The sequence below is a fragment of the Streptomyces sp. NPDC015144 genome, assembly GCF_043079735.1.
In the GTDB taxonomy this organism is placed as follows: domain Bacteria; phylum Actinomycetota; class Actinomycetes; order Streptomycetales; family Streptomycetaceae; genus Streptomyces.
The window spans coordinates 1-177,865 of the sequence record NZ_JBIBUU010000016.1; the positions used below are offsets into that span (position 1 = coordinate 1).

The window sequence follows — 177,865 nt, forward strand, 5'->3', positions numbered from 1 at the left end:
GGTGAGTTCCTAGACAGTTCCCACCCCACCGGAGGTCTTCGCCATGTTCAAGACCAGACCAGTGTCAACAACGCTCGTGATCAATACACCTAGGGCGCGAGCGGCGTGCGCGGCGGGAGTGTGAACCAGACCGCCTTGCCGTGCTCCGTGGGGCGGTGGCCGCAGGAGGAGCTGAGGGCCCGGATCAGCAGGAGGCCCCGGCCGTGCTCCTGCCAGGGGTCCGGCTCGCTGCCGGGGTGCGGGAAGTCGAGGCCGCTCGGCGGGGCGGGGGAGCGGTCGTGCACCTCGACCTGGCAGCCGGTGGGCAGGAGCTCCACCACCAGCTCGATCGGCTCACCGCTGCGGGTGTGCTCCACGGCGTTGGCCACCAGCTCCGCGGTGAGGAGCTCGGCCGTGTCGGTGTCGGCCGGCGCGTCGATGTCCGCGAGCGCGGTACGGATCAGGGCACGGGCGATCGGGACGGCCGCCGTCGAGTGCGGCAGCGTGATCCGCCAGGAGGCGGGGGGAAGGGCGTCGGAGGTGTCGGGGAGCACGGCATGGTTTCCGTTCCTGGACCGGGTCCCAGGGGGTGCGGGGCCTGTGTGGAGTTCAGTACTTCCTGTTTTCAACCTTACGAACCGCAACGAGAGAGACAAGGGACTGCTGACCGGTATGAAAGGGACGTTGGACACTCTTTTTTCCCCGCGCAGCCCTATCGCGCACTCATGACGGGAGTCACGTACGGGTGATAAATTCGGCTCCAGGCAGCAGCCCGACGGCCGAAGGGGAGCCCCCTCGATGAGCCCGTTTCCCAGCTCCGCGCCGCGCACGGACGACTGGCGCCACCTGCGGCTGACCAGGGAGGACGGGGTCGCGACCGTCACCCTCGCCAGACCCGAGAAGCTCAACGCGCTCACCTTCGGCGCCTACGCCGACCTGCGCGACCTGCTCGCCGAACTGTCCCGCGAACGCGCCGTGCGCGCCCTGGTGCTCGCGGGGGAGGGCCGCGGTTTCTGCTCCGGCGGCGACGTCGACGAGATCATCGGTGCCACCCTCGCCATGGACACCGCCCAGCTGCTGGACTTCAACCGGATGACCGGCCAGGTCGTACGGGCTCTCAGGGAAGCGCCCTTCCCGGTCGTCGCCGCCGTGCACGGGGTGGCCGCCGGCGCGGGAGCGGTGCTCGCGCTGGCCGCCGACTTCCGGGTCGCCGACCCCACCGCCCGCTTCGCCTTCCTCTTCACCAAGGTCGGCCTCTCCGGCGGCGACATGGGCGCCGCCTACCTGCTTCCCAGGGTCGTCGGACTCGGCCACGCCACCCGGCTGCTGATGCTCGGCGAGCCCGTCCGCGCCCCCGAGGCCGAGCGGATCGGGCTGATCAGCGAACTGGTCGACGAGGGGAGCGCAGACGAGCACGCCGCCGCGCTCGCCCGCCGCCTGGCCGACGGACCGGCCCTCGCCCTCGCCCAGACCAAGGCCCTCCTCACCGCCGAGCTCGACCTCCCGCTCGCCGCCGCCGTCGAGATGGACGCCGCCACCCAGGCCCTGCTGATGCACGGCGAGGACTACGCCGAGTTCCACGCCGCCTTCACCGAGAAGCGGCCCCCCAAGTGGCAGGGCCGCTAGCGATGCCCGCCCGGCCCCCCGTACGGCGCATCGCGGTCATCGGCGGCGGACCCGGCGGGCTCTACGCCGCCGCCCTGCTCAAGCGGCTCGACCCGGACCGCGAGATCACCGTCTGGGAACGCAACGCCCCCGAGGAGACCTTCGGTTTCGGCGTCGTCCTCTCCGACGAGACCCTCGGCGGCATCGAGCACGCCGACCCCGTCGTCCACCGGGCCCTTCGCGAGGAGTTCGTCCGGTGGGACGACATCGACATCGTCCACCGGGGCGTCACCCACACCTCCGGCGGCCACGGCTTCGCCGCGCTCGGCCGGCGCCGGCTGCTGGGCGTCCTGCGGGAGCGCTGCGCCTCGCTCGGCGTCCGCCTCCGCTTCTCCACCGGGGCACCGCCCGCCGCCGAGCTGGCCGCCGATCACGACCTGGTGGTCGCCGCCGACGGGGTGCACAGCCGGACCCGCAGCGCCCACGCCGACGCCTTCGGCCCCCGGATCACCGGCCACCGCTGCCGCTACATCTGGCTCGCCGCCGACTTCGCCCTCGACGCCTTCCGCTTCGAGATCGCCGAGACCCCGTACGGGGTGATGCAGCTGCACGCCTACCCCTTCGCCGCCGACGCCTCCACCGTCATCGTCGAGATGCGCGAGGAGGTCTGGCGGGCCGCCGGATTCGACAGCCGCGCGGTCGAGCACTCCACGCTGAGCTGCGCCGAGATCTTCCACCGCGCGCTCGGCGGCCGGAAACTGCGCTCCAACAACTCGGCCTGGCTCACCTTCCGCACCGTCGTCAACGACCACTGGTCCCACGGCAACATCGTCCTCATCGGCGACGCCGCCCACACCGCGCACTTCTCCATCGGCTCCGGCACCAAGCTCGCCGTCGAGGACGCCCTCGCGCTGGCCGCCTGCGTCGAGGAACAGCCCGACCTGCCGAGCGCGCTGACCGCCTACGAGGCCGAGCGCCGGCCGGTCGTCGCCTCCACCCAGCGGGCCGCCGCCGCCAGCCTGCGCTGGTTCGAGGAGCTGGGCACCTACGTCGACCAGCCGCCCCGCCAGTTCGCCTTCAACCTCCTCACCCGCAGCCGCCGCGTCACCCACGACAACCTGCGGCTGCGCGACCCCGCCTTCACCGCCGCCGTCGAGGAGGAGTTCGGCTGCCCCCCGGGCGTCCCGCCGATGTTCACCCCGCTGCGGCTGCGCGGCCTCGAACTCCGCAACCGCGTCGTCGTCTCCCCCATGGACATGTACCGGGCCGAGGACGGCGTCCCCGGCGACTTCCACCTCGTCCACCTCGGCGCCCGCGCGCTCGGCGGCGCCGGGCTCGTCATGACGGAGATGGTGTGCGTCAGCGCCGAGGGCCGCATCACCCCCGGCTGCACCGGCCTCTACACCGACGAGCAGGCCGCCGCCTGGACCCGGATCACCGACTTCGTCCACGCCGACGCCCCCGGCACCGCCATCGGCGTCCAGCTCGGCCACTCCGGGCGCAAGGGCTCCACCCGGCTCATGTGGGAGGGCATCGACCAGCCCCTGCCGGACGGCAACTGGCCGCTGGTCGCCGCCTCCCCGATCCCGTACGCCGCCGGGGTCAGCCAGGTCCCGCACGCCCTGGACCGGGCGGGGCTCGACACCGTGCGCGAGCAGTTCGTCGCCGCGGCCCGCCGAGCCGGCGCCTGCGGCTTCGACCTGCTCGAACTGCACTGCGCCCACGGCTACCTGCTCTCCGGCTTCCTCTCGCCGCTCACCAACCACCGCACCGACGCCTACGGCGGCTCCCTGCCGGACCGGCTCCGCTTCCCCCTCGAAGTCTTCGACGCGGTCCGCGCCGTATGGCCCGACGACCGGCCCATGACCGTCCGGATCTCCGCCACCGACTGGGCCGGGGGCGGCACCACCGCCGACGACGCCGTGGAGATCTCCCGCGCCTTCGTCGCCCACGGGGCCGACGCCATCGACGTCTCCACCGGCCAGGTGGTGCCCGAGGAGCGCCCCGAGTTCGGCCGCTCCTACCAGACCCCGTACGCCGACCGGATACGGAACACCCTGTGCGTGCCCGTCGTCGCGGTCGGCGCGATCTCCTCCTGGGACGACGTCAACTCCCTGCTGCTCGCGGGCCGGGCCGACCTCTGCGCCCTGGCCCGCCCGCACCTCTACGACCCGCAGTGGACGCTGCACGCGGCGGCCGAGCAGGGGTACACCGGACCGGGCGCACCCTGGCCGGCCCCGTACCGGGCGGGCAGCCGCACCCCGCCGACCGGCCGCACCGACGCCCCGAAACCCCGGCTCACCCTCGACTGACCGGCCCCGGCTCGCCCCGCTCATGGCTCCGCCACGCCGATCAGCAGCCGGTCCGCGACCGGGCGGTACCCGATCCGGCGGTACACCCCGTTACTGGTGGGGTTGGTGAGGTCGGTGAAGAGCAGCACCTCCCGCGCGCCCGCCGCCCGCGCAGCCCCGCTCACCTCGGCGGTCACCGCCGCCGCGTACCCCAGCCCGCGGTGCTCCGGCGGGGTGTAGACCGACGACACCCGGACGGTGCCCGCGAGCAGCGGGGAGACCCCGGCCATCGACACCGGGACCCCGCCGTCCTCCCATACCGTCAGCGCGCCCGAGGCCGTCCTCTCGTCCACCAGCCGCTCGGCGTGGTCGATCGCCGTACCGACCTCCTCGGCGAAGGCGACGTGCCAGCCCACCAGCAGCTCCCGGTCGGCCGGTGCGGCCTCGCGGGCCCGGCCGGTCGGGGCGGGGGAGGGCTCCACCCATGTGTCCAGCCGGTAGAGCCGCTGCTCCTCCTCGATCCGGTGGCCGGGCCAGGAGGCGGCGAGCGCCTCGGCCGTCGCCCGGTCCGCGCTGAGCCGGGTCAGCGGGAGCGCGGCGGCCAACGGGGCCACCGCCTCCGGGGCGACGGCCCCCAGCACGGGCGGATACGGCGGCGTCCCGACCAGCGTCCCCGCGACCTCCCCGTCCGCCCCGCGCCACCAGCCCAGCAGCGGGACACCGGCCCCGTAGGCGTGCGGGCCGTGCCGGCGCAGGGTGTCGGTGATGGTCAGGATGAGGGTGTTCTCGACGGGACGGGCGGCCAGCGAGGAGCCGGCCGCGTCGAGGAAGGCACCGACGTCGGCGGTGAAGGTCCAGGTCATGCCTCATCCTGCCGCGCACCCGGCGGCCCCTTCACCGGGATATCAGCCCTCCCGCAGCCGGAAGCGCTGGAGCTTGCCGGTGGCGGTACGGGGGAGCGCGTCCCGGAACTCGACCACGCGCGGGCACTTGTACGGCGCCAGCTCCTCCTTCAGGTACGCGCGCAGCTCGTCGGCGGTCACCGCCGCGCCCTCGCGCACCACCACGTACGCCGCCACGATCTGGCCGCGCAGCCCGTCCGCCCGGCCCACCACCGCCGCCTCCGCCACCGCCGGATGGTGCAGCAGGGCCTCCTCGACCTCGGGGCCCGCGATGTTGTAGCCGGAGGAGATGATCATGTCGTCGGCGCGGGCCACATAGCGGAAATAGCCGTCCGGGTCGCGTACATACGTGTCACCGGTCAGGTTCCAGCCGTTCGCGACGTACTCCCGCTGGCGCGGGTCGGCGAGGTAGCGGCAGCCGACCGGGCCGCGCACGGCGAGGAGCCCCGGCTCCCCGTCCGGCAGCGGGTGGCCCTCCCGGTCCTGCACCCGGGCCTGCCAGCCGGGCACCGCAAGGCCGGTGGTGCCCGGGCGGATCGCGTCGTCGGCCGCCGAGACGAAGATGTGCAGCAGCTCGGTGGCGCCGATGCCGTTGATGATCCGCAGCCCCGTCCGCTCGTACCAGGCCCGCCAGGTCGCCCCGGGGAGGTTCTCGCCGGCCGAGACGCACCGGCGCAGCGCGCCCAGGTCGTGGCCGTCGAGCCGGTCGAGCATCACCCGGTAGGCGGTCGGCGCGGTGAACAGCACCGAGACCCGGTGTGCGGCGAGCGCGGGCAGAAGCTGGGCCGGACCGGCCTGTTCGAGCAGGAGCGTGCTGGCACCGGCCCGCAGCGGGAAGACCAGCAGACCGCCCAGCCCGAAGGTGAAACCGAGCGGCGGACTGCCCGCGAACACGTCGTCCGAGGTGGGGCGGAGCACCTGGGCCGAGAAGGTGTCGGCGATGGCCAGCAGGTCCCGGTGGAAGTGCACGCAGCCCTTGGGCCGTCCGGTGGTGCCCGAGGTGAAGGCGATCAGCGCGACGTCGTCGGCCGCGGTGTCCACCGCCCGGTACGGGTCCGGGTGGGCCTCGGCCAGCCGCAGCAGGTCGTCCGGGGCGTCGCCCCCGTAGACCGTGGTCCGCAGCCCCGGCACCCGGGCCCTCAGCAGGTCGTCGACCGAGCGGGCGTCGCAGAGCGCGTGGCCGATCCGGGCCAGTGAGCAGATGGTGGACAGCTCGCCGGGCCGCTGCCGGTCCAGCACCGTGACGGCGATGGCGCCGGCCTTCAGCACCGCGAGCCAGCAGGCGGCCAGCCGGGGGCCGGTGGGTCCGCGCAGCAGGACGCGGTTGCCGGGCACGACGCCCAGGTCGGAGGTGAGGACATGGGCGATCCGGTCGACCCGCTCGCGCAGCTCCCGGTAGCTCCAGACCGCGCCGTCCCCGGAGCGGAGGGCCGGGCGGTCCGGGCCGAACCGTTCCGCCGTCCGGTCCAGCAGCTCCACGGCGCAGTTGAGCCGGTCCGGATAGCGCAGGGCGGGCAGGTCGAAGAGGAGGTCCGGCCACTCGTCCCGGGGCGGCAGATGCTCCCTGGCGAAGGTGTCGAGGTGCGCTGAGGTCTTCGGGTCCATGACGGATCGCCCCCTTGTCGCCTCTGGAGCGTATCGTTCGGATGACGGTAGTCAACGGTCCGCGATAAGGCGAGTGGACTGAAAATCGTACGGCTGGGCAGACGAGCACGGAATGGACTGGACGACAGGCCGGAGCGCGGATGCGAAGAACGGGTACGGGAAACCGACAGAACAGAACAAGAGGGGTGCTGGTATGACGGCATTCTCACTCGAACCGGAGCAGAGCGCCTGGTGCGAGGAGCTGAGAAGCCTGGCGGAGCGGCGCCTGCGCCCGCTCGCCGAACAGGGAACCCCCGGACATGTCAACCGCCCGCTGATCGCCGCGCTCGGCGAGGCGGGCCTCCTCGACCGGATGCTGGACTCCGGGGCCCTCGACCTCTGCCTGCTCCGCGAGTCCCTGGCCCGCGGCTGCACGGAGGCCGAGACGGCGCTGGCCCTCCAGGGCCTCGGCACCCACCCGTTGGTCCGCTCCGGCACCCCCGCCCACCGCGCCCGCTGGCTCCCCGAGGTGCGGGCGGGCCGCGCCGTGGCCGCCTTCGCGCTCAGCGAGCCGGGCGCGGGCTCGGACGCGGCGGCCCTCGCCCTGACGGCCGAACCCGAGGCCGGGCCCGACGGCCGGGGATGGCGGCTGACCGGAGAGAAGTGCTGGATCTCCAACGCGCCGGAGGCCGACTTCTACACCGTCTTCGCGCGCACCGCCCCCGGCACGGGCTCCCGGGGCGTCACCGCCTTCCTGGTCCCCGCCGACCGCCCGGGGCTGACCGGCACCGCCCTCGACATGCTCTCGCCGCACCCCATCGGGGCCCTGGAGTTCGACGGCGTCCCGGTCACCGCGGACGATGTGCTCGGCGTGCCGGACCGGGGCTTCCGGGTGGCCATGGAGACCCTCAACCTCTTCCGTCCCAGCGTCGGCGCCTTCGCCGTGGGCATGGCCCGCGCCGCGCTCGACGCCACGGTGGCGCACACCGCCGCCCGTACCGCGTTCGGCGGGGTCCTCAAGGACCTCCAGGCCGTCTCCCACCAGGTCGCCGAGATGGCCACCCGGACCGAGGCGGCCCGGCTCCTGGTCTACGCGGCGGCCGCCGCGTACGACGCGGGGGAGCCCGGGGTGCCGGGCCGGGCGGCCATGGCCAAGCTGTACGCCACCGAGACCGCCCAGTACGTCGTCGACACCGCCGTCCAACTGCACGGCGCCCGTGCCCTGCGCCGCGGCCACCTCCTGGAACACCTCTACCGGGAGGTCCGCGCGCCACGGATCTACGAGGGCGCCAGCGAGGTCCAGCGCACCATCATCGCCAAAGAGTTGTACGTGAGCCGGGAGGCTTCCGCATGAGTCCGGTACACCGGATCAACCCCGTCGACCTCGCCCCGCCGACGGGGTTCTCGCATGCCGTCACCGTCACCGGGAGCCAACTGGTCTTCCTGGCCGGGCAGACCGCCCTCGACGAGCGCGGAAAGATAGTGGGCGACTGCCTCACCGACCAGTTCGCCACGGCGCTCGCCAACCTGCTGACCGCGCTCCGCGCGGCGGGCGGCGCCCCGACCGACCTCGCCCGCGTCACGGTGTACGCCACCGACGTCGCCGACTACCGCAAGCACGCCGCCGAACTGGGCCGCACCTGGCGGCAGTTGGCCGGTCGCGACTATCCGGCGATGGCGGTCGTCGGGATCAGCCGGCTCTGGGACGAGCAGGCCCTGGTGGAGATCGACGGGGTGGCCGTCCTGCCGTGAAACGCGCCGTGCGGGCCGGGGAGCATCCTCCCGGGCCCGCACGGTCCCTCGGTGCCGCGGCCGGTCAGTACGGCTTGACCAGCACATGGGCGGCGCCCGGGACGCCGACCTTCAGCAGCTCGTCCTCCTCCGGGGTCGTCGCACTGCCGGTCTCCTGCTTCAGCACCGCACGGGACAGGGCCTGCACCCACATCGCCCGGGGGCGGCGGCGGGCCTCCCACGCGTCGAGCGCCGCGTCCACGCTGTCCTCGGCGTCCAGCGACTCGGCCAGCACCAGCGCGTCCTCCACGGCCATCGCCGCGCCCTGCGCGAGATGCGGGGTGGAGGCGTGCGCGGCGTCACCGGCGAGGACGACCCGCCCGACGTGCCACGGCTCCTCGACGGTCACCTGGGAGATCCGCGAGTACACCACCGAGGCCGGGTCGGTGACGGTGGCCAGCGCCTCGGCCACCGGGCCGGAGAACATCGGCAGCCGCTCCACGAGCTGCTCGTGCGCCCGCTCCGGGTCCGGCCGGAACTCCTCGGCCTCGGCGAACACCGCGCCCAGGTACATCAGTTCCTCGGTGATCGGGGTGAGGAGCGCCTTGGCGGCCTGGCCCGCGGTGCCCATCACCACACCGCGCACCTGCGGCTGACGGGGCACCGTCACCCGCCAGTTGGCGAAGCCGGTGTACTCGGGGGTGTACCGGTCGCCGTAGAGCCGGGTGCGCAGCGGGGAGCCGATCCCGTCGAAGCCGACCACCAGGTCCCAGCGCCCGGCGGAGCCGTCGGACAGGGTGACGTCCACGCCCGAGCCGTCGTCGGCCAGCCCGGTGATCGTGGTGCCGAAGCGGATCTTCGCGCCCGCGGCGGTGGCGGCGGAGTTCAGCACCCGGGCCAGGGCGGGGCGCGGGATGCCGTTGTTGGCCGGGGCGTCGCCCATCCGGGGCTGGGGTATCTCGGCGAGGGTGTTGCCCGCCGGGTCGGCGATGGTCAGCACCTCCCACTCGAACCCCGCTTCCAGGCAGTCGTCGAGGACCCCGATCTCCCGCATCACATGGAGGGCGTTGGACGGCTGGATGATGCCGACGCCGAGCGCGTCCACCTCGTCACGGAGCTCGGCGACCTCGACGGTGTGACCGCGCCGGGCCAGTGCGGTGGCGAGGGTGAGCCCGCCGATGCCGCCGCCGTGAATCAGGACACGCAGGGGTGTTGCCATCTCAGATGTCTCCAGAACGGGAAGGAGTGCGAAAGGGTCGGGGCGGGCGGCGGTCAGCCGGTCGCCGCGGGCAGGCTCATCAGGTGGTCCACCAGGGCCAGCAGGACGTCCCGGCCGAAGGGCCGCTCGCGGACGTCGCCGACGAGCAGCGGTACGTGCGGATCGAGGTCGAGGGCGGCCCTGATCTCGTCCGGGGTACGGGTGTTGTGGCCGTGGAAGCAGTTGATCGCCACCACGAAGGGGATGTTGCGGCTCTCGTAGAAGTCGATCGAGGCGAAGCTCGTCTCCAGCCTGCGGGTGTCGGCGATCACCACACCGCCGAGCGCCCCGTTGACCAGGTCGTTCCACATGAACCAGAAACGTTCCTGCCCCGGGGTGCCGAACAGGTAGACCACCAGCTCGGGGCTGACCGTGATGCGGCCGAAGTCCAGCGCCACGGTGGTGGTGTCCTTCTGGCCCACCCCGGCCAGGTCGTCGACGCCGACGCTGGCCTTGGTCAGGTACTCCTCGGTGCGCAGCGGAGCGACCTCGCTGACCGCGCCCACCAAGGTGGTCTTGCCGACGCCGAAGCCGCCGGCGATGAGGATCTTTACGGCGGCGGGCGCCGCCTGACTGCTTGTCATATTGGTTCAGAGTCTCCGGAGTCCGTCACGAACGGCGGCGAGCATGCCCATGTTGGCCCCGCCCGCCACCCGCGCCACCGAGAGCGGGGCGCGGGCCAGCAGCAGGCCCTGGGCGACGAGGTCGGCCAGCAGGATCTTGGTCACCGACACCGGGAGGCCGAGGTCGGAGGCGACCTCGGCGACCGCCGCCGAGGCGCGGCACCGCTCCAGGATCATCCGGTGCTCCGGCTGGAGCCGTCCGGGCCGGACCGGCGCGCCGTGCTCGTCGCGGGGGTCCTGCGCGGTCGTCACCACCGTGATCAGGCTGAAGTCGTCCCGCTCGGGAGCGGTCCGGCCCCGGGTGATGGTGTACGGACGCACCATCGTGCCCGCCGCGTCCTCCTCGGGCTCGTCCTCCCAGTGCGGGGTCACGCGCGCTGCCCGTCCCCGGTGCCGAAGGCGTCGAACTCGCCGCGGGCCGGCGTGGTCAGCTTCTGGCCGACCTGCTGGACGAGGTTGTGCATGGCGAGCGACATGATCTCGGCGTCCACCTCCTGGGAGGCGATCACCGCGAGGTGGGTGCCCTGGGCGGCCGCGATGATGAAGAGCCAGAGCTCGTTCAGCTCGACGATCACCTGGTGCACGCCGCCGCCGTCGAAGAGCTGGCCGACCCCTCGGGCCAGGCTCTGCTGGCCGGTGCAGATGGCGGCCAGCCGCTCCGCGTCGGGGCGGCTGATGGTCCGCGAATGGCTCACCACGAGCCCGTCGTCGGACAGCAGGACGGCGTTCCGGGTCTCGGCCACCGAGTCCACCAGGCCGTCGAGCAGCCAGTCGAGGTCCTGGTGGGTGGCGGTAGTGCGTGTCATGGCCGTTCTTCTCTCGTGGGCAGGGGGATGGAGGGCGGTACGGGCCGTGCCGGTGCTTCGTCACTCGCGCGTGCGGCCCGGGACCGGCGCTGGAACGCGCCGATCGCGGCACCGGCCCGGCGGGGCTCCGTGCGGGGGGTCGGGGGCTCCGGACGGCTCGGCGGCTGCGGGGCGGCGGGCCGGGCGGCCAGCGGGTCGAGCCGGAGTTCGTCGGCCAGGCTGGCCTGCCGGACCCGGCGCGGCAGCGGGGGCTCCGTGCCGGGGGCGGTGGGCTGCCCGGCACCGTGGCCGGAGTCGTGGGCGAGGGCCGCGCCCGGGTCCGGGGGCGCGGGGTGGTCGGGCTCGGACACCGGCAGCGCGGCGGAGACCGGGGGCACCGGGTCCGCGTACGCGGCCGGGGCCTGCCCGTACGCCTCCTGGCCCGGGTACGTCTCCTGGCCCGGGTAGGGCGGACCGCCCACGGGGTACTGCCCGGCGGCCGTCATGTACGGCTGCTCGGTGGTCCCGTACGGGGTCTCGGCGGTCCCGTACGGGGTCTCGGGCGCGCCGAACGTCCCGTCGGGCTGTCCGGGCGCCGGGTACGGCTGCTCCTGGGCCGGGTACGGCTCGGCGGGGGCCTGGTACGGCGAGGGGTCCTGCTCCGGTGCCGGGGTGGCGTACGGGGCACCGGCCGCGTTCAGCGCGGTGACCCCGGCGAGGGCCCGGCCCTGTACGCGGGTGGGCAGCGCCTCCCCGGGGCCGGTGGCGGCGGGGACGACGGGCGGGTCCTGCTGCGGGGCGGGCGCGGCCGGGGCGGGCGCCGGGTCCGGGACGCCGACCGGGCCGGTCCGCGGCTCGGGCACGGTCAGCTCGTCCGGGACGAGCAGCACCACGCGGGTACCGCCGTACGCCGAGGAGCGGAACTCCACCCGCAGACCGTGCTGGTCCGCGAGGCGCGCGATCACGTACAGGCCGAGACGGATGTCGTCGGAGTGGGCGAGCACGTCCATCCGGGGCGGGCTGGTCATCAGCTCGTTGGCCGCGGCGAGCTGCTCCTCGTCCATCCCCAGGCCCCGGTCCTCGACCTCGATGGCCAGGCCGCGGCTCACCTTGGCGGCCCGGACCTCCACCGGTGCGGGCGGCCGGGAGAAGCTGAGCGCGTTCTCGATCAGCTCGGCGAGCACATGGGAGACGGGGCCGACGGCCCGTTCGGACAGCCAGGGGCTGCCGTCCAGGTCCAGCACGACCCGCCGGTAGTCCTGCACCTCGCCCTGGGCGGACCGCATCACGTCCAGCAGCGGGACCGGCTTGCGCCAGCGCCGGTGCGGGGAGCCGCCGGCGAGGATCACCAGGTTCTCCTCGTACCGCCGCAGGCGCGCGGTGAGGTGGTCGAGGTCGAAGAGACCGTCGAGCAGCTCGGGGTCCTCGTGCCTGCGCTCCAGCTCGTCCAGCTTCTTGAGCTGCTGGCCGATCAACTGCTGGGTGCGGCGGGCGATCCGCTGGAGCAGCCGCTCGAAGCCGCGGTGCTGGTCGGCCTGTTTGACGGCGGCCGCCAGGGCGCTGGTGCGTGCCAGGTTCAGCGCGTCGCCGAGCCGGGTCAGCTCGTCGCCGCCGCCCTTGGCGTCGTTCTGGATGGCGCCGGCCTCGGCCTCGACGTCGATCCGCTCGCCCTGGGCGAGCCGTTCGACGACGTCCGGCAGGGACTTCTCCAGGGCCTCCGCGCTCTCCTGGAGGCCGCTGATCCGGCGACGGAGGTTGCGGGTGAGGCGCCAGGTGGTCCAGATGACCGCGATGACCGCGATCAGGCCGACGACCGTGGTGAGCACCATCCTGAACAGCAGCGACATCGTGCTGCCCAGACCCTCGTCGACCACGGAGGCGGTGCGCTTCTCCAGCAGCTTCTCGATCTGCGGGTCGAGGTCGTCCATCGCCGTGCGCCAGGTCTTCTCCTTGGCGCCGAGCGTGACGAATCCGTCCGAGTCGGCCTCGGCCGGACGCAGGATCTGGTCCTCCAGCCGGGTCTTGGTCTTCCACGCCTCACCGCGGACGATCGTCTGCCACATGGCGCGCTCGTCCTCGGACAGCAGCGGAACGACCCTGGTGGAGTAGCGCAGTTCCTGGCCGGAAACCGCCTCGCGGACCTGCTTCAGGTCCGCGGTGCCCAGCTTCCCCGCGGGCCAGCCGCGCGCCAGCAGGGCGTCCGAACGGGAGATCATCTCCTTGGTCCAGAACAGGTCGACGAGCGGCTGCGAGATGGTGGTGATCCGGCCGTTGTCGACGTGGCTGAGTGCCGCGAAGAGTTCGAGGTCCACCGAGATCAGGTCCGTGTAGTAGCGGTACACGGCCTTCTGCTGCTCGCTGCCGCCGTCGTCGACGAGGGCGCGCTGGGCGGGGAGCTGGTTGATGGCCTCCCGGGCCCTGGTGACCGCGTCGCGGACCTCGTCGGGAGCGTCGTCGGTGGCGACGTCGGAGAGCGACTGGAAGCTCTTGACGGCCTCGTCGGTCTTCGTGCGCTGTTGGCGCAGCTCCTCGGTGACGCCCTTGTGCCGGGCGAGCGCCTCGGCGCTGAGCCGGCGCTCCTGCTGGAGGTTGTAGTACACGATGTTGGACGGCTGACCGGCCTTCTGGGCCAACTGCCCCTGGGCCGCCATGCGTTGGAAGTCCAGCAGGGTCTGGCCACTGGTCACGGCCCAGAGGGCGGCCAGGGCGACACCGGGAACGATGGCCAGAACGAGCAGGGCTGTCCGCAGCGACATGGGGGTCGACTCGGTCCGCCGTGAGGCGCGCGTGCGCAGGGCGTGCTCCTTGATGATGCCAGCCTCGGGACTGGTCAAATCCGTTGAGAACTTCGACAGATAGATTTTAGTCACAGTGAAAAAATGAAAAGAATCCGGGCTCACCAGTGCATCACCGGTCATGTACGTCCTCGTCACATCCTGGGCGTACAGACCGCGGAGCCGGTGCGGGCCGGTTGCGGAACCGGCGCGGGCCGGGCCTCGGGTGTGACCGGATCCAGTAGGTGCCGGCGGACGCGGCGTGCCGTACGGATGGAGCACGGGAAGGGATATATCTCTATTCGGTGCTCTTCGTCCGTTCTGTATCGCCATGGCCCCGGTCCTGCGCCCCGGACGGGCGCGGAACGCCTCTCGGGGCGGTATGACCGCGCTCATCGTCTGCCACTTCGTCCTGGCCGGCTTCGCGCGCCCGCTGGTACGGGCGCTGGGCAGACGCGCCTTCGTCGTCCTCGCGCTGCCGCCCGCCGCGACCACCGTGTGGGCGGCCACCCAGTGGGACACCGCTGTCTCCGGCTCCGCGGTCACCTGGTCCTGGCGCTGGATGCCCGCGTACGACGTCACCGTGGTACTGCGGCTCGACGCCCTCGGCGAGCTGATGGTGCTCCTCGCGGCCGGGGTCGGCACGCTCGTCCTGCTCTACTGCGCCTCCTACTTCACCGACACCACCCCGCGACTGGCCGGATTCGCCGGAAACCTCCTGGCGTTCGCGGGCGCCATGCTCGCGCTGGTCCTCGCCGACGACCTGATCTCGCTCTATGTGTTCTGGGAGTTGACCACGGTCTTCTCCTACCTGCTGATCGGCTACGACAGCGAGCGCAAGCACAGCCGCCGCTCCGCGCTCCAGGCCCTCACCGTCACCACCCTCGGCGGCCTCGCGATGCTCGTCGGCTTCCTGATGATCGGTCGGGCGACGGGCACGTACCGCATCTCCGCGATCCTCGCCCACCCGCCCGCGGCGACCTGGACCGTCTCCGTCGCGGTGGTGCTGATCCTGTGCGGGGCCCTGTCGAAGTCGGCGATCTGGCCGTTCAGCCTCTGGCTGCCGAACGCGATGGCCGCGCCCACCCCCGTCAGCGCCTATCTGCACGCCGCCGCGATGGTGAAGGCCGGGGTCTACCTGGTCGCCCGGCTCGCCCCCGGCTTCGCGGATGTGCCCGTCTGGCGGCCCGTCGTGCTCGTGCTCGGCGCCGCGACCATGCTGCTCGGCGGCTGGCGGGCGCTGCGGCTGCACGACCTCAAGCTCGTCCTCGCCTACGGCACCGTCAGCCAGCTCGGCTTCCTCACCCTGCTCGCCGGGGCCGGCGACCGCAACACCGCGCTGGCCGCCGCCGCCATGATCCTGGGTCACGCGCTGTTCAAGGCCCCGCTCTTCCTCGTCACCGGCATCGTCGACCACGCGGCGGGCACCCGCGACCTGCGCCGGCTCTCCGGCGTCGGCCGGTCCCTGCCGCACGTCTGCGTGGTCGCGGTGCTCGCCGCCGCCTCCATGGCCGCGCTGCCCCCGCTGCTCGGCTTCGCGGCCAAGGAGGCCGCCTTCACCGCCCTGCTGGAGGGCACCACCGCCGACCGGTGGGCGCTCGGCTTCACCGTCGCGGGCTCGGCGCTGACCGTCGCGTACACCGTCCGGTTCGTCTGGGGCGCCTTCGCCCGCAAGCCCGGGGTCGACGACACCCCGGTCCACCGGGTCGGCCCGGCCTTCCTCGCACCGCCCGCCCTGCTCGCGCTCTGCGGGCTGGTGTTCGGGCCGGGCATCGGATGGCTCGACCCGCTGTTCGCCGCCTACGCCGACGCCTTCGGACCGGCGGCCCACCTGTACCGCCTCGCGCTCTGGCACGGCTTCGAGACCGCGCTGCTGCTCTCCGCCGTCGCCCTCGCGGCCGGTGTACTGCTCTTCCTGGGCCGCACCACCGTCACCCGGCTCTCCCGGCGCATCGCCTGGCCGACCGCCGACAACGTCTTCGGCCACCTCCTGCTCGGGCTGGAACGGTTCTCCCTCCAGCTCACCGGATTCGTCCAGCGCGGCTCGCTCTCCGTCTACCTCGCCACCACCCTGCTGGTGATACTGGCCGGCCAGCTCACCGTCCTCGGCGTCGACCAGCCCTGGCGCCAGGCCCTCGCCCCCCGGCTCTGGGACGTCCCGCTCCAGGGCGCCGTCGCCGTACTGACCTGCGCCGCCGCGCTCATGTGCCTCACCGTGCGCCGCCGGATGAAGGCCGTGGTCCTGGCCGGGCTCACCGGTTACGGCGCCGCGCTGCTCTTCGTCGTCCAGGGCGGCCCGGACCTGGCGCTCACCCAGTTCTGCATGGAGACCGTGTCGATGATCGTGTTCGTGCTGGTGCTGCGGCGGATGCCGGTGCACTTCCAGGAGACGGTCAGCCCCTGGCGGCGGGCCGCGCGCATCCCGGTGGCCCTGGCCGCCGCGGCGACGCTCGGCGTGGTGGTGTGGGTCGCGGCGGCCGCCCGTACGGCGTCCCCGGCGGGCGCGGCCATGGTGGAGGAGGTCGCCCACCACGGACTCAAGGACGTCGTCGCCACCATCCTCGTCGACCTGCGCTCCTGGGACACCATGGGCGAGTCCGCCGTCCTCGCCGCCGCCGCGATCGGCGTCACCAGCCTCCTCTACCTGCACCGCCGCACCGAACCCGCCCCGCTGCCCGAGCGGTCCGGGGGCCGCACCGCCTGGTCGCTGGCGACCCCCGCGATGGCCGGACTCCCGCACGGCGACGAAGGCGCCCCGGAACGCGACTGGCTCGCCGCCGGATCCACCCTGGCGCCCGAACACCGCTCCGTCGTCTTCGAGGTGGTGGCCCGGCTGATCTTCCACCCGGTCCTGGTGCTCTCGCTCTACCTGCTGTTCTGCGCCGAGAACATGCCGGGCGGCGGCTTCGTCGCCGGACTCGTCGCCGGACTCGCCCTGATCACCCGCTACCTGGCCGGCGGACGCTTCGAGCTGGCCCGGGCAGCACCGCTCCAGCCCGGACTCTTCACCGGCCTCGGACTCTTCGTCTCCACCGGCGTCGCCCTGCTCGGCCTCGCCGACGGAACGGTCCTGCACGCCTGGACCCACCACGGCCGGCTCCCCCTGATCGGCGCGTACCACCTCGGCACCCCCATCCTCTTCGACTTCGGGGTCTACCTCCTGGTCCTGGGCGTGGTGCTGGACATCGTCCGCGCGCTCGGCGCCAAGATCGACCGCCAGACCGAACGCGCGGCGGCCGAGCAGGCGGCCGCCGCGGGCAACGGCCCGCCGCCGCCCGGCGAACCCGGCACGGAAGGGGCCCCCGGATGACCACCAGCGCCAGCCTCCTGGCCACCGCGTCGGTACTCTGCGCGGTCGGCGGCATCCTCATGCTCACCCGGCCCCTCACCCGCATCCTGCTCGGCGCGGTGATCGCGGGCAACGGCATCAACCTCTTCGTCATCGCCGCCGGCGGCCGGGCCGGCGCCGAACCCCTCCTCTACGGAGTCCCGCTCGGCCGGGTCACCGACCCGCTCCCGCAGGCGATCGCCCTCACCGCCATCGTCATCACCCTCGCCACCACCGCCTTCCTGCTCGCCATGGCCTACCGGGGCAGCCAGCTGACCGGCACCGACGAGGTCCACGACGACCAGGAGGACCGCCGCATCATCCTGCGCGCCGAAGTGCTCGGCGAACGCGCCGAACTCCGCGAGCGCTACCGCGCCACCTCCGGCGCCACCCCCGAGGAACGCGCCCGCTACCGCGCCGAACGCCACCGCCTGCGGGCCCGCCTGCGCGCCGACCGCGCCCTCCAGGCCCGCGGCCGCTACGCCACCGGCGACCTCTGGCACGACGTCCTGGGCGCCGACCCCGAGGACTACGCACCACCGTCCGCATCCGCGGAAGACACCGACCCGGGAGCCACCGGATGAACGCGCTCGTCCCCCTGCCGGTGCTGCTGCCGCTCTGCGCCACCGGCCTCAGCCTCGCCTTCGGCACCCGGCTCAAAGAGGTCCAGCGCCTGGTCAGCGTCGCCGTGCTCACCGCCGTACTCGGACTCTCCGTCACCCTGATGGTCGCCGCCGACAGCCACGGCCCGCTCACCGTCCACCTCGGCGACTTCGCCCCGCCGCTCGGCATCACCCTGGTCGCCGACCGGCTCTCCGGGCTGATGCTCACCGTCTCCTCGGCCGTCACCCTCTGCGTACTGGTCTACTCCCTCGGCCAGGGCATGGCCGACCGGGAGGAGGAGACCCCCGTCGCGGTCTTCCACCCCGCTTACTTGATCCTGGTCGCCGGGGTCTCCTGCACCTTCCTCGCCGGAGACCTGGTCAACCTGTACGTCGGCTTCGAGATCATGCTGGTCGCCAGCTTCGTCCTGCTCACCCTCGGCGGCACCGGCCCCCGCATCCGCGCCGGCTCCACCTACGTGATCATCTCGCTCTTCTCGTCGATGCTCTTCCTCACCGCCATCGCCATGACCTACGCGGCGACCGGCACCGCCAACTTCGCCCAGCTCGCGGTCCGCCTGGCCGCCCTTCCGCTCGGCGTCCAGACCATGATCCAGGCGATGCTGCTCACCGTCTTCGCCGTCAAGGCCGCGGTCTTCCCGCTCGCCGCCTGGCTCCCCGACTCCTACCCGACCGCCCCCGCCCCGGTCACCGCCGTCTTCGCCGGACTCCTCACCAAGGTCGGCGTCTACTGCATGCTGCGCACCGAGACCCTGCTCTTCCCCGGCAACCGCCTCGGCGACCTGCTGATGGCCGCTGCCCTCGCCTCGATGGTCATCGGCATCCTCGGCGCCGTCGCCCAGACCGACCTCAAACGGCTGCTCTCCTTCACCCTCATCAGCCACATCGGCTACATGGTGTTCGGGATCGGCCTCGCCACCCGGGACGCCTACGGCGGCGCGATCGTCTACGTCGCCCACCACATCACCGTCCAGACCACGCTCTTCCTGGTGACCGGGATGATCGAGCGCCGCTCCGGCACCACCGAACTCACCCGCATCGGCGGCCTCGCCCGCGCCGCCCCGCTGCTCGCCGTCCTCTTCTTCGTGCCCGCCATGAACCTGGCCGGCATCCCGCCGCTCTCCGGCTTCATCGGCAAACTCGCCCTGATGCGCGCCGGGGTCGCCGACGGCGGCGCCTGGGCCTGGACCCTGGTCGCCGGCTCGGCCGTCACCAGCCTGCTCACCCTGTACGTCACCGCCAAGGTCTGGAACCTGGCCTTCTGGCGGGCCGCCCCGCCCGGACAGGCCGCCGACGGCACCCTCCTGGAGGCCGACTCCGACGAGGACGACTCCGACACCGACGAACCCGGCCCGGACCGCGTCCCCGGCACCGGCGACGAACCCGTACGCCCCCGCCACCAGCCCGCCGGACGCGCGGTCGCCGCCACCCTGCACGGCCACGCCGTCACCACCACGACCCGGCTCCCCAGACCGATGACCTGGGCCACCGCCGCGACCGTCGCGCTCGGCCTCGCCTTCACCGTCTTCGCCGGACCCCTGACCTCGTACACCGACCGCGCCGCCGTCGAACTCCTCGCCCGCGCCCCCTACGTCGAGGCGGTGCTCGGCCGATGAGACGCCGGTTCACGTTCTCCTTCACCAACAAGGAACTCCCGCCCTTCGCCTGCGAGTTCGGCAAGCACGGCCGGGTCCTCGACCTCCCCCTGATCGCCTGGCTCACCTTCATCTGGGTGCTCCTGTGGTCCAGCATGAACTGGGCCAACATCCTCACCGGCGCGGTCGTCGCCGTGGCCGTCTGCCTGGCCTTCCCGCTGCCCCGCGTCGACCTCGGCCTCCGCCTGCACCCCTGGGGGATCCTGCTGCTCGCCGGATACCTGCTCTACGACATGTACACGTCCGGCGTACGCGTCACCCGGCAGATCTTCGTCGACCACCCGCACCGGGCCGCCGTCATCGCCGTACCCCTGCGCTGCCGCTCCGACCTGATGCTCACGGCCACCGCCGTCGCCGTGTCCAACGTCCCCGGCGGATCGGTCGTCGAGGTGCGCCGCGCCACGGCCACCCTCTTCCTGCACGTCCTGGACGCGGACCGGCCCGCCGTCCTGGACGCCGCCCGCCGCTCCGTCTGGCGCCTGGAACGGCTGACCGTACGCGCCTTCGGCACCGCCGACGAGATCGACCGCGTCGCCGGGCCCTACCCACTGGTCCCACCCGACAAGGAGACCCGGTCATGAGCACACCGGAAACCATCGACCGGGCCCTGCTCATCGCGGCCGTCGTCCTGATCCTCATCGCCGGGGCGGCGCTCCTCGCCCGCATCGGACGAGGCCCCTCCATGCTGGACCGGGCCCTCGCACTGGACGTCTGCGCCGCCCTGATCATCGCGGGCCTCGGCGCCAAGTCCGCCTTCGCCCGCGACTCGTTCTACTTCCCGATCATGCTGGTGCTGGCCTTCCTCGGCTTCACCGGCTCGGTCGGCATCGCCCGCTTCATCGCCGTACGCGACCGCCCCCCGCGCCGCACCCCGGCGGGCGGCACCGAGGGGGAGCCGCGATGAACCCCTGGCTCCAGGCCGCCGACCTGGCCGGCGCGGTCCTGGTCCTCATCGGCGCGGCGATCTGCCTGCTCGGCGTGGTCGGCATGCTCCGCCTCCCCGACGTCCTCTCCCGCAGCCACGCCGCCACCAAGCCCCAGACCCTCGGCATGCTCCTGGTCCTCGCCGGGGTCGCCCTGCGGCTGCGCAGCGGCATGGACCTCGCCACCCTCGCCCTGATCGGCTTCTTCCAGCTGATGACCAGCCCGGTCGCCGCCCACCTGGTCGCCCGCTCCGCCTACCGCACCGGCCAGATCGACCACGGCGAACTCCTCTTCGACGATCTGGACGCGCAACTGACGGAGGAGGAGTGAGCAGCCCTCCGCGCGGCCCCGGCCGACCGCCCCTTCCTCATGAGCCGTCCGTAGCCCGAACGGGTTAATCCCGCCGGAATTCACTCCGGTGCCGCATACGGTGGGATCGCTGCGCGTAACCCGCCCGACACGGTGGGAGACGACGGCGGGCATCGGGCGGTTCGGGACGTGAAGGAAGATCGGGATGACGCAGGCCGTGGTGAGTGAGCTGGACGAACGGGTCCCGGGACGCCGGTGGACGGTGCGTCTGGACGCCGCCGACCGGGGCGGCGCGGCGGTGCGTGTCTCGTGCAGCCGCCCCGCCTGCGCCGAGCAGCGGCTGCCGACCGCGGCGGCCGGCCGGGCGGCCGCGGTCGCCCACCTCAAGGCCCATCTGCGCGCCGCCCCCGCACCCCGCCCCGAGGCCTACTGCGCCTGCCGGACCGACGGCTGCCGGGCCCACATCCCCGACACCGGCCGGCCGACGCGTACCGAACCCTGGCGGTGCGGCGGGCCGATTGTCCTGGCCGTCCTCACCGACCGGGAAGGGCGCTGGTGGCAGGCGCTGGAGTGCTGCTCACGGTGTGCGGCGGCCACCCCCGGGGCCAGGACCGTGGGGCAGGCCCCCGCGCCCCGGACCGGCGGCCGGCCGGTGCCCGCGGCCACCGGTGCCCCGCACTTCTCCGACCAGCAGGCCGCCGCCGAGGGCCCGGGCCCGGTCCCGGCCCCCCGCCCCAAGCGGCCGCGCCGACGGCGCCCCCTGCCGAAGATCGCCCAGCGGATCATCCCGTACGACCTGCGCCCCCTCACCCTGCGGGACGAACTCATCGAGCTGGGCGACCTCTTCCGCTCCTATCAGGAGCGCGACGAGCCCGATCTGGCGCTCCTGGCCGAGCTGCACAGCCGTAAGGCGAGGGCCTTCGTGGCCTGGGCCGACGCCACCGGCGACATCCGCCTGCGGCTGGAGGCGGAGCGGGCCGAGCAGGCCGCCGCGGCCGCCGATCTCCAGCACCAGCACCGCACCGGAGGCGCCCCGGGCGGCGGGCCCCCGGTGGACCGGGTGCTGCCCGTACCGGCGCAGTGGGAGAACGCGCGCTCCGTGCTCGCCCATGTGGCCGGTCACGCCCCGCTGCCCGGACCGGAAGCGCGCCTGCTGGTCCTGATGCTGACCCTGCGCACCGCGCACACCGGCACCGGCAACCTCGTCGGCCAGGACCTCACCGGGCTGGGCCTGGCCGACCCGGGGGAGCTGGTCGAGCGACTGACCGACTGCGGCTGGCTGGAGCTCCCCGGCACGGTCGCCGACCTCCTCGCCTCCCGGCCGGAGAACGCCACCCCCATCACCGTCCCCTCGCTGGTCCCCGAGGAGGACGGGACGCAGCCCTTCGGATTCGGCAGGAAGATGCGGCCCAAGCTCTCCGGCTGGGCCCAGCGGGTCGTCTCGGAGAAGAAGCTCCGCAAGTCCAAGCCGCCCGCCGAAGCCCGGCTGTTCGCCCTGACCCTGGCCAGCCGGACCGATGCGTCCGGCCGCCTGGGCCGGGACGGCCAGGGCATCGCCCTCGACGTGCTGACCGCTCAGGTCCCGGTCGATCCCGCCGAGTTCCAGCCCCTGGTCGACCGGCTGACCACCGTCGACTGGCTCACCGACGCCGCCTTCACCGACACCCACCTCACCGGGCAGCTCTCCGAGCGGATCCTCCCCCTCACCTGCCCCTTCCGGCCGGGCGGCCCGTAACGGCCGCACGGCCACGGGCAAGGGCCCGCCCCCGGACACCGTGCGTGGCGTCCGGGGGCGGGCCCTCGTGGTTCCGCGGAAGGTCACACGCGGTCGGCCGCGATGAGGACGTACTGGAAGGACCCGTCCCGGTACGAGTTGATGAACGCCTCCTCGATGCCCGTGACCAGCGAGGACGTGGCCCGCAGCTCCCAGTAGGGAAGCGTGTCGGGGGTGAGGTCGATGACGGCCTGCGGCACGAGGCGGTTGTCTGCCATGGCGCGCAGGTACTCCCGGCGCGAGTGGATGTTGCACTCGAAGTGCGCGTTGATCTGCGAGACCCACTTCGAGGGCTGGCCGTACCGAGGGTTCCAGCAGCCGGTGATGGTCACGTAGCGGCCGCCGACCGAGAGCACGCGGGAGTGCTCGGCGAAGAGGTCCTGCAGGTCGACGTACATGCTCGACTCGTTGTTCCACGACGCCGCGGCCGAACCGGTCTCGAAGGGCATGTCGAGCATGTTGCAGACCTGGGCGCGGACGTGGTCCTGGAGGCCGAGTTCACGCGCGCGGCCGTTGGCGAACTCGGCCTGCTTGGCCGAGAGCGTGACACCTTCGACCTTGCATCCGAAGCGCTGGTGCGCCATCACCATCGAACCGCCGCGGCCGCAGCCGGCGTCCACCACGGTGTCGTCCCGCCCGATCTCGCCGAGGTTCCCCAGCAGGAAGTCGGCCTGCGCCGACTCCAGCCGGTGGAGCTCGGTGATCAGCTTCTTCTCGCGCTCGCTGTCCTCGGGGGTGCCGAGCGCGGCGTGGTCGATCTCACCGATGCCGTAGTGGTGGTGGTACAGGCCGTCCACGGCGCCCAGCCGCAGGTTCACGGGCCGGGCCTCCCCGTCCCAGTAGCGGGCGATGTCCCCCTGGTACGGCGTCGCCGGGTTGGGGATGCTCAGGGGAGCGGTGGTGAGTTCGGTGTTGGTCACAGGTGAATCCATTCTCTTTACCAGAAATCGGGCAGGCTGTAGCGGTAGGTGTTGGACTGGTGCCAGTGGTGGTTTCCGTCGACCCAGGCGGCCACCCCCCGCAGGAACCGCTGCACCTGCGGTACGGGGCAGTCGGCGGTCAGGGCGGCGGCTTCGCGCTCGAAGGCGTGCATCAGGTCGTTGTGCACCTCGATCGCCTTCAGATAGGCCGCCCGGTCGGAGAGCCCCTCGCGCTCGGCGATCACCACCGGCAGGTTCAGGTGGCGACCGGGGGTGTTGAGCTCCTTGGTGTAGGAGTACAGGTCGTTCACGATGGTCGTCGCGTTGCCCGCGAGCGCGATGACCTTCTGCATGGCGGGGTGGGCATGCAGGTCGGCGGGGAGTTCGTAGCCGCCGACCGTGTCGGTGATGGTCGGGCAGGGGCGGAAGTTGTTGAACTGGCGCATCGCCAGGTACTCCCACACCTCCGGCACGTGGTCCATCTGGGCCCAGGCCGCTTCGGCGAGGTATCCCATGTGCAGCCGGGCCATGTCGTGCCGGAACCGGTCCGCCTGGGAGGGGCTGGCCGCCCGGACGAAGTACTCCATGGCGGAGCGGTAGGCGCGGCGGGGCGCGTCCGAGTGGAGCGACTTCGCCCACTGCGGCTGGTACTCCTCCGTCGTGTGCAGATGGTCGAGGGCGGTGTGCGCGAGCAGCAGCCGTTCCCCGAGACCGTCGGGGGAGCCGCCGTGGTCCTCGCAGTAGCAGTCGTCCACCGCGTTCTCGGCCACCATCAGCCGGGTGGCGAGCATCAGATGGTCGATGCTGGGCGCGTCCGGGTGGCAGCCGACCATGTAGCGGCCCACGGAGAAGCCGTCGAACTCCTCCTCCCAGTCGTCGGGATAGAGCGAGACCTCGTCCAGCGCCCAGGACTTGATCCTCCGGCTGACCTCCTCGACCCGTACCGGGTCGGGCTCGGGCAGCGGGTGGTGGTAGAGGCCCGGAACCGGGGTGCCCTCGCCCGCACCCGTACCCGGTGCGGGCGTCGGCGGTTCCTCCCGCAGGGTCAGGCGCAGGCCCGCCGTGCCCAGCCCGCTCGGGCCGCGCAGCGCCGACCCCGGGCCGGCGGTCGGCCGCGGAGCCTCCGCCGCCGGTACCGACGGAGCGGGTCCGACGGGCAGGGAGGGCGCCACGGGCAGCGACGGTGCGGCTGGCAGGGACGGTGTGGCGGCAAGCGAGAAAGAGGAGGAGGACGAGGCGGGAGCGGGCGGCGCGGAGACCGGGCCGATGGCGGCCTTCACATCGCGGGCATGGGCGACGACGGCGGCGAGCACCCGCTCCCCGAACTGGGAAGCGGCCTCGGGCAGACTCGACTGGGGCGGTGGCAGCTCGGGCGCGGGCATCGGTGGCTCCTTGGCTCCTTCGGTGGGTGAGGACGGCTGTTCCCGGCCCCGGGGCATGCGCGACCGCCCCGGGAACCCGGGGTTTCGCACGAAGTTCGTTCCGGGCGCCGCTACTTGGGCCAGTGGGCGATCTGCACGTTCTCCAGCACGCCGACCGCGTCGGGCACGAGGATCGCGGCGGAGTAGTAGGCGCTGACGAGATAGGACGTCATGGCCTTCTCGTCGACGCCCATGAAACGGACCGACAGGCCCGGCTGGTACTCGTCCGGCAGCCCGGTCTGATGCAGGCCGACGACGCCCTGCTTCTCCTCGCCGGTGCGCATCACGAGGATCGAGCTGGTCTTCTCCGGCGTGATCGGGATCTTGTCGCAGGGCAGGATCGGAACCCCGCGCCAGGCCGTGACCCGCTGACCGTCGAGGTCGATGTGGTCCGGGTAGATCCCACGGGCGTTGAACTCGCGCCCGATCGCCGCGATCGTCCGGGGGTGCGCGAGGAAGAACTTGGAACTCCGGCGCCGGCAGAGCAGTTCGTCCAGGTCGTCCGGGGTCGGCGGACCGGCGTGGGGCTGGATGCGCTGCTTGAAGTCGGCGTTGTGGATCAGGCCGAACTCCCGGTTGTTGACCAGCTCGTGCTCCTGGCGCTCGCGCAGCGCCTCGATGGTGAGCCTGAGCTGCTCCTCGGTCTGGTTCATCGGCCCGTTGTAGAGGTCGGCGACCCTCGTGTGGACCCGCAGCACGGTCTGGGCGACCGAGAGTTCGTACTCGCGCGGGTTCAGCTCGTAGTCGACGAAGGCGCCGGGCAGTTCGTGCTCGCCCGCGTGGCCGGCCGACATCGCGATCTCCGCCTCGCCCCGGTGGTTCTGCCGCTGACGGGAGCGGGCGGAGAACGCTTCGAGGTGGCCGTGGAGGCTCGGAGCCATGGACCGCACGGCCGTGAAGTCGGCGCGGGACAGGGTGAGCAGGGTGCCCGACGTCTCGGCGACGACGGTCTGCTCCCACCGGGCGTCCTCGTCCAGCAGGGCCTTCTCCCCGAACCGGTCGCCGTCGGCGAGTACGTCCAGGACGACCGCGTCGTCGTACGCGCCGACAGCGGTCTGCCGGAGGCGGCCGTGGGCGATCAGATGGATCCGGTCGGCGGGGGCACCGCCCTCGACCAGCGTCTCGCCCGCCCGGAAGTCGCGCTGAACGCACCGGTCGGCGAGCGCGGTCAGCGCCTCCACGTCGTCGAAGCCGCGCAGCAGGGCCAGCTCACCGAGCTCGCGGGGGATCACCCGGACACGGGAGCCCTCCTGGACGAACTCGATGGTCCCGTCGCCGACCGTGTAGCTCAGACGACGGTTGACCCGGTACGTCCCGCCCTTGGCTTCCACCCAGGGGAGCATCCGCAGCAGCCAGCGGGAGGAGATCTCCTGCATCTGCGGCGCGGACTTGGTCGTGGTGGCGAGATTGCGGGCAGCCGCCGTCCCCAGACTGGCCTGCCGGGGCAGCTCCGGCCGTACTTCCGGGCTCGATCCAACCGTCATCGGGCAAGCTCCCCTTGCTGAGGTCGGCGACACGCACGTATGCGGACGTCACTGGGTAACTGGAGGGAACAGGGGGTATCTGGATGGGAACCCGTCCAGATCCAGGGGAACACTAATAGCCGCTTCGCCCTCCGGGGCAAGGAAAGCCGCTGACATTAACTCGATACGATGATCGTGCCCGCATGATGTTTGTTCGAGCATCGACCTGTTCCAGCCGTACCGGACCCCGCTCCCGAACAGCGCCGAACCTACGGCCCGTTGCCGCGAACGCGGGGTGTGTCCGTTCCCTGGGCTGGGCCTCCCGATGGCGGCGGTGCGGATGCCGGGAGCGAAGCGGACGGTGACGGCAAGCCCGTTCGGGCCGGTGCGAGGGCAGTGTGTCCGGCGCTCGACGGTCGGCGGGGCGCGTGCGGCCGTGTGCTATAGAACCTCGTTCATCGGTGTGGACGAGGTTCACGAGGGCCGAACACCGATCTGTGGAGCGGGGCCTTGTCGGTCGGCGGGGCCGGTCATGCGCAGGGTGATGCCGGTCGTCCGCTGTCCGGACCGGTGGACGGGCGGACACGGCTTAACGTCGTGTGACGAAGCCATTCGGACAGGAGAAGAATGCGACCCGAGCGATACGGAGCGGCTGGCGACACCGTCGCGCTGCGTGAACAGCTGCGGCATGTCTACTGGATCGGTGGCGGAAGTGGGGCGGGCAAGTCGACGATTGCTCGCCGCCTGGCGGATCAATACGGGTGGCAGCTCTACGCGACCGACGACGTGATGTCGGAGCACGCGGACCGGACCACACCCGAAGAGGCCCCGTTCCTGCACCGGTTCATGGCCATGGATATGGACGAGCGATGGGTGAACCGGTCTCCGGACACCATGCTCGAGACCTTCCACTGGTTCCGTGGTGAAGGCTTCGGGCTGATCGTCGAAGATCTCCTTCGGCTGCCATCGGAACCCTGTGTCATCGTCGAGGGCTTCCGACTGTTGCCACACCTCGTGAAGCCGCTGCTCTCCGTTTCCAGCCAGGCGATTTGGCTCCTCCCCACCCCGGAGTTCCGCCACGCCGCGATCCGGAGTCGGGCCACGCCCGGAGAAGGGTTCATCTGGAAGACCAGTGATCCTGAGCAGGCCGGCCGCAACATCGCAGAACGCGATCACGCCTTCGTGAAACGTCTCTACGAGGAAACGAAGCGTCTCGGGCTGCGTGCCATCGAGGCTGGCACCACGATGACCGAAGACGATCTCGCCGAGCGGGTGACCGAAGTGTTCTTGGGCCGTCGCTCAACACCTGAGGAGTGAGAGGCGGATCACCAGGTCTCCAGGAACGATGCGGCCGCCCACAACCAGGCGCGGGACTTCCAGGAGGAAGTCATTGGTCTTGTCCTGCCGAGATCGCCGACAGGGACATCCTCCCAGCCACCTCGCAGGTCAGTAGGCGTGCTGAGGTGTCGTGCCCTCTTCCCTCCACGGGGCACGACACCTCATCGCCGGTCAGATGTCCCGGAAGATCTCGATCTGGGCGCCCACGGAGTTGAGCCGTTCCGCCAGCTCCTCGTACCCCCGGTTGATGACGTACACGTTGCGCAGGACGGACGTGCCCTCGGCCGCCATCATGGCGAGCAGGACCACCACCGCCGGGCGCAGGGCGGGCGGGCACATCATCTCGGCGGCGCGCCAGCGGGTCGGGCCGTCCACCAACACCCGGTGCGGGTCGAGGAGTTGGAGCCTGCCGCCGAGGCGGTTCAGGTCGGTGAGGTAGATGGCACGGTTGTCGTAGACCCAGTCGTGGATCAGGGTCTGGCCGTGGGCCGAGGCGGCGATCGCCGCGAAGAACGGCACGTTGTCGATGTTCAGCCCGGGGAAGGGCATGGGGTGGATCTTGTCGATCGGCGCCTCCAGTTTGGAGGGGCGGACCGTCAGGTCGACGAGGCGGGTGCGGCCGTTGTCGGCGACGTACTCCGCCGTGCGGTCGCAGTCGACGCCCATCTCCTCCAGGACCGCGAGCTCGATCTCCAGGAACTCGATCGGTACCCGGCGGATCGTCAGCTCGGACTCCGTCACCACGGCGGCGGCGAGGAGGCTCATCGCCTCGACCGGGTCCTCGGAGGGGGAGTAGTCGACGTCCACGTCGATGTGCGGGACGCCGTGCACGGTCAGGGTCGTCGTGCCGATGCCGTCGACGCGTACGCCCAGGGCCTCCAGGAAGAAGCAGAGGTCCTGGACCATGTAGTTGGAGGAGGCGTTGCGGATGACGGTCGTGCCGTCGTGCCGGGCGGCGGCCAGCAGGGCGTTCTCGGTCACGGTGTCGCCGCGCTCGGTCAGCACGATGGGGCGGCCGGGGGTGACCGTGTGGTCGACCTGGGCGTGGTAGATGCCCTCGGTCGCGGCTATCTCCAGGCCGAAGCGGCGCAGCGCGATCATGTGCGGTTCGATCGTGCGGGTGCCGAGGTCGCAGCCGCCCGCGTACGGGAGCTTGAAGCGGTCCATGCGGTGCAGCAGCGGGCCGAGGAACATGATGATGGAACGGGTCCGGCGGGCGGCGTCCGCGTCGATCGCGTCCATGTCGAGGCTGGCGGGCGGGACGATCTCCAGGTCGGTCCCGTCGTTGATCCAGCGGGTCCGTACGCCGATGGAGCTCAGCACCTCCAGGAGGCGGTAGACCTCCTCGATGCGGGCGACCCGGCGGAGCACCGTACGGCCCTTGTTGAGGAGCGAGGCGCAGAGCAGTGCCACGCACGCGTTCTTGCTCGTCTTGACGTCGATGGCGCCGGAGAGCCGGCGGCCGCCGACCACGCGCAGGTGCATCGGTCCGGCGTATCCGAGGGACACGATCTCACTGTCGAGCGCCTCGCCGATGCGCGCGATCATCTCAAGGCTGATGTTCTGATTGCCGCGCTCGATGCGGTTGACCGCGCTCTGGCTGGTGCCGAGCGCCTCGGCGAGCTGGCTCTGCGTCCAGCCCCGGTGCTGGCGGGCGTCGCGTATGAGCTTGCCGATGCGTACGAGGTAATCGTCTGACATGGCGAAAGGTTATCTCAGATATGAGATGGGCCGATCGGCAGGGTGCGCCATTCGGGTGACGCATGGGCGTGTCGGCGCGGCAGTTGCGGCCCCGGGGCGTGGGCGAGCGCCGTCCGGGGCGTTGTCGCCTTCCATGTTCCGCCCGGCCCGTCGCGGCCGCCCGCGTTGCGCGTCCGTACGGGGCAGCCGGGAGGCGTCCGTACCGGGGGGAACGGGGCGGCGGGAACGGGGGAGTGCGGGCCCCGGACTCCTGCCCGGGACCACGCACTCGTGGCGGGTCAGCCCTCGAAGCCCGCGCCGCGCAGGATCGCGTCGATACGGGTGCGGTGGGCCGTCTCCCAGTCGTCCAGGCTCTCCGCGGCCTCCTTGGCCGCCTTCGCCCGCGCGTCCAGGAGGACCTGCCCGGCGCCGGAGCGCGGGACGACCACGACACCCTCCTCGTCGGCCACCACGATGTCACCAGCGGCCACGTCGACCCCGCCGCACCGCACGGGGTGGTTGAGCGGCTCCACCGCCTTCTTCGTTCCCGGGATGGGGATGACCCCCCTGGCGAAGACCGGGAAGCCCATCGCGCGGACCTCGGCGAGGTCGCGGATCACCCCGTCGGCCACGAAGGCGGCTATGCCCCGGCGTTGGGCCACGGCGCACATGTTGCCGCCGGCGAGCGCGAAATCGACGTCACCCGACTCGACGACGATGACGGAGCCGGGCTCCGCGCGGTGGATGGCCGCGTGCAGCATGAGGTTGTCGCCGGGCGGGCACCGGACCGTGAACGCCGGTCCGGCGACCCGGGGCGACGGCGTCCACAGGGGCCGGATGCCGATGTCCATGACCTGCCCGCGCCCCAGGAGGTCGGCGAGGGTGGTCGGGGAGACGTCCGTGAACTCGTTCGCGTCGTTCATGTTCCTCCGTCGTCCGGAGCGGATCGGTGCGGTGTGGTGCGGGGGCCGGCCACGGTCCGGGGCCCGTCGTCATCCGCTTCGGCCGGGCCGCTGCCCCGGCCGGGCTCCTTGGGAGGCTTGGCGAGGTGGTCCCGCAGTTGTGCGTGGCGGAACTGGTAGACCGCGCCGGTCCGGCGCAGGACGCCCCGGTCCCAGGCTTCGTCCAGGAAGGCGTTCACCCGCCAGGGCAGGTGCCCCAGCAGCGGCAGCCAGAATCGGACCAGGACCAGCCACCGGCCCCACGCGGTCAGGGTGATGACCCCGAGTGCGCCGGCGAGTCCGGCCGAGATCGCGTGCTGCAGGCCGAGGGCGCGGCCGTTGAAATGCGTGACCGCGGCTCCGTATCCGAGGGCGAGGGCCAGCCCCGCCGCGGATGCCTGGACGAGCACAATGGTGCGGTTCGTGCGCAAGCGGTCCGCCGCGTCGGTCGATTCGTTCGGCTCGGGCTCTCTCTCGAACCAGGCCGTCAGTGTGAGGACGATCCCGATTCCCAGTCCGATCAGAGGCCCGGCCACTATCCAGTTTCCGAGGATCAGGGCGACCGCGAGCCAGGGGAACGCGAGGGCCTTCGCGTAGACCGCGATCGCGCCACCGTAGACGATCCCGAAGACGACTCCGCCGGCCAGCCCACTGCCGGCTCTGGGGAGGAAGCTCTTACGCACCCTTTCCCACCGCTTCTGTCTCGTCTCGCTGCCTATCGCGATCTGCATGCGGGACGGTTTGAACGGGCTGCCGACGTCGATCTTCGACGCGATTCCGTGTACGAGCCCGAAGCCCACCCCGATGCCCAGGCCGTTCATGAACAAGGTCAGGGACACCGACAAGGGGGCTTGCGCCAAGAAGCCGACGAGGACGCACACGGTTCCTGACACGAGCCCGCACAGTGACCCCGAGACGAGCATGCGCATGGGCAGGCTCATGGCCGTGCCCAGTTGCCACCAGGCGATGTCCTGGGCGTCCCACTGCTGTTGCTCGGGCCGCTGCCTCCTGGGCTGTTGCCTCTCGGGTTGCCGTTCCGGGTGCGGGTGCTTCCCGGGCCGTTGTTCCTGGCGCCGCTGTTGCTCGCGGCGCTGCTTTTCCCTGCGCCGCTCTTCCTCGCTCTGCTGTCGTGCGCTCAGCACCGTCAGATGCGTGGCGAGGTAGCCGAGCCATTTCTTCGCGTTGTCGGCGCTCCAGCGCTGACGCCTCGGGGCGTCCGGATTGTGCTCGCTGCTGTACGCCCTGCTGAGGAAGGAGTCGAGAAGGTGCCCCTGCAGAGCGGTCGGAGAGTCGTGCTGGGCGAGCTCCAGCAGGTCCGCGGGCCTGCCGCCGGACCTACGGAAGTGCTCGGCCATGGTGAACATCAGGGGAGTGGACAGTACGTCGGCGAGCCGGGCGACGGCAACGTCGCCACTGTCCTGGTCGTTCAATTTCTTCAGGACGTCCTCCCACGCTCCCAACTCGCCCAACTGGTCGTTGTAGTCGGCGAGGGTGAGGCCCGTCAGCTCGATCCCCGGGAAGAGCCCTCCGTCTTCCTGGACGCTGACGAGCGCCTCGGGGCGGCTTGTCAGCAGTATCGGGAGTTTTGAGTCCTTGAGCTTGTTCAGCGCGGGTTTGTAGAGCTCCTTCGCCATCTCGTCGAACCCGTCCAGGATCGCGAGAATGTCACCGTTCTCGAGCAGTTCGGCGGCCCATGTCCTCTGTTTACTGTGGTGCTGCCCGGCCAGGAAGGGGTGATCCCGTTCCAGACGTTCGGTCAGCCAGTCGTCGAGCTGAATGGCAGGATTCCATGATCCTAGGCTGAAGATCACCGGGACCAGTCCCTGTTCGATCCAGCCGACGTCCTTCAGCCGCGCATGGGCGAAGCGCCGGATCAGGACGGACTTCCCCGAACCGGCCTGGCCCAATACCAGTAGTTTGCTGCGTTTCTTCTCCAGGTAGACAGCCGCGATGTCATTCAGCAACTGTTCCTGTCCCGGTCGGGGAGTGGACGCCAGCGATTCCGAGATCCTCCTGGTATCGCTCTTCCTGCCGGTGATTTCCTCGGGCGCGGCCTTGCAGTGCATGGGCAGCGGACGTCCGTTCCGTACTTCCCTCTGTACCGGGTCCCGCTTCAGTTCGGCGAGGAGGATGTCCTTGAGGCCATGGAGTTTCGCGATCCGCGGGTCCGGGCGGCTCGGCGCGGGGTCGTCCGTGCGGGTGGCGGGTGGCGCTGAGACGTCGGCGAGCGCGGGCGGCGCGACGCCGCATTTCCGCAGGGCCTCGACGAAGGTGGGTTCGGTGGCGAACCTCCGGGCCGGAAGGGCACGCAGGCGGCGGTTGTCGAACTCCTCGTCGTTGTGGATGACAACGCCGACGAGGTGGTCCTGGCAGAAGACCGCGGCGCCGGAAGCCCCGGCCCACGCCTGCGTGTCGTTCGGGGATATGCGCGGCGCGACGTACTGGTTCAGGGAGTACAGATCCTGGGAGCCGTAACCGCCGGCCAAGGGAGGGAGCTCCCCCCTCAGGTGTTCCACATTGTGCTGCCCCTCCTTGTAGACCGCGAAGGGGAACGCGAGACCGTCGTAGCGCACGATGGCGTTGCCGACGGCGCGCCCCCAGCGCACCGTCCCGCGGACGTCCGTCTCGTCCTTCAGCCGCAGCAGGGCGACATCGAGTCCGTCCGGGCCGACCCAGCACACCTTTCCGGGAAGGAACGGGCGGTCCCGGCCGGTGTCCTTGGGGTGCCCCACGCCCACATGGATCTCATGGGACGCCGAACCGACGCTCGCGCGGACGACGTGTCCGGCTGTCAACACCAGGCCGGGAGCGATGAGATAGCCGGTGCCGACGCGGCGGACCCGGGCAGCTTCGCTGACGCGGATCAGGGCCAGTCTCTGGCGTTCCAACTCAGCCCTCGTCATCCCCGGAATCGAACGGCTGGAAACTGATCTCGGGGTTGTTACCTCCTGCGGCCCGGTCTCTCACCTGCAGTTTCAGAGTCAGCTTGTGTGAGCGGGAAGTGGAATGGGATCCGGACCCGCCCGCGGTGGCCACCCCGAACTGCAACTTCCCCTCGCCCTTGACGTCGTCACGCAGTTCCAGCAGCAGTTCGAGCTGGGCCTCCTCGATCCGGAAGGCGAACTGCTGCTGGGATCCCTGGGCCTGGGCCTGGTAGAGCTCCTGCCGCAGCTCCTCGATGGCTGCGGCCAGCCCGATGGTCGTCATGGCTGCTCCTCGTCGACTGTGCGGTGGGGGAGGGGTGGCGACAAGTGATCCTGCTGATTCCGGTCCCCTTGGTGAACCGGTCGGCAGGCACGACCTGTTGTTCCCTTTCCCGGGCTTATTCGATCTTGCCGATGGAGTGGTGGGCCGGGGTGGCCCGTGAACGGAAGCCGGTCTGGATCCCGGTGGGGGCGAGTGCGAGTCTCTGCCTGGTGACGGGGGCGCACGTGGGCGGGTTCCGACCCTGAGTGGGGTAGGGCGAGTCGGTCGTCATCGCCGTACCGTACCGGAAGTTGTTGTTGTGCGGGCTTCGTGAAAGATCACCCGCGGGAGAGGAATCCGGAGCGGGGTGCGAGGGCTACCAGGGGTGCTGAATTCCTGATGTACAGTCAATTTGAAGGAATGGCGATGCCTTCGGCCGAAGGCGGTGTCGCCGTGGTCGCCCCTCGTGCCCGGCATTGTGACGTTCCGTCGTACGGGCACGGTGTGTGTGCCGCGAGAGGCATCACTCAAAGGCCGACCGCCCTCCTGGGAGTACGCCACGTGCCTCACGGAACCGGAGCCGCCCGGGCGGTGTCTTTCCAGTGACGTCGAGGATCCCGCCGGTCGAGATCGTCCGGGATTCGCGAATCCGGTACGGGTGTGCGGCCTGGAGAAACACCAGGAATGAGAGCCATTCCGCAATCGAACACCCTGAGCAACAGACGGGGGTCAATTCATGATCACCAAATGCGGCGGGCCAAGGGCAGGGTTGATCCTTGGGGCCGCGACAACTTTGGCGGCGGTGAACGGAGTCGTGGGCATCGTCGGTGCCGGAACGGCTGCCGCGCAACCATTCGCCCGCACATTCGACTACACATGCTCGTCCCCCGTGACCGGCGCTCAGCCGACCAGGGTGAAGATCGAATCGAACATCCCGGATTCGATCAAGGTCGGCGAGCCCGGCAGGACCATCTCCGTCGACGCGGTGGCGACGGTGAGCGCGGGGGTCACCGACTGGCTCACCAGGATCGGCGCGCAGACCCTTGAGGGCACCGCGAACGCGACGGCCCATGTCGACGGGCCCCAGACCGACTTCGACATGAAGGTTCCGTTCCGCATGGCCAGGACGAAGGTTCCGGCGTCCGGTTCGTTCAAGGTCGCCGCGACCGCCAGCGTGACCACGCCCACCTTCAGTCGGCCGGGCAAGGGCACGGTCACCGCCGGCGACCTCGCCCTCCATCTCGTCGCCACGAACGGGTCGGCGCAGGCCTGGGCCGACGCGCCGTGCACCCTGAACGCCAACAGCAGCAACTTCGTGAAGTCCTTCGACATCACGAAGCCGGGTTCCGGGGCCTCCACCGCTCCACGGCCGACGACCGGTACGAAGCCGCCCGCCTCGCACCCGGGTGCCGGATCGGCGGCATCCGCTCCTCCGAGGCGGACGTCCGGGTCGGGGCCGTCCACCGGATCCGGGCGGACGACCGGACCCGTGACCGCAGACGTTCCGAAACCGGCCACGTCGGCTGCGGGTGGCGCGCCCACGTCCGGCACGCTGGATCCGGAGGCTTCCGGCCCCGCGGCCGCGATCAGCCCCACCCCGGTGGCCCAGGGCTCGGCCGAGCCCGTGATCGCCCGTGGGGCCCCGGCCACCGGCCTCGGCGTCAGGGAGTTCGTGCTGCTCGCCGTAGGTGTGCTCGTCGCCTGCGTCGGCACCTTCTTCCTCGGTATGCGGCTGAAGGCCCGTCGCGGCGGTGACGGCGGAGCGGACGGGCGGCGCGTCGTCCCGGAATGTGGGCCGCTGCCCGGGGCCGTCGAGAACGGAAGGCCCGATGCCCCGGGCCACGGGTACGGCGTGGACGTCGTCGTCCTCGGGCACCAGGGGCGCGACGCCAGGCCGGTGGCGCGTGCGGGCGGGAAGGTCGTGGGCGGCCAGGCCCGTTCGGCGTCCCGGCATGTGCTGCACCGGGTCGGCCGGCAGGGCGCGGGGGTGCGGTCGTGTGCGGGCGCCGATGCGAACGGCCGGCTCCCGGAACCACTCGGCGCGGATGACGCCGATGACATGGCCGTCCGCTGATCCGATCGGCTGGAAGTCCGACACCGGCCGCCTTCGTGAGGCGCCAGCACAAGGGTCGTCCCCCAGTTCGTGGGCGGGGCGGCCCTTCGTCGTGCCCGGGGGCCTGTCGCCCGGCCACCTACCCCGATCAGGTCGGAGAAGAGGCTCGTGCTCCGTCCAGAACACCGCCATCCACCGGTTCGGTTCACGGGCGGCGTGCCGACGAGTGGTCGAGGACCGGGCGGACCTTGGTGAGCATCAGGTCGAGGAACGCCCCGGGGTGCCGGAAGGAGGCGAAGTGGCCGGCGTCGGGGATCAGGGCGAAGTCCTTCACCGGCGCGTCGGCGTCGTCGAAGAACCGCCGGGCGGGCCCGGGCGGGGTGAGGACGTCCCGCGCGCCCTGGAAGACGAAGAAGGGGAGGGCGAAGGAGGTGCCCTCGCGCCATTCGTCGATGGTCACCGCCTCCGGTGCGAGCCGCTCGGAGAAGGTCATCCCCTTCATGTAGGCGCCGAGCCCCCGGAGCGTGTGCTGCGGTGAGAACCACAGCGAGCGGACCACCACGGTCTTCATCGTGTCGTAGGACAGCGGATCGCTGGTGACGACCAGCTTGTTGTACGTGGACCACTGCCGGGTGGTCCACGCGGCCCGGTCGGCCCCCATCTCCGTGGCCCGGGCCAGCTCCTTGCGCTTGCCGGTCCGCCGCAGACGTTCCAGCAGCGTCTCGTAGGCGGAGGTGTCGCGGCCGCCCTCGGCGATGTTCTGGTCGGTGCCGACGTACGCGGAGTACAGCTCGGGGTGGCTGCGGGCGAGGCGCAGCCCCAGCACCGTGCCGAAGGAGTTGGCGACCAGAAGCACCTTGGGGACACCGAGCCGGGTGCGGACGTGTGCGGTGACTTCCAGGGCGTCGCGGTGGAGCCGGTCCAGCGTGAAGTCGCCCTGCCCGTCGGCTCCGTTGCGTACGAAGGTCCGGCCGGCGCCCCTCATGTCCCACCGCACGATCGTGAAGTGCCGCTCCCAGGCGCGGGTGCGGGGCAGGAAGACGTGGTTGGCGGCGCCGGGGCCGCCGTGGAGCTCAAGGATCACCGGGTTGCGGCGGTCGTCGCCGCGCACCGAGATCCACTGATCGATGCCGCCGATCCGGACGAACCCCGACTCGTCGATGCCCTCGGGGGCCGTGATGCGGAGCCGCTTCGCGTGGGCGGCGCGCTGGAACTGCCGGTATCCCAGCAGACCCGCTGCCGGGGCCGCGAGGGCGGTCGCGGCGGTCGCGGTGATGATGGTGCCGATCATGGTTGGCTCCATAAACTGTTTATGGGATAAGCGGTGAGCTTTAAGGTATATACAGTTGTCGTCGGGTGTCAACGCCCCGCCGGAAGCCCTGCTGATCGGGGTCCGGAGGGGATCGGGGAGGAGTGGGATCCATGGCCGGAACCGGGGAGAAGAAGGCGCGTGATCTGCGGACCGGGGTCGCGCTGCTGTGGGGCGAGCGGGACCGGCCCACGCGCGGCCCCAAGCCCAGCCTCACCCCGCAGCGGATCGCCGAGGCGGCCGTCGGGCTCGCGGATGCCGAGGGCCTGGACGCCGTCTCGATGAACAAGGTCGCCGCCGCCTTCGACGTCTCCGCGATGGCCCTGTACCGCTACGTCCCCGGGAAGGCCGAGCTCGTGGAGCTGATGGTGGAAGCCGTGCTGAGGGACGCCCCCGACCTCGCGGCCGAGGCTCCGGACTGGCGGTCGCGGCTGACCGCCTGGGCCCGCTCCTGCCGGGAGGTGTACCGGGCCCACCCTTGGCTGCTGGCCGCCACGATGATGCGCCGCCGGCTCATGGGCCCCCATCAGCTCGCCTGGCTCGACGCCGCCCTCGGGATCCTGGAGCCCACCGGCCTGACCGCGCCCCAGCGGCACCAGGTCTTCCTGCTGGTCATGGGCCACGTGCGCAGCCTCGCCCAGCAGGCCGCCGACTTCGACGCGGAGTACGAGCGGCAGTGGCTCGACCTGACCGGTGAGCTGCTCACGCGTCACGCCGACCGCTTCCCGGCGCTCGCGCGTGCCATCGGTGCCGGTGTCTTCGCGCCGGATGCCGCCGTCGGGGCGGACGCCGATCCGTTCGAGTTCGGGCTCTCGCGCATCCTCGACGGCGTCCAGGTCCTCGTCGACCGCCCCGAGTCCTGAGTTCTGGATCCTGCGCCCCGGGTCCGGCGGGGTTTCGGGTCGCGGGGTCGCGGCCATCCTGGTTCTGTCCGGGTCGGTCCGTCGGGGGCGGTCGGGTCGTCGGCCGCGTCCGGGCTTCGCCGCGGCGGGCCGACGGTGCCCGCGCATGACCGCGACGGGGTGATGTACTAGAGTTATCTCGACATCGAGATATATGCCGAAGGCGCAGCGCGGTCCGCGGGAAGTAAGGGTTACCTAACCAATCCTCACTCTAGCGGACGGTCGAGGAGCCGTAGGCGGCACCACGCGGCGCCTGGCGTGACAAGGCGCGGCGCGGAGTACGCGCACATTGATGAAGGAGACTGTCGTGTCGGCGAACAGCTTCGACGCCCGCAGCACGCTGCGCGTGGGCGACGAGTCGTACGAGATCTTCAGGCTGGACAAGGTCGAGGGCTCCGCGCGCCTCCCCTACAGCCTGAAGGTGCTGCTGGAGAACCTGCTCCGCACCGAGGACGGCGCGAACATCACCGCCGACCACATCCGGGCGCTCGGTGGCTGGGACTCGCAGGCGCAGCCCAGCCAGGAGATCCAGTTCACGCCGGCCCGCGTGATCATGCAGGACTTCACCGGTGTGCCGTGTGTCGTGGACCTCGCCACCATGCGTGAGGCCGTCAAGGAGCTGGGCGGCGACCCGGCCAAGATCAACCCGCTCGCCCCGGCCGAGCTGGTCATCGACCACTCCGTCATCGCCGACAAGTTCGGCACCAACGACGCGTTCGCGCAGAACGTCGAGCTGGAGTACGGCCGCAACAAGGAGCGCTACCAGTTCCTGCGCTGGGGCCAGACCGCCTTCGACGAGTTCAAGGTCGTCCCCCCGGGCACCGGCATCGTCCACCAGGTCAACATCGAGAAGCTGGCCCGTACGGTCATGGTCCGCAACGGCCAGGCCTACCCGGACACCCTGGTCGGCACCGACTCGCACACCACCATGGTCAACGGCCTCGGTGTGCTGGGCTGGGGCGTCGGCGGCATCGAGGCCGAGGCCGCGATGCTGGGCCAGCCGGTCTCCATGCTCATCCCGCGCGTCGTCGGCTTCAAGCTGACCGGCGAGCTCCCGGCCGGCACCACCGCCACCGACCTGGTGCTGACCATCACCGAGATGCTCCGCAAGCACGGCGTCGTCGGCAAGTTCGTCGAGTTCTACGGTGAGGGCGTCGCCGCCACCTCGCTCGCCAACCGCGCCACCATCGGCAACATGTCGCCGGAGTTCGGCTCCACCGCCGCGATCTTCCCGATCGACGACGAGACGCTGAAGTACCTGCGCCTGACCGGCCGTGACGAGCAGCAGGTCGCGCTCGTCGAGGCGTACGCCAAGGAGCAGGGCCTCTGGCTCGACCCGGCCGCCGAGCCGGACTTCTCCGAGAAGCTGGAGCTGGACCTCTCGACGGTCGTCCCGTCGATCGCCGGCCCGAAGCGCCCGCAGGACCGCATCGTCCTCGCCAACGCCGCCGAGCAGTTCAAGAGCGACGTCCTCAACTACGTCTCCACCGCCGACGAGGCGGGCAAGGAGTCCTTCCCGGCCTCCGACGCCCCGGCCGCCACCAACGGCACCCCGTCGAACCCGGTCACCGTGACCGCCCCCGACGGCTCGACGTACGAGATCGACCACGGCGCCGTCACCGTCGCCGCGATCACCTCCTGCACCAACACCTCGAACCCGTACGTCATGGTCGCCGCGGCGCTCGTGGCGAAGAAGGCGGTCGAGAAGGGCCTGTCCCGGAAGCCGTGGGTCAAGACCACCCTCGCCCCGGGCTCGAAGGTCGTCACCGACTACTTCGACAAGGCGGGTCTGACCCCGTACCTCGACAAGGTCGGCTTCAACCTCGTCGGCTACGGCTGCACCACCTGCATCGGCAACTCCGGCCCGCTGCCGGAGGAGGTCTCCAAGGCGGTCAACGACCACGACCTGGCCGTGACCTCGGTGCTCTCCGGCAACCGCAACTTCGAGGGCCGGATCAACCCCGACGTCAAGATGAACTACCTGGCGTCCCCGCCGCTGGTCGTCGCGTACGCCATCGCCGGTTCGATGAAGGTGGACATCACCAAGGACGCCCTGGGCATCGACCAGGACGGCAAGCCGGTCTACCTGGCGGACATCTGGCCCTCCGAGGCCGAGGTGAACGACGTCGTCGCCAACTCCATCGGCGAGGACATGTTCAACAAGTCCTACCAGGACGTCTTCGCGGGCGACGCCCAGTGGCAGGCGCTGTCGATCCCGACCGGCAACACCTTCGAGTGGGACGCCGAGTCCACCTACGTGCGCAAGCCCCCGTACTTCGAGGGCATGACGATGGAGACGACCCCGGTCGCCGACATCACCGGCGCCCGCGTCCTCGCCAAGCTGGGCGACTCGGTCACCACCGACCACATCTCCCCGGCCGGTGCGATCAAGGCCGACACCCCGGCCGGTCAGTACCTCACGGAGCACGGCGTCCAGCGCCGTGACTTCAACTCCTACGGCTCCCGCCGAGGCAACCACGAGGTCATGATCCGCGGCACGTTCGCCAACATCCGCCTGCGCAACCAGATCGCCCCGGGCACCGAGGGTGGCTTCACCCGCGACTTCACCCAGGACGGCGCGCCGGTCTCGTTCATCTACGACGCCTCGCAGAACTACCAGGCCGCCGGCACCCCGCTGGTCATCCTGGCGGGCAAGGAGTACGGCTCCGGCTCGTCCCGCGACTGGGCCGCCAAGGGCACCGCGCTCCTCGGCGTCAAGGCCGTCGTCGCCGAGTCCTACGAGCGCATCCACCGCTCGAACCTCATCGGCATGGGCGTCCTCCCGCTCCAGTTCCCCGAGGGCGCGAGCGCCGAGTCCCTCGGTCTGACCGGCGAGGAGACCTTCTCCTTCACCGGCGTGACCGAGCTGAACGACGGCACCACGCCGCGCACGGTCAAGGTGTCCACCGACACCGGTGTGGAGTTCGACGCGGTCGTCCGCATCGACACCCCCGGCGAGGCGGACTACTACCGCAACGGCGGCATCATGCAGTACGTGCTCCGCAGCCTGATCCGCAAGTAACAGCGGGTCCGGCAGGGCACCGGGCCGCCCCCTCCGCAGCACCGCGGAGGGGGCGGCCCCTTTTTCCGTACCGGGCCTCCGCGGCGGTGTCCCGGACCGGGGCGCCCCCGGCGGAATGCGATCGTGTACCGGCGGGTTCACCCGGTGACGGCGCACGGCGCACACGGCATCGTACGGAGAGAGCGGAAGCATCATGGGCGAGCTGATCCTGGTCCGGCACGGCGAGACGGAATGGTCGCGGTCCGGGCAGCACACGAGCCACACCGACCTGCCGCTGACCCCGTACGGGGAACGGCAGGCCCGCGCGCTGGCACCGCTGCTCGCCGGGCGGAACATTGCCGTCACCCTGGTCAGCCCCGCCCTGCGCGCCCGGCGCACCGCCGAACTCGCCGGGCTGCCCGACCCGGTCGTCACCCCCGACCTGGTCGAGTGGGACTACGGCGGCTACGAAGGGGTGACCACGGACGAGATCCGCCGCACCCGCCCCGACTGGAACCTCTGGACCGACGGGGTGGCCGCCGGACCCGCGGACCATCCCGGGGAGACGCCCGCCGAGGTCGGCGCCCGCGCCGACCGGGTGCTCGCCGCCGTCGCGGCGGCGGCCGCCGGGCGCTCCGGGGACGAGGACATCGCGCTCGTCGCGCACTCCCACTTCCTGCGCGTCCTCACCGCCCGCTACCTCGGTCTGACCCCGGCCGAGGGCACCCTCTTCCAGCTCGCGACGGGGGCGGTCTCACGGCTCGGCACCGAGCACGGCAACCCGGTGATCACCGCGTGGAACGTGGCCCTGCCGGAGAACCTGCTCCCCGGGACCGGACCGGAGACCGCCGCCCGCCCGTGACCGGCACCGGTCGGGGGCGGTCGGGGGACGGCCGTCAGGCGGTCAACTCCACCTCCGCGTGCCGCTCCCCTCACCCGCGCACACCAGGCGGTAGTGCGCGTACGAGCCCGGTGTGCGCACCGCACGGCGCCCACCACCGAGGGGACCGGCAGCTCCACCGTGGAGACCTTCGTGCGTCGAGGTGTCCGCGTAGCCGGTGAACGGGGAGGTCGCCCCGTCGACCGGATTCTCCTCCACCTCTCCGCCGCCGAGGTTCTCCCCACTGGCCCGGACGTCAGTCACAGGAGCTGCACGACGTCCAGTAGGTAGCCAAGTGTCGCGATGTGTCAAGGGCGTTGGAGGCGAATGCCGGGCCGTGTCGGCCCGAATGCGGAAATCTTCGCGCCGGAGCCGGGAGCATGCGGGGGCCATGTATCCGCGAGGTCTCAACTCGGGAAAGACTGCTGTTCAAACTCGCATTCGATCTTGCTCAGTCGGCCGTGAGTGGACTATACCTGTCGCACGTCCGCACCACCGCTCCGGTGACGCGGGCGTGGGGGACGAGGGGAAGAGGTCGAGGACGGCACGACGGGTGCCTCCGACAACCGGGCTCTCCGGTACCCCCACCGCACATGGTTAGCCTTAAATCAGCACCACCCAAGCGCAATTGACCGCGGTGGCGGGGCCCTTCGCCTGAGGCGAATTTCGACGGGCGACCGGTACACACCGCCTGAGTCCTGGAGAAGGCGAGGACTTGAGCATGGGATCCACCTCCGCCCACAACAACGAGGGCCTTGGCCGTCGCGATGTGATCAAGCGATCGGCCGCACTCGGCCTGATCAGCGTTCCCGCGATGGGCTTCCTGTCGTCCTGCGCGAGCGGCGACAGCGGCGGCGACAAGAAGGTCGAGAAGGGCAAGGTCTCCAAGACCAACCCGCTCGGCGTCAACGAGACGGCCCCGCTCGAGGTGGTCATCTTCGACGGCGGCTTCGGTCAGCAGTACGCGATCGACGCGGAGAAGAAGTACAACGAGGCGTTCCCGAAGGCCCCGAAGGTCAAGCACGTCGCGACCCAGAAGATCCAGTCGCAGCTCCAGCCCCGCTTCAACGGCGGCACCCCGCCGGACCTGATCGACAACTCCGGTGCCGAGCAGATGGACATGGGTGTCCTGGTCGGCAAGAAGCAGCTGCTCGACCTGACGCCGCTGATGGACGCCCCGTCCATCGACGACCCCAGCAAGAAGGTCCGCGACACGCTGCGCCCCGGTGTGCTGGAGATGGGCCAGTTCGACGGCGACCCCGTCTGGATCATGTACTACGCGTACACCGTGTACGGCGTCTGGTACTCGCAGACCGCGCTGGAGAAGCTGGACGCGGAGTACCCCGAGGACTGGGACGCCATGCTCGCCCTCTGCGCGAAGGCGAAGAAGAAGGGCGTCGCGGGCTGGACGTACGCCGGTAAGTACCCGTACTACCTGCCGTTCTCGCTCTACCCGTTCATTGGCAAGATCGGTGGCCGGGAGGTTCTCGACAAGATCGACAACCTGGAGCCGAACGCGTGGAAGGACCCCGCCGTCAAGGCGGCCTTCGAGGCGTACTACGAGCTGTACAAGAAGGGCTACATCCTTCAGGGCACCCCCGGTCTGACCCACATCCAGTCGCAGACCGAGTGGACCAAGGGCAAGGCGCTCTTCCTCCCCAACGGTTCGTGGGTGGAGAACGAGGCGGCGCCGACCACGCCCAAGGACTTCAAGATGATGGTCTCGGCGCCGTCCAGCCTGGACTCGTCCGACAAGTTGCCGTTCGGCACCATCTGGGCGTCCGGCGGTGAGCCCTTCATCGTCCCGGCCAACGCGAAGAACCCCGAGGGCGGCATGGAGCAGCTGCGCATCATGCTCTCCGAGGAGTCCTCGAAGAACTTCACCCAGCAGGTCAAGTCGCTCAGCGCGTTCAACGGCGGCACGGACGGCCTCACCCTGTCCACCGCCATGCAGTCCGGTGTCGACGCCCTGAAGAAGGCCGGCGACAACGTGGTGAACCCGCGCCTCCAGGACTGGTACGTGAAGCTCCAGAAGGAGCAGATCGGCGTCGCCGGCATCGGCGAGATGATGGCCGGCCGTGCGACCCCGGCCGAGGCCATCAAGAAGATCCAGGCCTTCGCGGACGCGGCGGCCAAGGACCAGTCCATCAAGCACTACAAGCACCAGTGAGCAACCGTCACCAGCGGCGGCACCCGCGGAAAGATCGGGGTCGGTAAACGATGCAGCACGGCAAGTACCGTTTCATCGTGGGGTTCTTGACAGTCCCCTTGGCGTTGTACGCGGTCTTCGTCATCTGGCCGTTCATCCAGTCCATCTACTACTCGTTCACGGACTGGACCGGCCTGAGCCCGGACTTCAAGATGGTCGGGTTCGACAACTACACGAGGATGCTCAAGGACGACATCTTCTGGAAGTCCTTGCAACACAGCGTGTTGCTCGTGCTGCTGCTGCCGCTGGTGACGCTCGGCCTGGCACTCTTCTTCGCCTTCATGCTCAATGTCGGGGGCCGTCGGCGGAAGAACGCCACGGTCTCCGGCGTGCGCGGGTCGAGTTTCTACAAGATCGCCTATTTCTTCCCGCAGGTGCTCTCGATCGTCATCGTGGCCCTGCTGTTCCAGTTCGCGTACAACCCGGCCGGCGGGGTGTTCAATTCGGCGCTCAAGGCGATCGGTCTGGGCTCCGTCCACCCGGACTGGCTGGGGGATCCGAACCTCGCGCTGATCTGTGTCATGACGGTGCTGATCTGGTCGACGGTCGGGTTCTTCGTCGTTCTCTTCTCCGCCGGAATGGCGTCCATCCCGAAGGATTTCTACGAGGCGGCGCTGCTCGACGGGGCGAACCGTTTCACCACCTTCTTCAAGATCACCCTTCCGCTGCTCTGGGACACGGTGCAGTCGGGCTGGGTCTACATGGGCATCCTGGCGCTCGGCGTGGAGGCGTTCACCGCCGTACAGGTCATGACCGTGGGCCCCGGCGGCCCCGACTACTCGACCACGGTCCTGCCGCTGTACGTGTACCAGACGGCCTTCCGCGACGGACAGGCCGGCTACGCGACGACGATCGGTGTCGGACTGCTCGTCGTCACCATGGCCTTCGCCGCCATCGTGATGCGGCTGGGCCGGCGCGAGCGGCTGGAGTTCTGATGCCGCGACCGACAGGAGACGGTGCCCGGATATCCGGCAGGCACCACAAGCACCACAGGTCGGCCTCCGTGTCCGGCTCGACAGTACGAGGTGAGTACGCGTGAAGACGACTGACACCCCTCCCGCGGCACCGGCCGCCGACCCGGCCCCGGTGGCGAAGCGGCCCGCCGCCGCACCCAAGGAGAAGAGCAGCGAGGGCCACGTCCTCAACGTGTTCTCCCACGGAGTGCTGATCATCTGGGCGATCCTGGTGGTCCTGCCGCTGCTCTGGGCGGTGATGTCGTCCTTCAAGACGGACGACTCGATCCTGTCGACGCCGCTGTCGCTCCCCGACAAGCTGCACTTCGAGAACTGGTCGCGCGCCTGGAGCCAGGCGCACATGAGCGACTACTTCTTCAACACCATCGTGGTGGTCGGCTGCTCGCTCGTCGGGACCCTGCTGCTCGGCTCGATGGCGGCCTACGTACTGGCGCGGTTCGACTTCCCGGGCAACCGCTTCATCTACTTCCTGTTCATCGGCGGGATGAGCTTCCCGATCATCCTGGCGCTGGTCCCGCTCTTCTTCGTGATGAACAACATGGCCCTGCTGAACACCCGGCACGGGCTGATCATGGTGTACATCGCGTACTCGCTGCCGTTCACCGTCTTCTTCCTCACCTCCTTCTTCCGGACGCTGCCGACCTCGGTGGCGGAGGCGGCGATGCTCGACGGGGCCTCGCACACCCGGACGTTCTTCCAGGTGATGCTGCCGATGGCGAAGCCGGGCCTGATCAGCGTCGGGATCTTCAACTTCCTCGGTCAGTGGAACCAGTACATGCTGCCGACCGTGCTCAACACCGATCCGGACCACCGGGTGCTCTCCCAGGGGCTGGTGGAACTCGCCAACAGCCAGGGCTACAAGGGTGACTGGTCCGGCCTCTTCGCCGGTCTGGTGATGGCGATGCTGCCGGTCCTCGGGGCCTACATCGTCTTCCAGCGCCAGGTGGTGGCCGGACTCACCGCGGGCGCGGTGAAGTAGCCGCCCAGAGCCTCTTCCCGAACCGCCCGCCGGCCCGCGCCGGCGGGCGGTTCGCGTGCGTACGCGGCTGATACATGCCGCTCATCGGAGGCTTCGATTGCTCAAGGTCTTGACGGGGAGTGCCGCAAAACGGTCAGCTTGGGGTTCACATGTTGGAGAAAACGGTAGGAGTGAGAGAGTCGATGGAGACTCCGGGGTCGCAGACATCTCTGCATCGCGCCAACCTTGAGCGGGTCGTGCGCGCGGTACGTATGGCGGGCTCGCTCACTCAGGCGGAGATCGCACGGAGCACCGGCCTCTCAGCGGCCACCGTCTCCAATATCGTTCGTGAACTGAAGGAGAGCGGCACGGTCGAGGTCACCCCCACCTCGGCGGGCGGCCGCCGGGCCCGCAGCGTCTCGCTCAGCGGGGACGCGGGCATCGTGATAGGGGTCGATTTCGGCCACACCCATCTGCGGGTGGCGGTCGGCAACCTCGCCCATCAGGTCCTCGCCGAGGAGTCCGAGCCGCTGGACGTCGACGCCTCGTCGGCGGAGGGTTTCGGGCGGGCGGAGGCACTGGTCCGGCGGCTGATCGAGGCGACCGGGGTCGGCCCGGACAAGGTGATCGGCGTGGGGCTCGGTGTTCCCGGCCCGATCGACGTGGAGTCCGGCACGCTGGGCTCCACGTCGATCCTGCCGGGCTGGACGGGCATCAACCCCAGCAAGGAGCTGTCCGGTCGGCTCGGTGTGCCGGTCTACGTCGACAACGACGCCAACCTCGGCGCGCTCGGCGAACTGGTCTGGGGGAGCGGCCGGGGGGTGAAGGACCTCGCCTACATCAAGGTGGCCAGCGGGGTCGGCGCCGGCCTGGTCATCGACGGGCGGATCTACCGGGGCCCGGGCGGCACGGCCGGCGAGATCGGCCACATCACGCTCGACGAGTCCGGTCCGGTCTGCCGCTGCGGCAACCGCGGCTGCCTGGAGACCTTCACGGCCGCCCGCTACGTGCTGCCGCTCCTCCAGCCCAGCCACGGACCGGATCTGACGATGGAACGGGTGGTCCAGTTGGCCCGGGAGGGCGATCCGGGGTGCCGCCGGGTCATCGCCGATGTGGGACGGCACATCGGCAGCGGTGTCGCCAACCTCTGCAACCTGCTCAACCCGAGCCGGGTGGTGCTCGGCGGATCGCTCGCGGAGGCGGGCGAGTTGGTGCTCGGGCCGATCCGCGACTCGGTCTCCCGCTACGCCATCCCGAGCGCCGCCCGGCAGCTCTCGGTACTCCCCGGGGCGCTGGGCGGGCGGGCCGAAGTGCTGGGCGCCCTGGCCCTGGTGCTCAGTGAGATGGGGGATTCGACCCTTTTGGAAAGTACCTTGCCGAAAGCCACTCCTGCCTTCACTTAGATAACGGATGGCACCGTTGTCATCTCGTTAAGGATTTACTCCTTGACGCTGCCGTCGTAGCCGAGTTGACTGCCAGCCACCTCGGCCGCGACGTCGCGGCCTCGTCAGGGAGGCAACCCGTAATGAACGCAACGACGCGACGCATTGTCATAGGAACGGCCGCGGTCTCCATGGCCCTCTCCCTCGCCGCCTGTGGCAAGGCCGGTGACGACAAGGACTCCGGCGGGGGTGACGGCAAGACCATCGGCCTGCTGCTGCCGGAGAACAAGACCACGCGTTACGAGACGTTCGACCGCCCGATCATCGAGGCGAAGGTCAAGGCGCTCTGCGGCGACTGCGAGATCAAGTACAACAACGCCGCCGGTGACAGCGAGACCCAGAAGAAGCAGTTCGACGCGCTGGTCACCCAGGGGGTGAAGGTCATCATCCTGGACACCGTCGACTACAAGGCCGCCAAGTCCTGGGTCCAGCAGGCCGCGAAGAAGGACGTCAAGGTCGTCGCGTACGACCGCCTCGCCGAGGGTCCGATCTCCGCCTACGTGTCGTACGACAACGAGAAGATCGGCCAGCTCCAGGGCGAGGCGCTGGTCAAGGCGCTGGGCGCCAAGGCCAAGGAGAGCAACGTTGTCATGATCAACGGCTCGCCGACCGACCCCAACGCCCCCTTCTTCAAGAAGGGCGCGCACAGCGTCCTCGACCAGCAGGTCAAGAAGGTCGTGTACGAGCAGGACATCCCGGACTGGTCGCCGGACGAGGCCAACAAGAAGATGGGTGCCGCCATCGACTCGCTGGGCAAGACGGGCTTCCAGGGCGTCTACTCCGCCAACGACGGCATGGCGGGCGGCATCATCACGGCCCTGAAGAAGCAGGACATCAAGGTCCCGGTCGGCGGCCAGGACTCCGAACTCGCGGGAATCCAGCGCATCCTGACGGGCGAGCAGGCCTTCTCGATCTACAAGCAGATCAAGCCGGAGGCCGAGACCACCGCCGAGATCGCCGTCCGCCTGCTCAAGGGCGACAAGATCGACGACCTGGCCCCGGTCAAGGTCGACAGCCTCTCCGGCGAGTTCAAGGCCACCCCGTCGAAGCTGTACGACGCCTCGATCGTGACCAAGGAGAACGTCGCCTCCACGATCGTCGCCGACAAGGTGTACACGGTCGAGCAGATCTGCACCGCCCAGTACAAGGCGGCCTGCGCCGCCGCCGGGATCAAGTAACCGCCACCGCACGGGAGTTCTGCGTCCGCGACCGGACGGCGGGATCCCGGAGCTCCCCGGTCCGGTCCGGCACCCGCCCCGTCCATGCCCCGCAGCAGGGGGCGGGTGCCGGACTGTTTCGCCGGCCCGGGCACCGACTTCCCCCGGTGCCCGGCACCACCCCCCACCGCCGGTCAGGCGGCGAAGGAGATGATTCACGTGTCCGCTACGCCCGTGCTGGCGTTGCGCGGGATCTCCAAGCGGTTCGGCGCCGTCCAGGCGCTCACCGATGTGGACCTGGAGATCCACTCCGGCGAGGTGGTCGCCCTGGTCGGCGACAACGGCGCCGGCAAGTCGACCCTCGTCAAGACCATCTCGGGCGTCCACCCGATCGACGAAGGTGCCATCGAGTGGGAGGGCGGAACGGTCCGGATCAACCGGCCCAACGACGCCCAGGACCTCGGCGTCGCCACCGTCTACCAGGACCTGGCGCTCTGCGACAACCTCGACGTCGTCGCCAACCTCTTCCTCGGCAGCGAGCTGCGCCGGGCGTCCGTTCTCGACGAGATCGCCATGGAGAAGCGCGCCAAGGAGCTGCTGGACACCCTGTCCATCCGGATCCCCAGCGTCCGTATCCCGGTCGCCTCGCTCTCCGGCGGGCAGCGCCAGGTGGTGGCCATCGCCCGCGCGCTGATCGGCGACCCCAAGATCGTCATCCTGGACGAGCCGACCGCCGCCCTGGGCGTCGAGCAGACCGCCCAGGTCCTCGACCTGGTCGAGCGGCTGCGCGAGCGCGGCCACGGCGTCATCCTGATCAGCCACAACATGGCCGACGTACGCGCCGTCGCCGACCGGGTGGCGGTGCTGCGGCTGGGCCGCAACAACGGGGTCTTCGACGTGGCCACCACCTCCCACGAGGAGATCATCTCCGCGATCACCGGTGCCACGGACAACGCCGTCACGCGCCGTCAGGCCCGCACAGCGACGAAGGAGGACGCCAAGTGAGCGACCTCGCCAAGACCCCCAAGTCCCCCGAGACGTCCGAGACGTCCGAGACCTCCCGGGCCCCCGGAACCGCAGAGGGAGCCGCCGTCGAAGCGGCCCCCGGGGCGGCAGCCCCCGCCGTCGACCCGCGCCTGCTCGTGCGCGAGGAGGGCTTCAGGGGCTACTGGTCGGAGTTCACCCGCAAGGTGCGCGGCGGCGAGCTCGGCTCGCTGCCGGTCCTGGTCGGACTGATCGTCATCGCGGTCGTCTTCCAGATCCAGAACGAGAACTTCCTCTCCGCCAGCTCCATCGCCAACATCGCCGTCTACAGCTCCGGCCTCGGCATCATGGCGGTCGGCATCGTCTTCGTCCTGCTGCTCGGCGAGATCGACCTGTCGGTCGGCTCGGTCGCCGGGGTCGGCGCGGCCACCTGGGCCGTGCTCAACGTCAACCACGGCTGGCCCGAATGGGCCGCGGTGCTGGTGGCGGTGGGCGGCGGGCTGGTGCTCGGCGCGCTGCACGGCTTCTTCTTCGCCAAGATCGGGGTGCCCGCCTTCGTCGTCACCCTGGCCGGCTTCCTCGGCTGGAGCGGTCTCCAGGAGTGGATGATGGGCGGTGAGGGCTCGATCAACACCCCGTCCGGCAGCTTCGTGGAGAACCTCACCAACTACTTCTTCGAGGACAAGGCGGCCGGCTACGGGCTCGCCGTGGTCGCCGTCCTCGCGTACGCGGCCTCGCTCCTCATGGACAGCAGCCGCCGCCGGGCCGCCGGTCTGCCCGCCCGCCCGGTCAGCGAGGTCCTGCTCCGCACCGGCGTCGTCGCCGTGCTGTGCCTCGCCGTCGCGTTCGTACTGAACGAGCCCTCCGGCGCCCGCGGCCTGCCGCTGGCCCTGGTGCTCTTCCTCGCGGTGCTGGTCGTCGCGGACTTCGTCGCCCGGCGCACCAGCTTCGGCCGCCAGGTCTTCGCGGTGGGCGGCAACCCGGAGGCCGCGCGCCGCGCCGGTATCAGCGTCGACCGGGTCCGGATCACCGTCTTCGCGCTCTCCGGCATGCTCGGCGCCTTCGGCGGCCTCTTCATCGCCAGCCTCTCCGGCGGCGCCACCAAGAGCGTCGGCGGCGGCAACACCCTGATGCTGGTCATCGCGGCGGCCGTGATCGGCGGCACCAGCCTCTTCGGCGGCCGGGGCAAGGTCTGGTCCGCGCTGCTCGGCATGGTCGTGATCCAGTCGATCCAGCAGGGCCTGAACATGATCGGGATGGCCAACGCCATCCAGTACATGATCACCGGCGCGGTGCTGCTGGCCGCCGTGGTCATCGACTCGGTCTCCCGCCGCACGCAGAAGACCGCGGGCCGCGCGTAGCCCGTGGGCACCGCCGCGTCCGCCCGCCCGAGGCCTACCCCGGGCGGGCGGACGCGGCCGTATTTTCCGGACCATATGTACGGAGTGCGTACCGAACGGACCGCCCGATGCCCCCCGGCGCGACCGGAACATTAGACTCATCGGACCGGCATGCTCGACCAGCTCAAGACGCAAGGAGGCACGGGTGGCCCTGCTGACCCGCATCGGTGGACCGCGTGACCTGGACCGGCTCACGCCCGAGCAGCTGGAGCAGCTCGCCGAGGAGATCCGGACCTTCCTCGTCGACGCGGTGTCCAAGACCGGCGGCCACCTCGGCCCCAACCTGGGCGTCGTCGAGCTGACCATCGCCCTGCACCGGGTCTTCGACTCGCCGAGGGACAAGGTGCTGTTCGACACCGGGCACCAGAGCTATGTCCACAAGCTCCTCACCGGCCGCCAGGACTTCTCGAAGCTCAAGAGCAAGGGCGGCCTCTCCGGCTACCCCTCCCGGGCCGAGTCCGAGCACGACGTGATCGAGAACTCGCACGCCTCGACCGTCCTCGGCTGGGCCGACGGCCTCGCCAAGGCCAACGAGGTGCTCCGCAGGAACGACCACGTCGTCGCGGTCATCGGTGACGGCGCGCTCACCGGCGGTATGGCCTGGGAGGCGCTGAACAACATCGCCGCCGCCAAGGACCGCCCGCTGGTCATCGTCGTCAACGACAACGAGCGCTCCTACGCGCCGACCATCGGCGGCCTCGCCAACCACCTCGCCACCCTGCGCACCACCGACGGCTACGAGCGGTTCCTGGCCCGGGGCAAGGACATCCTGGAGCGCACCCCCGTCGTCGGCAGGCCGCTGTACGAGACGCTGCACGGCGCGAAGAAGGGCCTCAAGGACTTCATCGCCCCGCAGGGCATGTTCGAGGACCTCGGCCTGAAGTACGTCGGCCCGATCGACGGCCACGACATCGAGGCGCTGGAGTCCGCGCTCCAGCGGGCCAAGCGCTTCGGCGGCCCGGTCATCGTGCACTGCATCACCGAGAAGGGCCGCGGCTACACCCCGGCGCTCCAGGACGAGGCGGACCGCTTCCACGCGGTGGGCAAGATCCACCCGGACACCGGGCTGCCCATCGCCTCCTCCGGCCTCGACTGGACCTCCGTCTTCGGCGAGGAGATGGTCAAGCTCGGCAGGGAGCGCGAGGACATCGTCGCGATCACCGCGGCCATGCTCCAGCCGGTCGGGCTGACCAGGTTCGAGAAGGAGTTCCCGGACCGGATCTACGACGTCGGCATCGCCGAGCAGCACGGCGCGGTCTCCGCGGCCGGTCTCGCCACCGGCGGTCTGCACCCCGTCTTCGCGGTGTACGCCACCTTCCTCAACCGCGCCTTCGACCAGGTCCTGATGGATGTCGCGCTGCACAAGTGCGGTGTGACCTTCGTCCTGGACCGGGCCGGGATCACCGGCACCGACGGCGCCTCGCACAACGGCATGTGGGACATGTCGATCCTGCAGTGCGTGCCCTCCCTCCGGATCGCCGCCCCGCGCGACGCCGACCAGGTCCGGGCCCAGCTCCGCGAGGCCGTCGAGGTCGACGACGCGCCGACCGTGGTCCGCTTCTCCAAGGGCGCGGTCGGCCCGGCGGTCAAGGCCGTCGGCCGGGTCGGCGGGATGGACGTGCTCCGCGAGCCCGGCGCCACCCGGCCGGACGTACTGCTGGTCTCGGTCGGCGCGCTCGCCCCGATGTGCCTGGAGATCGCCGACCTGCTGGAGGCCCAGGGCATCTCGACGACCGTCGTCGACCCGCGCTGGGTGAAGCCGGTCGACGAGGCGATGGCCCCGCTCGCCGAGCGGCACCGGGTCGTCGTCACCGTCGAGGACAACAGCCGGGCCGGCGGGGTCGGCTCCGCCGTCTCCCAGGCCCTGCGCGACGCCGGGGTCGACGTACCGCTGCGCGACTTCGGCATCCCGCCGCGCTTCCTCGACCACGCCTCCCGCAAGGAGGTCATGGCCGAGATCGGGCTGACCGCGCCGGACATCGCCCGCCAGGTCACCGGCCTGGTCGCCAAGCTGGACGGCCGTTTCGGGAGCGGCACCGAGGCCGGTGCGGTGATCGAGCCCGCCCGCGACTGACGCCGCCGCGGCCCCGAGCGGGCCGGACCGCCGCCGCACGGCAATGGGCCGGTCGGGTCACCCTGTACGGGTGGTCCGACCGGCCCATTCGTGTGAAATCGCCCGATTTGTCACCCTGGTTCGTCGCGCCGGGCCCGAATCATGGCGTACACGACGAATGCGCGGAGGTACGCAGGTGACTGCCCAGCAGGACACACCACCCAGCGGTGACGGACTGTTCCGGACCAAGACGGTCGAGGAGTCCATCCGCGACACCGAGGAGCCGGAGCACGCGCTGCGGAAGTCCCTCTCCGCCCTGGACCTCACGGTCTTCGGCGTGGGCGTCATCATCGGCACCGGCATCTTCGTCCTCACCGGCAAGGTGGCCAAGGAGACGGCGGGGCCCGCCACCGCGATCGCCTTCGTCGTCGCGGGGGTCGTCTGCGCGCTGGCCGCGCTCTGCTACGCCGAGTTCGCCTCGACCGTCCCGGTCGCCGGTTCGGCGTACACCTTCGCGTACGCCTCGCTGGGCGAGCTGGTCGCCTGGATCATCGGCTGGGACCTGGTGCTGGAGTTCGCGCTGGGTACGGCGGTGGTGGCGGTCGGCTGGTCCGGGTACGTCCGCTCGCTGCTGGAGAACTTCGGCTGGCACGTCCCCGACGCGCTCTCCGGAACGGACGCGGCAAAAGGTTTCGGCTTCGACATCCTGGCGTTCTTCCTGGTGCTCGTGCTGACCGTGGTGCTGGTGCTCGGGATGAAGCTCTCCGCCCGGGTCACGACCGTGGTCGTCGCCATCAAGGTCGTGGTGGTCCTGATCGTGATCATCGCCGGGAGCTTCTTCGTGAAGGCGGCCAACTACTCGCCGTTCATCCCCGAGGCGCGGCCGCAGACCGGCGGCTCCGGCCTGACCGAACCCCTGGTCCAGCTGATGTTCGGCTACGCGCCCACCAACTTCGGCGTCATGGGCATCTTCACCGCCGCCTCCATCGTCTTCTTCGCCTTCATCGGTTTCGACGTGGTGGCCACCGCCGCCGAGGAGACCAAGGTGCCGCAGCGCGACATGCCGCGCGGCATCCTGGCCTCCCTCTTCGTCTGCACCGTGCTCTACGTGGCCGTCTCGCTGGTGGTGACCGGCATGGAGCACTACTCCGACCTGTCGGTGGAGGCCCCGCTCGCCGACGCCTTCAAGGCCGTCGGCCACCCCGTCTACGCCGGGCTCATCAGCTTCGGGGCCGCGATCGGCCTCACCACCGTCTGCCTCATCCTGCTGCTGGGGCAGACCCGGGTCTTCTTCGCGATGAGCCGCGACGGGCTGCTCCCCAGGTTCTTCTCCAAGACCCACCCGAAGTTCCGCACCCCGTACCGCCCGACCATCCTGCTCGGCGTGGTCATCGCCGTCGTCGCCGGGTTCACCAGCATCAACGAGCTGGCGGCGCTGGTGAACATCGGTACGCTCTTCGCCTTCGTCGTGGTCGCCCTCGGGGTGCTGGTGCTGCGCCGCACCCGCCCCGACCTGCACCGCGCGTTCCGTACCCCGTGGGTGCCGTTCGTCCCCATCGCGTCGGTGGCCGCCTCGGTGTGGCTGATGCTCAACCTCCCGGCGGAGACCTGGCTGCGGTTCGGTATCTGGATGGCCATCGGCGTGGTCATCTACTTCACCTACGGGCGTGCGCACAGCCGGCTGCACGGGCGGCGGACCGCGGGTGACGGCGGCCGGTCCGGCCGCGGGCGGAAGGGGCGCCCCGGGCAGGGGTCATAGGATGCCCATATGACTTGGTTGATCACGGGTGGCGCGGGTTTCATCGGGGCGCATGTCGTACGGGCGATGCTCGACGCGGGCGAGCGGGTGGTCGTGTACGACGACCTGTCGACCGGTGACCCGGCCCGGATCCCCGACGGGGTGCCCTTCGTCAAGGGCTCCACGCTCGACCGGGAGGCGCTGGACCGGGCGATCGCCGGGCACGGCGTCGACGGCGTCGTCCATCTGGCGGCCAAGAAGCAGGTGGCCGAGTCCGTGGCCCGTCCGCTGCACTACTACCGGGAGAACGTGTACGGGCTCCAGACCCTGCTGGAGGCCGTCACCTCGGCGGGCGCCCGCCGCTTCCTGTTCTCCTCGTCGGCCGCCGTCTACGGTCTGCCGGACGTGGACCTGGTCACCGAGGCCACGCCCTGCGCGCCCATCAACCCCTACGGCGAGACGAAGCTGGCGGGCGAGTGGATGGTCCGCGCGGCGGGCGCGGCGCACGGCATGGCGACGGCCTCGCTCCGCTACTTCAACGTGGCCGGCGCGGCCTCGGCGGACCTCGCCGACACGGGGGTCCACAACCTGGTCCCGATGGTCTTCGAGCGGCTCACGGCGGGCGAGGCCCCGCTGGTCTTCGGCGACGACTACGCCACCCCGGACGGCACCTGCATCCGCGACTTCATCCATGTCGCCGACCTCGCCACGGCCCATGTCGCCGTGGCCGGGGCGCTCGCGGCCCGTGGCGACGGCACCGACCTCACGGTCAACATCGGCCGGGGCGAGGGCGTCTCGGTGCGGGAGATGATCGCCCTGATCGGCGAGGTCACCGGCTACGGACCGGCGGCCGAGCCGGTGGTGCGGCCCCGTCGCCCCGGCGACCCGGCCCGGGTGGTGGCCGCCTCCGACCTGATGCGCTCCGAGCTGGAGTGGACGGCGCGGCACGGGGTGCGCGCGATGGTCGAATCGGCCTGGGAGGGCTGGTGCCTGTACCACCCCGAGGCGCGGCGCTGACGCGCTCCGGCCTACGGCGATGCCCCGGAACCACGCGGTTCCGGGGCATCGCCGTACGGCTGGTCCGGCCCGGTCAGCCGCCGGTCGCCGGCGACTTCTTCGCGGACTCGGGGATGGTGGAGTCCTCGCGGATCGCCTTCCAGAGCGTGTCGGCCTGGGGCCGGGCCGCGACGACCCGGTTCGGGTCCACCTTGTCGTACGCGACCGGCAGCATGATGGTCTCCATCGTGCCCGGGTCGACACCGTTCATTGACCGGGCGAACTCCGCCAGGGAGGTCAGCGAGGCCAGCCCGGAGTCGGTGGTCAGCGACTTGGTCGCGGAGTTGGCCACCTTGTAGGTCTTCGCCGGACTGCCCAGCAGGTCCTGCGACTTGACCTCGCTCAGCAGGGCCAGCAGGAACTGCTGCTGGAGGCCGATGCGGCCGAGGTCGCTGCCGTCGCCGATGCCGTGCCGGGTCCGGACGTAGGCGAGGGACTGGGTGCCGTCGAGCCGGTGCGTACCGGCGGTCAGGTCGAGCCCGGAGGACTTGTCGTGGATGGGCTTCTCGACGTCGACGGTGACTCCGCCGATGGCGTCGACGAGGTCCTTGAACCCGGCGAAGTTGATCTCCAGGTAGTGGTCGATGCGGACCCCGGACATCTTCTCCACGGTCTTGACCACACAGGCCGGGCCGACCTGGGAGTACACCGAGTTGAACATCACACGGTCCGCCGTGGGCACCGCCGTGCCGTCGGCCTTGGTGCACTCGGGCCGGGTCACCAGCGTGTCGCGCGGTATGGAGACCGCGACGGCCCTGCTCCGGCCCTCGGGGATGTGCACCACCATGGCGGTGTCGGAGCGCGCGCCGCTGACGGCGCCGCCACCGCCCAGCTCCTTGTTCTCGGCGCCGTCCCGCGAGTCGGAGCCGAGAACGAGCAGGTTCTGTCCGCTGGTCGGAAGCTTCTCGGGGCGGTCCTCGCCGAGCGCCTTGTCGATGTCGACGCCGGTGATGTTCCCGTCGAGCCTGCTGTACAGCCAGTACGTGGTAGCGCCACCGGCGACCACGAGCACCAGCAGCGTGACGAGCACGGCGCGCCTGATGCGCTGACCGCGGGTACGGACCTTGCGGCCCCGGGACTTGCGGCGGGAGGACGGATCGGATTCGTCAGACATACATGCAGCTCGTCATCGTCTGGGCCCCTGGGCCGGTGGGGGACCACTGAGGCGAGGCGGGACCTCCCGTCGCGGCCCGGCCACGGGGGACCGGGAAACGGAAGGGGGGATCGTACGGAACACCCGCCCGCGGCTCATGGGGCGCGCGCTGGGCAGGGTCACGGCGGGCGTCGCCGACCGCGCAGGCGCCGACGGATCGGACGCTGGAGCACTATAGGCAGATTTTCCGAGCGGGCGGGAGGGCGGCCGCCCTCGGGGAAGCCGGGAGGGGCCCGGCCCCGCGACGGCGAGGGTGGGAAGCGTCACACCCCGCGTACCTGCCGAGGACGTGCCCCGAGGCCCGGTCGGAGGCTGAGCATATGATGTGTCGGCCACGTACGGGCGGGTTGAAGAACCGGTGAAGCGGAGAAGGTGTTGCGGGCCATGCGGAGAAGAGCGTCGGACTCCGCGAGCGGCCCCCGCCCGCTCGACCCGCCGTCCGGCCACCGCCGGGTCCTCGGGACGCCGCGCGGCCGCTGGATGCCGCTCGGCAAGGACGGCAGGCTCACGCTCTACGCCCGTACGGAGGGCGGTCTGCTGCGCTGGACGCAGCGGAGCCCTGGCGGGGACCGGTGGGACGGGCCGGAGTTCCTGCCGGTCGCGGGTCTGACGGACGTGACCGTCGTTCAGGGCGCCAACTCCTACGTGCACTTTCTGGGCCGGCGCGAGCGCACCGGTGCCGACGGCCCGAAGGTGGACTTCGTCCACGCCGTCCAGTACCAGACCGGCCGCCCCGTCACCGCGTGGCGTTCCCTGGGCAACTTCCACCGCGACCGCGAGGAGGGCCGGAAGGCCGGTGCGCCGGCCGGGGCCGTCGACGCGAAAGGAACGGTCTTCGTCTTCGCACGCAACGCGGGGCGCGGACTCCAGATGCGCCGCGAGGGAAAGACCGGGAAGTGGGGGGCCTGGCAGGACCTCAAGGGGGTCGGGCTCGCCGCGGAGGTGGTGGCCTCGGCGACGTCGGGCGGGCTCGTGGAGGTCTTCGCACCCAGCGACAGCGGGGTGCAGCAGTGGCGTCAGGACGCCCCGGACGGCCCGCTGACGGCCGCCCGGCCCGCGCAGTTCTACGCGTTGGCGGGTTCCGCGACCGCGGTGGAGACGGCGCCCGACCGCCTCACCTACTACTGGACCGACGCGAACACGGCCGGGGTCGTCGCCCACCGGGCGGGCGCCTGGCCGCTGGCGGCGGGCGGGCAGCCGGGGGACGGCGCCGTCGTGGCGCTGCGCACCCCGCTCGACGGCTACGACTGCACGGTTCTCGCGCAGCGCGGGGCGGGCGGCACCCTGCTGATCGGGGTCTGCGGCACCGAGGCGGAGCAGGGCGGTGTCTGGTGGTCGGACACCACCAAGGAGTGCTCCGGCGATCCCGCCCTCGCGCTCGACGGGCACGGCCGGGTCGTCGTGGCCGTGTGCGAACCGGACGGGGGCGTGTCCCTCGCCCGGCAGGAGGACGGCCCGGGGCTCACGCTCCCGCCGCACTGGCACCGGATCTGATCCGGCGCCGTCCCCGTCGGGCTCCGGGAGCGCCGGGCGACACCCGGCGGCATCCGGCGACACCGGTTCGCCTCCCCGCGTTCATGTGACGTTCCCGTGGACTCGTAAAAGGTTGTACGAATTTTCCGGTGGGATTCCTCACGCCTTTTTGTCGTACATGTGCGCTTTTTTGGTTGGACATTGATCGCTTCCTTATGTGAAGGTTCTGTGACTTGCTCGTGGGTGAGCGGGGTCGACCGTCCGGAGAGACGTTCGGCATGGTGAATGACAGCTTTCGGTCTCATTCCGTTCGTCGTCCGGGCACGAGGTGGTGTCCGGACGCGGCAGGCGCTGGGCCGCAGTGGCGTGGGTGGTGGATGCCTCGTGGCCGGTTCCGGCAATCCGGAGGCGGGATCGTTGGTCTCGGCCTACCGGTCCGTCATACCCATGGGCGCGCGCCGGGGCATCGTCCGCAAAGTGCCCGCCCCGCTGCGCTCCGCCGTCAAGTCCTCGTTCACCTCCGTCGACGCCGTCCGGTCGGCGACGGTCGTCTGGGCGATGGGCGGCCGGCGCAGGACCCCCCGGCACAGCGCGGCCTACGCGCAGCGGGTGGTCCGCCTCGGGGGACGGCACATGCGCGCCCTCCTCGTCGAGGGCGCCACGGCGTGGGCGGCCCGGGCGCGCAATCTGCACATCCTCACCGCCGTGCTGGAGGCCGAGGGCATCGAGTACTTCTGCATCCGCGGCACCGCGAAGGACATCCCGACGGTCGCGGTGCCCGGCGCCCTCCGCGAGACCGTCGAGGAACTGCTCCGGCTCGCCTTCGAGGAGGCCCCCGGCTACATCGGCGCGGCCACCACGTCGGAGTCGGGCGTACGCCCCGGCGAGGACGCCAGGTCCTGGCGGCAGCTGCGCAAGCACGACGCCCTCCGGGTCGCCTGGTACGTCACCGACCCCACGCAGCACCTCGTCTTCGGTATCGACCAGGGTTGCGACCTGGAGTTCTGGGCGGAACGAGACGGCCACTACGAAGCCCCCCGCCCCAACCGCGTGGTCGACCAGGTCCCGGCGGACACCCCGAGGCCGGCCGCCCCGCAGGCACTCTTCGCCCTCGTGCCCGGCGCCTACACCACCGGGGTCGCACGGACCCTGCCGGAGTTCACCCAGCCCCTCCCGGACGACCACCTCTTCCCCATCGACGTCGTCTACACCTGGGTCGACGACTCCGACCCGGTGTGGGCCGCGGAACGGGACTCCGCCCGCTCCGGACGCCCCGGCGCCCCCGCCCCGGCCCTGCACGACCAGGCCGCCAACGACGCCCGTTTCACCAGCCGCGACGAACTGCGCTACTCGCTGCGGTCGCTGCACCAGTACGCGCCCTGGGTGCGCAACGTCTACCTGGTCACCGCGGGTCAGGTGCCCGCCTGGCTCGACACCGACGTACCGGGCCTGGAGGTCGTCGACCACCGGGAGATCTTCTCCGACCCCGCCGCGCTGCCGACCTTCAACTCCCACGCCATCGAGAGCCAGCTCCACCGGATCGACGGCCTGTCCGAGCACTTCCTGTACCTCAACGACGACGTGTTCCTCGGCCGGCCGCTCACCCCCGGACACTTCTTCCACGCCAACGGACTCAGCAAGTTCTTCCAGTCCAAGGCGCTCGTGCCGACCGGCTCCGCGGGCCCCGGCGACCTGCCGGTGAACGCGGCCGGCAAGAACAGCAGGGACCTCATCGAGCGGTCCTTCGGCACCCGGATCGCGCAGAAGATGAAGCACACCCCGCACGCCCTGCGCCGCAGCGTCCTCTCCGACATCGAGCGGGTCTACGCCGAGGAGCACCGCCGCACCCAGCACTCCCGCTTCCGCTCGCCCCAGGACGTCCCGATCACCTCGTCCCTGCACCACTACTACGGCTTCCACACCGGCCGGGCGACCGTCGGCAACCTGCGCTACGTCTACGTCGACCTCGCCGCCGACCAGGCGCCCCGCCGGCTCAACTCGCTGCTCGCCCGACGCGACTTCGACACCTTCTGCCTCAACGACACCGTCGTCCACCCCGACCCCGAGGCCCAGGACCGCATGGTCCGCTCCTTCCTCGCCCACTACTTCCCCGTACCCAGCCGGTACGAGCTGCCCGCCGGGACCACCGCACCCACCCGGCTCACCGACCGCCGCGTCCTCCGGCCGAGCCTGGACGCGGGCCCCTCCCACCACGGCCTCGCCGACGGAGCCGCCCGATGAAGCGCCGACGACCTCTGCGCGCCCTGCGCCGCCGGACAGGCCGGCAGATCACCCGCGTCCGGTCGGTGCTGCTGCGCCGGGTCTTCCTGCCGCGACGCGAGGGCCGGGCCGCCGTACTCCGCTATGCCGCCGTGCTCGACGGACAGACCGTCAACCTGCACGCCCGACTGCCGCGCCGGGTGCGCCCGGACGAGGGCGCCCGGATCGAGCTGAGGCGCCGGGGCCGCAGGTTCACCACCGACGCCCGGGTCTACACCGACCACGACGGAGGTGTCGCCATGGACGCCGCGGTCCTGCTCGGCCAGGACGTGCACGGGCTGCCCCTGACCCCCGGCCGCTGGAAGATCCGGCTCCGTCTCTCCCAGGGGCTGCGCCGCACACTGCCCCTGCTCCTCGTCGACCTCCCCGTGCCGTACGGCGGCCCGACCCGGCCCATGGAGGCGTCCGCGGCGACCGGGGCCCGCTACCGGCTCGGCCGGAGCGTCACCGGGAACGCCCGGGTGACGTTCAGCCCCTCCCAGCCCTCGGCGGAGGTGGTGCGCGTCCAGGTCAGCCACAGCCACGTCGAGGTCGCCTTCCGCGTGGTCGGAGGAGAGCCCGAAGCCCCCTGGGCCGAGTTCGTCGCCTCCGGGCGCCGGCTGGAGGCCGACGTCGAGCGGACCGCGGAAGGCCTGTGGCAGGTCACCGCACCGCTGCACCTCATGGCGCCCCGCCGGGACCGCGCCGAACAGTGGGACCTGGTCCTGTGCTCGGACAACCTGCGCGACATGCGCCTGGGACGGCGTCTGCACGACGTACGCAACCCCGGACGGGTCTTCGCCTACCGGCAGACCGCGGTCACTCCGGCCGGCCGGCCCCCCATGCTCGTACTGCCCCGCTACACACCCGCGGGTAACTTCCGCATCCAGTGCAGCCCGATGACGGAAGCCGCGTAACCGAGAACCCCATGAAGATCACCTTTCTCCTGCTCACCGCGGACGCCGTCGGCGGCACCGAACGGGCCGTGTTCAACCAGGCGGCCGAACTCGCCGGCAACCACGACGTCCGGGTCCTGAGCATCCTCAGGACCCGGACGGAACTGTTCTTCCCGATCGACGAGCGCGTCCGCGTCGACTACCTCATCGACCGGACCGGGCCCACCCCCGTCCCGGTCCGCCCCACCGGCCTGGCCGACGAGGCGTGGGCGCAGGTGGCCGACCGGCCGAGCACCCTGGTGGACCCCGCCTGGGAAGCGGCCTTCAACCGGCTGACCGACCTGGAACTGGAGTACGCGCTCCAGCACACCGACACCGATCTCCTCATCACCACCACACCGGCGCTCATGGCGCTCGCGGTGCAGCTCGCGCCCCCGCACGTGATGACGCTCCACCAGGAGCACCGGGTCTCCGAACTGCGCGGCCCCAGCGCCGAACCGCTGCTGCGCTACGCCTCCCGCCTGGACGCCCTCGCCGTACTCAGCAACCGCACCCGCGACTGGTTCGCCGAGACCCTCGGCCACAGCGCACCGCGCATCGACGTCGTCCCCAACGCCCTGCCGCGCGGCTTCCGGCCACGCTCCACCCTGGAGACCCGGACCGTCGTCATCGCGGGCCGGCTGGTCGGCGAGAAGCAGATCGACCACGCCATCACCATCTGGCACACCGTGGCCCGCCACCACCCCACCTGGACCCTGCGCATCTTCGGCGACGGCCCGCTCAGCGGCGCCCTGCGGCGCCAGATCGACGTGCTCGGCCTGCACGACAGCGTCCAGCTCAACGGCAACTCCCCGCACCTGGCCGAGGAATGGGCCAAGGCCAGCATCGCCCTGATGACCTCCCGCAACGAGGCGTTCCCCCTCGTGCTGACCGAGGCCCAGGCCGCCGGTGTCCCCGTCGTCTCCTACGACTGCCCCAACGGCCCCCGCGAGGTCGTCCTCGACGGACGGACCGGCATCCTCGTCCCGGCCAACGACACCGACGCCGCCGCCCGGGCGCTCATCCGGCTCATCGAGGACGCCCCGCTGCGGCACGGCATGGGGCGCGCGGCCGCCGAATCCGTGGCCCGGCTCGCCCCGCCCGTGGTGACCGCGATGTGGGAGGACGTCTTCGCCGGACTGGAGAGCGAACGGGCCTCCGGACAGCGCGAGGCCCGCAAGGCGGAGCGACAGGCCCTGCACTCCCTGATGAGCGGCCAGGAGGGAATCCTCCGCCCGGCCGCCCCGGCCCCCGCCACCACGGTCGACACCAAGGAGCAGCGCGCCCTGGAGGACCGGCTGCTCCGGTCCGACCGGGGCCTCGTACGCGACGGCGGACAGCTGTGCCGCCGGATGACCGCCGAATCGCCCTGGGACGTCGTCCAGCACAACCTGGCGCTGGTCGCCACGGCCCTGGAACAGGCCCGGATCCCGTACTTCGTCACCCGGGACACCAACGTCCGGCACGCCGTCGCCGTCCACAGCTCCAACCGGGAGCTCGTCCTCAAGGCGCTCACCGCGACCCACGGCAGCAGCGCCGTCTACGTGGCGCTGCTCAACGAACGCCAGAGCCCGACCGCCACGGTCCTCGCCGCCTTCGCCGAACGCCACGCCCAGACCGCCTGCCCGGCCGTCCGCGTCTACCAGAACACCGTCAGCCCCGCCCGCACCCTCCGCCTCGCCGGGGTCTACGGCTGCACGATCAACTTCTGGGAGGAGGACCCCGAGGACCCGCGGATGATGGTCTCCCCGGTCCGCACCGTGGTCGGGGACAAGGTGCCCACCCGGACCATGCACCAGACCCAGACGGTGCTGGGCGGACGCACCTACCCCACCATCGAGCCGTACGCCCGCACCGTCCACGGGGACGTCGACTTCCCCGTCGACGCCGTGTACACCTGGGTCGACGGCGGCGACGTCGCCTGGCTGGAGCGGAAGAACGCGGTGATGCGCGCCCTCGGCATGGAGACCGAGGACTCCGCGAGCAGCGCCGCCCGCTTCCGCGACCGCGACGAACTGCGCTACTCGCTGCGCTCCATCGACATGTACGCCCCGTGGATCCGCACCATCCACCTGGTCACCGACCAGCAGGTCCCGGACTGGCTCGACGTGGACCACCCGAGGGTCCGGGTCGTCGACCACCGGGAGATCTTCGCCGACCCGTCGGTGCTGCCCACGTACAACTCGCACGCCATCGAGAGCCAGCTGCACCGCATCGACGGGCTGTCCGAGCACTTCCTGTACTTCAACGACGACGTGTTCATCGGCCGGGTGCTCCAGCCGGGCATGTTCTTCCACAGCAACGGCGTCGCCAAGCACTTCATGTCCCCCACGACCGTGCCCATGGGGCCGACAGAGGGCACCGACGAGTTCAACATGAGCGCCGCCAAGAACAACCGCGCCCTGATAGCCGACACCTTCGGGCAGTTCCTCGCGCACTCCTTCCTGCACGCGCCGCACCCGCTGCGCCGCAGCGTCCTCGCCGACATCGAACGTTCCTACCCGCAGGCCGTCGCGGCGACCGCCGCCGGCCGGTTCCGCAGCCACTCCGACCTGGCGATCGCCTCCTCGCTGCACCACTACTACGGCTTCCACACCCAGCGTTCGGCGCCGGGCAGCATCAACTGCGGCTTCGTCAACGTGGGACTGAGCGAGCACAAGCAGCGGCTCTCCCGCCTCCAGCTCAACCGCCCGCACGACGTCTTCTGCCTGAACGACTACCACGACGGCGATGTCACCGAGGACGAGCAGGACGCCGTCCTGGCGGCGTTCCTGCCCTCGTACTTCCCGGTGGCCAGCCAGTTCGAGGCCGGCTCCCCGCGCAACCAGCGCTTCCACGCCGGACAACTGCCGCAGTGGCCGCTGTGAGCGCGCCCCACGCCGCCCGCCGTCCGCCCGCCGCGCCCGATCGGAGCACCGACCGACCATGACCCAGCCCCCCGAGGCGAGCTCCACCTCCCTGTTCCAGGTGTTCGCCCACGCCGACGACGACCTCTACTTCGTCAACCCCGACCTGTACCGGGTGCTGGCCGCGGGCCACCGCGTCACCAGCGTCTACCTCACGGCCGGTGAGGCCGACGGACGCAACGTGGACACCCGCGACCCGCTGCGGGACCAGGCCCCGGTCGACTTCGCCGGCTACATGGAGGCCCGCCAGAACGGTCTGTGCGCCGCCTACGCCACCATGGTCCTCGGCGACCGGGAGGCCCCCTGGACCCGGGAGCCGGTCGAGCTCGTTCCGGGCGTGGCCGCCGAGCGGTTCTACCTGGAGCAGGCGCCGCACGTGCAGCTCTTCTTCCTGGGGCTGCGGATGGCGGACACCGCGCACGGCTTCCCCGCGGACGGGCCGCAGGCCCGGCTGACCAGCCTGTGGGACGGGCGCGCCGCCCGCCAGCCCACCCTCCTCGCCGCCGGGTCCGCGCTGCACCAGCCGCAGGAACTCGGCCGCGAGGACGTCGTCGCCGCGCTCACCCAGCTCCTCTCCTACGCCCGGCCCACGCTGCTGTGGACCATGGACCCGGACCCGCTGCACGAGTCGTACGACGAGGGCCGCGGCATCACCTCCAGCGACCACGCCGACCACACCGCCACCGCCCAGTTCGCCCGCGAGGCGCTCCGCCGCCACCTGCGCGCCGGAAGCCGCCCGCCGCTGACCGAGCACTTCACCGGCTACGGCAACAAGAACTGGCCGAGCAACCTCAGCGAACGCTCCCACGCGCTCAAGAAGTCCCTGATCGACGTGTACGCGGGCGCCGACGGCCACCCGTGCGCGCACCGCCACTGCGGCGACCTCCAGCTCGGCGACGGGGCCGACATCCGCCGCTACGGCTGGAGCACCCGCAGCCGCTACCCCCAGGGCACCCAGTGGCTGCACCGGCAGGGCGACGGCCGGCTCGCCGCGTACACCGTCCTCGGCGACCAGGCCGCCGTGTGGACGGAGACCGAGGCGGGCGGCGGACACTTCGAGGGGCCGCTGCTGCTGCCGGGCGGTGACCTCCTGCCGTGCCTCGCCGTCGCCCCCGACCGCACCGGGGGCGTCCACCTCGTCGGACTGCGGCGCGTCCAGGGCCCCGAGGGCCGGGCCGATGTCGACGTGGTCCGCATGTGGCGCCAGGGGCACACCGGTTCCGTGCTGCCCTGGGAGTCCCTCGGCAACCCCGACGAGGCCACCGGGGACTGGCGGCGGTGCCGCGAGGCCGGGGTCCCCGCCGCCGTGGTCGACCCGGCCGGTCACCTCCATGTCTTCGTACGGAACTTCTCCGTGGGCGTCAGCATGCGCCGCGAGACGCCGGAGGGGCTCACCGCCTGGGAGGTGCTCGGCGGGCGCTGGATGCAGGACTCCCTGACCGCGGTGGCGCGCTCCACCGGCCGCATCGACATGTACGCCACCAACCGCACCGGCGGGGTGCGGTGGCGGCAGGAGGCCGTCTACGGACCGTTCAAGCTGGAGGACCAGCTGGTCACCGGGGTGCCGGAGAGCTGGCGCCCGGCCTCCGGCCTGACCCCCGTACAGGTCGGCCGCAACCGTGTCGCGCTGTTCTACCGGGAGGAGGACTCCGGAGCGGTGATGCGCCACCGGCAGCGCCCCAACGGGACGTGGGAGCAGCGGGTGGACCGGCTCAGCGACGACGGCGGCACCGGGGCGGTCGCCGCCGCCCGGCTGCTCACCCCGGAGCGGGACCTCCTGGTCGTCGCCCGCCGGGACGAGCGGAGCAGGCCCGCGGTGACCGTGCTCCCCACGGACGGGCGGACCACCGCGCCGCCCGACTGGGAACACCACGAGATCGTCATGACCGGGGCACCGGCGGTCGCCGCCGACGCGCACGGCCGGGCGGTCGTCGCCGTGTTCGGCACGGACGGACGGCTGCACTGGACGAGGCAGGACACGTCCTGGCCGGACCCCGGGTTCGGCCCCTGGCACGCGGCCTGACCCCGGCCCGGACCACCCGACCACGGACACGAGAAGAAGAGACCATGCGAAAGATCTGCGTCATCGGCAACTCGGTGGCCGCCTCCCGCACCGAGGAGGAGTCCCCGCTCGCGGGCTGGGGCCAGTACCTCGGGGAGTTCCTGGGCCCCGACTGCGACATCCGCAACTACGCGCGCGACGCCATGACGCTGCGGGACTACTTCACGGGCCGGTTCGCCGCGCTGCTCACCCTCGTCGGCCCCGGTGACCTCGTCCTCGTCGCCTTCGGCCATGTCGAGCAGCGGATCAACCAGCTCAACCGGTACCACGGCCCGCGGGAGTACAAGGAGTACCTGCGGCTGTACGTCGAGGCGCTGAGGGCCGAGGGAGCCGTGCCGGTCCTGGTGACCCCGGCGGCCCGCTGCGTCTTCGACGCCCGGGGCGCCGTGGTGGACAGCCACGACGGATACGCCCGGCTGACCCTGGAGGCCGCGGCGGAGACCGGCTGCCCGGTCGTCGACATGAACGCCGCCACCACCGGGCTCCTCACCGAGCTGGGGCCCACACGGGCCCGGGGCCTGTTCCGGTGGCTGGACCCGGGGGAGCACCCGGCGCATCCGAAGGGCATCGTCGACGCCTCGCACTTCAACCACGAGGGGGCCCGGGAGGCGGCGCGGCTGGTGGCGGCCGGACTGGCCGCCGTGCCGGGGCTGCCACCCGGCCTGGTGGACGTCCAGAGCCTGGCGCCCGGACAACTGCCGCCCGTGCAGCCCGAGTTCACCGTGCAGCAGCCGCAGCTCGCGCTGACCTCCCCGCCCGTGACGTCCGCCGCCCCGGCCGTGACGTCCCCGTCCTTCGGCGAACCGGTCGGTGCCGCGCGCAAACTGACCGGCACGGCTCCCGAGGGCGCCGACTACGTACTCCTCTTCGAGGAGGGGGAGTACCTCGGCGGCACCCGCACCGACGGGGACGGGGGGTGGCAGTGGCGGCGCGCCGTGCGATGGCCCGCCGGGCGGCACAAGGTGACCGCGGTCGCCCTCGTCGGCCCGGGGGTGTCCACCGCGGCGGAGACCGAGTTCGAGGTCGTCGACCGGCTGGCGGCGCCCGAGGTGATCGGCCCGCGCAAGGGTGCCTGGAGCGGCCCCCGCCCCCGGTTCTCGGGCACGGCCGCGCGCGGCACCGACAAGGTCATGGTGCTGGAGCAGGGGCGGCTGATCGCCGAGGCCCCGGTCCAGGACGACGGGAGCTGGCGGGTCACCCACCCCCACGACTGGCGGCCGGGCACCTACGAGGTGGAGTTCGTCGCCGTGTTCAGCGCCATCCACTCGCCCCCGGCACGGCTGGAGCTGAGGGTGCACGGCGTTCCCGAGGACAGCTGGCTGCACACCTCGATGTCCGCGCGCGCCTCCTGCGGCCCGGACTGCGCGCACTATCCGGCGCTCCCCGCCTGGTGAGACGGCCCCCGGACAGCGGAACGGGCCGCACGGAACGATCTCCGTGCGGCCCGCCGTCGCGTCGGCGAAGGGTGGTTACGCGGGAACGCTGGCCACGCCCTGCGCGAGGAACTTCTTCCCGTTCATCCGCTCCGAGACGCCCTCACGGTCCAGGTACGGCGTGATGCCGCCCAGGTGGAAGGGCCAGCCGGCGCCGGTGATCAGGCAGAGGTCGATGTCCTGGGCCTCGGCGACGACGCCCTCGTCCAGCATCAGACCGATCTCCTGCGCCACCGCGTCCAGCACCCGGTCGCGCACCTGCTCCTCGGACAGGACGACGTCGCCCTGCTTGAGGAGGGCAGCGACCTCCGGGTCCAGCTCCGGCTTCCCGGAGTCGTAGACGTAGAAGCCGCGCTTGCCGGCCTTGACGACGGCCGCGAGGTTCTCCGAGACGGTGAACCGGTCCGGGAAGGCGCGGTTCAGGGTCTCCGAGACATGCAGACCGATGGCCGGGCCGACCAGTTCCAGCAGCACCAGCGGCGACATCGGCAGACCCAGCGGCTCGACGGCCCGCTCGGCGACGGCGACCGGGGTGCCCTCGTCGATGACGTTCTGGATCTCGCCCATGAAGCGGGTGAGGATGCGGTTGACGACGAACGCCGGGGCGTCCTTCACCAGCACCGCGGTCTTCTTCAGCTTCCGCGCCACACCGAAGGCCGTGGCCAGCGAGGCGTCGTCGGTCCGCTCGCCGCGGACGATCTCCAGCAGCGGCAGGATCGCGACCGGGTTGAAGAAGTGGAAGCCGACGACCCGCTCGGGGTGCTTCAGCTTCGACGCCATCTCGGTGACCGAGAGCGAGGAGGTGTTGGTGGCGAGGATCGCGTGCGCCGGGGCGACCGCCTCGACCTCCGCGAACACCTGCTGCTTGACGCCGATCTCCTCGAAGACGGCCTCGATGATGAAGTCGGCGTCGGAGAAACCCTCCGCCTTGTCCAGCACGCCCGTGACCAGGGCCTTCAGGCGGTTGGCCTTGTCCTGGTTGATCCGGCCCTTGCCGAGCAGCTTCTCGATCTCGGAGTGGACGTAGCCCACGCCCTTGTCGACCCGCTCCTGGTCGATGTCGGTCAGCACGACCGGCACCTCCAGGCGGCGCAGGAAGAGCAGCGCCAGCTGCGAGGCCATCAGACCGGCACCGACGACACCGACCTTGGTGACCGGGCGGGCCAGGTTCTTGTCCGGGGCACCGGCCGGGCGCTTGGCGCGCTTCTGGACCAGGTTGAAGGAGTAGATCCCCGAGCGCAGCTCGCCGCCCATGATCAGGTCCGCGAGGGCCCGGTCCTCGGCGTCGAAGCCGGCGCCCAGGTCGCCGTCCTTGGCCGCCTCGATGATCTCCAGCGCGCGGTACGCGGCCGGGGCCGCACCGTGCACCTTGGAGTCGGCGATGGCCCGGCCGCGCGCGACGGCCTCGTCCCAGGCCTCGCCGCGGTCGACCTCGGGACGCTCCACGGTGACCGTGCCGTTCAGCACGTCCGCCGTCCAGACCAGCGACCGCTCCAGGAAGTCCGCGCCCTCGAAGAGCGCGTCGGCGATGCCGAGCTCGAAGACCTGCTTGCCCCTGAGCTGACGGTTCTGGTTCAGCGAGTTCTCGATGATGACCGAGACCGCGCGGTCGGCACCGATCAGGTTGGGAAGCAGCGCGCAGCCGCCCCAGCCCGGGACCAGACCGAGGAAGACCTCGGGCAGCGAGAAGGCGGGCAGCGCCTTGGAGACGGTCCGGTACGAGCAGTGCAGCCCGACCTCGACACCGCCGCCCATCGCCGCGCCGTTGTAGTAAGCGAACGTCGGGACCGCGAGGCCGGACAGGCGCCGGAACACGTCGTGGCCGCCCTTGCCGATGGCCAGCGCGTCGTCGTGGTTCTTCAGCAGCTCGACGCCCTTGAGGTCGGCGCCGACGGCGAAGATGAACGGCTTGCCGGTGATGCCGACCCCGGTGATCGCACCCTCGGCGGCCTCCTTCTCGACCTGGTCGATCGCGGCGTTCAGGTTCGCCAGCGACTGCGGTCCGAAGGTGGTCGGCTTGGTGTGGTCCAGGCCGTTGTCCAGCGTGATGAGGGCGAAGCGGCCCGCACCGGCCGGGAGGTCCAGGTGGCGTACGTGCGCCTGGGTGACGACCTCGTCGGGGAACAGCTCGGCCGCACCCTTCAGAAGCTCAGCGGTGGAGCTCACTTGTTGCCTCCGTTGAAGTTCGGGTTCTCCCAGACGACCGTCGCGCCCATGCCGAAGCCGACGCACATGGTGGTGATGCCGTAGCGGACCTCGGGCTGCTCCTCGAACTGCCGGGCCAGCTGGGTCATCAGACGCACGCCCGAGGAGGCCAGCGGGTGACCGTAGGCGATGGCGCCGCCGTACTGGTTGACCCTCGGGTCGTCGTCGGCGATGCCGTAGTGGTCGAGGAAGGCGAGCACCTGGACGGCGAACGCCTCGTTGATCTCGAACAGACCGATGTCGTCGATCGTCAGACCGGCCTGGGCCAGGGCCTTCTCGGTCGCGGGGATCGGGCCGTAGCCCATGACCTCCGGCTCGACACCGGCGAAGGCGTAGCTGACCAGCCGCATCTTGACCGGGAGGCCCAGCTCGCGGGCGACGTCCTCGGCGGCGAGCAGCGAGGCGGTGGCGCCGTCGTTGAGCCCGGCGGCGTTACCGGCGGTGACCCGGCCGTGCGGACGGAACGGGGTCTTCAGACCGGCGAGCGACTCCAGGGTCGTCCCCGGGCGCATCGGCTCGTCGGCGGTGACCAGGCCCCAGCCGGTCTCCCCGGCCTCGGCGTTGGTGCGGCGGACCGAGATCGGCACCAGGTCCTGCTGGATCTTGCCGTCGGCGTACGCCTTGGCGGCCTTCTCCTGCGAGCGCACCGCGTACTCGTCGGCGCGGGCCTTGGTGATCTGCGGGTAGCGGTCGTGCAGGTTCTCCGCGGTCATCCCCATGAAGAGGGCGGACTCGTCGACCAGCTTCTCCGAGACGAAGCGCGGGTTCGGGTCCACGCCCTCGCCCATCGGGTGGCGGCCCATGTGCTCGACACCGCCGGCGACCACGACGTCGTACGCGCCGAAGGCGATCGAACCGGCCGTCGTGGTGACGGCGGTCAGGGCGCCCGCGCACATGCGGTCGATCGAGTAGCCGGGCACGGACTGCGGCAGACCCGCCAGGATGCCCGCCGTGCGGCCCAGGGTCAGACCCTGGTCACCGATCTGGGTGGTCGCGGCGATGGCGACCTCGTCGATCCGCGCGGGGTCCAGGTCCGGGTTGCGGCGCAGCAGCTCCCGGATGGCCTTCACGACGAGATCGTCGGCGCGGGTCTCGTGGTAGATGCCCTTCGGGCCCGCTTTGCCGAACGGGGTACGGACGCCGTCGACGAAGACGACGTCCCGGATGGTACGAGGCACGGTGGCTCTCCTCCAGGGTGCGGGATGGCACTGCTGCGCGGCACGCCCGGAAGCGTGCTGCTCCCCACATGCTACTTGCGGGTAACCAGACTGCCCACCCCCTGCGCCGGGAGCGGCGAAGGTCACACGGCCCCGCCCCCGGTCCCGGCCCCGGGAACGCCGAACGCCGGACGGGCCGGAATCGGTCCGTCCGGCGTTCGGGCGCGTACGGGTCGGGAACCTGGCGCGATTACGCCCCCGGTGCGGCCGGCTCAGGCGGCCGACGACAGCGCGCGCAGCAGCAGCGGGGCCACCTGCTCGATCTGCCAGCGGCGCGCCCCGTACCCGGCGAGCGCGGTCTCCACCGCGTCCGGCGTCGGGTGCTTGGGCGGCTCCCAGCAGAGCCGGCGCACCGTGTCCGGGGTGATCAGGTTCTCCTGCGGCATGTGCAGCCGCTCGGCGAGCTCCGACACCGCGGTGCGGGCGGCCGAGAGCCGGGCCGCCGCCGCGGGGTCCTTGTCCGCCCAGGCGCGGGGCGGCGGCGGGCCGGTGAGCGCCTGGCCGGGCTGCGGCAGCTCGGACTCCGGCAGCGCCTTGGCCCGGTCGACGGCCGCCTGCCACTGCTCCAGCTGGCGCCGCCCCATGCGGTGGCCGAAGCCGGGGAGCGCGGTCAGGGCCTGGACGTTCGGCGGGAGCGCGAGGGCCGCCTCGATGATCGCGGCGTCGCCCAGCACCTTGCCCGGGGAGACGTCGCGGCGCCGGGCGACCTGGTCGCGCGCGGTCCACAGCTCCCGGACCGCCGCCATCTGACGGCGGCGGCGGACCTTGTGCATGCCGGAGGTGCGTCGCCAGGGGTCCTTGCGCGGAGGAGCGGGCGGGGCGGCGGCGATCGCGTCGAACTCCTCGCGCGCCCACTCCAGCTTGCCCTGCCGGTCGAGCTCGTCCTCCAGGGCGTCGCGCAGGTCGATCAGCAGCTCGACGTCGAGCGCCGCGTAGCGCAGCCAGGGGTCGGGCAGCGGACGGGTCGACCAGTCGACGGCGGAGTGCCCCTTCTCCAGGGAGAAACCGAGCACGTTCTCCACCATGGCGCCGAGGCCGACGCGCGGGAAGCCGGCCAGCCGGCCGGCCAGCTCGGTGTCGAAGAGCCCGGTGGGGGTCATCCCTATCTCGCGCAGACACGGCAGGTCCTGGGTGGCGGCGTGCAGGATCCACTCGCTGCCGGTCAGGACCTCGCCGAGTCCGGACAGGTCGGGGCAGCCGACCGGGTCGATCAGCGCACTGCCGGCGCCCTCCCGGCGCAGCTGCACCAGATAGGCGCGCTGGCCGTAGCGGTAACCCGAGGCCCGCTCGGCGTCGACGGCCACCGGCCCCGACCCGCGGGCGAAGGCGGCGACCACCCGGGCCAGCGCGTCCTCGGACGCCACCACCGGGGGAATGCCCTCGCGCGGTTCGAGCAAGGGGATCGGCGCCGGGGCGACGTCGTCCGGGGGAGCGCCCCCGGTGGTTCGCAGTGAACTGTCTGCTGCGGTCTCTTGGGCGTCGGTCACGTGTCAAGGGTATCCGTGTATGCACGGAGCCCGTCGACGGAACGTTCCGCCGACGGGCACCGATGAGCACAAACCAGCCGGGCCGTGGCCGTGCGCGCGGTCCGGTGCGGGTGTCAGTGGATGATCCCGGTACGCAGCGCGACGGCGACCATGCCCGCGCGGTCGCCGGTGCCGAGCTTGCGGGCGATCCGGGCGAGGTGGCTCTTGACGGTGAGCGCGGACAGGCCCATCGAGACGCCGATGGCCTTGTTGGACTGGCCCTCGGCGACCAGCCGGAGCACCTCCACCTCGCGGCCGGACAGTTCGCGGTAGCCGCCGGGGTGGCCGGAGGCGCCCGGCGGGCGTCGGTGCATACGGGCGGCGTTGGCGCCGATGGGCGCGACGCCGGGGCGGGCGGGGTGGCCGATATTGGTTCGTGTTCCGGTGACGACGTAGCCCTTCACGCCGCCCGCGAGGGCGTTGCGGACGGCGCCGATGTCGTCGGCGGCGGACAGGGCGAGGCCGTTCGGCCAGCCGGCCGCCCGGGTCTCGGACAGCAGGGTCAGCCCGGAACCGTCGGGCAGGTGGACGTCGGCTACGCAGATGTCGCGCGGGTTGCCGACGCGGGGACGGGCCTCCGCGATGGACGACGCCTCGATGACGTCACGTACTCCGAGTGCCCACAGATGGCGGGTGACGGTGGAACGGACGCGCGGGTCGGCCACGACGACCATGGCCGTCGGCTTGTTCGGGCGGTAGGCGACCAGGCTTGCGGGCTGCTCTAGGAGAACGGACACCAGGCCTCCTGGGGAGTGGCGGGACGGGCCGGCTCAGTGGTGGGCCGGGGCGAACCGTGCTTGAAGGGTCATTGACCTCTTCGGCAGCAGGACCCTGCTCCTTTAGGGGATGATCGCGATTTGATGCGTAACAATTCGGGCAAATCGGGCGCACGATCGATTGTACGAAAAAAGTGCCGGTGACTGGGCGACATGGGTGACGCGCAGTGACCGGCACAGCCCGTTTTCGGCCATTCGGAAGATTGTGCGGTTCGGAGGGGTGCGGGCCGCTCAGGAGACCTGGGGGCCGCGCCGCTGGGGGAGCGTCACCACCGCCGCGTCCACCGGCCCCGAGGGCGGCAGACCGGCGATCTGGCAGAGCAGATCGCCCCAGGCCATCAGGTGCGCGGCGGCGTCCGGGACCCCGCCCCGGCCCTCCCTCGGCGTCCAGGACGCCCGGATCTCGATCTGGGTCGCCGGACGCCGCGTCTCCAGCGTGCCGAAGTAGTGCGAACCCGCCCGGGTCACCGTCCCCCCGGCCTCCCCGTACGACAGGCCGCGCGCCTCCAGCGCACCGGTCAGCCAGGACCAGCACACCTCGGGCAGCAGCGGATCGGCGGCCATCTCCGGCTCCAGCTCGGCCCGCACCAGCGTGACCAGCCGGAAGGCGCCCTGCCAGGCATCGTGCCCGGCCGGGTCGTGGAGCAGCACCAGACGGCCGTCGGCCAGATCGTCCTCGCCGTCGACGACCGCCGCCTCCAGCGCGTACGCGAACGGGGCCAGCCGCCGGGGCGGCCGGGTCGGTTCCACCTCCAGCTCGGGGCGGAGCCGCGCCGCGTGCAAGGCGTCCACCGCCGACCGGAACGCGGGCGGGACGAAACCGCCCTCCTCGCTGTCCTTGCCGTCAGCGTCGTCGGTTCGATCGGAGAAGTGTCCCTGCGCCGGAGCCATGCGGGGAAGAGTAGGCGGAAGAGGCGCTTCGCGCAGGGAGGGACACATACACGTGCCCGGCCGCCGGGGCCGCCGTGCGAAGATTCCTGGTGTGAGTGCCAACGATCGCCCCATGGGCCAGCAGCCGAAGACCCCCGCCACCCATGAGTCGGCGTTCCTGAAGGCGTGCCGCCGCGAGCCGGTCCCGCACACGCCGGTCTGGTTCATGCGCCAGGCGGGCCGCTCGCTCCCCGAGTACCTGAAGGTCCGCGAGGGCATCCCGATGCTCGACTCCTGCATGATCCCGGAGCTGGTCGCCGAGATCACGATGCAGCCCGTCCGCCGCCACAAGGTCGACGCCGCGATCTACTTCAGCGACATCGTCGTCCCCCTCAAGGCCATCGGGATCGACCTCGACATCAAGCCCGGCGTCGGCCCGGTCATCGCCGACCCGATCCGCACCCGCGCCGACCTGGCCCGGCTGCGCGACCTGACGCCCGAGGACGTCTCGTACGTCACCGAGGCCATCGGCCTGCTCACCGCCGAGCTGGGCGCCACCCCCCTCATCGGCTTCGCCGGGGCGCCGTTCACCCTGGCCAGCTACCTCGTGGAGGGCGGCCCGTCCCGCAACCACGAGCACACCAAGGCCCTGATGTACGGCGACCCGGAGCTCTGGGCCGACCTGCTGGACCGGCTCGCCGAGATCACCGGCGCCTTCCTCAAGGTGCAGATCGAGGCGGGCGCCTCGGCCGTCCAGCTCTTCGACTCCTGGGTGGGCGCGCTGTCCCCCGCCGACTACCGGCGCTCGGTGCTCCCCGCCTCCGCGAAGGTCTTCGACGCGGTCGCCGGCTACGGCGTCCCCCGCATCCACTTCGGCGTCGGCACCGGCGAACTCCTCGGCCTGCTCGGCGAGGCCGGTGCGGACGTGGTCGGCGTCGACTGGCGCGTCCCGCTGGACGAGGCCGCGCGCCGGGTCGGCCCCGGCAAGGCGCTCCAGGGCAACCTCGACCCCGCCGTGCTGTTCGCGCCGACCGAGGCCGTGGAGGCCAAGACCCGCGAGGTGCTGGACGCCGCCGCCGGTCTGGAGGGCCACATCTTCAACCTGGGCCACGGCGTGATGCCGTCGATGGACCCGGACGCGCTGACCCGGCTCGTCGACTTCGTCCACACCAGCACCGAGCGCTGACCCGCCGCCGGACGCGGGCCCCGCCGTTCAGGCGGTGCCCGCCCGGCGCACCGCCGTCACCGCCTTGCGGGCCGCCACCAGCACCGGGTCCCACACCGGGGAGAACGGCGGCGCGTACCCCAGGTCCAGGGCGGTGAGCTGCTCCACCGTCATCCCCGCCGTGAGCGCCACGGCCGCGACGTCCACCCGCTTGGCCGCCCCGTCCCGGCCCACGATCTGCACCCCGAGCAGCCGCCCCGTGCGGTACTCCGCGAGCATCTTCACCGTCATCGGCCGCGCCCCCGGGTAGTAGCCCGCCCGGCCCGTCGACTCGATCGTCGCCGTCACGAACCGCAGCCCCACCGCGCGGGCGTCCTTCTCCCGCAGACCGGTGCGGGCGATCTCCAGGTCGCACACCTTGCTCACCGCCGTCCCGACCACCCCCGGGAACGTCCCGTAGCCGCCCGCGACGTTGGACCCGATGACCTGGCCGTGCTTGTTGGCGTGGGTGCCCAGCGCGATGTGCCGGGTACGGCCCGCCACCAGGTCGAGCACCTCGACGCAGTCGCCGCCCGCCCAGATGTCGTCCCGGCCGACGACCCGCATCGACAGGTCCGTCAGCAGCCCGCCGTGCGGGCCCAGCGGGAGGCCCGCCGCCCGCGCCAGCTCCGTCTCCGGCTCCACCCCGATGCCGAGCACCACCACGTCCGCCGGGTACTCCGTCCCGCCCGCCACGACCGCGCGGACCCGCCCGTCCGGGCCGGTGCGGATCGCGGTGACCCCGGCCCGGTTCACCGTGGTGATGCCGAGACCGTCCATCGCCTCGTGCACCAGCCGCCCCATGTCCGGGTCGAGCGTCGCCATCGGCTGCTCGCCCCGGTTGAGCACGGTCACCGCGAAACCGTGCTTCAGCAGCGCCTCCGCCATCTCCACACCGATGTAGCCCGCCCCGACGACGACCGCCCGCCGGTCGCCCGGCGCCCGGTCCAGTGTCTCCAGCAGCGCCTGCCCGTCGTCCAGGGTCTGCACCCCGTGCACCCCCGGCGCGTCCATCCCGGGCAGCGCCGGACGCACCGGACGGGCCCCGGTCGCGATCACCAGCCGGTCGTACCCCGTCCAGTACGCCTCGCCGCTGCCCAGGTCCACCGCCCGCACCCGCCGCCCGGCGACATCGACCCCGGTGACCTCGGTGCGCATCCGCAGATCGATGGAGCGGGCCCGGTGCTCCTCGGGAGTCCGCGCGATCAGCGCGTCCGGCCCCGCGACGTCGCCGCCCACCCAGTACGGGATGCCGCAGGCGGAGTACGAGGTGAAGCCGCCCCGCTCGAAGGCGACGATCTCCAGCTCCCCGGGCCCCTTCAGCCTGCGGGCCTGCGACGCGGCGGACATGCCCGCCGCGTCGCCGCCGATGACCACCAGTCGCTCCGCCGCCATGTCCGGTTCTCCCTCCGCCGTGATCCGGGCCGTGCCCGCGGGCCCACGCTACGACGTGGGGGACCCGGCCGGGCGTCGGGCCGCGTTTGAGAGAGTGGGGGCATGCAGCGTTCACCACACCGCGCGGACCCGGGCACCGGACACGTCGTCGTCATCGGCGGAGGCATCGCCGGTCTCGCCGCCGCCCACCGCCTCCTGGGAGCCGGACTGCGGGTCACCCTGCTGGAGGCCGCCGAGCGGCTCGGCGGGAAGCTGATGACCGGTGAGGTCGCCGGGGCCCGGGTCGACCTGGGCGCCGAGTCGATGCTCGCCCGCCGCCCCGAGGCGGTCGGCCTGGCCCGCGAGGTCGGGCTCGGCGACCGCCTCCAGCCGCCCGCCACGGCCACCGCCTCGGTCTGGACGCGCGACGCCCTGCGCCCCATGCCCAAGGGCCATCTGATGGGCGTCCCCGGCGACCCCTCGGCGCTCGCCGGACTCCTCACGCCCGAGGGCCTCGCCCGGATCGCCGGGGAGCGCGACCTCGCCCCCACCCCGGTCGGCGAGGACGTCGCGGTCGGCGCGTACGTCGCCGACCGGCTCGGCCGCGAGGTCGTCGACCGGCTCGTGGAACCGCTGCTCGGCGGGGTGTACGCGGGCGACGCGTACCGGATCTCGATGCGGGCCGCCGTGCCGCAGCTCTTCGAGGTGGCCCGGGAGGGCGGCTCGCTGCTCGACGGCGTCCGCCGCGCCCAGGAACGCGCCGCCGCCCGGCAGCTCACCGGCCCGGTCTTCCAGGGCATCGAGGGCGGCATCGGCACCCTGCCCGGCGCGGTCGCCGACGCCGTCCGCGCGGCCGGCGGGGAGATCCTCACCCGCACCCGCGTCCTCGGCCTGACCCGGGGCACCGACGGCTGGGCCGTCCGCACCGAGGACCGCACGATCGCCGCCGACGGCGTCGTCCTCGCCGCCCCCGCCTGGTCCGCCTCCACCCTGCTCGCCGCCGAGTCCCCGGCGGCCTCCGCCGAGCTGGCCGGGGTCGAGTACGCCTCGATGGCGCTGGTCACCATGGCCTTCCGCCGCTCCGACGTCGCCGCCACCGAGCCCCTGGCGGGCCGCTCCGGCTTCCTCGTCCCCCCGGTCGACGGCCGCACGATCAAGGCGTCCACCTTCTCCACCCACAAGTGGAACTGGGTCGCCGACGCCGCCCCCGACCTCTTCGTCCTGCGCACCTCCGTCGGCCGGTACGGCGAGGAGGAGTACCTCCACCGCGAGGACCACGAACTCGTCGACGTGTCGCTGCGCGACCTCGCCGAGGCCACCGGACTGGCCGTCAGGCCCGTGGACACCGAGGTCACCCGCTGGATCGGCGGACTACCCCAGTACCCGGTGGGCCATCTCGCCCGGGTCGCCCGGATCCGCGAACAGGTCGCGAAACTGCCCGCCCTGCGGGTCTGCGGAGCCGTCTACGACGGGGTCGGCATCCCGGCCTGCGTCGCCAGCGCCCACCGCGCCGCCGACGAGATCGTCACCGAACTGGCGGAAGGGACCGCGGAAGAGATCATCGCCACGCCGACCCCGGTTCAGGGCACAGGGAGCGAGGCGGGACAATAGCCCTATGAGTGCGACCGAGAAGATTGCCAACGCCGGCAAGAAGGCCAAGGACCTCAACGAGGTCATCCGCTACACGCTGTGGTCCGTCTTCAAGCTGCGCGACGTCCTGCCCGAGGACCGGACCGGCTACGCCGACGAGGTCCAGGAGCTGTTCGACCAGCTCGCGGCCAAGGACGTCACCGTCCGCGGCACCTACGACCTCTCCGGCCTGCGCGCCGACGCCGACGTCATGATCTGGTGGCACGCCGAGACCGCCGACGAGCTGCAGGACGCGTACAACCTCTTCCGGCGCACCAAGCTGGGCCGGGCGCTGGAGCCGGTCTGGTCGAACATGGCGCTGCACCGCCCCGCCGAGTTCAACAAGTCGCACATCCCGGCGTTCCTCGCCGACGAGACGCCGCGCGACTACATCAGCGTCTACCCCTTCGTCCGCTCCTACGACTGGTACCTGCTGCCCGACGAGGACCGCCGCCGGATGCTCGCCGACCACGGCAAGATGGCCCGCGGCTACCCGGACGTCCGGGCCAACACCGTCGCCTCCTTCTCGCTCGGCGACTACGAGTGGGTCCTCGCCTTCGAGGCGGACGAGCTGCACCGGATCGTCGACCTGATGCGCCATCTGCGGGGCTCCGAGGCGCGGATGCACGTCCGCGAGGAGGTCCCGTTCTTCACCGGCCGCCGGAAGGCGGTCGCAGACCTGGTGGCCGGGCTCGCGTAGCGAGCGGGCACGACCACCCCAACCCGGAAGGTCAGAAGGCGGGCACCGGCGCTCCGGCGCCGCCCGTCGTTCCAGCGACACCGGGTTCGGCTCCGGGTGCGGCGCGCGGACAGCGCGCCGCACCGGCGTCTTTTCACCCCGTCCCGGCTACCGGGACACCCCGCCGCCGAGCGCGGCCCGCAGCGCCGGATCGTCCACGGCCCGCACGCCGTCCACCGCGAGCGCCGCCAGGACCCCGCCCCGTGCCGCCCCGTTCGCGGCCAGCAGCCGCCAACCGGCCGGTGAGGCCCACGAGTCGTACGGATGGATCTCCATCCGCGCTATGGCCAGGCACCCCACCGTCAGCGCCAGCGGCAGCCCGAACCACACGAGCAGCGACACCACCGGCCCGCCCGGCCCGTGCTCCTGACCGGGCATCAGCAGCGTCACCGCGCCCATCGCCGTGATCAGCAGCGCCGCCCCGCGCACCGCCCGCACCGCCGCGGCGACCTCCCCTCCGGCGCCTCCGGGCAGCGCCAGCCCCGCGGCGACGAGCCGGTCGGCCAGGGCGCGCACCGCCTCGGTGGCCGCCGCCGCGCGCCGCAGGGGCGGTATCGGCGACTGGCCCTGCGGCCCGATCGCCCGTATCACCGTCCGCTCCATCTCGTCCCGGCCCTCCGGGTCGACGACGGTCGCCCAGCCGGTGTGGGCGAGCAGCAGCCGGCGCCGCAGATGCATGGCGACCAGGGTCAGCTCGACGACCCGGTGCGGGCCCCCGGCCAGGAACGCGGTCTCGTACAGGGTCAGTTCACGGTCGGTGCCGAGGTCCGGGACGGTGTCGTCGGCCCCCTCGGACATGCTCCACAGCAGTCCCGCGCGGGCCGACACCAGACAGAGCCGGACGCACGAAACGACCGCCGCGCCCCACGCGACCAGCAGGAGGACAACCCAGACCATGGGCGCTTTCTACGGGGTGGAGGCGCGGATGCCAAGCCCTTTTCCATGATGCGGACGCGCGGCACCGCCCGACCGCTCAGTCCCCGCCGCCTCCGCCGCAGCCGCCGCCGCAGCTCGATCCGCCGCCACAACTGGAACCGCTGTCCCCGCCGCCGTCCCCGCCACCGCCACCGCAGCCGGACCCGCCGCCGTCCCCGCCCCCGTCGCCGGAGCTGCCGCAGCCGCCGCCGGAACCGGAGTCACCGGCGCACCACACGGCGGGGGCGAGCAGCAGCGCGGAGGCGCCGGTCGCGACGGCCGCCGCGTGCGCCCGGCCCTGCGGGTCCGTCCGGGCCGCCGTGGTCAGCTGGGCCCGCAGCTCCGGGTCGGGCAGGGCCCGCGGTCCCTGCGTGGCGACCAGGAGGGCCGCGTCGGGGACGAGGGCGTGCGCGGTGCGGTACTCCCGGGCGGCCCGCTGCCCGGCCCGGGTGACGCGCCCCCGGGCGCGGGAGGCGCAGGCGAAGCCGACCACGACGCCCACGAGCAGCGCCGGGATCACCCGGATGGGGAACGGTAGGGCCCCGGCCGGGGCCAGCTCGTCGCTCAGGGCGTCCTGGGCGGTCAGCACGACGGTCAGCGGGACGGCCAGCAGGCAGACCAGCCCCTGGGCGAGGCCCCAGCGCCGCCATCCCCGCCCCGTGCCGGGCACGACCAGCAGTCCCCGGGCCGCGAGCCCGTCGCCGATCTCCTGCACCGCCGGATGCCGCATCACCGCCGTGCGCAGGCCGTGCAGCGACCCGCTGGGTGCCTGCGCCAGCTCCTGGAGGACCGCGCGCTCCACCAGGTCACGGGACTCGTCGCGCTGGACGGCGACGATGCCGGGGCCGCCGACGGTGAGCCGCCCGTCCGTCGCCATCGCGGTGAGCGCGGTGTCCACCACCCTGCCCGGACCGCCGCCGAGGAACGCCGCCTCGTAGCGGTCGTGCACGGGGCCGCCGGGGCGCGCGGCGCCGCGTCGGGCGCGGACCAGCCCGGTGACGAGCAGGACGGAGGAGAGCAGGACGGCGATCTGTATCGCCAGGGCCAGGGCGTTCACGCCGGTCACCTTCCGGTCAGAGCCGCGCGGGCCGCGCGGAGCAGCAGAGTGGAACGACGGGGCGGACGGGCACCCGCCCGGTCCTGCCACCAGTGGGTCAGCCGCCGCCGGGCCGCGGCGTCGGCGGGAAGGTCCGCGAGCAGCAGGGACTCGGCGAAGTCCAGCGCGTCCCGGCGGTATCCGGCGGACATCGGGCGGGCCGCGGCGTACGCCAGGAAGGCGCTCCGGTAGCCGGTGCCCAGGATCTCCGGCAGCTCGGGCGCCACCTTGGCGACGACCCCGGCCCGCTTGGCGGCCAGGGCGCGGCTCTGGACCGCCAGCCGCTCCCGGTCGAAGCCCGCCGGGACGGGGCCGCCGGCGACCAGTGCGGAGAGCAGCCCGTGCTGGCCGGCGGCGAGCCGGTCCCGGGCCCCGGTCTCCCCGGCGGTCTCCGGAGCGGTCGTCCCGGAGGGCTCGACCGGGACGGCCCGGGCGGGGGTACGGGCCGCCGGGACACGGCGCGGGGGGCCGGCCGCCCGGTCCAGGGTGGCCCGGATCAGGTCCAGTTCGCCCGCCAGCTCCCCGGCCGGGGGGAAGGAGTCGTCGCGCTCCAGCAGGACGCCCGGCGGGTCGACCCGGCAGCGCAGCTCGGCGAGTACGTCCAAAACCGGCGCGGTCACCGGGTGCGCGTGCGTGTCGTGCCAGACGCCGTCCTTCTCCACGCCGCCCGCCACATGCACGTACGCGATGGCCTCCACCGGCAGTTCGTCGAGCGCGGTGGCCGGGTCCTCGCCCCGGTTGACGTGGTTGGTGTGCAGATTGGCGACGTCGATCAGGAGCCGGACCCCGGTGCGCTCGACCAGCTCCGCCAGGAACCGGCCCTCGGTCAGCTCCTCGCCGGGCCAGGAGACCAGCGCCGCGATGTTCTCCAGGGCCAGCGGCACCGGCAGCGCGTCCTGCGCGATGCGCACGTTCTCGCACAGCACGTCCAGCGCGTCCCGGGTCCGGGGCACGGGCAGCAGATGGCCCGCCTCCAGCCCCGGCGCCCCGGCACGCGGCCCCCCGGCCCGTACGAAGGCGATGTGCTCGGTCACCAGCGGCGCGCCCAGCAGTTCGGCGCGGGCGGCGAGGTCGGCGAGGCGCCCCGGGTCGGGCCGCTCGGCACCGCCGAGCCCGAGCGAGACCCCGTGCGGCACGACCGTGACCCCGCGCTCCCGGAGCCGTACCAGTGAATCCGGCAGATGGCCGGGGCAGAGGTTCTCCGCCACGGCCTCCACCCAGTCGATCCCGGGCAGCGCCTCCACGGCGTCCGCGATCTCCGGCCGCCAGCCGATCCCGATCCCCAGCTTCATGCCCGCCCCCTTCCGGCTCCGCCTGCGCGTCCAGCATTTCGTACCGGGCTCATGGCCCCGGACGGGGGTGGCGAATCCGAACAGAGGGACGTTCAGAGCTTCGTCTGAGGTTCCGGCTTTTGGCCGGACGGCGGCGGGCGCCGCACCGGAAGGGATTCCGGTGCGACGCCCGCTTCTGTCCTGCCTGTTCTACTTGAGGCGGTATGCCCGCTCGATGGTCTCGACCGTGCGGCTGCCCGCTCCGTCCCACAGCTCGGCCCGGACGGTCACGTACCCGTTGGTCGCGGCGAGCTTCGGGTGCCGGTAGGAGACCCGGAAGGAGTCCGCGTCCTCGCGCGTGACGGTGGCCGCCTTCCAGGTCCTGCCGCCGTCGTAGCTGACGGAGACCTTCGCCCCGGCCACCTTCGTCGAGCCCTTCCAGCCCGTGGCCCGGTAGCCGTCCAGGGTGAAGGAGTAGGCGGAGTTCGCCTTGACCCGGTTGAGCAGGTCGGCCGTCATGCCGTAGTGCGTGGTGATGACGGGCAGGGGCTCGCACGTCGTGACCTGGCCGACGAAGTCCTTGCACGCCTCCTCGGAGAAACCGCTCGGGGCGTCCGCCGTGAACGAGTACTGGGCGCGGGCGGTTCCCGAGGTGCCGAACTGGTCTCCGTCCGTCTCGCCGAAGGGGAGCTCGATGTCCAGCCGGTAGTCGGCCTTGCCCTTGATGGTCCACGTACCGTCGTCGTCGATGGGCTTCCCGTTGCGGTAGAAGGCCATGGCGGGCGTGGGACCCCAGTCCATGTAGTGCGCGGGGTCGGAGTCGGCGCCACTGCCCGGCAGCGGGACGAGACCGGCGTCGGTGCTGCAGAAGTTGCACGACGGCCAGCTGCCCAGCGGCGCCGCGTGGAGGGCGGGACCGAACCAGTCCTCCACGACGGAGCTTCCGGCCCGCGGGGTCTCGACCCGTCCGTGCATCTGGGAGCCGAACCGCTGCACGGCCACGTGCTGCTGGTAGGTCAGGCCGCCCTTCGCGTAGACGAGGTCCTCACGCCGCTGGCCCCGGTAGACGGTCTCCGGCGTCCGCACCGAGACGGTGTTCGTCTCCTTCGGGCCCCACACGTCCTGCAGGTACTCGGTGGCCTGCTCCTCCCCGTACCCGTGGAAGATGTTGGTGACGGAGGCGAAGTCGCCGCGCCGGGCCGTGGCGCGGAGGTCGGCGGGGATGCCGTCGTAGGTCCACTGCCCGGAGTAGGCGTAGGCCGACTCCTTCCGGCCGTGCAGGGTGACGGTGACGGCCTTCTTCCCGCCCGCCGCGATCCGGGCGGCCAGCTCCTTCCCGTCCCGCTGGGTGATTCCGGCGAACGGGATGTTCAGCCCGTCGCCGATCGCGGTGAAGACGCTGCGGTCGGTGACCCGGGCGACGAGCACCGCGGCGGCGCCGGCCTCCTCCAGCTCACCCGCCAGCGGACCGGCGTCAACGGGGAAGTCGTTGTGCACGAGCACGGCCTTGCCGCGGACGTCCTTCCCGGCCAGCTCCTCGGCGCTGCCGCCGCCGACGTCGACGAGCGGGAGCTTCCTGGTGCCGTCGAAGCGGGCGAGGTTGCTGGGGGACCGCAGGGTCAGCGCGAAGCCCTTGGGGCCGGTCGCCTCGGCGGTGAACAGCGGCTGCCGTTCACGCTGGTAGAAGGTCGAGGACAGGGTGCCCGTACGGGGCTTCGCCGCGGGGATCGCGCCGAAGTGCCCGGTGGTGGGGGAGGCGTCGCCGGTCACGCTGACGCCCGAGGAGCGTCCGTCGGGGGCGGTCCGCCGCAACTGGTAGGCGAAGGTGGAGGCTTCGAGGGGCCGCCGCTCCCCGGTGACGTCCAGCCGGAAGTCCTCGGCCCGGGTGGCGTCGACGGTCGTGGTGACCGGTGCGTCGGCGACCGTCACCTCCGGCAGGCTGAACAGGTCCAGGGCGTCGGCGTAGCCGCCCCGGTAGCCGAGGTCGCCGGTGGTGATCCCGCCGAAGACCGCGTACCGCCCGGTGGGGACGCGCAGCCGGAGGGTGGCCAGCTTGTTCACGGGGAACGTCTCGTAGTAGGCGCTGTCGAGTCCCATGACGACGACCAGGCCCCGGTCGGGGGTCTTGCCGTCGCGGCCCTTGAGCTCGATGTTCATGCCGTAGCTCGGCGGCTCCTTGGCGAAGCCGAGGGCGGCGTGGGCGGTGGCGCCGTCCGCGGCGGTCGCGGTGACCTCACCCGTGTACGAGCCGTCGTCGAGGAGGTTCGGGTCGAGGACGACGGGGACGTCGACGCTGCCGCCCGCCGGAACAGTCACCTCGTCCCGGCCGAAGGTCAGCGAGCCGTCGGCCGGGGAACCCTGCGCGAGGCGGGCGGCGAGCTTCACCGTCTGGGCCGCGCCGGAGGGGTTGCTGACGGTGAGGGTGCGGGTGCGCTTCTCGTACGTGGCGTCCTTGCCCTCGTACCAGGTCATTCCGAAGTCCACCGGGCCGGAGAGGTCGAGCCGGGCGTCGAGGGAGGAGGCGACGTTCACCCGGCCGCTGCCCTGCTCGAAGACGGTGGCGTCGGCGGACCGGTCGGTGTGCGAGGTCAGCGTGGCCTTCAGCCGCTCGCCCGGCCAGTCCGGGTGCCGCTGCGCCAGGATGGCGGCGGCGCCCGCGACGTGCGGGGTGGCCATCGACGTACCGTTCGCCGCCGTGTAGTTGTCGTCGACGACACTGCCCATGGCGGTACCGGCCGCGCGGGCGGCGACGATGCCGACGCCGGGCGCGGTGACGTCGGGCTTGATGCCGTGGTCCCAGGTGCGCGGGCCCCGGCTGGAGAACTCCGCCATCCGGTCGGACTTGTCGACGGCGCCGACGGTCAGGGCCGCGTCCGCGGCGCCGGGGCTGCCGAGGGTCGACTCTCCCGGGCCGTCGTTCCCGGCGGCGATCACGAACAGGGAGTCGCTGGAGGCGCTCAGCCGGTTGACCGCCTCCGTGGACGGGTCGTCCTCGGCGTCACCGGCGGAGCCCAGGCTCATGCTGATGATGTCGGCGCCCTGGTCGACCGCCCACTCCATGCCCGCCATCACGCCGGAATCCGGGCCCGAGCCGTCGTCGCCGAGGACCTTGCCGATCAGCAGGTCGGCCCCGGGAGCCACCCCCTTGTACCGGCCGCCCGAGGCGGCGCCGCTGCCCGCGACGGTGGACGCGACATGGGTGCCGTGGCCGTGGCCGTCCTGCACGGTGGAGGCACCGGCGACGAAGCTCTTCGACGTGACGACCCGGTCCTTGACGTCGGGGTGGCCGAGGTCGACCCCGGTGTCCAGGACCGCGACCTTCACGCCGGTCCCGTCGTACCCCTTGGCCCAGGCCTCGGGTGCGTGGATCTGCGGAACGCTCTGGTCCAGCGTCACCTTGGCCGGGGCGTCGTACCAGATCTTGGCGATCTGGGAACCGGCGGCGGTCCGCTGCTTCCCGGCGGCCCGGTCGGGGCGGGCCGCCTTCCAGAAGGAGGCCGCCCCGGTCTTCTCGACGTGGACGGCGGCCATGCCCATCCGGCGCAGCAGGACGCCCGGCTTGCCGGAGGGGAGCTTCCGCGCACGTGCGCCCAGCTCGGTGCGGGAGGGCTTGTCGTCGTACGAGACGATCACGGGCAGCGTCTTGTCCTTGGCGTCCCCGTGCCCGTCCCTGATCAGCCGGGTGACGTTGAACAGCCGCCGGTCCAGGGTGCGGGCGGCGAGCGGGGCCAGCGCCTCGGTCGGGTACACGTACAGGTCGCCGTCGGGGTCGGTGACGGTCTGGAACGTCGCCGCGTTGCCGGGCGCCGGGGTGACGGTCACGGAGGTGCGGCCGCCGGACTTGGTGACGGAAACGGTGTCCCCGGTGATGAGGGTGACCAGGGACGGCTTCGCCCGCTGCGCGGCCTTGGGTGAAAGACCGCCCGCGGGGTTGCTGCCGGCGGGTGCTCCGACGGCTGTCCCGGGACTGAACCCGGGTATCAGCATGCCGGTGGCGAGCACCGCCGTGACGGCGATCAGCCGTCTTGTGCGTATGCCGCTGGAGGGTGTCGGCACGTACTTCTCCTCGGATGAAAGGAACGGAACGGGCAAGGAGCGCACGCCGGAGTCCGGGCAGGGCAGGGCGGAGCAAGGGGAGGGGAACGGGAGGGAAGCGGGCCCGGACGAGCGGCGCACCCGGAGGCTATAGCCCGTCGGAGCATGTGCTGAAGGCCAATGCGTGGCGCATGTGCGCCAGTTGTCGAGGCCGGGGCGTCCGGGAAACGGAGGCCGCACCGTCGCGCCGACGCCCCTCCGGCGCTGGTCCTGGACCCGGTGCGCCCGCCGCTATCCCCGCGCCGCCCCGGGGTCCGGCGTGCCGCACGACACGTCCACCCAGCCCCGGCGGGCCGCGTACCAGCCGAGCTGCATCCGGGTCGCGACCCCGGCCCGGTCCATCAGGCCGCGGGCGCGGCGCAGCACGGTGCGGCGGCCGACGCCCAGGTGCCGGGCGATGGCGTCGTCGGTCAGCCCGCCGAGGAGCAGGGTCAGCAACCGCTTCTCCGCGGCGTCCAGTTCGTCGTGCTCGGCGCGGGGCTCCGGGGTGCCGTGGTCGAAGGGGGCGCTGTCGGCCCAGACCCGCTCGAACAGCTCGACCAGACCGTCGAGCAACGGCCCGGAGTCCACGATCACGAGGCCGCCGGGGCTGCCCGCCGGGTCGTTCTCCCCGAAGGCGCAGGTGAAGGCGGTCTCCCGGTCGATGATCATCATCTTCATCGGGAGCCGCGCCGTCACCCGCGCCTGCTCCCCGGCCGCCAGGCACTGGTCGATGCGGGTCATCGCCCCCGGGTACTCGATCGCCTGCTCGCCGTAGACCGTGCGGTACGAGACTCCGTCCGACAACCGGTCGAGCTGGACCGTGTTGTCCACGGACCAGTAGGGAGGCGCGTCGAAGTACAGCACTTCACGCCGGGCGCGCTGCTGGATGCGCGCCGCGTGCACCGGCGCGGTCGGACGCGACATCCCCGGCGCGGGACCGCTCCCCGACCCGGTGGCGAAGGCCCGGACCGCCGCGAGGGCCTGGTACGGCGACGGACGGCCGGGACCGCTCGGCCGGATCGAGCCGGGCCCCTGCGCCCCGGCCTCGCGCCCCGCCGCGTCATCGTCCGCCGTACGATCCGCGGCACCGGACCGGTCCCCCGACGGCACGGCACGGTTTGAACGAAGCGCCCTGGGTCTCCCGGACATCACGACCCCTCTCATCAGGGCCCATCCGGCACGGCGCGGCCGCGCGGATGGGCCGCTGCCTCCATGATCCTGAAAGGGTATTCGTTCACCGGTAAGGCTATGCGGCGCCCGGAATCAGATTGATGTCACGTTTGATCGGCCGGGCGGCGGGCAGGTGCCCGCCGCCCGGGGACGCACACCGGCTTCCGGCCGCTCAGCCCCGGCGCAGCGCCGGATGGTCGGCGACCACCGTGCACGAACCGGGGGCGATCTCGGTGAACCCGGCGTCCCGCACCACCGGCAGCCCACCGGTCGTCAGTTCCCGCCACCGCTCCGGCGCGGCGGTGGCCACCGAGAGCGGGAAGCCCGCCTCGCGCCACGCCTTGCGCTCCGTGTCCGACAGCTCCCACCAGGCGAGCTGCGCCCCGTGCCCGGCCTGCGCCATGGCCTTGCCCGCCGACATGTCCAGCTCCGGGTTGAGCCAGAGCACCGGCCCCCCGAGGTCGGGGGCGGCGGGCGGCTCGGGGTCGTCCAGGTCCGTGCCCGACACCTGGAGCTTGGCCAGCTCCTTCGGCCAGCCGTCCAGCGGCACCGGCGGGAAGACCCGCACCTCGGCGCTCTCGCCGGTGACCGTGATGCCGGGCAGCGTGGACGCCTTGCGCCACTCCGCGCCGCGCGCCCGCCGCACCACCTTCCGGATCCGGGCGTCCTGCCAGTCGCGCATCGCCCGCGCCCACTCGCCCTCGCCCTCCGAGCGCTCGTCGGAGAGCATCACGAGCACCGCGCGGGCGGCCGTCCGCAGCGCGTCGGTCCGGGCCGGGGGAGCCGTCTTCTCGATGTGCACGACCAGCGGCAGCACGTACTGCGGCGCCTCGTCACGAGGGGTGGTCTCGGACACGAACGGGGATGCGGGGGATTCTTCGCTGCTCATCTGTACCAGTCTGCCAGCCCCGGGAAAGAAGACTCTTGGCGGAATCGGAGACTCCGGGTGAGGATGCACCGCATGAAGAGCGATCTCTTTTCCACCGAGCACATGGCACAGCCGGCGACGGCCCCGGGGATGACCCTGCAGAACGCCAAGTCCATCAAGTACGCCGTCAACGGCGAGATGCACGCCCGCCAGGGCGCGATGATCGCTTTCCGGGGCAATCTCCAGTTCGAGCACAAGAGCCAGGGCATAGGCGGCCTGCTCAAGCGCGCCGTCACCGGCGAGGGGCTGCCGCTGATGGCGGTCCGGGGCCAGGGCGAGGCGTGGTTCGCGCACGAGGCCGCCAACTGTTTCATCGTGGAGATGGAGCACGGCGACGTTCTCACGATCAACGGCCGCAACGTGCTCTGCTTCGACCCCACGCTCGCCTACGAGATCAAGACGGTGAAGGGTGCCGGAATGGTCGGCGGCGGGCTCTTCAACAGCGTCTTCACCGGCTACGGAAAGCTCGGCCTGATGTGTGAGGGCCACCCCATCGTGATCCCCGTCAGCCCCCAGCAGCCGGTCTTCGTCGACACCGACGCGGTGGTCGGCTGGAGCGCCAACCTGACCACCTCGCTGCACCGTTCGCAGAGCTTCGGCTCGATGATCCGGGGCGGCTCCGGCGAGGCCGTGCAACTGCGCCTGGACGGCGAGGGCTTCGTGATCGTACGGCCCAGCGAGGCCAAGCCCGAGAAGGCGACGGCCAACTGAGGCTGTCCGGTGTGGGCCGACGTAGGGCGTGATCCGCCGGACCCGCCCTACGGCCTTCGGGGACCATGGGTGCTGCTGTGGCCACTGTCCTCGCCGTCGCGGTGGCGGCGCTCGCCTGCCGGAGGGCGGCGGCCTGATAGGCGGGGCGCGGTCCCGGGCCGCTCAGGCCGTCGTCGTCGCCCGGATCAGGTCGGAGACCTTCACGAGGCGGTAGCCGCGCCTGCGCAGTTCGGGGACGACCTGGCGCACCGCCTCCACCGTGGCCGGTGCGGCGCTGCGGGTGCAGTGCAGGACGACCAGGGAGCCCGGCCGCACCCCGGCCAGTACCTGGGCGGCCACCGCGTCCGCGTCCGTCGCGAAGGCGTCGCCGCCGACCACGTCCCACTGCACCGCCGTCATCCGCTCGGGTGCGAGCGCCCGCAGCACGGTGCCGTCGTAGCAGCCGCCCGGGAAGCGGAAGTACGGCACGGTGTCGCGCAGCCCGGCCTTCCGGAACGCGGCGGTGGCGCGCGCGACCTCGGCGCGCATGTCCTGCCGCGCCACCGTGGGGAGCCCGTAGCAGGGGGCCATGAAGGCGTAGTGGCTGTACGAGTGGTTGGCGACCTCGAAGAGCGGATCGGTGCCGATGGACCGGGCCTGGTCCGGGTACTCCTCGGCCCAGCGCCCCGTCATGAAGACCGTCGCGGGCACCTTCCGTTCCCGGAGCAGCGCGATCAGCGAGGGGTTGTCGAAGTGCTCGCCCGCCGCCGCGCGCGGCCCCTCGGCGGCCGTCATGTCGGCGTCGAAGGAGAGCGCCACCACCTTTCCGCCGGTCCGGGGGCCGTGGCTGAAGACCGGCGTCAGCCCGCCCGGCCCGGGGGCCAGGGTCGGCGGCGCGGCCGGGGCCGCGTGCGACGGCGAGCGGACCGGCGCGGGGGAGCGCTCCGTGGCCGCGGGGGCGATGACGGACGCGCCGTCGCCGCCCCCGCAGCCGGTGAGACCGCCGAGCAGCATCCCGAGAATGGCAAGAGCTGTCATGTTCCGTCGGTAACCAGTCACCAGCGGAAACTATCCAGTTATCCGACTTATCGGTGCGTACGGTGCCGCCCGGCGTCCGGAACCGTCCCCGGATTCACCCGGCCCGTCGAACCGGCCTGTGGAACCGGCCCGTCGAACCAGCCCGTCGAACCGGCCTGTCGAACCAGCTCGTGGACCCGGCCCGTAAAACCGGATCACCGCCCGCCCGGCCGGTTGTTCACCGCCAGGGCCCCGTCACCGCGAACGTCGTCCCCGGGGTGTAGCAGTTCACGTACATCGTCGAGCCGTCCGGGGCGAAGGTGACCCCGGCGAACTCGCCCCACTCGGGCTTCTCCGGCGTCCCGATGTTCTGCCGCCCCCGCGCCATCGCGTAGACCTCGCCGCCCCGCGTCAGGCCGAACACGTGCTGCGCGCCGTCGCCGTCCTCGCACACCATCAGCCCGCCGTCCGGGGCGAGGCAGATGTTGTCCGGGGACTCGCCGGGCAGGTCCACGTCCTTCCCGGCGCCGAAGACGATCACGAGCGTGAGGCGGCGGCGCTTCGGCTCGTACCGCCACACCTGGCCGTGGTGGTCGGCGGCCGAGCCCTCGCCGCTGCGGGCGAAGCTGGACACGAAGTACACCGAGGAGCCGCCCCAGTAGCAGCCCTCCAGCTTCTGGGCGTGCGTGATGCCCCGGGGCCCGAAGTCCTGGAAGCGGATCGGGGTGCCGTCCGCCAGCGGGTCGGGTACGGGCACCCACTCGATGCCCTCGAAGGCCGTCCCGGTCTCCTGGACGAGGGAGAGGTCCGGGACGCCCGGCACCCGCATGGCCTCCAGCCGCCCGCCGGCCCGCAGCGAGCCGGTGCCGCCGAGCGGCTTGTTCGGGAGGAAGCGGTAGAAGAGCCCGAAGGGCTTGTCGAAGGCGTCCTCCGTCTCGTAGACGATCCCGTTCCCCGGGTCGATCGCGATGGCCTCGTGCTGGAACCGGCCCATCGCGGTGAGCGGGACGGCCCCGGTGCGGCGCGGGTCGGCGCCGTCCACCTCGAAGATGAAGCCGTGGTCCTTGGTGTAGCCGTTGGTGCCCGCGCGGTCCTCGGTCTCCTCGCAGGTCAGCCAGGTGTTCCAGGGGGTCCGGCCGCCCGCGCAGTTCACCGCCGTCCCGGCGATGGCGACGCGCTCGCCCAGGACGTTGTTGCGGCCGTCCAGCTCCAGGGCCGTACAGCCGCCCTTGCCCATCGGGTCGTAGGTGAGGCCCTCGACGACCGGGACCGGGATGCGCGCGGTGACCCGGTTCTCGTGGTTGCGGACCAGGTGGACGTGGCCGTGGCGGCCCGCGAAGGCGGCCATCCCGTCGTGGTTGCTGGGGACGAGTCCCTGGCCGGAGCGGAGCGGAGCGCCCTCCCGGGACAGCACCCGGTAGCGGAAGCCCTTCGGAAGGTCGAGCAGCCCGTCGGGGTCGGGCACGAGCGGCCCGTACCCGGCATGGCCCCGGGCGGCGGCGGTCCCCGCGAAGAGCTCGGAGAACGCCCCCGTGAAGGCGACGGAGGCGAGGGCCGCACCCGTACCGGCCAGGACCTGGCGGCGGCTGGTCGCCGGGCGCGGTGTCGTGGCGTCGGCCGGGCGTGACGATTCTGATGACATGAGGTGACTCCCTGCTGGCGGACAGGAAAAGTGACCCGCATGTGTGTAGCACGCGCATCGCCGCGCGGAAACCATGCGGGTCACCGTGTCCCGGTCCGGGAGTGGCCCCTGTGACTCCTGTGATGCCAGTGACGGCTGTGACGCCAAAACGCCCGACGCGCCCATGACAGCACCCCGGACGGGGACGCCGACGCGGGCGCGGAGGCCGCCGCGGACGTCGGCCCAGGTGCTGGCGCCGACGTCCGCGGCGTCCGCGAGCCGTCAGCCCAGCGAGGCGGAGAGCGTGATCGTCGTGCCGGACAGCGCCTGGCTGACCGGGCAGTTCGCCTTGGCGTCCTCGGCGGCCGCGACGAAGGCCGACTCGTCGAGGCCGGGCACCTCGCCCACCACGGTGAGGTGGATGCCGGTGATGCCGGTGCCGGGCTGGAAGGTCACGTCGGCCTTGGTCTCCAGCCGGGTCGGCGGCGTACCGGCCCCGGTCAGGCCGTGGGAGAGCGCCATCGAGAAGCAGCTGGAGTGGGCCGCCGCGATGAGCTCCTCGGGCGAGGTCTTCCCGTTGGCCTGCTCGGCGCGGGACGGCCAGGAGACGTCGTACGAGCCGATGCCGGAGGAGTCGAGGGTGACGACCCCCTTGCCCTCGGTCAGGTTGCCTTCCCAGACCGTGTGGGCGTGTCGGACGGTAGCCATGCGGAATCCCTTCGAACGGTGTGCGCGGTCGGTACGGGAACACCGGGGCATCCGTGGACGTCCCGGTGGTACGCCCCCGAACCTACTGCCCCACCAGGCCCTTCGCGTCCCGTGCCAGCGCCGTCAGCCGGGAGATCGCCCGGAAGTACTTCTTCCGGTACCCGCCGTTCAGCATGTCGTCACTGAACAGCCGGTCGAACGGCACCCCGGAGGCGAGCACCGGGACCTCCCGGTCGTACAGGCGGTCGGCGAGGACGACGAGCCGCAGCGCGGTCGACTGGTCGGGGACCGGCTGGACCTCGGTGAGGCAGACCGCCCGCACCCCGTCCGTCAGCGCGCCGTAGCGGCTCGGGTGGACCCGGGCGAGGTGGTCGAGCAGCGCGGGGAAGTCGTCCAGGCTGGCCCCCTCGGTGGCGTACGCGGCGCGGGTGACCTGGTCCTCGGAGTACGGGGGCGGGGCCTCGGGCAGGCCGCGGTGGCGGTAGTCCTCACCGTCGATGCGCAGCGGGCGGAAGTGGGCGGACAGCCCCTGGATCTCCCGCAGGAAGTCGGCGGCGGCGAACCGGCCCTCGCCGAGCTTGCCGGGCAGCGTGTTGGAGGTGGCGGCGAGCGCGACCCCCGCCTCGACCAGCCTGCTGAGCAGCGAGGACACCAGTACCGTGTCGCCCGGGTCGTCCAGTTCGAACTCGTCGATGCACAGGAGCCGGTGCCCGCTCAACGTCTGCACGGTCTGCTGGAAGCCCAGCGCGCCGACCAGGTTGGTCAGCTCCACGAACGTGCCGAACGCCTTCAGCGCGGGCTCGGCGGGCGTGGCGTGCCAGAGCGAGGCGAGCAGGTGGGTCTTGCCGACGCCGTAGCCGCCGTCGAGGTACACCCCGAGCGGGGCGGCCGCGACCACGGGCTTCCGGCCGAACCACTTCCGCCGACCCGCACCGGAGGCGTGCGCGCCGCCCAGCCCGGCCGCGAAGCCGCTCAGGACCCGGACCGCCTCCGTCTGGCTCGGCTGGTTCGGGTCGGGCACATAGGTATCGAAGCGTACGGAGTCGAAGCGCGGCGGCGGCACCATCTCGGCGACCAGCCGGTCGGCCGGCACGCGGGGCTCGCGGGCGCACAGGGACAGCGGAGCTGTTTCGGATATGGGGCTCTGCCCGGGAAGGGCTGTGGAGGACGACACAACTCTCCACTTTAAGCGTTCGGGCAGCGTGGAAGACTGCGGAGCATGCGACGCCTGTTCCCTGTGACCGACCCGACACCCGCCGCCACCTCCTCCGTGCCGTCCCGCGGGGCCCCGAAGGAGGCCGCAGCGGACGCCTCGGGGGAGTGGGGCCTGGACGCCCTGGCCGACGCCTACGCCTACCCGGAGCAGGACGGCCCCTGGCTCCGCGCCAACATGGTGTCCACCCTCGACGGGGCCGCCCAGCACGACGGCCGCTCGCAGCCGATCTCCTGCGCGGCCGACATGCGGATCTTCGGAACCCTGCGCGGCCTGGCCGACGCGATCGTGGTGGGCGCGGAGACGGTCCGCCTGGAGGGCTACCGCCCCGCCCGGGCGCGCGAGGCGTTCGCCGCCCGCCGGGCCGCCGCCGGCCAGGGGCCCGCGCCCGCGATCGCCGTGGTCAGCGGCAGCCTGGACCTGGACTTCTCGATGCCGCTCTTCACCGAGCCGCTGGTGCCGACCCTGCTGCTGACCGGCGCCGCGGTCCCCGCCCAGCGCGTCGAGCAGGCGCGCGCCGCGGGCGCCGAGGTGGTCTTCGCCGGGGAGGGCACCCGGGTGGACCCCGCCAGGGCCGTGGCGGAGCTGGCGGACCGGGGGCACGCCCGGTTGCTGACCGAGGGCGGCCCGAGACTGCTGGGCCAGTTCGTGGTCGCCGGGGTCCTGGACGAGCTCTGCCTGACGCTCGCGCCGCTGCTGACCGCCGGGGACGCGCAGCGGATCGCGGGCGGTCCGGGCGTCGCCGTGCCGAAACGATTCTTCCTGGCATCCATGCTGGAAGAGGACGGTTTTCTCTTCACCCGGTACCGTCAGGGCTGAAAAGAGCGGAATTAGCCGTTCCGGTTGGCTTCCGGTGGGCACAATTACCTCCGCAACCCCCGTGCCAGCACGGGGAAGGATGGTTTCAGCAGTGACCTGGGACGGTCACTGAAGCAGAAGGGCGCCCGTGGTGTTCACCAGCGTTTTGATGATCGAGAAGCCCCTCACCTCGGAGGACGTCGACTTCGTCACCACTTTGCACGGGGAGGAGCAGATCTCGTTCGTCGTGCTTCTCCAGCCGCGCGGTGACCAGGCGGACGTGCTCCTGCGGGCCATCGACGACCTGGCGATGGGCGAACTGAAGGCGGCCGCCCAGGAGAGCGAGGAACCGGAGGGCGAGAACGCCAGACAGTCCGCCGAACTGGCACTCGAAGTGTCGCTGGAGGCGCTGCGCCAGGCCGGTTCCGAGGCGGTCGGCCAGGTCGTCGAGGACCATCCGCTCGACCTGCTGAAGTCCGTGGTCGAGGACGCGGAGGCGGACGAGGTGATCGTGCTGACCGCGCCGCACTACGTCGAGGAGTTCTTCCACTGGGACTGGGCCTCCCGCGCCCGGCACAAGGTCGGCGTCCCGGTGCTCAAGCTCTTCGCGCACAGCGAATAGGCTGGGCGGGCGGTCGAGGGCGGTACCTCCCCGCGACCGAAAGAACCCGCTCAGCTCCCGGAGGACGCACATGACACCCGGTATCCCCGCCGCCATGGAACGCCCGCACTTCATCGGCATCGGCGGCGCCGGAATGTCGGGCATCGCGAAGATCCTCGCCCAGCGCGGCGCCAAGGTCGCGGGCAGCGACGCCAAGGAATCGGGTACGGCCGAGGCGCTGCGGGCGCTGGGGGCGACCGTCCACATCGGGCACTCCGCCGCACATCTGGCGGACGACGCCTCGTGCGTGGTCGTCTCCAGCGCCATCCGCGCCGACAACCCGGAGCTGGTGCGCGCCGCCGAGCTGTCGATCCCGGTCGTCCACCGCTCCGACGCGCTCGCCTCGCTGATGAACGGCCTGCGTGCCATCGCGGTGGCCGGTACGCACGGCAAGACGACCACCACGTCGATGCTGGCCGTCGCCCTGACCGGGCTGGACCTCGCCCCCTCGTACGCGATCGGCGGCGACCTCGCCGGACCCGGCACCAACGCCACTCACGGCGAGGGCGCGATCTTCGTCGCCGAGGCCGACGAGAGCGACCGCAGCTTCCAGAAGTACGACCCCGAGGTCGCGATCGTCCTCAACGTCGAGCTGGACCATCACGCGAACTACGCCTCGATGGACGAGATCTATGAGTCCTTCGAGGCATTCACCGCCAAGATCGTCCCCGGCGGCACGCTGGTGATCTCCGCCGACCAGCCCGGCGCCGTCGAGCTGACCGGGCGGGTCCGCGGCCGCGAGGGGCTGAACGTCGTCACCTACGGCGAGGCCGAATCCGCCGATGTACGCGTCCACCGCATCACCCCGCGCGGACTGACCAGCGAGGTCACGATCCTGCTGAACGGGAAGTTCCTCACGTTCACGGTCTCCGTGCCCGGCCGCCACTACGCGCTCAACGCCGTCGCCGCCCTCGCCGCCGGCGTCGCCCTCGGCATCCCCGCCCACAACCTGGCCTCGGCGCTCGGCACGTACACCGGCGTCAAGCGCCGCCTCCAGCTCAAGGGCGAGGCGTCGGGCGTCCAGGTCATCGACTCGTACGCGCACCACCCCACCGAGATGACCGCCGACCTGGAGGCGATGCGCGGCGCCGCGGCCGACGCCCGCATCCTCGTGGTCTTCCAGCCGCACCTCTTCTCCCGCACCCAGGAGCTCGGTACGGAGATGGGGCAGGCCCTCGCCCTCGCCGACGCCTCCGTGGTCCTGGACATCTACCCGGCCCGCGAGGACCCGATCCCCGGCATCACCAGCGAGCTGATCATCCACGCCGCCCGCACCGCCGGCGCCGACGTCACCGCCGTCCACGACAAGGACGCGGTCCCCGCCGCGATCGCGGGAATGGCGAAGCCCGGCGATCTCGTTCTCACCATGGGCGCGGGCGACGTCACCGACCTCGGTCCGCGCATCCTGGACCACCTGACGAGCTGAGGGAGCGACGTGTCGTACGAGATTGAGAAGCCGGACGAGCAGTGGCGGGCCGAGCTGTCCCCGGCCGAGTACGCCGTGCTGCGCCAGGCCGGCACCGAACCCGCCTTCGTCGGTGAGTACACCGACACCAAGACCGAGGGCGTCTACTCCTGCCGCGCCTGCGACGCGGAGCTGTTCCGCTCGGACACCAAGTTCGAGTCGCACTGCGGCTGGCCGTCCTTCTACGACCCGAAGGACACCGACGCCGTCGAACTGATCCAGGACCGCAGCCACGGCATGGTCCGCACCGAGGTCCGCTGCGCCCGCTGCGGCTCACACCTCGGCCACGTCTTCGAGGGCGAGGGCTACCCGACCCCCACCGACCAGCGGTACTGCATCAACTCCATCTCGCTCCGACTGACGCCGGACGCGTGATGCCGGACGCCTGACGCGCCCCTCGGGTGCCCGCCCGTCTGCTCCGGTGGGGGTGGGGCGGGCGGCCGCCCTGAAGTGGTCTTGCTGAACGCTTCAATGTCGTTATGGGGTGTAAGTCGCGAATGTCGGACTCAGTGAAGTTGGACGGAAACAGCACCTGGCCCGGATAAAGCCGCAGGTCACGAAGAGTGGTCCCCGCGCACGCGGGGGTGGTCCCTTGGACCTGACGGCGCTCGGGCTCCTGACCACGTGGTCCCCGCGCACGCGGGGGTGGTCCCTTCCGTGTGCAGCCCTTGCGGCGGCAGCGCACGTGGTCCCCGCGCACGCGGGGGTGGTCCCAGGAGAAGGCCGCGGTGATGAAGGAAGCGGTCGTGGTCCCCGCGCACGCGGGGGTGGTCCCTTCTCCTCGAAAGCCCGAGCCGCAGCCTGCATGTGGTCCCCGCGCACGCGGGGGTGGTCCCTGCGCTCGGAGCGCGCGCCCCTTCTGGCTGAAGTGGTCCCCGCGCACGCGGGGGTGGTCCCTGGGCGTGGAGCCTGGCCGAAGTCGTCGACATGTGGTCCCCGCGCACGCGGGGGTGGTCCCTTGTTTCCCTTACTACCAAGGAAAACCTGGACAGTGGTCCCCGCGCACGCGGGGGTGGTCCCGCTTCGCCCGCCAGTCGGACAGGGCGAACACCGTGGTCCCCGCGCACGCGGGGGTGGTCCCATGCAGGAAGCCGCGTCCGCGGTCGGCATGCTGTGGTCCCCGCGCACGCGGGGGTGGTCCCCCGGACCCCTTGTACGGGGCCTGCTCCGGCTTGTGGTCCCCGCGCACGCGGGGGTGGTCCCCCGAGCACGACGACCAGGAGCCGGAGCCCGGAGTGGTCCCCGCGCACGCGGGGGTGGTCCCCCCCCCGCAAGGGCATCACCCACACCCGGGCGGAGTGGTCCCCGCGCACGCGGGGGTGGTCCCCGGGCGACGGCGAGCGGCTGTCCCTCGACCTGGTGGTCCCCGCGCACGCGGGGGTGGTCCCCAGGGCGGCTACCTGGTGCCGTTCCAGCTCGAGTGGTCCCCGCGCACGCGGGGGTGGTCCCGAGGGCAACCGTCTGGTCAGGAGGCATCGCCTGTGGTCCCCGCGCACGCGGGGGTGGCCCCAGCCTCTCCGTCCTGATCCTGTGCAGCGCGACGTGGTCCCCGCGCACGCGGGGGTGGTCCCGGGAAGTGGGAGGGCGGCAGGCTGGCGTTCCTGTGGTCCCCGTACACGCGGGGGTGGTCCCTCCGCCGTGCGGCGACGCGCTGGCCACTGCGGAACCGCTGTAGCCCACTGTCGGGTTGAACAGCGGAGGACCCCGGCGGTGACTTGACCGTCGGGGTCCTCCGCGTCGCGCCGCTCCTCGGCGGTCAGGCTGCGGTGCCGGCGGCTTCGTGGAGGGTGGCGCGGAGCTGGTCGAGCCCGGGCGCCTCGGCCGGGCCCTGCGGGGTGCGGTAGATCCGGCAGGAGAGCGAGGGCGTGGTGCCGGGCTCGGCGAACGGGTCGCGGCCGTCGATCAGGATCGTCGGAGACCCGGTGAAGGCGGACCGCTCGGCCTCGGCCTGGTCGGCGACCACCCGGGTGGTGAAGCCGATGGTGTCCAGCCCGGCGTCGTCCAGGGCCTGCCGCAGCCGCTCCTCGGCGAGTTGCTGGTGAGGGCAGTCCGGCACGACCAGGACCTCGATCTCCATGCCTCCAGGATCGCGCGCGTCGGCGCCGTGCGGGCCGAAGGGCCCGACCTGTCCGGGCAGCGCTCCGAGAAGCGGGGCGCCGCCCTTCATCCGGTGCGGGGCAGGGGTCACTGGACGGCTCCCGGCATCTGCGGCACCTGGTCCGTGCCGCGAGGTCCGGGTAGTCCGCCGGCCTGGAGGGCGGCGAAGTCGGCGTGGGCCTGTTCGAGGGCTTCGGGGTACGCCTCGCGCTTGGCATGCTCGGCAAGCGCCCGGTAGATGCTGGCCACCGAGGGGTTCCGGCCCTTGCGCTTGCCGGTGGGGATGATCAGGTCGGGCTGGATCTGCTCGACCGACTCGCCGCCCGCGCGGCGCCGGAGCACGGTGTGGAGCATGTCGTCGGTGATGACGGGCGGCCGGCCGCCGTGCTTGCCCTTGCGGGCCGCGGTGTCGAGCCCCTCCAGCGTCGACTCGCGGATGTTCTCCCGCTCGGTCTCCGCCATCGCGGCGAAGAACGCGAACAGCAGCTTCCCCGGCCCGGTGGGGTCGTAGATGCCGGGCAGGGGTCCGGCGAGCATCTCCAGGACCAGGCCGTGGGCGGTGAGGTGGTCGGCGAGCGCGGTGAGCTCGGCGGCGTCGCGGCCGAGCCGCTTCATCTCGTACACAGTGAAGATGACCCGGCAGTGCGGGGCGTGCGCCTTGACCTCCCGTGCCGTTCGCAGTGCCTCCTCGAACCGGGGTCGGACTCGGACGCGGGTGCTGATCTCCTCGCTGAAGATCTTGTCCCTGGGGATGCCGTGCTTGCTGAGCGCGTCGAGCTGGCTGTCGAGTTCCTGCCCGAGGGTCGAGCAGCGGGCGTAGCCGATGCGGATGGCCGCGCTCGGCAGGTCCGGGTCGATGGGCGCCGGCGGTGGGGCGCCCGGCCGCCACGGCCGGCCCGGGCCGCGGTCGGCCGGGGTCGGCACCCGCAGCGCCTTCTTCAGCCGGGCCACCTTCGTGAAGCGGCGGGTGCGGTAGGCGGAGGCGACCGCGCCGCCGCGCGAGCGGCAGGGTGAGCCGGGCTGTGCGTCACGCTTCGGACAGGCGTGCTGTTCGATGTCGTCGACGTCCGACCGGTCGGTCGGTCGGGGAAGACTGCTGAGGGTCCGTCATGGCCCGGATTTTCGCACAATGCAAGTCTCACAAGGGGGTCCGTCCCGCTTTTGAGTGAGAACGGGTTCTGCGAACGAACCCGGGTCCGGCAGGCGTCCGGCGGCCTGCGGTTGGTCTTGCTCGCGCAAAGGAACGTTTGTGAGAGTAGCTGCGTGTGCAGCTCTGGCCTTTGCTCGTCGCGAGGGAGGATCACCAGAGGGCGGCGGGCACATTCGCGGCCATCCGTTCGAACTTCGCAAGCAGGGGTCGGAAGTCGTGACGGGGCCTCAGCCGACGGCTCGGAGCCGTTCGAGGAGTTCGTCAACGCCTGCCATGTGTGCGTACGGCGCGAAGGCCGGTTCGAGTTCGCGCACCATCGTCACGCACCGGGGGGCGTCGATCCGGCCGGCAAGGTCGAGGGAGCGTGTGGCTGTCTCCGCGGCGATGTCGGGTTCGCCGTCGCGGAGGTAGGTCTCGGCCTGGTAAGTCAGGAACACGGATTTGGTCTTGGAACGGGTGACGGGCAGCAGGGCAATGCCCTCGTCCATGAGCCGGTGGGCCTGGCGGCGCTGACCGAGATCGGCGAGGCAACGGCCGCCATCCGCGGCCAGGTCGGCGTGCGAATGCCACGAGCACCAGGCGGGGGCGGGATCGTACGACACGGTGCCCAGCGCCTTCTCCGCGGCGGTGAGGGCCCGGCGGCACAGGCCGTTCTCGTTGAGGACGGCGAAGGCGCGGGCCTGGCGAAGGTGGAGGAGGGACCGCGCGGTGGGGTGCTGGGTGCGGGGGATGGCGTGTTCAAGGATGTCGGCGGCGGTGCGGGCGCCCCCCAGCCACAGCAGTTGGTACGCCAGGTCGGACAGGATGCCCGCGCCGAGGTCGCGCTGGTGGGCGGCGTGGGCGTTGTGGAGAGCGGCGTGCCAGAAGCGGCCGGCGGAGGCGTGGCGGCGTTCGTCGAAGTGCTGCCAGGCGATGGCCTGCGCGAGGGAGGCGGCCAGGGTGTGCAGCCGCTGCCCGGCGGCTGAGGTGTAGCGGGACTCGCTGATGAACTCGCTGACGGTGCTCAGGTGCGCGTCGAGCAGATGGCGGGTGCGGCGCCTGCGTTCGGTGGCGAGACGGATCAGCTCCGCCCCGCTCTCCTCCAGCCAGTCGAGCATCTCGGTGTCGACTTCACCGGGCACGGCGAAACGCGGGAACCGGCCGGGTTCGGTGACGGCCCACTGGTGGGCCAGCACGGCCAGCGAGGCGCTGGTGTAGGCGAGGAACGACCGGCGGTCCAGGGAGGTCATCAGGGCCTCTCGGAGTGAGGAAACGGCATTGTGCGGGCCGAGGGGCAGCGGCTTGTCCTGGCCAGGGAGCCAGTAGGGCCAGCCGAGATGGGCGACGGCCGCGTAGTCGATGCCGAGGACCTCGGCGATCAGCGGCTGGGATTCGTCTTCGTCGGGGGCGGCGCGGCCGGTCTCCCACTTGGAGACCCGTGACCCCCGGGTGCCCGAGCGCAGGCCACGGCGCTTGGCGGCCTGCCGGATACGGCAGGCCAGCTCCTCCTGCGACCATCCGCGCTCGTTCCTGGCGTGCGCGAGGGGGTGGCGGATTTCGTCGTCCACCCGCCCATTGCACCACCCCCTGCGTGTCTTGGAGAGCCGTTCCGGAAGACCGGGGATAGGGCGGGGATAGGCATTTCCTCTGGGCACCGCGACCGGCGGCCGCTGTACTCGTCGTGTTCCGCCCGGCACCCGTGTGACTGGGCGGAACGCGGTGACGGACCCGTTCCCTACGGCCCTTTACTGCCCGCCGGGCTGCACCTCCCCGCCCGCCGGGCGAGGGCCGGCCGGGGCCTTCGCCACCCACAGCACGCCCACCGTCGCCAACGCACAGGGAGGGGCTGCCATGTCGTACGACCACTGAGCCCGAGGAATCCGGGGCGGGCCCGCTGCGGTGGGCCCGCCCTTCCCGCTCTGGAAGGACCCGCGATGCCGTCTGTGACTGACCAGTACGACCCCTTGGACACGGAGACCCTGCGCGACCCGTACCCGCTGCTGGCCGAACTGCGGATGTGTGAGCCGGTGTTCTGGCACGCGGGCATGGACTCGTGGGCACTGACCCGGTACGCGGACAGTGTGCGGGTGCTGCGCGACCACGAGAGCTTCGCCCGTGACCCGCGGCGCACCGGCGGCACGGTGCCCGAGCCGTCCTTGAGCGTGCAGACGCTCGATCCGCCGCAGCAGAACCGGGTCCGTTCCCTGTTCATGAGCGCGCTGCGTGCCCAGGACCTGACCGCAGTCGAGGACCGTGCTCGCATCCTGGTGCGGGAGCGGCTCGACCAGATGGCCGGCGGGGGCCCGTTCAACGTGGTGGCCGAGATCGCGGTGCCGCTGTCCGTCGCGGTCGTGGCCGATCTGCTGGGTGTTGAGCCCCCGCCGTACGGGGAGTTCGCCGCGGTGTCAGACGCGATCATGCGGAGCATGGACGGCAGCCTCAACCCGGCGTTCGTGGAGCCGGGCCGGATCGCCCGCCAGCAGCTGAGCGACCTGGTCGACTCGTGGTTCGCGTCCTCGGCCCGGCCCGGCTTGCTGGCCCGGGTGCGGCAGGCTGCTGCGCCCGCCGCCGACGCGCTCACCCGGCTATATGTGAAGAACACGGCGCGGGTGATGTTCCAGGGCGGATACAGCACGATGGCGGCCGCCGTCGGCAACTCCGTGCACACCCTCCTCGCCCACCCGGGAACCCTGGGCCGGATGCAGGACCCGGCGCTGCTGGCCACGGGGGTGGACGAGCTGGTGCGCTTCGATGGGCCGGTGCAGGGCACCACCCGTACGGCGGTGCGCTCGTGCCGGATCGGCGGCGTCGACATCACCCCGGGGCAAAAGGTCGTCCCCCTGTTCGCGGCGGCCAATCGCGACCCGGCCGCCTTCACGCAGGCCGACGAGCTGGTGCTGGACCGCACCCCGAACCGCCACCTCGGCTACGGCTGGGGGCCGCACTCCTGCATCGGCACGACCGTCGCCCAGGCAGGGCTGCGCGCTCTGGTCGCGGCCCTGAACGACCACCCCGCCCACCTGGCCGCTGCCGGCGAGGGCGTACGGCGCCGCACGGCGACCATGCGGGCCTTTGACACTCTGCCCGCCGCCCTTCTCCCCTGATCCCCGTCCGCCCCGGCGCCGCACGCAGCTCGGCCGGGTGCCCGCCCACGTCTTGAAGGAGTCCGCTGTGCGCATCCTCATCGGCAACCACATCGATCCGTCCATCCGCGAACGCGGCGACATGCGGGCCTGGACGCAGCGCGCGTTGTGGTTCGCCCGCCCCGGTGACCTGCTCGTCCTGTGCTGCGAACCGGACGCAGCGTTCGTCGACTACGCCCTGGCCCACACCGGCGTGAAGCGCGAGGAGCTGACCGTGCTGGCCGCCCCGGCCGGAGCCTGGGGCGAGAAGCTGCTCGATCCCGCCTCCCTGACCGCGCCCGCGTTCGTCGAACAGGTACGGGCCGCGCTCGGCCCGGCCGGGGCCGGAGCGGTCAGCGAGGTGTTCGCTCTGTGGCCGTCAGCCGCCGTGGCGCGGCTCGCCGACGCCCTGGGCGTGACCGACAGCTTCCCCGGCGCGGCCTTCTTCGGGCAGGGCGGCGGCGAGATCGGGAACAACAAAGCGAACTTCCGGGCCCTGGCGGCTGCGGCCGGGGTGCCGATCCTGCCGGGCCGCATCTGCCGCAGCCTCGCCGAAGCGACCGAAGCGACCGGCGCGCTACTGAAGGACTCCGGGTCCCGGGCCGTCGTGGTCAAGCAGGCCCACAACGGCGCCGGGGTCGGAAACCAGCTGCTCGTACGCGAGCCGGAGATGGCCGTGGACCACGTCGGGGCCCGGCACCTGCACCACCTGGCCCCGGGCCCGGACGGCATCGCCGCGTACTGGGCAAAGCGGTGGCCGTGGGCAAACGGGGAAGGCCGGTGGCCGGTCGTCATCGAGGAGTTCGCGCCCGGCGCCGATGCGGTGTACTCCGAGCACTACGCCTCCGGCGCGGGCACCCGGGCCACCGAGACGGGCCGCCTGCTGTACGTCGGACGGCGCCTGAGCCACCAGGTCGTGCCGCTGGACGGCGTCACCGAGCCGGTGCGGGCGGCGCTGCTGGACGGCGGCGCCCGGCTGGCCGAGGCGTACCGAGCACTCGGCTACCGCGGGCACCTGAGCGCGGACGCCCTGGTCCTGCCCGACGGGAGTGTGGTGTTCACCGAGGTCAACGCCCAGGTCTCCGGGTCGTTGCACATCTACCAGTCGATCGCCCACGGCATCGTCGACGTCACGGCCGACCCGGTCCGGCAGGTGGTCGAGTACCACGTCCCGCCCACCTGGGCGGTGCCCTCCTTCACGGCTTTCCTGGCCGCGCTCGACGAGCTGGGCCTGACGTACGACCCGGCCACCCGGACCGGGGTCATCGTGTCGATGCCCGCCATCCCCCTCGCCCCCGGGGAGCCGGTGCAGTTCGTGTTCTGCATCGCCTACGACCCCGCCGAGGGCCACGAGGGCGTCTTCGACCGGCTCGACGCGCGGTTCGCGAGCGTGCCCGCCGGCACCTACGACGCCAGCCAGCACATCGGCACCGGCGCCGTGTCCTTTTCCTCCTGACCGGGAGCCCCATCCATGACCACCACATCGCTCACCGCGGCCGCCGAGGCCGTCCAACTCTCCCCCGTCTTCGACACCGGCCGGCTCGCCGCCGAGCTCACGGCCGTCACCGCCCACACCTGGAACGTCCAGCGCACCCACACCTACGGCGGGCAGACCGGCCCAGCGGCCGCGATCGACTGGCGGGTCCTGCCCCTGCGCAGTCTCGGCGGCGACCCGGAACGCACCGACCCCGGCGGCCCCGGTCCGCAGCCGTTCAAGGTGACGCGCTGGCTCGGTCAGCTGCCCTACCTCGCGGAGATCCTGGACTTGGTCCCGGCCCCGCTGAACGCGGTACGGCTGATGGCACTGGGCCCCGGTGCCATCTCGACGGCGCACCGCGACCCCAAGTACCGCCTGGACCGGGGCATCGTGCGCCTGCACATTCCGGTCGTCACCGACCCCGGCGCCGTGCTCATCCTGGGCGGCGTCGAACACTGCTGGCAGCCGGGCACCTGCTGGTACGGCGACTTCTCCCGCGAACACCTGGTCCGCAACACCAGCCAGACGGTGACCCGGGTCCACGTCGTGATCGACGCTCTGCTCACCGCCGACCTCGCCGCATGGTTCCCGGACTCCTGGCAGGAGCTGTTGACCCGTGGTGAGGTTCTGTTCAACCGCACCGCCCCGGCCGGGACTCCTGCTTGGCCTGCCGGACTGCCGTACGAGGTACTGCTGCCGTCCGGGTTCGCGGACTTCGACGCCCCCGCCCCGCTGGACGGCTCCCTCATCCCTGCCCGCATCGACCACGCCGACGACGTTCTCGCCCTCACGGTCGCCGGGCGCACCTTCGTTCTCGTCCCGGTCGGCGGCGGCGAGTTCCGGTTCTCCGGCTGGAGCGAGCAGCGCACCCTCCAGCCGGACAGTGACGGCGCCGGCCTGACCCTGCGGGTCCGACGGGGCCGCAGCCTCGCCGACCGGCACGTGACCGCCGCACTCCACACCCCCTGACCCGCCTCGCGCACCCGAGAGGAACGCCCATGCCCCGTCTGAACAGTCACGACGACTTCACCCCGCTCAAGGAGGTCGTCGTCGGGTCCGCCGCCAACTACGTCGGCCACGACCGCGACGTCAGCTTCGAGCTGTTCCACCACGAGAACCTGACCGGCTTCCGATCGGACTGGGCCTATCCGCGCCTGACGAAGGCGCCGGCCGGCCACCGGGAGAGCTGGACCATCAAGACCCGGTACGCCGAGGAGCTGCACGAGGACGTGGAGGCCCTGGCGGACGCCCTTGCCGGTCTCGGGGTCGCCGTGCACCGGCCGCTGCCCCTGCCCCCGGACGCGGCCCCGATCGCGGGCCTGGGCTGGGAGGCCGCACCGACCCCGGCGCTGAACATCCGCGACAACACGCTGATCGTCGGCGACGAGATCATCGAGACACCGCCCGCGATCCGTTCCCGCTACCTGGAGACCCGCCTGCTCGCCCCCGTCTTCACCGCCTACTGGCAGGACGGCGCCCGGTGGACGACAATGCCCCGCCCCACCCTCACCGACACGTCGTTCGACCTGTCGTACGCGCGGGACACGGCGACCACCCTGGGAGGGCCGACCGAGGCCATCGACGACCCGCAGCCGAGCCCGTACGACGTCGGCGTGGAGATGATGCTGGACGGCGCGCAGGTGCTGCGGCTGGGCCGCGACCTGGTCGTCAACATCGCTCAGGAGAACCACGCCCGGGGTGCCGAATGGCTTCAGCGGCACCTCGGCCATGATTACCGCGTCCACCGGGTGTGGCGGATGGCGGACAACCACATCGACAGCATGGTCCTCGCCCTTCGACCCGGAGTGTTCCTGGCCCGGCACGACGGCATCAGGGACCTGATGCCCGAGCCGCTGCGCTCGTGGCGCTACATCGTGCCGCCACAGCCGGACCCGGGCGCGTTCCCGGTCTACGACGACTACGAGGACCTGGTCCTCACCAGCCCCTACATCGACCTCAACGTCTTCTCGGTCGACGAGCGAACGGTGCTGGTCAATCAGGAGTGCACCGGCCTGGTCAAGTTGCTGGAGGCCGAGGGCTTCGACGTGGTGCCCGTACGGCACCGGCACCGGCGCCTGTTCGGGGGCGGGTTCCACTGCTTCACCCTGGACACGCACCGCACGGGCGGCTTCGAGGACTACCTGTCATGACTCTTCCAGGCGTGCTGCTGCTCGACGCGGCCGGCCCCGATGCGGGCGCCCTCGCCACGGCGGCCGCCGCCCGGGGACACCGGGTCCACGCCGCGACCACCGCCGCGTCGTACGCGGACTGCGGGCCGCAGCTGGAGCGCCTGCTGACCGGACGGGTCGTCACCGACTTCACCCGGCCCGGCCGGGCCCTCGATGAGGTCGCCGCCTACGCCCGCCAGCACGATGTCGGCGCGGTGCTGACCGTCAACGAGTACCTGACCGAACTTGCCGCGCACCTCTGCGCCGAGCTGGGAGTGCCCGGCAACGACCCGGGCCGGGCGCGGGCGGCCCGCGACAAGGCCGCCATGGCGGAGGCATTTACGGCGGCCGGGGTGCACGCCCCGCACACGGTCCTCGCTCGGAACGACGCCGAGCTGCGGACCGCCCTGGCGGACCCGCGGGTCGGCTTCCCCTGCGTCATCAAACCGCTGTCCGCAGCGGGCTCCGCCGGTGTCACGGTGGTGACCGCCACTGAAGGTGCGACAGAAGCCGCCGACACCGCCCGCTCGGCGGCCGGCATGTACTCAAGGGGCGGCGACCCGCGCGTCCTGGTCCAGGCGTACGCCGCCGGGACGGAGTACAGCGTCGAGTCCCTCACACAGGGCAACGCCACGACACATCTCGCCGTGACCCGCAAGCAGGTGACCGGCGGCGCGAAGAGGGTCGAGACGGGACACAGCCTGCCCGTCTCCCTGCCCCCGGCCGCAGAGGCAGCCGTGTACCGGGAGGTAGAGGCAGCCGTCGGCGCGGCCGGCATCCGCAATGGGGCCTCGCACACCGAGGTCATCGTCGGCGGAGACGGGCGGTGCGTGGTCATCGAGATCGGCGCTCGCCTCGCCGCCGGACAGATCGGCATCCTGATCCAGCAATCCTTGGGCATCGACGTCTGGGCTGCGCTGCTCGACGTCGCCCTCGGCCACCCGCCCGCGATCACCCCGACCGCCTGCGGATACGCGACTGTGCGGTTCGTTACCAGCCCGCACGCCGGACGGCTGGTCTCCCTCCGCAGGTTCCCGAGGACGGGGCCGGGGGTGCCGTTCGTCCGCTGGCGGGCGGCGATCGGCGGCCTCGTCCACGAGCCGGACGCCAATGGCCACCGGCTGGGGGCGTTCGTGGTCACCGGAACGGAAGCCGCCGAGGTCGAGGAACGAGCCGACGCGCTGCTGCGAGGCATCCGGGTCGAAGTGGACCCGCACCCCAACCCGCGCCCGGCCCCCGACAGCTTGACCAGGGCGAACCGATGAACGGGCCGCCCCCTCCGGAAGGACACGGTTCCCTCACCGCTGCGGCGATCACTACCGTCTGCTTCCCTGTTCCCGCCCTCCTCCTGCGCACCCATGATCCCGCCGCCCAAAGGACGATCCGGGATTTCGCCGACCAGCAGGCCGAGACGGCACACTCCCTTTCCCGGGCCCTGAGCATCGCTCTGCGCTCAGCCCACGACACCCGCGCCCGGGCAGCCGCGTTCACCACAGCGTTCGAGGCGGCGGAGGACTGGAGACACAGGGCAGCGCTCGCCAGCCCGCACAGCACCGGCCGGTATAGCCTCCGCTGGGCGGACCGGTTCCGTACTCCGGTCACGGACGACAACCCCAACCTCTTCCGCATCGGGGACCACGCCCGGTTCCGGGACGGCGCTGTGTGGGAGCCGGCCACCCGCACCTACCAGGGAGGGACGGAAACCCCGGCCAGCCGGACGATGTACCAGTTCGAGGCGCTTGCCGCCGCGAGGTTTCCCCTGTCGCCGAGTACCGACGTGGTGTGCAACCGCGTTGCCCTGCCCGGCGGCCGTACCGCGGGCGGGACGCGGCTCCTGCGCGGCAGTGCCGCCCGCCGGGCGGCAGCCGAAATGACCGCCCGTATCTCGGCACGGGGTGGGGACGTATCCCGCATCGCCACCAGCGGACACCTGATCTACATCTCCAGCGCGCCCGAGGCAGCCCGCCGGGCTATCTTCCAACAGTCCATGACCCTGCTCGCTCGGGAGCATGCCACCCCAGCCGACGCACTGACGGCCTGGAGCCAGGCGGCATACCTCCTCTACCAGGCCCCTCGCAAGAAACGAGGCGCCGACGCGACGATCCGCACCTTCCTCGTCGCATCGGGCACACACCTGCTGCCCAGACCTCCCGTGCTCCTGCACGACATCGACCTGCGCGCCTACACCCAGACGCACGACCTGTTCGTCACCGAGCTACGGGCCGCCCAGAACATCGCCGAAACCACTGCCGGACGGCATGCCTGATCCACCCGCTCGATCGACTCAGGCAGCAGACGGCCAGTCAGGCCAGGTCGGAGAGCACCTCGGCCAGCGCGCCGTAGCTCTCGTGGACCGCGTCCGCCTTCCCCAGCCGGTGTCGCTCAAGCCGGATCGCGCCCAGGTGCCGGGCCTCATAGACCCTCGCTCGCCACATTCCGTCGGGCGAGCGGTCCAGAGCGCCGTAGGACTGCCAGAACGCGGTCCGCTCGTCCTCCTTGGCCGTCGCCATACGGATGGTCCAGTCGGCCGCCGGGTCACCGAACCACGTGCGGTCGAAGTCCAGCACCCCGGTGATCAACGGCTCAGGGGCCTTCGGGTCCAGCAGCGCGTTGACCGTCCACAGGTCTCCAGTCAGCAGCCTCGGCACGGCGACCTCGTCGAGCACCGTCCGGCCACGCGCGGCGACCTCGGCGGCCTTGCGTACATCGCCCGCATCCAGACCGACACCCTCCAGATCTGCGGCGATCTCCTCCAGCGACGCGATCACCGCCTCACTCCACGACCCGTACCCCGGACCGCCGACGGGCCCGAAGTGCGGACCGCGCACATCGTGCACGGAGCGGGCAACGGCGCCCATCTGCCGGAAGAACACCGGCCACGCCGTACGCGGATACGCGCCCAGGTGCTCCGGAGCCGGGACGCCGTCCAGGTGGGTCTGGATCATCCAGTCCCGGCCGATCACCTCGTGCGACCAGTCCGCGACGAGTACCTGCGGCATCAGCGGTGCGATGACCGCCAGCCACGGCAGGCTCGCGAACTCGTTCCGCATCATGTGCCGTTCGCTGCGGAACTGCCGTTCCTCCTCCGGCGCGACCCGCAAGACCACCGGCTGTTCCCGACCGGCCAGATCCACGCGGTAGACGTTGTTGTACATCCCCGTGCCCAACTCGACCGCGGACACCGGCGTGGCGGCGCCTCCGAAGGCCCGTCGGCAGATCTCCCCGATCTCCTTCTCGGTCAGTGACTGCTGGAACGCCTCCGAGGCGCGCTCAACCGGCTGGAAGTCCATGCGGATCAGGATGCCCCCTCGGCCAGCGACACGCCTAACGAACGCGCTACCCCCCTCCTCATGCTTGGCCAGACCCTCCCCGAGCCCGGCGCCTCATCCCGGTCGACGATCCACCGCCGCGGCACCCCCAGATGTCCGGTGGCAGCCCCGTTCGGGCGCCATCTACCAGGTCCGGCCGCCGTGCCGGGGCGGTTCCCGGAATTCCGTGCCCGGTGCACACCACCGCCTCTACCGTCCAGCCCTACAGGTGATCACGGGGGTGTGCGGAAGGGGCCGAACAGTGGGGCGGGATCAGATGGGCCCCGCTGCCGCCCTCTTCCGCCCCCAGTGCCGTGCGTGCGGCGGCAAGTACGAGAAGCCGTGGCGCCGGACCAGCAGCACACCCATCAGCCGGGCAAGCCGCCCAGAGAAGTGAAAACCCGCCCAGGAAGCTACTGGCGGGTTACTTGTCCCTTGGTTCGCCGCTCGTTAACGGCACCCCATGTAGGGGTGTTTCCCTGGCTCGGACGGCTGGCCGCCACGCCCGTCGGCGGTCCCCGCGCATGTGGGGTGGCTGCTGCCGTGGGTCTTCTCGAATGAGGTCGGGGCGAGGGCTACCCGACCGCCGCCGGCCAGCGGTACTGCATCAACTCCATCTCGCTCCGGCCCCGGCTGACGGACGACCGGGGCCGACCCATGGGCCGGGCGGAGACGTGGGGCGCGGCGACAGGGGCCACGGAACCGGACGAGGAGTTCGGTGGACTCCGCCCCACGCGTGACGGCCCGCCGAAGGGATCGGCGGGCCGTCACGGAGTGTCGGGTTCGGTCACCCGGGCCGCACTGCCGTGAGGCCCGGGGGTGTCGTCAGTACCAGTCGGACACGCCGCTGAAGACGTGTCCGTTCCACTTCGCGTAGCCGTAGGCCCGCGCGAGCTGACCGGCGTCGTTGATCATGGGGGTGTAGCAGGTGTACGAACCGAGGGTCGCGCTCCAGGACACCGATTCGCATCGGTACGAGTTGCCGTCGCTCTGGCGCTCCACATAGGCCCAGCCGAATTCGAGGCCGGTGAGGCGTGCCACCTGAACCCGGCCCCAGGCGGTCCGGCAGGACGGGCTGTAGCGCAGCTCCGCGAACGACCAGTCGGTTCCCGTGGTGAGCGTGACCTTCTTGGCGGTGATCGCGTCACCGGCGCACCCCGCGGCGATGGGGTCCTGGCCGTCGTAGGTGAGAGTGGCCGCGCCGGCGTTGCCCGCGAAGCCGGTCTGGAGTGCGATGAGCGCGGTGGCCGCCGCGGCGGCTCTGCCGATTACCTTGCCGAACCTCATGTTGGTGTCCCCCCTGGGTCACACGGATACGCCGGGCCTCGTGGCTGCGACGGGTCGACAGTTTTGTGGGCCCGCAGCCAATTTGCCAAGATCAACAAAAGCCGGGAATCGCGCAACTATCGCAAAGGAATATGTGCCCCACGTCACAGCCGGGTTCGCGTGGCGCCCCCATCCCCAGGGGGGCGAACGTGGTGGTCATGGGCTTCTTCGTGAACGGGTGAGCCGGTCGGGCGCCGGTGCGTGTCGTGGTGACCCCAAGAGGCGAAGGAGGACGTCCTCGGGGCGGTCCTCAGGAAGAAACCCGCCGCACCCGGGCCGCGATGCGGTTGCCTATGCGCCTGCGGAGGCTGCCGGTCGACTTGTTCCAGGAGCGGAAGGCTTCCGCTGTGCGGGTGCTGCCCGCGTGGGTGGCGGCCTCTTCGACTGCCGCGAGTTCTTCCGGGGGCAGGGCGCGGACCACGGGGCGCAGCACCTCCTCCAAGAGGGCCGTTCTGGTCGTGGTCCAGGCCTCGCCCGCGTGGGGGTGGGAGGTCCAGATGGTGAAGCAGTCGGCGGTGTAGGCGGGTTCGGAGCGGAGGCGGGCGGAGATCGTGGGCCGGCGGGCGGCTCGGCCGTAGGCTGCGACGAGGTCCGGGGTCGCGGTGTGGACGAAGGTGTACAGCTCGGCCTCGGGGCGGTCCGGGGCGAGTAGGCGCTCGGCCAGGGCGCCGAATGCCTGTTCGCGTACGCCGGGTTCCACCGGGTCCGCTGCGGCGGAGAGGCGCAGCGCCTCCTCCGTCCAGCCCGGGTCCGCCGACCCCGACCGGAGGTTGCGGGCGAAGTCCAGGAGTTGCAGGGCGTGGCGGGTGCGGGCGTCGACCTCCTGGGGGAAGCCGCGCAGCAGGTCCGGGGCCAGTTCCGGGGCGTCCGGGTCGTCGGCGGGGGCGCCGAGGGCCGCCGCGACGAGTGCGGACCAGGTGCCGGCCGTGCGGTGGGCGTCGGAGGTGCTCGCGGCCAGGAGTTGCCGGGCCTCGGCCGCCGTGGGTGCGGATCCGTCCCAGACCAGCCCCATCGCCGTACGCAGCACCAGCGGCTCGGTGAACGGGGACATGCCACCGGCGCGGAGTACGGAGTTCAGCGCCTTGACCCGGTCGTCGCCGCCGCGCGTCCGTGCCTCGGCCGCCGCCGCGCACATCCGCAGGTGGGGGAGGGCCTGGGCTCCGGTGAACGGCAGGGCGACCTCGGTGAGGAGCCGTTCGGTCGCGGTCGGGTGCTCCGGGGCGATCCGGTCCAGTTCGCCGAGGAGCGCGGTGCGGATGTCGAACTGCTCGTCCAGCAGGTCCAGCAGCACCTGCCCGCAGTCGCCCGCGCCCCCGTCCCGCAGCGCCCGCGCCAGTCGGCGTACGACCCCGGGGAGCAGGTCGGCGCAGTCGACGTCGAGCAGCCGGGCGATGCGCAGGAGTTGTACGGTGCGGCCCACGCCGTGCCCGGGGGCTGCGTCCGGGGCGGTGAGTGCCGCGCCGGTGGCCAGTTCGGTGCGGAGGTCGTCGCCGACCGCCTCGACGAGGGCCGCCGCGACGGGTTCCCCGCCCGGCCCGGTGAAGACCGAGCGCCCCGGGGGTGTGACGGTGAGCCCGTTCCCGTAGACCGCTTCCGTCACCAGCAGGGCGCCCAGGGAAGCCGTCACCCCGGCCGGGGCGCGGCCGTCAAGTGCCGTCAACAGGCTTGCCACGGCGGCGAGTTCGGCCGGGGTGCGGTCGATGTCGGGGTCGGTCAGCGCGTCGGTGAGGCGGTGGGTGCGTTCCTCGTCGAGTGCGTACGGCCGTTCCGCCGCCCAGGTCGCCGCCGCTGCCCGTTCGGCCGATCCGAGGGGGACGCCCGCGCAGAGCGCCGTCACGGCGAGCGGGCCGGCGGCGAAGGGGCCGCCGGGCAGTTCGGCCGCCGTCCGGAACAGCTCGGGGGAGCGGTTGCGCCAGATCCGGGCGCAGGTCTCGGCCCAGGCGTCGTCCACCGGCGCGGCGGGCCGGGCACCGGCGCAGTCGTGCACCAGCAGGGACGGCGAACCGCCGCTCCCCGGCGCGTCCTCGGGCAGGACGCCGACGACCTGGTGCGGGGCCTGCGCCGGGTGGCGGGTGTACGTCGTGAACGTCAGCCGGTGCGCGTCGTCCGGCGGCAGCACGGCCGAGGCGAGGGCGATCCACCGGGCCACGTCCGCACTCTGCCGCTCCACCAGCACCAGCCGCCCGGCGTCCGGACCGCCGGAGCAGACCCGGCGCAGGTCGGCGAAGACCGCCGCGAGCCAGGGGCTCCGGGAGACGGCGAAGTCGTTCAGCGCCTCCGGTCCGGAGGCGGCGGAGGCGGGCAGCGCGGATATTCGCTCGGGGACCCCGCCCCGGGGCGGGGTGGAGGCCCAGCCCGGTGAACGCCAGGCGGTGATCGGCAACGCGCCGCCCGGCAGTCGCGTACCGGCCGGGAGGTGTACCGCGTGCGCGTGGAAGCCGATGCCCCCGGAGCCGGTGGCCACGGAACCGACTGTCCCGGGACCAGTGGTCCCGGAACCGACTGTCCCGGGACCGGTGTACGCGACCGTACGGGCCAGCAGGTGACCGCCGTCGACCAGCACGCTGAAGCTCAACGCCTCGGGCAGGGAGCGGAGTTGGTCGGATCTGGGTCTGGGCGGGGTGCCGGCGGGCGGCTCGTAGCCGAGGAGCTGTTCGGCCTCGGCCAGTACCGGCGTGGGCAGTCCGGCGCTGACGGCGGTGAAGTGTGCGCCGCTGCCGCCCCCGTCGTCTGCGGAAGGAGCGGAAGGAACAGCAGGGGAAGAGGTGTAGTGGAGCTGCGCGAGACTCATGCGTCGGGCCCTTTTTTCGTCCTTGCCGCAGACTTCCCCGTGCCCCCAGGGGCGGACCGTAGGCGCACGGCGACCGACCCCGGCGGGAAGCACGAACCGCAGTCGTGGGGGCGACGCTATCAAGGCGTACGCCCCCTCCGCGCGCCCCAGGAGAACCAGGGAACGGCTGTGCCGCGCACCGGAACAGGTCCGGTACGCGGCACGGTGCGCCGATGGTGCGTCAGACGAGTGCGGCTCCGGTCGCGTACGTCACGAAGCCGGTCCAGGCGGCGGGGGAGAGGGCGAGCTCGGGGCCCTGCTCGACCTTGGAGTCCCGGACGTGGACGGTGGTGGGGCAGGTGGCGACCTCCACGCAGTCGTCGCCGGACCCGCTGCTGTAGCTGGACTTGTGCCAGGCGAGCGCGACTTCGACGCAGGAGTCGCCGTCGCCGCTGCTGTAGCTGCTCTTGAACCAGGAAAGATCTGAGGTGGTGGTGCTCATAGCGCTCCTCGCATCTGCCGCAGCAGACCCACGGATTCTTCGGGGGTGTGGGACTGTGATCGCATCTTGGCATACCGCATCTGGAGCACGCTGACCACAGATGGGTCGACGTGGAGCTGCCCGGACAACTGCCCCTCGCTGTAGCCGAACCACTTGTGGTCCGGCGCTTCGAGCAGCTGGATCGGTCCGTGCAGGCCCGCGTGGCTCTCGCGGGCCTGCGGGATGATCTGGATCTCCACATTGCGCAGCTCGGCGAGGTCGAGCACATGGTCGATCGCCTCCCGGAGTACCTGCGTGCCGCCCAGATGCCGCAGAAAGATGTGCTCTTCGAGGATGAAGCAGTAGTTGGTGCCGATCCGCTCGCGCAGCAGTTGCTGACGCTCCATGCGAGCCGTCAACTGCCGTTCGATCTGCTCCTCGCCGAGCATCGGGAGCTGGTTGAGGAACAGCGTCCGCGCGTACGTCTCGGACTGGAGCAGCCCCGGGATCAGGCGGCATTCGTACGTGTAGAGGTTGATCGCCTCCGTCTCCAGCATCGCCCACTGCCGGAACCAGTTGGCGATGCCCGGACGCCGGGTCAGCTGGGCCGCGGCCGCCCTGATGATGCCGCGTGCGTCCAGCAGGTTCTCGGAGCGCTCGACGTAGGGCAACGGCGGGAACCTGCGGCCCTGTTCGATGGAGGAGACGGTCGGTTTCGAGTACCGCACCATCGGCGCGTACTCCTCCTGGGTCAGCCCGGCCCTCTTGCGGAAGCCCTTGACCACCGTGCCGAAGATCCTCAGGCTCTCCGAGGGCTCGGGTTCGGAGCCCGACCTCGTGGAGAGTTCCGGCTCCGGACCCGTCCCCGCCGCCCCGTCCGCCATTTCGATGCCGTCCGTCATGCCCGGCCACCTCCGTGCTCGTCGTACTCCGTGCCGCTACCGGCAGACAACTCGCCCATGGTCACGGACCGTTACCCCTACTGTCCACCGTATGTACTCGTACGCTGACGGAGCGTACGAGTTCCGTGGCTGGTCCGGAGGGGTGCCGGGGGTCAGGGTGGGGGCATGGAAGCACTCGCCAACTCCGAACACCCCATCACCGTACGTGTGTTCGTGCAACCCTTCAGCTCCACGCCACGCGGGGCGAGGCTCGCCCGCCGACTCGCCTTGAACGTGCTGCACGACTGGGGCATCCCGTACCGCAGTCACGCTTCGGATGCGGCCGAACTGATCGTCGCCGAGCTCGCGGCCAACGCGGCGACCCACGGCCGGGTGGCCGGACGGGGTTTCGAACTGAGGCTGCGCCACTCCCCGGCGGTCGGCGGCGCGCGGGGAGTTCTGCGGATCGAGGTCAGCGACACCCGGGGCGAGGAACGTCCGCCGGGTCCGGTGGGGTTGGTCCCGCCGGCGGTCGACGCGGACAGTGGGCGGGGGCTCGTCCTCGTCGACGCGCTCGCCGACCGCTGGACCGTGCTGGACCGGAAGCCGGGCAAGACGGTCCGTGTGGAGCTGGACGTCGCGCACTGAGGAGGTGGCGCGGGGGCGCCTTCGGGCTCGGCCCGCCGGGTCAGCTGAAGGCGTCCTCGACGGCCATGCGCCGCACCGTGCGCAGGGTGGACCGGAGGCTGTCCGGATCGGTCGAGCCCAGGGCGAGGCGGATCGCCTGGGGCGGGTGGGTCGAGGTGGTGAACGGTTCGGCCGTGGACACCGAGATGTGCTGGCGGGCGAGGGCGGCGGTGAGGCGGTCGGCGCGCGCGTCGTCGGGCAGCGGCAGCCAGACGAAGTAGGACGAGGGGTGGCCGACGAGGGGAAGGCCGGCCAACTCCTGCCGGGCGATGGCCTGGCGGGTCCGGGCGTCGTCCCGTTTCAGCGCCTCCAAGCGGTCCACCGTGCCGTCGTCGAGCCAGCGGCCGACGATCGCGGTGGTGAGGGCGGGGGTGTTCCAGGTGGTCGCCCGGATCGCGCGTTCGAGCGCGGGCACCAGGGCGGGCGGGGACACGACGAAACCGACCCGGAGACCGGTGGCGACGCTCTTGGACAGCCCCGAGACGTGGACCGTGACGTCCGGGGCGAGCGCGGCCAGGGGCGGTGGCGGGTCCGCCACCAGATAGGCGTACGAGGCGTCCTCGATCAGCAGCGGACCGTACCGCCGGGCGATCCCGGCCAGGCGGGCCCGGTCCGGCGACGGCATGACCCAGCCCAGCGGGTTGTGCAGGGTGGGCATGGTGTAGACCGCGCGGACCGGGCGTGACGCGCACAGCTCCTCGAGGGCGTCGAGATCCGGCCCTTCGGCGGTGACGGGGACGGGCGCCAGGTCGAGGCGGAGGGCGTGGGCCAGCACCTTGAACCCCGGGTAGGTGAGGGCGTCGACCGCGACGACGTCACCCGCGTCGAGCGCGGCCATGACGGTGACGGCCAGGCCGTGCTGCGCGCCGTTGGTGAGAAGGACGCGGTCCGCGTCCGTGGTGATGCCGCGGCGCCCCAGATGCCGGGCGATCGAGGCCCTGTCCTGGGGGCGCCCGGCGTGCGGCTGGTAGCGGAGCAGCGATTCGAGATCGCCGGAGGTGGCCACCTCGCGCAGTGCCTGCCGGAGGAGGTCGGCCTGACCGGGCAGCGACGGGTAGTTGAAGTTGAGGTCGACCGCGTCCGTGGCGACCACCTGCTGGTCGATGCCGTGACCGGCGGGGACCGCGATGTCGCGGACGAACGTGCCCCGGCCCTGCTCCCGGCTCACCAGGCCCATGGCCTCCAGCTCCGCGTAGACCCGGGTCGCGGTCACCACGGCGATGCGCTCGCGGGCGGCGAGGGCGCGATGGGTCGGCAGCCGCGCGCCTGCGGCGAGCCGCCCGGCCCGGATCTCGCGGGCGAACGCGTCGACCAGCGATTTGTACCGCGAAGCTGTCATGTGCCGGATTGTATGCAGGACAATTCTTCGACTGTCCTGCGTGCGGGGCCCTACGGTCGGGGCTCGGGACACACCCCCGCCCCGGGGTCCGTCCGATCCGGGAACCGTCCGCCAGGAAGGGCAGCCGCCGTGCACATCGCCATCCTCACCTTCGAGGGCTACAACGAACTCGACTCCCTGATCGCGCTCGGAGTGCTCAACCGGGTCAAGGCCGACGACTGGCGCGTCACCCTCGCCACCCCGAGCCCGAAGGTGACCTCGATGAACGGCGTGGTCGTCGAGCAGATGTCCACCCTTGAGGAGGCGTGCGCCGCCGACGCCGTCGTGGTCGGCAGCGGCATCGCCACCCGCGAGGTCGTCGAGGACCCGGCGATCATGGACGTCCTGCGCGGCCTGGACCCCTCGCGCCAACTCGTCGCGGCGCAGTGCTCCGGTGCGCTCGTGCTGGCCCGGCTCGGTCTGCTCGGCTCCATCCCGGCCTGCACCGACCTGACCACCCGGCCCTGGGTGGTCGCCGCCTGTGTGGAAGTGCTCGACCAGCCCTTCCACGCCGAGGGCAACATCGCGACCGCCGGTGGCTGCCTGGCCTCGCACTACCTCGCCGCCTGGATCATCGCCCGCCTCAAGGGCGACGAGGCCGCCCGGGACGCGCTGCACTACGTCGCCCCGGTCGGCGAGAAGGAGGAGTACGTCGAGCGCGCCCGGCGCAACATCGACCCGTACCTGCCCGCCGGGGTGATGGGCGGCGGGCGGTGATCTTCCGCGCGCCCGTCACCGGCGTACCTCTGGCGCGCTCCGGTCACGCCGAGGCCGGTGACGGCTCCCCGAGGGGGCGTCGCCGGTCGGCCGCCCAGACGGCCAGGGCGCAGGCCGCGAACCCGGCGCCGAGGAGGCTGGACGCCGCCCAGCCGTGGGCGGTGAAGACGGCGGTGGTCGCGGCGGCGCCGAGGGCGGAGCCGAGCGAGTAGAAGACCATGTAGCTGCCGATGACACCGCTGATCCGGTCCGGATGCGCGGTGGTGAGCAGATGCTGGTTGCTCACGTGCACGGCCTGGACCGCGAAGTCGAGAAGCACGATCCCGACGACCGGCAGCCACAGCGTCCACGCCAACTGCCCGATCGCGGCCCACGAGAGGATCAGCAGGGCGAGCGCGATCCCCGTGACCCGCCCCGCCCGCCCGCTGTCCGCCCACCGCCCCGCGCGTGCCGCGCCGAGCGCGCCGACGAGCCCCACCAGGCCGAACAGCCCGATCCGGCTCTCGCCCAACTGCCACGGCGCGCCCGCCAGCGGCAGCGCGAGCCCGCTCCACAGCGTCCCGAACGAGGCGAACAGGAAGAACGCGATGAGCCCCCGGGTCAGGAAGACGCGCTGCCGGACCAGCCCGCCGAGCGAACCGACCGCCCGGCGGTACCCCGTGGGCCGGTGCCCGCGCCGCTCCGGCGGCAGTACGGCGAGGACGAGCGCGGCGAGCCCGAGCGACAGGGCCGCGAGCACGACGTACACGTACCGCCAGCTCCAGAGCTGGGCCAGCGCCCCGGTGACCACCCGGGCGCCCAGGATGCCGATGACGACGCCCGACGTCACCGTCCCGATGGTGCGCCCGCGTTCGGCGGGTGACGAGACCGACGCGGCGTACGCCACCGTGGTCTGCACCACCACCGCGAACAGCCCCGACACCGCCAGCCCGGCGAAGGCCGGCCAGGCCCCCCACGCCGAGGCCGTCAGGAGCAGGCCCGCCGCCGTGACCGCCAGATGCGCGGCGATCAGCCGCCGCCGGTCGACCACGTCGCCGAGCGGAACCAGCAGCACCAGCCCGGCCAGATAACCGAACTGGCCGGTCGCCACGATCCACCCGGTGAGCTCCGCCGGAACGCCCAGGTCGTGCCCCATCTGCTCCAGTACCGGCTGCGCCGCGTAGATGCTCGCCACGGCGACCCCGCACACCAGCGCCAGCAGCATGCGCCGTCCTGTGCCCATCACGCCTCAACCCCGATCGGTAGTGAAATGCAACCGATTGGACCGTACGGCATGATGGTTTTGATTCGCAACCAAACGGGAGGTGTCATGTCGCGCGCCAGCAGTACGCCTGCCGCGAACCCGGACCGCGCTCCGGGCCTGGAATCGGACCGGGCCGGCGGGCCGGATGGGGCTCGGCCCGACTGGACCGACCCCGAATGTCCGGTCGCCCGCGCGCTCGATCTCGTCGGGGACCGGTGGAGCCTGCTCGTCGTCCGGGACGCGATGGACGGGGCCCGCTCCTTCACCGAGTTCCACCGGCGCACCGGCGTGGCCCGCAACATCCTCACCGACCGCCTCCGCAAGCTCACCGCTCACGGAGTCCTCGCCCAGCGCACGGCGGCGTCGGGCCGTCGTCAGGAGTACGTGCTCACTGATGCAGGGCACGACCTCTTCCTCGTCGTCCTCGCGCTGCGGCAGTGGGGCGAACGCCACGCCTTCGCTCCCGGCGAGCCCCACTCCACCCTGGTCGACGAGCACGGCGCCCCGGTCCCGGAGGTCACGGCGACCGGCGCCGACGGCACCCCTCTCGGCACCGGGACCACGCGGGTGCGGAAGGTTCGGTAAGGGACGGGGGCCGGTGTGACCGCCGCCCCGGTCGGCCGGCGTCCTGGCCGGGGCGGACCCGGCGGCGGCCGCGCGCCGGTCGCATTTACCGAACCATGACCCGACAGGTGTCCCACCGCGATCGACGGTTGCCATCATGACCTCTGAGGACGACCCACCGACGCGAGGGCTCAGAGGTTCAAGACGTGGCCGACGAAATCTACTTCAGCAACAACTACAGCGACCTGTCGCAGCAGCACGGCACCGGCGCGGGCTTCCAGTTCGAGTTCCGGTGCCAGCGGTGTTCGGACACCTGGCGCTCACCCTTCGAACCGTTCAGATCGGGCCAGGCGGCCGGCTGGATAGGCAAGGGCGTCAGCGCCGCCTTCAGCCTGCTCGGCAGCGGCGCCAACACGATCAACAACGCGGCCGACGGCCTCGCCGGTGCGACCTGGGGGAGTTCGCGGGACGCGGCGTTCCGGCGGGCGATCGACAACGCCCACGGGCACTTCAACCGCTGCCCCCGCTGCACCTCGTACGACTGCGGGCGGTGCTGGAACGCCGAGCTGGGGCTCTGCCTCCAGTGCGCCCCCGACACCGCCGCCGAGGCGGAGGCCGCCCGCCGCCGGGGGCTCAACGACTCCGTCTCGGACAGTGCCTACGCCGTCGGCCAGAACGCCGGGCAGGGCTACGACACCCGCGCGGCCCGGCAGTTGGTCTGCCCGCAGTGCCGCGCCGAGACCCATGGCGGTGCCTTCTGCCCCGGGTGCGGCCACCGGCTCGCCCAGACCCCGCAGTGCGCCTCGTGCCACGCCGCCGTGCCCCAGGGCTCCGCGTTCTGCCCGGGGTGCGGCTCACGCCAGTAACGGTGACGGGCGGCCGCGCGCGGGAGGGGCATGGAGCCCGCGTGCGGCCGGTCGGCCGGGGATCAGTGGTCGCCGGGGGCGGGAGGGGCGACGAAGACGGTTCGGTTGCCGTCCGGGTCGGTGAGGGTCAGGACGCGCGAGGTGTCGGTGGTCCGGGGTCCGTCGTGGCGGATGCCCGCGTGCGCGAGCCGGGTGAGGCGTCCCTCCAGATCGGACTCGTACAGGACCACGGTCGAGTGTCCGGCGCGGTCGGGCTCGGCCCAGACCTGGACGCCGTAGGTGTCGGACAGGTGCCACTCGATCAGGCCGCGCATCGGCCGGGCGTCGGGCCCCCGCCCCAGCAGCGCGGTGTACCAGGCGGTCGCCGCGTCCAGGTCGGTGACGGTCATCTGGGCGAGCAGTCGGTGGATCGTCACGGTGCTTCCTCCGCAGGTCCGTCGGGTGTGTCCGGTGTTCCGGGCCCGGCTCCGGCGGGCCCGTGGGTCCGGAGGAAGGCGCCCAACGCGTCGAGCCATGTGGCGGTTCCCCGTTCGCGCCAGTCCGGCTCCTCGTCGCCGCCCAGGAAGGCGCCCTGCTCGGTCAGGACCAGGCAGGTGCCGGTGCCCTCGGGGTGGAACTCCACCGTGGTCAGGGACACCGTCGCGAGCTCGTCGCCGACGCTGAGGGTGGAGGTGTAGACGAGCCGCCGGTCCGGGACGATGTCGCGGTAGCACGACTCGAAGACCAGCTCCCGGCCGTCGGCGCGGCGGGCCCGGTTGACCTCGCGTCCGCCGACCCGGAAGTCCAGCTCGTGCCTGGCATCGGCGCCGGAGAACCAGCCGGCCTTGGACCGGGGGTCGGACCAGGCGGCGAACACACGGGCGGGCGGGGCCGGGTAGTGGCGTTCGAGGCTGAAGGTGGAGTGGGTGGTCCGGTGGTCGGTCATGTCCTCGTCCCTTGTACGGAGTCGGCGGGATCGGTGGGGCCGGTGGGACCGGCGGGGCTGTCGGCTGCGGGGTCGGCGGCCAGCTGGTCGCCGAGCCGGTCCAGGAGCTGCTCCCAGACGGTGCGCCGGGCGGCGAGCCACTCCTCCGCGGCGCGCAGCGCGGCCGGCTCGATACGGCAGGTGCGGACCCGGCCGACCTTCTCCGAGCGCACCAGGCCGCACTCCTCCAGCACCTGGAGATGCTGCATCACCGCGGGCAGTGACATGGCGTAGGGCCGGGCCAGCGCGCTGACCGAGGCCGGGGCCCCGACCAGGCGTTGGACCATGTCCCGGCGGGTGGCGTCCGCCAGCGCCTGGAAGACCCGGTCCAGATCGACCTGTTGGTTAGGCATGTTCTTAACTATGGAACGGATTCCCGGATAGTCAAGAGGTTGCTTAACCAACCTTTGGTGGGCGGGTGTTGGCCTGATCCGTACGAACGGTCCTGCGGCCTTTCCGTTCGGTGTGTCCGTCCGGTGGGGTCGTGGGTACGGTCTTGCGGAGCCGTGCTGCCCGCGGTGTGCGGCCCTGGTGGAAGGGATCGGAGAGGCACGTGCTGAGTGACGAGGAAGTCCTGCGAGCGGTACGGGAGTTGACCAAGGGGCGGGGTGAGGAGTTCCCCGCCGCACTGCCCGGCGCGGCCGAGATCACCTGGTACTGCCTGCTGGAGGGCGAGATCGTGCGCTGCGTGGAGAGCCGCACGGAGAAGGAGCGGTTCCACGCCGGGCCCCTGGACCTCTCGGGCAGGCCGGTGTTCGAGACCACCATCGACGCCCACCACGTCCCGCCGCCGCAGGACCCGTCCCAGGAGAAGACCTTCAGACTGGTCCGCCGTGGGTCGGTCGACGACCGGTCCTGCGACTGCGGCAACGGGTCCGTCGCGTGCCCGCGCTGCTCGGGGGCGGGCGACCTGCGCTGCGAGCCGCGTACACCCTGCACCGGATGCAAGGGGAACGACAGCTGCCTGCGCTGCGACGGCACCGGCAAACGCTCCGGCGCGCCGGAGGACCGGGCCGCCCGGGAGCAGGACGAACGCGTCACGTGCAGGCTCTGCGGAGCCCTGGGCGCCGCGTGCGGAGTGTGCCGAGGGCGTGGGGCGGTGGAGTGCCCGACCTGCCGGGGCGCGGGGCTGCGGGCCTGCCCCGACTGCGACCGGGCCGGGACGGTACCCCACCGGCGCTGCGAGGGAAAGGGCCGGACGGTGACCTGGACGGAGGGCGTCATCACCCGGCGTCCGGACACCGACAAGGTCAGGCTGCCCGAGTTCGGAGTCCCCTACCTCGCCCGGCAGAGCGCGCGCGAGAAGGGCGCCTGGGTCCGGACGGACCTGACGGACGACAAGCCCCTGCCCGACCGGCAGGCCAAGCTCCTCGGCCGGGAGCTGCGTCCGAAGCTCGTGAAGCGTGACCAGGAGATCGCGCGCCGCGCCGACCTGCGCTATCTGCCCCTCGCGCGCGTCGTCGTCACGGCGCAGCCGCACCGCGTCTACTACGTCGTTCCCACCGCGCGGGCCCCCCACGTACTCCTGCTGCCCTCGCGGCGGAGGTCCTGGCAGATCGCCGCCGTGGCCTGCGGCGCACTGGCCCTGCTGTTCCTCGCCGTACGGTTCATCGGCTGACCCGTTCGGCGCGGGCCCGGCGGCGGTGCGGCGGCACCGGCGGCGCACCGCCGCCGGGCCCGCGCGCCCGGCTCACCTCAATGGCGCACGTACCGGCGGGGTCCGGCGGTCGTTGATCGTCTCGGATTGTTCACCTTCCCCGAGGGCGCCGCTCGTCGGCCCCGAGGGGGCCATCCGAGCAGAGGAGTTGCTCCAATGAAGCGCAATGCTCTCGCCGCTGTGACTGCCACCGCCGTCCTGGCGACGACCGGACTCGTCGGTTCGTCCACGGCCGCCGGTGCGGTGCCCGGCACGGTCTCCGGGGACGGCGGCAACCGTATCGGCGTCCTGAGGGTCGACGGTGACGCCGAGGTGAAGGAGGGCGGGCTGAGCGCCGCCTGGGTCAAGGAGTCGGGGAGTATCAAGCAGCTCACCCTCTCCGGCGACCGGATCGGCGTCGTCACCGGGGACGGTGTCGCCTGGGTCAAGGAGGGCGGCCTCAGTGCCACCTGGGTCAAGGAGGCCACCGAGGTCAAGCGGATCGCCCTCTCCGGCAAGCGGATCGGCGTCCTCAAGGACAACGGCGAGGTCTACGTGAAGGAGGGCGGGCTCTCCGCCGCCTGGGTCAAGGAGTCCGTCAAGGTCAAGGACCTCGAATTGTCCGGCGACCGGATCGGCGTCATCACCGGGGACGGTGTCGCCTGGGTCAAGGAAGGCGGACTCAGCGCCTCCTGGGTGCGCGAGTCGGAGAACGCCATCGGCATCGACCTGGCGGGCAACCGCATCGGCGTCCTGGTCGGCAACGGCGTCGCCTGGGTCAAGGAGGGCGGGCTCAGCGCCTCCTGGGTGCGGGAGGCCGACGACGTCACCCAGCTCGAACTCTCCGGCAACCGCATCGGCGTCCTCAAGGACGACGGCACGGCGCACGTGAAGGAGGGCGGACTCAGCGCCTCCTGGGTGCACGTGTACGACCACGCCATCCAGATCGCCCTCTCCGGCAAGAGGATCGGCGTCCTCAAGGGCGACGGCGACGCCCGGGTGAAGGAGGGCGGCCTCAGCGCCACCTGGGTCCTGGAGGCGGACAACGTGACGGAACTGGCGCTCTCCTGAGTCCCGCGCCCGCACGGCAGGACCACCACCGCGCCGCGCACCGGTGCCGACTTCGGTGTGCGGCGCGGTGTCGCGCCGCCGGTGGCCGTACCTGTGGACGCCCCGGAAAATCGCTGGTCAGGTGGGTGATGGTTCGGTAGGAAGGGGGCATGACTGCCTTCTCCGCCGCTCCCGCCGAGCTCCCCGACGCCGCTCCTTCCTCCGACAGCCCCGACAGCCCCGACAACGCCGCTCCCGTCGAGAGCCCCGCCGATCCCAAGACCTTCGTCCGTACCGCATTCGATCTCGGGGACGTGGTGCTGCGCCCCTGGACCCGGGCGGACGCCGAATCGGAGGCCGTGCTGGACGCGCTGGTGACCGCCGCCGCCGATCCGATGGTCGCCCTCTGGAACCCCATACGGGCGACCGACCGGGACGCCGCCCGCACCTGGGTGGAGGCACGCGACGACGGGTGGGAGAAGGGCACGGCCGCCTCCTTCGCCATCCTGGACGCCACGGACGGCGCGGTGCTCGGCAGCGCCACCCTGCGCTGGGCCGACCGCGCCGACGGGCTCGCGATGATCGGCTATCTGCTGCTGCCCGCCGCCCGGGGCCGGGGCATCGTCACCCGGGCGGTCACCGCGATCACGGACTGGGGCTTCGACACCGCCGACGTCCGCCGGGTCGAGATCGCCCATGCCGTCGGCAACGCGGCGTCCTGCGGGGTGGCCGACCGCTGCGGCTACCTCTTCGAAGGGGTGCTCCGCGAGTCCTACCGCTTCGGCGACGGCGAGTACCACGACGAGCACCTGCACGCCCGTCTCGCCAAGGACCCGCGTCTGTAAGGGATCTGACGGAACGACATATCCGTCCCGGGAACCGGTCGCGCCCCTTCCGTACTCATAGGATCGACGCGACTTCGGGGATACGGGGGTGGTCGATCGTGGTGCGCGGCGGTCCGGGACGCGGACGGGGCGGACGGCGTCGGTACGGGGTGCTGGCGGCGGTGCTGCTGCTGGCGACCGCGTGCGGCGGAGGCGGCGCAGGCGGGGGTGCGAAGAAGTCCCCGTCCGCCGCCGGTGCCACCGCGACCGCCGCCGGGCAGGCGGCGCCCGACGCCACGGACGGGCCGGCCGTCGACGCCGACCCGGCGCGCCTGCCCACCACCCGGAAAGCGGCCCTCGCCCTCATCCGGAAGGTCATCGCCGGCCCCGAGGAATTCGGCCCCGGCGTCGTCGCCCGCACCCCGTACGAGTCCGGACCCGACACCTGGCCGGTGCTCGACACCGACTGCGTATGGCAGCAGCAGCCACCGGGGCGCGGGATCCTCGCCACCCTCACCCGCTCCTTCGAGTTACCCGCGACCGAGGACAAGGGGCCGCTGCGGCTCGCCGCGATCATGACCGTCCACCGCGCCGACGACGGCGCCCGGTGGGAGATGGCCGAATCGCTGGAGGAGACGATGCGCTGCCCCACGCAGCAGCTCCGACAGGGCGAGTCCATCGGCGGACTCGGCGCGAGCGCCCTGGCCCAGGGCGAGGGCAACCAGAACAGCTCGGACGACACGCTGATGGAGTCCGGGCAGTACCGGAGCGCCGAACTCGGCGGCCCCCACCCGTACTTCTGGGAACAGGACCAGATCCTGCGGTTCACCTTCGCCGTGACCGCCAAGGGCGCCAAGGGGTGGACGCAGGACACGATCATGGACATCGGGGTGCGGGGACAGAGCGCCATGCTCATCCGGCTGGGCGACGCCCTCACGAAGAAGGGCTGAGGGGCATGGACGAGCTACGGGCCTCGGACCCGTCCTGGATCGGCGGACACCGGCTGCTCGGGCGGCTCGGCGCCGGCGGCATGGGCGTCGTCTACCTCGGCCGTGACGCCCGGGGGGCGCTGGCCGCCGTCAAGGTCATCCTTCCCGAACACGCCGGGGACGCCGACTTCCGGCTCCGGTTCCGCCGCGAGGCCGGGGCCGCCCGCCGGGTCGACAGCCCCTGGGCGGTCCAGGTGACCGGCTCCGGCACGGAGGAGGAACAGGCATGGCTGGCCACCGAGTTCGTCCCCGGACCCGCCCTCTCCGAGACGGTCGCCCGCTGCGGCCCGCTGCCCGCCCGCAGCGTCCGGGTCCTCGGCCGGCTGCTGGCCCGCGCCCTGGCGTCGGTGCACGCGGCGGGACTCGTCCACCGCGACGTCAAACCCGGCAACGTGCTCCTCGCCGCCGACGGGCCCCGCCTGATCGACTTCGGCGTCGCCCGGGTCACCGACGCCACCGCGCTGACGGCGGCCGACCTGGTGGTGGGAACGCCCGGGTTCCTCGCCCCCGAACAGGCCGCCCGGGGTGCCTCGGCGGTCGGGCCCGCCGGTGACGTCTTCTCGCTGGGCTGCCTCCTCGCGTACGCCGCGACCGGGCGGCCGCCGTTCGGGAGCGGTGCCGTGGACGCCTTGCTCTACCGGACCGTCCACGAGGAACCCGACCTCGACGGGATCGACGACCCCGAACTCCGTTCCCTGCTGGCCGATCTGCTCGCCAAGGACCCGGCCGCCCGCCCCACCGCCGCCGCACTTGACGGGCGGATCACCGAGGACGCCCCGAATGGCTCGGTCGACTGGCTGCCCGAGGACGTCGTACGGCTGATCGCCGAACGGTCCGCCGAGATCCTCGCCCTGCCCGGTATCGACGCCACCCGCGTCGACACCCCGGACGCCCCCGCCCCGTCCCGGCGCGGGCTGATCCTCCTCGCGGGCGCCGGAGCGGTGGCCGTCGCGGGCGGCGGCGTCCTCGCCGTACGTGAATGGCTGAGCGACGACGACACCGGGGCCTCCGGCGCGAGCGGCCCCCGCACCTGGGCCATCGGCGTACAGGCCGACCTGTCCGGGCCCCGGGCGGCGATCGGCCGCGCCCAGGAACGCGGGGTGCGGCTCGCCGTCGACCGGTTCAACGCCCGTACGGACAAGCCGTTCGCGCTGCGGGTGGAGACCGCCGACGACCGGAGCCGGACCGCCGAGGGCAAGCGGGCCGCCGAGCGGTTCGCCCGGGACCGCGACGTGCTCGCCGTCATCGGCCCCACCGACGACCCCGTCACCACCGCCGTGCTCAGCACCTACGACGAGGCGCTGCTGCCGATCGTCACCGTCTCCTCCCAGCAGGTCACCTTCGCCGTGCGGTCGATGAGGTCGTTCTTCCAGGCCGTCCCGCCCGACCCCGTGCTCGCCTACCCGATCCGCGACCGGCTGGTGCTCCGGCCCGACGTCCAACGGCTCGGAGTGCTCGTCGACCGGGCCGGCGGCCAGTCCGCCTACCTGGCGGGCTTCTACCTCAACCAGGCCATCGCCACCACCACGAACGGCACCACCTACCCGCGCGTGGTGCCCGCCGGAATCCGCGACCTCGCCCCGGTCGTGGACGACATGCTCACGCACCGCAGCGACGCCTTCTTCCACGCAGGGGACCCGGCCGGGGCCGCCCGCACCGCGCGGGCGCTCGCCGCCACCTCCTACCGGGGCCCGCGCATGGCCATGCACACGGCCATCGGCGACCGCTTCCTGAAGGAGGCCGGGGACGCCGCCGAGGGCTGGGAGTTCGTCGCGCCCTGGATCGGCACCACCGCGCCCGCCGTGAAGGAGTTCGCCGCCGCCCACCGCGCGAAGTACGGCACCGGCCCCGCCCCCTGGGCCGTCGAGGCGTACGACGCGACCCGGATGGTCCTCGAAGCCGTCACCGCGCTCGCCCGGAAGAACCGGCCGCCCGCCCGGTCCGCGCTGGTCGCGAAGATCGCCTCGTCCACGTACCGGGGCATCTCCCGCACCTACGCGTTCGGAGAGGAACTCCGGCTGAAGAACTTCGACGGCCACCTCCACGGCGTCCGCGACGGCGCCTTCCGCTACCTGGGCCCGGCCCCCACGAAGACAAGCTGATCCGGCATGCGACCGCTCCTCCCCGAAGACCCCCGGAGCATCGGCGGCAACCGGCTCCTGGCCCGGCTCGGCGCCGGCGGCATGGGCGTCGTCTACCTGGCCCGCACGGGCGGCGGGCAGCTCGTCGCCGTCAAGGTGATCCGGGCCGAGCACGCCGCCGACCCCGGCTTCCGGGCCCGGTTCCGGCGCGAGGCCGAGGCCGCCCGCCGGGTCGACGGCCGCTGGGCGGTGCCGGTGACGGACGCCGACACGGAGGCCCACGAGCCCTGGCTCACCACCGTGTTCGTGCCCGGCCCCTCGCTCGCCGAGGTCGTCGCCGCCGAGGGCCGCCTGCCGCCCGCGACGGTACGGGCGCTCGGGGCCCGCCTCGCCGAAGCGCTCGACGCGGTCCACACGGCCGGGCTCGTCCACCGCGACGTGAAACCCGCCAATGTGCTCCTCACACTGGACGGGCCCCGGCTCATCGACTTCGGCATCGCCCGGCACGAGGGCGCCACCACCCTCACCGAGCCGGACGCGCTGATCGGCACGCCCGGCTACCTCGCCCCCGAACAGGCTTCGGGGAGACCGGCCGGACCCGCCTGCGACCTCTTCGCGCTGGGCTGCGTCCTCGCGTACACGGCGACCGGGCGCCGCCCGTTCGGGGACGACGGGGCCGCGTCCGTACTCTTCCGCACCGTGCACGAACCACCGGACCTGGACGGGCTGCCGCCCGCCCTGCGCCCGCTCGTCGAGGCGTGCCTCGCCAAGGACCCGGCCGACCGGCCCACCGCCGGGGAAGCGGCCCGGCGGCTGGCCGCGCCGCCCGGCGAGGACCCGGCCGCCTGGGCGCCGCCCGGCCTCTCCGCCCTGATCGCCGCCCGCTCGGCCGAAGCCCTCGACATCCCCGCCCCGGAACCGCCCCCCGAGCCGCCCACCGCCGCCGGGGAACCCGCCCCGCGCGGCCCCTCCCGGCGCACCGTGCTGACCGCCGGGGCCGGGGCCGTCCTGCTGGCGGGCGGCGCGGTCGCGGCCTGGACGGCGGCGGACCGGCGGCGCGGCACCGGGGCCGGGAAGCCTCCTCGTACCGTCCCCACCCACACCGTCGCCCTGCACGCCGACCTCACCGGACCCGGCCGGGCACTCGGCCTCGCCCACCAGCGCGGCATGCGGCTCGCCGTCGACGACCACAACGCCCGCCCCGACGCCCCCTTCCGGCTCGCCCTGCGCACCGAGGACGACGCCGGGGACGCCACCCGGGCGCTGCGCGTCGCCGACCGGATCGCCGCCGACCCGGACGTGCTCGCCGTCGTCGGCCCCACCCACGACGTTCTCGACGCGGCCGTCGTCCAGCGCTACGAACGCACCGGCCTCGCCCAGCTCGTCGTCTCGGCCGGGTCCACCACCGTCGACACGACCGCCACCCAGAACCTCTGCCTGCTCCGCGTCCTGGACGACGGCCTGGCCAACGGCCTCCCGGACTACCTGATCAGAACCCGCCGGGCGAAGCGGATGGTGGTCGTGGAGGACGGTGCCGACCCCACGGGCGCCTGGGCCATCGGAAGCACCCTCACGAAGATCACGCCCAGGAGCACGGCGTTGACCGTGCACCGGGTCAAGAGGGGCGTCGACGACTTCGGCCCGGCGGCCCGCGCGGTCCTCGACGCGGGCGCGGACACCGTGGTCCTCGCCGGGAGCTCGCCCACCCGGGGCGCCCGCTGCGCCGTGGCCCTGGCCGCCGCGGGGTTCACCGGCGCCCGCGCCTCCACCGGCTCGGTCCTCGGGCCCGCCTTCCTCGACGGGGCCGGGAAGGCCGCCGAGGGCTGGGTGTTCGCCGAGGCGTACAGCGACCCCTCCGCGATGCCCGCGGCCAAGGCGTTCACCGCCGCCCACCGCGAGCGCTTCGGCACCGCCCCCGCCCCCTGGGCCGCCGAGGCGTACGACGCGGTCGGGCTGATCGCCGACGCCGCCCGCACCACCAGCGCCACCCGGGCCCCGCGCGAGGGCATCACCCAGCGCCTCTTCCTCACCACCCACAAGGGCATCAGCCGCACCCTGAAGTTCGCCCCCACCCGGTCGGTCGACTACCGGACGGGCCTCTTCCTCCACCGGGTCGAGAAGGGCCGCGCCCGCTACCTCCGTACGCCCCTCGCCGACACCTGAGCGGCCCGTTCGGACGGACGAGGGCGGGGAGACCCGGATGGGCCGGACGGGTGGAGGTCGCGTGGCATGAAGCGGATCTTCGGGCGCGCTTAAGAAAACCTCGATGGACCTGTGGCGCGGGGTGCGGCAGATTTCTCCGTGACGGCCGAGGATGGTGCGCGGCAGCCGATCGACGCGCGCTGCCGCATGTGTCCCGTCCCCATTGTCTTCCCCGGGCCGCAGGCTTCCTTCAGGCATGCCCCCGGCCCGGGGTGCTCAACGCCGCACCAGCACAGGGAGTCACCGCCGTGAAGGCACTCGTCAAGCAGAAGGCCGAGCCGGGACTCTGGCTGATGGACGTGCCGGAGCCGGAGATCGGCCCCTCGGACGTACTGATCAAGGTGCTCCGCACCGGCATCTGCGGAACCGACCTGCACATCCGCAACTACGACGGCTGGGCGCAGCAGGCCGTCCGCACCCCGCTCGTCCTCGGTCACGAGTTCGTCGGCGAGGTCGCCGCGACCGGCGCGGACGTCGTCGACATCGCCGTCGGCGACCTGGTCAGCGGCGAGGGCCACCTCGTCTGCGGCAAGTGCCGCAACTGCCTGGCCGGCCGCCGCCACCTGTGCCGCTCCACGCTCGGCCTCGGCGTCGGGCGGGACGGCGCGTTCGCCGAGTACGTCGCCCTGCCCGCGTCCAACGTCTGGGTGCACCGCACCCCCGTCGACCTCGACGTGGCCGCGATCTTCGACCCGTTCGGCAACGCCGTGCACACCGCGCTGTCCTTCCCGCTGGTCGGCGAGGACGTCCTGATCACCGGCGCCGGACCGATCGGCATCATGGCCGCCGCCGTCGCCCGGCACGCCGGCGCCCGCCACGTCGTCATCACCGACGTCAGCGAGGCCCGCCTCGAACTGGCCCGCAAGCTCGGCGTGAGCCTCGCCCTGAACGTCGCCGAGGAGACCATCGCCGACGGCCAGAAGCGGCTCGGACTGCGCGAGGGCTTCGACGTCGGCCTGGAGATGTCCGGCCGCCCCGAGGCGATGCGCGACATGATCGCGAACCTGACGCACGGCGGGAAGATCGCCATGCTGGGACTGCCGTCCGAGGAGTTCGCCGTCGACTGGTCCCGCATCGTCACCTCGATGATCACCATCAAGGGCATCTACGGCCGCGAGATGTACGAGACCTGGTACGCCATGTCCGTCATGCTGGAGGGCGGCCTCGACCTCGCCCCCGTCATCACCGGCCGGTACGGCTACCGCGACTTCGAGGCGGCCTTCGACGACGCGGCGAGCGGCCGCGGCGGCAAGGTCATCCTCGACTGGACCTCCTGACCACCCGTATCCAGCCCACGAGCCGGGAGACACCCCTCATGTTCGACTCCGTCCGCGACGACCTGCGCACCACCCTCGACGAGATCCGGGCCGCCGGTCTCCACAAGCCCGAGCGCGTCATCGGCACCCCGCAGTCCGCGTCGGTCGCCGTCACCGCGGGCGGCCGCCCCGGCGAGGTGCTCAACTTCTGCGCCAACAACTACCTGGGCCTCGCCGACCACCCCGAGGTGATCGCCGCCGCCCACGAGGCGCTGGACCGCTGGGGCTACGGCATGGCCTCGGTCCGCTTCATCTGCGGAACCCAGGAGGTCCACAAGGAGCTGGAGCAGCGCCTCTCCGCGTTCCTCGGCCAGGAGGACACGATCCTCTACTCCTCCTGCTTCGACGCCAACGGCGGTGTCTTCGAGACCCTGCTCGGCCCGGAGGACGCGGTCATCTCCGACGCCCTCAACCACGCCTCCATCATCGACGGCATCCGCCTCTCCAAGGCCAAGCGGTACCGCTACGCCAACCGTGACATGGCCGACCTGGAGACCCAGCTCAAGGAGGCGTCCGGCGCCCGCCGCCGGCTCGTCGTCACCGACGGCGTCTTCTCCATGGACGGATACGTCGCACCGCTGCGCGAGATCTGCGACCTGGCCGAGCGCTACGACGCCATGGTCATGGTCGACGACTCGCACGCCGTGGGCTTCGTCGGCCCCGGCGGCCGCGGCACCCCCGAGCTGCACGGCGTGATGGACCGGGTCGACATCATCACCGGCACCCTCGGCAAGGCGCTCGGCGGCGCGTCCGGCGGCTACGTCGCGGCCCGCGCCGAGATCGTCGCCCTGCTGCGCCAGCGCTCCCGCCCGTACCTCTTCTCCAACTCCCTCGCCCCGGTCATCGCGGCGGCCTCGCTGAAGGTCATCGACCTGCTGGAGAGCGCCGGGGACCTGCGCGAGCGGCTCAACGCCAACACCGAGCTGTTCCGCACCCGGATGACCGCCGAGGGCTTCGACATCCTGCCCGGCGACCACGCCATCGCCCCCGTCATGATCGGGGACGCGGCGGAGGCGGGCCGGATGGCGGAACTGCTCCTGGAGCGCGGGGTCTACGTGATCGGCTTCTCGTACCCCGTCGTCCCGCAGGGCGCGGCCCGCATCCGCGTCCAGCTCTCCGCGGCGCACTCCACCGAGGACGTGAACCGGGCCGTCGACGCCTTCGTCGACGCGCGGGCCGCTCTGGGGGAGTAGCCCCCGTCCAGGTCGGGGCATCCGTCGTGACCTGGGACAATGGGTGCATGATCGATGTACGGCGGCTGCGTGTCCTTCGTGCGGTGGCCGACCACCGCACGGTGACCGCGGCCGCCGCCGCGCTCTACCTCACCCCCTCCGCGGTCTCCCAGCAGCTCGCCGCGCTGGAGCAGGAGACCGGGCACCGGCTGGTCGAGCGGGGCGCGCGCGGCGCCCGGCTGACCTCCGCCGGGGAGATCCTGCTCACCCACACCAACGCGGTCCTCGCCCAGCTGGAGCGGGCCGAGGCGGAGCTGGCCGCCTACAGCGCGGGGGATGCCGGCACGGTCACCGTCGCCGCGTTCGCCACCGGCATCGGCCTCGTCCTCGCCCCCGCCATCGCCGAGCTGGGCCGCACCGCCCCCGGCATCCGGGTCCGGGTCCAGGACGCGGAGGGCGACGCGAGCGTCCCGATGGTCCTGGACCGGCAGGTCGACGTGGCGGTGGCCGTGGAGTACCGCGGCGCCCCCGGCGACGACGACCGGCGGCTGACCCGGGTGCCGCTTTACTCCGAGCCGTTCGACGCGGTGCTGCCGCTCGGCCACGCGCTGGCGGGCCGGGACCAGGTGGCCATCGCCGACCTGGAGAAGGACGCCTGGATCGGCCCGTACCCCGGCAACCCCTGCCACGACGTGGTCGTCCTGTCCTGCGAGTTCGCCGGGTTCCAGCCCCGGATGGAGCACTCCTCGGACGACTTCCGGGCCGTGGTCGCGCTCGCCGGGGCGGGCGCCGGGGTGGCCCTGGTGCCGCGCTCCGCGCTGCTCGGGATGGAGCTGGGCGGGGTGGTGGTGCGCCCGGTCGAGGGCAACGCGCCGACCCGCCGGGTCTTCGCCGCGGTACGGCAGGGCGCGGCGGGCCACCCGCTGATCGCCCCGGTGCTCGACGCCCTGGCCGCCGCCGCGGTACGGGAAGGGGCCCTGCCGCTGCCCGCGTCGCCGTGAGCCGGGCAGCGGCAGAGTACCCGGAATCTCGTCGGCCCGGTTTGGTCCGGAGGGACTGGCAACTCACCGAACCTGCTGCGTCAACGGCTCACGTAGAAGAGGGAGAGCCCGAGAAACACCGCCAGTGCGACGGTCCCCTGCAAGGTCCAGGGACCGGACGCCTCTTCGTAGGGCACATCCGGATCGCTCAGCATGTCGCGCAGTGCCTTGCGGTGTCCCAGAACCCCGACGGGGACCGCGAGGACCAGCCCGCAATACACGGGGAGAATTTCTGTGAAGGCTTCACCGAATTCAACGCAGTATCCCGTGATCGCCGCGAATATTATCAGCGGGCCGAGCGAGACGAATATTCTGTGGTTCCTGGTCGGCATGGCTGGAAGTACGACAGCGAACCAGATCGCGACGCAGACCGCCGAGAAGAGCCACCACAGCGGCGAATTCTGCAATGCCATTCGCTTTTCCTCACCGCCCCTGCCCGTCGCCGGCTACGCGGTGAACCATCCCACAACAGAGGAAACCGTGTCATGGACCCCCTTGACTGCGGCCTTCCCCACGTTGCTCACCATCTGGGAGGCCGCCAGGCTGCCTACGCCGCCCAGGCCGATGGTGAGAGCGATACCGGCCACGGAACCCACGAAATTGGAACTCCCCCATCCATAGGCCTTGGCATTGTACAAGGCACTGATTCCGGCGAATACCAGCGATGCTCCTGCAAGTCCACCCGCCACCAATTGTCCACCGGGAATGAAAGCGGCGACCACCGCGGCGGTACCGAGCACCGCGCTTACCTTTGCGGTGTATGTGGCGGCGTCCGCCGCGTCATCCACGCACTCCTGTCTGATTTGCTCGAAATCGACCTTGTCGTTGGCGGCGGAATCAGCGGGATTGACGTTGTTCTTCTCGTTCTCCTTGGCGCGCTGCGCGGCCTTGACGGCCTCAGCGGCCAGCTCGTCCTGGCGCTTCTGGCGGGCCACGGACTTGGCCTCATCGGCCGCGGCCCGAGCCGCGGCCGCATCCTTGCCCGCCGCGCGCGCGTCAGCGTAGGCCCGATCGGCCGAGGCCTGCGCGTTGGCCGCAGCGGTGGCCGCGGTGCTGGCGGAGGCGATGGCCTGATTGGCGGAGTAGTTGGCCTGCCGACTGGCCGAGCGGGCAGCCGACGCCGCATCCGACGCCTTCTTGGCGGACGCGGCGGCGTCCGTGGCGGAGGCATCCGCCCTGGCTGCGGAATTGGACGCGTCGGTGGCGTAGTTCCGCGCCTCGGTCGCGGACTTGTTGGCCTGGTCCGACCACTTCTTGGCGTCGGCTGCCGCGCCGCGGGCATCGGCTGCCGCCTTCGCGGCCTCCGCAGCCTCTTTGAAGGCGCCGGCGGCGATGCTGGCGGCCCTGGCGATCTGCGCCGCGATGGCCGCCACATGGGTGTCCGTGTCCTGATCGGCCTGCTGGGCCCTGTAGTGGGCGGAGCCGACGAAGCGCTCCAGCATCCACTTCGGCCCTTCGAGCGCAGCCTGCGCCGCAGCCTCGACGTTGGGACCGGCTCCGTTGAGCGCCGCGACGACCGCGACCCTGTCGTCCTCCTCCTTCGCCTTGGCGTAGTCGGTCAGGAGGTAAGTCCGAAGGGCTTCCGCGCCGCCGTCGTTCAGGGCCGCGTTCGCCGCGGCCCTGACTGCCGCGCCCGCATTGTTGAGGGTCCTGACCACCTCGACCCGGTAGTCGTCGATCTGGACGGTCAGCGCGCCGCTGGTCAGGAAGTTTGTGATGCTCCGCTCGTCCGGGTCGGCGAGCGCCTGCCGGGCGGCATCGGCCAGTGTCGCGCTGCCCACGTTGGCGAGGGTGAGGACCTTCTCCCGGTCGTCGAGCGCCCCGGCCCGCGCATGAGCGCCACCGACCCAGTCGGCGACCGCCTGGTCGTCCCCGGAGAGAGCCACCTGAGCGGCCTGACGGGTCCATGTCCCCGGCGAGTCCATCAGGTTCGCCGCAGCCTCGCGTCCCAGCGCGGCGATCCGGACGATGTCGGTCTCGACCCGTGCCCGGGCCAGCAGATCGAGTGTCTCCTGATCGGTAAGTGCCTGCTGGGTCTGCACCCGTTCGATCTGGGTCCGGTAGAGGGCCTCGTCCTTCTTGAGCTCCCTGGCCACCTCGATGGCCAGCGCCCGGTCCTCGGCGAGCTGCGCGGCTTCGGTGTCACGGGCGAGCGCCGCGACGTTCTGCGCCTGGGTGACCGCGGCGGATGCGTCGGTAGCGGCGAGAATCGCCTTGTTGGCCTGCGCCGTTGCCACGTTGGCCCAGTCCTGGGCCTCGCCTGCGTGATCCGCCGCGTCCTCGGCGGCCTTCGCCGCAGCATCCGCGTGTGCGGCGGCGTCGTTGGCGGCCTTGTTGGCCTCCCGGGCGGCCGTTGCCGCGCGTTTCGCGAGGCTTCCGGCCCGGTTCGCCGCCGCGGTCGCCGTATTCGCCGCGCTCGTGGCCAGAGCAGCCGCGTCCCGCGCCCGCTTCGCCTCGGCCTGGGAGACCCCGGCGGCCGACGCGGCGTCCGCGGCAGCGTTGGCGGAGGCAGCCGCGTTCTGCCCTGCTCGCGCCGCGGCCGCGCTGGACGTCTCCGCCTGGGCGCTCGCGTCCGCCGCTGCGGTCGCCGCGGCGGCCGCCTGGCGTGCCTTCTTCGCGGTGTCCCGGGCCACCTGTGCGGCCTGGCGTGCGGCGGCCGCCTGACTGGCGTCCTTCGAAGCGGCGGAAGCCGCCCGGTAGGCGCGTACCGATGCCTGGGAGGCCGCGGCGGCCGCCGCCGCGGCGGCCTGAGCGGCCCCGGCCGCAGTACGGGCGGCGGCGATCGCGGTGCGGGACGCGGCGACCGCCGTACGGGCCGCAGCCGCGGCGCCCTTGGCAGCGTCAGCGGCGCGCCCGGCCGCCCGTGAGGCCTTGACAGCGTCGTCCTTGGCGGCAGCGCTCTCCGCAGCGGCGTCCAGGGCGGCCTTCTTGGCTTCCACGGAGGCGGCCTCGGCCCGGACGGAAGCCTCCTTCGCCTCGGTCGTGGCAGTGTGGGCACGCGAGCCAGCGATCTCGGCCTGGGCGACCAGCTGATCGATCGTCAGCATTTCCTGGTCGCGGGCGCGTGCGAGGTACTGGCCCTTCCGCAGGAATTCGGTGATGTCGGCCGCGGTGCCGTTGAGAGCCCGTTGGATGGCCTGGGTCAGGTTCGGTCCGGCGCCGGCGAGCATGGACACCGTCTCGACACGCTCGTCCTCCTCGCGTGCGGTGAACTGCCCCTTCTCGAGGAAGGCGTCGAGAACCTTGGACGACCCGTCCGTCAGTGCCTTGTTTGCCGCGCTCACCACCGCGCTGCCGCCCGTTCCCATGACGGTCAGCACTGCCGCCCGGCGGTCGTCCGCCAGTGGCAGCTCGTAGCCCCCGGTGACGAAGGCATGGAGGTCCGCGTCGGTTCCTCTCAGGGCGAGCTGGGCCTTCTCGCTCACACCGGAACCGGCGTAGTTGAGCATCTCAAGGACGGTGACGCGCTCGTCCTCGGCGCGGGCCCGGGCGAGCCCCGTGGTGAGGAAGGCCGTCAGGGCAGCCTCGGTGCCGGTCAGCGCCGTCCGTGCCTCCTGGCGCACGGCCTGGCCGCCCAGGTTCCATGCGTCGACGGCCTGCGAGCGCGGACCACCCTCGTCCCCCCCTTCGGCCCGAGGCGCCGCCACGCCTCTCCCCGTTCCGACGATCGAAACGGCGGAGGCGGCGACCGCAAGTGTAAGAAATCGTCTGCGCGAAGGCCCCAATTCGGACACTTCGCGGCTCGATGAGGTACGCCTCATCATGCTTTCCCCTTCCCCCTGGTGCCTGTCACCAGACATAGAAAAACATGCAGAGATTCACTGAACGCCGTACCACCTGACAGGACTTTCAGTGATTCTGCAAGTAATGGGATCCGAAAAGCGCCCGATTTTCCCTGTCGGTGGAGATTGCGTGAAGGGACGCATCGGTAAATAAGGGGCAACTGGATTTTACCCACGCCTCAGGCAACCCTTACTTGACTGCCCGGTGGGTGACCCGATGGCCTCTGATCTGCGTGAATCCTCTTGCGGAGGCCCATGGGGCCGGTGATATGAAGAGGCGTCATGATCGAAGCGCCAGTGAGAACTGTGCTTCACATCTGTGTGGCTTCAGCATGCGTGGAGTGTGGATCGGACGTTCAGCGAGGAACGACTCCCGCGCAAAAGAGGGTGCTTTTGTACGTTTCGCGTGACCGGAATTCATCGGATCCGATGTCCTGTATTGATTCATTGCGTTCGGGAGGTGCTTGTGTGTCGCGGGTGGGGCGGACGACCTGTTCGCCCTTATTTCGGCCGCAGAACTTTTCCTTTCATTATCGATGTGTGCCATTGCTGCCGCAGTAACTAAAAGAAGGGCTGGTAGATCGATGAATTCCTTGTCCCGCACCCTTGTCGCAGGAGCCGTGGCCGGAGTGGCCGCCCTCGCCCTCACCGGTACGGCCCGCGGCACGGAGCACGCCGCGACTGCTCCGTCCGTCCGGGCGGCCGCAGCGGAGGTGCCAGGGTCCGTGGTGGAGGATTTTGCCTACCCCGGCGCAGACAAGATCCTCCAGGAGCGCGACCTCGTCCTCAAACGCGGTGACGGCCACATCCTGCTCGTCGACTGTGCCGACGGAACCGGACTGATCCAGGTCCAGGCGCGCGACCGGGGGATGTACTGCTTCAAGGTCACCGGCAACGGGGGCTACCTGAGCCTGGAGTTGCCCGCGGTCTACGCCGTGGTGGGCAACGACTACTCGACCGAGGTCGACATGACCGTAGACGGAGAGGAGAAGTCCTACAAGATCACGAAGAACAGTTGGACGCAGGTGGGGGAAACCGCCGATCCGCTGAAGCGACGGCATACTCTCCTGGAGATCCGCGCCGTCAAGTAGCGGCTTCCCCAGCACGGGAACATTCCGGACGAGCGCCATGGCGCTCCCCTGGCTCACCACAGGTCTCCCGGGAAAAACGTCTCGCGGATCGCTCCGTTCCGCATGGGGTCGGCGCCCCTCGCCCTGTCGCCGACGGGGGCGATGGACGGTTTCACCGGCACCTCCGCTTCGGTCGCCCTCGCCGACAGCGCGACTCACCGGGCGCACGAGGCCCACCCGTATCCGTTCGGCCACCACCAGCACCCCTTCTCCCGCGTAAGGAAGTTCACGTGCCCCTCAGCCCAACCCGCCATGTGCGGGCCCTCGCACTGATCGCCGCCGCCGTGGCAGCCGGTGCGTTCACCCTCACCGTCCCGGCCCAGGCGGTGATCGGCAGCGCCGTCGCCGACAACACGTACACGTTCACCGCGAAGATCGATGTGGGCGGAGAACGCGGGTGTTCCGGGTCGCTCGTCGACCCGCAGTGGGTGCTGACGGCGAGCAGCTGTTTCGCGGTGGATGGGCAGCCCGCGTTCCCGGTGCCCGCCGGGGCGCCCGCAGAGAAGACCACTGTGACGGTCGGCCGCACCGATCTGTCGGGTACGGGCGGGAAGGTCGTCGAGGTCACCGAGCTGGTGCCCCGGTCGGACCGGGACCTGGTGATGGCGAAGCTGGCCCAGCCGGTGACGGATGTCGCGCCCGTGGTCGTGGCCGGCGCCGCGCCGGTGCCGGACGAGACACTCCAGGCGGCGGGGTACGGCCGGACCAAGGACACCTGGGTGCCCGACCGGCTGCACGCCGGCCCGTTCACGGTGACGGAGGTCGGCGCGACCACCGTAGGCATCGACCGGGATGGCGGCAGCATCTGCAAGGGCGACGCGGGCGGCCCCGCGCTGCGCGAGAAGGACGGCGGCGTCGAACTCGCCGCAGTGCACAGCGCGTCGTGGCAGTCCGGCTGCCTCGGGTCGGACGAGACGCGCTCCGGCGCCGTGGAGACACGTCTGGACGACATCACCGACTGGGTCCAGCAGGTCCGCGCCCTGCCAGGGGAGAGCCAGGTCGTGTCCGGGGACTTCAACAAGGACGGCAAGGAGGATGTCGCGGCCTTCTACGACAACGGCACCTCCCTGGAGGGCAAGAACCGGGCGTCCCTCTTTGCGTTCTACGGCACTGGCAGTGGTTTCGGCGAGCCGCAGAAGGTGTGGAGCACTCCGGGCGGTTTCACGTACGCCCACAGCAAGCTTGCCTCCGGCGACTTCAACGGGGACGGCCGCGACGATGTCGCGGTCTTCTACAACGGGGGCACCTCCGAAACCGGCCGGGTCTCCTCGCTGTACACCTTCACGAGCACCGGCAACGGTTTCAGCAACCCGCGCAAGGTGTGGACCAGCGCCGGTTCGTTCAACTGGGACGCGTCGAAGGTGACGTCCGGCGACTACAACGGGGACGGCAAGGACGACCTCGCCGTCGTCTACAACACCGGTAAGTCGGCCGACGACAAGTTCGTCACCTCGGTCTACACCTTCAACGGCACCAGCACCGGGTTCGATGACCCCCGCAAGACCTGGACCAGCACCGGTTCGTTCAACTGGAACGCCTCGAAGGTGACGTCCGGCGACTACAACGGGGACGGCAAGGACGACCTCGCCATCCTCTACAACGCCGGTAAGTCGGTCGACGACAAGTTCGTCTCCTCGCTCTTCACCTTCACGAGCAACGGGACCGCGTTCGGTGAGCCCCGCAAGACCTGGACCAGCACCGGTTCGTTCAACTGGAACGCGTCGAAGGTGACGTCCGGCGACTACAGCGGCGACGGCAAGGACGACGTGGCCGTTCTCTACAACCGGGGCACGGCCGCCGACGGCAAGTTCGCCACCTCGCTGTTCACCTTTACCAGCAACGGCACCGACCTCGCCGCCCCCCAGGAGGTGTGGACCAGCAGCGGTTCCTTCAACTGGAACGTCAGCATGCTGACCTCCGGGGACTACAGCGGGGACGGCAAGGGAGACGTCGGCGTCTTCTACCGCGGCGGAACCACCCCCGACGGACGGCCGATCGACTCGCTGTTCTCCTTCACCAGCACCGGTACCGGGATGAAGGCGCCTGTCAAGCACTGGACCGGCAGCGTCGTCTGATCGGACGCCGACCCGCTCCGATCGTCGCCACGACGGCGCCCGACCCCGGAAACGAACCGTTCGGGGCCGGGCGCCGTCGTGCGTCCGCGAGCTGCGACGGCGGTCGAGCTGCCGCCGGACTGCGCGCCTCAGCCCCGTCGGCGTACCAGGAGGGGCCCGAGCGTTCCCGCGGCCGCCGCGACCGTCACGGCCAGGGCGAGCAGCCCGTACTCCGCCGGGGGCAGATACGGGGGAGAACCGGCCGCGGACACCGCGAACGCCGTCAGGGGGACCGCCGCGACCACCGTGCCGACCACCAGCCCGGCCACCGTCACCAGCCCGGTCTCCAGCACCAGCGTCCGGAGCAGCTGTCCGCGCCCCGCCCCGGCGGTCCGCAGCAGCCGGAGCTCGGCCCGGCGCCCCACCGTGATCAGGGACAACGTGCTCACCACCGCGAACAGCGCGAACCCGCCGATCACCCAGACCCCCACCACGGTGACCGCGTCGTCCCCGGCCGGTACCGGCGGGGCGATCCGGACGTCGTCGGCGGTCGCGGTCCCGACCGTCACCCCGGTGTACGGGGCGAGCGCCCGCCGGAGCGCGGCGACGGTGGCGGCCGAGGGGGTGTCGTCCGCCGTGCGGACCAGCACCGAGCGGTCGCGGGGGACGTCGACATGGCCGGCCAGCGCCTCGCGCGGCAGCAGGAACTCGCCGATCCCCAGTGCCCGTTCGTACAGCGCCACCACACGGAGCCGGACCTGGGCGCCGTCGCCGAGCCGGAGCCGTACGGTGTCGCCGGGGCCGACACCGAGGTCCCCGGCCCGGTCGGTGCCGACGGCCACGGTGTCCCGGCCGGTGAGGTCCGCCAGGTCGCCCGAGACGACCCCGGGGTCGAGGGTGCCGGACAGTCCGTCCGCCGCCACCCCGAGCACCGGGAACCGGTCGATCCTCGGGTCGCCCAGCTCCTGATGGGCGAGGACGACGGTGGAGCGCAGCACCCCGGTCGCCGCCACCACCCCCGGCGTTTCGCGCACGGCCCGGACCGCCCCGTCCGGCAGCCCGGCGGCCGGGCCCGTCACCACCAGACCGGCCCGCAGCGCGGCGGCGGCCTGCCGGTCGGCGGCCCGTTCCAGCGTCGCGCCCGCCGCCAGCTGGACGCAGACGAACGCGACGGCCAGCACGATCGGGGTGAGCGCCGCACCCAGCCGACGGTGGTGCGCGGCGGCCGACCGCGCGGCCAGGAACCCGGGCGCCCCGCCCAGCCACCGCACCGGCGGACCGCCCACCCGCACCGCCCCGCGCGCTATCCACGGCCCGAGCAGCGCCACCGCGACGACCAGCGAGGTCGCCGCCCCCGAGGCGGCCACCGCGGCCGCCTGGCCGCCCTGGGCCGTGGCCGCCCCGGCCGCCCCCAGCCCCGACACCGCCAGCACCGCCCCGGCGGCCGTCCGGACCTTCCCCGGCGCGCCCGGCTCCGAAGCCCCGGCCGGACCCGGCGCGGCGGCGGGCCGGCCCGAGGTGCCGGACCGGGCCGCGAGCACCGCGACCGGGCGGGCCGCGAGCGCGACCACCGCTCCGCCCACCACCGCCGCGACCGGCGGCAGCCACCACGGCACCGGCAACGGCAGCGCGTCCGTGGCCAGCAGCGACCGCATCCACAGCCCCAGCGGTATTGCCCCGGCACCGCCCACCACCGCCGCCGCGACGGCGACCCGGCCCACCTCGCGGCCCACCGCCGACCGCAGTTGACGGGGGGTCGCCCCGACAGCCCGCAGCAGTGCCAGTTCGCCGGAGCGCTGGTGGACCGCCTGGGCGATGGCGGTGGCGATCACCAGGAGCGCCACCATGAAGACCGTCCCGGTGACCGAGGCGAGCAGCGGCAGCAGCTCGTCCCGGGCGGCGAGCGCGTCCGGCTGCCCGGCCCGCCCGCGCTCCGCACCGGTCAGCACCCGGACCGCCGGGGCGCCGGAGTCCCGGCCCGCCCAGGCCCGTTCCAACGACGCCCGCAACGCGTCCGACGACACCCCCGGCCTCGCCAGGACCCCGACCGCGTCGACCGTTCCCGGGTGCCCGGCCAGGGCGGTGAGGTGGCGTCCGGTCAGGAAGGCGGCGGGGGAGCCACCGGACCGGCCGCCGCCGTCGGCGATCCCGCTGACGGTGTACGTCCGGGGCGCCCCGCCCGCCTGGAGGGTCACCCGATCCCCGGTCCGGCCCCCGGTGGCCGCCGACAGCGCCCCGTCCAGGACCACCTCCGCGTCCGACCGGGGCGGGCGGCCGGCCGTCAGCCGGTAAGGGGCGAGCGCGGCGGCCGCCCAGGAGCGGCCGAGCGCCGGGGCCGCGCCCCGCGCCCCGGCCGCCGTCACCGGAACCGTGGCGTCCGCGACGGCCCGCGCCACCCCGGGCGCGGCGGCGGCCCGCGCGACCACGGAGCGCTCCAGCCGCACCCGTTCCGGCAGATACGCCGTCACCGTCCTCGGCTCGCTGCCCCACGGCTTCGCGGTGTACGTCACCCGCTGCTCCGCCACCACCACCGCGTCGGCCCCCGCGTACCGTCCCACCGGCGGCTCCACCACCAGCAGCACGCCCACGACCAGCGCGAACGCGCCGATCAGCGCGGCGGCCGCCGCCGTCGCCGCGAACACCGGCGCCCAGGACCGGCGCCGCGTCGCCAGCGAACGCCGGGCGAGGAACTCCGAGGCCCGCCGCATCCCGGCCCGCACCTCGGCCCCCGAAACCCCGGCCGCCTCCTTCTCCCGCACTCTCATCGCAGCCGGCCGCCGTCCATCGTCAGCACGGTCTCCGCCCGGGCCGCCGCCACCGGGTCATGGGTGACCATCACGACCGTACGGCCGTCGATCCGCACCGCGTCCTCCAGCAGCCCGAGCACCAGCTCCGCCGACGCGGGGTCCAGGGCGGCGGTCGGCTCGTCCGCGAAGACCACCTCGGGGGCGGTCACCAATGCCCGTGCCACCGCGACCCGTTGCTTCTCCCCGCCGGAGAACGCCGCCGGGTCCTGCCCGCCGCGCCCCGCCAGACCGACCCGGGCCAGCAGCTCCCGTCCCCGGGCCAGCACCCGCTCGTCCGCCGGGTCGGCGCCCGCCAGCACCAGCGGCAGCACGACGTTCTCCTCCACGTTCAGCGACGGCACCAGATTCAGGGCGTGCGACGGGAAGACGAACCCGATCCGGTCCCGCCGGAACCGGGTCAGCGCCGCCTCCGACAACGGGCCGAGATCGGTCGACCCGATCCGCACCGTCCCCGACGTCGGCCGGTCCAGCCCCGCCGCACACCGGAGGAACGTGCTCTTCCCCGAGCCCGAGGGGCCCACCACCGCGGTGAAGCTCCCCGCCGGGACCACACAGCTGACCGCGTCCAGCGCCACCGTCCCCCGGCCCGGCCCACCATGGCGCCGGCTCACCGCCTCCAGGCGCAGCGCGGCCCCCCGCACCGCCGTCATCGTCTCCGCCACTACCCCGGCTCCTTCGCTCGGCACACCCTGTGACCTGCGTCAACGCTAGGAACAGGGGTGGCGTGGGACGAGAGAGCGGATACCCGGAACGGGGGTACAGCCCGCTCCACCACGGCCGGGGAGCGGGTACCCCTCCGGCGTACCGCGGACCCCCGTAACCTGGCATGTCATGAGCAGTGCCATTTCCCCCGCCACCCCGCTGGCCGCCGCCGTCCGGCGTTCCTGGGACGCCTCGCGCTATCTGGCCATCGGGATCGGCGTCGCGCTGCTCGCCTATGTGGGGACGTTCCTGGTGGTGGCCGCGATGCTCTTTGCCGCCGTGCTGATTGGGCTGCCCGCGTTGCCGGAGGCCGCCAAGGTGCTGCGCCGGTGCGCGGAGTGGGAGCGCCGCCGGGCGGCGGCCCGGCTGGGCCTCGCGTTCGTCCCCACCTCCTATCCGCCGCTGGACAGCGACGAACTCTCCGAGCGGGTCCGGCGGGTGCTCACCGACCCGACGGTCTGGCGCGACGCCCTCTGGCTGCCCGTCCAGGCCCTCATGGGCAACGCCCTCGGCTATCTCGCGATGGTGCTGTGGCCGGTCGGGCTGCTGGTGGACGGGGCAGGGCTGACGGTCCTGCACCTGCTGGACCGGCGGGCCGCCGACGAGTACGGCACCCCGCCGCCCCCGCGGACCGGCTGGGTGCTGCGCTGGCACGGGGTCCTCGCGGACCTGTCGGCGAGCTGGACCCGGTCGCTGCTCACCACCTCGCCGTCGGGCGCGCTCGCCGAACGGATCGCCCAGCTGACCGAGAGCCGGGCGGGCGCGGTCGAGGCGCACGGCGCCGAACTGCGCCGCATCGAACGCGACCTCCACGACGGCGCCCAGGCCCGGATCGTCGCCCTGTCCCTCCGCATCGGCCTGGCCCGGCAGCTCCTGGACCACGACCCGGCCGCCGCCCGGGTCCGGCTGGACGAGGCGCAGGACGGGGCGGAGGCCGCCCTCGCCGAACTGCGCCACGTGGTGCGCGGCATCCACCCCCCGGTCCTCACCGACCGGGGACTGGGCGGCGCGGTCCGGGCCCTGGCCGCCGACGCGGGCGTACCGGTCGCCGCCGAACTGGACGGGGTCGAGGACGGGCGCAGACTCCCGGCCGCCATCGAGGCCGCCGCGTACTACGTCATCGCCGAGGCACTCACCAACATCGGCAAGCACAGCGGGGCGACCGCCGCCACCGTGCGCCTGCGGCGCACCCCCGGCACCCTGCGCGTGACCATCGGCGACAATGGGCGCGGCGGCGCGGCGGAACGGTACGGCACGACACCGGAGCGGCCCGCCACCGGGGGCGCCCACCTGGGCGGTTCCGGCAGCGGGCTGGCCGGCATCCGGCGGCGGATCGCCGCCCTGGACGGAACCACCCGCATCAGCAGCCCCGCCGGGGGGCCGACGGAGATCGAGGTGGAGCTGCCGTGCGGATCGTGATCGCCGAGGACAACGCGTTGCTGCGGGAGGGGCTGATCCTGCTGCTCACGAGTGCCGGCCACGAGGTGGTGGCCGATGCCGCGACCGGGCCCGAGGTGCTGCCCGCCCTCCTGGAACACCGCCCGGACGCCGCCGTCCTCGACGTACGGCTGCCGCCCACCTTCCGCGACGAGGGGCTGCGCGCCGCGCTCGCCGCCCGGGAGAAGCTGCCCGAACTGCCGATCCTGGTCCTCTCCCAGTACGTCGAGGAGACCTACGCCGCCGAACTGCTCGCCCAGGGCGCCCAGGGCATCGGCTACCTCCTGAAGGACCGGATCGGCCGCGTCGACCAGTTCCTCCAGGCCCTGGACCGGGTCGCGACCGGGGGCACCGCGCTCGACCCCGAGGTGGTGACCCAGCTCCTCACCCGCAAGTCGACCGCCACCCCGCTGCGCAGCCTCACCCCGCGCGAACGCGAGGTGCTGGAGCTGATGGCCCAGGGCAAGGCGAACGGCACCATCGCCGCCGAACTCGTCGTGACGGAGCGGGCGGTGAGCAAGCACATCGGCTCGATCTTCGCCAAGCTCGGCCTGGAGCCCGACGACGGCACGGTGCACCGCCGGGTCCTGGCGGTGCTCGCCTACCTGGAGGGCAAGGGCACCTGAGCGCCGGAGAGCCTGCCGGGCGGCGGCCCGGTCCGCTCGCGTCCGCCCGTCCGGACGGGCAGGATGCTGTACGCCGTGTGCCGTAGCGCCAGGAGGTCCCCGCATGTCCAGCCAGAGCCAGCCCGTACCGTTCACCGCCGACGACTACCGGGCCCGAATGGAGCGGGCGGCCGACGCCGCCGCCGGGGCCGGGCTCGCCGGGGTGCTCGTCGCGCCCGGCCCCGACCTCGTCCACCTCACCGGCTACCAGCCGGTGAACACCGAACGCCTCACCCTGCTGGTCCTCCGGGCCGGGCAGGACCCGGTGCTCGTCGTCCCGACGCTGGAGGCCCCGGACGCCGGGGCGGCCGTCGGCGCCCCCGCCCTCACCCTGCGCGACTGGACCGACGGCACGGACCCGTACGCCGTCGCCGCCCCGCTGCTCGACGGGCGGGGCCGGTTCGCGGTCAGCGACAACGCCTGGGCGATGCATCTGCTCGGCCTCCAGCGCACCCTGCCGGACAGCTCCTACGTCTCGCTCACCGACGCCCTGCCGATGCTGCGCGCGGTGAAGGACGCCCACGAGCTGGAGCGGCTCGCCGCCGCCGGGGCCGCCGCCGACGCCACCTACGGAGAGATCCTCAAGGTGCGGTTCTCCGGCCGCAAGGAAACCGACATCGCCGCCGAACTGGCCGACCTGCTCAGGAGGTTCGGCCACTCCCAGGTCGACTTCACGGTCGTCGGCTCCGGCCCCAACGGCGCCAACCCGCACCACGAGGCGGGCGACCGCACCATCGAGCACGGCGACATGGTCGTCCTCGACTTCGGCGGCCTCAAGCACGGCTACGGCTCGGACACCTCCCGCACCGTCCACGTCGGCGAACCCACCGCCGAGGAGCAGCGGGTCCACGACATCGTCCGCGAGGCCCAGCGGGCGGGGTGCGACGCGGTCCGGCCGGGCGTCGCCTGCCAGGAGATCGACCGCGCGGCCCGCGCCGTCATCACCGAGTTCGGCTACGGCGAACGCTTCATCCACCGCACCGGCCACGGCATCGGCGTCACCACCCACGAACCGCCCTACATGATCGAGGGCGAGGAGCTGCCGCTGGTGCCCGGGATGTGCTTCTCGGTGGAGCCGGGCATCTACCTGCCGGGCCGGTTCGGCGTGCGGATCGAGGACATCGTGACCGTCACCGAGGACGGCGGCCGGCGCCTCAACACCACCGCCCGGGAACTGGCGGTCGTCGAGTAGGGGCTGTCCTGCCGTCCCTGGCCGCCCGCCCGCCGGGGATGACGGGTCAGCTCTGGGGAGCGGTTCGCCCGGTCAGCCGTCGGCCAGTACGACGCACGACTCCGGCGGCAGCCGCAGCAGCCCGTCGCCGCCCGGGGCCGCCACCGGCTCCCAGGCGGCGACCACCCGGCCCCGGCCGCCGCCCAGCGGGATGTCGGCCGGCTCCCCGCCGAGGTTGACCGCGATCCGCAGCTCGCCCCTGCGGTACAGCAGCCAGCGCGCCCGCTCGTTGTGGGCGGTGCGCACCGACGCCAGGTCCGGGTCGCGCAGGTCGGGCAGGGCGCGGCGGAGCGCGATCAGCTCGCGGTACCAGGCGTGCAGCCGGGCGTGCGGCTCGCGGGCCGCCTCGTCCCAGTCCAGGCAGGAGCGGTCCCGGGTAGCCGGGTCCTGCGGGTCGGGCACCTGCTCCGCCGTCCAGCCGTGCGCCGCGAACTCCCGCCGCCGCCCCTCGCGCACCGCCTCGGCCAGTCGCGGGTCGGTGTGGTCGGTGAAGAACTGCCAGGGGGTGCGTGCCCCCCACTCCTCGCCCATGAACAGCATCGGGATGAACGGCCCGGTCAGCACGAGCGCCGCGGCGCACGCCAGCAACCCGGGGGAGAGGGCGGCGGCGAGCCGGTCGCCCCGGGCCCGGTTGCCGATCTGGTCGTGCGTCTGGGCGTAGCCGACGAAGCGGTGGGCGGGGGTGCGGGCGGTGTCGACGGGGCGCCCGTGGGTGCGGCCCCGGAAGGCGGAGTACGTCCCGTCGTGGAAGAAGACCCCGGTCATGGTGTGGGCGAGGGCGGCCAGCGGGGCCCGCGCGAAGTCCGCGTAGTAGCCCTGCGACTCACCGGTCAGCGCGGTGTGCAGGGCGTGATGGAAGTCGTCGTTCCACTGCGCGTGCAGCCCGATCCCGCCCTGCGGGCGCGGGGTGGTGTCCCCGGGGTCGTTGCGGTCGGACTCGGCGATCAGCGGGAGCGGGTGGCCCAGCTCGGCGGCGAGCGCGTCCACGGCCGCCGACAGCTCCTCCAGATAGGTCAGCGCCCGCCCGTCGGCCAGGGCGTGCACCGCGTCGAGCCGGAGCCCGTCGAGCCGGTAGTCGCGCAGCGAGGCGAGCGCGCTGCCCAGCAGATACGCCCGCACCTCGTCGGAACCGGGGGCGTCGAGGTTGACCGCCGCACCCCAGGGGGTGTGGTGCGTGTCGGTGAAGTACGGCCCGAAGGCCGGAAGATAATTGCCGGACGGGCCCAGATGGTTGTGGACCACGTCCAGGAGGACCGCGAGCCCGAGGCCGTGTGCCGCGTCGACGAAGCGCTTCAGCCCCTCCGGCCCGCCGTACGGCTCGTGCACGGCCCAGAGCGACACCCCGTCGTACCCCCAGCCGTGGGTGCCGGGGAAGGGGCAGACCGGCATCAGCGACACATGGGTGACACCCAGCTCGGCGAGGTGCCCGAGCCGGGCCGCCGCGGCGTCGAAGGTGCCCTCCGGGGTGAACGTGCCGATGTGCAGCTCGTACAGGACGGCGTCCTGGAGCCCGCGCCCCGGCCGCTCGGCGCGCCACGCGAAGCGGCCGTGGTCCACGACGGCGCTCTCCCCGTCCAGCCCGTCCGGCTGGCGGCGCGAGCGCGGATCGGGCAGCACCCGTACGCCGTCGGAACCGTCCGCCCCGCCGTCGAGGACGAACCCGTAGCGGTCCCCGTCCGAGGCGTCGGCCGCCACCTCCCACCAGCCGTCCCGCCCGGGGGCCCGCTCCATGGCCCGGGACCCGCCCCGCAGCCGCAGCTCCACCGAACCGGCCTTCGGGGCCCATACCTCGAACAGCATGCCGACGCTCCTCTTCTCCTCGCCCCCGTAACCCTCCACCGCACAGCGACCATCACCCGCCCACGGCACTGGATCCACGCTGTTACCGGCGATTAAGGTCTGCTTCTGATCACTGCCCCCTCAGGTTCTGATCAATACGCACTTTCCGATCCGTCCGCACTTCCTCGTACGCCCTGTGGAGGCCGAGATGACCGTGCCGTCGTTCCCGCCCGGCTTCCCCCCGGGCCACCGCGGCCGCACCCCCATGGCCCCGTACGACTGGTGCCGCGCCCCGGTCCGCGCGCGGAAGAGCGGCGGCGCGGGGTGCTGAGCACGGCCGACGCGTGGTGGTCCCGGGCGGCACTCGGGATCTTCGTGCACTGGACGCCCGCCTCCGTGCCGGGCTGGGCCCCGCCGCGCGTCCCGGCCGACCGGCTCCCGGCGGCGGCCCGCCGCGCGCCACTGGCCTGGACGCCGCACGCCGAGTGGTACGAGAACGGGCTCCGGTTCCCCGGCAGCCCCGTGGCCGCCCACCACCGCGCGACCTACGGCAGCCGCCCGTACGCCGCCTTCGGAGGCGACTTCCAGGACGCACTGACCGGCTGGGACCCGGCGGGCTGGGCCCGCGCCTTCCGCGCGGCGGGCGCCGACTACGCCGTCCTGGTCGCCAAGCACCACGACGGCTTCTGCCTCTGGCCCTCCACGATCACCAACCCGCACCGGGCCCGCTGGCACACCCGGCGCGATGTGCTCGGCGAGTTCGCCGAGGCGGTCCGCGCCGAGGGGATGCGGCTGGGGATCTGCTACTCCGCCGGGCTCGACTGGACCTTCGACGCCCGCCCCATAGGCACCGCCGCGCACGCCCGCGCGGCCGTCCCGCGCGGCGACTACCCCGCGTACGCCGGTGCGCAGCTGCGCGAGCTGATCCGCCGTTACCGTCCCGACCTGCTCTGGAACGACACCGTCTGGCCCGGCACGGACACCGACGTACGAGGGCTCACCGAGTACTACCGCTTCGCCGTCCCGCGCGGTGTCATGAACCGGCCGCTCACCCCGTACCGGTCCCTGCGGCTCCCCGGCGCCGGGCCCCCGTACGGCCTCAGCCCCGGCGACGGCAGCGGCGCCTGCCACCACCGCGACTCCCCGTCCGGACCGGACCCGGTGGGGGCGGGGCCGGACGGAGGCGGCGGGCTGCTGCTGGCCGTGGGGCCGCGCGGTGAGGACGCGACCATCCCCGGCCGGCAACTGAGACGCCTGGAAGAGGCGGCCCGGGGCACCGGGCCGGGAGCTACGAGCGGTTGAGGCGGATGGAGTTGACCTTGGTCAGGTCGACGGCCAACATTCCGCCCGCGTAAATGGTGGGGCCGGTGCACGTGGTGCCGCCATAGCCGTAGCAGAGGGTGATGCTGGCGCCTCCGGTCTGGTTGTTGGCCACCCAGTGCGAGTTGTACTGGTTCTTCAGGTCGTGGGCGCCGTACGACCAGTAGGTGTCGGTCAGGGTCGCAGCGCTGGGGGCCTTGCCCTCCGCGTAGACGCAGGCGGCGCCGGACGGGCAGCCGTAGAGGGGGGAGGCGAGGCTGCTGGCGTCGGCGGCACCGGCCCCCGTCATCAGGGCGGCGACGGTACCGACGGTGGCGGCGGTGGCGCCGAGCGCGGCCTTCAGGTGCTTCATGGTGTTCCCTTCGTCATCTCCACGCGGGGGCACCGGGCGCCCGGTCCCGGTCTCGAACTCCGGTTCCGGAGCCAGAACGACGGTGCGTCCCCGCGTGAACCCCGTGGGCGGAACACCGGACACCGGTGCTCCGCCGTGCTTCTTAAAGAAGGGTGCGGTGCCCAGGGGGCGGCCGCCGGTGGTTTCGGCCCCGGCCGAAACGTCGGCCGCGCGTGCGTCCGCTCCGGGCGGGGTCAGTCCCAGACCATGTCGAAGGAGCGCTCGAAGTTCACGTACCCGAGGCGGGCGAAGGACAGGGCCATCGGTACGTTGCCGAGGTCGGTGGAGGCCCGGATGCGCACCACGTCGTCCTGGGCGGCGAGGATCCGGGTGCCCTCGGCGAGGAGGTCGTCGATGTATCCGTGGCCGCGCTGTCCGGGGAGCACCCCGATGTAGGCGATGATCGGGTTGTAGTTGTTGCGGGCCGGTATCACGAAGCCGACCGGCTCGCCGTCGGGGAGTTCGGCGATCCGCCACCACGCGCGCGGGGTGCGGTAGTGCGCCAGCTCCTCGTCGTAGTGCTTCTCGGCCGCCTCGCGGGCGGTCAGCCCGGAAGCCAGGTCGGCCCGGCCGTGCGCGTCGAGGGTGCCCTCCATCACCGGGGTCATCAGCGCGAGGAGGTCCTCGCGGTCGGCGACCGGGCGGAACCGGAGCCGCCCGCCGTCCTCGGGGACCGGCGTCCCGGCCCGCCACTCCAGCCGCAGCCGCTCGACCAGCATCCGTGCGCCGGAGCGTTCCATGACCCGGATCCGGGCCTCCACGATCTCCCGGGCAGCCGGGTCCTCCCGCCAGTCCGCCGGGACGAAGCGCCCGTACTCGGGCCTCGGCGCACCGGCCGGAACGACCGCAGCCGTCGCCGTCTCCAGCAGCCGCAGCCCCGCCTCCCCGCGCTCCGGCTCGGGCACCGTGTCGTCCAGGTCGAAGACGTCCAGGAGGAGGGGTGTCTCGCCGTTGTTGCTCCACCAGGCGAGCCGGGCCACCAGCCGCTCGCCGCTCAGGGCCACCCACATCCACTCGGGACGCCGCCGTCCCGAGGCGAGATCGTCGTCGAACTCGTGGTCGAAGACGTACGACAACTGCCGGAACAGGGCGAGTTCCTGCGGGTCGGTGAGCGGACGGATGGTCAGTTCCTGCGGCGCAGGTGTCATGCATGCTCCTCGAGCGGGCCGGAAAGCCGCCCGGTGTGCTCGGGCGGTCTGCGGCGGCAGACAGTAGCAACGCGCCCGGGCCCGCGCGCGGGGATTTACCGGGCGCGGGCCCGTGGCCGGGCGCGAGCCGGCCGGAGCCCGGCCGACCGCACCGTTTCTGGACACTGCGGGGAGGTCGGACCGACAATTGACCGCGTGACGTCCTCCTTCGAGTCCCACACGCACGCCGTGCGCCTGTCCGACGCCCAGCGCGACCGCGTGCTCGGCGTGCTCAGAGACGGCGCCGCGCAGGGCAAGTTGTCCCACGACACCTTCATGCGGCGCATGGAGCTGGCGCTCACCGCCCGCCGCCCCGAGGAACTGGCGGCGCTCACCGCCGACCTGGAAGGCGAGAGCGGCTTCTCGCAGCGGGTACTCCGGGTCGTCGGCGGGGTCTCCGGTTTCCCCGGCCGGATACGCCGGGTCTGGCGGAACGAACGGCTCCCCAAACTCCTGCTCCCCGCCCCGAGCCCGCACCCCCTGCAGATCGGCCGCGATCCGGGGAACGGGCTGCGGCTCAACCACGAGACCGTCTCCCGGATGCACGCGCAGCTCATCGCGGCGCCCGGCGGCGGCTGGCTGCTGCGCGACCTCGGCTCGACCAACGGCACCTGCGTCAACGGCCGCCGGGTCACCGGCACGGTCCCGGTCGGCGCCGGTGACCAGGTGAGCTTCGGCCGGATGAGCTTCTGCCTCGCCGCCCCCGCCCCCACGCCCCCCGGCTGACCGACCGGACACGCCCCGGACCGCCGCTCACCCGGACGGCCGTACGCCGACTGCGCCACGGCCCGGACAGTGGTCCCCTGGGGGAACCGCGTCGCATCCCGGCGCCCCGGCCCCGGGACGTCTTCAGGACCGGGCGGGACCGGGCCGGTCAGCGGGGTCCGGCGTGTGCCGGGGTCCGCGAGCCCCCGGCACGGTCCGAACGGAGACGGTCCAGGGAGCACGGATGCAGGCCGACGCGCCGGGAGGCATATCCGCACCGGCCACCCGACCACGCCCCGGCCCCAGCCTCCTCGCCCCCTCCACCGCCCGCGACCCGTACCGCCTCTACCGGCTCCTGCGCGAGAGGCACCCGCTCAGTTACGACGCGCCCCTGAACGTCTGGCTGGTCAGCCGGTACGCGGATGTGGTCACCGCCCTCACCGACCCCCGGTTCACCGGCCTCCCGCACGACGCCGCACCCCGCCCCGGCCCCGCGCCCCTCGGCCTCTGCCACGGCGGCCCGCAGTGCGCCGACCCCCGCCCGCCCGGCACCGCCCCGGACCCCCGCGCCACGCCCCCGGACGACCGCACCGCCGCCCGGATCGAGCGCACCGCCTACGTACTGGCCCGCCGGATAGCCGCCCGCCGACAGGCCGATCTGGTCGAGGAGTTCTGCCGGTGGCTGCCCCTCGGCGCGGCCACCGGAACCGGCCCCGGCCGCTGCCCCGACCGGCTCGGCCACAGCCCCTGCACCCGCCACACCGCGCTGCGCACCACCGCGCTCGCCTCCTTCCTCGCCCACGTGCTGGACGCCCCCGACCTGCTCGCCGCCCTGCGCACCGAGCCCGCCCTCGCCGACCCGGCCTGGGCGGAGTCGCTGCGCCGCGACCCACCGGTCCAGGTGGTGCTCCGCCGCACGGCCACCGAGGTCACGCTCGACGGCGGCACCCTGCCCGCCGGAGCGCACGTCGCCTGCCTGACCGGCTCGGCCGGCCGCGACCCGGACCGGTTCGCCGCCCCCGACCTCTTCGACCCGTTCCGCACCGACCAAGACCGCGTCCTCACCGGCCCCGAGTCCTGCCCGGCCGTCCGGCTCGGCCGGACCGAGGCCCGGCTGGGGCTGTGCGCCCTGCTCGACGCGATGCCCCGGCTCCGCTGGGCCGACGGCTTCCGCCCGGCCCGCACCGGGCTGCTCACCCGGGGCCCGCGGACCCTGCTCGTCAGCAGCGGCTGAGCAACGCCACCGGGCGCTCGGCGAAGAGCTCGGCCGACGTGACCGGGCCCCCGGAGAACTTCCGGTCCGGGGCCAGCAGATCGGCCCACGCCCCGTCGTCCGGCAGCACCAGCTCCGTACCGCGCCAGCCGCCCGACTCCGCCAGCCGCGACGACAGCCGGGTCACCGCCGTGACCACCTCGCCGGAACGGCAGAACGCCAGACAGTGCGCGGCCGCCGGACCCCGGGCCTCCACCGGGGCGTACGTACCGGGCGTGCCGAACACCTCCGGCCGTTCGCGCCGCAGCCGCAGCGCCACCGAGGTGAGCCGCGCCTTCTCCGCCCCGAGACCGCAGCCTCCGCCCTCCCCGTCCGGCTCGCGGAACGGCCGCCGGTTGTCCGGGTCGACCAGCGCCAGGTACTCCCGCTCGGTGCCCTGGTACACGTCCGGCACCCCCGGCATCGTCAGCTGCACCAGCGCCGCGCCCAGCACATTGGCCCGGACGTACGGGGCGAGCGCGCGCGCGAACCGCTCCAGCGCCTCCCGCACCGGCCCGCCCGCACCGGCCGGACCCGCCGCGACGAAGTCCGTCACGGCCCGCTCGTAGCCCCGGTCCGACCCGGTCCAGCTGGTGAAGAGCCCCGCCTCGCGGGCCGCCTTCAGCAGCGTCGGCTCCATCCGCCCGGCCAGCTCATGGTCCGGCAGCCCCGTACAGCCCACCGCCGTCTGCCAGGCCGACCAGGCGAACTGCGCGTCGGGGGCGGCGACCGGCACCGCCCGTTCCAGCTCGGTCAGCAGCTCCGACCACGCCCGCGGGCACTCGGTCAGCACCGCGATCCGGGCCCGTACGTCGGCGCTCCGCTTGGTGTCGTGGGTGGTCAGCACCGTGCCGGTGGACGGCCAGTCGCGGGCCAGCCGGGCGCAGAACGCGTGGAAGTCCTCCGGCGCCACCGCGGGCCGCCCCGGATCGCCGCCCACCTCGTTCGCCGACACCAGCGGCGTGTACCGGTAGTACGCGGTGTCCTCGACCGACTTGGCCCGCAGCGCCGAGGCCGTCTGGGCGAACCGGTCGCGGAACGCCGTCCGTTCCGGCCCCCCGCCCGGCCGCCCCAGCGCCAGCCCCCGGACCACCTCGACCGCCGCCGCCTCCTCCGCGACCGGGAAGGCCGCCTTCGCGTCCCGCACCGCCGCCTCCGGCAACGCCTCCTCCGTCGACGGGGAGGACGGGGAATCCGGGTACGGGCGGTAGACCGGCACCCGGACCAGCAGTTCCCGGACCGCCGTGCGCAGCGCCCACGGCGCGTGGTCCCGCAGCGCGGGATCGGCCGCGCAGATCCGTACCGCCATCCGGGTCAGCAGCGCGGTCTCGGCGGCCAGCTCGTCCGTCACCACCTCGTACGCGGCCCGGCGGACGGTCGCCGTCCAGTCGCCGCCCCGGTCGGCGGCCGGGCCCGCGAACTCCCGGTAGCGGCCGACCAGCTCGGCCGCGCCCGCCGGATCGACGAACAGGCCGTCGACGTGGTGCAGCGCGTCGTACCCGGTGGTGCCCGCTACGGCCCATCCGGCGGGCAGGTGCTCGTTGCCGGTGAGGATCTTCTCCACCACCGTCCACCGGCCCCCGGTGGCCGCCGACAGCCGCTCCAGATAGGCCTCAGGGTCGGCCAGCCCGTCCGGATGGTCGACGCGCAGCCCGTCGACGACCCCGTCCCGGACCAGCCCCAGGATCGTGGCGTGGGTCGCGGCGAACACCTCCGGGTCCTCCACCCGCACCCCGATCAGCCCCGAGACCGTGAAGAACCGCCGGTAGTTCAGCTCGGTACGGGCCAGTCGCCACCAGCAGAGCCGGTAGTGCTGGGCGTCCAGCAGCTCTGGCAGCGGCAGACCGGCCGTCCCCGCCCGCAGCGGGAACTCCTGGCCGTCCAGGCGCAGCACCTCCCCGTCCACCCGGAACCGGTCCAGCTCCTCGCCGATCCGGCGGCCGAGCACCGGCAGCAGCACCTTCCCGCCGCCCGCCGCCCAGTCGATGTCGAACCAGCGGGCGTACGGCGAGGAGGGGCCCTCGCGCAGCACCTCCCGCAGCGCGCGGTTGTGGCGCGGGTCGGCGGCCATGTGGTTCGGCACGATGTCCACGACCAGCCCGAGCCCGTGCGCCCGCGCCGTGCGGGCCAGGTCCCGCAGCCCCGCCTCGCCGCCGAGCTCCCCGCGTACCCGGCCGGGGTCGACGACGTCGTAGCCGTGCCGGGAGCCGGGGACGGCCTCCAGCACCGGGGACAGATGCAGATGCGAGACACCGAGCTCGGCGAGGTAGGGCACGGCGCGCGCGGCGGCCGCGAACGGGAAGTCGGGCTGGAGCTGGAGCCGGTAGGTGGCGGTGGGCGTCATGCGGTCGTCCGTACCCGGCCCGGCGCCATCTGTGACAGAGAACGCCGCAAAGGGCCCGACCGGCGGTGTCCCCGCCCCCCCCGGGGGGGGGTGTCCGACACATGCCTGCGGCCGTCCGCGCACGCATGCGTCGGACACCCCCTACGCGGGCCGCTGGAGCACCGCCATGCTGCGCCCGACCAGCGTCACCCGCTCGCCCGCCGCCACCTTCGGCCCCGAACCGGGCATGACCCCGACCGGGCGCGCCGTGTCCACCACCAGCAGCCACTGCCGCCCGTGGTCCACCGGCACCCGGAACTCCAGCGTCCGGTCGCTCGCGTTGAACATCAGCAGGAACGAGTCGTCGTGGATCCGCTCGCCGCGCGGCCCCGGCTCGGAGATCGCGTTCCCGTTGAGGAAGACCGTGAGCGCCTTGGCGTGGGCGGCCTCCCAGTCCCGCTGTGTCATCTCCCCGCCCTCCGGGGTGAACCACGCGATGTCCGACAGCTCGTCATGGGTGCCCTGCACCGGGCGCCCGTGGAAGAACCGGCGGCGCCGGAAGACCGGATGGTCGCGGCGGAGCCAGACCATCGCCCGGGTGAACTCCAGGAGGCTGCCGCCCGCCGCCGGTCCGTCGTCCTCCCCGGCGCCCCCGTCGGCGGCCGGATCCGGCCAGTGCACCCAGGACAACTCGCTGTCCTGGCAGTACGCGTTGTTGTTGCCCCGCTGGGTACGGGCGAACTCGTCGCCGTGACTCAGCATCGGCACGCCCTGCGAGAGCATCAGCGTGGCGATGAAGTTCCGCATCTGCCGGGCCCGCAGGTCCAGCACCTCCGGCCGGTCCGTCTCGCCCTCGACCCCGCAGTTCCAGGACCGGTTGTGGCTCTCGCCGTCCCGGTTGCCCTCGCCGTTGGCCTCGTTGTGCTTGTCGTTGTACGCGACCAGGTCGTGCAGGGTGAAGCCGTCGTGGCAGGTGGTGAAGTTGATCGAGGCGAGCGGGCGGCGCCCGTCGTCCTGGTACAGGTCCGAGGAGCCGGTCAGCCGGCCGGCGAACTCCGCCAGGGTCCGGGGCTCGCCGCGCCACAGGTCCCGCACGGTGTCCCGGTACTTGCCGTTCCACTCGGTCCACAGCGGCGGGAAGTTTCCCACCTGGTATCCGCCCTCGCCGACGTCCCACGGCTCCGCGATCAGCTTCACCTGGCTGACCACCGGATCCTGCTGCACCAGGTCGAAGAAGGACGACAGCCGGTCCACCTCGTGGAACTGCCGGGCCAGGGTCGCCGCCAGATCGAAGCGGAAGCCGTCCACATGCATCTCGGTCACCCAGTACCGCAGCGAGTCCATGATCAGCTGGAGTACGTGCGGTGACCGCATCAGCAGCGAGTTCCCGGTCCCGGTGGTGTCCATGTAGTACCGGGGATCGTCCGCGAGCCGGTAGTACGAGGCGTTGTCCAGCCCCCGGAAGGAGAGCGTCGGCCCCAGGTGGTTGCCCTCCGCGGTGTGGTTGTAGACCACGTCGAGGATCACCTCGATGCCCGCCTGGTGCAGGGCCCGCACGGCCTGCTTGAACTCCAGCACCTGCTCGCCCCGGTCGCCCCAGGACGCGTACGCGTTGTGCGGGGCGAAGAAGCCGATGGTGTTGTAGCCCCAGTAGTTGGCGAGCCCCGCGTCGGCCAGCCGGTGGTCCTGGACGAACTGGTGGACGGGCATCAGTTCGATCGCGGTGACCCCCAGTTCCGTCAGATGGGCGATCACCTCCGGATGGGCCAGCCCCGCGTAGGTGCCGCGCAGCTCCTTCGGCAGCCCCGGGTGGAGCATCGTCAGCCCCTTGACGTGGGCCTCGTAGATCACCGTGCGGTGGTAGTCCGTCCGGGGCCGGCGGTCGTCGCCCCAGTCGAAGTACGGGTTCACCACCACCGACGTCATGGTGTGCGGCGCCGAGTCGAGGTCGTTGCGCGCGTCGGGCCGGCCGAACGGGTAGCCGTACACCGCCTCGCCCCACCGGATCTGCCCGGCCACCGCGCGGGCGTACGGGTCGAGCAGCAGCTTGGCCGAATTGCATCGCACCCCGCGCTCCGGCTCGTACGGCCCGTGGACCCGGAACCCGTACCGCTGACCGGGCATCACCCCGGGCAGATAGGCGTGGCGGACGAAGGCGTCGGTCTCCCTGAGCTCGACCGCCGTCTCGGAACCGTCCTCGTGGAGCAGACACAGCTCGATCCGTCTGGCGGCCTCCGAGAAGACCGCGAAATTGGTCCCGGCGCCGTCGTACGTGGCGCCGAGGGGGTACGCCTGTCCCGGCCATACCTGCATGGGCTCGACTCCTCCACCTCTGATCAGGGCAGATCCTTCCCGAAAGAAGTGCGCCGACCTAGGACGTCACCCGGTCCGGTCAACATCGGGCCTCTTCGTGTCGCCCAGAACCGTGATCCGGACCCCCGGGCGGAGCCCCCGCCCCGCCCCCGGGGCGGGATGGGGTGCTTAATCACTATGAATCCCCTCACTCCGGCCGATCCCGGCGTGGAGAACAAGCCTGCGTCACTGCCGAGTTGACGAAGCAGCATGCGCATCCTGCTGCACCGGATCCCGCTCCCGGAGTACCCTTCCTTGATCGTTGGTGGGGGAGTGGAAGGCGGTGCGCGGGTGAGCTCGGGAGGCTTCGAGCTGCCCCCAGGTGACCCAGGTCACGAGGGGGAATCCACCGATGTCCCCCCAGGGGCGGTATCGCTTGTGCAACCCGTGGAGATCGGCGCGGAGCTGGACTGGGGCGCGGACGCCTGGAGCGAGGTCCGGATGCGCGCCCAGCGGGCCGGCCGGGCCTACATCTGGCTGAATCTCGTGGAGCAGCGGCTGCGCGCCGTGGTCGCCGCGGTGCTCCGGCCCATCTACGAGCCGGTGCACGGCGAGGACTGGGTGGTGGCCGCCGCCGGTCCCGCCGGACAGGAATGGGTGCAGCGCGCCGTCGCCGTGCGGGAGGTCTCCCGCCGCAAGGGCTATCTGCTGGACCCCGCCGACGACAACGTCCTCAGCTTCCTCACCCTGCCCCAGCTCCGCGAGCTGATGGTCCAGCACTGGCCCTGCTTCGAGGCGTACTTCGACGACCGGCGCGAGGTGGAGCTGGCCCTCGACGAGCTGGAGGTCGCCCGCAACGTGGTCTCCCGCAACCGCGCCCTGAACGAGCCGGTCCTCGCCCAGGCCGAGCGCGCCTCCGCCCGGCTCCTGGAGATCCTCGGCAGCGGCGCCGCCGTCCCGTCGGCCGACCGGCTGCCGGTCGACGCCGTGGAGGAGCTGGTCGGCGACCGGTACGCGGACGTGGTCTCCGTCCACTCCGACCGGGTGCGGCTCCAGCGCCAGCTCCCCGCCGAGGACCTCTTCGGCAACGCGCGGCGGCTCGACGCCATCGGCATAGGGCTCAACCTGCTGGTGCAGAACTTCTCGGGCCGCCGGCTCGTCCGGCTCGCCGAGTCCGGCTGCCGCGTCCGGCTGCTCTTCATCAACCCGGCCAGCAGCGCGGTCAAGCGCCGGGAGCGGGAGCTGGGGCTGAAGAAGGGCGAACTGAGCCGGTCGGTGGAGATGAACATCCTCCACATGCGCCGGGTCCGCTCCAAGCTCCGCGACCCGGGCGCCTTCGAGATCCATGTCTTCGACGAGACCCCGCGCTTCACGGCCTACCTGGTGGACGGCGACGGCACGGACGCGGTCGGGGTCGTCCAGACCTATCTGCGCCGCGCACGCGGCATGGAGGCACCGGTCCTGGTGCTGCGCGGCGGCGGGCGGGCGGTGTTCCGCGCCGGGCAGGAGAACGAGCACGGGCTGTTCGAGACGTACCGCGAGGAGTTCGAGTCGGTCTGGGCCGACTCCCGGCCCGTCTCCTGACGGGCCGTCCTCCCCGGACGACCCCGGGCGCGTTCGGCGAGGGGGCCCGGGGGCTCTGTCAGTGGTGCGTGCGAGGGTGGTCACCACATGGGGGAGCAACGAAGGAGGTACCCGATGAGCTGGGACCGTGAGCCGCTGGTCGGTTTCGACCTGGAGACGACGGGCACGGAGCCGCTGGAGGCGCGCATCGTGACGGCGGCCGTCGTGAGCGTCGGCAGCAGCGGCGCGGAGCCCGCGCAGGAGCGCACCTGGCTGGCCGATCCGGGGGTCCTGATCCCGGCCCAGGCCTCGGCGATCCACGGCATCAGCAGCGAGCGCGCGGCGGCGGAGGGCCGCCCGGTCCGCGAGGTCGCCGACGAGGTCGCCGAGACGCTGGCCGGCCACTGGCGCCGGGGCGTCCCGGTCGTCGCGTACAACGCGGCCTTCGACCTGACGCTGCTCACCGCCGAGCTGCGGCGCCACGGACTGCCCTCGCTGAGCGACCGGCTGGGCGGGGCGGGCATCGGCCCCGTCATCGACCCGTACACCATCGACCGCGCGGTGGACCGCTACCGGAAGGGCAAGCGCACCCTGGAGGCGGTCTGCGTGGAGTACGGGGTGGTCCACGGCGGCGCCCACGACGCGGGGGCGGACGCGCTGGCCGCGGTCCGGGTGGCCCACGCGATAGCCGGGCGCCACGGCTCGGTGGCCCGGATGTCCGCCGCCGAGCTGCACGAGCGCCAGGTGGAGTGGTACGCCCGGTGGGCGGCGGACTTCCAGAGCTTCCTGCGCCGCAAGGGCACGGCGGACGCGGTGGTGGACGGCGACTGGCCGCTGCGCCGCCCGGCCGAGGTCCCGGCCGGCTGACGCCCTCCCGGTCCGGATCCCCGGATCAGAATCCGTATCCCCGGATCAGAAGGGGTACCAGCGCACGGTCGGGTCGTCGTCGCGCAGCGAGGCCACCCGGCGGCGGAACTCCACGAGGGCCTTCGGGTTGGCCGGCGCGTGCTGGGACACCCAGGCGCAGCTGGCGGTCTCCCTGGCCCCGCGCAGCACCGGGCACCCCTCCCACGCGCGCACGTCCCAGCCGTACGCGGCGGTGAACGCGTCGTACGCCTCGGGCGCCAGCCCGTACCGGTCCCGGGACAGCGCCAGGACGACCAGGTCGTGCTCGCGCAGATCCGCGGAGAAGGTCTCCAGATCGATCAGGACCGGGCCGTCCGGGCCGACGTGCGCGTTGCGGGTGAGCGCGTCGCCGTGGATCGGCCCCGGCGGCAGGTGCGGGACCAGCGCTGCGGCCGCCGCGGCGAAGCCGTCCCGGCGCTCGCGCAGATAGTCGGCGTCGGCCGGGTCGATCGCGTCGCCCGCCAGCCGCAGCCACCGCTCGACCCCGCCCAGCAGTTCGCGGCGCGGCAGGGTGAAGCCGTCCGGGGCGGGCAGCGCGTGCACCTGGGCCAGCAGCGGGGCCAGGTCCTTCGGCTCGGTGGGGCGCACCGCCTCGGGCAGCCGGTGCCAGAGGGTCACCGGGTGCCCCTCGACCAGCCGGGCCGCGGGCTCCGCCGCCCGTACGGCCGGGACGCCCGCGTCGGCCAGCCAGTGGGCGACGGCCACCTCGCGCTCCGCCCGTTCCCGCAGTTCCGGGTGGTGCACGGCGTCCCGGCCGACCTTGACCACCAGGTCGCCGACGGCGAACACCGCGTTCTCCCCCAGCGCGAGCAGCTCCGCGCCGCCGGACAGACCGGCGGCGGCGAGCACCTCGCGCGCAAGCATTTCGTTCATGTCTGCGATTTTCGCACCCGCGCAGGCGTCCTTGACGAACCGACGACCCGTCAGCACGATGACGTGGGCCATCCGACCGGCCAGAACGGTATGAACCGGACCAAACGCCACAAGGGGGAGTATTCATGGCATTAGCGAGTGCGACCGTACGTTCCGAGAGACCCGGCCCGCCGGCCGGCCGGAGCACCCCGCCCCCGCCGGCGGGCCGGAGCGCCGGCGCCTGGTTCCTGGTACTGCCCGCGCTGATCCCGATCCTCGTCCTCAGCGTCGGCCCCCTGCTCTACGGCATCGCGCTCGCCTTCACCGACGCCCAGTCCGGCCGCACCCGCGCCACCCAGTGGGTCGGCGGGCTCAACTTCCAGGACCTGCTCCACGACACCCTCTTCTGGGACTCCTTCCGGATCGGCCTGGTCTGGGCGTTCGGCGTCACCGTCCCGCAGTTCGTCCTCTCCCTGGGCCTCGCCCTCCTGCTCGACCAGCGGCTTCGGCTGCGCTGGCTGGCCCGCGCGCTGGCGATCGTCCCCTGGGCGATGCCCGAGGTGGTCGTGGGCATCATGTGGCGGCTGGTCTACAACCCGGACGCGGGCGTCCTCAACGAGACCCTGCGCGACCTCTCCCTCGGCGACGGACGGGACTGGCTCACCGGCCTCGCCACCGCCCTGCCCGCGGTGATGGTCGTCGGGGTGTGGGCGGGCATGCCGCAGACCACCGTCGCCCTTCTCGCCGGGGTCCAGAACGCCCCGCGGGAGCTCCACGAGGCGGCGGCTCTCGACGGCGCCGGAGCCTGGCGCCGCTTCCGCACCGTCACCTGGCCGGTGCTCAGACCGGTCGCGTTCGCCATCACCGCACTCAACTTCATCTGGAACTTCAACTCCTTCGCCCTGGTCTACGTCCTGACCAACGGCGGGCCCGGCGGCCGCACCCGGCTGCCGATGCTCTTCGCGTACGAGGAGGCGTTCCACTACGGGCAGTTCGGCTACGCCGCGGCGATGGGCTGCGTGATGGTCGCGGTGATCTCCGTCATCCTCGCCGTCCACCTCGCCGCCCGGCTCAAGGGAGGCGAGGACCGGTGAACACCCGCACCAGCCCGCTCGTCCGCACCGGACAGTACGCCGCGCTCCTCGGCTACCTCGCCTTCCTGGCGTTCCCGTTCCTGTGGCTGATCTCCACCGCCTTCAAACCGGCCCGCGAACTGGGCTCGCTCCACCCCACCTGGATCCCCGCGCACCCGACGCTCGACAACTTCCGCCAGGCCTTCGACGAGCAGCCGCTGCTCCGGGCCGGGGCCAACTCGCTGACCGCCGCGCTCTGCGCCGCCGCCCTCGCGGTGGTCGTCGCCACCCCGCTGGCGTACGTGCTGGCCCGCCGCCGCTCCCGGCTCTCGACGGCGGCCACCGGATGGGTGGTGATCAGCCAGGCGTTCCCGCTGGTCCTGCTGATCATCCCGCTCTTCCTGATCCTGAAGAGCCTCCATCTGATCAACACCCTGACGGGGCTGGTCATGGTGTACACCGTCTGGGCGCTGCCCTTCGCGCTCTGGATGCTCGTCGGATACGTACGGGCCGTCCCGGTCGAGCTGGAGGAGGCCGCCGCGGTCGACGGGGCGGGCCGGCTGCGGACCCTGGTGTCGGTGACCGCCCCGCTGCTGGCCCCCGGCATCGTCGCCACCGCGCTCTTCGCCTTCATCACCGCCTGGAACGAGCTGTTCTTCGCGCTCGTCCTGCTCAAGTCACCGGAGAACCAGACCTTGCCGGTCGTCCTCACCCACTTCATCGGCGCGGAGGGGGCGGCCGACCTCGGCCCGCTCGCCGCCGCGGCCTTCCTCGCCACCCTGCCCTCGCTGGTGATCTTCGCGGTCATCCAGCGGCGGATCACCGGTTCCATGCTGGCCGGGGCGGTGAAGAGCTGATGCGGACGACGACGCGCAGGGCGACGGCCGCCGTGGCCACCGCGCTCGCCCTGCTCCTCTCCGGCTGCGCGGGGCAGGACGACGGCGGGCGGCACGACGGCCGGATCGAGCTGAGGTTCCAGTCGCTGGCCTGGCAGAAGGAGTCCGTCGACGCCAACAAGCGGCTGGTGGAGGAGTGGAACGAGACCCATCCGGACGTCCACGTCACCTATGTCCCCGGAAGCTGGGACACCGTCCACGACCAGTTGCTCACCTCCTTCGAGGGCGGCGAGGCCCCGGACATCGTCCACGACGCCTCCGACGACCTGGCCGACTTCGCGTACGGCGGCTTCCTCGCCGATCTGCGCGGACTCCTCCCCGACCGGCTGACCGCCGACATCCCGCGACAGAGCTGGTCCACCACCACCTTCGGCGACGGCGTCTACGGCGTGCCCTTCCTCCAGGAACCCCGCGTCCTGATCGCCAACACCAGGATCCTGCAGCGGTCGGGGGTTCGGATCCCGACCCCCGACCACCCCTGGAGCTGGGAGGAGTTCCGGCGCGTCACCAAGAAGCTGACCGGCGAGGGGCGGTACGGGGTCGCCTGGCCGCTCAGGGAGCCGGTCTCCGTCACGCTGAACCTCGGCCTCTCGGCCGGCGGCCGGCTCTTCCACCGGGGCGCCGACGGCAGGGTCACCCTCCGCGCGGAGCCGGGCGACCGGATCGTCCCCGGCACCATCCACGACCAGGTCACCACCGACCGCAGTGCCGCGCGCACCACCCTCGGCATGGGCGGCTCCGACACCCTCCCCGGCTTCTTCGGCGGCAAGTACGCGATGGTGCCGCTCGGTTTCTCCTACCGTCAGCAGATCGTCGAGCAGGCCCCCGAGGGGTTCGAGTGGACGGTGCTCCCGCCGCCGGCGGGCGGCGCGGGGCTCGCCCAGGGGGTCAGCCCGCAGACCCTGTCCGTCGCGGAGGCCAGCCCGCACAAGAAGGAGGCCGCGCGCTTCATCGACTTCCTGCTCCGGCCGCCGAACATGGTGCGGCTGGCCAAGGGCGACTGGATGCTCCCGACCGGTACCGAGGCCCTCGCCGACCCCTCCCTGCACACCGCAGAGAACGGCTGGGCGACCGGTGTCGCCGTCGCGAAGGCGCTCCGCCCGGCGCCCGCCCAGTCGGTGCGCGGCTACCCGGAGTGGAAGGACAAGGTCGCCACCCCCGCCCTCCAGGAGTACTACAGCGGAGCCATCGGGCCGGACGAGCTGACCCGGCGGCTGGTCGACGACGGGAACCGGGTCCTGGCCCGCTACCAGCGCTGATCCGGCTTCCGGCGAGGCCTTTGGGACACCGGAACGTTCCGCACCGCCGCAATGTGGCCGCCAGGTGAGAGGTCGGTGAAAGCAGGGTCGGAATCAGGCCGCGACCCCGCCCGTGCGCACCGCCGGGCGGGGTCCTCCGCGCCACCGGGGAAGACCGCCGGTCGCGCCGTGACCTCGGGGTGGGCCGCATAAGTCCTGGTGGACGCGGTCGACTTGAGTGTCTCTGGCCGGTTTCTTATTACGAAAGTTTGTTGAGTAAGTCACAGCCGCTTGAAGGTCTTGATCTGCGCGCGTCAATCGGCGAGGGTTTCGAGCCAGCCCCCGGAGATCTTCCGGCCGGGGGCGAATCCCCCCACAAAGAATGACGAGGAGACCCCTCTTCATGGCTATTCACAAGCGCGCCCGCCGGTTCAAGCTCACCGCGGCGATAACCGCGGTGGCCGCGGCGGCCGGAGTCACCCTGCTCAACACCTCGCTGGCGGGCGCCGAGCCCGCCCCCGCGATGGGCGTCGTCTACGGCGCGAACGCCGCGGACGCCGTCTCCGGCAGCTACATCGTCATGCTCAACCAGAAGGCCGACAAGTCGGAGCTCGCCAAGGAGTACGGCGGCAAGCTCAAGCGGAACTACACCTCCGCCATCAACGGCTTCTCCGCCTCCGGCCTCACGCTCACCGAGGCCAAGCGGCTGGCGGCCGACCCGGCCGTCTCCAAGGTGGTCCAGAACAAGAAGTTCCACATCGACGGGACCCAGACCAACCCGCCGTCCTGGGGGCTGGACCGGATCGACCAGACCGAGACCGCCGGTGATGGCGCGTACACCTACCCCGACAGCGCGGGCGAGGGCGTGACCGCGTACGTCATCGACACCGGTGTGCGCACCACGCACGAGGAGTTCGAGGGCCGGGCCAGCTCCGGCTACGACGCCGTCGACAACGACGACGACGCGGACGACGGCAACGGCCACGGCACCCATGTGGCGGGCACCATCGCCGGTGCGACCTACGGGGTCGCCAAGAAGGCGAAGATCGTCGCCGTCCGGGTCCTCGACGACTCGGGCTCGGGCACCACCGAGCAGGTCGTCGCCGGCATCGACTGGGTGACCGAGAACCACGAGGGCCCCTCCGTCGCCAACATGAGCCTCGGCGGCGGCGCGGACGAGGCGCTCGACACCGCGGTCCAGAAGGCCATCGCCTCCGGTGTCACCTTCGCGGTCGCCGCCGGCAACGACTCGTCCGACGCGAGCCAGACCTCCCCGGCCCGCGTCCCCGAGGCCATCACGGTCGCCTCGTCCACCGTGGACGACGAGCAGTCGTACTTCTCCAACTACGGCTCGATCGTGGACATCTACGCCCCGGGTTCGGACATCACCTCGTCGTGGAACGACAGCGACGACGCGTCCAACACCATCTCCGGTACGTCCATGGCGACCCCGCACGTCGTCGGCGCCGCCGCCGTCTACCTCGCCGGGCACCAGGACGCCACCCCGGAGGAGGTCGCCACCGCCCTCACCGACGGGGCCACCCCCGACGCGATCTCCAACGCCACCGCGGGGACCCCGAACAAGCTGCTGAAGATCGTCGAATAGCCGCCCGGCCCCCGGGCCGGTGACCGGGCGGCCGAACCGCCCGGCGCAACGGAGAACGCGGCCGCCGTGCCCTCCCCCACGGGGCACGGCGGCCGCTTCGTGCGTGAACTCCACTGTGCTGCAAGGGAGTTGTGGATGGCGACCGGATTGATTCCGCCACCGGCACCCGGTGTGCCACGCCTTTCGGCCGACCTCGGCCCGACTCCCGGTCCGGCCGCATCCTGCCTCCGCGTCCGGGCGTTGGGCCGGTGATGCCACCGCGCCGACCGTTCCGGTCCGGCGCCGGGGCATCCTCCGGTCCGTTCAGAACCGACTCCGAAAGGCACCGACGGATGACAGCAGCATCGAACGGGAAAGACGCGGCCGGCGGGTACTCCCGCCGCGGGCTCCTCAAGATCGGCATCGGCGTCGTCGCGGGGGCGGGCATGGTCGGCCCGGCCGCCGGAACGGCCATGGCCGGCGGGCCGGGCGACCCCTCCAGCCCCACCCTCGCGGTCAAGGTGAAGAACCTCAGCGGCCCCGCCGAGACCGGCCCGTTCACCGCGCCGTGGACCGACCTCGGCATCCCCGTGCGCTGTCCGGACGGCACCATGCTCTTCGTCGGCGGCGACACCTTCGACGGCGACCACGTGCCACGCCCCGGCGAACCGAGCGACTGGCGTGCCCCGGTCGGCCTGCGCTCCAGCAACGGGGACGTCAACAACCTGCGCATCGACGGAAGCGTCGGTGGCGGCCACGCCAACAGCCTCGTCGACGAGCCGCACAACCCCGTCGGGGACAAGGCCACGACGGCGATCCCGTCCGACGTGTTCGTCGTCGACGGCGTCATGTACATGCACCTGATGCGCGGTGTCATCTACGACACCCACCACACGGACTTCTGGCGCTCCACCGACAACGGGGAGTCCTGGGAGTACCTCTGCCAGTGGCCGGGCGACCTGCACGGCGGCCAGTTCCAGCAGAAGACGTACGCCGTCGCCGATGACGGCTACTGCTACGTCCTGTCCTCGGTCTTCAACCGCGAGGTGGCCTCCGGGATGCTGCTCCACCGGGTGCGCAAGGAGCGCCTCGGCGACCCGGGCGCCTACGAGCCGTGGGGCTACGTCGACGGCGGCTGGCGGTGGAACGCCCCGGCGCCGACGACCGTGTTCGGCGTCCGCAAGTGGGGCGAGATCTGCTTCCGCGCCATGGACGGCAAGTACGTCCTCACCTGGCTCAACATGGACCCGCTGTCGATCCGTGCGATGGTCTTCCCGCTCCCGACCTCGGACCTGACCAGGACGCTGGAGCAGACGATGATCCTGCCCTGTGCGCCCGGGCAGGAGGTGGCCAACCTCGTGGCCAGTCCGTACGGCGGGTTCGTCGTCCCCGGCTCGACGTTCGGCAACTTCCACATCGTCGTCAGCCAGTGGTACGACGAGTGGAACTACCGGATCATGCAGTACAAGGTCAACATGCTGTCCTGAGCGGGGCGTGGCACCGGGCGCCGTCCCCGGCGGCGCCCGGCGTCAGGCGGAGGCCGGGCCGGTGCGGCCCGGCCGTTCGCGCAGGACGAGCAGGGTCCAGCCCCGGCCCGCCGGGTCCAGCGGCCGGGTCGCGGCGGTGAAGAGCTCCGCGGCCCGGCGGTAGGAGAGCCGCCCCCGGCCGGTGACCGGACAGCGGTCGGCGGCCGGTGTTCCGGCGGGCGCCCGGCGGCCCGTGACGAAGACCGGCCCCGCCGTGCGCCCGGCGAGCAGCATCGGCAGCAGGCGGGCCGTGCCCGGCCCCCAGGTCAGGGCGGCCGCCGCGTGGGACCGGGCCCGCCGGCCGGGCAGGTCGAGGTGGTCGATGTCGAGGGCGAGCACCCGCTCGACGGGGGCCCGTGACTCGTGCAGGAGATGCCACAGGGCCAGCTCCCTCAGCGGCGCCCGCGAGGTGAGGGCGGCGCGGGCCCGGTCCGGGGCGGTGGCGGACGCCGGGGGAGTGGCCGAGGGGACGGCGGCCGGTCCGGGGCGCGGCCCGGGCGGCTCCAGTCCGGCCGTCGGGTCCGTGACGATCCAGCCCCGCGCCAGCCACCACGCCGTGGCAGCGCGCAGACAGGCCAGCTCGCGGACCACCGTACGGGGCAGGGCGGACGCGGCGCGGTCGGCCAGTCCCCGGCGCAGCCGCTCCGGGGTCCGCGGATCGTCCAGCAGGGCGAGCGGCACGACGGGCGGACGGGCACCCCGGCGCTCCCGGCCGGTCGGGGCCCGCCGGTCGACCAACGGCCAGGCCCACCCCCGCAGCGAGACCCGGTAGACGCGGCGGGAGGCGTCGCCGAGACCGGCCGCCGCGAGGTAGCGGTCCACGGCGGCACCGTATTCCACCGGCGTCGCACGCAAAGGTCCCGTGTCCGTTTCCGGGCCGATTCTCATTCCCGCCACCCGCAGTAAATGGACTTCATCGACACTCCCTCGCTTCTCCTCAACCGACCCTATCACCAGGGATGTTGCAGTAAATGAAGCCTATTTACTGCGGGAATTCCAGGGAAAGTAAAATTGCTGGTGAAAGACTCAATTTTCTTTCGCGGATTACTTGCGGAGGGTGCGGCGGCAGGGGGAGGCTGCGGAGCCATGACGCTTCGTACCCGCCTTCCCGCCGCGACCGGGACCGGGGCGGCCCCCCGCCGCCTGCGCACCCTGCGGCACGCCCGATTCCGCCGGTTCCTGATCGGCCAGGGCTCCTCGCTGCTCGGCTCCGGGATGAACACCATCGCCATGACCTTCGCCGTACTGCGGTTGCCCGACGGCGGGGTCGACGCCGTCGGTGTGGTGATGGCGGTCCGCATCCTGGCCGTGCTGGCGGTGCTGCTGCTCGGCGGAGTGCTGACCGACCGGATCGGGGCCCGTACGGTCATGCTGACGGCCGATCTGCTCCGGTTCGCCTCCCAGGGCGTGCTCGCCGTCCTCCTGCTGACCCACAGCGCGCGGATGTGGGAAGTGGTCGCCCTGGCGGTGCTCCTCGGGATCGGCGAGGGTGCGTTCAGCCCGAGCCTCACGGCCCTCGTGCCGGGCCTCGTCCCCGAGGACGAGCTGTCGGACGCCAACGCGGTGCTCCAGATGTCCCAGGCCGTGGCCTCGGTGCTGGGGCCGGGGCTGGCCGGACTGCTCATCGCGGTCCTCGACGCGGGCACGGTGGTCGCCGTCGACGCGCTCAGCTACGGGGTGAGCGCCCTGGCCCTGGCCGGGCTGCCCCTGTCCCGCTCGGACGGACCCCGGCGCGGGCTCTTCGCCGACCTGGGGCGCGGCTGGAAGGAGTTCACCTCCCGCACCTGGCTGTGGGTGACGACCCTGCACATCAGCCTCTTCAACTTCGTCCTCTGGGCCCCGTTCCTGGTGCTGGGACCGGCCCTCGCCCAGCAGCGGCTGGGCGGCGCGAGGGCCTGGGGACTGGTCCTGGCCCTGTACGGCACCGGCTCGATCCTCAGCGGGCTGGCGCTCCTCGGCCGGAGCCCCCGCAGGCCACTCGCCTGGTCGATGGCCGCATCCGTCTGCTGGGCGTTCCCGGCGGCGGCGCTGGCCGCACGGCTGCCGCTGGGCTGGGTGGCCGGGGCCGCGCTCCTGGCGGGGGCCGGGGCGGCGGTGTGCAGCGCCCTCTCGACCACCGTCATCCAGCGCGACGTCCCCGCCGAGGTCCGCGGACGCATCAGCGCGTTCGACAGCCTGGGCGCCTTCGCCCTGGGACCGCTCGGACTGGCCCTGGCCGGGCCGGTCTCGGGGGTGGTGGGGGCCGACCGGCTCCTCGCGGCCGGCGCGCTCTGGCAGCTGGCCGCGGTCGCGGTGGTGCTGGCCCTCCCGTCCGTACGACGGCACGGGGTGACACGGCCCGCCGCCCCGTACGGCTCCACACCCTAGGGTGTGGCCATGACGACGTACGCGGCGCTGTTGCGCGGGATCAATGTCAGCGGCCACAAACGGATCCCGATGGCCGACCTCCGGGCCCTGCTCACCGAGCTGGGACACGCGGACGTCCGCACCCACCTGCAGAGCGGCAACGCCGTCTTCAGCAGCGCGTCGGACGACGAGGAGGCCCTCGCCGCCGAGCTGGAGCGGGCCATCGCCCGGCGCTTCGGCTTCGACGTCCCCTGCCTGGTCCGCGACGGCGCCTACCTGGCGGCGGTCGCGGCGGCCTGCCCGTTCCCGGCCGCCGAGCTGGAGGGGAAGCAGCTCCACGTCACGTACTACGACCGGCCGGTCGACGCCGCCCGCTTCGCCGGGATCGACCCGGCGGCCCACCTGCCCGAGGCGTTCGCCCTCGGCGACCGGGCGCTCTACCTCTACGCCCCCGACGGGCTGGGCCGCTCGAAACTCGCCGAGGCCCTCTCCCGCACCTCCGTCACCAAGGGCCTCGTCGCCACCTCGCGCAACTGGAACACCGTGGCCACACTGGTCGGGATGACCGCACCCGGCACGCCCGCGCACGACGGAGCCCCCGCATGACCGAACCGTCCCCCGGCGTGGCCGCGGCGGTCGAGGGCGAACTGCGCCTCCTGGACCCGGTCGTCCGCGCCTCCGCCGAACTGCTCGCCGCGCTGCTGCACCCCGACTACCGGGAGATCGACCACACCGGACGGATCTGGGACCGCGACTCCATGATCGCCGCGCTCACCGCGGCGGACGCCCCGCGCCCCGGCCCGCTCACCGCCACCCGGATGCAGGGCGTCCAGCTCGCCGAGGACATCGTCCACCTCACCTACGACACCGAGACGAAGGGCCGCGTCTACCACCGCAGCTCGGTGTGGCGGCTGACCGGCACGGGCTGGGTGCTCTACTACAACCAGGCCACCCCGTCCAACGCCCCCGACCCCGCCCCGGACGGCGGCACCGACGACGGCTGACCGGCTCAGCGGCGCGTCACCCGCTGCGCCCGCGCCGCCCACCGGCCGTCCGTACGGGAGATCCGCACCGGGTGCCCGAAGCAGTCGCTGACCCGCTCCGTGGTCAGCACCCCGTCCACCGGGCCCGAGGCCACGCACCGGCCGCCCCGCAGCAGCATCGCGTGCGTGGTGGAGGCGGGCAGCTCCTCCAGATGATGGGTGACCAGCACCGTCGCCAGCTCCGGATGCTCCTGACGCAGCATGTCCAGACTGTCGAGCAACTGCTCGCGCGCGGCGAGGTCGAGACCGGTGGCCGGCTCGTCGAGCAGCAGCAGCCTCGGCCGGGGCATCAGCGCGCGGGCGATGAGCGTACGGCCCCGCTCGCCCTGCGACAGCGCCGGCCAGCGCGACCCCGACTTGCCGCCCATCCCGAGCATCTCCAGCAGCCGCTCCGCCCGGTCCCGCTGCTCCTGGTCCACCGAACGGCGCGGCACCGGCTCGACCGAGTTCGTCAGCCCGGTCAGCACCACCTCGCGCACCGACAGCGGGGAGCGCAGCGGATGACGCGGATCGACATGGCCGAGCAGCGAACGCAGCTCCCGCATGTCGACCCGGCCGAGCCGGCGCCCCAGCACCTCCACCGCACCCCGGGTGGGGTGCTTCACCGCGCCGAGCAGCCCCAGCAGCGTGCTCTTCCCGGCCCCGTTGGCGCCGAGCAGCGCCCAGTGCTCGCCGGCGCGCACCGTCAGCGAGACCGAGTCGAGCAACACCTTGCCGTCCCGGACCAGCTGGACGCCGTCGGCCCGGATCACCGGCACCGCCCCGGCGTCCTCGGCGGCCGGAACGGGGACGGGGACGGTGGTCGGTGGGGTGGTGGTACCGGGCGTGGTCACAGCCGGGTGCTCCTTCTTCTCATACGGGTACGAGCGCCTCCAGGGCGCCCAGGTCCTCGTCCGACAGCCGGATCTCGCGCGCCCCCAGGTTCTCCGCCAGATGGGCGGCCGAGCCGGTGCCCGGGGTCGGGCAGAGCACGGGGGAGCGGTGCAGCAGCCAGGCGAGGGCGATCTGCCCGCGGGTGGCGCCGTGCCGGTCGGCGATGCCGGAGAGCGCTGCGGCGGCGTCACCGGTCAGCGCGCCGTTGCCCAACGGGAACCAGGGCAGAAAGGCGAGACCATGGGCTTCGCACGTCTTCAGCACCGCCTCCGACGAGCGGTCCAGGAGATTGAAGCGGTTCTGCACCGAGGCGATCCCGGTCAGGGAGAGCGCCTGCTCCAGCTGCTCGGCGGTCAGGGTGTCCAGGCCGATGTACCGGATCTTACCCTCGTGCCGCAGCTCGTCCAGGGCGCCCAACTGCTCCGCCATCGGCACGTCCGGATCCAGCCGGTGCAGCTGGTAGAGGTCGATCCGGTCCGTCCGCAGCCGCCCGAGGCTGGCCTCGCACATCGCCCGCAGCCGCTCCGGCCGGCCCTCGATGTGCCAGGCGCTGTCGCTGGTGCGGACCACACCGCCCTTGGTCGCGATCACCAGGTCGTCGCGGTACGGACGCAGGGCCTCGGCCACCAGCTCCTCCGCCAGCCCGGGGCCGTAGTTGTCCGCCGTGTCGATCAGGGTGACCCCCTGCTCCACGGCGGCCCGCAGCACCGCCACGGCGGCGCCGCGGTCGCCGCGCGGCCCCCAGTAGCCGGGCCCGGTCAGCTGGGCCGTGCCGTAACCGAGCCGCCGCACGGGCAGCTCGCCGCCGAGCAGGAAGGTCTCACCGGGGGAACAGGAGAACGAAGTCATCCCACGATCCTATGTTCCCGGGTCCACGCCCCCAGGAGCGTCCACGGCGCCCCGCGCCCGGAGCCTACGGAGCCAGCGCGTCGACCGCGTCGAGCGCGAGCTCCCAGGGGAATCCGCCCGGGCGGCGCTCGCCCGGAAGGTTCGGCTCGAACCCGCCGGGGCCGTAGAGCACCGTGACCCCCATCTCCCTCAGTTCGGCGACGCTCCGCCCGAACGCCCGGTGCCGGGCGTACGCGGAGTTGACGCAGGGCATCGCGACGAGCGGGATCCCCTTGCCGATCGCCTCGGCCGCGAAACCCACCACGAAGCTCGAAGTGAGACCCAGCGCCCAGGAGTTGACCGAGTTGAACGTGGCGGGCGCGAACAGCACCACGTCCGCCGGGGGCCAGACGTCCCGGGCACCCGGCGCCTTGTACCCGGACCGCACCGGGTGCCCGGTCAGCCGCTCCAGCCCGGCCGCCCCCGGCTCCAGCCAGCGGGCCGCCGACGGGGTGAGCCCCAGACACACGTCGTAGCCGCGGGCCTGGGCCTTCTCGATGACCGAAGCGATGTCGAGTACGGGCGGAGCGGCGGAACCGAGCAGGTAGAGAGTCGTCATACTGCCATCCCATCGCGCCGGGGCGGGACCGGCCAATTTTCCTCAATCCGGTTGGCATGGGGCCGCTTTGCGAATCCCGCGACGGACCGCGTGGGTACGGTTCCCGGCGATGAACGAGGAACGCGAGGGGGCCGGCAGGCCCGTACCGGACGACACCAGCACGGGCGAACGGATCAAGGAACAACGGAAGCTCGCCCGGCTCAGCCAGCGCCAGCTCGCCGCCCGCATCCCCTACTCCTACAGCCTGCTCAACCAGGTCGAATGCGGGGCCCGGGTGGCGACGGCCGAGTTCACCGCCGCCGTCGCCCGCGGCCTCGGCATCGACATCGCCCTCCTCACCGGACCCCCGAGGGCGACCGAGACACAACACAGCAGGCTCTCCGCGCTGGTCCGCCCGATCCGGGAGTCCCTCGCCCTGTACGACCTCGGACCCGACGGCCACCACCCCACCCGCACCGCGCGGGAGCTGGTCCGCGACACCGACCGCCTCTGCCAGGAGGTCCGGGCGACGTACCTCAGGAAGGCCGCCCTCGCGCTCCCCGGCGTCATCGACGACCTCACCCTCACCGTGCACACGGCACCGAGCACCGAGGTATGGCGCGCCCTGGCCTCGGCGTACCGCACCGCCCACGACATCGCCGCCAAACTCGGCTTCGCGGACCTCGCCATCACCGCGCTCGACCGCATGGGCTGGGCCGCCGCGCACGCCTCCGACCCCTGCCTCGCCGCGATCCGCCAGTACCGGCGGGCCCTGAGCCACGTCGATGCCGAGCCGGATCTCGGGCGGCGCCTGGTCGAGGCCGGGCAGGCGCTCGTCGTCGGCCAGAGCTCGCGCGAAGGGCTCGTCGTGGCGGGCCAACTGCACCTCGGAGCCTCGGAGATGGCGGCCCGGGCCGGGGACGGACGGGCCGTGGCGCAGCACATCCAGGCCGCCCGGGAGCTGGCCGACCGGGTCGGCGGCGAGGCGGGCGAGGTCCACTGGCTGAGCTTCGGCCGGATGAACGTCAACCTGCACGAGATCGGCGCGGCCATCACCATGCGCGACTTCGACGCCGCGCTGCGCCAGGCCCGCGCGGTGAAACTCCCCCCGTCGACGCTGACTTCGCGCCGGGCCCGGTTCCTGGTGGACCGTGCCGTCGTCGAGATGGAGACCGGCCACCTGGACGCCTCCCTGCGCCATCTTCTCGCGGCCCGCCGGGCCGCCCCGGAGCAGACCCGCTACCACCCGCGCACCCGGGAGACCGTGGCCGGGCTCCTCCACACGAGCCGCCGCACCTCGGACCATCTGGTCAACATGACGTCCTGGATCGGCCTTTGAAGCCGGTCCGGTCCGCCGGAAACCTCCCGGCCCGCTCACAGAAGTGTGAGCGTTCCGGCCCCCGGGGCCGGGGATCCTCTTCCCACCAGACCAGCGAGGAGCCGGGGGCGTCATGAACGTGAGGAACCTACCGTCGGCCAGCGAACTGACGGAGCAGCAGCAGCGCGGATGGTCCTGCGTCTGGTGCCGGGCCGCCCTGACCATCGGCACCGACACCGATCTCGGTGAACAGCGGACCCGCCCGGCCGCCGGTGCCGCCTACAGCTGGTTCCCCCGGGCCTGCTCGGACGCCGCCGCCTGCGCCGCCCGCGAGGCCGGGCTCGCCTGCTGACCGGGCGGCCCGGCGGAGCGTGTCGCTTTTCTTCAATCGCCCGGCCGGGCCCGGCTCGTAGGGTTCCGGCATGAAGACCGAGCACGCTCATATGACCGAGGTCGCCGCCGAGGCGGCTCGTATCGCCCGTACCGTCCGCGCCGATCAGCTCGGCGCGACCCGAACGCCCTGCGGTGACTGGGACCTGCGGGGCCTCGTCAACCACTGGGTGCTGTACACGTCCCACGGCCTGGAGCACCGGGCCCTGGGCAAGGAGCTTCCGGAGGAGCTCGTCGGGCGGGACTTCACCGCCGACGTCGACTGGGCGGAGCGGTACGCGGAGCAGTTGGACCGCGCGGTCGCGGCCTGGGCGGACCCGGCGGTCTGGGACGGCGAGATCGACCTGGGCAACTCCACGTCCCCGGCCCGTGACGTCGCCGCGATGCTCATCGAGGAGACCGCCCTGCACGGCTGGGACGTGGCCCGGACCATCGGCCAGGAGTTCCGGCTCTCCGACGCGGCGGCCGCCTACGTCCGTGAGGTCGTCGACGGCACCGCCGAGCTGTACCGGCAGTACGACGGCTTCGCCGACGAGGTGGCGGTCGCCGAGGGCGCCCCGGACTTCGAACGGGCCCTGGCCCACAGCGGACGCGACCCGAAGTGGGTGTGATCCGCCCGCGGCGGATGATTACCCGGCCGTGACCGTCCCGGCACCGGCGGCCGGGCGGGCGGACGAGCCGAGACCGTCCACGAACAGGGCCCCGGCGAGCAGACCCGCGCTTCCCCGGGGGCTCCAGCCGCGGGTGCGGAGGTCGTCGTCGAACGCGGCCAGGGCATCGGCCCCGGCGGCGGTCGCGACGGAGCCCGCCTCCAGGACGGCGCGCGCCCCTGCGTGGACGTGGCGCAGACTGGCCGGGCCCGCCGCGTGGAGGATCCCGGTGTCGCGGAGGCTCGACACCACGGTCAGCAGGGCGTCCAGCCGCGCCTGCGCCTCGGTGGCCCCGGCGTCGCGGGAGGCGGTGAGGGCCGTCAGTGCGCTGCGGACATGGGGGAAGCCGGCCCGGGCCTCGCCGCGCGCACCGGCGGCTCCGTAGGTCACCGCCATCGCCGAGCCGGGCGTGGGGCGGTGCGGCGCGTTCCGGTCGGGGTGCGCGGCGATCCGTCCGGCCGCCCGGGTGACCTCGTCGGCGGAGGCGGAGCGGCTCTGGACGGCACCGGCGACGAGCAGGCCGAGGACGAACAGCGCTCCCCGGTGGCCGCCGCCGGCCAGGCGGGCCGTGTGCTCGGTGCCGCGCCCGATGGCACCGAGTTCCGCCCGCAGCCCGGGCGTGGGCCCGTCGTTGCGGCGGGCCGCAGCGGCCATCGCCGCGAGCCCGGGGGCCAGGGCGATGGCCGACCACCGGAGGGTGGCGTGGTCGCGGCGCGAGACCCGGGCGGCGAGGTCGCGCGGGTCGGGCAGGCCGGGCTTCGGGGCCAGGGCCAGTTGTTCGGTCAGGGCGCGCACGGCGGCCCCGGCCAGCAGTTCGTCGCGGTGGTCGGTCATGGTGCCTGCGATCCTCCGATCCCCTCCGATCCCTTCCGGGCCTTCGGACCCGTGCCCGGTTGTGCCGCCGTGGGGGCCCGCACCCCCCGGCCGCCCCGCCCGCCCCGGCGCCGGGGGTGGCGTGCGTCACCCCGGGGGGGCTTGCCACGGGGGGGGCCGGCCGCCCGGCCCCGGGGGGGCGTGGCCGGGCGGGGGGGGCG

142 protein-coding genes and 1 CRISPR repeat array are annotated in these 177,865 nt (G+C 72.4%); of the genes, 80 read left to right on the forward strand and 62 right to left on the reverse strand.

Annotation, left to right across the window (positions count from 1 at the left end; genetic code table 11):
* Positions 1-89: 89 nt before the first annotated feature.
* The gene (locus ACF08W_RS24970) at positions 90-533 is read right to left on the reverse strand and encodes an ATP-binding protein (RefSeq protein WP_392280589.1); all 444 of its coding nucleotides are present in this window, start codon (positions 531-533) and stop codon (positions 90-92) included.
* A gap of 244 nt (positions 534-777) precedes the next feature.
* Here ACF08W_RS24970 and ACF08W_RS24975 point away from each other — a divergent pair, with 244 nt between their 5' ends.
* Positions 778-1,605, forward strand: a complete 828-nt coding sequence (locus ACF08W_RS24975; protein WP_385205758.1) for an enoyl-CoA hydratase family protein — start codon at positions 778-780, stop codon at positions 1,603-1,605.
* 2 nt (positions 1,606-1,607) lie between these two features.
* Positions 1,608-3,896, forward strand: a complete 2,289-nt coding sequence (locus ACF08W_RS24980) for a bifunctional salicylyl-CoA 5-hydroxylase/oxidoreductase (protein WP_392280590.1) — start codon at positions 1,608-1,610, stop codon at positions 3,894-3,896.
* Positions 3,897-3,916: 20 nt separating this feature from the next.
* Here ACF08W_RS24980 and ACF08W_RS24985 read toward each other — a convergent pair whose 3' ends face one another.
* Together ACF08W_RS24985 and ACF08W_RS24990 are read right to left on the reverse strand one after the other, a co-directional pair.
* Positions 3,917-4,738: a GNAT family N-acetyltransferase gene (locus ACF08W_RS24985; protein ID WP_385205764.1), complete on the reverse strand. Its 822-nt coding sequence runs from the start codon at positions 4,736-4,738 to the stop codon at positions 3,917-3,919.
* 42 nt (positions 4,739-4,780) lie between these two features.
* Positions 4,781-6,382, reverse strand: coding sequence for an AMP-binding protein (locus ACF08W_RS24990; RefSeq protein ID WP_392280591.1), 1,602 nt, complete (start codon positions 6,380-6,382; stop codon positions 4,781-4,783).
* Positions 6,383-6,575: 193 nt separating this feature from the next.
* On the opposite strand from ACF08W_RS24990, the gene ACF08W_RS24995 reads away from it, so the two are divergent.
* Together ACF08W_RS24995 and ACF08W_RS25000 are read left to right on the forward strand one after the other, a co-directional pair.
* Positions 6,576-7,715: an acyl-CoA dehydrogenase family protein gene (locus tag ACF08W_RS24995; protein WP_385205769.1), complete on the forward strand. Its 1,140-nt coding sequence runs from the start codon at positions 6,576-6,578 to the stop codon at positions 7,713-7,715.
* The gene (locus tag ACF08W_RS25000; protein WP_385205775.1) at positions 7,712-8,113 is read left to right on the forward strand and encodes a RidA family protein; all 402 of its coding nucleotides are present in this window, start codon (positions 7,712-7,714) and stop codon (positions 8,111-8,113) included. The genes ACF08W_RS24995 and ACF08W_RS25000 overlap by 4 nt, the downstream gene beginning before the upstream one ends.
* Before the next feature lie 64 nt (positions 8,114-8,177).
* On the opposite strand, the gene ACF08W_RS25005 is transcribed toward ACF08W_RS25000, so the two are convergent.
* The 5 genes from ACF08W_RS25005 to ACF08W_RS25025 are packed head-to-tail and all read right to left on the reverse strand — an operon-like array spanning position 8,178 to position 13,592.
* Positions 8,178-9,311 carry an FAD-dependent monooxygenase gene (locus tag ACF08W_RS25005; RefSeq protein WP_392280592.1) on the reverse strand — a complete coding sequence of 378 codons (1,134 nt, stop codon included), beginning with the start codon at positions 9,309-9,311 and terminating at the stop codon, positions 8,178-8,180.
* A 53-nt stretch (positions 9,312-9,364) separates the two neighbouring features.
* Positions 9,365-9,934 carry an ATP/GTP-binding protein gene (locus ACF08W_RS25010; protein ID WP_352273121.1) on the reverse strand — a complete coding sequence of 190 codons (570 nt, stop codon included), beginning with the start codon at positions 9,932-9,934 and terminating at the stop codon, positions 9,365-9,367.
* A gap of 6 nt (positions 9,935-9,940) precedes the next feature.
* On the reverse strand, positions 9,941-10,345 hold the full coding sequence (locus ACF08W_RS25015; RefSeq protein WP_385205781.1) for a DUF742 domain-containing protein: 405 nt from the start codon (positions 10,343-10,345) through the stop codon (positions 9,941-9,943).
* Positions 10,342-10,779, reverse strand: a complete 438-nt coding sequence (locus tag ACF08W_RS25020; RefSeq protein ID WP_385205784.1) for a roadblock/LC7 domain-containing protein — start codon at positions 10,777-10,779, stop codon at positions 10,342-10,344. Before ACF08W_RS25020 ends, ACF08W_RS25015 begins: the two co-directional genes overlap by 4 nt.
* Complete coding sequence (locus ACF08W_RS25025) at positions 10,776-13,592, reverse strand: nitrate- and nitrite sensing domain-containing protein (protein ID WP_385205788.1); 2,817 nt, start codon at positions 13,590-13,592, stop codon at positions 10,776-10,778. Before ACF08W_RS25025 ends, ACF08W_RS25020 begins: the two co-directional genes overlap by 4 nt.
* Before the next feature lie 322 nt (positions 13,593-13,914).
* Here ACF08W_RS25025 and ACF08W_RS25030 point away from each other — a divergent pair, with 322 nt between their 5' ends.
* The 7 genes from ACF08W_RS25030 (at position 13,915) to ACF08W_RS25060 (ending at position 22,106) form a co-directional block, all read left to right on the forward strand.
* Complete coding sequence (locus ACF08W_RS25030) at positions 13,915-16,842, forward strand: Na+/H+ antiporter subunit A (protein ID WP_392280593.1); 2,928 nt, start codon at positions 13,915-13,917, stop codon at positions 16,840-16,842.
* Positions 16,839-17,444, forward strand: coding sequence for a Na(+)/H(+) antiporter subunit C (locus ACF08W_RS25035; protein WP_385205794.1), 606 nt, complete (start codon positions 16,839-16,841; stop codon positions 17,442-17,444). The genes ACF08W_RS25030 and ACF08W_RS25035 overlap by 4 nt, the downstream gene beginning before the upstream one ends.
* Positions 17,441-19,099, forward strand: a complete 1,659-nt coding sequence (locus ACF08W_RS25040; RefSeq protein WP_392280594.1) for a Na+/H+ antiporter subunit D — start codon at positions 17,441-17,443, stop codon at positions 19,097-19,099. The genes ACF08W_RS25035 and ACF08W_RS25040 overlap by 4 nt, the downstream gene beginning before the upstream one ends.
* A complete protein-coding gene (locus ACF08W_RS25045) occupies positions 19,096-19,719 on the forward strand; it encodes a Na+/H+ antiporter subunit E (RefSeq protein WP_352273115.1) in 624 nt (207 codons plus the stop codon). Before ACF08W_RS25040 ends, ACF08W_RS25045 begins: the two co-directional genes overlap by 4 nt.
* Positions 19,716-20,042 carry a monovalent cation/H+ antiporter complex subunit F gene (locus ACF08W_RS25050; protein ID WP_352273114.1) on the forward strand — a complete coding sequence of 109 codons (327 nt, stop codon included), beginning with the start codon at positions 19,716-19,718 and terminating at the stop codon, positions 20,040-20,042. Before ACF08W_RS25045 ends, ACF08W_RS25050 begins: the two co-directional genes overlap by 4 nt.
* Positions 20,039-20,392, forward strand: a complete 354-nt coding sequence (gene mnhG, locus ACF08W_RS25055) for a monovalent cation/H(+) antiporter subunit G (RefSeq protein WP_352273113.1) — start codon at positions 20,039-20,041, stop codon at positions 20,390-20,392. The genes ACF08W_RS25050 and mnhG overlap by 4 nt, the downstream gene beginning before the upstream one ends.
* A 184-nt stretch (positions 20,393-20,576) precedes the next feature.
* Positions 20,577-22,106 carry a hypothetical protein gene (locus ACF08W_RS25060; protein WP_392280595.1) on the forward strand — a complete coding sequence of 510 codons (1,530 nt, stop codon included), beginning with the start codon at positions 20,577-20,579 and terminating at the stop codon, positions 22,104-22,106.
* An 83-nt stretch (positions 22,107-22,189) separates the two neighbouring features.
* Here ACF08W_RS25060 and ACF08W_RS25065 read toward each other — a convergent pair whose 3' ends face one another.
* The 3 genes from ACF08W_RS25065 to ACF08W_RS25075 all read right to left on the reverse strand — a co-directional run bounded on the left by ACF08W_RS25065 (position 22,190) and on the right by ACF08W_RS25075 (position 25,970).
* Complete coding sequence (locus ACF08W_RS25065) at positions 22,190-23,065, reverse strand: geranyl diphosphate 2-C-methyltransferase (RefSeq protein ID WP_392280596.1); 876 nt, start codon at positions 23,063-23,065, stop codon at positions 22,190-22,192.
* 17 nt (positions 23,066-23,082) lie between these two features.
* A complete protein-coding gene (locus ACF08W_RS25070; protein WP_392280597.1) occupies positions 23,083-24,447 on the reverse strand; it encodes a family 2 encapsulin nanocompartment cargo protein terpene cyclase in 1,365 nt (454 codons plus the stop codon).
* A 110-nt stretch (positions 24,448-24,557) separates the two neighbouring features.
* The gene (locus ACF08W_RS25075) at positions 24,558-25,970 is read right to left on the reverse strand and encodes a family 2B encapsulin nanocompartment shell protein (RefSeq protein WP_392280598.1); all 1,413 of its coding nucleotides are present in this window, start codon (positions 25,968-25,970) and stop codon (positions 24,558-24,560) included.
* A 606-nt stretch (positions 25,971-26,576) separates the two neighbouring features.
* Here ACF08W_RS25075 and ACF08W_RS25080 point away from each other — a divergent pair.
* On the forward strand, positions 26,577-27,266 hold the full coding sequence (locus ACF08W_RS25080) for a hypothetical protein (RefSeq protein ID WP_392280599.1): 690 nt from the start codon (positions 26,577-26,579) through the stop codon (positions 27,264-27,266).
* Between the two features lie 192 nt (positions 27,267-27,458).
* Here ACF08W_RS25080 and ACF08W_RS25085 read toward each other — a convergent pair whose 3' ends face one another.
* The 5 genes from ACF08W_RS25085 to ACF08W_RS25105 all read right to left on the reverse strand — a co-directional run bounded on the left by ACF08W_RS25085 (position 27,459) and on the right by ACF08W_RS25105 (position 33,386).
* Entirely contained in the window at positions 27,459-28,988 is a 1,530-nt protein-coding gene (locus tag ACF08W_RS25085; protein ID WP_352273102.1) for a UDP-N-acetylglucosamine 1-carboxyvinyltransferase, read from the reverse strand.
* A gap of 278 nt (positions 28,989-29,266) precedes the next feature.
* Positions 29,267-29,890, reverse strand: a complete 624-nt coding sequence (locus ACF08W_RS25090; protein ID WP_392280600.1) for an RraA family protein — start codon at positions 29,888-29,890, stop codon at positions 29,267-29,269.
* Positions 29,887-32,811 carry a trypsin-like peptidase domain-containing protein gene (locus tag ACF08W_RS25095; protein WP_392280601.1) on the reverse strand — a complete coding sequence of 975 codons (2,925 nt, stop codon included), beginning with the start codon at positions 32,809-32,811 and terminating at the stop codon, positions 29,887-29,889. Before ACF08W_RS25095 ends, ACF08W_RS25090 begins: the two co-directional genes overlap by 4 nt.
* Complete coding sequence (locus tag ACF08W_RS25100; protein ID WP_392280602.1) at positions 32,798-33,115, reverse strand: trypco2 family protein; 318 nt, start codon at positions 33,113-33,115, stop codon at positions 32,798-32,800. The genes ACF08W_RS25095 and ACF08W_RS25100 overlap by 14 nt, the downstream gene beginning before the upstream one ends.
* Before the next feature lie 115 nt (positions 33,116-33,230).
* A complete protein-coding gene (locus ACF08W_RS25105) occupies positions 33,231-33,386 on the reverse strand; it encodes a hypothetical protein (protein ID WP_385205828.1) in 156 nt (51 codons plus the stop codon).
* A 444-nt stretch (positions 33,387-33,830) separates the two neighbouring features.
* Here ACF08W_RS25105 and ACF08W_RS25110 point away from each other — a divergent pair, with 444 nt between their 5' ends.
* On the forward strand, positions 33,831-35,168 hold the full coding sequence (locus ACF08W_RS25110; RefSeq protein ID WP_392280603.1) for a DUF6801 domain-containing protein: 1,338 nt from the start codon (positions 33,831-33,833) through the stop codon (positions 35,166-35,168).
* 184 nt (positions 35,169-35,352) lie between these two features.
* Here ACF08W_RS25110 and ACF08W_RS25115 read toward each other — a convergent pair whose 3' ends face one another.
* Positions 35,353-36,438, reverse strand: coding sequence for an alpha/beta fold hydrolase (locus tag ACF08W_RS25115; RefSeq protein ID WP_392280604.1), 1,086 nt, complete (start codon positions 36,436-36,438; stop codon positions 35,353-35,355).
* Between the two features lie 131 nt (positions 36,439-36,569).
* Between ACF08W_RS25115 and ACF08W_RS25120 the strand changes: the two genes are divergently transcribed.
* The 13 genes from ACF08W_RS25120 to galE all read left to right on the forward strand — a co-directional run bounded on the left by ACF08W_RS25120 (position 36,570) and on the right by galE (position 55,171).
* Positions 36,570-37,319: a TetR/AcrR family transcriptional regulator gene (locus ACF08W_RS25120; RefSeq protein WP_392280605.1), complete on the forward strand. Its 750-nt coding sequence runs from the start codon at positions 36,570-36,572 to the stop codon at positions 37,317-37,319.
* Between the two features lie 346 nt (positions 37,320-37,665).
* A complete protein-coding gene (gene acnA / locus ACF08W_RS25125; RefSeq protein WP_392280606.1) occupies positions 37,666-40,380 on the forward strand; it encodes an aconitate hydratase AcnA in 2,715 nt (904 codons plus the stop codon).
* 193 nt (positions 40,381-40,573) lie between these two features.
* On the forward strand, positions 40,574-41,221 hold the full coding sequence (locus tag ACF08W_RS25130) for a histidine phosphatase family protein (RefSeq protein ID WP_352273092.1): 648 nt from the start codon (positions 40,574-40,576) through the stop codon (positions 41,219-41,221).
* A 739-nt stretch (positions 41,222-41,960) separates the two neighbouring features.
* Positions 41,961-43,409: an N-acetylglucosamine/diacetylchitobiose ABC transporter substrate-binding protein gene (ngcE, locus tag ACF08W_RS25135; protein ID WP_385205846.1), complete on the forward strand. Its 1,449-nt coding sequence runs from the start codon at positions 41,961-41,963 to the stop codon at positions 43,407-43,409.
* A 50-nt stretch (positions 43,410-43,459) separates the two neighbouring features.
* Entirely contained in the window at positions 43,460-44,383 is a 924-nt protein-coding gene (locus ACF08W_RS25140) for a sugar ABC transporter permease (protein ID WP_352273090.1), read from the forward strand.
* 100 nt (positions 44,384-44,483) lie between these two features.
* Positions 44,484-45,401, forward strand: coding sequence for a carbohydrate ABC transporter permease (locus ACF08W_RS25145; protein WP_385205848.1), 918 nt, complete (start codon positions 44,484-44,486; stop codon positions 45,399-45,401).
* A gap of 182 nt (positions 45,402-45,583) precedes the next feature.
* Positions 45,584-46,783, forward strand: coding sequence for an ROK family transcriptional regulator (locus ACF08W_RS25150; RefSeq protein WP_352273088.1), 1,200 nt, complete (start codon positions 45,584-45,586; stop codon positions 46,781-46,783).
* Positions 46,784-46,905: 122 nt separating this feature from the next.
* Complete coding sequence (locus tag ACF08W_RS25155; protein WP_385205852.1) at positions 46,906-48,000, forward strand: substrate-binding domain-containing protein; 1,095 nt, start codon at positions 46,906-46,908, stop codon at positions 47,998-48,000.
* Positions 48,001-48,189: 189 nt separating this feature from the next.
* Positions 48,190-48,984, forward strand: coding sequence for an ATP-binding cassette domain-containing protein (locus tag ACF08W_RS25160; RefSeq protein WP_352273086.1), 795 nt, complete (start codon positions 48,190-48,192; stop codon positions 48,982-48,984).
* Positions 48,981-50,324: a sugar ABC transporter permease gene (locus ACF08W_RS25165; RefSeq protein WP_385205856.1), complete on the forward strand. Its 1,344-nt coding sequence runs from the start codon at positions 48,981-48,983 to the stop codon at positions 50,322-50,324. Before ACF08W_RS25160 ends, ACF08W_RS25165 begins: the two co-directional genes overlap by 4 nt.
* Positions 50,325-50,508: 184 nt before the next feature.
* Complete coding sequence (gene dxs / locus ACF08W_RS25170; protein ID WP_392280607.1) at positions 50,509-52,437, forward strand: 1-deoxy-D-xylulose-5-phosphate synthase; 1,929 nt, start codon at positions 50,509-50,511, stop codon at positions 52,435-52,437.
* Between the two features lie 175 nt (positions 52,438-52,612).
* Entirely contained in the window at positions 52,613-54,175 is a 1,563-nt protein-coding gene (locus tag ACF08W_RS25175; protein WP_392280608.1) for an amino acid permease, read from the forward strand.
* Between the two features lie 9 nt (positions 54,176-54,184).
* Positions 54,185-55,171 carry a UDP-glucose 4-epimerase GalE gene (gene galE / locus ACF08W_RS25180; RefSeq protein WP_352273082.1) on the forward strand — a complete coding sequence of 329 codons (987 nt, stop codon included), beginning with the start codon at positions 54,185-54,187 and terminating at the stop codon, positions 55,169-55,171.
* Positions 55,172-55,244: 73 nt separating this feature from the next.
* Here the strand turns inward: galE and ACF08W_RS25185 are convergent, their stop codons facing one another.
* Positions 55,245-56,324 (reverse strand): LCP family protein, encoded by a 1,080-nt coding sequence (locus ACF08W_RS25185; protein ID WP_385205864.1) that lies wholly within the window; start codon positions 56,322-56,324, stop codon positions 55,245-55,247.
* A gap of 423 nt (positions 56,325-56,747) precedes the next feature.
* On the opposite strand from ACF08W_RS25185, the gene ACF08W_RS25190 reads away from it, so the two are divergent.
* The 6 genes from ACF08W_RS25190 (at position 56,748) to ACF08W_RS25215 (ending at position 67,392) form a co-directional block, all read left to right on the forward strand.
* The gene (locus tag ACF08W_RS25190) at positions 56,748-57,857 is read left to right on the forward strand and encodes a hypothetical protein (protein ID WP_392280609.1); all 1,110 of its coding nucleotides are present in this window, start codon (positions 56,748-56,750) and stop codon (positions 57,855-57,857) included.
* 426 nt (positions 57,858-58,283) lie between these two features.
* Positions 58,284-60,077: a stealth family protein gene (locus ACF08W_RS25195; protein ID WP_392280610.1), complete on the forward strand. Its 1,794-nt coding sequence runs from the start codon at positions 58,284-58,286 to the stop codon at positions 60,075-60,077.
* Positions 60,074-61,012, forward strand: a complete 939-nt coding sequence (locus tag ACF08W_RS25200) for a hypothetical protein (RefSeq protein ID WP_392280611.1) — start codon at positions 60,074-60,076, stop codon at positions 61,010-61,012. The genes ACF08W_RS25195 and ACF08W_RS25200 overlap by 4 nt, the downstream gene beginning before the upstream one ends.
* Before the next feature lie 11 nt (positions 61,013-61,023).
* Positions 61,024-63,897, forward strand: a complete 2,874-nt coding sequence (locus ACF08W_RS25205; RefSeq protein ID WP_392280612.1) for a stealth conserved region 3 domain-containing protein — start codon at positions 61,024-61,026, stop codon at positions 63,895-63,897.
* 58 nt (positions 63,898-63,955) lie between these two features.
* Entirely contained in the window at positions 63,956-65,959 is a 2,004-nt protein-coding gene (locus ACF08W_RS25210) for a PIG-L family deacetylase (RefSeq protein WP_392280613.1), read from the forward strand.
* 44 nt (positions 65,960-66,003) lie between these two features.
* Positions 66,004-67,392: a GDSL-type esterase/lipase family protein gene (locus ACF08W_RS25215; protein WP_392280614.1), complete on the forward strand. Its 1,389-nt coding sequence runs from the start codon at positions 66,004-66,006 to the stop codon at positions 67,390-67,392.
* A 75-nt stretch (positions 67,393-67,467) separates the two neighbouring features.
* Here the strand turns inward: ACF08W_RS25215 and ACF08W_RS25220 are convergent, their stop codons facing one another.
* The 5 genes from ACF08W_RS25220 to ACF08W_RS25240 all read right to left on the reverse strand — a co-directional run bounded on the left by ACF08W_RS25220 (position 67,468) and on the right by ACF08W_RS25240 (position 74,046).
* Positions 67,468-69,597 carry a 3-hydroxyacyl-CoA dehydrogenase NAD-binding domain-containing protein gene (locus tag ACF08W_RS25220; protein ID WP_392280615.1) on the reverse strand — a complete coding sequence of 710 codons (2,130 nt, stop codon included), beginning with the start codon at positions 69,595-69,597 and terminating at the stop codon, positions 67,468-67,470.
* Entirely contained in the window at positions 69,594-70,814 is a 1,221-nt protein-coding gene (locus tag ACF08W_RS25225) for an acetyl-CoA C-acyltransferase (protein WP_352273073.1), read from the reverse strand. Before ACF08W_RS25225 ends, ACF08W_RS25220 begins: the two co-directional genes overlap by 4 nt.
* 251 nt (positions 70,815-71,065) lie before the next feature.
* Positions 71,066-72,340 (reverse strand): ribonuclease D, encoded by a 1,275-nt coding sequence (locus ACF08W_RS25230; RefSeq protein ID WP_352273072.1) that lies wholly within the window; start codon positions 72,338-72,340, stop codon positions 71,066-71,068.
* A 113-nt stretch (positions 72,341-72,453) separates the two neighbouring features.
* Complete coding sequence (locus tag ACF08W_RS25235; protein ID WP_392280616.1) at positions 72,454-73,116, reverse strand: LuxR C-terminal-related transcriptional regulator; 663 nt, start codon at positions 73,114-73,116, stop codon at positions 72,454-72,456.
* 270 nt (positions 73,117-73,386) lie between these two features.
* On the reverse strand, positions 73,387-74,046 hold the full coding sequence (locus ACF08W_RS25240) for a DUF3000 domain-containing protein (RefSeq protein WP_392280617.1): 660 nt from the start codon (positions 74,044-74,046) through the stop codon (positions 73,387-73,389).
* A gap of 91 nt (positions 74,047-74,137) precedes the next feature.
* Here ACF08W_RS25240 and hemE point away from each other — a divergent pair, with 91 nt between their 5' ends.
* Positions 74,138-75,211: a uroporphyrinogen decarboxylase gene (hemE, locus tag ACF08W_RS25245; RefSeq protein ID WP_392280618.1), complete on the forward strand. Its 1,074-nt coding sequence runs from the start codon at positions 74,138-74,140 to the stop codon at positions 75,209-75,211.
* Between the two features lie 27 nt (positions 75,212-75,238).
* Here hemE and ACF08W_RS25250 read toward each other — a convergent pair whose 3' ends face one another.
* Entirely contained in the window at positions 75,239-76,624 is a 1,386-nt protein-coding gene (locus ACF08W_RS25250; protein WP_392280619.1) for an FAD-dependent oxidoreductase, read from the reverse strand.
* A gap of 102 nt (positions 76,625-76,726) precedes the next feature.
* Here ACF08W_RS25250 and hemG point away from each other — a divergent pair, with 102 nt between their 5' ends.
* Together hemG and hemQ are read left to right on the forward strand one after the other, a co-directional pair.
* Entirely contained in the window at positions 76,727-78,214 is a 1,488-nt protein-coding gene (hemG, locus tag ACF08W_RS25255) for a protoporphyrinogen oxidase (protein WP_385205896.1), read from the forward strand.
* Between the two features lie 4 nt (positions 78,215-78,218).
* Entirely contained in the window at positions 78,219-78,932 is a 714-nt protein-coding gene (gene hemQ, locus ACF08W_RS25260; protein ID WP_392280620.1) for a hydrogen peroxide-dependent heme synthase, read from the forward strand.
* Positions 78,933-79,079: 147 nt separating this feature from the next.
* On the opposite strand, the gene ACF08W_RS25265 is transcribed toward hemQ, so the two are convergent.
* The 6 genes from ACF08W_RS25265 to ACF08W_RS25290 form a co-directional block, all read right to left on the reverse strand.
* A complete protein-coding gene (locus ACF08W_RS25265) occupies positions 79,080-79,868 on the reverse strand; it encodes a TIGR04222 domain-containing membrane protein (protein ID WP_392280621.1) in 789 nt (262 codons plus the stop codon).
* A gap of 76 nt (positions 79,869-79,944) precedes the next feature.
* Positions 79,945-80,943 (reverse strand): TIGR04222 domain-containing membrane protein, encoded by a 999-nt coding sequence (locus ACF08W_RS25270; protein ID WP_392280622.1) that lies wholly within the window; start codon positions 80,941-80,943, stop codon positions 79,945-79,947.
* 5 nt (positions 80,944-80,948) lie between these two features.
* A complete protein-coding gene (locus ACF08W_RS25275; protein WP_392280623.1) occupies positions 80,949-82,274 on the reverse strand; it encodes a DUF692 domain-containing protein in 1,326 nt (441 codons plus the stop codon).
* 189 nt (positions 82,275-82,463) lie between these two features.
* Positions 82,464-86,309 (reverse strand): S8 family serine peptidase, encoded by a 3,846-nt coding sequence (locus ACF08W_RS25280; protein WP_392280624.1) that lies wholly within the window; start codon positions 86,307-86,309, stop codon positions 82,464-82,466.
* Between the two features lie 270 nt (positions 86,310-86,579).
* Entirely contained in the window at positions 86,580-87,254 is a 675-nt protein-coding gene (locus tag ACF08W_RS25285; protein ID WP_392280625.1) for a hypothetical protein, read from the reverse strand.
* Positions 87,255-87,672: 418 nt separating this feature from the next.
* Positions 87,673-88,389 carry a peptidyl-tRNA hydrolase gene (locus ACF08W_RS25290; protein WP_392280626.1) on the reverse strand — a complete coding sequence of 239 codons (717 nt, stop codon included), beginning with the start codon at positions 88,387-88,389 and terminating at the stop codon, positions 87,673-87,675.
* A gap of 72 nt (positions 88,390-88,461) precedes the next feature.
* Here ACF08W_RS25290 and ACF08W_RS25295 point away from each other — a divergent pair, with 72 nt between their 5' ends.
* On the forward strand, positions 88,462-89,139 hold the full coding sequence (locus ACF08W_RS25295; RefSeq protein WP_352273060.1) for an AIM24 family protein: 678 nt from the start codon (positions 88,462-88,464) through the stop codon (positions 89,137-89,139).
* Positions 89,140-89,301: 162 nt separating this feature from the next.
* On the opposite strand, the gene ACF08W_RS25300 is transcribed toward ACF08W_RS25295, so the two are convergent.
* The 4 genes from ACF08W_RS25300 to zapE all read right to left on the reverse strand — a co-directional run bounded on the left by ACF08W_RS25300 (position 89,302) and on the right by zapE (position 93,638).
* A complete protein-coding gene (locus ACF08W_RS25300) occupies positions 89,302-90,156 on the reverse strand; it encodes a polysaccharide deacetylase family protein (RefSeq protein WP_392280627.1) in 855 nt (284 codons plus the stop codon).
* Between the two features lie 217 nt (positions 90,157-90,373).
* On the reverse strand, positions 90,374-91,777 hold the full coding sequence (locus tag ACF08W_RS25305) for an alkaline phosphatase PhoX (protein ID WP_385205921.1): 1,404 nt from the start codon (positions 91,775-91,777) through the stop codon (positions 90,374-90,376).
* A 261-nt stretch (positions 91,778-92,038) separates the two neighbouring features.
* Positions 92,039-92,464 (reverse strand): OsmC family protein, encoded by a 426-nt coding sequence (locus ACF08W_RS25310; protein WP_385205924.1) that lies wholly within the window; start codon positions 92,462-92,464, stop codon positions 92,039-92,041.
* Positions 92,465-92,546: 82 nt separating this feature from the next.
* Entirely contained in the window at positions 92,547-93,638 is a 1,092-nt protein-coding gene (gene zapE / locus ACF08W_RS25315; RefSeq protein ID WP_392280628.1) for a cell division protein ZapE, read from the reverse strand.
* Between the two features lie 45 nt (positions 93,639-93,683).
* On the opposite strand from zapE, the gene ACF08W_RS25320 reads away from it, so the two are divergent.
* The 4 genes from ACF08W_RS25320 (at position 93,684) to msrB (ending at position 96,976) form a co-directional block, all read left to right on the forward strand.
* Positions 93,684-94,496 carry a pyrimidine reductase family protein gene (locus tag ACF08W_RS25320; RefSeq protein WP_392280629.1) on the forward strand — a complete coding sequence of 271 codons (813 nt, stop codon included), beginning with the start codon at positions 93,684-93,686 and terminating at the stop codon, positions 94,494-94,496.
* A 148-nt stretch (positions 94,497-94,644) separates the two neighbouring features.
* On the forward strand, positions 94,645-95,097 hold the full coding sequence (locus ACF08W_RS25325) for an indole-3-glycerol phosphate synthase (protein ID WP_392280630.1): 453 nt from the start codon (positions 94,645-94,647) through the stop codon (positions 95,095-95,097).
* 70 nt (positions 95,098-95,167) lie between these two features.
* A complete protein-coding gene (gene murC / locus ACF08W_RS25330; RefSeq protein WP_385205933.1) occupies positions 95,168-96,562 on the forward strand; it encodes a UDP-N-acetylmuramate--L-alanine ligase in 1,395 nt (464 codons plus the stop codon).
* A gap of 9 nt (positions 96,563-96,571) precedes the next feature.
* Positions 96,572-96,976, forward strand: a complete 405-nt coding sequence (gene msrB, locus ACF08W_RS25335) for a peptide-methionine (R)-S-oxide reductase MsrB (RefSeq protein WP_385205936.1) — start codon at positions 96,572-96,574, stop codon at positions 96,974-96,976.
* A gap of 188 nt (positions 96,977-97,164) precedes the next feature.
* Positions 97,165-98,233: direct repeats of the CRISPR family, unit length 29 nt; unit sequence GTGGTCCCCGCGCACGCGGGGGTGGTCCC.
* A gap of 124 nt (positions 98,234-98,357) precedes the next feature.
* Here the strand turns inward: msrB and ACF08W_RS25340 are convergent.
* From ACF08W_RS25340 to ACF08W_RS25350, 3 genes are all read right to left on the reverse strand, one after another.
* Complete coding sequence (locus ACF08W_RS25340; protein ID WP_392280631.1) at positions 98,358-98,789, reverse strand: DsbA family protein; 432 nt, start codon at positions 98,787-98,789, stop codon at positions 98,358-98,360.
* Entirely contained in the window at positions 98,786-99,649 is an 864-nt protein-coding gene (locus ACF08W_RS25345) for a recombinase family protein (RefSeq protein WP_392280632.1), read from the reverse strand. The genes ACF08W_RS25340 and ACF08W_RS25345 overlap by 4 nt, the downstream gene beginning before the upstream one ends.
* A gap of 426 nt (positions 99,650-100,075) precedes the next feature.
* Entirely contained in the window at positions 100,076-101,395 is a 1,320-nt protein-coding gene (locus ACF08W_RS25350) for a helix-turn-helix transcriptional regulator (protein WP_392280633.1), read from the reverse strand.
* 366 nt (positions 101,396-101,761) lie between these two features.
* Between ACF08W_RS25350 and ACF08W_RS25355 the strand changes: the two genes are divergently transcribed.
* The 6 genes from ACF08W_RS25355 to ACF08W_RS25380 all read left to right on the forward strand — a co-directional run bounded on the left by ACF08W_RS25355 (position 101,762) and on the right by ACF08W_RS25380 (position 108,860).
* The gene (locus ACF08W_RS25355) at positions 101,762-102,931 is read left to right on the forward strand and encodes a cytochrome P450 (protein ID WP_392280634.1); all 1,170 of its coding nucleotides are present in this window, start codon (positions 101,762-101,764) and stop codon (positions 102,929-102,931) included.
* A 67-nt stretch (positions 102,932-102,998) separates the two neighbouring features.
* The gene (locus tag ACF08W_RS25360; protein ID WP_392280635.1) at positions 102,999-104,405 is read left to right on the forward strand and encodes a peptide ligase PGM1-related protein; all 1,407 of its coding nucleotides are present in this window, start codon (positions 102,999-103,001) and stop codon (positions 104,403-104,405) included.
* Between the two features lie 15 nt (positions 104,406-104,420).
* Entirely contained in the window at positions 104,421-105,395 is a 975-nt protein-coding gene (locus ACF08W_RS25365) for an aspartyl/asparaginyl beta-hydroxylase domain-containing protein (RefSeq protein ID WP_392280636.1), read from the forward strand.
* 29 nt (positions 105,396-105,424) lie between these two features.
* Positions 105,425-106,576 (forward strand): glycine amidinotransferase, encoded by a 1,152-nt coding sequence (locus ACF08W_RS25370; protein ID WP_392280637.1) that lies wholly within the window; start codon positions 105,425-105,427, stop codon positions 106,574-106,576.
* Entirely contained in the window at positions 106,573-107,859 is a 1,287-nt protein-coding gene (locus ACF08W_RS25375) for an ATP-grasp domain-containing protein (RefSeq protein WP_392280638.1), read from the forward strand. The genes ACF08W_RS25370 and ACF08W_RS25375 overlap by 4 nt, the downstream gene beginning before the upstream one ends.
* Positions 107,856-108,860: a hypothetical protein gene (locus ACF08W_RS25380; protein ID WP_392280639.1), complete on the forward strand. Its 1,005-nt coding sequence runs from the start codon at positions 107,856-107,858 to the stop codon at positions 108,858-108,860. Before ACF08W_RS25375 ends, ACF08W_RS25380 begins: the two co-directional genes overlap by 4 nt.
* Positions 108,861-108,897: 37 nt before the next feature.
* On the opposite strand, the gene ACF08W_RS25385 is transcribed toward ACF08W_RS25380, so the two are convergent.
* From ACF08W_RS25385 to ACF08W_RS25405, 5 genes are all read right to left on the reverse strand, one after another.
* Positions 108,898-109,884, reverse strand: coding sequence for a phosphotransferase family protein (locus ACF08W_RS25385; RefSeq protein WP_392280640.1), 987 nt, complete (start codon positions 109,882-109,884; stop codon positions 108,898-108,900).
* Between the two features lie 843 nt (positions 109,885-110,727).
* Positions 110,728-111,189, reverse strand: coding sequence for a DUF2690 domain-containing protein (locus ACF08W_RS25390; RefSeq protein ID WP_352273049.1), 462 nt, complete (start codon positions 111,187-111,189; stop codon positions 110,728-110,730).
* A gap of 289 nt (positions 111,190-111,478) precedes the next feature.
* Complete coding sequence (locus tag ACF08W_RS25395) at positions 111,479-114,019, reverse strand: GTPase-associated protein 1-related protein (RefSeq protein ID WP_392280641.1); 2,541 nt, start codon at positions 114,017-114,019, stop codon at positions 111,479-111,481.
* Positions 114,020-114,239: 220 nt separating this feature from the next.
* A complete protein-coding gene (locus tag ACF08W_RS25400) occupies positions 114,240-114,500 on the reverse strand; it encodes a DUF397 domain-containing protein (RefSeq protein ID WP_392280642.1) in 261 nt (86 codons plus the stop codon).
* Complete coding sequence (locus tag ACF08W_RS25405; protein ID WP_392280643.1) at positions 114,497-115,381, reverse strand: Scr1 family TA system antitoxin-like transcriptional regulator; 885 nt, start codon at positions 115,379-115,381, stop codon at positions 114,497-114,499. The genes ACF08W_RS25400 and ACF08W_RS25405 overlap by 4 nt, the downstream gene beginning before the upstream one ends.
* Positions 115,382-115,546: 165 nt before the next feature.
* On the opposite strand from ACF08W_RS25405, the gene ACF08W_RS25410 reads away from it, so the two are divergent.
* Positions 115,547-116,008, forward strand: coding sequence for an ATP-binding protein (locus ACF08W_RS25410; RefSeq protein ID WP_352273046.1), 462 nt, complete (start codon positions 115,547-115,549; stop codon positions 116,006-116,008).
* A gap of 40 nt (positions 116,009-116,048) precedes the next feature.
* Here the strand turns inward: ACF08W_RS25410 and ACF08W_RS25415 are convergent, their stop codons facing one another.
* Positions 116,049-117,386, reverse strand: coding sequence for a PLP-dependent aminotransferase family protein (locus tag ACF08W_RS25415; RefSeq protein ID WP_392280644.1), 1,338 nt, complete (start codon positions 117,384-117,386; stop codon positions 116,049-116,051).
* A 129-nt stretch (positions 117,387-117,515) separates the two neighbouring features.
* Between ACF08W_RS25415 and ACF08W_RS25420 the strand changes: the two genes are divergently transcribed.
* Positions 117,516-118,142 carry a DJ-1/PfpI family protein gene (locus ACF08W_RS25420; RefSeq protein ID WP_392280645.1) on the forward strand — a complete coding sequence of 209 codons (627 nt, stop codon included), beginning with the start codon at positions 117,516-117,518 and terminating at the stop codon, positions 118,140-118,142.
* 43 nt (positions 118,143-118,185) lie between these two features.
* Here the strand turns inward: ACF08W_RS25420 and ACF08W_RS25425 are convergent, their stop codons facing one another.
* The gene (locus ACF08W_RS25425) at positions 118,186-119,364 is read right to left on the reverse strand and encodes an MFS transporter (RefSeq protein WP_392280646.1); all 1,179 of its coding nucleotides are present in this window, start codon (positions 119,362-119,364) and stop codon (positions 118,186-118,188) included.
* 87 nt (positions 119,365-119,451) lie between these two features.
* Between ACF08W_RS25425 and ACF08W_RS25430 the strand changes: the two genes are divergently transcribed.
* Both ACF08W_RS25430 and ACF08W_RS25435 read left to right on the forward strand, forming a co-directional pair.
* Positions 119,452-119,970 (forward strand): winged helix-turn-helix transcriptional regulator, encoded by a 519-nt coding sequence (locus ACF08W_RS25430; RefSeq protein ID WP_385205956.1) that lies wholly within the window; start codon positions 119,452-119,454, stop codon positions 119,968-119,970.
* A 185-nt stretch (positions 119,971-120,155) separates the two neighbouring features.
* Complete coding sequence (locus tag ACF08W_RS25435; RefSeq protein ID WP_352273041.1) at positions 120,156-120,815, forward strand: zinc ribbon domain-containing protein; 660 nt, start codon at positions 120,156-120,158, stop codon at positions 120,813-120,815.
* 62 nt (positions 120,816-120,877) lie between these two features.
* Here the strand turns inward: ACF08W_RS25435 and ACF08W_RS25440 are convergent, their stop codons facing one another.
* From ACF08W_RS25440 to ACF08W_RS25450, 3 genes are read right to left on the reverse strand one after another with little or no spacing between them, the layout of a single operon-like run.
* Positions 120,878-121,231, reverse strand: a complete 354-nt coding sequence (locus ACF08W_RS25440; protein ID WP_392280647.1) for a VOC family protein — start codon at positions 121,229-121,231, stop codon at positions 120,878-120,880.
* Positions 121,228-121,740: an SRPBCC family protein gene (locus tag ACF08W_RS25445; protein WP_392280648.1), complete on the reverse strand. Its 513-nt coding sequence runs from the start codon at positions 121,738-121,740 to the stop codon at positions 121,228-121,230. Before ACF08W_RS25445 ends, ACF08W_RS25440 begins: the two co-directional genes overlap by 4 nt.
* Positions 121,737-122,132, reverse strand: a complete 396-nt coding sequence (locus ACF08W_RS25450; protein ID WP_392280649.1) for an ArsR/SmtB family transcription factor — start codon at positions 122,130-122,132, stop codon at positions 121,737-121,739. The genes ACF08W_RS25445 and ACF08W_RS25450 overlap by 4 nt, the downstream gene beginning before the upstream one ends.
* A gap of 200 nt (positions 122,133-122,332) precedes the next feature.
* Between ACF08W_RS25450 and ACF08W_RS25455 the strand changes: the two genes are divergently transcribed.
* From ACF08W_RS25455 to ACF08W_RS25495, 9 genes are all read left to right on the forward strand, one after another.
* Positions 122,333-123,397: a hypothetical protein gene (locus tag ACF08W_RS25455; RefSeq protein WP_392280650.1), complete on the forward strand. Its 1,065-nt coding sequence runs from the start codon at positions 122,333-122,335 to the stop codon at positions 123,395-123,397.
* Between the two features lie 195 nt (positions 123,398-123,592).
* On the forward strand, positions 123,593-124,486 hold the full coding sequence (locus tag ACF08W_RS25460; protein WP_392280651.1) for a peptidase S1: 894 nt from the start codon (positions 123,593-123,595) through the stop codon (positions 124,484-124,486).
* A 149-nt stretch (positions 124,487-124,635) separates the two neighbouring features.
* Positions 124,636-125,310 carry a GNAT family N-acetyltransferase gene (locus ACF08W_RS25465; protein WP_392280652.1) on the forward strand — a complete coding sequence of 225 codons (675 nt, stop codon included), beginning with the start codon at positions 124,636-124,638 and terminating at the stop codon, positions 125,308-125,310.
* Between the two features lie 98 nt (positions 125,311-125,408).
* Complete coding sequence (locus ACF08W_RS25470) at positions 125,409-126,239, forward strand: hypothetical protein (RefSeq protein ID WP_392280653.1); 831 nt, start codon at positions 125,409-125,411, stop codon at positions 126,237-126,239.
* A gap of 5 nt (positions 126,240-126,244) precedes the next feature.
* Positions 126,245-128,380: a bifunctional serine/threonine-protein kinase/ABC transporter substrate-binding protein gene (locus tag ACF08W_RS25475; RefSeq protein WP_392280654.1), complete on the forward strand. Its 2,136-nt coding sequence runs from the start codon at positions 126,245-126,247 to the stop codon at positions 128,378-128,380.
* A gap of 6 nt (positions 128,381-128,386) precedes the next feature.
* Positions 128,387-130,522: a bifunctional serine/threonine-protein kinase/ABC transporter substrate-binding protein gene (locus ACF08W_RS25480; protein ID WP_392280655.1), complete on the forward strand. Its 2,136-nt coding sequence runs from the start codon at positions 128,387-128,389 to the stop codon at positions 130,520-130,522.
* Positions 130,523-130,809: 287 nt separating this feature from the next.
* Positions 130,810-131,838, forward strand: a complete 1,029-nt coding sequence (tdh, locus tag ACF08W_RS25485; protein ID WP_352273031.1) for an L-threonine 3-dehydrogenase — start codon at positions 130,810-130,812, stop codon at positions 131,836-131,838.
* A 38-nt stretch (positions 131,839-131,876) separates the two neighbouring features.
* A complete protein-coding gene (locus ACF08W_RS25490; protein WP_352273030.1) occupies positions 131,877-133,070 on the forward strand; it encodes a glycine C-acetyltransferase in 1,194 nt (397 codons plus the stop codon).
* Between the two features lie 47 nt (positions 133,071-133,117).
* Positions 133,118-134,050, forward strand: coding sequence for a LysR family transcriptional regulator (locus ACF08W_RS25495; RefSeq protein WP_352273029.1), 933 nt, complete (start codon positions 133,118-133,120; stop codon positions 134,048-134,050).
* 80 nt (positions 134,051-134,130) lie between these two features.
* On the opposite strand, the gene ACF08W_RS25500 is transcribed toward ACF08W_RS25495, so the two are convergent.
* Positions 134,131-134,502, reverse strand: coding sequence for a hypothetical protein (locus tag ACF08W_RS25500; protein ID WP_392280656.1), 372 nt, complete (start codon positions 134,500-134,502; stop codon positions 134,131-134,133).
* A 33-nt stretch (positions 134,503-134,535) separates the two neighbouring features.
* Positions 134,536-137,853: an ALF repeat-containing protein gene (locus ACF08W_RS25505; RefSeq protein WP_392280657.1), complete on the reverse strand. Its 3,318-nt coding sequence runs from the start codon at positions 137,851-137,853 to the stop codon at positions 134,536-134,538.
* Between the two features lie 743 nt (positions 137,854-138,596).
* Here ACF08W_RS25505 and ACF08W_RS25510 point away from each other — a divergent pair.
* Both ACF08W_RS25510 and ACF08W_RS25515 read left to right on the forward strand, forming a co-directional pair.
* Complete coding sequence (locus tag ACF08W_RS25510) at positions 138,597-138,962, forward strand: hypothetical protein (protein ID WP_392280658.1); 366 nt, start codon at positions 138,597-138,599, stop codon at positions 138,960-138,962.
* 269 nt (positions 138,963-139,231) lie between these two features.
* A complete protein-coding gene (locus ACF08W_RS25515; RefSeq protein WP_392280659.1) occupies positions 139,232-141,076 on the forward strand; it encodes an FG-GAP-like repeat-containing protein in 1,845 nt (614 codons plus the stop codon).
* A 128-nt stretch (positions 141,077-141,204) separates the two neighbouring features.
* Here ACF08W_RS25515 and ACF08W_RS25520 read toward each other — a convergent pair whose 3' ends face one another.
* Together ACF08W_RS25520 and ACF08W_RS25525 are read right to left on the reverse strand one after the other, a co-directional pair.
* Positions 141,205-143,820 carry an ABC transporter permease gene (locus tag ACF08W_RS25520; protein WP_392280660.1) on the reverse strand — a complete coding sequence of 872 codons (2,616 nt, stop codon included), beginning with the start codon at positions 143,818-143,820 and terminating at the stop codon, positions 141,205-141,207.
* Complete coding sequence (locus ACF08W_RS25525) at positions 143,817-144,512, reverse strand: ABC transporter ATP-binding protein (RefSeq protein ID WP_392280677.1); 696 nt, start codon at positions 144,510-144,512, stop codon at positions 143,817-143,819. Before ACF08W_RS25525 ends, ACF08W_RS25520 begins: the two co-directional genes overlap by 4 nt.
* Positions 144,513-144,693: 181 nt before the next feature.
* On the opposite strand from ACF08W_RS25525, the gene ACF08W_RS25530 reads away from it, so the two are divergent.
* From ACF08W_RS25530 to ACF08W_RS25540, 3 genes are all read left to right on the forward strand, one after another.
* Entirely contained in the window at positions 144,694-145,983 is a 1,290-nt protein-coding gene (locus ACF08W_RS25530; RefSeq protein WP_392280661.1) for a sensor histidine kinase, read from the forward strand.
* Positions 145,971-146,627 (forward strand): LuxR C-terminal-related transcriptional regulator, encoded by a 657-nt coding sequence (locus tag ACF08W_RS25535; protein WP_392280662.1) that lies wholly within the window; start codon positions 145,971-145,973, stop codon positions 146,625-146,627. Before ACF08W_RS25530 ends, ACF08W_RS25535 begins: the two co-directional genes overlap by 13 nt.
* Positions 146,628-146,730: 103 nt before the next feature.
* Positions 146,731-147,858 (forward strand): aminopeptidase P family protein, encoded by a 1,128-nt coding sequence (locus ACF08W_RS25540; RefSeq protein WP_352273021.1) that lies wholly within the window; start codon positions 146,731-146,733, stop codon positions 147,856-147,858.
* Between the two features lie 72 nt (positions 147,859-147,930).
* On the opposite strand, the gene treZ is transcribed toward ACF08W_RS25540, so the two are convergent.
* Entirely contained in the window at positions 147,931-149,697 is a 1,767-nt protein-coding gene (gene treZ, locus ACF08W_RS25545; RefSeq protein ID WP_392280663.1) for a malto-oligosyltrehalose trehalohydrolase, read from the reverse strand.
* Positions 149,698-150,000: 303 nt separating this feature from the next.
* On the opposite strand from treZ, the gene ACF08W_RS25550 reads away from it, so the two are divergent.
* A complete protein-coding gene (locus tag ACF08W_RS25550) occupies positions 150,001-150,978 on the forward strand; it encodes an alpha-L-fucosidase (RefSeq protein ID WP_392280664.1) in 978 nt (325 codons plus the stop codon).
* On the opposite strand, the gene ACF08W_RS25555 is transcribed toward ACF08W_RS25550, so the two are convergent.
* On the reverse strand, positions 150,965-151,348 hold the full coding sequence (locus ACF08W_RS25555; RefSeq protein ID WP_392280665.1) for a hypothetical protein: 384 nt from the start codon (positions 151,346-151,348) through the stop codon (positions 150,965-150,967). The two genes, ACF08W_RS25550 and ACF08W_RS25555, sit on opposite strands and share 14 nt — an antisense overlap.
* Positions 151,349-151,581: 233 nt before the next feature.
* The gene (locus tag ACF08W_RS25560) at positions 151,582-152,535 is read right to left on the reverse strand and encodes a GNAT family N-acetyltransferase (RefSeq protein WP_392280666.1); all 954 of its coding nucleotides are present in this window, start codon (positions 152,533-152,535) and stop codon (positions 151,582-151,584) included.
* Between the two features lie 195 nt (positions 152,536-152,730).
* Between ACF08W_RS25560 and ACF08W_RS25565 the strand changes: the two genes are divergently transcribed.
* Both ACF08W_RS25565 and ACF08W_RS25570 read left to right on the forward strand, forming a co-directional pair.
* Positions 152,731-153,300, forward strand: coding sequence for a DUF1707 and FHA domain-containing protein (locus ACF08W_RS25565; RefSeq protein WP_352273016.1), 570 nt, complete (start codon positions 152,731-152,733; stop codon positions 153,298-153,300).
* 223 nt (positions 153,301-153,523) lie between these two features.
* On the forward strand, positions 153,524-154,513 hold the full coding sequence (locus ACF08W_RS25570) for a cytochrome P450 (RefSeq protein ID WP_392280667.1): 990 nt from the start codon (positions 153,524-153,526) through the stop codon (positions 154,511-154,513).
* On the opposite strand, the gene treY is transcribed toward ACF08W_RS25570, so the two are convergent.
* Positions 154,500-156,875 carry a malto-oligosyltrehalose synthase gene (gene treY, locus ACF08W_RS25575; RefSeq protein WP_392280668.1) on the reverse strand — a complete coding sequence of 792 codons (2,376 nt, stop codon included), beginning with the start codon at positions 156,873-156,875 and terminating at the stop codon, positions 154,500-154,502. The two genes, ACF08W_RS25570 and treY, sit on opposite strands and share 14 nt — an antisense overlap.
* A 141-nt stretch (positions 156,876-157,016) precedes the next feature.
* Positions 157,017-159,167 carry a glycogen debranching protein GlgX gene (gene glgX, locus ACF08W_RS25580; protein WP_385206023.1) on the reverse strand — a complete coding sequence of 717 codons (2,151 nt, stop codon included), beginning with the start codon at positions 159,165-159,167 and terminating at the stop codon, positions 157,017-157,019.
* Between the two features lie 330 nt (positions 159,168-159,497).
* Between glgX and ACF08W_RS25585 the strand changes: the two genes are divergently transcribed.
* Both ACF08W_RS25585 and ACF08W_RS25590 read left to right on the forward strand, forming a co-directional pair.
* Complete coding sequence (locus ACF08W_RS25585; protein ID WP_352273012.1) at positions 159,498-160,730, forward strand: SAV2148 family HEPN domain-containing protein; 1,233 nt, start codon at positions 159,498-159,500, stop codon at positions 160,728-160,730.
* A 114-nt stretch (positions 160,731-160,844) separates the two neighbouring features.
* The gene (locus ACF08W_RS25590; RefSeq protein ID WP_352273011.1) at positions 160,845-161,576 is read left to right on the forward strand and encodes a 3'-5' exonuclease; all 732 of its coding nucleotides are present in this window, start codon (positions 160,845-160,847) and stop codon (positions 161,574-161,576) included.
* Positions 161,577-161,621: 45 nt separating this feature from the next.
* Here ACF08W_RS25590 and ACF08W_RS25595 read toward each other — a convergent pair whose 3' ends face one another.
* The gene (locus ACF08W_RS25595) at positions 161,622-162,488 is read right to left on the reverse strand and encodes an aminoglycoside phosphotransferase family protein (RefSeq protein WP_352273010.1); all 867 of its coding nucleotides are present in this window, start codon (positions 162,486-162,488) and stop codon (positions 161,622-161,624) included.
* Between the two features lie 125 nt (positions 162,489-162,613).
* Here ACF08W_RS25595 and ACF08W_RS25600 point away from each other — a divergent pair, with 125 nt between their 5' ends.
* From ACF08W_RS25600 to ACF08W_RS25620, 5 genes are all read left to right on the forward strand, one after another.
* Positions 162,614-163,561 (forward strand): carbohydrate ABC transporter permease, encoded by a 948-nt coding sequence (locus ACF08W_RS25600; RefSeq protein WP_385206028.1) that lies wholly within the window; start codon positions 162,614-162,616, stop codon positions 163,559-163,561.
* Positions 163,558-164,397, forward strand: coding sequence for a carbohydrate ABC transporter permease (locus ACF08W_RS25605; RefSeq protein ID WP_392280669.1), 840 nt, complete (start codon positions 163,558-163,560; stop codon positions 164,395-164,397). Before ACF08W_RS25600 ends, ACF08W_RS25605 begins: the two co-directional genes overlap by 4 nt.
* Positions 164,397-165,695, forward strand: coding sequence for an ABC transporter substrate-binding protein (locus tag ACF08W_RS25610; protein WP_392280670.1), 1,299 nt, complete (start codon positions 164,397-164,399; stop codon positions 165,693-165,695). The genes ACF08W_RS25605 and ACF08W_RS25610 overlap by 1 nt, the downstream gene beginning before the upstream one ends.
* Positions 165,696-166,077: 382 nt before the next feature.
* Positions 166,078-167,280: a S8 family serine peptidase gene (locus ACF08W_RS25615; protein ID WP_352273006.1), complete on the forward strand. Its 1,203-nt coding sequence runs from the start codon at positions 166,078-166,080 to the stop codon at positions 167,278-167,280.
* Positions 167,281-167,612: 332 nt separating this feature from the next.
* Positions 167,613-168,746: a DUF4185 domain-containing protein gene (locus ACF08W_RS25620; protein WP_392280671.1), complete on the forward strand. Its 1,134-nt coding sequence runs from the start codon at positions 167,613-167,615 to the stop codon at positions 168,744-168,746.
* Between the two features lie 42 nt (positions 168,747-168,788).
* Here ACF08W_RS25620 and ACF08W_RS25625 read toward each other — a convergent pair whose 3' ends face one another.
* The gene (locus ACF08W_RS25625; RefSeq protein ID WP_392280672.1) at positions 168,789-169,607 is read right to left on the reverse strand and encodes a hypothetical protein; all 819 of its coding nucleotides are present in this window, start codon (positions 169,605-169,607) and stop codon (positions 168,789-168,791) included.
* A 264-nt stretch (positions 169,608-169,871) separates the two neighbouring features.
* On the opposite strand from ACF08W_RS25625, the gene ACF08W_RS25630 reads away from it, so the two are divergent.
* Genes ACF08W_RS25630 through ACF08W_RS25640 form a run of 3 tightly spaced genes read left to right on the forward strand, consistent with a single transcriptional unit; the run spans position 169,872 to position 172,135 of the window.
* Positions 169,872-171,152, forward strand: a complete 1,281-nt coding sequence (locus ACF08W_RS25630; protein WP_392280673.1) for an MFS transporter — start codon at positions 169,872-169,874, stop codon at positions 171,150-171,152.
* A gap of 9 nt (positions 171,153-171,161) precedes the next feature.
* A complete protein-coding gene (locus ACF08W_RS25635; protein WP_385206045.1) occupies positions 171,162-171,737 on the forward strand; it encodes a DUF1697 domain-containing protein in 576 nt (191 codons plus the stop codon).
* Positions 171,734-172,135: a DUF4440 domain-containing protein gene (locus ACF08W_RS25640; protein ID WP_392280674.1), complete on the forward strand. Its 402-nt coding sequence runs from the start codon at positions 171,734-171,736 to the stop codon at positions 172,133-172,135. The genes ACF08W_RS25635 and ACF08W_RS25640 overlap by 4 nt, the downstream gene beginning before the upstream one ends.
* Positions 172,136-172,140: 5 nt before the next feature.
* Here ACF08W_RS25640 and ACF08W_RS25645 read toward each other — a convergent pair whose 3' ends face one another.
* From ACF08W_RS25645 to ACF08W_RS25655, 3 genes are all read right to left on the reverse strand, one after another.
* On the reverse strand, positions 172,141-172,932 hold the full coding sequence (locus ACF08W_RS25645; RefSeq protein WP_385206411.1) for an ABC transporter ATP-binding protein: 792 nt from the start codon (positions 172,930-172,932) through the stop codon (positions 172,141-172,143).
* A gap of 94 nt (positions 172,933-173,026) precedes the next feature.
* Positions 173,027-173,896: an aldo/keto reductase gene (locus tag ACF08W_RS25650; protein ID WP_352273000.1), complete on the reverse strand. Its 870-nt coding sequence runs from the start codon at positions 173,894-173,896 to the stop codon at positions 173,027-173,029.
* 64 nt (positions 173,897-173,960) lie between these two features.
* Positions 173,961-174,494: a flavoprotein gene (locus tag ACF08W_RS25655; RefSeq protein WP_352272999.1), complete on the reverse strand. Its 534-nt coding sequence runs from the start codon at positions 174,492-174,494 to the stop codon at positions 173,961-173,963.
* A 109-nt stretch (positions 174,495-174,603) separates the two neighbouring features.
* On the opposite strand from ACF08W_RS25655, the gene ACF08W_RS25660 reads away from it, so the two are divergent.
* The 3 genes from ACF08W_RS25660 (at position 174,604) to ACF08W_RS25670 (ending at position 176,792) form a co-directional block, all read left to right on the forward strand.
* A complete protein-coding gene (locus ACF08W_RS25660; RefSeq protein WP_392280675.1) occupies positions 174,604-175,812 on the forward strand; it encodes a helix-turn-helix domain-containing protein in 1,209 nt (402 codons plus the stop codon).
* 112 nt (positions 175,813-175,924) lie between these two features.
* Complete coding sequence (locus ACF08W_RS25665; RefSeq protein ID WP_352272997.1) at positions 175,925-176,143, forward strand: hypothetical protein; 219 nt, start codon at positions 175,925-175,927, stop codon at positions 176,141-176,143.
* 70 nt (positions 176,144-176,213) lie between these two features.
* Positions 176,214-176,792 (forward strand): TIGR03086 family metal-binding protein, encoded by a 579-nt coding sequence (locus tag ACF08W_RS25670; RefSeq protein WP_385206055.1) that lies wholly within the window; start codon positions 176,214-176,216, stop codon positions 176,790-176,792.
* A gap of 18 nt (positions 176,793-176,810) precedes the next feature.
* On the opposite strand, the gene ACF08W_RS25675 is transcribed toward ACF08W_RS25670, so the two are convergent.
* Positions 176,811-177,665, reverse strand: coding sequence for a triphosphoribosyl-dephospho-CoA synthase (locus tag ACF08W_RS25675; RefSeq protein ID WP_392280676.1), 855 nt, complete (start codon positions 177,663-177,665; stop codon positions 176,811-176,813).
* Positions 177,666-177,865: the final 200 nt, after the last annotated feature.

What these genes read in the sequence shown, in the direction of transcription:
- ACF08W_RS24975 (WP_385205758.1), top strand. Translation starts at nt 778, where the DNA reads ATGAGCCCGTTTCCCAGCTCCGCGCCGCGCACGGACGACTGGCGCCAC.
- ACF08W_RS24980 (WP_392280590.1), top strand. Translation starts at nt 1,608, where the DNA reads ATGCCCGCCCGGCCCCCCGTACGGCGCATCGCGGTCATCGGCGGCGGA.
- ACF08W_RS24985 (WP_385205764.1), bottom strand. Translation starts at nt 4,738, where the DNA reads ATGACCTGGACCTTCACCGCCGACGTCGGTGCCTTCCTCGACGCGGCC.
- ACF08W_RS24990 (WP_392280591.1), bottom strand. Translation starts at nt 6,382, where the DNA reads ATGGACCCGAAGACCTCAGCGCACCTCGACACCTTCGCCAGGGAGCAT.
- ACF08W_RS24995 (WP_385205769.1), top strand. Translation starts at nt 6,576, where the DNA reads ATGACGGCATTCTCACTCGAACCGGAGCAGAGCGCCTGGTGCGAGGAG.
- ACF08W_RS25000 (WP_385205775.1), top strand. Translation starts at nt 7,712, where the DNA reads ATGAGTCCGGTACACCGGATCAACCCCGTCGACCTCGCCCCGCCGACG.
- ACF08W_RS25005 (WP_392280592.1), bottom strand. Translation starts at nt 9,311, where the DNA reads ATGGCAACACCCCTGCGTGTCCTGATTCACGGCGGCGGCATCGGCGGG.
- ACF08W_RS25010 (WP_352273121.1), bottom strand. Translation starts at nt 9,934, where the DNA reads ATGACAAGCAGTCAGGCGGCGCCCGCCGCCGTAAAGATCCTCATCGCC.
- ACF08W_RS25020 (WP_385205784.1), bottom strand. Translation starts at nt 10,779, where the DNA reads ATGACACGCACTACCGCCACCCACCAGGACCTCGACTGGCTGCTCGAC.
- ACF08W_RS25030 (WP_392280593.1), top strand. Translation starts at nt 13,915, where the DNA reads ATGACCGCGCTCATCGTCTGCCACTTCGTCCTGGCCGGCTTCGCGCGC.
- ACF08W_RS25035 (WP_385205794.1), top strand. Translation starts at nt 16,839, where the DNA reads ATGACCACCAGCGCCAGCCTCCTGGCCACCGCGTCGGTACTCTGCGCG.
- ACF08W_RS25040 (WP_392280594.1), top strand. Translation starts at nt 17,441, where the DNA reads ATGAACGCGCTCGTCCCCCTGCCGGTGCTGCTGCCGCTCTGCGCCACC.
- ACF08W_RS25045 (WP_352273115.1), top strand. Translation starts at nt 19,096, where the DNA reads ATGAGACGCCGGTTCACGTTCTCCTTCACCAACAAGGAACTCCCGCCC.
- ACF08W_RS25050 (WP_352273114.1), top strand. Translation starts at nt 19,716, where the DNA reads ATGAGCACACCGGAAACCATCGACCGGGCCCTGCTCATCGCGGCCGTC.
- mnhG (WP_352273113.1), top strand. Translation starts at nt 20,039, where the DNA reads ATGAACCCCTGGCTCCAGGCCGCCGACCTGGCCGGCGCGGTCCTGGTC.
- ACF08W_RS25060 (WP_392280595.1), top strand. Translation starts at nt 20,577, where the DNA reads ATGACGCAGGCCGTGGTGAGTGAGCTGGACGAACGGGTCCCGGGACGC.
- ACF08W_RS25070 (WP_392280597.1), bottom strand. Translation starts at nt 24,447, where the DNA reads ATGCCCGCGCCCGAGCTGCCACCGCCCCAGTCGAGTCTGCCCGAGGCC.
- ACF08W_RS25075 (WP_392280598.1), bottom strand. Translation starts at nt 25,970, where the DNA reads ATGACGGTTGGATCGAGCCCGGAAGTACGGCCGGAGCTGCCCCGGCAG.
- ACF08W_RS25080 (WP_392280599.1), top strand. Translation starts at nt 26,577, where the DNA reads ATGCGACCCGAGCGATACGGAGCGGCTGGCGACACCGTCGCGCTGCGT.
- ACF08W_RS25085 (WP_352273102.1), bottom strand. Translation starts at nt 28,988, where the DNA reads ATGTCAGACGATTACCTCGTACGCATCGGCAAGCTCATACGCGACGCC.
- ACF08W_RS25090 (WP_392280600.1), bottom strand. Translation starts at nt 29,890, where the DNA reads ATGAACGACGCGAACGAGTTCACGGACGTCTCCCCGACCACCCTCGCC.
- ACF08W_RS25095 (WP_392280601.1), bottom strand. Translation starts at nt 32,811, where the DNA reads ATGACGAGGGCTGAGTTGGAACGCCAGAGACTGGCCCTGATCCGCGTC.
- ACF08W_RS25100 (WP_392280602.1), bottom strand. Translation starts at nt 33,115, where the DNA reads ATGACGACCATCGGGCTGGCCGCAGCCATCGAGGAGCTGCGGCAGGAG.
- ACF08W_RS25105 (WP_385205828.1), bottom strand. Translation starts at nt 33,386, where the DNA reads ATGACGACCGACTCGCCCTACCCCACTCAGGGTCGGAACCCGCCCACG.
- ACF08W_RS25110 (WP_392280603.1), top strand. Translation starts at nt 33,831, where the DNA reads ATGATCACCAAATGCGGCGGGCCAAGGGCAGGGTTGATCCTTGGGGCC.
- ACF08W_RS25115 (WP_392280604.1), bottom strand. Translation starts at nt 36,438, where the DNA reads ATGATCGGCACCATCATCACCGCGACCGCCGCGACCGCCCTCGCGGCC.
- ACF08W_RS25120 (WP_392280605.1), top strand. Translation starts at nt 36,570, where the DNA reads ATGGCCGGAACCGGGGAGAAGAAGGCGCGTGATCTGCGGACCGGGGTC.
- ACF08W_RS25130 (WP_352273092.1), top strand. Translation starts at nt 40,574, where the DNA reads ATGGGCGAGCTGATCCTGGTCCGGCACGGCGAGACGGAATGGTCGCGG.
- ngcE (WP_385205846.1), top strand. Translation starts at nt 41,961, where the DNA reads ATGGGATCCACCTCCGCCCACAACAACGAGGGCCTTGGCCGTCGCGAT.
- ACF08W_RS25140 (WP_352273090.1), top strand. Translation starts at nt 43,460, where the DNA reads ATGCAGCACGGCAAGTACCGTTTCATCGTGGGGTTCTTGACAGTCCCC.
- ACF08W_RS25150 (WP_352273088.1), top strand. Translation starts at nt 45,584, where the DNA reads ATGGAGACTCCGGGGTCGCAGACATCTCTGCATCGCGCCAACCTTGAG.
- ACF08W_RS25155 (WP_385205852.1), top strand. Translation starts at nt 46,906, where the DNA reads ATGAACGCAACGACGCGACGCATTGTCATAGGAACGGCCGCGGTCTCC.
- ACF08W_RS25160 (WP_352273086.1), top strand. Translation starts at nt 48,190, where the DNA reads ATGATTCACGTGTCCGCTACGCCCGTGCTGGCGTTGCGCGGGATCTCC.
- galE (WP_352273082.1), top strand. Translation starts at nt 54,185, where the DNA reads ATGACTTGGTTGATCACGGGTGGCGCGGGTTTCATCGGGGCGCATGTC.
- ACF08W_RS25185 (WP_385205864.1), bottom strand. Translation starts at nt 56,324, where the DNA reads ATGTCTGACGAATCCGATCCGTCCTCCCGCCGCAAGTCCCGGGGCCGC.
- ACF08W_RS25190 (WP_392280609.1), top strand. Translation starts at nt 56,748, where the DNA reads ATGCGGAGAAGAGCGTCGGACTCCGCGAGCGGCCCCCGCCCGCTCGAC.
- ACF08W_RS25195 (WP_392280610.1), top strand. Translation starts at nt 58,284, where the DNA reads ATGGGCGCGCGCCGGGGCATCGTCCGCAAAGTGCCCGCCCCGCTGCGC.
- ACF08W_RS25200 (WP_392280611.1), top strand. Translation starts at nt 60,074, where the DNA reads ATGAAGCGCCGACGACCTCTGCGCGCCCTGCGCCGCCGGACAGGCCGG.
- ACF08W_RS25205 (WP_392280612.1), top strand. Translation starts at nt 61,024, where the DNA reads ATGAAGATCACCTTTCTCCTGCTCACCGCGGACGCCGTCGGCGGCACC.
- ACF08W_RS25210 (WP_392280613.1), top strand. Translation starts at nt 63,956, where the DNA reads ATGACCCAGCCCCCCGAGGCGAGCTCCACCTCCCTGTTCCAGGTGTTC.
- ACF08W_RS25215 (WP_392280614.1), top strand. Translation starts at nt 66,004, where the DNA reads ATGCGAAAGATCTGCGTCATCGGCAACTCGGTGGCCGCCTCCCGCACC.
- ACF08W_RS25240 (WP_392280617.1), bottom strand. Translation starts at nt 74,046, where the DNA reads ATGGCTCCGGCGCAGGGACACTTCTCCGATCGAACCGACGACGCTGAC.
- ACF08W_RS25250 (WP_392280619.1), bottom strand. Translation starts at nt 76,624, where the DNA reads ATGGCGGCGGAGCGACTGGTGGTCATCGGCGGCGACGCGGCGGGCATG.
- hemG (WP_385205896.1), top strand. Translation starts at nt 76,727, where the DNA reads ATGCAGCGTTCACCACACCGCGCGGACCCGGGCACCGGACACGTCGTC.
- hemQ (WP_392280620.1), top strand. Translation starts at nt 78,219, where the DNA reads ATGAGTGCGACCGAGAAGATTGCCAACGCCGGCAAGAAGGCCAAGGAC.
- ACF08W_RS25265 (WP_392280621.1), bottom strand. Translation starts at nt 79,868, where the DNA reads ATGGTCTGGGTTGTCCTCCTGCTGGTCGCGTGGGGCGCGGCGGTCGTT.
- ACF08W_RS25275 (WP_392280623.1), bottom strand. Translation starts at nt 82,274, where the DNA reads ATGAAGCTGGGGATCGGGATCGGCTGGCGGCCGGAGATCGCGGACGCC.
- ACF08W_RS25285 (WP_392280625.1), bottom strand. Translation starts at nt 87,254, where the DNA reads ATGTCGCGTCCGACCGCGCCGGTGCACGCGGCGCGCATCCAGCAGCGC.
- ACF08W_RS25290 (WP_392280626.1), bottom strand. Translation starts at nt 88,389, where the DNA reads ATGAGCAGCGAAGAATCCCCCGCATCCCCGTTCGTGTCCGAGACCACC.
- ACF08W_RS25295 (WP_352273060.1), top strand. Translation starts at nt 88,462, where the DNA reads ATGAAGAGCGATCTCTTTTCCACCGAGCACATGGCACAGCCGGCGACG.
- ACF08W_RS25300 (WP_392280627.1), bottom strand. Translation starts at nt 90,156, where the DNA reads ATGACAGCTCTTGCCATTCTCGGGATGCTGCTCGGCGGTCTCACCGGC.
- ACF08W_RS25305 (WP_385205921.1), bottom strand. Translation starts at nt 91,777, where the DNA reads ATGTCATCAGAATCGTCACGCCCGGCCGACGCCACGACACCGCGCCCG.
- ACF08W_RS25310 (WP_385205924.1), bottom strand. Translation starts at nt 92,464, where the DNA reads ATGGCTACCGTCCGACACGCCCACACGGTCTGGGAAGGCAACCTGACC.
- ACF08W_RS25320 (WP_392280629.1), top strand. Translation starts at nt 93,684, where the DNA reads ATGCGACGCCTGTTCCCTGTGACCGACCCGACACCCGCCGCCACCTCC.
- ACF08W_RS25325 (WP_392280630.1), top strand. Translation starts at nt 94,645, where the DNA reads ATGATCGAGAAGCCCCTCACCTCGGAGGACGTCGACTTCGTCACCACT.
- murC (WP_385205933.1), top strand. Translation starts at nt 95,168, where the DNA reads ATGACACCCGGTATCCCCGCCGCCATGGAACGCCCGCACTTCATCGGC.
- ACF08W_RS25355 (WP_392280634.1), top strand. Translation starts at nt 101,762, where the DNA reads ATGCCGTCTGTGACTGACCAGTACGACCCCTTGGACACGGAGACCCTG.
- ACF08W_RS25365 (WP_392280636.1), top strand. Translation starts at nt 104,421, where the DNA reads ATGACCACCACATCGCTCACCGCGGCCGCCGAGGCCGTCCAACTCTCC.
- ACF08W_RS25370 (WP_392280637.1), top strand. Translation starts at nt 105,425, where the DNA reads ATGCCCCGTCTGAACAGTCACGACGACTTCACCCCGCTCAAGGAGGTC.
- ACF08W_RS25375 (WP_392280638.1), top strand. Translation starts at nt 106,573, where the DNA reads ATGACTCTTCCAGGCGTGCTGCTGCTCGACGCGGCCGGCCCCGATGCG.
- ACF08W_RS25380 (WP_392280639.1), top strand. Translation starts at nt 107,856, where the DNA reads ATGAACGGGCCGCCCCCTCCGGAAGGACACGGTTCCCTCACCGCTGCG.
- ACF08W_RS25385 (WP_392280640.1), bottom strand. Translation starts at nt 109,884, where the DNA reads ATGGACTTCCAGCCGGTTGAGCGCGCCTCGGAGGCGTTCCAGCAGTCA.
- ACF08W_RS25390 (WP_352273049.1), bottom strand. Translation starts at nt 111,189, where the DNA reads ATGAGGTTCGGCAAGGTAATCGGCAGAGCCGCCGCGGCGGCCACCGCG.
- ACF08W_RS25395 (WP_392280641.1), bottom strand. Translation starts at nt 114,019, where the DNA reads ATGAGTCTCGCGCAGCTCCACTACACCTCTTCCCCTGCTGTTCCTTCC.
- ACF08W_RS25400 (WP_392280642.1), bottom strand. Translation starts at nt 114,500, where the DNA reads ATGAGCACCACCACCTCAGATCTTTCCTGGTTCAAGAGCAGCTACAGC.
- ACF08W_RS25405 (WP_392280643.1), bottom strand. Translation starts at nt 115,381, where the DNA reads ATGACGGACGGCATCGAAATGGCGGACGGGGCGGCGGGGACGGGTCCG.
- ACF08W_RS25410 (WP_352273046.1), top strand. Translation starts at nt 115,547, where the DNA reads ATGGAAGCACTCGCCAACTCCGAACACCCCATCACCGTACGTGTGTTC.
- ACF08W_RS25415 (WP_392280644.1), bottom strand. Translation starts at nt 117,386, where the DNA reads ATGACAGCTTCGCGGTACAAATCGCTGGTCGACGCGTTCGCCCGCGAG.
- ACF08W_RS25425 (WP_392280646.1), bottom strand. Translation starts at nt 119,364, where the DNA reads ATGGGCACAGGACGGCGCATGCTGCTGGCGCTGGTGTGCGGGGTCGCC.
- ACF08W_RS25430 (WP_385205956.1), top strand. Translation starts at nt 119,452, where the DNA reads ATGTCGCGCGCCAGCAGTACGCCTGCCGCGAACCCGGACCGCGCTCCG.
- ACF08W_RS25445 (WP_392280648.1), bottom strand. Translation starts at nt 121,740, where the DNA reads ATGACCGACCACCGGACCACCCACTCCACCTTCAGCCTCGAACGCCAC.
- ACF08W_RS25450 (WP_392280649.1), bottom strand. Translation starts at nt 122,132, where the DNA reads ATGCCTAACCAACAGGTCGATCTGGACCGGGTCTTCCAGGCGCTGGCG.
- ACF08W_RS25460 (WP_392280651.1), top strand. Translation starts at nt 123,593, where the DNA reads ATGAAGCGCAATGCTCTCGCCGCTGTGACTGCCACCGCCGTCCTGGCG.
- ACF08W_RS25465 (WP_392280652.1), top strand. Translation starts at nt 124,636, where the DNA reads ATGACTGCCTTCTCCGCCGCTCCCGCCGAGCTCCCCGACGCCGCTCCT.
- ACF08W_RS25475 (WP_392280654.1), top strand. Translation starts at nt 126,245, where the DNA reads ATGGACGAGCTACGGGCCTCGGACCCGTCCTGGATCGGCGGACACCGG.
- ACF08W_RS25480 (WP_392280655.1), top strand. Translation starts at nt 128,387, where the DNA reads ATGCGACCGCTCCTCCCCGAAGACCCCCGGAGCATCGGCGGCAACCGG.
- ACF08W_RS25490 (WP_352273030.1), top strand. Translation starts at nt 131,877, where the DNA reads ATGTTCGACTCCGTCCGCGACGACCTGCGCACCACCCTCGACGAGATC.
- ACF08W_RS25495 (WP_352273029.1), top strand. Translation starts at nt 133,118, where the DNA reads ATGATCGATGTACGGCGGCTGCGTGTCCTTCGTGCGGTGGCCGACCAC.
- ACF08W_RS25500 (WP_392280656.1), bottom strand. Translation starts at nt 134,502, where the DNA reads ATGGCATTGCAGAATTCGCCGCTGTGGTGGCTCTTCTCGGCGGTCTGC.
- ACF08W_RS25505 (WP_392280657.1), bottom strand. Translation starts at nt 137,853, where the DNA reads ATGATGAGGCGTACCTCATCGAGCCGCGAAGTGTCCGAATTGGGGCCT.
- ACF08W_RS25520 (WP_392280660.1), bottom strand. Translation starts at nt 143,820, where the DNA reads ATGAGAGTGCGGGAGAAGGAGGCGGCCGGGGTTTCGGGGGCCGAGGTG.
- ACF08W_RS25525 (WP_392280677.1), bottom strand. Translation starts at nt 144,512, where the DNA reads ATGACGGCGGTGCGGGGGGCCGCGCTGCGCCTGGAGGCGGTGAGCCGG.
- ACF08W_RS25530 (WP_392280661.1), top strand. Translation starts at nt 144,694, where the DNA reads ATGAGCAGTGCCATTTCCCCCGCCACCCCGCTGGCCGCCGCCGTCCGG.
- ACF08W_RS25540 (WP_352273021.1), top strand. Translation starts at nt 146,731, where the DNA reads ATGTCCAGCCAGAGCCAGCCCGTACCGTTCACCGCCGACGACTACCGG.
- treZ (WP_392280663.1), bottom strand. Translation starts at nt 149,697, where the DNA reads ATGCTGTTCGAGGTATGGGCCCCGAAGGCCGGTTCGGTGGAGCTGCGG.
- ACF08W_RS25555 (WP_392280665.1), bottom strand. Translation starts at nt 151,348, where the DNA reads ATGAAGCACCTGAAGGCCGCGCTCGGCGCCACCGCCGCCACCGTCGGT.
- ACF08W_RS25560 (WP_392280666.1), bottom strand. Translation starts at nt 152,535, where the DNA reads ATGACACCTGCGCCGCAGGAACTGACCATCCGTCCGCTCACCGACCCG.
- ACF08W_RS25570 (WP_392280667.1), top strand. Translation starts at nt 153,524, where the DNA reads ATGCAGGCCGACGCGCCGGGAGGCATATCCGCACCGGCCACCCGACCA.
- treY (WP_392280668.1), bottom strand. Translation starts at nt 156,875, where the DNA reads ATGACGCCCACCGCCACCTACCGGCTCCAGCTCCAGCCCGACTTCCCG.
- glgX (WP_385206023.1), bottom strand. Translation starts at nt 159,167, where the DNA reads ATGCAGGTATGGCCGGGACAGGCGTACCCCCTCGGCGCCACGTACGAC.
- ACF08W_RS25590 (WP_352273011.1), top strand. Translation starts at nt 160,845, where the DNA reads ATGAGCTGGGACCGTGAGCCGCTGGTCGGTTTCGACCTGGAGACGACG.
- ACF08W_RS25595 (WP_352273010.1), bottom strand. Translation starts at nt 162,488, where the DNA reads ATGAACGAAATGCTTGCGCGCGAGGTGCTCGCCGCCGCCGGTCTGTCC.
- ACF08W_RS25600 (WP_385206028.1), top strand. Translation starts at nt 162,614, where the DNA reads ATGGCATTAGCGAGTGCGACCGTACGTTCCGAGAGACCCGGCCCGCCG.
- ACF08W_RS25610 (WP_392280670.1), top strand. Translation starts at nt 164,397, where the DNA reads ATGCGGACGACGACGCGCAGGGCGACGGCCGCCGTGGCCACCGCGCTC.
- ACF08W_RS25615 (WP_352273006.1), top strand. Translation starts at nt 166,078, where the DNA reads ATGGCTATTCACAAGCGCGCCCGCCGGTTCAAGCTCACCGCGGCGATA.
- ACF08W_RS25620 (WP_392280671.1), top strand. Translation starts at nt 167,613, where the DNA reads ATGACAGCAGCATCGAACGGGAAAGACGCGGCCGGCGGGTACTCCCGC.
- ACF08W_RS25630 (WP_392280673.1), top strand. Translation starts at nt 169,872, where the DNA reads ATGACGCTTCGTACCCGCCTTCCCGCCGCGACCGGGACCGGGGCGGCC.
- ACF08W_RS25635 (WP_385206045.1), top strand. Translation starts at nt 171,162, where the DNA reads ATGACGACGTACGCGGCGCTGTTGCGCGGGATCAATGTCAGCGGCCAC.
- ACF08W_RS25640 (WP_392280674.1), top strand. Translation starts at nt 171,734, where the DNA reads ATGACCGAACCGTCCCCCGGCGTGGCCGCGGCGGTCGAGGGCGAACTG.
- ACF08W_RS25650 (WP_352273000.1), bottom strand. Translation starts at nt 173,896, where the DNA reads ATGACTTCGTTCTCCTGTTCCCCCGGTGAGACCTTCCTGCTCGGCGGC.
- ACF08W_RS25655 (WP_352272999.1), bottom strand. Translation starts at nt 174,494, where the DNA reads ATGACGACTCTCTACCTGCTCGGTTCCGCCGCTCCGCCCGTACTCGAC.
- ACF08W_RS25660 (WP_392280675.1), top strand. Translation starts at nt 174,604, where the DNA reads ATGAACGAGGAACGCGAGGGGGCCGGCAGGCCCGTACCGGACGACACC.
- ACF08W_RS25665 (WP_352272997.1), top strand. Translation starts at nt 175,925, where the DNA reads ATGAACGTGAGGAACCTACCGTCGGCCAGCGAACTGACGGAGCAGCAG.
- ACF08W_RS25670 (WP_385206055.1), top strand. Translation starts at nt 176,214, where the DNA reads ATGAAGACCGAGCACGCTCATATGACCGAGGTCGCCGCCGAGGCGGCT.
- ACF08W_RS25675 (WP_392280676.1), bottom strand. Translation starts at nt 177,665, where the DNA reads ATGACCGACCACCGCGACGAACTGCTGGCCGGGGCCGCCGTGCGCGCC.